Source organism: Neorhizobium sp. 05N33 (assembly GCF_056397445.1).
Genome location: NZ_JBFTNK010000012.1, coordinates 1 through 163,054 on the forward strand (window position 1 = coordinate 1; position 163,054 = coordinate 163,054).

A 163,054-nucleotide genomic window follows, 5' to 3' on the forward strand; every position below is an offset into this window, starting at 1 on the left:
CGTCAAAACTTCTCGAAACAGCAACACCCCAAGAGACCAAACCGAAACTCGGTCCCAACCAGCATGCGCCAATCAATCAGTGATTTCTGTAGAACGAAAGTCGTCGTCGCCAGCAGCGCCGCCGCCCTCGTTCAGTGAGCGGGTTATAGATCCCACCACACTTTGAAGTCAACAGGGATTTTCAAAAAACTGTCATTTTTCTCGGGACCTGCCCAAAACACGCGATTTCCGGTCATAAAATGAGCAGCGCTTAACGAAAGGGCAGCTCCGGAGCGCCGAAAAACCCATTTTACGCGGCGATTTCGCGTTGTTAGGGTAAAACCGATTTCTGGCGGCTGGAGTATGACATGCTGGTATTGAATGAAGTGCAGACCCGGGATGCACTCCCCTTTGCGGAACTCATCGCGGCAATCGAAACGATGTTCAAAAGCGACTGCGTCATGCCGGTGCGCCACCATCATGAGATGGAGGTGCCGGGTGAGGCAAATGCGGTCATGCTGCTGATGCCCGCCTGGGTGCCTGGCGACCATATCGGCGTCAAGATCCTCAATCTGTTTCCGGACAATCATCTCCGGTCCCTGTCGACCATCTTCGGCAGCTACCTTCTTTCGTCGGGCAAGACCGGGGAGATGCTGGCGATCGTCGAGGGCGGCGAGCTGACGGCGCGCCGCACCGCCGCAACCTCGGCGCTCGCCGCTCAATATCTCGCGCGGGAAGATGCAGAGGTCATGCTGATGGTTGGAACCGGCCGGCTTTCGCTCAACCTCATGCAGGCCCATGCGATCACACGGCCGCTCAAACATTTCCGCATCTGGGGACGTCATATAGAGAAGGCCGAAGAGACTGCGCACGAGGCACGGATGCTCGGGCTCGACGCGGCGGCCGTCGAGGATCTTGCCGTCGCGGCCGGACAGGCGGACATCATTTCCTGCGCGACACTATCCAACGAGCCACTGATCCGCGGCGAATGGCTGAAGCCGGGCGCGCATCTGGATCTCGTCGGCGCCTTCAAGCCGGACATGCGCGAGAGCGACGACGAGGCGGTGCGGCGCGCGTCCGTCTTCGTCGATACACGCGCCGGCGCCATGAAGGAAGGTGGCGACATCGTTCTGCCGCTCGCAAGCGGGGCGCTGTCGAAGGAGGGGATCAAGGCGGAACTGGCCGAACTCGCGCATGGAAAACATCCCGGCCGCACAAGCGCGGACGAGATCACGCTCTTCAAATCGGTGGGAGCGGCGCTCGAGGATCTTGCCGGAGCAATCCTTGCCTATAACGGGGCCAGCGGACAGGTTTCGCGCTGATGACCGCAGCGCAAGGTGCGGGCCCGATCACAAGGAGCCTGCCGAGACTTCCCGTTACCGAAGTGCTGGGCATTATAATGGAAGCGCTGGCCCAAGGCACACGTGCCGTACTCTCAGCACCGCCGGGTGCCGGCAAGACGACGCTGGTGCCGCTGGCGCTGCTCGACCAGGCCTGGTGCACGGGAAAGATCATCCTGCTCGAACCACGGCGGCTGGCGGCGCGCGCAGCTGCATCCCGGATGGCGTCGCTGCTTGGCGAGCAGGTGGGCGATCGGGTCGGTTACCGGATGCGGCTCGACAACAAGTTCTCGGCGAAGACCCGGATCGAAGTGGTGACCGAGGGCGTTTTCGCCCGGATGATTCTTGACGATCCGGAGCTGAATGGCGTTTCCGCGGTTATTTTCGACGAGTTCCACGAGCGGTCGCTCGACGCGGATTTCGGTCTGGCGCTGGCGCTCGATGTGCAATCGGCACTGCGCGACGACCTCCGACTCCTCGTCATGTCGGCGACACTGGATGTGGAGCGGGTCGCGGAACTGCTCGGCGAGCCTCCTGTCATCAAGAGCGAAGGCCGGACTTTTCCGATCGACATCCAGCATCGCGACCGCGCCCCGAACGAAAGGATCGAAGACGCGATGACGCGGGCGATCGTCGAGGCGCACGCGAATGACACGGGTTCCATCCTCGCTTTCCTACCGGGCCAGGCGGAAATCCTGCGCACGGCCGAGCGGCTTGCGGGGCGGTTCGGGGCGGAGACCGTGGTGGTGCTGCTTTATGGCAATCTTTCCCAGAGGGAGCAGGATCTGGCGATCAGGCCGGCGCCCGCCGGACAGCGCAAGATCGTGCTGGCCACATCGATCGCCGAAACCTCCATTACTATAGACGGAGTCCGGATCGTTATCGACAGCGGGCTGCAGCGCCTGCCGGTATTCGAGCCCTCGACGGGCATCACCCGGCTGGAGACGGTGCGTGTTTCTCGCGCCTCGGCGGATCAGCGGGCGGGTCGAGCCGGCCGTACGGAACCGGGCATCGCGATGCGCCTCTGGCATCCGGGACAGACGGCAGCGCTGCAGGCGTTCACGCCGCCGCAGATATTGGCAAGCGATCTTTCCGGCCTGGTTCTCGATCTTGCCCATTGGGGCGTGCAGGATCCGAAGGGGCTTGCCTTTCTCGATCCGCCTCCCGGACCGGCCTTCAACGAAGCGAAGGTGCTGCTGACCCAGCTCGGTGCACTCGACCCCCAGGGCGGGCTGACGGAAAAGGGCCGGTTGATGCGGGAACTGGCGCTTCCGCCGCGGCTTGCGGCCATGGCGATCTCAGCGGCGGAAGAGGGTTTCGGCAAGCAGGCAGGCCTGCTTGCCGTGCTTCTGACCGAACAGGGGCTTGGTGGCAGCGACATCGATCTCGACGAACGGCTGCGGCGGTTTCGCAACGAACGTGGCGAGAGAGCCGACGCGGCCCGCAAGCTCGCGGATCGGATCTTTTCGAACCTGCCGAAGCGATCGCAGTCGACGGAACCGGTTCTGGCGGGGCGGCTTCTCCTGCATGCCTATCCGGACCGGATCGCGCTGCAGCGCGGCGGGCGCGGGCGTTTCGTGATGGCGAACGGGCGTGGCGCGGAACTGCAGGAGACCGAGCGGCTGGCGGCATCGCAAATGCTGGTCATCGCCGACCTAACCGGCCGGGCCGCCCAGGCGCGTATTCTCGCAGCTGCGGAGATCAGCCGGGCGGATGTGGAAGTGGAGCTTGCCGGCGCAATCCGCGAGAGCGAGGAATGTTTCTTCGACCGGGCGAGCCGGCAGGTGCGCGCCCGCAAGGTGACGCGGCTCGGCGCCATCATCTTCGAGGAAAGGCCACTGCCACGGCCGAGTGGCGAACGGGCCGCACAGGCGCTTGCGGACGGCGTGCAGGAACTGGGGCTTCAGGTCCTGCCATTCTCCAAGGAGGGCGCGCAGCTGCGCGACCGGATCGGCTTCCTGAACCGGTCGATCGGCGAGCCTTGGCCTGATGTGAGCGACGAGGCGCTGCTTGCCCGGCTCGACGACTGGTTCGTTCCCTTCCAGGGCGGTGCGTCGGGCATCGATACCATCAATCCCGGTAGCCTTTCGGGCGGGCTCCGCTCGCTCATTCCGCATGAGGTCTCCCAGGATCTCAACAAGCTGGCGCCGACGCATTTTGAGGCGCCTACGGGCGAGCGGCATCCGATCCGCTATGATGGCGAGGAGCCGGTCCTGGCGATCCGGGTGCAGGAACTGTTCGGGCTGAAGAAACATCCGGCGATTGCCGGCGGAAAACTGCCACTGCTGCTCGAACTGAACTCGCCGGCGCATCGGCCGATCCAGACGACACGGGACCTGCCCGGTTTCTGGGCCGGTTCCTGGAAGGATGTGCGGGCCGAAATGCGCGGCCGTTATCCCAAACATCCCTGGCCGGAGGATCCGGCCGAGGCTGCGCCGACGACACGTGCCAAACCGCGCGGGACGTGACAGAATGCCGCCTGCGACCTGAAGTCGAGCCGGTTTATGAAGGCGGCCTCAGGTCACTTGTATTCGACAAGATTAAAGAGCAGGCGGTGAGCGTAGACAGTCCTTCAGTGCGTTTTGCGCAATTCGGCCCCTCAAGCCGACGAATTCGGCTTCAGACACTGGTGCGGCTGCGCTGGCTGGCGGTCGCCGGTCAGACGATTACCGTCGTCATCGTCGGGTTGCTGCTGCAGTTTCCTCTGCCGCTGCAGGAGGCAGGCATTCTGGTTGGTGCGCTTGCGGTCGCCAACCTCACCCTGTCGGCCTGGTTCCCGCCGACCCATCGGCTTGGCCCGAAATCGGCGCTGGCGCTGCTCGGTTTCGACCTGTTGCAGATGGCAGCGCTGCTGTTCATCACCGGCGGGCTTGCCAATCCGTTTGCGCCGCTGATCTGCGTTCCGGTGATCATCGCCTTCGCGTCTCAGCCGCTGCGCCATTCGCTTGTCCTGATCGTTTTCGCGCTGGTCTGCACCACGGTGCTCGCCTTTTCGCCCTACGCGGTGCCCTGGTATGAGGGCGAACCACTCCGGATCCAGCCGGTCATGCAGCTCGGCGTCTGGTGTTCGATCGCCTCGATGATGATGTTCGCGGCCTTTTATGCCTACCGCGTCAGCCATGAAGCGACGCTGCTCGCCGATGCGCTTGCGGCGACCGAACTGGTCCTGGAGCGGGAAAAGCACCTTTCGCAGCTCGACGGGCTGGCGGCGGCGGCGGCCCATGAGCTCGGCACGCCGCTCGCAACCATCAGCGTCGTCGCCAAGGAGATGGAGCGCGAGCTTGGTCCCGACGACCGGTTCCGCGAGGACGTGCTGCTGCTGCGAAGCCAGAGCGAACGCTGTCGCGATATTCTTCGCCGGCTTACCTCGCTTTCCGCCGAGAGCGAGGAACATATGCGCCGGCTGCCGCTTTCCTCCCTGGTCGAGGAGGTCGTGGCGCCGCATCGGCAATTCGGCATCGAGATCGAACTCGTCGAGAAAAACGACCGGACCAACGAGCCGGTCGGCAACCGCAATGCCGGCATTATATATGGACTCGGCAACCTGATCGAAAACGCGGTCGATTATGCCAAGAGCAAAGTGACCGTCACGGTGGAGCACAATGTCGAGCGGGTGGCGATCACCATCGAGGATGACGGCCAGGGTTATGCGCCGGATATTCTTTCGCGGATCGGCGAACCCTATATGACGAAAAGACCCAAGGAAGACGAACGGGCGGGTGGACTTGGCCTCGGTCTTTTCATCGCCAAGACGCTGCTCGAACGGTCCGGCGCCGCGATCCGCTTCGGCAACCGCGACAGCGGCGAACCGGGCGCCCGCATTCATATCGAATGGCCGCGCTCGGTAATGGACGCGCAGGACTTAAAGTAAGCCGGCCAGCTGGCCGATCATCACGAAAAGGCAAGCGGGCCTTTGAAACCCGCGGAGAAAAAAGAGATGGAAACACACCCGGAACCGACCAAGGTTCATGCCGACCCCGAGCTCGGGCCCGACCCTTCGCTGCTGATCGTCGATGACGATGGACCGTTCCTGCGCCGGCTCGCTCGAGCCATGGAGACGCGCGGCTTCCTGGTCGATACGGCAGAGTCCGTCGCGGAAGGTATCGCCAAGACGAAGGCGCGGCCGCCGAAATATGCGGTGGTGGATTTGCGCCTCGGCGACGGCAACGGGCTGGATGTGATCGAAGCGATCCGTCAGAGCCGCGAGGATACCAAGGTGATCGTGCTGACCGGCTACGGCAATATCGCGACCGCCGTGACGGCCGTGAAACTCGGGGCGCTCGACTATCTCGCCAAGCCCGCCGACGCCGACGACATTTTTAGCGCGCTGACCCAGAGGCCGGGCGAGCGGGCTGATGTGCCTGAAAACCCGATGTCGGCGGATCGTGTGCGCTGGGAACATATCCAGCGGGTCTATGAGATGTGCGAACGTAATGTGTCGGAGACGGCGCGGCGGCTCAACATGCATCGCCGCACGCTGCAGCGCATCCTTGCCAAGCGCGCGCCGAAATAATCAGCCGCCATCGTTCCCGGCATCGTCGAATGTCTTGCCGGTCGCCCATTCCGCCAACATCAGGCGCTGGGCGGCGGCGCGCGAGAAGTTCAGCGTCATCGCCTTGCGGGTCGCAGGCGGAAGTCTGTGTTCCGGTGCGTCGCGCAGAAGGTGTCCACCATAACCGTCCGAGAGGAAGAGGCCGCAATCCTCCGGGAAGATGTCGAGCGGCACGTCCTTGTGCGTCGCGAAAAACAGGCGGTCGCAGAAGGCTCGGTATTCCGGCCATTTGCGGTCGACGCGAAAATCCTCGATCGACGTCTTGATCTCGATGATCCAGATCTCGCCCTTTTCCGAAATGGTCACCAGGTCGGCGCGCCTTCCGCTCGACAGGACGAGTTCCGGCAACATCGCGTGCCGCATGTCGTGCAGCAGAATCTGGACGCCCTTGCGGACCAGCATGGCGCGGGCTGACTGCCGCCCATCTATTAACGGATTATTACTGGCAAGGTTGAGTATAGTCATAGAATCCCGAAAAACCGCTTCCATGATGTTGCAAAAACGCCATGGCTTTTTTCAATCATGCGCCGGCTCTGTTTTGATGCGCTGCAGCGCTTGCCAAGCGTAATCTAATCTAAAATAACCCCTGATCAAAGATGGGCATGCGCCCGTCTCAATCGATTCGTTTTACCCAAGAGATTTCCATGCGCTTTCGCACTAGCATGCTCGCACTCGGCCTGTTGGCAACTGCTGCCTTGGCCGGTTGCGCCTCCACGATTCCCGGCGGCGGCACCCAGGTGGCCACGGCCTCCTATACCGAACAGATCTTCAACGACTCCTACGGTTCGGTGAGAGACGCCGGCTATACGCTTCCGGCGATCCCGATCAACAAGGTGGACAAGCAGTTCGTCCGCCAGATCGTCAGCTATCAGACCAGCGAAAAGCCGGGCACGATCGTCGTCAACACGCGTGAGCGCCATCTCTACTACATCCTGCCGAACGGCAAGGCGATGCGCTACGGCATCGGCGTCGGCAAGCAGGGCTTCGCCTGGTCCGGGACGGCTTACGTCGCCTGGAAACAGGAATGGCCGACCTGGCACCCGCCGAAGGAAATGGCCGGCCGTCGTCCGGACGTTGCCAAATACGTCGAAGACGGCATGGGCCCCGGCCTCAGCAACCCGCTCGGTGCGCGCGCCATGTACCTCTTCAACGAAAAGGGCCAGGATACGCTCTTCCGTCTGCACGGTACGCCGGAATGGGCCTCCATCGGCACCGCCGCTTCGTCGGGCTGCATCCGCCTGATCAACCAGGACGTCATCGACCTTTACAGCCGCGTCCGTCCGGGCCGCGAAACCAAGGTCGTCGTAATCCAGTAATCGCGAAATTCGACGAGAATACGAAAAGGCCGCCGAGAGAACTCTCCGCGGCCTTTTTCTTTGCCTGATCTTTGCTCGCCGGTCAGCTGGCGAGCTTGGCTTTCAGTTCCAGACGGCGGCGATGCAGAACCGGCTCTGTATAACCGTTCGGCTGCTCGCGGCCCTTGAGCACGAGTTCGAGCGCGGCCTGGAAGGCGACGGAACCGTCGAAATCCCTGGCCATCGGCGTGTAGAGCGGATCGCCGGCATTCTGGCCATCGACGACCCCCGCCATACGCTTCATCGTCTCGACGATCTGCTCTTCGCTGGTGAGCTTGTGATAGAGCCAGTTCGCCATGTGCTGGGCGGAAATGCGCAACGTTGCGCGGTCTTCCATCAGCCCGACATTGTTGATATCCGGCACCTTCGAACAGCCGACGCCCTGGTCGATCCAGCGGACGACGTAGCCGAGAATGCCCTGCGCATTGTTGTCGAGTTCGCGCTGGATTTCCTCCGGCGTCCAGTTCGGCCGCACCGCGACCGGCACGGAGAGAATGTCCGACAGTTTGGCGCGGGTGCGGCTCTTCAGACCGGCCTGGACGGCGGCAACGTCGACCTTGTGATAGTGGGTGGCGTGCAACGTGGCCGCCGTCGGCGACGGAACCCAGGCGGTGTTGGCGCCGGCCTTCGGATGAGCAATCTTCTGTTCCAGCATCGCGGCCATCAAGTCCGGCATGGCCCACATGCCCTTGCCGATCTGCGCGTGGCCCGACAGGCCGCATTCGAGGCCGATATCGACGTTCCAGTTCTCGTAGGCCGCGATCCAGGCGGCCTGTTTCATGTCGCCCTTGCGGATCATCGGGCCTGCTTCCATCGAGGTGTGGATCTCGTCGCCGGTACGGTCGAGGAAGCCGGTATTGATGAAGACGACACGCTCGCGCGCCTCGCGGATGCAGGCCTTGAGGTTGATCGTGGTACGGCGCTCCTCATCCATGATGCCCATTTTCATGGAATTGGTCGGAAGGCCGAGCGCCTGTTCGACGCGGGCAAAAATCTCGCAGGCGAAAGCGACCTCTTCCGGCCCGTGCATCTTCGGCTTCACCACATACATGGAGCCGGCCCGCGAATTCTGGCGACGTCCGTTCGGGCCGATATCGCGGATGGCAATCAGTGCCGTGACCATCGCATCCATGATGCCTTCCGGAACTTCCCTGCCCTCGCTGTCCAAAACCGCCGGATTGGTCATCAGGTGACCGACATTGCGGATCAGCATCAGCGAGCGGCGCTTGACCGTGACATCACCGCCGGCAGGCGCCTTGAACGTCGTGTCGGGGTTGAGCTTGCGGATGAAGGACTTGCCGCCCTTGGCCACCTCTTCCTGAAGGTCGCCGTTCATCAGGCCGAGCCAGTTGCGGTAGACGACGACCTTGTCCTCGGCGTCGACCGCGGCAATCGAATCCTCGCAGTCCATGATCGCGGTGATCGCCGATTCCAGCCAGACATCCGAAATCCAGGCCGGATCGTCCCTGCCGATCGCCGTCGTGGGATCGATCAGGATTTCGATATGCAGGCCGTTCTTCGTCAGCAGCAGATGGGTCGGCTCGGCGGGCTCGCCGAGATAGCCGGCAAACTGAGCCGGATCGGCGAGATTGACGGTCTTGCCGTCCTGAGCTGCTGCCGTGAGCTTGCCGCCGGTGACGACAAAGGAGGTGACGTCGGTCCAGCTCGCGCCGGAAAGCGGCACGGACTGATCGAGGAAGTCACGCGCCCAGGCAATGACCTTGGCGCCACGGACCGGGTTGTAACCCTTGCCCTTTTCGGCGCCGTCGGTCTCGGGGATGGCATCGGTGCCATAGAGCGCATCGTAGAGCGAGCCCCAGCGGGCATTGGCGGCATTCAGCGCATACCGGGCATTCATGACCGGCACGACGAGCTGCGGACCAGCGATCCCCGCGATTTCCGGATCGACCTTGTCGGTCGAGACCGTGAAATCCGGTCCTTCCGATAGAAGGTAACCGATGTCGCGCAGGAAGGCTTCGTAAACCGCAAGATCGCTGGACGCTCCGTTCTTGCGATACCATTCGTCGAGCGTGACCTGAAATGCGTCGCGTTTGGCGAGAAGCTCGCGATTCTTGGGCGCCAGGTCGTGGACGATCTTCGAAAACTCGGAAAAGAAGCGGTCGGCGTCGACACCGGTCGACGGCAGCGCTTCCTTCACCAGGAAGTCGTGAAGCTTCTCGTCGATTGCGAGACCATTTTTTTCGATACGGGCCATCGGTTCCTCCGAATTTTTCATGCCGCTGACTGTCTTTGTTAGCGAGCGAAATTGCAATTGCACGAATATTGAATGACTTATCCCATATCGGAAATAATCTGCGCCGTTAGCAGCTATTTCCGGCCCGCATCCGGGGAATGCCGTTCCCAATACGGGATCGGCCCATAAAGGTCGGCAAGATATTCGATGAAGGCACGGACCTTGGAAGGGAGATGCTGCCGGCTCGGATAGACCGCCGAGACCGAGATGTTCTTGGAGCCCTCATATCCGGGCATCACCATCACCAGCCGCCCGTCCTTGAGCTCGTTGCCGATATCCCAGGTGGATCTTAGCGCGATGCCGAGACCGGCGATTACCGCTTCGCGGATAACTTCGCTGGAATTGGTGTTCAGCATCCCGGCCGGCCGGTAGACCAGCGGACCTTTGGGACCTTCCAGCCTCCAGGGCTCGCCATTATGGGCCGTGAGACAGTGATGGTTTGCCAACTCCTCAATGCTTGTCGGAGCGCCGTGCCGCGCGATGTAGGAGGGAGAGGCGCAGAGAATGCGCCGGACCTGGACAAGCTTGCGGGCGACGAGGCTCGAATCCTTCAGCTCGGATATGCGGATCGCCACGTCGAAGCCCTGGGCGATGATATCTGTGAACTCATCCGACAGCATCAGGTCGATCGACAGATGTGGGTTCGCCTGCATGAAGGTCGGGAGATGCGGCGCAATGTGCATGCGTCCGAACGAGGTCGGCGCGGAGATGCGCAGATTGCCGGCGATCTCCGTCGACCGGCCCGAGACGAACTGCTCGGCATCCTCGATCCCGGTCAGGACATTGGCGATCCTGTCGTAAAAACCCTTGCCGGCATCGGTCATCCCGACCTGGCGAGTGGTGCGTTGCAGGAGGCGCGTCCCCAGTTGCTCCTCCAGCCGCTTGATGCGCTTGGAGACCACTGCCGGCGAAATGCCAAGGCTCTTTGCCGCCGCCGACATGTTTCCGCTGGCTGCGACTTTGACGAAGATTTCCAGATCGGCGAGATTGGTGATCACTGCAGTTTTTCCCGGCTGGAATAAATGCCGGCCAACTTACGCGCTTTTGAATAGAGCTTAAAGGTGGCCCACTCCGACCGCCGAGGAACATCGGCCGGCTAAGTCACCGGGAAAACAGCTATCCTCGGCCTGCCGATAGCCACGGCAGTAATCCGCGCCTCGATGAGCTTTCGCGAACCCTCGATTTCCGGCGCATCCAGTTCTTCCGAGATGGTCACGGCGGCGTCCTTGGCGCCATCCGCATTCGCCTGCGTCTGCGCGGTGGCGATTGCATGCTCGCGGGCGGCGGTCAGCGCTTCCTTTTCACCGATGACGACGAGCCGCGCGCCTGATCCGGAGAGAATGAAGCGCCCTTCCTCCGGCGAGGTGACAACAACGGTAACGCTGGCACGGACCTGGCCGACCACCGCTCCGATGGCGTTCGCGACATCGGCATCGCCCGGAATGATCGATCGCGCGCCGAGCATGTTCGCGACCGCCGGATAATAGACGGGTGCGGAAGCCCCGAGCCCGATCAGCGGCCGATCCAGCGAGACGGAGAACCGGGCAATGCCGGGAATGCGTTTCAGCGCGCGGTCGACGGCAAGCGAAACCGCGGGATCGATGGCTTCGGCGCAGTCTTCGGCGAGACAGGCTACGAGCACCGCTTCGGACGACTGGCGCGTCAGCCGGCTCACGATCTTCTCAGCCAGATCTTCCGGGGAAGCGGCGATCCCGCGCCCTGCGCCGTCCTTGCGCCGGGCAGCAAGCTCCAGCCCCAGCCTTGCAGCCTCTCCGCGCCATTGGCTCTGGCGGTCGAGCACATGCAATGCATCGGAAGGGGTGATGCCGCAGAGATGCACCAGCCCTCTCGCAACCAGCCGGTCGAGAATTGCCTTCTGCGAATTCATCGTCAGCAGATCGTTGAGCGAAACCGGTACCACGCCTATGCGGGCAAAAAGCGCCTGTTCCGGTGGCTGCAGGCCTTGGGCCATCACATCCGGCACGCCGGTTCGCACCGCAAAGCGGCCGTCGTGCCGTCCGGCATGGCTGGCGCGCAGCTGCTTTTCCAGCGTCGGCAGGATGATCTCTCCATGCGCCATCGCGGCAAGGCTGAGCGGCAGAAGCCGGCGCGGACCGAGCGTAAGACGTGCCTCGAGGCCGCGGTCGTCGATATGGACTTCGGAATCGCCCCCGAGCCCGTAGGTGCGCAGCGCCACCGCCTCGACCATCGTACGATGACCGCCGACGACGGCGCCTTCTTCCGCCAGCTTCGGCCGGCCGCCATCGAGAACCGCAACATCCGTGGTCGTGCCGCCGATATCCGAGACGACCGCCTGATCGAGCCCGGTCAGGAAGTGGGCGCCGACAAGGCTTGCGGCGGGGCCGGAAAGGATGGTCTCGATCGGCCGCAACCGGGCCTCGGCAGCGGAGATCAGCGCGCCATCGCCGCGCACCACCATCATCGGCGCCGTGATGCCGCGCGCGGCCAGAAAGCCCTCGCAGGAGCCGACCAACCGGTCAATGATCGACACCAGCCGGGCGTTCAGCAGCGTCGTCAACGCGCGGCGAGGACCGCCGAGTTTCGACGAAAGCTCGTGGCTGCAGGTGACGGGCAGATGCGAAAGCGCGCGAATACGGTCCCTCACCCGGACTTCATGAGCCGGATTCCGAACAGCGAAATAACCGGCGACAGCAAAAGAAGACACCGTACTGCCAAGCGTGGGCATGGCTGCCTCCAGAGCCCCCATGTCGAGCGGCGTTTCGTTGCCGTGCACATCGTGGCCTCCGGGCAGGAAGATCACCGGATCATTTCCCAGCGCCTCCGCAAGTCCGCCGCGGGTCAGGTCCTCCGCAGCAAAACCGATCATGATCAGGGCGGCACGACCGCCCTGCCCCTCGACCAGCGCATTGGTGGCAAGCGTCGTCGACAGCGAAACGAGGCCGATAGCCGAAGCGGAAGCCGCGCTTTTTTCCAGTACCGCATCAACCGCGCCGGCAATGCCGACCGCCAGATCATGCCTGGTCGTCAGCGATTTTGCCTTGGCGATAACGCCTTCGCCGTCGCGGAACAGCACCGCATCCGTATAGGTGCCGCCGGTATCAATCCCGAGAAGGGGGGGGCCGGAAGGAAAGGAAAAGGCCACGCGAAAATCCTGAAGATCGGTCCATGGGATCTATAGCGATCAATAGCGCATGGCGGGCAAAGATCAATTCACCAGCGGAGACCTCTGATGTCGCGGACTGACCCGCATGAGCAGACCGTCGCGCGGCTGGGTGGTCAACTTCTGGACCGGCCAGACCTTGGTTTCCGGCGTGACATCGAAACGATAGCGGCCCATCAGCACCGCAAGCGCGATCACTGCCTCCTGAAGGGCGAAGGTCGCGCCGATACAGGTGCGGGGGCCTGCGCCGAAAGGCAGATACTGAAACCGGTTCAGCTTGCCGCGGTTCTCGGGCAGGAAACGCTCGGGCATGAAGGCGCGCGGCTTGTCCCAATAAAGCTCGTGGCGGTGCAGCGTCCAGGGCATGACCAGCACGGTTACCCCGGCATCGATCCTGATCGTCTTGCCTTCCGGGCTCGTCCAGCTGTCGTCGCTGATCGCCTCCCGGTTGATCGACGGCGCCGGCGGATAGAGCCGCAATGCCTCTTCGAACGCCGCCCGCACCCAGGGCATCAGCTCCAGCCATTCGACCGGATCGGCGCCGGACGCCAGAACGCGGTCGATCTCTTCCTCCATGTTCTGCCGTACTGACGGCGATTCCGCGACGCAATAGAGCGTCCAGGCCAGCGCCCGGGCCGTCGTCTCGTGCCCCGCGCCGATGAAGGTAAGGATATTGTCCTCGATCTCGTCCATCGTCAGCCCGTCGGGACCGGCCAGCTGAAGCAGCAGCGTCAGGAAATCCTGCGGCACGTCGTCCGGATGTTTGCGCATCCGCTCCTGCCGCATAAGCATGGTTTCGGCAACCACGCGCCGGAACTTGTCGAGTATCCGCCTGCCGCCGATGCGGGTGACACGCGGCACCCAGGGCGGGGCGCGCAGCATGTCCATCGGGTCGATGCGGCCCATGCGATGCAGAAGCTGGTCGACGTCGTCGGCAACGGTCTCCTTGTTCCCGGCGACCTCGCCGGAAAACAGGGTTTCGGCGAGGATGGCATAGGTCAGTTCCGTCATGTCGACGGAAATATCGCGGACCGCGCCATCGGCGCCGGCCTCGGCATATTTCCCCGAAAACTCCTCGGTCTGGTTCAGCATCTGGCCGGCAAAACCGCGAGAATGTTTTGGCGTAAAAACCGGCGCCATCGCCTTGCGGCTGCGTTTCCAGACCTCGCCTTCCGCTGTCAGCAGCCCGTCCCGCAAGATCGGGCGAAGCACGAGCTGGCGGATTTCCGACATGACGTAATTGCTGACATTGTCCACCAGAATGTGCCGGATGAGGCCTGGATGATTGACGATCAGCGTCCGTTCCTTGAAGAACTTCGTCTCGAGCCACGGCAGCGTGTAGGAAACCTTGCCCCAGAGCTCCAGCGGATTGCGCAGCGCAGTCCAGATCACCTCGATCGGGCTCAGCAGTCGTTCCCGATGCGGAGGTGCGGGCGGAACAAAGGGTTCGGGGCGAATGTCCATGGACGAGCCCTCCTCAGGGGTTTCCTATGGAGGGAATATCCGCCGTCAGAGGAGAGATTTCAACTCGGCGAGCTTGTCGTTGACCAGCCAGCCGTAATAATTTTCCTCCGGCAGGCCGCCGCGTGCGGCAAGTGCTGCGGCGCGCTGCGCCGAACCGCCGGTATTGTAGAGCGTCGCCGTGATGCCGGGATTGCGGGAAATATCCATGCCGGCAATCGACTTATAGTCGTCGATCGAGCGACGGATATTGGCCGCCATATAGGCGAGCGACTTATCCGGGTCCATGATCGCGTCATAAACCGCAGCCGCCTTGTTCTCGTCGAGCTTCGGGTAACCGGAATTCCTGGCCACCATGTCCGACAGCATCAGCGCCGTCAGCGGATTGACCTGGCCAAGGCCAAAGGTCTGGCCGGCATAAAAGGGCTGGAAGAAGACCGCACTGAAGCGATTGTCCGGAAACGCGGTGCCGCCGACCGAGCGGCCGCGAAAACTCTTTTCCCAGACGCCTTCACGGCAGGTCCAGAGCTTGTAGGAATCGGCGAAATCGTCGCATTTGCCGAATTCCGGCCGGTCGAGGAACTGCTGGATGGTCTCGTCGCCGTAGCCGAAACGGAAGCTGTTGCCGGCATATGCGGCCGCCTTGACGTAATAGGTCTGCAGCCGGTCGTACGCATCGACATTGTAGGTGTGCTCGCCGACGATCGCGCCGATCATGTGGATCGGATCGATACCGTAATCGACGGCCGTCGACTTGATCTTGGCGATCAGCTTCTTGTCGGACGCCAGCAGATCGCGGATCTTCTCGTATTTGTCATCGAAGGTGGTGCGGCCGGCGCGCGTCCGGCGTACCGAGGCACCCGGAACCTTCGGCTGTTCCGCGTGACGATTTCCTTCGGGAACCATCGTGAGGCCGCCTGCAAGCGCGGAAGAAGCCACGGATGTCGCGACGACAAGGATCAGGGCCAGAAGGATGCGTTTCAAGATTTGCGTGTCCCAGGACTTCGACTATGCCGATCTCCGGCACCGAATGCTTAAAGCCATTCCAGACCGACTCACTCAAGCGTCGGATATTTTCCATGAAAACGCGCTTCCCTTACGCGAGGCGCAAGGACCGTGTCGAGACACGGTCGTTCAAAATCCCGTCAGCACCCGCAAATGAGCAGCCGGACGTTGCCCGGCTGCCACGATTGCCGCTCAGAGAATGTAGCGCGACAGATCGGTGTCGGCGGCGAGGTCGCCAACATGCTTCTTGACGTATTCCGCATCGATCGTCACCGCGGTTCCGCCCTGATCGGGCGCGTTGAACGAGATTTCGTCGAGCACCCGTTCCATCACGGTCTGCAGCCGGCGGGCACCGATATTCTCGACCGAGGAATTGAGATGCACGGCGACATCCGCCAGCGCATCGATCGCGTCGGGCGTAAAATCGAGCGTCAGCTCTTCTGTTTCCATCAGCGCCTTGTATTGGCGGATAAGGCTCGCCTCGGTTTCCGTCAGGATGCGGCGGAAGTCCTCCTTGGTGAGCGGCCTCAGTTCGACCCGGATCGGCAGGCGGCCCTGGAGTTCCGGCAGAAGGTCGGAGGGTTTGGAGACGTGGAAGGCGCCCGAAGCGATGAACAGGATGTGGTCGGTCTTCACCGGTCCGTATTTGGTCGACACCGTCGTGCCCTCGACGAGCGGCAGCAAGTCGCGCTGCACGCCCTCGCGGGACACGCCGGCGCCCATGCCGCCGTCACGGGCGGCAATCTTGTCGATCTCGTCGAGGAAGACGATGCCGTCGTTCTCGACCGAGCGGACGGCCTCGCGCTGGATGACTTCGTTGTCGATCAGCTTGTCGGATTCGTCGCGGATCAGCTCGCCATAGGATTTCTTGACGGTGGTACGGACCTTCTTGGTGCGGCCGCCCATCGCCTTGCCGAACATTTCAGACAGGTTCAAGACGCCAATATTGGCGCCCGGCATGCCAGGAATCTCGAAGCCGGGCATGCCGGCGCCGGTGTCAGTGACCTCGATATCGATTTCCTTGTCGTCGAGCTCGCCGGCCCTCAGCTTCTTGCGGAAACTTTCGCGGGTGGCTGGCGAGGACGTGGCGCCGACCAGCGCGTCGAGCACCCGTTCCTCGGCGCTCATATGGGCCTTGGCCTGCACATCGGCCCGCATCTTGTCGCGCACCAGGCCGATGCCGATCTCGACGAGATCGCGGATGATCTGCTCGACATCGCGGCCGACATAACCGACTTCGGTGAACTTGGTCGCTTCGACCTTGATGAAGGGCGCGCCGGCGAGTTTCGCCAGGCGGCGCGAAATCTCCGTCTTGCCGACGCCGGTCGGGCCGATCATCAGGATGTTCTTCGGCATCACTTCGTCGCGCAGGCTCTCGTCGAGTTGGTGGCGGCGCCAGCGGTTGCGCAGCGCAATCGCCACCGCACGCTTGGCGTCGTGCTGGCCGATGATATGCCGATCCAGCTCGGAGACGATTTCCCGGGGTGAAAAGTTACTCATGTCAAATCCGTTTCTTGGCTTGCGTCCAGCGCCATGAAATGGGCCGGACCGTATATGGATGTCCTGGTGTCGACGTAGCGGAAGCCGGCCTTCTCGTAGGCGCGGATCGCTTGGGCGTTCTCCGGATCGGGATCGATGACGATCCTTTTTGCGCCGTTTTCGAAAAGCTCGTCCACGAGCTGGCGGATGATCGCGCTTCCATGGCCGATGCCGACCAACTCCGGAGGGCCGATCGAGATATCGATGCCGAGCGTGCCTTTCGGCTGATCCTGATAGGGATGACCCTCTTCAAGATGCGGATCGTAATATTGGAGATAGGCGATCGGCCGGCCGTCCAGTTCCGCCATCAACGGCCGGGTTTCGACGCTCGTCATCGACTGTTCGATACTGGCCAGTTCCTCATCGACCTCACCCCACCATTTCGCGATATGCGGCTCGGCGAGCCACTGCGCGAGCAGAGGAAAATCCTCTGCCGCGACATCGCGAAACGAATAGCGGGGCGCGCCGTCAGTCATCGGCATCCAGCGTTTCGATGACCAGGTTATGGTTGGTGTAGACGCAGATATCGGCGGCGATATCCAGCGCTTTCCTAGCGATCTCCTCGGCCGACTTGTCCGAATCCATCATCGCGCGCGCCGCGGCATAAGCATAGTTGCCGCCCGACCCGATCGCGATCGTTCCGTGCTCCGGTTCCAGCACGTCGCCGTTGCCGGTAACCGCCAGTGTCGTCGATTTGTCGGCGACCAGCATCATCGCTTCGAGATTGCGCAGGTACTTGTCCGTGCGCCAGTCCTTGGCAAGCTCGACGGCGGCGCGCATGAGCTGGCCCGGATATTGTTCGAGCTTCTTTTCAAGCCGGTCGAGCAGCGTGAAGGCATCGGCCGTCGCGCCGGCGAAACCGGCGATCACTTCGCCCTTGCCGATGCGGCGCACCTTGCGAGCGTTGCCCTTCATCACGGTCTGGCCGAGGCTCACCTGGCCGTCGCCGGCCATGATGACCTTGCCGCCTTTCCGAACAGTAATAATGGTTGTCATAAGCCACCTGTTGGCCCGTCCTGCGGGCATTCGTTTCAGAGCATTCCGGCCCCGTTGGACATTTATGTAAGACGGTCCAGGGCGAATGCAATCTCATGATGCGATGCCGCCGCCACTGCCCTGCTTTTGCTGGATATTTGACGTAGTGCCTGATAAGGAGCGCAGATCGATCGCAGGGAGCAGACCCAGATGGGTGAGACGACTACCGCACGCGTGGGCAACATCGTCCGCAAGACCAACGAAACCTCCGTTTCCGTTTCCGTCAATCTCGACGGCGCCGGCGCGGCCAGGATTTCCACGGGCGTCGGCTTTTTCGACCACATGCTGGACCAGCTCTCGCGACATTCGCTGATCGACATGGACATCGAGGTCACTGGCGATCTGCATATCGACGACCACCACACGGTGGAAGACACCGGTATCGCGATCGGCCAGGCGATCTCCAAGGCGCTCGGCGACCGTCGCGGCATCACCCGCTACGCCTCGCTCGACCTTGCCATGGACGAAACGATGACCAAGGCGGCCATCGACGTTTCCGGCCGGCCGTTCCTGGTCTGGAACGTCGCGTTCAGCGCGCCGAAGATCGGCACATTCGATACGGAGCTGGTGCGGGAATTTTTTCAGGCGCTTGCCCAGAATGCCGGCATCACGCTGCATGTGCTGAACCATTACGGCGCCAACAACCATCATATCGCCGAGACCTGCTTCAAAGCCGTGGCGCGGGCACTTCGCGCCGCCATTGAAATCGACCCGCGGCAGGCCAATCGCGTTCCTTCGACCAAGGGAATGCTGGTCTGACTGCTTGAGGAGACGATCCTTGAGAAGCTATCTCGTTCTGACACCGCCCAATGACCCGCGAAGCGGACCCGACAGGGATTTCCACTCGACCCTCGTATTACGGGACGGGTTCTCGTGGCTCGCGTTGTTGTTTCCGTGGATCTGGCTATTCTGGCATAGACTGTGGATTGCCGGGATCGTGGTTCTGCTGATCCAGATCGGCAGCGGCATCCTGATGCAGGTTCCTGGCTTCTGGACCGCCGGCTTGCTGCTTGGTTTCGCCACCAGCCTGCTCACGGCGCTCGAGGGCCGACATTATCGTTCCGAAGCGCTGATCCGTCGCGGCTGGACACTGGAAACGGTGATCTCCGCTCACGATCTGCGTACGGCCGAGGAGATCTATTTCTCCGGCCTGCCGCAGCCAGAACAACAACCGATGCCGGTCTCGGCCGAGTGGGCGAAACAGGCAAAGCCGCCCGCCGCCGGATGGCAGGCCCCACACATGGGCCTTTTCGAACATGGAGGACGCTGATGCGCGTCGCAATCATCGACTACGGGTCCGGCAACCTCCGTTCCGCGACCAAGGCCTTTGAAAGGGCCGCCCGGGAAGCCGGCATCAACGCCGTGATCGACCTCACCGACAAGGCCGATGCGGTGGCCACCGCCGACCGTATCGTGCTGCCGGGCGTCGGCGCCTATGCAGATTGCAGCGCCGGCCTCGATGCCGTGCCGGGCATGCGCGAGGCGATCCTGGACGTCGTTGACCACAAGGGCCGACCTTTCCTCGGCATCTGCGTCGGCATGCAGCTGATGTCGTCGCGGGGGCTTGAAAAGACGATCACCGACGGGTTCGGCTGGATCGAGGGCGACGTCGTCGAAATGACGCCTTCCGATCCGAACCTCAAGATCCCGCAGATCGGCTGGAACACGCTCGATATCCATCACCCGCATCCGCTGTTTGACGGAATTCCGACCGGACCGGACGGCTTGCACGCCTATTTCGTGCATTCTTACCATCTGGCGGCCAAGCACCGGAACGACGTGATCGCGACCACCGAGTATGGCGGTTCGATGACTGCGTTCGTCGGTCGCGACAATGTGGCGGGTTCCCAGTTTCACCCTGAGAAAAGCCAGGCACTAGGCCTTGCCCTCATCTCCAATTTCCTGCGCTGGAAGCCCTGAGCTCGCGCGAACTGTCAAGGACCGAAGACATGATCCTCTTTCCTGCAATCGACCTGAAAGACGGCCAGTGCGTGCGCCTCAAGCTCGGCGACATGGAGCAGGCCACCGTCTACAATCCCGATCCCGCAGCCCAGGCCAAGGCCTTCGAGGACCAGGGGTTCGAGTGGCTGCATGTGGTCGACCTGAACGGCGCCTTCGCGGGGACAAGCGTCAACGGCGCTGCCGTCGACGCTATCCTGAAAGCCACGAAGAATCCCGTGCAGCTCGGCGGCGGCATCCGCACTCTCGACCATATCGAAAACTGGCTGGCGCGCGGGCTTGCCCGCGTCATCCTCGGCACGGTCGCGGTGCGCGATCCGGCTCTGGTCATCGAGGCCTGCAGGCAGTTTCCCGGCAAGGTCGCCGTCGGCATCGACGCCAAGGGCGGAAAGGTCGCGGTCGAAGGCTGGGCGGAAGCGTCCGAGCTCGGCGTCATCGAGCTGGCCAAGAAATTCGAAGGCGCCGGCGTTTCGGCGATCATCTATACCGACATCGACCGCGATGGCATTCTGGCCGGCATCAACTGGAACTCGACGCTGGAACTCGCCAATGCCGTCTCCATTCCGGTCATCGCATCGGGCGGGCTTGCCTCGCTCGACGATATCAGCCGCATGCTGGAGCCGGATGCGGCCCGGCTCGAAGGCGCAATTTCCGGCCGTGCGCTGTATGACGGCCGCATCGATCCCCACGAAGCGCTGGCCCTGATCCGCTCCAGACAAGGACGTGCCGCATGACCCTCAAAGCCCGCGTCATCCCCTGCCTGGACGTCAAGGACGGCCGCGTCGTGAAAGGCGTCAACTTCGTCGACCTGATCGATGCCGGCGATCCCGTCGAGGCTGCAAAAGCTTATGACGCCGCCGGTGCCGACGAACTCTGCTTCCTCGACATCACCGCCTCCTCCGACAATCGCGAGACGATCTTCGACGTCGTCGCCCGCACCGCCGACCATTGCTTCATGCCGCTCACCGTCGGCGGCGGCGTGCGTGCCGTCGGCGATATCCGCAAGCTGCTGCTGGCCGGCGCCGACAAGGTCGCGATCAACTCGGCGGCGGTCAACAATCCGGACTTCGTGGCTGAGGCCGCCGACAAGTTCGGCAACCAGTGCATCGTCGTGTCGATTGACGCCAAGCGGCGGCGCAGCCAGGCGATCGGTGGCGACAATCTCAGCGCCTGGGAGATCTACACCCATGGCGGCCGCAACGCGACCGGCATCGATGCCGTCGAGTTCGCCGTCAAGATGGTCGAGCGCGGCGCCGGCGAGCTGCTCGTCACCTCCATGGACCGGGACGGCACCAAGAGCGGCTATGACCTGGAGCTGACGCGGATGATCGCCGACAGCGTCCGGGCACCGGTTATCGCGTCGGGCGGAGTCGGAAACCTGGACGACATGGTCGCCGGCATCAAACAGGGCCACGCAACGGCAGTGCTGGCCGCGTCGATTTTCCACTTCGGGACCTATACGGTCGGTCAGGCAAAGCACTATATGGCAGAACACGGCATCGCCATGCGGCTCGATTGAGCGGTCGGAGAGAATGTTATGAGTGAATTTTCCCTGATCGACCTCGAGCGGATCGTCGCCGAGCGGGCCAAGGCCTCGCCGGAGGAATCCTGGACGGCAAAACTGGTCGCCGCCGGCCAGGATAAGGCCGCAAAGAAGCTCGGCGAAGAAGCCGTCGAAACGGTGATCGCCGCGATCAAGCGCGACGCCAAAAATCTGACGGCGGAAAGCGCCGATCTTCTCTATCATCTTTTGGTCGTCTTGAATATTGCGGCGGTACCGTTGCAGGATGTGCTCGACGAACTCCAGCGAAGGACCGGCCAGTCCGGCCTTCAAGAAAAGGCAAGCCGGCCGACATCATGAATATCGTTTCCCAGCCCGCCGAGGCGCCGGAGCTCGAGACCGGCTCGAATGCGGAATATTATTCGCCCTATCACCACTTCAGTGCGGAGGAATGGGCGAAGTTCCGCGCAGACACGCCTCTGACGCTCACGGCCGACGAGGTGCAGAGGTTGCGTTCGCTGGACGACCCGATCGATCTCGATGAAGTCCGGCGCATCTATCTCTCGCTGTCGCGCCTGCTGTCGACGCATGTGGAGGCGACGCAACGCCTCTTCCAGCAGCGAAACCGTTTCCTGAGCCTTTCCGACATCACCAAGACGCCCTTCATCATCGGCATTGCCGGGTCGGTGGCGGTCGGCAAATCGACCACCGCACGTATCCTGAAAGAACTGCTCGCCCGCTGGCCGTCGAGCCCGAAAGTGGATCTCATCACCACCGACGGTTTCCTCTATCCGAACGCCGTGCTGAGCCGGGAAAACCTGATGGAGCGCAAGGGGTTTCCGGAAAGCTACGATATCGGCTCCATCCTGCGCTTCCTGTCGGCGATCAAGGCCGGTGAACCGAACGTCAAGGCGCCGCGTTACTCGCATCTCACCTACGACGTTTTGCCGGACGAATACTCGCTGGTCGATCGGCCGGACATCCTGATCTTCGAAGGCATCAACGTCCTCCAGTCGCGGGCGCTGCCGGCCGACGGCAAGATCGTGCCGATCGTTTCGGACTTCTTCGACTTCTCGATCTATATCGATGCCGACGAAGAGCAGATCCACAACTGGTACGTCCAGCGCTTCATGAAGCTGCGCCAGACCGCCTTCCGCGATCCAACCTCGTTCTTCAAGAAATACGCGGCGATCGATGCGGATGCGGCCCGCGCCGTTGCCGAAGGATTGTGGGAAAACATCAACCTGAAGAACCTGCGGCAGAACATTCTGCCGACCAGGCCACGGGCGGATCTCATCCTGCGCAAGGGCCGCAATCATTTGGTGGAAACGGTCGAGCTGCGGAAATTGTAGGCGATCGATCGCCGGCTATTGAATTAAATCGTCAGCTATTCACACGGCGGAGCGTGAGGTTGATGCGTCCGCCGTTCTTTAGCAGCGTCGAGGTGCCGGGATAAATGCGGTCGACGCCGTGGAACGCCAGACGCCCCTCTCCACCCAGCACGACGACATCCCCGCTTGCCAGCCGGAAGGAGCCGGTCGGGTCCTTGCGGCTCAGGCCGCCGACCCGGAACAGGCAGCTATTGCCGAGCGAGACGGAGAAAACGGGGGCGGCCAGATCGTTCTCGTCCCGGTCCTGATGCAGGCCCATCTTGGCGTCGTCGGAATAGAAGTTGATGAGGCAGGCTTCCGGCGGCTTCGAATAGTCGCCGAGCTTTTCCCAGAGATCGAGCAGTTCTCGTGGCATCGCTGGCCACGGCTTTTTCGTCACCGGGTGGAAGGACTGGTAGCGATATCCTTGGTCCTTGTCCGTTACCCAACCGAGCGAGCCGCAATTGGTCATGCGCACGGACATGGGTTTGCCGGTGCCGGGCATTTCCGGCGTATAGAGCGGCGCCTCGGCTACGACGTCTCGTATCAGTTCGACCAGATGCTCTTGCGCCAATCGATCGAGATAGCCGGGAAGGTGCCTGATGCCATTTGCAAGCGTCGCCAAAGATCAATCTCCGCCGTTAGTCGCCGCTTGGCCGGCCGCGCATCTTCTTGACGTCCGAACGACCGGATTTTTCCTTCAGCCGACGCTCCACCGAACCCTTGGTCGGCTTGGTTTTCTTGCGTGGCGGCGGCGGTGGTTCGGCAGCCTTGAGGATCAGTTCCTTCAGCCGCTCGCGCGCGTCTTCCCGGTTGCGCTCCTGGCTGCGGAACCGGTTCGCTTCTATCATCAGCACGCCATCCTTCGACACCCGTTTTCCGGCGAGCTTGATGGCGTTTTCCTTCACCCGCTCCGGCAGGGACGGCGTGTTGACGATGTCGTAGAAAAGCTGGACGGCCGTCGAGACCTTGTTGACGTTCTGGCCGCCCGGCCCGCCCGCCAGCACGAATTGTTCCGTCAGTTCCCATCCGGCGATGGTGATGCGGTTGTTGATGACAAGGGGATTGCTGGCCATGGGTCTCTGGTCTTTGTTCTTGGGCGCATGCCGTTGTCCGGAACCGGCACCCACGTTCGGGCGACATGCGGCAGGCCCGCATCTTTCCCACAAAGCCGGCAAAAAGAAAACCGCCGGCCCAGGGTGTTATCCCGGGCCGGCGGTTTCACGTGAATCCTTCAAAGATTACTCGGCGGCGGCAAGCATGACCGGAGCGGCGCTTCTCACCTTGCTGTCGACGTGGTCTTCGTACTGCCCGAAGTTCTGGATGAACATCGAAACGAGCTTCTTGGCATAGGCGTCGAACGCGGCGCCGTCCGCCCAGGTCGAGCGGGGATCGAGAATCGCATTGTCGACGCCTTCAACGGCGACCGGCACCGCAAAACCGAAGTTCGGGTCGATACGGAACTCGGCATTCTTGAGGCTGCCGTCGAGCGCAGCGCTTAAGAGAGCGCGGGTCGCCTTGATCGGCATACGGCGGCCGACGCCGTATGCGCCGCCGGTCCAGCCGGTGTTGACGAGCCAGCAATCGACCCCGTGACGGGCAATCAATTCCTTGAGCAGGTTGCCGTATTCGGCCGGATGACGGGGCATGAACGGCCCACCGAAGCAGGTCGAGAACGTCGCTTCCGGCTCGGTGACACCCTTTTCCGTGCCGGCGACCTTGGCGGTGTAGCCGGAGAGGAAGTGGTACATCGCCTGTTCGGGCGTCAGCTTGGCGATCGGCGGCATGACGCCGAAAGCATCGGCGGTCAGCATGATGATCGACTTCGGCTGCGGCGCCACGCCGGTCTTCGATGCATTCGGAATGAAATGCAGCGGATAGGCGCTACGGGTGTTCTCGGTCAGCGAATCGTCGTTGAAATCCGGAACCCGGTTCTCGTCGAGCACGACGTTTTCGATCACCGTGCCGAAACGGCGGGTCGCGGCATAGATTTCCGGCTCGGCTTCGGCCGAAAGATTGATGGCCTTGGCATAGCAGCCGCCTTCGAAATTGAAGACGCCGTTTTTGCCCCAGCCATGCTCGTCGTCACCGATCAGCGTCCGCTTCGGATCGGCCGACAGCGTAGTCTTGCCAGTGCCGGACAGACCGAAGAACAGCGCGGTATCGCCATTCGGGCCGACATTGGCCGAGCAGTGCATCGGCATGACGCCTTCTTCCGGCAGGAAGTAGTTGAGGATGGAGAAGACCGACTTCTTGTTTTCGCCGGCATAAGAGGTGCCGCCGACAAGGATGAGGCCATTGGTGAAATCGCAGGCGATCACCGTCTCCGTGCGGCAGCCGTGGCGGGCGGGATCCGCCTTGAAGCTTGGCAGGTTGATGATCATCAGCTTCTCTTCGAAGCTTTCGAGCGTGGCGCGATCCGGGCGGATCAGAAGATTGCGGATGAAGAGAGCGTGCCAGGCGAATTCGCTGACGACGCGGGTCGGAAGGGCATATTCGGCATCGGCGCCGCCGACCAGATCCTGGACGAACAGCGTCTTGCCGGCCGCATGGGCGAGCATGTCCTTCTTCAGGACTTCGAAGTGTTCCGGTTTCATGGGCTTGTTGTCGGCACCCCACCAGACGCGGCTCTCGGTGCCGGCATCGCGGACGATGAACTTGTCCTTGGGGGAGCGGCCGGTGTGCTGGCCGGTGACGGCGCGGAGTGCGCCGTCGATCGTCAGATCGGCTTCACCGCGGCGGATTGCTTCTTCGTAGAGTTCAACCTCGGACGAATTGTAATAAACACGCGATACACCGCCGAGACCGATCGCCGCTAAACCCTTGGACGGGTTGTGAAGTCCAAACTCCTCCATGCGCGCACTCCTTCAGCTTGCCGTGGGAACTGACGCGAAATTAATGACAGATTTCTAAAAGGGCAAGAGGCCGCTTGAAAATTCTTTAATAATATCAATTATTTAATCGATTTAAAAAATTTTATTCCTCTTTAAATCGGTTTAATAACCGTTTCAATCCGCATCCGCGCTATCTTAAGTCTCATTGCCAAAACGCACGATCGTCAGCGGCCTCTTTATCTTTGCCACAATTTGTTCCACCTTTATACTCAAGAAGCGCGTCGGCTGATGCCGCCTGGCTGGGGTGAATTCCAGGAGATGCGCATAGATGACGGAGATGGAGAGCATGCAAACAATCGCGCTCGTAGATGACGACCGCAATATCCTGACGTCGGTTTCGATTGCACTCGAGGCAGAAGGATACAAGGTCGAAACCTATACGGATGGCGCTTCCGCGCTCGACGGGCTGATCGCCCGCCCTCCGCAGCTGGCGATCTTCGATATCAAGATGCCGCGCATGGACGGCATGGAACTGCTGCGCCGCCTGCGGCAGAAATCCGACCTGCCGGTGATCTTCCTCACCTCCAAGGATGAAGAGATCGACGAGTTGTTCGGGCTGAAGATGGGCGCCGACGACTTCATCACCAAGCCGTTCTCGCAGCGTCTGCTGGTGGAGCGGGTAAAGGCGATCCTGCGACGTGCCGGCAGCCGCGAGGCGCAAGCCGCCGGCGGTGCCGGGGCCAAGACGGCAGCCGATCAGCAGGCCGCCCGCACGCTCGAACGCGGCCAGCTTGTCATGGACCAGGAGCGCCATACCTGCACCTGGAAGGGTGAACCGGTGACGCTGACGGTGACCGAGTTCCTGATCCTGCATTCTCTGGCCCAGCGGCCCGGCGTCGTCAAAAGCCGCGATGCGCTGATGGATGCCGCCTATGACGAGCAGGTCTATGTGGACGACCGTACCATCGACAGCCACATCAAGCGGCTGCGCAAGAAGTTCAAGATGGTCGACAACGACTTCGATATGATCGAAACCCTTTATGGCGTGGGTTATCGATTCCGTGAGGCCGCTTGACCCTTGCGAAAGGTTAACTTGAGGCCACGGCCGGACCAGCGCTAAGCTGGCCCGGTGGAAGGACTGCAGTGGCAGATCAAACATTTGATAGCAATATGATCCGAATGGAGAAGGCTGGGACACGACGTGCGCCGCGGCGGTTCTGGTCGCGCCCTTTCACGCTCATTCGGCGAGTGTTCGGCCATGCGGTGTTTTCGAGCCTCACCCGCCGCATCCTGTTCTTCAACATCGCTGCAACGGTGGTGCTGGTCGCCGGCATTCTCTACCTCAACCAGTTCCGCGAGGGCCTGATCGATGCTCGCGTCGAAAGCCTGCTGACGCAGGGCGAGATCATCGCCGGCGCGATTTCCGCCTCCGCCTCGGTCGATACCAACTCGATCACCATCGATCCCCAGAAACTCCTCGAACTGCAGGCCGGCCAGAGCATTACGCCGGTGCCGAACGACGAGGACCTCGATTTCCCGATCGACCCCGAACGCATCGCCCCGGTTCTCAGGCGGCTGATTTCGCCGACCCGCACCCGCGCCCGGATTTTCGATGCGGACGCCAACCTGCTGCTCGATTCACGCCATCTCTATTCGCGCGGACAGGTGCTGCGTTTCGACCTGCCGCCGGTGGAAAACGAATCGCAGACCTGGAGCGACTGGTTCGCAGGCCTCATCAACCGCCTGCTGCAGCCGGGCAACCTGCCGGTCTACAAGGAAGCGCCAGGTGGCGACGGCTCGATCTATCCGGAAGTCATGAACGCGCTGACCGGCGTGCGCGGCGCGCTAGTGCGGGTCACAGAGCGCGGCGAGCTGATCGTCTCCGTCGCCGTACCCGTGCAGCGTTTCCGCGCCGTGCTCGGCGTGCTTCTGCTATCGACCCAGGCAGGCGACATCGACAAGATCGTGCATGCGGAACGGTTGGCGATCATGCGCGTCTTCGGCGTCGCGACGCTCGTCAACATCCTCCTGTCGCTGCTGCTGTCTTCGACCATCGCCAATCCGCTGCGGCGGCTGGCGGCGGCTGCGATCCGGGTGCGGCGCGGCGCCAAGCAGCGCGAGGAGATCCCGGACTTCTCCTATCGCCAGGACGAAATCGGCAATCTTTCCATCGCGCTTCGCGAGATGACCAACGCGCTCTATGACCGCATCGATGCGATCGAGAGTTTCGCGGCGGATGTGAGCCACGAGCTCAAGAACCCGCTAACTTCGCTTCGCAGCGCCGTCGAGACGCTGCCGCTCGCCAAAACCGAGGAGTCCAAACAGCGGCTGACGGAAGTCATTTTCCACGACGTACGCCGTCTGGATCGCCTGATCAGCGACATTTCCGACGCCTCGCGGCTGGACGCCGAACTCGCCCGGTCGGATTCGACGCCCGTCGACATGGAAAACCTGCTCGGCAATCTCGTCGATATTTCCCGGCAGATCCGCACCGGCCGCAAGCCGGTGGAAATCAGCCTGACGACCGACAACAAGGCCGGCAACAGGTCCGCCTTCCTGGTCAACGGCCATGATCTGCGCCTTGGGCAGATCATCACCAACCTCATCGAGAACGCGCGATCCTTCGTGCCCGAAAAGGGCGGCCGCGTCGCCATCCGGCTGTCTCACTCCAAGGATCGTGTCGTCGTGACCGTGGAGGACAACGGGCCCGGCATCCAGGCGGAGGATATCGACCGTATCTTCGAACGGTTCTATACGGACCGGCCGGACGGCGAGAGTTTCGGCCAGAATTCCGGCCTTGGCCTGTCGATCAGCCGGCAGATCGCCGAGGCCCATGGCGGCTCGCTGAAGGCGGAAAACCTATACGACGCCAAGACAGGTGCCATCACCGGCGCCCGCTTCACGCTGTCGCTGCCGGGCGGCGAAATTCAATGAGCCCGGCGCCGGTCAACATCCATGCGACCGCGATCGCCATTGGCACCAGGGGCGTGCTCTTTACCGGTCCGTCCAGCAGCGGCAAGTCGATGCTCGCCTTCTCCTGCATCGCAGCCGCCTGGCGCCAAGGCGCTTTCGCGGCTCTTGTCGCCGACGATCAGGTGCTCGTCTCGCGCCACGGCAATCATCTGCTCGCCACTCGGCCGGAACCGATCGCCGGCCTCATCGAACTGCGCGGCAGCGGCATCGCCCCTGTTGAAAGCGTCTCCGCCGCGGCGCTGGACCTTGCGGTCCAGATCATCTCCCTACCCGAAGATGAAAGGCTTCCACCGGAGAACGAACGTTTCCAGATCCCCGGTGTGGGTATCCTTCCGCTTGTCCGGATATGGCGCGGTGCACCTGATCCGCTGGCCGTTCTGGCGGCCTTTACGCCGGATTTTCACGGCGAGATGCCGTTTTCATCATCCGGCAGCCTGATTTTTTGACTTGAACTTCGAATCTACTTGGACAAGATGGCATCCCACCGCTGGACCGCTTTATTGCAATGCGATAATGGCGCCGAGTTTCCATAGCAGGGGGCAGTTTTCATGATCGGACTAGTGCTTGTCACCCATGGCAAGCTGGCTGAGGAATTTCGTCATGCGGTCGAGCATGTCGTCGGACCTCAGAAATTCATCGAAACCGTATCGATCGGTCCAGAGGACGACATGGATCAGCGGCGGCAGGATATCGTCGATGCCGTTACCAATGCCGATGAAGGTCATGGTGTCATCATCCTGACGGACATGTTCGGGGGCACCCCCTCCAACCTTTCCATTTCCGTCATGGAAAGCGGCCGAATCGAAGTCATTGCCGGCATGAACCTGCCGATGCTGATCAAGCTTGCCGGCGTGCGCAGCGACAACAACATGGACAAGGCGCTCGTCGAAGCCTCCGAAGCCGGTCGTAAATATATCAATGTCGCAAGCCGCGTCCTCAGCGGCAAATGAGAACCCAGACCGGATGTCATCCTCCTCTCCCCGTGAATTCCTGATCATCAACAAGCGTGGTCTGCATGCTCGTGCCTCTGCCAAGTTCGTGCAGATGGTGGAAAGTTTCGATGCGCGGATCACCGTCTCCAAGGACGGAACAACCGTCGGCGGCACGTCGATCATGGGCCTGATGATGCTCGCGGCAAGCACCGGCTGCACGATCGAGGTCTCAGCGGAAGGAAACCAGGCCAAAGAAGCGCTGGATGCGCTCGAGCAACTCGTCGCCAACAAGTTCGGCGAAGAAGCCTGACGCACCCGCGATTTAACCCTCCGATGACATAAACATATAAAGACCTCTTTATATCCCGTTGCCAGTTTGTAGGAAGCCTGCTAAACCGCTGGCCAGTTTCCGTCTGCCAAGGCGGGTCTTGCCACGTCCGTCGGTACCCGCCGGAGAAGGCACCACCGAACATGGAGAGCTTTATGAGCACTGAGAAGGATTACGTCGTCGCGGATATCAATCTTGCCGCCTACGGCCGCAAGGAGCTCGACATCGCAGAAACCGAAATGCCGGGCCTGATGTCGTGCCGCGAAGAATTCGGCACAACGAAGCCGCTGAAGGGTGCCCGCATCTCGGGCTCGCTCCACATGACCATCCAGACGGCCGTTCTGATCGAGACCCTTCAGCACCTCGGTGCAGAAATCCGCTGGGCGTCCTGCAACATCTTCTCGACCCAGGACCATGCTGCTGCGGCAATCGCTGCCGCCGGCATTCCGGTCTTCGCCGTCAAGGGCGAATCTCTGACGGAATACTGGGATTACACCGACAAGATCTTCCAGTGGGCCGATGGCGGCCTCTCCAACATGATCCTCGATGACGGCGGCGACGCCACCATGTACATCCTCACCGGCGCCCGCGCCGAAGCCGGCGAGGACGTTCTTTCGAACCCGACTTCGGAAGAAGAAGAAATCCTCATCGCGCAGATCAAGAAGCGCCTCAAGGCTTCGCCCGGCTGGTTCACCAAGCAGCGCGACGCGATCAAGGGCGTTACCGAAGAAACCACAACGGGCGTGCACCGCCTTTACGAACTGTCCAAGAAGGGCCTGCTGCCCTTCCCGGCGATCAACGTCAACGACTCGGTCACCAAATCGAAGTTCGACAACAAATACGGCTGCAAGGAATCGCTGGTCGACGGCATCCGCCGCGGCACCGACGTGATGATGGCCGGCAAGGTCGCCGTGGTCTGCGGTTACGGTGACGTCGGCAAGGGTTCTGCCGCTTCGCTCGCCGGCGCCGGCGCCCGCGTCAAGGTCACCGAAGTCGACCCGATCTGCGCCCTGCAGGCTGCCATGGACGGCTTCGAAGTCGTCATCCTCGAAGACGTCGTCGACAGCGCCGACATCTTCATCACCACGACTGGCAACAAGGACGTCATCCGCATCGACCACATGCGTGCGATGAAGGACATGGCGATCGTCGGCAATATCGGCCACTTCGACAACGAAATCCAGGTCGCGGCGCTGAAGAACCTCAAGTGGACCAACGTCAAGCCGCAGGTCGACATGATCGAGTTCCCCAAGGGCAACCGCATCATCCTTCTGTCGGAAGGCCGCCTGCTCAACCTCGGCAACGCTACCGGCCATCCGTCCTTCGTGATGTCGGCCTCGTTCACCAACCAGACGCTGGCCCAGATCGAGCTTTTCACCAAGCAGGGCGAGTACAAGAACGACGTCTACATCCTGCCGAAGCACCTCGACGAGAAGGTCGCCCGCCTGCATCTCGCCAAGCTCGGCGTGAAGCTGACGGAACTCTCCGACGAGCAGGCCGCCTATATTGGCGTCTCGCAGACCGGCCCGTTCAAGGCTGAACACTACCGCTATTAATCAATAGCCGGTTAATCCACAAGATATGGTAGCCGTAGCCTTGACAAAGGCTGCGGCTTCTTTTTTGGGCGCATCCCTTCCCGGCGATTCCCTAAGCAAGTATTGTTTTAGAACTTGATTCGCGCCTTCCCTGGAGCGTGATGCCGAAAGCCGCCAGCGGTTTTCGGACATCGTCGCGCTCCCACCATCTGATTGGGAGCCGTCCGGCTACGGGCAAGGCACGGAGTGGTATGTCTTGTCGATGAGCGGCAATTGGACGGAGACAGACCGGATATGTCGGTAAGAAAAATGAGCTCGTCAGAACGGGCCGATCCCCTTTGCGGCGGAGCGGAAGCTCCAGCCTTGCGTCCCTTTGCGGGGCGTTCCGGTTTCGGATCTCCAGACGGCAATGCAATCGTCGGCAGGCTTCGCCGCCTGGCGCTGTTCGGCAGCGCCTTTCTCTCGGGCACCGCCCTTTCCGGGCTCGCGACCGCGGCGCTTGCGCAGCAATCGGGTGACGCCGCCGTCCGCCTGTTTTCCTCGACGGAGGTCATCGTTTCGTCGCTGGTGATGGGCGCCCTCGGAGCCGCCCTGTTTTCCGCCATCTGGCTGGTGCGCCAGCGCGGCAATATGGAAGCCGAAACGCAGGAAATGCGCAGTGCCCTTTCCGACGCACAGCAGCGGATTTCCAAGTTCGAGGCCCTGATTGCCGACAAGAACCGCCGGATCGTCGTGTGGGAAAGCGGCTCCTCCAAGCCTGAATTCCTCGGCCAGCTGCCGGTGGAAACCGGAGCGCCGCAGCAGGACCGCGAGTTTCTCGCCTTCGGCCGCTGGATGCGCGGCAGTTCCGCCAGCGAACTCGAGAAATCGATCGAACTCCTGCGGGTGGAAGCCCGCTCCTTCGACATGGTGGTAGAAACCAACCGGGACGAAATCCTGGAAGTGCAGGGGCGCGTTTCGGGCGGCAAGGCCTTCGTCCGTTTCATCGCACTCAACAATCTGCGCGCCGAACTCGCTGAGCTCAAGATCGAGCGCGAGCGGCTGACCAACTCGATCATGCTGTTCCATTCGCTGCTCGACGCCATCGAGCAGCCGGTCTGGCGTCGCGATTCACACGGCAAGCTGACCTGGGTCAACCATGCCTATGGCGATGCCGTGGAGGCTTCGACCCCGGCCCAGGCGATCGAGGACGGCCGCGAGGTTCTGGGTTCGATCGCCCGCGAAAAGATCAGGGCGGCAGCGACCTCCACCTCGCCTTTCCACGACCGGATTTCCACCGTGGTGCACGGCAATCGCACGATGTTCGACGTTGTCGACGTCGTCGTGCCGGGCGGTTCCACAGGCATTGCGATCGACGTTTCCGAAGTGGAAGCGGTGCGCGAGGAACTCAAGCGCACCCTGAAGAGCCACGCGGAAACGCTCGACCACCTGGCAACGCCCGTCGCTATCTTCGACGGCGACCGCCGGCTGCAGTTCTACAATCAGGCCTTCGTGCAGCTCTGGGGTTTCACGCTTCCCTTCCTCGACCAGAGGCCGGACAACAGCGAGCTGCTCGACAAGCTCAGAAGCGACGGCAAGCTGCCGGAACAGCTGAGCTGGCGGAGCTGGAAGGAAACGGCGCTTTCCGTCTACCAGTCGCCGGATACGCAGACCGACCTATGGCATCTGCCGAACGGCCAGACGCTGCGCGTCATCGCAACCGCGCATCCGCAGGGCGGCGCCACCTGGGTGTTCGAGAACCTTACCGAACAGGTGGATCTCGAGACCCGTTACAACACGCTGGTCCAGGTCCAGGGCGAAACGATCGACCATTTGTCCGAAGGTGTCGCCGTCTTCGGACCGGACGGACGCATCCGCCTGTCAAACCCGGCCTTCCGGGCGCTCTGGGGCATCACCGCCGAAGAATCCAAGCCGGGCACGCATATCAAGGCGATCGAGACCGCCTGCTCGCCATCCTACGACAAGCCGGACGGCTGGCGCCGCTTCGGCCAGATGCTGACCAATTTCGATGACGAGCGCCCCTCGTTGCAGGGCACGTTCGAGCTCTATTCCGGCCTGATCCTCGATTATGCCGTGACGCCGCTGCCCAACGCCCAGACGATGCTGACCTTCGTCGACATGACGGCGAGTGCCAGGGCGGAACGGGCGCTCAAGGAGAAGAACGAGGCGCTGCAGAAGGCCGACGAGCTCAAGAACGATTTCGTCCAGCACGTCTCCTACGAATTGCGCTCGCCGCTGACCAATATCATCGGCTTCACCGACCTCCTGAAGACACCGGGCATCGGTACGCTGAACGAGCGCCAGTCGGAATATATCGACCATATCTCGACATCCTCGTCGGTTCTTCTGACGATCGTCAACGACATCCTCGATCTGGCGACCGTCGATGCGGGCATCATGCAGCTCAACTATTCGGAAATGGCGATAGACGACCTGCTCGACGACGTGGCGATGCAGATCGCCGATCGCCTGCACGAGAACGGCGTGGCGCTGGCGATCACTGCGCCGGCCGGGCTTGGCACCATCGTTGCCGACCAGCAGCGGCTGAAGCAGATCCTCATCAAGCTGCTCACCAATGCCACCAATTTCGCGCCGGAAGGCTCCGCCATCACGCTCAACTGCTGGCGCACCCATAGCGACGTGTTCTTCTCGGTGACCGACAAGGGTCCGGGCATCCCCGAAGATATCCTGAAGACCGTGTTCGACCGGTTCTCGGCCAATGCCAAGGGCGGCAAGCGCAGTGGGGCGGGTCTCGGCCTTTCGATCGTCGAGAGCTTCGTGACGCTGCATCACGGCGATGTCGCGATCGACAGCAAGCCTGGCCAGGGAACCACGGTTACGTGCCGCATTCCGAGCGGCACGACGGCGCGGTCCGTCGCCGCCGAATGAGTGGTGAGGCAGCTCTTACCCTGACGCTTGCCGACGAGGCCGAAACGATCCGCCTCGGCGAAGACCTGGCGCTGGCGCTGAACAAGGGCGACTGGATCGCCCTTTCCGGCGATCTCGGCGCCGGCAAATCGACCTTCGCCCGGGCCTTTTTGCGCGCGCTTGGCGATGAAGACGAGCTTGAAGTGCCGAGCCCGACCTTCACGCTGGTGCAGAGCTACGAGCTGCGCATCCCAGTCGCGCATTTCGATCTCTATCGGCTTGGCGATGCCTCGGAACTCGACGAGCTCGGTTTCGACGAGGCGCTTTCCAGCGGCATCTGCCTGGTGGAATGGCCGGAAGTCGCCGACGCGTTGCTGCCGCAGGCCCGCATTCAGCTCCGGCTCGAACAGAGCGGCAGCGGCCGGACCGCGACGATCACGGCACCGGAGGCGCAGATGCAGCGCATCCGCCGCGTGCTGGCGATCCGCGAATTTCTCGACAGCCACGGTTACCCCGGCGCCCGGCGGCGTTTCCTCACCGGCGACGCTTCGACACGCGCCTATGAGAGCGTAAAAATAGCAACCGGCGAAACGCTGATCCTGATGGACTGGCCGCGCCCGGCGCAAGGGCCGCCGGTTCTCGATGGAAAGCCCTATCCCAAGGTCGCGCATCTGGCGGAAGACCCCTACCCCTTCGTGGCGATCGACGAATACCTGCGCGAACTGGGACTTGCGGCGCCGGAAGTGCTGCATGTCGATTACGACCAGGGCATTCTGCTGATCGAAAATCTTGGCGAAGAGGGGGCCGTCGACGAAGACGGCAATCCCATCGAGGAACGCTACCGCGAAAGCATCGTGTGCCTCGCCTTCCTGCACAGCCATGAGATGCGCCAGGATCTGCCGGTCGGGGACGGCCATATCCACCATATTCCCGATTTCGACCCGACGGCCATGAAGATGGAGGCGCGGCTCCTCGTTGACTGGCACCTGCCGTGGAAACGCGGAACGCCGGCGACTGACGAGGAACGGCAGGAATATCTGGCGATCTGGGACAATCTGATCCGCGAGCTTGACGGCGTCGAGAAAAACCTGCTGCTGCGCGATTTCCATTCGCCCAATATCATCTGGCGGCCGCATGAATCGGGCGTGCGACGCGTCGGCCTGATCGACTTCCAGGATGCGATGATCGGCCCGACCGCCTACGACCTCGCCTCTATCGTCCAGGACGCCCGCGTCGACATCCCGAAGGCACTCGCCGATCAGCTGATGCTGGATTACGTGACGCTTCGCCGCGCACTCGGAGCCTTCGACGAGCCGACCTTCCTCAAGGCTTGGGCGATCATGGCTGCGCAGCGCAACTGCAAACTCGCCGGCCTTTGGGTGCGGCTCTTGCAGCGGGATGGCAAGCCGGGCTATCTGAAGCACATGCCGCGGACGCTCCGCCATCTCGCGACGGCGCTGAGCCACGATGTGCTCGCCCCCTTGCGCGATTGGTGCCGTCGGGCTGGAATAGAACTGCCCGAATCATAATTACGGTTGCCGATGACCATTCAACGAGCCCCGATCAAACAGGCGATGGTGCTTGCCGCAGGGCTCGGCACCCGTATGCGGCCGATCACCAACACGATGCCGAAGCCGCTGGTGCCGGTCGCCGGCAAGCCGATGATCGATTATGTGCTGGATTCGCTGAGAGAGGCTGGCGTCGAGCGCGCCGTCGTCAATGTGCACCACTTCGCCGACCAGATGGCGGCGCATCTCGAAGCTTATCAGGGCCTCGAAATCCTGATCTCCGACGAGCGCGACGCGCTGATGAACAATGGCGGCGGCATCGTGAAGGGACTGAAGCTTCTCGATCGCAGCACGGTTTTCGTCATGAATGCCGACCTCTTCTGGATCGGCGAGACACCCGGCAAGCCGACCAACCTGCGGCACCTGGCGGAGTTCTTCGATCCGGAGCGCATGGACATGGCGATGCTCTGCGTCGATATCGACAACACGACCGGGCACAACGGCATCAACGATTTCGGCATAGATGCGGATGGCCGGTTGAGGCGCTACCGGGACGATCCGGCCAACCCGGTCGTTTATGCCGGCGCTTTTGCGATGAGCCCGTCCTTTCTGGATGACGCACCGTCCGATGCTTTCAACATCAATATCTATTTCGACAAGGCGATCGCCCGCGACCGGCTCTATGGAACCATGCTCGATGGCCACTGGATCACCGTCGGCACGCCGGAAGCGCTGCCGGAAGCCGAAGCGGTGATCGCCCGCTATCCGGTGGAGGCATGACCACGCTATCCGGCAAGAAGCGGGTGTTTTCGATCCCCGCCGGAGCGCCGTTCCTCAAGACCGTGGCAGCGGCACTCTGCGACGGTCGGCTCAACGAGACTTTTCGCTACGATCCGACCGATCCGCTTTCGCTCGCCGACGTGACCATCTATGTGCCGACGCGCCGTTCGGCCCGCGTGCTACGCTCGGAATTCGTCGATCTGCTCGGCGGCCGATCGGCGATCCTGCCGGTCATCCGGCCGCTCGGCGAAACCGACGACGACAGCGGTTATTTCGACCTCGTGGCGCCCGAGGAGATGGACCTGGCGCTGCCGATCGGCGGCACCGCGCGTCTCCTCGAACTCGGCCGACTGATTCTTGCGTGGCGCAACCAGCTTCCGAAAATCGTGCTCGACGTACATTCGGAATCGCCGCTCGTCGCACCGGCCAGCCCAGCCGATGCCATATGGCTCGCCCGGGCGCTCGCCGAACTCATCGACGCGGTCGAAACCGAGGAGCGCGACTGGACGGATCTCAAAAAACTCGACACCGGCGAACATGCGCTCTGGTGGCAGCTGACCGCGGAGTTCCTGTCGATCGCGAGCGCCTTCTGGCCGCTTCGTCTCGAAGAACTGCGTCGGTCTTCGCCGGCAAAACATCAGGCGTCGATCCTGCGCGGCGAGGCGCGGCGGATTTCGTCCAGGGATCACAAGGGACCGGTGATCGTCGCTGGTTCGACCGGCTCCGTGCCGGCCGCTGCCGACCTGATCGCGGCGATCTCCCGCCTTCCGAACGGCACCGTCGTGCTGCCGGGACTCGACCTCTCGATGCCGCCGGATCAATGGGCGATGATCGGCGAAGAGGCCTTTGACGGCAAACCCGAACCCGCCAGCCGCAGCCATTCGCAGTTCGGCCTGTCGCGGCTGCTCAAGAAGCTCGGCGTGACGCGGGAAGACGTGGCGATGCTCGGCGAAGTTCCGGGCGATCTCGCCTTCCGCGCCGAAGCGCTCTCCCAGGCGCTGGTGCCCGCCAAGGCGACGGACCGCTGGAGCACCTGGCGGGACGACGCGGATCCCGCTCTCCTTACCCAAGCCTTTGCCGATGTCTCGCTGATCGAAGCCTCGAACGAACGCGAGGAGGCCGTGGCGATCGCCATCGCGCTCCGGCTTGCGCTCGAACAGCCGGGCAAAAACGGTGGCGAGAGCCAGGCCGCGCTGATCACGCCTGATCGAGCGCTTGCCCGCCGGGTGACCGCCGAACTTTCGCGCTTCGGCCTGCTTGCCGACGATTCCGCCGGTTCGCCGCTGTCCGGTACGCCACAGGGCACCTTGACCCAGCTTCTGCTCGAAGCAACGCTCCGGCCGGGCGACCCGGTGGCGATCGTGGCGCTGATCAAGCATCCGCTGATGCGCCTCGGCCTGCCGGCAGCGGAGCTGCGATCGGCCGTCGAAGCGCTGGAAATCCTGGCTCTGCGCGGCGGTCTCGGCGACATGGACATTTCCGCGCTGGAGCCGCTGCTCGAAACCCAGTTGGCCAGCCAGCTCGAAGACAGGCACGCGCCGCACTGGCGGCTATCGCTGCCGACCGATGCCGCAGGTAAGGCGCGCGATCTTGCGCAGCGGCTGGCGAAAGCGGTCGAGCCGCTCGCTTCCGCCCTCGTCCGCCGCCGGCCGGATGGGCGCGGCCTTACGGCAAAACTCACGCTATCCGAATGGGCCGATCGCACCGGCCGCGCACTTGAGGCGATCTGCATCGATGAACGGCGAGACCTCGCAGCGCTCTGGTCTGGAGAAGCCGGCGAAAGGCTGGCAGGGCTGCTCTCCGAAGTCATCGATACCGACGGGCAGATGGAGGCGGACGGTCCGCAATGGATCGATATCGTCATGGCGCTGACAACAGGCGAGGCGGTAAAGCCCCGTTCGCTCAGCCATCCGCGCATCTTCATCTTCGGTACTCTCGAAGCCCGGCTGCAGAGCGTCGATACGATGATCCTCGGCGGCCTCAACGAAGGGTCCTGGCCGGGGCAGACGGTCAACAACCCGTTCCTGTCCCGTACCATGAAGACCGATATGGGGCTGGAACCGCCGGAACGGCGGATCGGCCAGCTTGCCCACGATTTCGAAATGGCCTGCGGGACGCGGCATCTAATCCTTTCGCGCTCGATGCGCCAAGGATCCACGCCAACCGTCGCCTCGCGCTGGCTGCAGCGGCTGCTTGCGCTGGGTGGACGGCAGTTTGCGGACGAGCTCCGGACACGCGGCCATCAGTACCGCGATTGGGCCTCGATGATCGATGCCGGGGAAAACCAGCCGGTCGCTAAGCGCCCGGCCCCGAAACCTCCGGCGGACCTGCAGCCGGTAAAGTATTCCTTCAGCGAGGTCGGGCGCCTGCGCCGTGACCCGTATTCGATCTATGCCCGCCGCATCTTGAAACTCGATCCGCTCGATCCGTTCAACCGAGATCCCGGCGCCTCCGAGCGCGGCACGCTCTATCATGCAATCATCGACCGCTACACCCGCGAAGGCCATAAACCCGGCACGCCTGTCGCCAGGGAGGCGATGCGGCGGATCACCGAGGAGCTGTTCGACGCCGAGTTGCTGCCGCCGCATATCGACCGCGTCTGGCGACCCCGTTTTGCCGAGGTGGCCCGCGCCTTCCTGGACTGGGAAGTCGAGCGCGCGCCGGATATCCGCAAAACGATGACGGAAGTCGGGGCCGGCTGGGAGCTTCAGCCCGCCGGCATCCGCGTTACCGGCATAGCCGACCGGATCGACATCAAGGGCTCGGGCCTTGCCGATCTCGTCGACTACAAGACGGGCCTCAGCCCTTCCGTTTCCCAGGCGCGGGCACTGCTCGATCCGCAGCTCGGGCTTGAGGCGGCGGCGCTCAGAGCCGGAGCTTTCAAGGATGCGGGTCCGTTGACACCCGACCAGCTGCTCTATGTCCGGCTGCGTCCCGGCGACCGGTTCCGGGAAGACAAGGTCAACAACGAGGGTTCGAGCGCGACGGCCAAGCGCCAACCGAAATCGGCGATCGATCTGGCCGACGAATCGATCGAGCAGCTCACCCGCTTCGTGATCACGCTGCGCAACGGCGAAGCCGGCTTCGCATCGCGGCTCGTGCCGATGGCCCAAAATGATTTCGGCGGCGAATACGACCACCTCGCCCGCGTGGCTGAATGGTCGACGGCCGACGACGAGGAGGCGGAAGCCGATGAGTGACCTGGCTCCCGAGGGTGACGATCCGCTCAAGTGGATCGACTGGACGACGGTGCAGCAATCGCTTGCCTCCGATCCGATCAGTTCCGCCTGGGTCTCGGCCAATGCCGGCTCCGGCAAGACGCATGTGCTGACCCAGCGGGTCATCCGGCTGCTGCTCGCCGGCTGCCGGCCTTCGTCGATTCTCTGCCTCACCTACACGAAGGCCGCGGCCTCGGAAATGTCGAACCGCGTCTTCCAGCGGCTTTCGGAATGGACGGTGCTTTCGGACGGCGAGCTGCGCAAGCGGATCGCCAGCATCGAAGGTGCTGAGCCGGATTCGCTGAAACTTGCCGAAGCGCGGCGGCTGTTCGCCAAGGCTCTGGAAACGCCGGGCGGGTTGAAGATCCAGACTATCCACGCCTTCTGCGAGGCGCTGCTGCACCAGTTTCCGCTCGAAGCCAATGTCGCCGGGCATTTTTCGGTGCTTGACGACCGCGCCGCCTCTGCCCTGCTTGCCGATGCGCGGCGCTCCCTGCTGACGGCAACGTCGGCGGAAGAAGACCCGGTGCTGGCCGAAGCCTTTGCCCATGTGCTGGATCTCGGCGACGAATTCGGGCTCGAAACGCTGCTCAGCGACATCATCGCCAACCGCACCGCGATCCGACGATTCATCGCCCATGCGGAACGCCACGGCGGCATCGGCGTCGAGCTGAAGCGCGCCTTAGGGCTCGGGCCGGCCGACACGGAAGACAGTATCGCCGCCGGCTACTGGCCCCTACCCGGCCTCTCCGGCCTGACGCTCGACCTCTATCTCGCGCTTGCCGACCAGAAGGGCGGGCAGAAGGTCACGGAGGTCGCTTACGGCCTTCGGCTGGTCGCCAAGGAGCCGGATGTCCTGAAGCGGGCCCAGCATCTCGACCAGATTTTTCTCACCCGCGAGGGCAAGCCGAAGGCCGACAGTTCGCTGATTGCCAAGGCGATGACAACGACGGCGCCGGAACTGACCGAAGCGGTGGCAATCGCCCGCGCCCATGTCGTCGCTTGTCGCGACCGGCTGCGGCTGGTCCGGATGTTCCTCGCGACCAAGGCGGCGCTGACGCTGGCGCAACGCCTCAACGACGATTACGAGGATCTGAAGAAACAACGCAGCCTGCTCGACTTCGAGGACCTGATCGCCCGCACCGCCGATCTTCTCACCCGCGATGGCGTCGGCGCCTGGGTGCATTACAAGCTCGACCAGGGCATAGACCACATTCTCGTCGACGAGGCGCAGGACACCAGYCCGATCCAGTGGACGGTGATCAAGTCGCTGGCGGAGGATTTCTATTCCGGCGCCAGCGCCCGCGAGACCCGCCGCACCATCTTTGCCGTCGGCGACGAAAAGCAGTCGATCTATTCCTTCCAAGGCGCCCGGCCGGAGCGGTTTGCGGAAGAACGCAGCGAGACGGAAAAACGGGTGCGGGCCAGCGACCAGGCATTCCACTCAGTGCGGCTGCCGCTCTCCTTCCGCTCCACGGCCGATGTGCTCGCAGCCGTCGACCAGGTGTTTTCCCTGGAGGAGAACTTTCGAGGCCTCAGCGCGCTCGGCGAACCGGTGCAGCACCGTTCCAACAGGATCGGCCACCCGGGCGCCGTCGACCTCTGGGACGTGGTAGTGCCGGAAGTCGCCGAACAGGAGGAAGACTGGACGGCGCCATTCGATTCGACGCCCGACAAGGCGCCTTCCGCCATTCTCGCAGGCCGGATCGCCAACCGGATCGAGGAGATGATCGGCAAGGAAACGATCATCGAAAAAGGTGTCGAACGACCGATCGAGGCCGGCGATATCCTCGTTCTGGTGCGGAAACGCGACGCCTTCGTCAATGCGCTGACCCGGGCACTGAAACGCCGCGACAATATTCCCGTCGCCGGTGCCGACCGGCTGCGGCTGACGAGCCATATCGCCGTGCAGGATCTCCTGGCGCTTGGCCGCTTTCTGCTGCTGCCGCAGGACGATCTTTCGCTGGCGGCGCTGCTCAAAAGCCCGCTCTTCAATCTTTCGGAAGAGGACGTCTTCGAAATCGCGGCGCGGCGGGCGGAGAACACCAGCGCCTGGGCACAGCTCAACCGGTTGAGCGAAGAACAACCACTACGCTTCCGCGATGCGGCCGACCGGCTTCAGCATCTTCTCGGCCTCTCGCGGCAGCTCAGCCCGCATGACCTGTTTGCCCGGATTCTCGGCGCGCAGGGCGGGCGGCGGAAATTCCTTGGCCGGCTTGGTACCGAGGCCGGCGATATTCTCGACGAGTTCCTGACCTTCGCGCTCGACCACGAGACAAATGGATTGCCGGGCCTGCAGGCGTTCATCTCGACGCTGGAGATCGAGTCGCCGGAGGTGAAGCGCGAGCAGGACGGCGGTCGCAACGAGGTGCGGATCATGACCGTGCACGCCTCCAAAGGCCTGGAGGCGCCGGTGGTGTTCCTCGTCGACAGCGGCTCGAAGGCTTTCATTTCCTCGCATGTGCCGAAATTCCGGCTGCTTCGGATCCGCGGCGAGAGTGTGCCGGCATGGGTTCCTGGCAAGATGCTGACCAATGCGATGACATCAGCCGACGACGACCGAATCAGGACTTCGACCGAGGAAGAATATCGCCGGCTGCTCTACGTGGGGATGACACGGGCCGCGGACCGGCTGATCGTCTGCGGTTATCGCGGCAAGATCGACAATCCCGATACCTGGCAGTCGATGATCTCGAAGGCGCTCGCCGCCGACGAACACCATTGCAGCCCGGCGGAGTTTCGGGGTTCCGACGACCAATGGGGCGGTTTCAAATGGCGGCTTCCGGCCGCTCCCGGACAGGCGCCGAAGTCGGTACACAAAGAGGCGGCGGCAGCGGACAGAAAGCCGCTTCCTACAGCGCTTTCCCGTCCCCTGCCCGCGCAAAAAATCCTGCCGCGGCCGCTCAGCCCTTCCGGCGCCGGCACGATGATCGATGACGACGCGGATGACCTGATCGTCACATCGCCGCTGTTCGCCACTGACCAGAAGGACAGTGCCGGGCTGGCGCTGCAGAAGGGCAAGCTGGTCCACCGCATGCTGCAGATGCTGACGGATTTCCCTGAGGCCGAACGTGCCTCTGCCGCCCGTCGTTATGCGGACCGTGCGGCCCGTTTCTGGCCGGCAGCGGAGCGCGAAAAGCTCGTCGCCAGCGTCATGTCGGTGCTGTCGCATGCCGAACTCGGGCCGGTGTTTTCCGAGCGCAGCCAGTCGGAAGTCTCGATCATGGGCACGCTGGCGCTGGAAGGCCGCGATTACGCGATTTCCGGCCGCATCGACCGGCTCGTGGTAACCGAGGACCGGGTGATCATCCTCGACTACAAGACCAATCGCGTGCCGCCGAAAACGTTGGAGGACGTGCCGCTTTCGCATCGGGCGCAGCTCGCCATCTATTGCGAAATCCTGCGGCCGCTTTATCCGGCGAAAAGTTTCGAATGCGTGCTGGTCTATACCGAGTCGGCGCAAGTGGTTACGCTGCCCGCGGAACTGCTGTCACGCTCGCTTGCGGAACTCAAAACAAAGTGAGATAGCGGCCATTGAAAACTTTGAGCGGGAAGCTCACATTTACACCAACAGAGAATCGTGAAGGAGAGCCCTATGGCTACCGTTAAAGTCGATAACAGCAACTTTCAAGCCGAAGTCCTCGATGCAGCCGAACCGGTGATCGTGGATTTCTGGGCTGAATGGTGCGGCCCCTGCAAAATGATCGGTCCGAGCCTCGAAGAAATTTCGAACGAGCTCGCCGGCAAGGTGAAGGTCGTCAAGCTGAATATCGACGAAAATCCTGAACTGGCTGCCCAGTTCGGCGTGCGTTCGATCCCGACGCTTGCCATGTTCAAGGGTGGCGAAGTGGCCGACATCAAGGTTGGCGCCGCTCCGAAGACCGCCCTTTCGGCCTGGATTTCCAGCGCCGCCTAACTTCCAGTCGCATGCCCGCATAAAAAAGCCCGGCTGATCCCTGCAGCCGGGCTTTTTCTATGTCGGTCGCGCCCTTCCCGGTCAGGTCGGCGGGGTGCCGTTGTCGGCAAGTACGTTGCCGGCGAAATAAAGCGAACCGCCGATCAGGATGCGCGGCGGCGGAGCGCCCGGCACCTGGCGGCGGGCGATTTCCTGCAGCGCCTCGGCCGTGGAGCCGGCGGGCTCGGCCACCAAGCCGGCATCGAAGGCGGCATGGGCAAGAACCACCGGGTCGAGACCCGATTCGCTGCCGCGGATGCGCACGGTGAAGACGTGTTCTGCGATATCGGCAAAGGCACGGAAATAGCCGATCGGGTCCTTGGTGTTGATCATGCCGGCAATAATGTAAAGCGGCCGAGCCTGGCGCTCCTCGAAGGATGCCATCGCCTCGGCGATCACCTCGCCGGCGCCGGGATTGTGCCCGCCATCCAGCCAGATTTCAGAGCCTTCGGGCGCATATTGCAGCAGTTTGCCTTCGGTCAGCTTCTGGAGGCGGGCCGGCCATTCGACGGTCGCCATCGCCTTTTCCATCATCGCTTCGGTGACGGTAAAACCGGCCGCCTTGACGGCGCGGATGGCGGCGGCGGCATTGGCGTATTGGTGACGCCCCGGCAGGCGTGGCAAAGGCAGGTCGGCAAGACCGAACTCATCCTGATAGATCAGCCGGCCGAATTCCTCATGGGCCGAAAATTCCTGGCCATAAACGGCGGTCGGACAGCCGAGCCGTTCTGCAGTCGAAACCAGCACGTCGCGGGCCGCTTCGAATTCCTGATGGCCGATGACGACGGGACGGCCGCGCTTCATGATCCCGGCCTTCTCGGCGGCAATCAGTTCGACGCGGTCGCCGAGATAGGCCTGGTGGTCGAGCGAGATCGGCATGATGACCGAAACCGCAGGATCTGAAATGACATTGGTGGCATCGAAACGACCGCCGAGGCCGACTTCGAGGATCACCGCATCGCCAGGCTGTTCGGAGAACAGGAGGAAAGTCGCCGCTGTGAGGATCTCGAAGACGGTAATCATCTGGCCGTTATTGGCCGCCGCGATGCGTCGTAACGCATCCGCCAGCATCTCGTCGCCGACGATCCGGCTGCTGCCGCCCTTGACGCCGATCCGATAGCGTTCATGCCAGTGGACGAGATGCGGGGACGTGTGGACATGCGTCGCATAACCGCCTGCCTCAAGCAGGGCACGGCAGAAGGCCGTCACGGAGCCCTTGCCATTGGTGCCGGCCACATGGATGACGCGCGGCAGCTTCCTATGCGGATTGCCGAGTATCTCGAGCAGGCGGGTGATCCTGTCGAGCGAAAGATCGAAACCCTTCGGATGAAGGGTCATCAGTCGTTCAATTTCCCGCTCGGCCTCGCTCACAACGGGCTCGTTCATGGTGGTCATCCCGCCGCTCCGGCTCTCGATGCTCTCTCTCGGTCAGGCGCTGAGCGCGATGGGCGCCGGAAGCACTTCCTGAACAGGCTGTTTCGTCAGCATCTTCAGGATCTTGGCCAGTGTCGATGGAATCTCGTGGCGCTTTACCACCATATCGACCATGCCATGCTCCAGCAGGTATTCCGACGTCTGGAAGCCTTCAGGCAGCTTTTCGCGCAGCGTCTGTTCGATGACGCGCTTGCCGGCAAAGCCGATTTCGGCGCCGGGCTCGGCAATATGGACATCACCCAGCATGGCGTAGGAGGCGGTGACGCCGCCGGTCGTCGGGTTGGTGAGCACGACGATATAAGGCAGGCCTGCTTCCTTCAGCATGTCGACCGCAACCGTGGTGCGCGGAAGCTGCATCAGCGACAGGATGCCTTCCTGCATGCGAGCGCCGCCGGAGGCCGGGAAGATCACCAGCGGGCATTTTTCGGTGAGTGCTCGTTCGCAAGCCCGGACGATCGCCTCACCAGCCGCCATGCCGAGCGAACCGCCGATAAAGTTGAATTCATGCACGACGGCGACCAGCTTCAGGCCCTGGACCTCGCCGAGGCCGGCGAGAATCGTGTCTTCCTGCTCGGTCTTGACGCGACTATCCTTCAGGCGATCGGCATAACGCTTGGAATCGCGGAATTTCAGCGGATCCTGGGCGACCTTCGGCTGCGGCAACGCTTCGAAGACACCGCCATCGAAAAGATCGACGAGGCGGGCCTTGGCCGGCATCTTCATGTGGAAGCCGGAAGCGGGGATGACCCACTTGTTCTCTTCCAGGTCCTTATGAAAGACCATCTCGCCGGTTTCCGGGCACTTGATCCAGAGATTTTCCGGAACGTCCCGGTTGGGACGACCGAGCATGGAGTTGATGCGCGGCCGGACGTAATTGGTGATCCAGTTCACTTGGCGTACTCCCGATTAACTGAAGCCTAATGTGGGAAACTATTCGGCGGCAACAAGGCGGGCAGCGCGCACGCCGGTTGCAAGACCGCGAACCAGGGTCGCGACCGCAGCGACGGTATCCGGGCCAGCCTTGCCATCCTTGGTGAGGCTGCCGGCGATCTGGCTAACGATTGCCGAGCCGACAACGACGCCATCCGCCGCAGCGCCGATTGCCTTGGCGTGATCCGCGGTCTTGACGCCGAAACCGACGCAGACCGGCAGAGCCGTGTGGCCCTTGATGCGCTTGACGGCTCCGCCGATCAGCGACGGATCCGGAAGGGCCGATCCGGTAATGCCGTTCATCGAGACGTAATAGACGAAACCCGACGTGTTCTTGAGAACGGCCGGAAGGCGCTTGTCGTCGGTGGTCGGGGTGGCGAGGCGGATGAAGTTGACGCCCTTGGCCAGTGCCGGGATGCAAAGCTCGTCATCCATTTCCGGCGGCAGATCGACGACGATCAGGCCGTCGATGCCCGACGCAATCACGTCATCGAGGAATCTCTCGACGCCGTAGACATAGATCGGGTTGTAGTAACCCATCATCACGATCGGCGTTTCGGTATCGGTTTCGCGGAAAGTGGCCGCAAGCTTGAGCGTCTTTGCGAGCGTCTGGCCGCCCTTGAGGGCGCGCTGACCGGCCATCTGGACTGCCGGACCATCGGCCATCGGATCCGAAAACGGCATGCCGAGCTCGATGAGATCGGCACCGGCATCAGGCAATGCCTTCATGATGCCGAGCGAGGTTTCGAAATCCGGATCGCCGCCCATGATGTAGGTGATCAGCGCGGGGCGACCCTCGGCCTTCAGGGCCGCGAAACGTTTGTCCATACGAGCGGTCATATCAAAGCTCCATGCCGAGAATCTTGCCGACGGTGAAGATGTCCTTGTCTCCACGGCCCGACAGATTCATCAGGATGATTTCGTCCTTGCCCATCTTCGGGGCGCGCTTGATCACTTCGGCGAGCGCATGGCTCGGCTCCAGCGCCGGGATGATGCCTTCGAGACGGGTCAGCATCTGGAAAGCGTCGAGCGCTTCGTCATCCATGATCGGCACGTATTCGGCGCGCCCGATGGAATGCAGCCAGCTATGTTCCGGACCGATGCCCGGGTAATCGAGGCCGGCCGAAATCGAATGGCCTTCGAGGATCTGGCCGTCGCCATCCTGCAGCAGATAGGTACGGTTGCCATGCAGGACGCCTGGCGATCCGGCAGTGATCGAGGCGCAATGATCGACGCCCTGGAGGCCACGGCCGCCAGCTTCGACGCCGACGATCCGGACGCTTTTGTCGTCCAGGAACGGATGGAAGATGCCGATCGCGTTCGAACCGCCGCCAACGGCGGCGATGACGACATCCGGCAGCCTGCCTTCGGCTTCCAGTAACTGGGCGCGGGCTTCGGTGCCGATCACCGACTGGAAGTCGCGGACCATTTCCGGATAGGGATGCGGGCCGGCGGCGGTGCCGATCAGGTAATAGGTGTCGTCGACATTGGTGACCCAGTCACGCAACGCCTCGTTCATGGCGTCCTTCAGCGTGCCGTGACCGGCGGTCACCGGACGGACTTCAGCACCGAGAAGCTTCATGCGGAAAACGTTCGGCGCCTGGCGCTGGACGTCGGTCGCACCCATGTAGACGACGCAAGGGAAACCGAAGCGGGCGGCAACGGTCGCCGACGCGACGCCATGCTGGCCGGCGCCGGTCTCGGCGATGATTCGGGTCTTGCCCATGCGCTTGGCGAGCAGGATCTGGCCAATGCAGTTGTTGATCTTGTGCGAACCGGTATGGTTCAGCTCTTCGCGCTTGAAATAGATCTTGGCGCCGCCGAGATGTTCGGTCAGGCGCTCGGCGAAATAAAGCGGGCTCGGACGGCCGATATAATGGGCGCCGAGATCAGCCAGTTCCTTCTGGAAGGCCGGATCGTTCTTCGCCTTTTCCCATTCGCCCTGGAGATCCAGGATCAGCGGCATCAGCGTTTCGGCGACAAAGCGCCCGCCGAAAATACCGAAACGGCCATCCTCGTCGGGGCCGGCACGGAACGAATTGGGTTGTGGCGTCTCGTTCACTCTCTACTCCCTCACGCGCCCTTTCGACCCGCCTCTGCGACGGCATCGAAAAAGGCATCGATCATTCCAAGGTCCTTGATGCCCGGCGCGCTTTCCACGCCGGACGATAAGTCGATACCGCTTGCCCGCGTCGATTTGAGGGCAATAACGGCATTATCCTTGTTCAATCCTCCCGAAAGCATGTAATCCACGCCCTCGTCAAGGGAAGCCATCAGGCTCCAGTCGAAGGAAATGCCGTTGCCACCCGGCAATTCGGATCCGGCGGGCGCTTTGGCATCGAAAAGAAAGCGATCGGCAACGCCGATATAAGGATCGATCCGGTCGAGATCGCCAGCTTCCTTCACGGAAAATGCCTTCATGACCGGCAGACCGAAAAGCGCTTTTACCTGCAGAACCCGTTCCGGGCTCTCATTGCCATGCAGTTGCAGGATGTCCGGCCGCACCATCGAGACGATGTCGTCGAGCTCCTCGTCGTCGGCATTAACGGTCACCGCGACGAGCTTCACCCGCCCGCGGACTCGATCGGCAAGGTCTCCGGCCAGGTCCGGTTCGACATAACGCGGGCTCTTGGCGAAAAAGATGAAGCCGATATGCGAGGCGCCCCGCGCCACGGCGCGATCAACAGCCTCGGGGGTTTTCAACCCGCAAATCTTGATATCAGGTTTCATGACGTGCGGAGTGGCATGAAATTCCGCCGGAGTCGAGGCAAATCATAGCAGACGGAATGCGGCCTTGGTGATCCTGGTTATTTTCGTCTTCGGGTTCTCCCCGAGGATCGGCCGGGACACGTCGTGTGCCTCGAATTGAAATTTAATAATGACACGCGACGTGCCCCGTTCGGTGTGTTTTCCGCGCAACTCCGGTCCCTCTGCGGCGGTATGGTCTTGCGTCCTTGCGGAATGCCATACCGGGTTGTGTGCGACACACGCACGCCCCGCCTCAGGGCGAGAGGGAGACCATTTTCTGCGCAGCCCCTGGCGACCCACCTGCATGACGGCAGATCATCAAGGCACCGGTCCCGCCTCGCCGGTCATGCGGGCCGGTGTAGCCGAAACGGGACGGGTGGATTGTAGGCACGGGGTCGAGGGGTGGGGATGAGCGAGGGTGTATTTTTATGCTTTTGTTTCCCAAGTGACTGATTTGCCTAAGCAAGCCCCCCTCTGCCCTGCCGGGCATCTCCCCCACGGGTGGGGAGATCACAAGCGTCGCGATCCTCGCTTCCAAACTACCGCCGCGAAACATGCAACGCCCAATGGAGGGCTGTGAGCAGGCTCCCAGCCAATCTCCCTCCTTGTGGGGGAGATGCCCGGCAGGGCAGAGGGGGGTGCCACACCCTCCGCTGCCAACCGCTTCCTGCACTTACTGCTCCCCCATCACCTCGGGCTTGACCCGGGGACCACGGCCGCAACCTCGTCACTCGAAATCAATCGCATGTAGCTGGGACCCATGCTGTTTCAGCCATTTTCGGGCCTCTTCCATGCGCGGGCAGAGCTCTCGGCACAACGCCCAGAATTTCGGGCCGTGGTTCATCTCCTTCAGGTGCGCCACTTCATGGGCGGCGAGATAATCGATGACGAGAGGCGGGGCCATGACGATGCGCCAGGAAAAACTGAGGTTTCCATCCCAGGAACAGGAACCCCAGCGGCTGCGGGTGTCCTTCATGGAGACTGACTTGACCGGTTTGCGGATGGCGGCGGCGTGGCGGGCGACCAGCACTTCGAGATCCTTGCGCGCTTCCTTCTTGAAGAAGGCGGAGAGCCGACGGCCCATGTGATCCTCGAGGCCGCTGACCCGCAGCACCGGTTCGCCATCGACCAGCACCGCTTCGGTGAGGCCGCGCAGCGTGCCGGTATGTTCGATCCGATGGGGCACGCCGCGAAAGGCGATGCGGCCGCCTGATCGGATCGGGTTATCGGCCGAAAATTTGGCGAGCTTGGTGAGGAGCCAGCCCTGGTGACGGTCGAGGAAATCGTCGATCTCGCGCTTCAGCAGACCCGCTGGCACCGTAAGGTTGAGCGCGCGGCCGCCGGGTTCGATCCTGAGCGTAATGCGGGTGGCGCGGCGGTTTTCCCTGATCGTCAGCGGCATCGCCCGATCACCGACATCAAGCGTCCGCTTCACCGTTTCGAGCGGTTTCGGCTTGGAGCGGACTGGCTTTTTCAGAAGCGCGAACATGGACCCTTTCTAGCCGATTCCTTTCCATAAGAAAGCCGGCGTCTCAACGACGCCGGCTCCCCATCACGTTTCACGTGAATCCCTGGGAGGATCAGAGATCGACAACCGGGTTCTGGCCGGAGGAACGGTTCTGCCGCTCGCGCATGAAGCGGTCGAATTCTTCCTGGTCCTTGGCGCGGCGAAGCTCGCGGACATAGTTGTCGAATTCTTCGCGCATCTCATCCAGCTTGCGGCGCTCTTCCTCGATCCGGTCGATCTCGGTCTTGCGCCAGTCGTCAAAGGCGACGTTGCCAGTGGTGAAATGCGTGTTGTAGCGGGACTTCGCCCGACGGCAGCCGGCGAACATCCGGTCGGCGCGGTGGTTGGCATCACGCTTGAAGCCGCGGAGCCTCTCCCCGAACAGAATGTAGGCGAGCATGGCAAGGCCGAGCGGCCAGAAAACGACGAAACCGAGCACCATGAGCGCGATGGTAGCCGGCGTCCACTCCGGACGAATCAATGCTGACTGGTTCATTGGTCACACCCTGATGTTTCAGCGGGTGGCCACATGCCAGCCCGACTGAATTCGATTTGGTGAGCCCATGATCCGCCTTCAAGAAGACGGATCATTAAATTCAAGAAGATGCTGAAATATAAACCAGAATTCGAAGACGCGACCGGACTTAGCCGGCCTTGCCGCCCTTGATGACCCGCTTGACCGGAGTCTTCTTGGTCACAGACCTGGCATGTTTCTGGGTGAAGGCAACGATGCGAGGCGCGATCTCGCGGCGGAAACGCGAGCCGTTGAACACGCCGTAATGGCCGACATCCGGCTGCATGTAATGCAGGCGCATGTCATCGGGGATATTGGGGCAGATGGTCTGCGCCGCATTGGTCTGGCCGAGACCGGAGATATCGTCGTTCTCGCCCTCGACGGTCAGAAGCGCCACCTGACGGATGAGCTTGGTATCGACCGGTACATTCCGGTGCATCATCTCGCCCTTCGGCAGTGAATGCTTGATGAAGACCGTGTCGACCGTCTGGAGGTAGAACTCCTCGGTGAGGTCCATGACCGCCAGATATTCGTCGTAGAACTCGCGATGCTTCTCGGCAGACTCGCCGTCGTTCTTGACGAGGTGCTGGAAAAATTCCTTGTGGGCGCTGACATGGCGGTCAAGGTTCATCGACATGAAGCCGGACAATTGCAGGAAGCCCGGATAGACGCGGCGCATGAAACCCGTATGCGGCCACGGCACGTTCATGATGACGTTATCGCGGAACCACTCGATCGGATGTTCTTCCGCAAGCTTGTTGACGGCGGTCGGGTTGATGCGGGTGTCGATCGGACCGCCCATCAGGATCATCGAGGCCGGAAGCATGGCATCCCGCTGGGATTCCATGACGGCAACGGCGGCAAGCACCGGAACCGAGGGCTGACAGACCCCGATGACATGGGCGCCGGGGCCGATCGCATGCAGCATCTCGATGATATAGTCGATATAGTCGTCGAGATCGAAGCGGCCGTCGGTGATCGGCACCATGCGGGCATCGATCCAGTCCGTGATGTAGACGTCGGCGCTCGGCAACAGCGCTTCCACGGTGCCGCGCAGCAGCGTCGCATAGTGGCCGGACATCGGCGCAACGATCAGGATCTTCTGATCCGGGGCACGACCGGTGGGCAGATCGCGGCGGAAATGCAGGAGATTGCAGAAAGGCTTGGTCCAGACGATCTCTTCCGTTACCGCGACGGTCTCACCATCGACAGTCGTGAAGGGGAGATCGAAGGCCGGCTTGCCGTAACGGCGCGTGACGCGCTCGAAGACTTCAAGGCTGGCGGACAGCGTGCGGCCCATCGTGGTGTGGGAAAACGGATTGAGCGGATTGGAATAGAAGAAGTGCATGGCATCCGCGGCGGCGCGGACGGGAGCCATCGCGGCGTGGTTCATCTCGTAGAACTGATAGAACATCGACGTGCTACCTTTCGTGATTTCCGACAGCGCATTCGACAGGGACATCGAACCGATCGGTTCAGGAGCAGTGTGAGGATAGGCAAGCACTTTTCTATTGCGATGCAACATTATGGGGAATACCGGCTGAATTGGCCAAGAGGAAGGCGGGGCGGCAGATCATTCTGCTGTCTTGAGAATGACATGTAAGCCTTAAAGTTCCACCTTCCAAGCCTGGTTAAGGACTCATGCCCGCCGGCGGGCATGAGTCCTCCTATTATTTAGACGTCAGCAACGAAGGTCTGGCGTTGGGTGCCGAGGCCGTCGATGCCGAGTTCGACGACTTCGCCGGGTTTCAGGAAGCGCTGCGGCTTCATGCCGAGGCCGACGCCCGGAGGCGTGCCGGTGGAGATGATGTCGCCCGGATGCAGCGACATGAACTGGCTGAGGTAGGAGACGAGATAACGGACGCCGTAGACCATCGTCTTCGTGGAGCCGTTCTGCATCTTCTCGCCATTGACCGTGAGCCACATGCCGAGGTTCTGCGGATCGGCGATTTCGTCCTTGGTGACGAGCCAGGGGCCGATCGGGCCGAAGGTGTCGCAGGACTTGCCCTTGGTCCACTGACCCGAGCGCTCGCTCTGGAAGGCGCGTTCGGAGACGTCGTTGGTCAGGCAGTAGCCGGCGACATAATCCATCGCATCAGCTTCCGAGACATATTTCGCGGTCTTGCCGATGACCACCCCGAGCTCGACTTCCCAGTCTGTCTTCTGGGAACCACGCGGGATGACCACGTCGTCGTTCGGGCCGACGATGGCGGAGGTCGCCTTCATGAAGATGATCGGCTCCGGCGGCACGGTCGCGCCGGTTTCGGCGGCGTGGTCGGAATAGTTGAGGCCGATGCAGATGAACTTCCCGGTGCCGGCGACGCAGGCGCCGATGCGGGTCGGTTGCAGTTCGGGCAGGCTTTCCGGATCGAGAGCGGCGATCCTGGCAAGGCCTTCCGGGGAAATCGCAGGTCCGGCAATGTCGGCGACATGGCCGGACAGATCGCGGATCTTGCCCTTGTTGTCAAAAAGTGCCGGCTTTTCATGGCCCGGCTCACCAATGCGCATCAGTTTCAAAACATGGTCCTCCATTTATCGAGGAGGTTTATGAAACATGCGCCCCGGCTTGTCACCCCCGTTTTCAGCCAACCAGAAGTCTGTTGCCAACCAGGTCGCCGGGCTTATTGTTAATCCTAAATCTCCTCCCGGCCTGCAATTTCGGAGAATGCCCATGACCAGCAGCAACACCCGCGACTCGGAGTTTCCGATCGATACATTTTTCCTCGACCGCTGGTCGCCGCGGGCGTTTACCGCGGAGACGATCGATCAGGCGACCATGCTGACGATCCTTGATGCCGCTCACTGGGCGCCCTCCTCCGGCAACAACCAGCCTTGGCGTTTCATCTATGCACTGCGCGGCACGCCATCTTTTCCGGTGCTCGTCGACATTCTTTCGCCGGGTAACCAGCGCTGGGCGCAGAACGCGGCAGCGCTGATGATCGTCGTCTCGAAGACCTATCGCGTGGCAAGCAATGGCGAGCACCGGCTTGCCTACACCCATTCCTACGATACGGGGGCTGCCTGGTTCTCGGTGATCTGCCAGGCGATGAAACTCGGTTATCACGCGCATGGCATGGAGGGTTTCGACAAGGAAAAGGCTGTCGAGGTTCTGGGCATTCCGGAAGGTTACCGGGCCGAGGCAGCGGCTGCGATCGGCCGCATTGCGGACCGGAGCACGCTTCCCGACGATCTTGCCGAGCGGGAGTTTCCAAGCAAGCGCAAGCCGGTTTCGGAAATCGCCTTCGAAGGAAAATTTACCGGAGAGCCCTGAGCGCCGGCGATCTCTCGAAATTGTTTCACGTGAATCCCTATCCACAGAAAAGATTCACGTGAAACACTTTCGAACTGGACAAACAAAAAGCGGCGGCCCGATCCGGACCGCCGCTTTCATTGTTAATGAAGCTTAGACCTCAGATGTCGAGGTTGGCAACGCTCAGGGCGTTATCCTGGATGAACTCGCGGCGCGGTTCGACTTCGTCGCCCATCAGGCGTGAGAAGAGACCATCGGCATCGGTCGCATCGTTCACCCTGACCTGCAGCAGCGAGCGGACGTTCGGATCGAGCGTCGTTTCCCAGAGCTGCTCGGCATTCATCTCGCCGAGGCCCTTGTAACGCTGCATGGAGAGGCCCTTGCGGCCGGTTGCGAAGATCGATTCCAGGAGGGCGCGGGGGCCGGACATTTCCTGCTGGCCGTCCTTGCGCGTGAGGACCGGCGGGGTGCGGTAGATTTCCTGCAGGCGCGGGGTCATCTGGTCGATATGGCGGGCATCGGCCGAGCCGATCAGCGCCACGTCGACGGCCGCGACTTCCTTGACGCCGCGCACCATCCGCTCGAAACGCAGACCGCCCTCGTCCGTCACATGGCCGGACCAGCCGCGTTCGGTCTCTTCGGCGATCATATCGAGGCGGCGCGCCACTTCGTCGGCGGTCTGCTGGGCCCGTTCGCGATTATCGGTAAGCTCCGGATTGAGCGCGCCGGCGATCGCAGCCTGTTCGATGATCGAGCGGCTATAGCGGGAATGCAGGCCCTCGACCAGGCTGCGCAGGCGCAGTGCATCCTGGATGACTTCGCGCATATCCTGGCCGGCACGCACTTCACCGGAACCGAGCGTCAGGGTCGCTTCCTCAAGGCCCATGGTGATCAGGTATTCTTCCAGCGCGCCTTCGTTCTTCAGGTACTGGATCGACTTGCCGCGGCTGACTTTATAGAGCGGCGGCTGGGCGATATAGATATGGCCGCGTTCGATCAGGTCCGGCATCTGGCGGAAGAAGAAGGTCAGAAGCAGGGTGCGGATATGGGCGCCATCAACGTCGGCGTCCGTCATGATGATGATCTTGTGGTAACGCAGCTTGTCGGCGTTGAACTCGTCCTTGCCGATCGACGTGCCGAGCGCGGTGATCAGCGTGCCGATTTCCTGGCTTCCGAGCATCTTGTCGAAACGAGCACGCTCGACGTTGAGGATCTTGCCGCGGAGCGGGAGGATCGCCTGGTTCTCTCGCGAACGACCCTGCTTGGCGGAACCGCCGGCGGAATCGCCCTCGACGAGGAAAAGTTCGGACTTGGCCGGATCGCGCTCGGAGCAGTCGGCAAGCTTGCCGGGCAGCGAGGCGATGTCGAGCACGCCCTTGCGGCGGGTCAATTCGCGGGCCTTGCGGGCGGCTTCGCGGGCGACTGCTGCTTCGACCACCTTGCCGACGAGGATCTTCGCTTCGGTCGGATGTTCTTCAAACCAGGTGCTCAGCGCTTCGTTCATCAGGCTTTCGACCACCGGCCGAACTTCCGACGACACGAGCTTGTCCTTGGTCTGCGACGAGAACTTGGGGTCGGGCACCTTGACGGAAAGCACGGCGGTCAGGCCCTCGCGGCAGTCTTCTCCCTGCAGCGTTACCTTTTCCTTTTTGGTGATACCGGAACTATCCGCATAGGACGTCACCTGGCGCGTCAGCGCGCCCCGGAAGCCGGCCATATGGGTGCCGCCATCGCGCTGGGGAATGTTGTTGGTGAAGCAGAGCATGTTTTCGTGGTAGCTGTCGTTCCACCACATGGCCACTTCGACCGTCATGCCGTCCTTCTCGCCCTTGATGGCGACGGGCTTGTCGACCAGCGGCTTCTTGGAGCGATCGAGATAACGGACGAAGGCTTCGAGACCGCCGTCATACAGCATCTCTTCCTCCTTGATGTCCGGCTTGCGCTTGTCCGTTAGCCGGATTCTAACGCCGGAATTCAGGAAGGCCAGTTCGCGCAGGCGATGCTCGAGCGTGCCATAGTCGTATTCGGTCATCGTGAAGGTGTCGGAGCTGGCGAGGAAGGTGACCTCGGTTCCGGAACGGCCTTCGTATTCGCCGATGACTTTGAGCGGTCCGTCGGCGACACCATGTGTGAAGGAAATCTCGTGGAGTTTGCCATTGCGGCGAATGCGCAGTTTCAGCCAGACGGACAATGCATTGACGACCGAGACGCCGACGCCGTGCAGACCGCCGGACACCTTGTAGGAGTTCTGGTCGAACTTACCGCCCGCATGGAGCTGGGTCATGATCACTTCGGCAGCGGAGACGCCTTCGCCGGTGTGAATGTCGGTCGGGATGCCGCGTCCGTTGTCCGTGACGGTGATCGAACCGTCGGCATTAAGGGTCACGGTAACCAGGTCGGCATGACCGGCAAGCGCTTCGTCGATCGCGTTGTCGACGACTTCGTAGACCATGTGGTGCAGGCCGGAGCCGTCGTCAGTATCGCCGATATACATGCCGGGGCGCTTGCGCACTGCATCAAGGCCCTTCAGAACCTTGATCGAGTCGGCACCGTATTCGGCACTCGCGCCATTATCGCTGACGGGTGTATCGGTCATCAATTATCTTCCAATTCGTTTGAGATGCCGGTGAAGCGAATCACCGGCTATTCCACCCTCAGAATATAGGGAAATCGGGGCGGTTTCTAAAGGTTGAGCCTCGCCAATACGGCATGAAAGCCGTGGATGCGTAGCGAATTCAGCCTCGCATCTCGGCTTTTTTGAGGAGCGTGTCCATTTCCTCTATCACGTCGGGCGGTAAAGAGCGAATCCGCTGCGCCAGACGGTTGGCAAAGCCGGTGTATGATGGCGGCAGACCCGCGGTATCGAGCACGACTTTCGGATGGGACGCCTCGGCAAGGCGGAAAAGTTCTTCTGCCTCGTCCCAGATGACGTTGAAATATCCGGCGATCCGCTGCAGCAGTTCGAACGTCGGACGGCCGCGCTTTCCATGCTCCAGGGCGGAGAGATAGGCGGGCGTGACGCCGATCGCCTCAGCAAGCTCGCGCTGGGTGATGCCCTTGCGGCGGCGCAGCTCTCTCAATGCATGACCGAAGGGAGTCATTCCCGATCTCCGCGGCTGCGGGAAAGCCGCACATACATGGCGCCCTCTCCGCCGTGATGGCGCGCAGCCCATTCATAAGAGGAGATCAGGAAGCGGAATTCGGCTTTCGAAAACCACAGGGGCACGGCGCGTCGGAGCGCGCCTTCGCTGCCCATCGAGCTGCCCTTGCCGGTGATCACCAGGACATGGCGGAGCCCGCGTTCATGGGCCCGCAGCAAAAAGTCGAGAAGCAGGTCGTGGGCCTCGCCCTGAAATAGTCCGTGCAGATCGAGCCGAGCGTCGATCGGCAGCCGGCCCTTGGCGAGCTTTTTCTTGACGGGCTTTTCGAGCGGCTGATGAGAGCCTACGGGACGCTTGGAGGGGACGGCAACCGGAAGTTCGACCGCATAACTTTCTTGCCGCGGCGCGGGTTTCGGCTTTTTCGCTTCGACAGCAGCTTCTTCCGCGGCGATCTTTGCGGCCTCCGCTTCCTCGAATTGCAGGATCTCCTTCATGCGGCCGGGCAAGGCGCGGGCCGACTTCGCCACCCTTCCCCACAATATCCGCTCTTCCGGATCGAGTTTGCGACCGCCCTTCATCCGCCGTACCTGACAGACGCTGCCTTGGGGATGAGAATATAGAAGTCCGCATCGTTGCGCACCGTTCCAGCAAGCTCGCCCGCCTCGAAGCCTGAGCCGGTAAAAATGTCGCCGCGCGCCGGTCCGACGATCGCCGAGCCGGTATCAAGCGCCAGCATCAGCCGCGCGAAGGGTTTGCCGCCATCCATATGGGTCAGCGTCTCGGACCGGATGAAAAAGGGAAAACCGAAAGTGTGGATCTGGCGATCGACCGCCAGCGAGCGCCCCGGGATCAGCGGCACCTTGGCGGCGGCCACCGGTCCGAGCGACGGATCGGAGACATCCGCTTGCCGGAAGAAGATGTACGAACGATTGTGCCAAAGCAGTTCATCAACCTTAGCCGGATTCTCAGCCAGCCAGGTTCGGATGCTCTGCATGGAAATCTTCGCAGGATCGATCTCGCCACGGTCGATCAGCAGCCTGCCGATCGGCGAGAACGGATGGCCCGCTTTGGCGGCATAGGTGATCCGCCGGATGTTTCCATCCGGATATCTCAGTCTTGCGGCGCCCTGAACGTGGATGAAGAAGACATCGACCTTGGATTTCGCATAGGCGATCTCCAGGCCGCGGCCTTCGAGGAATCCGCGATCGATCTCGCCGCGATCCGGATAAGGTTCGACTCCGTCAGGTGTCTGCCGGCCAAACATGTAGCCGGAGTCCAACCCCGCCGGACGGTTACTGTTGTCGAGATCAATAAGATCGTCCGGGCGATAATAGAAAGGATGCGCCCAGACATCGTCCCGCGTTTCCGAGACCTCTATTTCCGGCTCATAAAAAGCGGTGACGAAACCGCGCCGGCCGTCGCTGCGCGCGATCAGGAAGGGTGTGCAATGGGTTTCGAAAAAGGCCCTGGCGGAAACGGCATCGCCCGGGAGGTCCCGGGCGGCTTCGATGAGGGTGCCGAGTTCTTCGGCGGTCAGGCCGAGGGAACCGGTGCGGTATGGCTTGACCTTGCGGATATGCTCGAGCGACGCGCGCATGCCGGCAAACAGTGCCGTCGGATCGTCATCGCCCCACCCCGCAAGATCGGAGAAGGTTACCGGCCGTAGAGTATAATCCGCAGAGCTCAAGGTCATTGTTCGGATTCGGTGGCGACCAATCTCCAGTTCGGATCGCGGGAGTGGATGTCACGGGCAAAGGTCCAGATGTCGGTGACCTCGGCCACGGTTTCCTGATCGCCGTCGATCAGCGCGCCGGCCTTGTCATAGGTGGCGGAAATCAACTGGCTGACGATGCGGACGGTGATCTGTTCCTCGGCATCCTTGACCGCGGCATGGGTGATATCCGCCTTGTCAATGCCGACGAAGGTGGACTTCACTACTTCGCCGCGGGATTCCCGGTCGGTGATCGCCGTATCGAAACCGTCGAACACCTCTTTGGAGAGAAGGCCCTTCAGCGTCTTCCGGTCGCCGTCGGCAAAAGCCATGACGATCATTTCGTACGCCATGCGGGCGCCGTTGAGAAACTCGCGGGGACGGAAAGCGGGATCGGACTTGACCAATTCGCGCAGCGCGGCATTAAGCGGCGTAGCCGGCTTGGCGAGAGCGTCGACATCCGCATAACGCTGCTCGTCCTCCGTGGCATCCCGGCGCGGCAGGGTCACGACCTTGCTGTCGTCGCCGCCCGGGTTTTTTGCGACGTCGCGGGGGCTGTAAGGATCGAACGGCGGCTTCTCACTTCCCGTCCGGCGTCCGAGCACACTGCGCAGTTGCAGGAAGATCAGAACCGCTGCGACGAGGAAAAAGAGTGTTATAAAGTCGTTAGAGCCCATCTTAACCCGCATTTGGCGTTTAAAAGTTCGGTGCAGTTTCTCATATAGTCTGCATACGCCTATCATTCAAATGGCGAAGACGTTAGCGCTTTGCGCACTTCTGGATATCACGACACAGGGAATACCATGCGCTTCTTTCTCGTGCCGCTTCTTCTTATCGGCTGGCCGCTCGCCGAAATCGCGGGCTTCGTGCTGGTCGGCAAAGCACTCGGCCTCTGGGCGACGCTCGGCCTGGTGATCGGTACGGCGTTGCTCGGAGCCGTCCTGCTGCGCAACCAGGGGATCCAGATCTTGAGACAGATTTCCACCGAGAGCCGCGACGGCCGCGCACCCGGCCGCGCCCTGATCGACGGAGCGATGATCGTCGTTGCCGGCATCATGCTGCTGCTGCCCGGTTTCATCACCGACATCATCGGACTGGCGCTGTTCATTCCCTTCGTGCGCAGCCTGATCTGGTCTGTGATCGGCCGGCGTATCGTGGTCGTCCGTTCGCCTCGCAGCAAGAGCTATCAATACGAAAGCCCGAGGCCTTCGCCGGAGGCCAACAAAACCGGGCCGGTGGTCGATCTCGACGAGCAGGACTACCATCGCGATCCCGATCCCTCCTCGCCCTGGGCCGGACCGAAAAGCAGGGAACCTTGAGGGGTTCAGCCCGTTGGCCAGGGTTGTAAGCCCACAAGCGAAATGTTAGAGGGCCTCAACGCTCCAAAGCCTCGAGGAAATCCCAATGGCAGATGATAACAACCAGGCCGAAACGCCGTCCCTCAACATCCTGGCGCAATACACCAAGGATCTCTCCTTCGAGAACCCGGGCGCTCCGCGCTCGCTGCAGGCGCGCGACAAGGCGCCGGCGATCAACATCAATGTCAACGTCAACGCCAATCCGCTTTCGGACGCCGATTTCGATGTTATCCTGACGCTGAACGCCGAAGCCAAGGAAGGCGACAAGATCGTCTTCGCGGCCGAGCTGGTTTACGGCGGCGTTTTCCGCATCACTGGTTTCCCCCAGGAGCACATGCTGCCGCTCCTCTTCATCGAGTGCCCGCGTCTCCTGTTCCCGTTCGCCCGCCAGATCATCGCCGACGTGACGCGCAACGGCGGTTTCCCGCCGCTGATGATCGACCCAATCGATTTCGCGCAGATGTTCACACAGCGCATGGCCGAAGAACAGGCTCGCTCCAAGGTCCAGGCACTCGACAGCTGAGATCGGATTTTTCGATTTGACGAAAGAGCCCGGGTTTCGACCCGGGCTTTTCTATTGGGCCTGCTTGTACTTCAGCCAGACCGCCTTGTCCTTCAGCGAGGTGACCATGGCCGCATGCGCTTCGATCTCGGTTTCCGTCAGCCGGCGGTCAAGCGGCCGCGGGCGGCCGGTCACCGCCACCACGACTTCATCGACCTCGACCACCGTCGCAGACCGTTCGTTGCCCATCAGGCCGAGCGCCGTCTGACGACCGCCGATCATCTCGATATAGACTTCGGCGAGCAGTTCGGAGTCGAGCAGCGCGCCGTGCTTGGTGCGGTGGGCGTTGTCGATGCCGTAACGGCGGCAGAGCGCATCAAGCGAATTCGGACCCATCGGGTGTTTGCGGCGGGCCATGGCCAGAGTGTCGATGACCTGGTCGGACATTACGGGGGGCAGGCCGAGGCGACCGAATTCTGCATTCATGAAGCCCATGTCGAAGGTGGCGTTATGGGCGATCCACTTGGCGCCATCGAAGAACTCGATGATCTGCTGGACGACATCGCCGAAGCTCGGCTTGTCCTTCAGGAACTCGTCGGTAATGCCATGGACCGCAAGCGCGTCCGGATGAACCTTGCGGTCGCCCGGATTGATGTAGAGATGAAGCGTCCTGCCGGTCGGAAAATTGTTGATCAGCTCAATGCCGCCGATTTCGATCACCCGATCGACCTTCGATTCGAGGCCTGTGGTTTCCGTATCGAAGATGATCTCACGCATTTGGTTTTTTCTCGCTCATCTTTCCGGCCTTCAGAGACGCGATGATCTCGCGTACCCGTTCCCTCGCCGCTTCCAGTCCAAGGCCCGTATCGACGAGAAAATCGGCTCTTTTGCGTTTTTCCGCATCGGGCATCTGGCGGGAGAGAATCATCGCCAATTTTTCCTCCGTCATGCCGGGACGCGCAAGCACCCTGTCGCGCTGTATCTGTGGATCGCAGGTGACAACAACAATAACATCGACGCGATCCTCGCCCTTCACTTCGAAGAGAAGCGGAATATCGAGGAGCACGAGGTCGGTACGGGCCTCCCTGTGGCGCGACAGGAAATCGACTTCACGCTTGCGGACCAGCGGATGGACGATCGCCTCGAGGGCCTGGAATTTCTCGGGCGCGGCCGAAAGCTGCCGGGACAGTTCCTGGCGGTCGATGACGCCATCCTTGACCGTGCCCGGAAACGCTTCACCGACGGGTGCCACTGCATCGGTGCGGTAGAGATCATGGACGACGGCATCGGCGTCATTCACCGGGACACCCTCTTCCGCGAACATTTTCGCGGTTGTGGATTTTCCCATTCCGATGGAGCCGGTGAGGCCGATGACGATCATCCGTGGTTTTCCATATCGGCGATGACGAGGTCCCGAAGAGTTTTATCGACAACCGGGCGACGGCCGAACCATTTTTCGAAGCCGGGCACAGCCTGGTGAAGCAGCATGCCGAGCCCGTCGACGATCGCGAAACCCTGTTCTTCGGCCTGAGTAAGCAGCGGCGTTTTCAAGGGTACGTAGACGATATCGGTGACGACTGCGCCGGACGCCAGCGGTGAGAAGTCAATCTCCGGCGCCTCGCTGCCGTCCATGCCAAGCGATGTCGTGTTCACGAACAGCCCGGCATCCGACATGACCTCATTCAAGGCTCCAACCGGGTGGGCGTGAACTTTCGAACCAAAGCGATCGGCGAGTTCCTCGGCCCGTGAAACAGTCCGGTTGACCACGTGGATCTCACTGACGCCGCGATCCCGTATCGCCTGGATGACAGCGCGGCTTGCACCACCGGCACCAAAGATTACCGCACGGCTGGTCCTGTCCCAACCTGGATGACGGTCGTCGAGATTGGCGGTAAAACCGTGGCCGTCGGTATTGGTGGCGTGCAGCAGTCCGTCTTCCATCCAGAGCGTATTCGATGCCCCGAGTTCTTCGGCAAGATCATCCGGTCGGTCGGCCAGCCTGAATGCGAGCTCCTTATGGGGGATGGTGACATTGCCGCCGCGAAAGCCGGAGCTCCCGTCTTTCAGCGATTGGATGAAGGCGGGAAAATCCGCTTCTGTGACAGCCTCAGCCGTGTAGGACCCGGCAATGCCGAACTGTTTCAGCCAGTGACCGTGGATCAGCGGCGAGCGGGAATGTTTCACCGGCCAGCCGGTTACGAAAGCATTAACCAAAAATGTTTCACGTGAATCAGCCATCGATCGCTCCCAATTCGCGCAGTTTCTCGAGGAGCGGCAGCATGGGCAGGCCGAGGATGGTGAAATAATCGCCCTCGATCCTTGAAAACAACTGGATGCCCTCGCCTTCCAACTGATAAGCGCCGACGCTCCCGTAGACCTTTTCGCCGACCCGCGACAGATAGCGATCGACGAAGGTTTCGTTTAGCTCGCGGACGGTCAGGTCCGCATGCGCGACATGCTCCCAGACGATCTCGCTGTCGCGCGCAAAAGCGATCGCGCTGTTCAGTCGATGGATCTTGCCTGAAAGGGAAAGCAGATTCTCTTTCGCTTCGGCAAGGGTCTTCGGTTTGTGATAAACCCGGCTTCCGAGCGACATGGTCTGATCCGAGCCTATCACAAGCGCGCCCGGAAAATGTGTGCTCACGTTGGCCGCCTTTGCCTTGGCAAGCGTCAGCGCCACCTGGTCAGGGCTTGCGCCTTCCAACCCAGCTTCAATCTTTCGCTCGTCGATCTCGGCCGCACGGCTTTCAAACGTCAGGCCGGCATTTTCCATCAGCATCCGGCGGAAGGGGCTGGAGGAGGCGAGTACGAGGGGCACTGTCACGAAAATCTCCCAAAGGCTGCAGGCGGATTCGCTTAACGCAGCTTCGGGCGCAGCGCAACGATTGCGGCTGCTGTCTCCTCGATCGACCGGCGCGTCACATCGATGACCGGCCAGTTCTGGCGGGCGCAGAGCGCGCGGGCATATTTCAGTTCCTCATTGATCGTCGCGCGGTCCGTATAGTGGCGCCGGTCGAAACCCTGGGTGACACCGAGTTCGCGGTTTTCACGCACCTGGCTGATCCGGTCGGTGGTCGCAATGAGACCGACGATCAACGGATGGGTCGCGCGGTATAGGCTATCGGGCAGTTCCACACCCGGCACGATCGGAATGTTGGCGGTCTTGATGCCGCGATTGGCGAGATAGATGCTGGTCGGCGTTTTCGAAGTGCGGCTGATGCCGATCAGCACGACATCCGCCTCGTCATAATCCTCCGGCATCTGGCCATCGTCGTGATCCATGCTGAAATTGAGCGCTTCGATGCGCTTGAAATAATCAGCGTTGAGCGCGTGCTGGGCCCCGACACGGCGACGGGACGGCGCCCCAAGATAAGCCTGAAAGGTCGCCATGACCGGTTCGAGAACATTGACGCAGGGTAGGCCCATTTCCCGACATCGCTGATCGATGAGCTCGGCCAGTTCCTGATCGACGATGGTATAAAGGACGATGCCCGGCTCGCGATCGAGCGCTTCGAGCACGGCCAGCAACTGCTTGCGGTTGCGGATCAGCGGATAAACATGCTCCACCGCTAGCGACGACTGGAATTGCGCCGAGGCCGCCCTGCCGGCGGAGATGAGAGTCTCGCCCGTCGAGTCAGATATGAGATGCAGATGGAAGAAGTTTTTTCTGTTCTCCACGCTAAACTTAACCCTTTGTTGATAACTCGGGAGAGACCATCGGGTTCTCCCAGGCCGGAACCAGGCCTCGGGAAAACCGCCCGGTTTTCCACATTCGCAGTTCCTGCGGATGCGGATCAGGCCTGCTTGTGCGTTCTGGGGATAGGCTCTTCGTCGCTCTTTTTCCTCCCCAGCTTATCCACAGATAGTGCCGAATTCCATTTCCCGCCATCCTCCTGAAATAACTTGCGAAATTCAAGCTATCCCAAGATCCCTCAACCGGAGGTGATTTTCTGTCCCGCGAGTAGCTGCAAAGCGGCGGATCGTCGCGTCGGCTGTGATTTGACTTTAATCCTTGCTACTCACCGACTCTAAGAAATAGAAATCTAGAAAGATTCATTTCTTATATTTTTAGGGAGAACCCATTGACCGGCGCATACCGGAAGATCATCCAAGTGCTGGAAGGCAAGACGGTCAGTCCACCACCAATCTGGCTCATGAGACAGGCAGGACGTTATCTGCCGGAATATCGGGAGACGCGGGCGGCGGCCGGAAGTTTTCTCGATCTCTGTTACACGCCGGATCTGGCTGTCGAGGTGACCTTGCAGCCGATCCGGCGCTACGGTTTCGATGCGGCGATCCTGTTTTCCGATATCCTGGTCATCCCCGATGCGCTGCACCGGAACGTGCGGTTCGTGCAGGGCGAAGGTCCGCAAATGGATCCGATCGATGTCGCTGGTATTCGGGCGCTGGACAGCGAAGGCGTTCTTGCCCATCTCGCTCCGGTCATGGAAACGGTTCGCCGGCTGAGACAGGAACTGCCCCAGGAAACCACGCTGCTCGGTTTCTGTGGTGCGCCCTGGACGGTTGCGACATACATGATCGCCGGCCACGGGACGCCGGATCAGGCCCCTGCCCGGCTGTTCGCCTATCGGCATCCTGAAGCCTTCGAGAGGCTGCTGTCGCTGCTTGCGGAAATCTCCGCCGAATATCTGATCGCGCAGATCGATGCTGGCGCCGACGCCGTGCAAATCTTCGATTCCTGGGCCGGTGTTCTGGGCGAGAAGGAATTCGACGCCTGTGCCGTGAAGCCTGTGGCCCGGATGATCGAGATCGTCCGCAGCGCGCGACCACAGGCGAAGATCATCGCCTTCGCCAAGGGTGCGGGCCTGAACCTGAAATCCTATCGGCAGAAGACCAAAGCCGATGCGATCGGCCTCGACTGGTCGGTGCCGCTGTCGTTTGCGGCCGAGTTGCAGAAGGATGGCCCGGTGCAGGGCAATCTGGATCCGATGCGGGTCGTCGCCGGCGGCAGGTCGCTGGAGGAGGGTATCGACGCCATTCTCGCTAAGCTTGGGCATGGGCCGCTGATCTTCAATCTCGGCCACGGCATCACCCCGGAGGCTAATCCGGATCATGTGCGCCAGCTGATCGAACGTGTGCGGGGAGCGAACGCGTGAGCGGAGAGGAGCTGCAGACGGGCACGCCGGCAGGGAGGAGATCGGCACTGCGCGCCTTCATCGCGCTTGCAGTCTTCATCGCCATCCTGGTTGCCGTCTATCTCGGTCAACCGAATGATTTCATCCTCTACGTCAAGGCTTTCCACGTCATCGCAGTGATGTCCTGGATGGCGGGCCTCCTCTACCTGCCGCGGCTGTTCATCTATCACAGCGATGCGGAACCCGGCTCGGCGCAGTCCGAAACCTTTAAGATGATGGAGCAGCGGCTGCTGAAGATCATCATGAACCCGGCGATGATGATCACTTGGGTTCTCGGTCTTTTTCTCGCTTGGGACGTCTACGAGTTTCGTGGCGGCTGGCTGCATGCGAAGATCGGGCTTGTCGTGCTGCTCACAATGGTGCATGTGCTGTTCAGCCGCGCGGTGCGCAACTTCGCGGTCGATGGTCCGCGAAAAACGCCGCGTTACTGGCGGATGATGAATGAACTCCCGACCGTTCTGATGATCGGGATCGTCATTCTGGTGATCGTGAAACCGTTCTGACGCGAGGATATTCTTTCTTTGGCAAGATTTCCGTCTTGCCCCTTGCGGCGTTCCACGTGAATCGCTATTTTCCTCCCCATCTCATCTCGTGGCATGCGTGTAATTTCCTGTCGTCCCCGGATCATCTTCCGCGGTAGCGAATTTCACCGACACGCCTATCCCCCCGAAATTCTCAATATGGTCCCCCCTTCATGGCTGAAATGAAGCTTCAAGAACTCAAGAGCAAATCCCCCACCGATTTGCTGACCTTCGCCGAATCACTGGAGGTCGAGAACGCCAGCACCATGCGCAAGCAGGAACTGATGTTTGCGATCCTCAAGGTTCTGGCGAGCCAGGACGTCGAAATCATCGGCGAAGGCGTGGTCGAGGTCTTGCAGGACGGGTTTGGTTTCCTGCGTTCCGCGAACGCAAACTATCTGCCCGGTCCCGATGACATCTATATCTCACCCTCCCAGATCCGCCGCTTCTCGCTGAAGACCGGCGACACGGTCGAGGGCCCGATCCGCGGTCCGAAAGAAGGCGAGCGTTATTTCGCCCTTCTCAAGGTCAACACGATCAATTTCGACGACCCGGAAAAGATCCGCCACAAGGTCCACTTCGACAACCTGACGCCGCTCTATCCGAACGAGCGGTTCAAGATGGAACTGGAAGTTCCGACTTCCAAGGATCTCTCCGCCCGCGTCATCGACCTTGTGGCGCCGCTCGGCAAAGGCCAGCGTGGCCTGATCGTCGCGCCGCCGCGCACCGGTAAAACCGTTCTGCTACAGAACATCGCCCACTCGATCACCGCCAATCATCCGGAATGTTATCTGATCGTCCTCTTGATCGACGAACGGCCGGAAGAAGTCACGGACATGCAGCGGTCGGTGAAGGGCGAGGTCGTCTCCTCGACCTTCGATGAACCGGCCGTACGCCACGTACAGGTCGCCGAAATGGTCATCGAGAAGGCCAAGCGCCTCGTCGAGCACGGTCGCGACGTCGTCATTCTGCTCGACTCGATCACCCGCCTCGGCCGTGCCTACAACACCGTCGTGCCCTCCTCCGGCAAAGTCCTGACGGGCGGCGTCGACGCCAATGCGCTGCAGCGTCCGAAGCGTTTCTTCGGTGCCGCTCGTAATATCGAAGAGGGTGGTTCGCTGACGATCATTGCCACGGCGCTGATCGATACCGGCAGCCGCATGGACGAAGTTATCTTCGAAGAATTCAAGGGCACCGGTAACTCGGAAATCGTGCTCGACCGCAAGGTCGCCGACAAGCGCATCTTCCCGTCGATGGACATCCTCAAGTCCGGCACACGTAAGGAAGACCTGCTGGTGCCACGCCAGGATCTCCAAAAGATCTTCGTGCTTCGCCGTATCCTTGCCCCGATGGGCACTACGGATGCGATTGAATTCCTGATCGACAAGCTGAAGCAAACGAAGACCAATGGCGATTTCTTCGACTCGATGAACACCTGATCCTTAGCCGGATTCAAATTAGATATGGAGCGCTCGGTTTTGCCGGGCGCTTTTCAGTTTAGTGCCGCCTCTGGTAAGTTGAACCCATGGCCCAGGCAGACAACGATACGATCTTCGCGCTCTCCAGCGGCACCCTGCCAGCGGGTGTCGCTGTTATCCGCTTGAGCGGTCCGCAGGCTTTCGACGCCGCGGTGGCTTTGGCTGGTGAACTGTCGGCCGATCGGAAGGCCGGACTCAGAACGATTCGGAGCCGCAACGGTCTGGTGATCGACCACGCTCTGGTTCTGGCATTTGCTGGTCCGAATTCGTTTACCGGCGAGGATTGCGTTGAAATGCATCTGCATGGCAGTCGGGCCGTCGTTTCCGCCGTCTATCAGGAACTGGAGGCGATCGGACTTCGGTTGGCGGATGCGGGCGAGTTTTCGCGCCGCGCGTTCGAGAACGGCAAGTTGGATCTGGTCGAGGTCGAAGGTCTGGCGGATCTCATCGCCGCAGAGACCGAGATGCAACGCCGCCTGGCGGTCGAGCAGGGTTTTGGTGGACAGTCGGCGCTTTATGTGGGTTGGGCCGAGAGATTGACCCGAGCTCGCGCGCTGATCGAGGCTGAACTCGATTTTGCCGATGAGGATGACGTCCCGGGGTCGGTGTCCGACAGGGTCTGGACAGAGGTCGGTGATCTTTATTTCGAGATCGAGGGACATATCGCTTCTGCAAAGGCGGGCGAGATTATCCGAGACGGCTACAAGGTGGTTATCGCCGGGCCGCCCAATGCGGGTAAATCCAGCCTGCTCAATGCTTTGGCAAAACGGGACGTTGCAATCGTCACCGAGATTGCTGGGACAACAAGGGATCTCCTGCATGTCGATATCGATATGGAGGGCTACCTCGTTCGTTTCTTCGATACGGCCGGGCTGCGCGAAAGCGAGGATCGCGTTGAGCAGGAAGGCGTTCGCAGGGCCAGGATCGCCATCGAGCAGGCCGATCTCGTTTTGCAGCTCGAAGAGATCGATTCGGACTCGAAACAAACTTACGACAGCGTGAAGGCTGAGGTTCTGCGGATCGGCACCAAGGTCGATATGCACCGACTATCGGCTGGTTATGACCTTGCCATTTCCAGTGAGACGGGAGACGGGCTGGAGGAATTGCGTTCGCGGATCCTGTTAAAGCTCAAGGAGACTTGGTCCGGATCGCTGGTTCCCAACCGGCAGCGGCACCTTCAGTATCTCAAAGAGGCTTCCCATTTAATCGCAGAAGCGCTAAACGGCCAGGAACTTGATCTTCGAGCCGAGAGCCTTCGGGCGGCCGCGTCGTCATTGGGCCGCATCACCGGCCGGGTCGATGTGGAACAGCTCCTTGACGTAATCTTTTCGCAGTTCTGCATCGGTAAGTGATTCACGTGAAACAGGGCGCTTTGCGCGGTTTCATAAGGTGACCAAATGGAAAAGACATTCGACGTAATCGTCATCGGTGGCGGACATGCTGGCTGCGAGGCTGCGAGTGCCGCTGCGCGCTTGGGCGCACAGACCGCTCTTATAACCCATAATCGGCAGACGGTGGGTGTCATGTCCTGCAATCCCGCAATTGGCGGACTTGGCAAGGGTCACCTTGTCCGTGAAGTCGATGCGTTCGATGGGCTGATGGGACGTGTTGCGGATGCCGCGGGCATCCAGTTCCGCCTTCTCAACCGAAAAAAGGGGCCGGCGGTGCGCGGGCCGCGGACGCAAGCCGATCGCAAGCTTTACCGCCAGGCGATGCAGCGCGAGATTTTCAACCACCCCAATCTCACGGTCATTGAAGGGGACGCGTTTGACGTGGAAATCCAGGCTGACCGCGTGACCGCCGTGGAATTGAAGGATGGCCGTCGATTCGGATGCGGAACGGTTGTCCTAACGACCGGCACGTTCCTTCGGGGTTTGATCCATATCGGCGACCAAAAGGTCCCCGCAGGTCGCGTCGGGGAGGCTCCCTCCCTGGGGTTATCGGAGACCCTTTTACGGTTCGGCCTGCGGCTTGGCAGGCTGAAGACCGGTACGCCTGCCCGGTTGGACGGAAATACGATCGATTGGGCACGGGTTGGCCGGCAGGAAGGCGACGAAGATCCGGTGCCCTTCTCTTTTATGACCGACCGGATTACCACGAAGCAGATTGCCTGTGGCGTCACCCGCACGACGGAGGCGACGCATCGGATCATTTCGGACAATATCCATCGGTCTGCGATGTATTCCGGACAGATCGAGGGTGTCGGTCCGCGTTATTGTCCATCGATCGAGGACAAGATCGTCCGCTTTGGCGAACGCGACGGGCATCAGATCTTTTTGGAGCCGGAAGGCCTGGACGACTCGACTGTCTATCCAAACGGCATTTCGACCTCGCTTCCCGCCGAGGTCCAGGCAGCGTTTATTCACACCATTCCAGGCTTGGAGGCGGTGTCGATCATCCAGCCCGGCTACGCAATCGAATATGATCACGTGGATCCGCGAGAGTTGACCGCCGCCCTTGAAGTCAAGAAGATTCCCGGCCTCTTTCTTGCGGGCCAGATCAATGGAACGACGGGTTATGAGGAGGCTGCGGCTCAGGGCTTGGTTGCCGGGCTCAATGCCGCGCGTAAAGCTTCCGGCGGCGACGCCTATCACTTCAGCCGCGCCGATTCCTACATAGGAGTCATGGTGGACGACCTGACATCCCGTGGGGTCACCGAACCTTACCGGATGTTTACGTCGCGCGCTGAATATCGCCTTTCGCTTCGAGCTGATAATGCGGATGTTCGATTGACTGAAAAAGCCATCGAACTTGGTTGCGTGGGAGCAGAACGGGCATCAAGGTTTCGCGATTATACCCAGGCACTAGATGCCGGCAGGGAATTACTGCAGTCTCGCAACCTGACGCCCAATGAGGCACATCGCTTTGGTCTGAAGTTGAATAAGGACGGCCAGCGACGGACGGCGTATGAGTTATTGGCTTATCCTGACCAATCGCTGGACGCGCTTACGACCATCTGGCCGGAACTGGAGCAACTTCCGCCAAAGGTTGCTGAAGCATTGGAGATCGAGGCGTCCTACGCGGTCTATATGAACCGGCAAGCGGCCGACATCCATGCCACCCACCGGGACGAGGCGCGAATTATCCCGCAAGCCTTTGATTTTTCAGCGCTTCCGGGACTTTCCAATGAACTCAAACTGAAGCTAACGGCGGCAAACCCCGGCAATCTGGCACAGGCGTCCAAGGTTGACGGAATGACGCCCGCTGCCCTTGCGCTCATTCTAGCACTCCTTCGCAAAGAAGAAGCTGCACCGCAGCGCGTCAAGCGAGTCCTGTAATGCTTCTGAACGGCAAGAGTGTTTCACGTGAAACGCAGGAAAAGCTTGAGCACTTTGCAGCGCTTTTCCAGAAGTGGGCCAAGGCCATCAATCTGGTTGCTCCCTCCACACTGGACGAATTGTGGCGGCGTCATATTGCTGATAGCGCCCAAATCTTCCAACTCTCCCCTCATCCATATAGATGGCTCGATCTTGGTTCCGGGGGTGGCTTCCCTGGCGTGATAACGGCCATTTTTCTGGCCGAGACACAACAGGGATGGGTTCATCTGGTTGAGAGCAATCAGAAAAAGGCCGCGTTTCTTCGAGTGGCGCTCAATGAAACGGGTGCCAGGGGTTCAGTCCATCCTTTGCGAATCGAATCAGCCTTTACGGCCCTTCCCGATTGCGAGCGCATCTCCGCCAGAGCCCTTGCCGAGCTCGATCCACTTCTTTCCTACACATCGCCTTGGATGATTAGCAAAGATACAAGAGCTTTTTTCCATAAAGGCAGGGATTACGCCGCGGAAGTCGAGAAAGCCCGTGGCCGTTGGTCGTTCGATCTGGTAAAACATCAGAGTGCCGTCGAGCCGGATTCAGTTATCCTCGAGATTAGCAATTTAAGGCACAAAGAACCCTAGATTTTCAGGTGCTGAATGTTTGAAAGAAATCGGGTTATCACGATTGCCAACCAAAAAGGCGGCGTGGGCAAGACAACGACGGCAATCAACCTGGCAACGGCCCTTGCGGCAATTGGCGAACGCGTTCTGATCATCGACCTTGATCCGCAGGGCAATGCCAGCACCGGGCTGGGTATCGACCGTCGAGACCGCAAGCTCTCTTCCTATGATTTGTTGATGGGATACAACTCCATAGCGGAGACGGCGCTCGAGACGGCGGTTCCAAACCTGCACATCGTTCCCTCGACGATGGACCTGCTTGGATTCGAAATGGAAATTTCCCAGGCTTCTGATCGGGCATTCAAGCTTCGAAGCTCTTTGAGCGGCGATGACGCCCTGGTCTATTCCTATATTCTTCTGGACTGCCCCCCATCGTTCAACCTGTTGACGATGAATGCCATGGCCGCGGCTCATTCCATCCTGGTACCGTTGCAATGCGAGTTCTTTGCACTGGAAGGGTTGAGCCAGCTACTCGAAACGGTCGATCAGGTGCGCCGCAGCGTCAATCCGTCGCTCGACATCCAAGGAATCGTCCTCACCATGTTCGATGCCCGAAACAACCTGGCTCAACAGGTTGTCAATGATGTGCGGACGCATCTTGGCGAAAAAGTCTATCATACGCTGATTCCGCGCAATGTCCGTGTATCCGAGGCGCCTTCTTACGGTAAGCCGGCGATCCTCTACGATCTGAAATGCGCGGGCAGCCAAGCTTATTTGCAACTGGCTTCCGAAGTCATCCAGCGAGAACGCAGGCGTAAAGCCGCCTGATTCAGACCAAGTGAGTGATAAGAATGAACGACGACCTATCGAAACGGCGCCTCGGGCGCGGTCTTGCAGCGCTCATAGGCGAAATGGATCAGCAGGCGCCGGCCGATAATGGTGCCCGGAGCGTTAATCCGGATCGTATGGTCCCGATTGAGCATGTATCCCGCAATCCGAAGAATCCGCGTCGGAGTTTCGATGAGGGCGAGCTGCAGGATCTGGCCAGCTCCATTCGTCAGCATGGGATCGTTCAGCCGGTCGTTGTTCGGCCGCGAGGCCCTGCGCAATATGAGATCATAGCCGGCGAACGTCGTTGGCGTGCCGCCCAATTGGCTGGCTTGATCGAAATTCCTGTCATCGTCCGCGACGTGGACGATCGGACCGCGCTCGAGATTGCAATTGTCGAAAACGTCCAGCGTTCGGACCTCAATCCCCTGGAAGAGGCTCTTGGCTACGACCAGCTGATCGCCGAGCACGGCTATACTCAGAACGATCTGGGCGAGATCATCGGCAAGAGCCGAAGCCATGTCGCCAACAGTCTTCGCCTGCTGAAGCTGCCCGAACCGGTACGGGATATGCTGGCAGCAGGGAGCCTTTCCGCGGGGCATGCCCGTGCGTTGATCACGACGTCGGATCCGGCTTCACTGGCGCGTACCATTATTGCCAAGGGAATGTCGGTGCGGGATGCCGAAAAGCTGGCTCAGAACGATATCAAGGCTCAAGCCGAGTCGACAACCGTTTCGAAAGCGGAACAAAAAGATTCCGATACGCTGGCGCTTGAGCGGACCCTTTCCGATTCCCTCGGGTTGGAGGTGAAGATCAACCACAAGAATGGTGGGGGCCAGATCAAGATTGGTTATCGGACGCTGGAGCAGCTCGAGGAGATCTGCCGTCTTCTGGAACGGAGATAATCTAGGAAATTCAACGGCTTGATTGAATGGCCGTGGCCATCAGCGTGTGAAAGGCGATGTTGGATTCCAGGCTCTGCCTCTGCCGCGACATCAGGATTGCGGCTTGCAGCCTTTCCGTTTCACGCGAGAGCGCTGGTGAGCTCCATGTTCTCAGCGCTTTTTCTATGAGCGGTTTGCGCTTGAAGTGAATATGCCGGCCGAGTGTCATCATCACTTGGGCGGTCTGGAGCTTCTTTTCCTCCATTTCCGCCTTCATCAGATCCAGCAGCTGGAATTGTTTCAGGCAGGATTGCAGGACGAGAAAAACCGGGGTCTTCGATGAGACGACCTTCTGGATGGCACGGTGCAGGCCCGGCAAGTCACCGCTGAGGATCGCATCGACGGCCTCGTCGGCCGAAACGGCACTCGCGTCGCCGATAATCCCATCTATATGCTCTTCCTCGACCATGCCCATACCACGGCAATAGAGAGCGAGCTTGCGGATCTCGTTACGGGAGGCTACGCGATCCCCGCCGAGCAGCTCCAGGAGCCTCTGGCGCGCGCCTTGGCTGATTCTGAGACCTTCGCTCCCCAGTTCCGAATCGATCAGCCCGTTCAGCGCCTTGACGTCGTCCGCATAACAGGGAATGACAGCGATCGACCGCGAAGGCTCCGCGATCTTGCGCAATCCGCTCCCCTTCTTGAGGTCTCCCGCTTCGACAATCAGGATGTTGGCCGGCGGCGGACCATCCACGAGAGCCTGCATCGCGTCGAGAAGGGGTTTTTCATTGGCGGCACCGCGCAGCCATACGAGTTTGGAGCCGCCGAAGAGGCCGAGCGAGTTCACCTCGTCGAGAAGCCGCCCGGGGTCACCCTGCAGATCCGAGACGTCGAGCTTGAGCATGGCGAACGGATCGTCCTGCGAGACGCCTGTCCTGCCTGCAATGAGTGCTGCCCGCTCTGAGACAAGGCCGCGATCCGGTCCGTAGATCACGAAGATCTTGTAAAGATCCGAGCTCTTTTCGGCAAACCGATCGAATTCGTGGGACTTTACTTCTGCCATACCGTCTGCGGCTGAGGTTCGCGGGCCAGCGCGATGGCGATCTCGGCGCGGATGAATTCAGCGAGCTCTCTTGCAGCGCGGTTTTCGGCATCACGAACGGCGCGGAGCGAGGCATAACCCTGACCCGAGACATCGATGAGCGATACCACTTCACGCTTGCTGGACTTCAAGATCTTTCCGTCGCTGATGCGGGTGATCGTGTAGATCCCTTCCACCCGGACGCGGCCAGGGACAGGCACGCCGGTCGGAGAGACGCTATCGTTATCCTCGTCCTCACTGATGTTCGAGGAGGTACTTTTTGTCGTCAGCTTCACTTCGTAAGCCGGATGGGCAGACTCGCCGGCACCACCGGAGGTCAGGAAAACGAGATGGTTGCGGACAACCTGATCGAGGCGGGTGTGAGGTTGTTCGAAACCGACCGAAGCCAGGCGTTCGCCCGTACCGGAAGCCTCGGAATAGAGCGGGCGGACCTGGCAGCCGGCAAGCACAGTCAACATTACCAGGCCGGATATGAACCCGAAACGACGAAGAGAGCGGTCAGACGACAATGTTTACGATCCTCTGTGGGACGACGATGACTTTCTTCGGCGCCCGGCCTTCAAGAGCCGCTTTGACCGTATCCAGTGCCAGAACCGCAGCTTCGACCGCACTTTGATCCGCGTCGCGCGCGATTGTCAATTCGCCGCGCTTCTTGCCGTTGATTTGGACCGGCAGTGTGATCTCGTTCTCGATGACGAGCGCTTCGTCATATTGCGGCCAGGGGGCTACGGAAAGCAGTTCCTTGTTGCCGAGAACCGCCCAGCATTCTTCCGCCAGATGCGGTGTCATCGGCGCAACAAGCTGGATCAGAATTTCCGAGGCGTTGCGGACGGCGGCGCGATAGGCAGCATCGCCCTCGCTGGCAGCGACCCGGCCGAGCGGCGCCGCAAGCGCATTCACCAGCTCATAGATACGCGCTACGGCTTTGTTGAACGAGAGCCTGTCGTAATCGCCCTGAACCGCCTTCAGCGTCTTGTGAGCGAGCTGGGAGATTGCCACCGCTTCGCCCTCGTTAGCCGGCATCGGATCGATACCAGCCAGGTTCTCCGAGGCTTCGGAGATCAGACGCCACAGGCGCTGGGTGAAGCGGTGAGCACCTTCGACACCGGCTTCGGACCAGATCACGTCTCGGTCCGGCGGCGAGTCGGAGAGCACGAAGAAGCGGGCCGTATCGGCGCCGTAGGAGGCGATGATATCGTCCGGATCGACGACGTTCTTTTTCGATTTCGACATCTTCTCGATCGAGCCGATCGTCACTTCCTCGCCGCCCTTCAGCATGGTGGCACGGCGCTTGCCATCGACTTCCTCGATGCGGATATCGGCCGGGGCCACCCATTCACCATTGGGGCCGGTGCCACGACGATAGGTTTCGTGCACGACCATGCCTTGCGTGAAGAGGCCCTTGAAGGGCTCCTTGACCTCGACATGGCCGGTCTCGCGCATGGCGCGGGTGAAGAAACGGGAATAGAGCAGGTGCAGGATCGCGTGCTCGATGCCGCCGATATACTGGTCAACTGGCAGCCAGCGGTTGGCCACAGTCGGATCGGTCGGATCCTTCTCCCAGGGCGCCGTGAAGCGGGTGAAATACCAGCTCGAATCGACGAACGTGTCCATCGTGTCCGTCTCGCGGCGGGCATCCTTGCCGCATTGCGGGCAGGCGACGTGGCGCCAGGTCGGATGGCGGTCGAGCGGGTTGCCCGGCAGGTCGAAAGTCACATCGTCCGGCAGCTTGACCGGCAGGTCCGCTTTCGGCACCGGCACGACGCCGCAATCATCGCAATGGATGACGGGGATCGGGCAACCCCAATAACGCTGACGGGAAATACCCCAGTCGCGCAGGCGGAAATTCACCTTGCGCTCACCCTGCGGCATATTGCCGACAATCGTTTCCGACAGACGGTTTGCAACGATCTCGAAGGCTTCATCGGTCGTCTTGCCGTCGAGGAAGCGCGAATTGATCATCACGCCGTCATCGACGTAAGCGGTGTCGCCGACCTCGAAGGTCGCGGCGTCGCCGTCCTCCGGCATGACGACCGGCACGACGGGCAGACCATATTTGCGGGCGAAATCCAGGTCGCGCTGGTCACCGGACGGGCAGCCGAAGATGGCGCCCGTACCATAATCCATCAGCACGAAGTTCGCGACATAGACCGGCAGTTCCCAGGATGGGTCGAGCGGATGCCTGACCCGGACGCCGGTATCGATGCCCTTCTTCTCGGCCGTTTCCAGCGCTGCGAGCGAGGTCCCGTGATGGCGGCATTCCTCGGCGAAGGCTTCGATAGCCGGATTCTGCGCGGCTGCGGCCTTGGCCAGCGGATGGTCGGCGGCGATGGCCAGGAACGAAGCGCCGAACAGCGTGTCGGGACGGGTCGTGTAGACCACGACTTCGCTTTCGCCAGCGGGTGCCGTCGAACTCACGATTTCCCAGCGAACCGTCAGGCCCTCGGAACGGCCGATCCAGTTCTTCTGCATCAGCCGGACCTTTTCCGGCCATTGGTCGAGGGTATCGAGCGAGTCCAACAGATCCTGGCTGAAATCGGTGATCTTGAAGAACCACTGCACCAGATCGCGCTGCTCGACCAGCGCACCGGAGCGCCAGCCGCGGCCGTCGATGACCTGTTCGTTGGCGAGAACCGTCTGGTCGACCGGATCCCAGTTGACCTTGGACTGCTTGCGATAAACCAGTCCCTTTTCCATCATGTCGAGGAAGAGGTGCTGCTGCTGCTGGTAATATTCGACGTCACAGGTGGCGAACTCGCGTGACCAGTCGAGCGACAGGCCCATGGCCTTCAGCTGCGCCTTCATGGATTCGATGTTCTGGTAGGTCCAGGTCTTCGGATGCACCTTGTTGTCGCGGGCGGCGTTTTCAGCCGGCATGCCGAAAGCGTCCCAGCCCATCGGATGCAGGACGTTGAAGCCGCGGGCGCGCTTGTAGCGGGCCACCACGTCGCCCATGGCATAGTTGCGCACGTGGCCCATGTGGATGCGGCCCGACGGATAGGGAAACATCTCCAGAACGTAATATTTTTCGCGCGGATCGCTGTTGTCGGTCTCGAAAACCTTGGCATCGTTCCAGGTCTGCTGCCAACGGGGCTCGGCATCGCGCGGATTGTAACGTTCAGTCGCCATTTCAATGATATTCCGGGAAAATAAGATCAAGAGTCGGGCGAGACCTTCACCATGAAACCCGGCAAGCGTCAAGTTTTACAGGGGTGGGAAAGGCCAAGTTCAGGGCGAAACACCCTTGGCAGAGCCTTATATGAGGACTAAGCGCTGAGCTTGCAAGAAAAGCGGAAGGTAGAGGCCATGAACGTCGAAGAACGGCTGCAGGATGTGAAGGCACGGATCGACAGGGCGGAGCGCCTGTCGAAGCGGCCGGTGGGGTCGGTGACGCTTGTGGCGGTTTCGAAAACGTTCGAAGCGCAGGACATTCGGCCAGCAATCGCCGCGGGACAGCGGGTATTCGGCGAGAACCGCGTGCAGGAAAGCCAGGACAAGTGGCCGGAACTGAAGTCTGAGACGCCTGAAATCGAGCTGCATCTGATCGGGCCGCTGCAATCCAACAAGGCGGCCGACGCCGTGGCGCTATTCGATGCCATCGAGACGGTGGACAGGGAAAAGATCGCCCGCGCGCTTGCCAACGAGATCGAGAAGCAGGGCAAAGCGCCAAAACTCTATGTGCAGGTCAATACCGGGCTTGAACCGCAGAAAGCGGGGATCGAGCCGAAGCAGGCCGTTGCCTTCGTAGAGTTCTGCCGTAAGGAGCTCGGGCTTTCGATCGAGGGGCTGATGTGCATTCCGCCGGCTGAGGAAAATCCGGGGCCGCATTTTGCACTGCTGGCCAAGCTTGCCAAGGAATGCGGCGTCGAAAAGCTCTCCATGGGGATGTCCGGCGATTTCGAGACGGCGGTTGAATTCGGAGCGACCAGCGTTCGCGTCGGCTCGGCCATCTTCGGCTCGCGCTGAAAACAGGCTTTCGCCAAGTACCTAGCGCTTTCGTCGGGCTTTCCCGCACCTCGCCTGCACCCTAGATTGACCATTCCGGGCTGTGCTCATGTGACGGGAGGTGCAGATGCAAAGCCGCTATTTCGACGTTTATGAAGGCTGGCAAAAGGATCCGGAAGGGTTCTGGAGAAGCGCGTCCGCTGCCATCGACTGGTTCAAGGAACCGGAGAAAATCTTCGACAGGGACGAAGGGGTCTATGGCCGCTGGTTCACCGGCGGGGAGACCAACACCTGCCACAACTGCCTCGACCGGCATGTGGCCGCAGGGCGTGGCGAACAGCGCGCCTTCATCCACGACAGCGCCATGACGGGAAGGCAGAAGAGCTTCACCTATGCCGAGGTGCTCGACGAGGTGAAGGCGATCGCAGCGGTTATGGGTGATCTCGGCATCGGCAAGGGAGACCGCGTCGTCATCTACATGCCGATGGTGCCGGAAGCGGTCTTCTCGATGCTGGCCTGCGCCCGGCTTGGGGCGGTGCATTCGGTGGTGTTCGGCGGGTTTGCGGCGCTGGAGTTGGCGGCGCGACTGAACGATTCGGAAGCCAAACTGGTGGTCAGTGCGAGCTGCGGCCTCGAGCCTGGCCGCACCGTCGCCTATAAGCCGCTGCTCGACCAGGCGATCGAGCTTGCCCGCGTAAAACCCAAACATTGCCTCATACTCCAGCGCGAACAGCTCCAGGTGGAGCTGCGGTCGGAGCGGGGAGAGCTGGATTTCTCGGAGGTGGTGGAGAAGGCGCGGGGCAGGGACGTACCATGCGTGCCGGTCAAGGCCACCGACCCGCTCTACATCCTCTACACGTCTGGGACGACCGGCCAGCCGAAGGGCGTCGTGCGCGACAATGGCGGCCACATGGTGGCGCTGCATTGGAGCATGGAGAACATTTTTGGCGTCAAGCCGGGAGAGGTGTTCTGGACGGCATCCGATATCGGCTGGGTCGTCGGCCATTCCTATATCGTCTACGGACCGCTGCTCGCCGGCAATACAAGCGTGATCTTCGAGGGCAAGCCGGTCGGCACGCCGGATGCCGGCACGTTCTGGCGGGTCGTCAGCGATCACGACGTGAAAGTGCTGTTCACGGCGCCGACGGCTTTTCGGGCGATCCGTCGTGACGATCCGGAGGGCGAACTGGTCGAAAAATACGATCTGACCGGGATGCGCGCCCTGTTCCTCGCCGGCGAGCGGGCCGATTCGGAAACACTGAAATGGGCCGAGCAGAAGCTTAAGATCCCGGTGATCGATCACTGGTGGCAGACGGAGACGGGCTGGCCTGTAGCCGCCAACACGGTCGGGCTCGGTCTGATGCCGGTCAAGCACGGTTCGCCGACGCGGCCGATGCCCGGTTATGCGCTCGACGTGCTGGACGATGCCGGCCATCCGGTGCCGCGCGGGACGCTCGGCAATATTGTCATCAAGCTGCCGCTGCCGCCCGGCTGCCTCGTCAGCTTCTGGAATGCCGACCAGCGGTTCCGCGAGGCTTGCCTTGACGAGTTCCCGGGGTATTACAAGACGGCCGATGCCGGGGTGATGGACGAGGACGGTTATATCTTCGTGATGGCGCGCACCGATGACATCATCAACTGCGCCGGCCATCGGCTTTCGACCGGGGCAATGGAGGAAGTCTGCGCCAAACATCCCGATGTCGCCGAATGCGCCGTGATCGGCGTCCATGACGCGACCAAGGGGCAGATCCCCTGCGGCTTCGTGGTGTTGAAGAACCATGTTTCACGGGAAACGTCTGATATTGCCAGGGAAGTCACCGAATTGGTGCGCAACGAGATCGGCCCGGTGGCGGCGTTCAAGACGGTGATGGTGGTTCATAAGCTGCCGAAGACCCGATCGGGCAAGATCCTGCGCGGCACGATGCAGAAGATTGCCGACGACATGCCGTGGAAAATGCCGGCAACGATCGAGGATGCGACGGTGCTGGACGAGATCACCGCGATCCTGAAGGCGAACGGCTACGCCCGCGAAGGGAGCGGCCTCAAACAGAGTGCCTGAACGAAAGAAGCCCCGGATCGTCTCCGGGGCTTCTTGAATGCAATCGAAATGGGGTCGATCAGAAGCGGTCATCTTCCTCGTCGTCGTCGCGACGGGTGGACTTGAGCGACGAGAGCTTGGCGAAAACGGCGTCCGCGTCGATCTCCTTTTCCTTCTCTTCCTCGCGGTCGTTGCGATAATTGAAACCGAGGTTTTCGGTTTCGCTCGCCGGCTGCAGGGAAGCGCCGAGTTCGGCGGCGGTCGGCAGCGGACGACCCTTGGAAGCGCGTTCGACTTCGAGGTCGAGGTCGATCTGGCTGCAGAGACCAAGCGTCACCGGATCCATCGGCGTCAGGTTGGTCGAGTTCCAGTGGGTGCGTTCGCGGATCTGCTCGATCGTCGACTTGGTAGTGCCGACGAGGCGGGAGATTTGCGCGTCCTTGAGTTCAGGATGGTTGCGGACCAGCCAGAGAATGGCGTTCGGGCGATCCTGGCGCTTGGAGACCGGCGTATAGCGCGGGCCGCGGCGTTTCGATTCCGGCACGCGAACCTTCGGCTCGGAAAGCTTCAGCTTGTGGTTGATGTCCTTTTCGCCCCGCTCGATTTCATCGCGCGAAAGCTGGCCGGTTGCGATCGGGTCGAGGCCCTTGATGCCCTGCGCCGCTTCGCCATCCGCAATGGCTTTCACCTCGAGCGGGTGGAGCTTGCAGAAATTGGCGATCTGTTCGAAGGAAAGCGCGGTATTGTCGACCAGCCATACAGCGGTCGCCTTCGGCATGAGCAATTGTTGAGCCATGGGTATAGGTCCTCTGTCCGTCCGCGCCGGTGTCGCGGGCCGTGGGTATCAACCACAATTTCCGGGAATTTACCGCCCTATAATCGAATTGGGACAGAATTGCAAATCTTTGAAGCGAGATCGTCGCACCGAGATGAACCGTTTGTCTAATTGCCGCACTTGCCTCACCTGTTATGAATGCGGCACATATCGCTGACGGCTCGATGCGTCGTTATGCGTGCCAATTCAGGGAGGTGTTCATGTCGGAAAAAGTCTACCCGGTTCTCAAGTCCGCCAAAGCGAAAGCGCTCATCGACAAGGATAGATACGAGAAGTGGTACGAGGAGAGCGTCGAGGATCCGGACAAGTTCTGGGGCAAACACGGCAGGCGCATTGACTGGTTCAAGCCCTATACCAAAGTCAAGAACACGTCCTTCAAGGGCAAGGTCTCGATCAAATGGTTCGAGGACGGTCTGACCAACGTTTCCTACAACTGCATCGACCGCCACCTGAAGACCCATGGAGAGCGCACAGCGCTGATCTGGGAAGGCGACAATCCCTATATCGACAAGAAGATCACCTATAACCAGCTTTACGATCAGGTCTGCCGGCTGGCCAACGTCTTGAAGAAACACGGCGTCAAGAAGGGCGACCGCGTCACCATCTACATGCCGATGATCCCCGAAGCGGCCTATGCGATGCTCGCCTGCGCCCGTATCGGCGCGGTGCATTCGGTCGTGTTTGGCGGGTTTTCGCCGGAAGCGCTGGCCGGACGTATCATCGACTGCCAGTCTACCTTCGTGATCACCTGCGACGAGGGCGTCCGCGGTGGCAAGCCGGTGCCGCTCAAGGACAATACCGATACGGCGATCCACATCGCGGCCCGCCAGCACGTGATCGTCAACAAGGTCGTGGTGGTGCGCCGCACTGGCGGCAAGACCGGCTGGGCGCCTGGCCGCGACCTCTGGTACCACCAGGAAATAGCCACCGTGAAGGAGCACTGCGAGCCGGCGAAGATGAAGGCGGAAGATCCGCTGTTCATCCTCTACACTTCGGGCTCGACCGGCAAGCCGAAGGGCGTGCTGCACACGACCGGCGGTTACCTCGTCTTCGCGGCGATGACCCACGAATATACGTTCGACTACCATGACGGCGACATCTACTGGTGCACGGCGGATGTGGGCTGGGTGACCGGCCATTCCTACATCGTCTACGGGCCGCTGGCGAACTGCGCCACCTCGCTGATGTTCGAAGGCGTGCCGAACTTCCCCGATCAAGGCCGTTTCTGGGAAATCATCGACAAGCACAAGGTCAACATCTTCTACACCGCGCCGACGGCGATCCGTTCGCTGATGGGTGCCGGCGACGAGTTCGTGAAACGCTCCTCGCGGACAAGCCTGCGCCTGCTTGGCACGGTCGGCGAACCGATCAACCCGGAAGCCTGGGAATGGTATTACAACGTGGTCGGCGACAAGCGCTGCCCAGTGGTCGATACCTGGTGGCAGACGGAAACCGGCGGTCACATGATCACGCCGCTGCCGGGCGCAACCGACCTGAAGCCGGGTTCGGCCACCAAGCCGTTCTTCGGGGTGAAGCCTGAACTGGTGGATAACGAGGGCAAGGTGCTGGAAGGCGCGGCCGACGGCAATCTCTGCATCACCGACGCGTGGCCGGGCATGATGCGCACGCTCTACGGCGACCACGACCGCTTCATCCAGGCCTATTTCTCCACCTACAAGGGGAAATATTTCACCGGCGACGGCTGCCGCCGGGACGAGGACGGTTATTACTGGATTACCGGCCGCGTCGATGACGTGCTGAACGTCTCGGGCCACCGGCTCGGCACGGCGGAAGTGGAATCGGCGCTCGTCTCACACAATCTCGTGTCGGAAGCGGCGGTCGTCGGTTATCCGCACAATATCAAGGGCCAGGGCATCTATTGCTACGTGACCCTGATGTCCGGCCACGAAGGCAGCGACGCGCTGCGCCAGGAACTGGTGAAGCATGTCCGCCAGGAAATCGGCCCGATCGCGCAACCCGACAAGATCCAGTTCGCGCCCGGCCTGCCGAAAACCCGCTCCGGCAAGATCATGCGCCGCATCCTGCGCAAGATCGCCGAGGACGACTTTGGCTCGCTGGGGGATATCTCGACGCTCGCTGATCCGGGCGTGGTGGACGATCTGATCGCCAACCGCCAGAACAAGGCGGGCTGATTGAACTTAAAGGCTGCTCGGGAAACCGGGCGGCCTTTTCAGTCTGTGTCGCAGACTTCGCGCGGCTTGCGTCCGCCGTCATAGGGCTGCACGAGGCCCGCGAGCAGCAGGTCGCCGCCGGCGCTGCGGCCGTCGGAGAGCACGACGTCGGCGACGATGCGGCCGAAATATTTATCGCCGGAAATATGGATGAGCTGAATTTTACGTGATTGGGCGGTGAGCGCTTCAAGCGCGCGCTGGGCGTCGAGGCCCGCTTCGCGCAGCCGCTCGCATTTCGATTTCAGCTCCGGCGCATCGATGCCCCGAATACGGACATAAACTTCCATCTTCTGCTGCGGCCAGGGCTGCGCTTCGACCAGCAGCGTATCGCCGTCGATGACCCGCAGGATTTCCGCCGCCACCGGTCCCGGGATTTCGTCACGCGCTTCAACTCCGGTCGTGAAGACCGTGGCGATGCCAGTGATAATCAGAAACGACTTGATCATGGAAAGGAATAAATTCCGATACACGGAGGAAGTCAATAGGAATATTTACTTAGAAATCGATCGCCCGGCCGTTGATCTCCCAGTCGCCGAAGCGGGCGGGGTCGGCACCGCCGCGGCCGCCGAATTCCTCGGGCATGTCAGCCTTGGCCGCCGCCTGGCGGCGTTCCTCGGCTTCCTTCAGGGCGCGCTCGGCAGCCGGAGTAAGCGGTTTCCTGGGAGCTTCCTCTTCCGGTACGGTTTCCGAATTGTCGTTATCTGCGTTCTGCATTTTGGGCTTCGCCGGGTGGATTATTGAAAACTCTGGGTGAATTGACCACATCATAAGGCGTTCGCGCCTGGGGGAAAACCCTTTAAAGGCCTTTGGGCGATATCGGCAACGGGAGAGATGACGATGAATGTAATGCGCACCGCCATGCTTCTGGCCTTCATGACTGCCCTGTTCATGGGGATCGGCTTTCTGATCGGCGGCACGGGCGGCATGATGATCGCGCTGGTGATCGCTGCCGGCATGAACCTGTTTTCCTACTGGAATTCCGACAAGATGGTGCTGTCCGCCTATCATGCCCAGGAGGTCGATGCGCGAAGCGCGCCGGAATTCTATAACATGATCCGCGATCTTTCGGCCAATGCCGGCCTGCCGATGCCGAAGGTCTATATCTATGACAATCCGCAGCCGAACGCCTTCGCGACCGGGCGCAACCCGCAGAATGCCGCCGTCGCCGCCTCCACGGGCCTGCTGCAGCGCCTGACGCATGAGGAAGTGGCCGGCGTGATGGCGCATGAGCTGGCGCATATCCAGAACCGCGACACGCTGACCATGACGATCACCGCGACGCTTGCCGGTGCGATCTCGATGCTCGGCAATTTCGCCTTCTTCTTCGGCGGCAATCGCGAGAACAACAATCCGCTCGGGTTCGTCGGCGTGCTGGTGGCGATGATCGTCGCGCCGTTCGCGGCGATGCTGGTGCAGATGGCGATCAGCCGGACACGCGAATATTCGGCCGACCGTCGCGGCGCCGAGATCTGCGGCAATCCGCTGTGGCTCGCTTCGGCCCTCGGCAAGATCGCGGGTGCGGCGCATCAGATCCCGAACTACGAGGCCGAACGCAACCCGGCGACGGCGCATATGTTCATCATCAACCCGCTATCGGGCGAGCGCATGGACAACCTGTTCTCTACCCACCCGGACACCGGCAACCGGATCGCCGCGCTTCAGCAGATGGCCGGTGAGTTCCGCAACGGTGCCTCGACGGCCGGGTTCCAGGCTGATAGACCGCAGCGCACCGCGCGCTCCGTTCCGAATACCGGTTGGGGCCGCGGCTCGGATGAACCGCGTAAAGGTCCCTGGTCTTGAACGAAGACAAAAAGAACAAGAAGCCATACAAGCCAGCGGGCAAACCAGCCGAACAGCGCAGGAAACCGGCTCACTCGGAGAAGGAGAGCGGTCCCTTCAAGGCAGGTCTCGAAGTTCGTGTCACAGCCGCCAAGCTTCTGGCGGCCGTCATCGACCGAAAAATCTCGCTCGATGGGATGCTCGACCTCGTTCATGGCAATCCGGCCTATCGGGCGCTGGGCGATGCCGACCGGGCGCTGACACGCGCCATTCTCAATACAGCGCTTCGTCATCTGCCGCGCATCGAGGCGGCGATCGCGTCGCTGATCGATACGCCGCTGCCGGAAGGCGCGCGGGCGCTTCACCATGTGCTGGTGATCGCTGCCGCGCAGATCCTGCATCTCGACGTGCCGCCGCATGCGGCCGTCGACCTTGCGGTCGAACAGGCCAACCGTGATCCGCGCAACCGCCGTTTCGCCAAGCTGGTGAATGCGGTCCTGCGCCGGCTGGACCGGGAGAAGGACGAGATCCTTGCCACGACCGCCAGCATCTCGCCGGTGCCCGCCTGGTTCCGCAAGCGCCTGGTCGCCCTTTATGGCGAGGTGGAAGCGGATCGTATCGCCGAAGCCCAACTCGTTCCGGCCGCCATCGACCTGACGGTCAAATCCGATCCCGCTGCCTGGGCTGAAAAGCTCGGCGGCACGGTTCTGCCGACCGGCAGCATTCGCCTTGCGGCCTTTGACGGTGCGGTTTCTGCGCTCGAAGGGTTCGAAGATGGCGTGTGGTGGGTGCAGGATGTCGCAGCCAGCATTCCGGCAAAGCTGTTCGGCGATCTGAAGGGCAAGAAGGTCGCGGATCTCTGCGCGGCGCCCGGTGGCAAGACCGCGCAGCTGATTGCGGCCGGTGCGGAGGTGATCGCAGTCGAGCAATCGGTCAACCGGTTGGCACGGCTCAAGGAAAATCTCGGTCGGCTCGGCTACGAGGCGGAGCTGGTCGGCGGCGACCTTTTCGAATTCAAGCCGGCAGAGTTGCTGGATGGCGTGCTGCTGGACGCGCCCTGCTCCTCGACCGGCACAACGCGCCGGCATCCGGACGTGCTCTGGACCAAGGGGCCGGAGGATGTGACAAAGCTTGCCGCTCTCCAGGAAAAGATGCTGCGCCATGCCGTCACGCTGGTGAAATCGGGCGGCCTTATCGTTTTTTCCAACTGCTCGCTTGATTCGCTGGAGGGGGAGGAGCTGGTCGTGCGCGTGCTGAAGGACCATCCGGAATTGAAACGCCTGGCCGTCGATCCCAACGATTGGCCGGGGCTGGAAGGGGCGATCTCGCCGCTCGGTGAATTCCGCACTACGCCGGCCATGCTGCCCGCCAGCGAAAATTTTGTGGGCGGCATGGATGGCTTCTTCGCAAGCGTGCTCCAGGTCCGGTAAGGCTTTCTTCACCATACGGACCGATACTTTCGAACAATCTAATAGTTGATTCCCGCCGGCGGGGCGGAGGCTGATTCCTGCGGAGTGTCCAGATTGAAGATGCGGCTCGCGGATCGCCGGAGGCTTTTGTCCTTCGGCTTGCGGGAAATCTGGCGGCGCCTTTGCCGGCGTTCCGCCGGATTTCGCCTGGCCGTGACCTCGTTTTCCATGCAGGTGCCGGACCGGTTGATTGTCGCGCCGACGGATTTGCGCGCACTCGACCCGTTCGTGGCGGAGGAAATCCTGGAAGGTCGGTTCCCGCTCGCGGGGCGGATTCTCGAAACCTATGGCCAATCGCCGTTCTCCGTCGAGCTGCCGTCCCGGGCGGCGGCGGAGCGGCTGCATTCGTTTGCCTGGCTGCGCCATATCCGCACCAACAAGACGGAAGCTGCCTGTGCCAGCGCCCGCCAGGTGGTCGCCGACTGGATCGCGCTTTATGGCCGAGATCCGCAAGGTATTGCCTGGGAGGCGCATGTCGCGGCGGAACGGGTGATCGCCTGGCTTTCGCATTCCACGGTGGTGCTGCAGGGCGCGGAGGCCGGATTCTACCGCCGCTTCATGAAAAGCCTCGCCTACCAGGTCCGTTATCTCAGGAAGATAGCCGGCTGCACGCCGGAGGGCGATACGCGGCTGAGGCTTCGGATCGCGCTTGCCATGGCCTCGATCTCGATGCCGACGCGGGCTGCCTATATCCGTCGTGAGGGCAGGCGGCTGGATCGGGAGCTGGAACGCCAGATCCTTGCCGATGGCGGGCATGTGTCGCGCAATCCACGTGCGGTGCTCGACCTGCTGATCGATCTCCTGCCGCTTCGCCAGACCTATATCAATCTCGGCCACGACCTGCCGCAAAAACTCATCCCGACGATCGATCGCATGTATCCGGCGCTCCGCTTCTTCCGGCACCAGGATGGCGATCTGGCGCTGTTCAACGGTGCGAGCTCGACGCCCGCGAGCGAGCTGATGTCGGTGCTGCGCTATGACGAAACGGCGGGCAAGCCATTCAAGGCGCTGCCGCACATGAACTATCATCGCCTCTCGGCAGACGGCACGACGCTGATCGTCGATACCGGTCGTCCGCTGTCCCCCGGGCTTTCCCGCGGCGCGCATGCGGGTTGTCTTTCCTTCGAGATGTCGGCCGGCCGGCATCGTTTCATCGTCAATTGCGGCTCGCCGAAATATGCCGGACGAAACTACCGGCATATGGCGCGTTCGACGCCTGCCCATTCGACTGTGACGCTCAACGAGACATCGTCCAGCCGTATCATCCGGTCCCGCTTCGCGGGCTCCATGCTGCTCGGCGGGGTATCGGAGGTGGAGGTGGAACGGTGGGACGACATGCATGGCAATGACTGGCTGCGGGCCAGCCATGACGGTTATGTCCATCAGTTCGGTTATTTCCACGAGCGTGAAATCGGCCTCAATGCGAAGGGCAACAAGATCAAGGGACATGACCGGCTTTTCCTGCCCGAGGGCGAGGCGCCCGATAACGAGGCTCTCCTAGCGGTGGCGCGTTTCCACATCCATCCCGTCATCAACCTTTCGCGGCGGGACGAGGAAAGCGTCACCATGCGTGCGCCGGATGGCGAGACCTGGATCTTTGCGGCACCGGGGCTTCAGGTAATGATCGATGAAGATATCTTCTTTGCGGACGTCTCCGGGGTGCGGCCGAGTCAGCAACTGGTCATCGAGTTTTCTCCGCCGGAGACCTCGGAAATACGCTGGATGCTGAGGCGCGGCGAATAGGCCGTTTCTTCTTCTGCCAAGCTGTGCTAACGGGCGGCGATCTTACCTTTGCGCCGGGTCCCGCGGCGCGTTTCCAGGAGAGACCGATGGCCGTCGTTTCCAAGAAAATCCCCGCTCCCGATCGCATCAGGATTCGCACCGCACTGCTCTCGGTCTCCGACAAGACCGGTATCATCGAGCTTGCCCAGGCGCTCACCGAGCAGGGCGTGAAGCTGCTGTCGACGGGCGGTACCCACAAGGCGATCGCTGCCGCCGGTCTCGCCGTGACGGACGTATCGGAAGTCACCGGTTTTCCGGAAATCATGGATGGCCGGGTGAAGACGCTGCATCCGACGGTACATGGTGGCCTGCTGGCGATCCGCGACGATGCGGAACATGTCGCGGCGATGAAGGAGCACGGCATCGAGGGCATCGATCTCGCCGTCATCAACCTCTATCCGTTCGAGGAGGTGCGCGCCGCTGGCGGCGACTACCCGACGACGGTCGAAAATATCGATATCGGCGGTCCGGCGATGATCCGCGCATCCGCCAAGAACCATGCCTACGTGACCACCGTCACCGATCCTTCCGATTATCCTGCCCTCATCGAGGCACTGCGTTCGAATGACGGGCAGACGGTCTATGCCTTCCGCCAGAAGCTCGCCGCCAAGGCCTATGCCCGCACGGCGGCCTATGATACGGCGATCTCGAACTGGTTCGCCGAAGCGCTCGACATCGAGATCCCGCGCTACCGCACAATCGGCGGCGTGCTGAAGGAAGAGATGCGTTATGGCGAGAATCCGCACCAGAGCGCCGGCTTCTACGTGACTGGCGAAAACCGTCCGGGTGTGGCGACCGCAAAACTGCTGCAGGGCAAGCAGCTTTCCTACAACAATATCAACGATACCGACGGTGCCTTCGAGCTGATCGCCGAATTCTCGCCGGAAAAGGCGCCGGCCTGCGCGATCATCAAGCACGCCAACCCCTGCGGCGTGGCGACCGGCCCAAGCCTCAAGGAAGCTTATCTGCGGGCGCTCGCCTGCGATTCCACCTCGGCCTTCGGCGGCATCATCGCGGTCAACCAGCTTTTGGACGCCGAGACGGCCGAAGAGATCGTCAGGCTGTTCACGGAAGTCATCATCGCGCCGGAAGTTTCCGACGAGGCTCAGGCCATCATCGCCGCCAAGAAGAACCTGCGCCTGCTGGTGACCGGCGGCCTGCCGGACCCGCGCTCGCGCGGCCTGACGGCGAAGACCGTTTCGGGTGGCCTGCTGGTCCAGACCCGCGACAACGGCATGGTCGAGGATATCGACCTGCGCGTCGTCACCAAGCGCGCGCCGTCGGCGACCGAGCTTGAAGACATGAAGTTCGCCTTCAAGGTCGCCAAGCACGTGAAGTCGAATGCGGTCGTCTACGCCAAAAACGGCCAGACGGCCGGCATCGGCGCCGGCCAGATGAGCCGCATCGATTCCGCCCGCATCGCTGGCATCAAGGCGGAAGAAGCGGCAAAGGCGATGGGTTGGGCCGAGCCGATGACAAAGGGTTCCGCGGTCGCCTCGGAAGCGTTCTTCCCGTTCGCGGACGGCCTGCTGTCGGCCATTGCGGCCGGCGCCACGGCGGTTATCCAACCGGGTGGTTCGATGCGTGACGACGAGGTGATCGCCGCGGCGGATGAGCATGGGGTCGCCATGGTCTTCACGGGAATGCGGCATTTCCGGCATTGATTTTGCTGGATGTTATGCTCTGAGCGTGCGGCGTGGGTCCTCGGGTCAAGCCCGAGGATGACGGTGGAGAGGGTGTTTCAGAGCTGCCCAAAGAGAGCAAGCTGCGACGCTCCGCTTTTCTCTGTTAGACCCACGCACTCCGTCATCCTCGGGCTCGACCCGAGGATCCACATCCCAACCAGAAAGCTACCCGCCTACTTCCTGTTCGCCGGATACGGTGTCGCAAACAGCAACAGCAACCCGGCTACGAGGAAGATCAGCAGCGTTGCCATGCCGAGCCGGGCTGAACCGCTGGCATAGGTCATCACTGAAAAGAACAGGGTGGCGAGAAAGCTCGTTGCGCGGCCGGAGAGCGCGTAGATGCCGAAATAGCGGCCGGTCTCGGAAAGGCTGACGCTGCGGGCGAGATAGGACCTGGACGAAGCCTGGACGGGGCCGAAGGCGAGGCCGATCAGCAATCCGAACAGGATATAGGCTTTTTCGGCTGCGGTGCCGAACAGGCCGCCGCTGTCCTCTCCCGAAAGCGGCAGAAGGCCGAAAAAGACGAAGCCGGGGCCGGTGGAAATGATGCCGAGGGTGGCCACCAGCAACAGAACGAGGCTGATGATCACGACGATCTTCGAGCCGAGCAGGCGATCGAGCCAGCCGGCGACGATGCAGCCGAAGATCGCCACGACGTTCAGGATGATGCCGTAGATGCCGATCTCGATCGTCGCCCAGCCGAACATGCCGGCTGCGAACGTGCCGCCGAGGATCAGCAGGCCGTTGACGCCGTCCTGGTAGAGCATGCGGGCGACCAGGAATTTCGTGATGCCGGTACGCTGCCTCAGGTCCCGCAGCGTGCCGCTGAGCTCCCTTATGCCGGAGCGGACCGCCGCGGCGAGCGGCAGACCTTTCTTGGCGTCGGGCGTGAAGAAGAACATCGGCAGGATAAAGAGGAAATACCAGAAGGCCGAGATCGGCCCGGTGATGCGCGCGTCTTCGCCGAGATGCGGGTCAAGGCCGAAAAGCGGGGGGATGCCGATCAGCGTTTTGCCGCTTTCGGGATTGGCGGCGAGCAGCGCCACGACGGCGATCAGTACGATCATGCCGCCGAGATAACCGAGCCCCCAGGCGACGTTGGAAATGCGGCCGACATCGTCCTTGGAGACCAGCCGCGGCATCATCGAATCGTTGAAGACGGTCGAGAATTCCGCGGCGATCGACGCGAAGATCATGAAGATCATCGGCCAGATGATCGGCGAGCCGGGTGCCGCGAACCAGAGGGCCGAAACACAAACGATCTTGATCACCGCAAAAAAGGCGATCCAGGGTTTCCGTGGACCGGCCTGGTCGGCGATCGAACCGAGGACCGGGGAGAAGACGGCGATGACCAGCGACGAGATCGTCGCCATGTTGCTCCAGGCCGCCTGTGCGGAAACCGGATCCTCGGTCAGCCGCGCAACGAAATAGGGACCGAAGATGAAGGTGGTGACGACGGTAAAAAACGGCTGGGCTGCCCAATCGAAGAACATCCAGCCCAAGATGCCGCGCCGGCTCGTTTTCACCGGCGCATCGTCCACATCAATAACGGCCATTTTTCCCCCGGATCAGCCAGTTCGGTCCGTTGTCCTACAGCGCCCGACCGTGCGCAAGATCGCTCAGGAGACCGGCCGCGACGGTGATCTTCGGAAGCGTCAGTTCACCGCTTTCGCTCAAGGTCACCAGTTCGGCGCCGATGCGGTTCACTCGCACTCGATCGCCGCCGACCCAGGCTTCCAGCGGCTTTTTCTCCTTCGGATGGGCAGTCATCGCGGCGATGACGATGTCGCGGCGCGCCGAGGCGAGTTGCTGCAGGCTGCGGGAGAGCGCAAGGCTTTCATAGTGTTCCGAGGTGCTGATGCGTTCGCCTGCGCCGATCAGCCGATTGATGCGGAAGGTTTCGGTAACAGTGAAATAGCTCTCGGTGGCGCGCGCCATGGTTTCGCCGGTACGGTCGGCGATCAGCATGATCTCCGGCACCAGGACCAGCGTCGACAGCAACAGGATTTCACGGGCAAGCGATGCCGGTATGCCCTGCGCTTCGAGTTCCGAGGCGCGGGCTGCGGTTTCCACGAAATCTCCGCCCGCGAGCGACGAGCGCAGCCCCTTGATCGCGGCCTTGAGGCGGCTCATCGCGCCGTCCACATCACCGCTGCCGACCTGCGTCTGCAGGATGAGGCGGGTCGCTTCCGCGAAGGTCTCGGTGATGCGGGCGTAGAGATCGTTCTGCAGCTGGCCGGGGATTTTTCCATCCAGCGCATCGATCTCGGCCCAGAGCTTGGGAAGTTCGAAGCCGTCGCGGGCAAGGAAGGCAGCCTTGACGACATTCGCCGCCGTGGCGCCGGTCATATCGCTCATCTGCTGTATGAAACCCGGGCCGCCGCGGTTGATAGCCTCGTTGGCGAGCGTGGTGGCGACGATTTCGCGATGCAGGCGGTGGGACTGGATGTCCGCCGCATAAGCCTTCTGCATCCTGGCCGGGAAATAGGCCTTCAGGACAGCCGAGAAATAGGGGTCGTCCGGCAGGCTGCTGTCGAGCAGGGCATCGAAGAGAACGATCTTCGAATAGGAGAGCAACACGCCGATTTCCGGACGGGTCAGCGGTCTGCCGGAGGAATAACGCTCCGCAAGCTCCGCATCATCGGGCAGAGTTTCGACCTTGCGATTGAGCTGGCCTTGCGATTCCAGCACGGACATCAGCCGTGAAAGCTCTTCGCGGTTGCCGGTACCCTTGCGTTCGGTCAGCGAGATCGACAGCGGCTGCAGATAGTTGTTGCGCAGAACCAAGTGGCCGACTTCCTCGGTCATCGAGGCGAGAAGCTGGTTGCGTTTGTCGCGGGTCAGGCGGCCGTCCTGCATGGCCGAATTGAGGGCGATCTTGATGTTGACCTCGACGTCGGAGCAGTTGACGCCGGCGGAATTGTCGATCGCATCTGAATTGCAGCGCCCGCCATTCAGGGAGTAGGCAATACGGCCCTTCTGGGTCATGCCGAGATTGGCGCCTTCGCCGATGACGCTGGCGCGCACTTCAGCCGCGGTGATGCGGATCGGGTCATTGGCGCGATCGCCGACTTCCGTATCGGTCTCGGAGGCCGCCTTGATATAGGTGCCGATGCCGCCGAACCAGAGAAGGTCGACCGGGCTTTTCAGGATCGCGGTCATGATCTCGAAAGGCGTTGCGGTCGTCTTGTCGATGCCGATCGCGGCCGCTGCCTGCCTGGTGAGCTTTACCGACTTCTCCGAGCGGGAAATGACCATCGCCCCTTCGGAAAGGGTCGATTTGTCGTAATCCTGCCAGCTCGATCGCGGCAGGGCGAACATGCGTTCGCGCTCGGTGAAGGACTTTTCGATATCCGGATCTGGATCGATGACGATATCACGGTGGTCGAAGGCGGCGATGAGGCGGATCTTTCGCGACAACAGCATGCCGTTACCGAAGACGTCGCCGGACATGTCGCCGACCCCGGCGACCGTGAATGGCGTCGTCTGGATGTCGATGTCCTTCTCGCGGAAATGCCGTTTCACGGCTTCCCAGGCGCCGCGCGCGGTGATGCCCATCTTCTTGTGGTCGTAACCGACCGAACCGCCGGAGGCGAAGGCATCGTCCAGCCAGAAGCCGGCTTCCTGCGCCAGGCCGTTGGCGGTGTCGGAGAAGGTCGCCGTACCCTTGTCGGCGGCAACCACGAAATAGGGGTCGTCGCCATCGAGGCGGATCGTGTCCGGCGGCCCGACGATGTCGGCGCCGACGATATTGTCGGTGATCGACAAAAGGGTGCGGATGAAGGTCTTGTAGGCTTCCCGGCCGGCATTGAAGAACGCGTCGCGCGCGCTTGCCGGCGGCAGCATCTTCGGGAAGAAGCCGCCCTTGGCACCGACCGGCACGATGACGGCGTTCTTGACCTGCTGTGCCTTCACGAGGCCGAGGATTTCGGTGCGGTAATCCTCGCCGCGGTCCGACCAGCGGAGCCCGCCGCGAGCGACCTTGCCGAAGCGCAGATGCACGCCTTCGACCTCGGTGCCGTAGACGAAGATTTCACGGAAGGGCCGGGGTTCCGGCAGGCCGTCCAGCAGCTTCGGATCGAGCTTGAAGGCGAACATCCGGTATGGAGCCCCATTGGGGTCGCGCTGGAAGTAGTTGGTTCTGAGCGTCGCATCGACCGCATTGACGAAACGACGAAGCGTGCGGTCCTCGTCGAGGTTGGGCACGTTGCCGAGCGCTTCCTCGATCTCCGCATGATGGTCGGTGAGTTTCTTGACGCGGGCCTTCTCAGTGATCTTGGGGTCGAAACCATCGCGGAAGAGGCGGAAGATGGCGGCGGATATGGCCGGGTATTTCACCAGCGTATCGCCGATATAGGCCTGCGAATAAACGATGCCGGTCTGCCGCAGATAACGGGAATATGCACGCAGCACCGTGACTTCGCGAGCTGACAGGCCGGCCAGCAGAACCAGCCGGTTGAAGCCGTCATTGTCGATCAGGCCTTCGAAGGCGGAGAGGAAGGCTTCCTCCAGCGCCAAACCTTCGCGGGACAGGTCGACTTCACGCCCATCGCCGAGCTGCAGTTCCATGTCGTGGAGGACGACTTGGCTGCGGTCGTTTTCCGGCCCCACCTGGATTTCGAACGTCTGCTCGCTGACGGCGTGGAACCCGAGATTTTCGAGGAGCGGCACACGCCGGGAGAGCGACAGATGCCGGTCCTTGTGGAAGATCTTGAGCGACACGGTGCTGGCGGGGTCGCCCGGGCGGCGATAGAAGGCGATGCGGATCGTTTCGCCGGCGGCGCAAGCGGCGATATCCGGCAGGTCGGCGAAGGTTTCCTCGGGCGAGAAGGCTTCCTGGAAGGCCTGGGTGACGGTGAGCCGCGGCCCCTTCTCCGCAAGCGCTGCGAAGCGGTCTTCCCAGGGCGTGGCGATGAGCCGGATCGCTTCCTCGAGCTTGGCTTGCGCTATCCTCGGGGTCTTGCCGCCGCGCCTGCCGATGATCATGTGGACGCGGGCGACGCCGCCCTCCGGGAAAGCCGGATAATAGGCGGAGACGTGGCCATCATAGACCTTGGTCAGGTAGTCACCGACCTTCTCGCGGACCAGGGAATTGTAGTCCTCGCGGGGCACGTAGACGATCACCGAGACAAAACGGTCGAAATGGTCGATGCGCGGCAGGACCCGGACGCGCGGACGCTCGCTCAATGCCATGATCTGCTCGCAGAAGCGGGCGAGCAGATCGACATCGATCTGGAAAAGGTCGTCGCGCGGATAGGATTCGAGCGTGTTTTCCAGCATTCGGCCGGAATGGCTGTCGGGGTCGAAGCCGAACTGCTCTTCGACCCGGCCGGTCTTGGCGCGCAGGAGAGGGATGTCGCGGACGGAGTGGGTATAGGCGGTTGCCGTAAAAAGGCCGACGACACGAAGTTCGCCGACAACTTCGCCCTGTTCGTCGAAGCGCTTGACGCCGACATAATCCATATAGGCGCGGCGGTGCACCACGGATTTCACGTTCGCCTTGGTGACAATCAGGAAATCGGGGCCGTCGAGGAACTCGAGGATTTCCGGGGTGGTCGTCACCGCGTCCTTGCCCTGGCGCAGCACCAGAACATCCGGATCGGAGAGGATGCCGAGACCGCGGCCCTTGCCGCGTTCGACCTTGGCCTCAGTGCCCTTGCCGGAATAGACGTATTCGCGCATGCCAAGGAAGGTGAAGTTGTCGTCGCGCAGCCAGTCCAGGAAGGCGAGCGCCTCGTCGCGGTCGGCCTTGCGGCGGCTTGTCGAGTTGTTGAGCTGCTTGGCGGCGCCGTCCAAGACTTCCAGCATCGAGCCCCAGTCGGTGATCGACAGATGCACCTGGTCGAGGATGTAGCGAATACGCTCGGTGAGCGAAGCCGCCTGTTCCTCGTTCAGCGGCGACAGATGGATCTGGATGAGGCTTACGTGATGAGCCGGGTTGCTGGGCTGTTCGTTAGAGCGGAGTGCCGGTTCCTTGCCGGGCTCCACGACCAGGATCGGATGGACGGCCATGGTGAGGTCGCGGTGGGTGGCGGTCACTTCGCCCATGACCGAGTCGAACAGGAAGGGCATGTTGCGATCGACGACGGTCAGCACCGAGACCGGAATACCGTCCGGCGTTACGCCGGCGACTGGTTCGACCGTGATATCGGCCCGAATCCGGGTCCAGGCCATCAGCCGCTCGGCTGCATGATTGGCGGAGAGCGCCAGCATTTCCGGCGTATAGCTGTCGAGGTCGTCAGTGCTGGCCCGGGCGAACAGGATGAGCGGGTCGAGATGCGGCCCTTTGCTCGCGGCAACGATCTTGCGTGCGCTTTCGATCTGTTTTTCCCGTTTCGGATTTTGCCTGACGGCCATGTCCCTCTCCCCTTTTCCGTGCCCGCACGGAATAAATTAGCTTTGTGTCATCACGCGGCAACGTGGCTGATCCATGTCAAGCGACACTACACGTTTCATTCTTCCGTGAAGCCTTGTTGACATGCGGCGGCGAAGAAACGATCAACAGGTCCATCGTAGCCGGAAACCGATCTCATGCAGGATACCAGCAGTGCCGTCCTCGTCATCTCCAGCCATGTTGTGCGCGGCTCGGTCGGCAATCGTGCCGCCGTCTTCGCGCTCGAGACGCTGGGGTTCCCCGTCTGGGCAATGCCGACCGTCGTCCTCCCCTGGCATCCCGGTCACGGACCTTCTACACGGCTGACCTTTCCCGAATCAGATTTTGACAAGGCTATAGACGATCTTATTCGGGCGCCATGGCTGGGAGAAGTGAAGGCGGTGCTGACCGGTTATTTCGGCAACGCCGCCCAGCCGCGTTCGGTGGCGCGGCTTATCCGGGCGCTGAAGGAGAAGAACCCCGACCTTCTCTATGTCTGCGATCCCGTCATGGGCGATCTCGGCGGGCTCTATATTCCGCAGCCGACGGCAGAAGCGATCCGCGACGAACTCATTCCGCTGGCAACGATCGCCACCCCGAACCGTTACGAACTCGCCTGGCTTTCCGGCGCGCCGCTTGAAACCAACAACGATATCATGGATGCCGCAATCGCGCTCGGGCCGCCACGCATCCTGGTGACCTCGGCCGTGCCGATGATGGCGGGCGGTACCGGCAATCTTTATCTGACCGGCAAACATGCGCTGCTTGCGGAACACCGGCTGATCGACAATCCGCCGAACGGGCTGGGGGACCTGCTGGGCGCCCTGTTCCTGGGGCGAATCCTTGCCGGCATGGACGAGGAAAAGGCGTTGCAGCTGGCAACAGCGAGCGTTTTCGAGGTCCTAGCCCGCACGGCCAAGCGCGGCGGCGACGAGCTGACGCTGGAGACCGACGCGTCCAGCCTCTCCACTCCCATGGCGATGGTGCAGATGCGCCGGCTCGTGCATCCGTTGCAGCGCACCAAGCGGTAATCGGCCTCGGAAGTTCGCAGATGCACAATGGCCGTTGATCTTCGCTCGGCGGCGCTATAATCGTTGCTCCATGACGGATTTTCCTGACAGACTACTGGCGGGCTACCGCAACTTCATGAGCGGTCGCTATAGTGACGAACGCGAGCGTTATCGCGTGCTGGCGGACAAGGGGCAGAACCCTCACACCCTTCTCATCGCCTGTTGCGATTCCCGTGCCGCACCGGAAACCATTTTCGACTGCGGTCCGGGGGAACTCTTCGTCGTCCGTAACGTCGCCAACATGGTCCCGCCTTTTGAACCGGACGGCCAGTTCCATGCCACGTCGGCGGCGTTGGAATATGCGGTCGAGGTTTTGGAAATCGACAATATCGTGGTGATGGGTCACGGCCGTTGCGGCGGTATCCGGGCGGCACTGGATCCGACCATGTCGCCGCTTTCTCCCGGCGATTTCATCGGCCGCTGGATGGCGCTGGTCAAACCGGCCGCCGAACAGATCCAGAGCAACGAGTTCATGACCCAGGCCGAGCGGCAGACAGCGCTGGAACGGGTGTCGATCCGCAATTCGATCGCCAACCTGGAAACGTTCCCGTTCGTCAAAAAACGCGGAGAGAAAGGCGAACTCAGCGTTCACGGCGCCTGGTTCGACATCTCGAGTGGCGAATTGTGGATTATGGACAGCAAGGGCGACTTCGTCCGTCCGGACCTTAGCGAACTGCCCGTCCAGGCCGAACAAGCGTCGGCCTGAATTTTTCAGGTGAAGCGAAACGTCACTGCCGGCGGGCTTATTGGCCGTCGATCTGTGCGCCCATATAGGCGATCGCCTGCTGATAGACGGTTGCGGCGTTCCAGCCCTGGATAGCAACGAAGTTCGGCTGGCCCGGCTGGTAACCGGCACCGGCTCTCCAGCCATGTCCTTTGAGGAAGTTGGCGGTCGAGGCAAGCGCATCGGCACGCGAACGGACCATGTCGATATGGCCGTCGCCGTCGCCGTCGGCTCCGTAGCGGACAACGTTCAGCGGCAGGAACTGGGTCTGGCCGATTTCGCCGTGGGCAGCGCCACGGGCGGTGACGCTCAGATCACCTCGGCCGACCAGCTCAAGCGCAGCATAAAGCTGTTCGGTGAAATAGGCGGAGCGGCGGCAATCGTAAGCGAGCGTTGCGACGGCGGAAAGCGTATGCTGATCGCCCATGAAGCTGCCGAAACCGGTTTCCATGCCCCAGATGGCGATGATCGGGCCGGCCGGCACGCCGAAGCGGCGCTCGATCTGCGCAAAAAGCGCGGCATTGCCGGACTTCATGCCTTTGCCGCGGGAGATGATGGCAGCTCCGCCGCGCTTCTTCATGAACTCGTCGAAGGAGAGTTTGAAGCTTTTCTGGCCGCGATCGGCGCTGATGGTCGGGCGATTGTAGGAGACGTTCGAGAAAGCCTTTTCGACGACGGAAGGATTGACGCCACTCGCAGGCGCAACACGCTTGAATTCCTCAACCCAACGGGCGAAACCGGATGAATCGTTGCCGCATTGGAGCGCAGCAAGCGCCGGGGTGGCGGTCATGAAACCGCTTGCGATCAATCCTGCCAGTAAAATCTTCTTCATGCGGTCAAACCCGTCCCCGAGAACCGGATCGCTCGGCCAGAAGCATCCGGATAATGTGCATTGTTTCGGCCTTATGGCGGCGGTTGCAAACAATCGCAACTCACCCGTTCATGAATAGTTCGTGATATGGGTGATTCGAAAGAAAAACCCCGCCATTTCTGACGGGGTTTCTATCGGAACATGCTTAATAAATTTATTATCTATCAGGCAGCAACCTTGCGCGGCTTGATCAGGCCGCGATTGACAAGCAACTCGGCGATCTGGATGGCGTTGAGCGCCGCGCCCTTGCGCAGGTTGTCGGAAACCACCCAGATGTTGAGGCCGTTTTCCACCGTCGCATCCTCACGGATACGGGAAATGTAGGTGGCATCCTCGCCGGCGCATTCATAAGGCGTGATGTAACCGCCGTTTTCGTGCTTGTCGATGACGAGGCAGCCGGGGGCTTCGCGCAGGATATCGCGGGCCTGGTCCGCGCTGATCTCGTTTTCGAACTCGATATTGACCGATTCCGAATGGCCGATGAAGACCGGAACGCGCACGGCGGTGCAGGTGACCTTGATCTTCGGGTCGAGCATCTTCTTGGTTTCGGCAAGAACCTTCCATTCTTCCTTCGTATATCCGTCTTCCATGAAGCTATCGATATGCGGGATGACGTTGAAGGCGATGCGCTTGGTGAACTTCTTGGATTCGACCGGATCGGCGACAAAAACGGCGCGCGTCTGGGTGAAGAGCTCGTCCATGCCTTCCTTGCCGGCGCCGGAAACCGACTGGTAGGTCGAGACGACGACACGCTTGATCTTGGCAAAGTCGTGCAGTGGCTTCAGGGCAACGACGAGCTGCGCTGTCGAGCAATTCGGGTTGGCGATGATGTTGCGCTTGGTAAAACCGGAGATCGCATCTGGGTTCACTTCCGGAACGATCAACGGAACGTCCTGGTCGTAACGCCAGGCGGAAGAGTTATCGATGACGACGCAGCCCTGGGCGCCGATCTTCGGCGACCACTTCTTGGAAACCTCGCCGCCGGCCGACATCAGGCAGATGTCGGTGTCGGAAAAATCGTAGTTTTCCAGGTTGGAAACCTTCAGCGTCCGGTCGCCGAACGAAACTTCGGTTCCCTGGCTACGGGCGGATGCCAGCGCCACGACCTCGTCGACCGGGAAGCCGCGCTCGGAAAGGATCGTCAGCATTTCCCTGCCGACATTGCCGGTTGCACCGGCGACTGCGATCTTGAAACCCATTTTTTGCTCTCTTTCTGTCTCTCCTCGTTTCCGGTGAGGGGGAAGCCGCGGTTAAAGTCGCGGAATTCCTTGTCCCCGGCCATCCGGGGAGAGAGCGGCGGCCAGAGACGTCAGACGGTTTTCGTCGTCGTTTTGGCCTTGGTTTTGAAGAAAGCGGAAAAACACGCCCGCTGCGCAGCTTGGATAGCCGGCAGTGCGGAGGCAGCGATGTCGAATTCGCAGGCGCGCATGTGGGTGTCTTCCCGTTCGCGAAGGTGTTTAGAAGATTTTTGCAATGAGTCAAGCGATGCTAACCCGATTGCTGCGCTGCATTGACCTCATGCCGCGCTGCGGCATCCGTGGTGCACGGTGCGCGCGATATTAGACGAAAGTCATAATCCCAAAGCATCCCTCTCCTTGAGCCTTGAATTCTGTCAATCTGCGACAATGCGTCGCCGTGGCCAAGCCCAGGAGGAACGGGCCCGGAGCCGGCACGCGAGTTTTATCTTGAGGGAGGACGATAATGGCAAATGTCGCAACGGGGGTCGGCGCGAAGGCCGGACCGATGACGCGGGAGGAGAAGAAAGTCATCTTCGCTTCTTCGCTCGGCACCGTATTCGAATGGTACGATTTCTATCTCTATGGTTCACTCGCCACCTATATCGGCGCGACCTTTTTCACCCAGTATCCGGAAGCAACGCGTAACATCTTCACGCTGCTCGCGTTCGCTGCGGGCTTCCTGGTCCGCCCCTTCGGCGCGCTGGTATTTGGCCGCCTGGGCGACCTCGTCGGCCGGAAATACACCTTCCTTGTGACCATTCTGATCATGGGCATGTCGACCTTCCTGGTCGGTATCCTGCCGGGTGCCGCCACGATCGGCATCGCAGCCCCGATCATCCTGATCGCCCTGCGCCTCCTGCAAGGCCTTGCGCTTGGTGGCGAATATGGCGGTGCCGCGACCTATGTGGCCGAACATGCGCCCCATGGGCGACGTGGGTATTTCACTTCATGGATCCAGACGACCGCGACACTCGGTCTGTTCCTGTCGCTGATCGTCATCGTCTTTGTCCAGTGGGTCATGGGTTCCACCGCGTTTGCGGCCTGGGGCTGGCGCATTCCGTTCCTCGTGTCCGTCATCCTGCTCGGGGTTTCCGTCTGGATCCGCCTGAAGATGAACGAGTCGCCGGCGTTCCAGAAGATGAAGGCGGAAGGCAAGGGCTCCAAGGCTCCGCTGACGGAAGCCTTCGGCACCTGGCGCAACGCCAAGATCGCCATCATCGCGCTTCTCGGCGCGACCATGGGCCAGGCCGTCGTCTGGTATGGCGGCCAGTTCTATGCACTGTTCTTCCTGCAGAACGTGCTGAAGGTCGATCTCCTGTCGGCCAATATCATGGTCGCCATCGCGCTCTTCCTCGGCACACCGTTCTTCGTCATCTTCGGCGGGCTTTCTGACAAGATCGGCCGCAAGCCGATCATCATGGCCGGCCTGCTGATCGCAGCGGTCACTTACTTCCCGCTCTTCAAGGCGATGACCTCGATGGCGAACCCGGCACTTGCCGAAGCCCAGGCGACGATCAAGGCGACTGTCACGGCCGATCCGGCGGATTGCAAATTCCAGTTCAACCCGACCGGCACATCGAAGTTCACCAGCTCCTGCGATATCGCCACGTCGTTCTTGACCCGCAACTCGGTGCCTTACGAAGTTGTCGTAGGTCCCACCGGCCAGCCGGCTACGGTGAAGATCGCTGACAAGACCGTCACCAGCTACGACTCGGTTGCGGCCGGTGCCGATGCCGCTGCCAAACAGCGCGCCTTCGAAAAGGGCGTGAATGTTGCGCTTCACGATGCCGGTTACCCGCTAAGCCGCGGTGCGATCAAGGTGGCGGATTCCAAGCTCGACGCTTTCATCGCCGCCAATCCGGAACTTGCTCTCAATGCCGCCTCGGTTCGCGGCGGCGAAAAGGCGAGCGTTCCTGCGGCCGACCTCGTCAGCCAAAAGCTGCTGACCGCGGACGAAGCGAAGGGCGTCACCGACATGCCGGTCTATACGATCGCCAAGGGCGGTGCGTTCACGATGGTGGCCGATCCGGCCCGGGTGAACTGGATCGGCACGATCGCCATCCTGTTCGTCCTGGTGCTCTATGTGACGATGGTCTACGGCCCGATCGCGGCCCTGCTGGTCGAACTCTTCCCGACCCGCATCCGGTATACCGGCATGTCGCTGCCTTACCACATCGGCAACGGCTGGTTCGGCGGCCTTCTGCCGGCTACGGCCTTCGCGATGAGTGCCGCCAAGGGCGATATCTACTATGGTCTCTGGTATCCGATTGTTTTCGCAGTCATCACTCTGGTGATCGGGCTGCTCTTCCTGCCGGAAACAAAGGATCGCGATATCCACGCCGAATAAGGGTTTGCGTCAGCAACCCAGCTAAAATGAAAAGCCCGGCGCAGGCGACTGCGCCGGGCTTTTTCATGAAGGGATCATTGCTGTTTTACGTCCGTCTCCCGCTTCGGCGGCATGCCACGCGGCGGGAAGGGCGTGTTTTTCCAGTCGGGACGTATCAGCAGGGGTATCGCCCGGCGCAGAACCGGCCAGCCGTCCGGCTCCTGCCGGAAGAGCAGCCCGTAACGGGAAAAGACGATTGCCATGATGACGGAGAACCAGGCGCCGAAGGAGAGGCCTGCAATCACGTCGCTCGGATAATGGGCTCCGACGATGACGCGCGAAAAACCGAGCCAGAAGCTGATGATCAGAAAGAACAGGCGGTAGCGGGGAGCGAGCAGCGCCAATGCCATCAGGAACGCGCCCACCGTGGTTGCGTGGCCGGAAGGGAAGCTTTCGAACCGGGAGCCGGAAAAAGGGCTGAAGCCGTGGAAACCCCATTGCTCGTAAAGTCCTGGCCGGGCGCGTCCGATGATACGCTTCACCAGGTTGACGAGAAGGCCGGAACCGGCAACGGCCACAAAGATATAAGCCGCGACATGACTGACCAGCATCGCCTGGAAGCGGGCTTTCAGGCCGGGTACGAGCCGGATAACGGCGAGCGCTTCGAAAAAGAGTAGCGCTGCCGCAAAAAGGATCCAGCCGGAGGTGCCGAAATCGGTAATCGCCCTGCCGACCGGCAGCAGCACGTTAGGCGTATGGGCGGCATAGGAGCCGACCGGGGCATCGAGCAGGAAAAAGGCGATCAGGATCAGGTTGATCGTGACCAGCACATAAGGCAGCCATCGGGGCGAAGGCGGCCCGGATGGATGGCGATACCGCCGATGTTTCAGTTTTTCGATTGTCCGGTTCATCGGCCTCTGTCCGTGGCGCGGGACCGATCCCGCGCCGCTTTTTCCCATAGATTCCGCGATATGGGTAGCAGAATACCGAACGCCAAATATGGAGGTGCCTTTCCACCCTCGGCGGAAAGGCACCGATCGGTGTTATCAGGCGGAAAGGCTTACGAATTCCTTGAGGATCGCATCGCCCATTTCGGCGGTGCCGACCTTGCGGGCGCCTTCGGCCATGATGTCGCCGGTGCGGATACCCTGATCCAGCACGTTGGCGATGGCCTTTTCGAGGTTGTCGGCTTCCGTGACCATATTGAAGGAGTAGCGAAGGCACATGGCGAACGAAGCAATCATCGCAATCGGGTTGGCAACGCCGGTGCCGGCGATGTCAGGCGCCGAGCCGTGGACCGGTTCGTAAAGCGCCTTGCGTTTGCCGGTCTTGGCATCGGGTGCGCCGAGCGATGCGGAGGGCAGCATGCCGAGCGAGCCGGTGAGCATTGCCGCGACGTCGGAGAGCATGTCGCCGAACAGGTTGTCGGTGACGATCACATCGAACTGTTTCGGAGCACGGACCAGTTGCATGCCGCCGGCATCGGCCAGCATGTGTTCCAGCTTGACGTCTGAATATTTCGCCTTGTGAGTTTCGGTGACCACCTGGTTCCAGAGCACGCCCGACTTCATGACGTTGCGCTTTTCCATCGAGCAGACGGCATTCTTACGGGTGCGGGCAAGCTCGAAGGCGACGCCGGCAATGCGCTCGATTTCATAGGTATCGTAGACCTGCGTATCGATGCCGCGCTTCTGGCCGTTGCCGAGGTCGACGATTTCCTTCGGTTCGCCGAAATAGACGCCGCCGGTCAATTCGCGGACGATCAGGATATCGAGGCCTTCGACCAGTTCCGGCTTCAGGGAGGAAGCGGAGCTAAGCGCCGGATAGCAGATGGCCGGACGCAGGTTGGCAAACAGCTGCATGTCCTTACGCAGGCGAAGCAGGCCGGCTTCCGGACGGACTTCATAAGGAACCTGATCCCATTTCGGGCCGCCGACGGCGCCGAAGAGAACGGCATCCGCGTTCATGGCCTTGCTCATGTCCTCTTCGGAAATCGCGGCGCCATGGGCATCGTAAGCGCATCCTCCGACCAGTCCTTCGTCGAGGACGAAATCGGCCTTCATGGCGCTGTTCATATGGGCGATGATCTTGCGGACTTCGCCCATGGCCTCGGGGCCGATGCCGTCGCCGGGAAGGAGGAAGAGGTTCTTTGCCATATCGTTTGGTATCCTTGCGGGTTTTGCAGGCTCGCGTCCTCCCGCGCGGAATTTCCGCGCCTGGCAAAACCTCGTCCGAACCTGCTAGAGCGACGAGGCTGGAAAGGTTTTAAGGGCTGCCGGCGCCGATGCGGGCAGTCACTTCGATCTCGATCTTCATTTCGGGCATGGTGAGCCCGCAGACGACCATCGTGGCCGCTGGCCGGATCTCGGAGAAGGTCTCGCCAAGTACCTGAACGATGGCGTCGTAATCGGCCATATCGGTGAGGTAATAGCGCACCCGGACGACGTCCTGAAGGCTGCTGCCGGCCTCTTTCAATGCCTTCTCGATCGTGCCGAGCGTATTGCGGGCCTGGGCGGCGGCGTCTTCGGGCATTTCCATCCGACCATAGTCGTAGCCGGTGGTGCCGGAGACATAGACCATGTCGCGGTCGACGACGGCGCGCGAATAGCCGATCCGCGCTTCGAAGGGCGATCCGGAGGAAATCCGCTTGACCATCAGGATGCTCCGGAAATCAGAGCCAGGGGCGAGCGGCTCGGTTGTTGTTTTCGAACGTGCTGATCGCCGCATCGCTCTTCAGCGTCGAGGCAATGTCGTCGAGGCCTTCGAGCATGATATGGCGGCGGCCGGGATCGATGTCGAAACGGATGGAGCCGCCATCCGGGCCGGTGATTTCCTGGGCTTCCAGGTCGATCGAAAGGATGGCGTTCGAGCCGCGCTCGGCATCGTCCATCAGCTTTTCAAGATCTTCCGGGGAAACGACGATCGGCAGGATGCCGTTCTTGAAACAGTTATTGTAGAAAATGTCGGCGAAGCTCGTCGAGATGACGCAGCGGATGCCGAAATCGAGAAGCGCCCACGGTGCGTGTTCGCGCGAGGAACCGCAGCCGAAATTGTCGCCGGCGACCAGGATCTTGGCGTTCTGATAGGCGGGCTTGTTCAGCACGAAATCCGGGTTGATCGAGCCGTCGTCATTGTAACGGGCTTCCGCGAACAGGCCCTTGCCGAGGCCGGTGCGCTTGATCGTCTTGAGATAATCCTTCGGAATGATCATGTCCGTGTCGATATTGACGACCGGCAGCGGCGCTGCAACGCCGGTGAGCTTGGTGAACTTTTCCATGATCTGCCTCCACGTGGACTTATCTGCGGAAGCTGCCATAAAGCATATTGACGCGGATTTGAAGGGCTGTTTGGCGTGAACCGGTACGCTCACGCGCCGGCAACCGGCGCATTCGTCTCTTTACCGCTTCAGCGCGATCAAAGGTCGATGATCGTGCCGCGGCCGTCGTTCCAGACGCGCATCTCGCGCTTGCTCGCCTTGGCCCGTACCGGAACCGGCTTCAGCCGCGCCGAAAGCGCACGCCCGATGGACAGAACTGCGAGAATGCCGGCAAAGGCGACGGTCAGCGAAGCCGTCAGAAGTGCTGCCATGGCGAGCACGGCAATGGCTGATATGATGACGAAGAATACGCGAATGTTTTGCATGGTATATACCTTTCTCATCAAGGAATGTGGAGCCTTCCGCCCTGTCTTGCAAGGGGCTTTGGGCATGCAGTATTGCCGCAGACCAAAAAGATTGGCACAAAGCGCGGATGATCGCCTTGACTGATATCAAATCCGCCTCCTTTCATATTCGCCGCTCGATCCTGAGCGTGCCGGCCGGCAATGCGAGGGCATTGGAAAAGGTGCATGGCCTCGATTGCGATGCGGCGATCTTCGATCTGGAAGATTCCGTCGCGCCGGAAAAGAAGGCGGAGGCCCGCGACAACCTGCGCCGGTTGTTTAAGGAAAATCCGCTCCGGGGCAGGGAAACGATCATCCGCATCAACCCGCTCGAAACCGAATTCGGCAAGGCGGATATGGACCTGGTGACCGAGGTCTCTCCCGACGTGGTGCTGATCCCGAAGGTCGAGCACATGTCGCAGGTCCAGGCGGTGGCGGATATCCTGTCCGAGGCCGGGGCTCCGGACGATCTTGCCATCTGGGCGATGATCGAAACGCCGAAGGGCGTCCTGAATGCGCCGGCAATTGCCCCTGTCGACGAGCGGCTCCAGTGTTTCGTGGTCGGCCTCAACGACCTGCGCAAGGAGACGGGCGTGCTGCCGCAGCCCGGTCGGGCCTATCTGGTGCCCTGGCTGATGCAGATCGTGCTTGCCGGCCGCGCCCATGGGATCGATGTGATCGACAGCGTCTTCAACGACTTCAAGGATGCGGAAGCCTTCGATGCGGAATGCGCGCAGGGCCGCGCCATGGGTTTTTCCGGCAAGATGCTGATCCATCCGGCCCAGATCGAACCCGCCAACCGGCATTTCGGGCCGGATCCCCGGGCTGTGGAAGAGGCTCAAGCGGTGATCGCTGCCTTCGCCCAGTCAGAAGCTCAATCTCTCAACGTCATCAACCTGAACGGCAAGATGGTCGAACGTCTGCACCTGGTGGAGGCCGAAAAGCTTGCCGCCAGAGCCAGGATCATCGCCGAACGAAAGAAAACGCCATGAAACTTTATCGCTTCCTCAGCGGTCCCGACGATTCCTCCTTCTGCCACAAGGTGACGGCGGCGCTGAACAAGGGCTGGGAACTTTCCGGTTCGCCGACCTATGCCTTCAACGCCACGACCGGCGAGATGCAGTGCGGCCAGGCGGTGACCAAAACCGTTCATGGCAAGGAATACGATCCCGAGATGAAGCTCGGAGAGCAATAAGCTCCAGTCAGAGGGGATCAGCGCTGAGCAGCTTCGTCGGCGCTGGCCTCGATACGCTCCATGTCGTCGTCGCTGAGGCCGAAATGGTGGCCGATCTCGTGGATCAGCACATGGGTGATGATATCGCCCAGGGTTTCCTCGTTTTCCGCCCAGTAATCCAGGATCGGCCGGCGATAAAGCCGGATGCGGTTCGGCAATTCACCGGTTTCCATGTTGAACCGCTCGGAAATGCCGCGGCCTTCGAAAAGGCCGAGCAGGTCGAAAGGCGTCTCGAGTGCCATATCCTCGAAAACGTCGTCGTCCGGAAAATCCTCGATCTCGATCGTCAGGTTGACGGTGAGAGCCCGGAATTCCTCCGGTAAATGACCATAGGCCTCGATTGCCAGCGACTCGAACGTGCTGATCGTCGGTGCGTGGCGATCCTGCCAATCGTCGGTCTGGTCGATGCGGGCCATAGGCTCTCCTTCTGATCAGGCCCATATAGTACCTCCCGCGATATTTTTCGAGTGAAGAATCATTGGCCTAGGATCCGAGGAAAAGATTCCCAGGATTTGGCTGTTGACTCTTTCGGCCAGCTCTGGAATCCATAAGAACATAAAGAGAACATGTACGAATGGAGCTGACGCCATGGCCGAGCACGCCACGGCGCAGGAGACGCTTTTTGCCCTGCGCGAACAGATCGCCAGATTGGAAGGAAAATCTCTCCCGGCGCTTGCCGCGGCGGAACAGGCGGACTTGGCCGCTGATCCGGAAGGCCAGAAAACCAGGAATAATCAACCGCGTCTGCCATTCGGCATACCGCCGATGGATACCGCGTTGGAAGGTGGCCTGCCACTCGACGGCATCACGGAAATCCGCTCGCTGCTGATGGGAGATGCCGGAGCAGCAAGCGGCTTTGCTCTCTCGCTGGCCTCTCACCTGAAAGCGAGACAGCCAGGCGACGCGCCGGTTCTGTGGATCGGCGATGTCGTGTCCACGCAGGAGGCCGGAATTCCCTATTCCGTCGGCCTCAAACAGTTCGGATTGAGCCAGCGGGATGTTCTTTACGCCTCTCCGCGCAAGCTGGACGATGCCCTGTGGCTTGCGGAGACTGCGGTGGCCAGCGGGGCTGTTGTCGCCATCATTCTCGAAATCCGGGGCAACCCCAGGCATTTCGGTCTCACCGAAAGCCGCAGGCTGGGTTTGAGGGCAAAGGCGGCGGGACGGCCGCTCTTTCTGTTGCGGCATGCGGGAGAGGAGGAGGCAAGCAGCGCCTCGTTCCGCTTCCTTGTCGAACCGGCGCCGGCGGCTCGCCGGCATCTTCCGGAGGGATCCGAGCTTGGCGGCAGCATCGGTCATCCCGTTTTCAGGCTGACCCTGGAGAAGAGCCGCATCCCGGCTCCGCTATCCCTACTTCTGGAGTGGAATCCCCATGACCGTCAATTTTCCCTCGGCCGAGAGGCAGGAGAGGCTTTCTCTTTCCGCAACCCGCCAGCGCATCCTGGCGCTCGTCTTCCCGCACCTGCCGACCGACAGGATCGCACGCCGGCTCTGGGGGCTGTCGTGGCGTTCGAAAGGGCGTCCTGAACATCATCCGCCGATCCTCTGTGCCGGCCGGCGCGAAAACGCCATGCGGCTCACAGCGCTCGACGAGGTTTCCGAACGTCTCGGGCTGAAGCGTGGGCAGGGGTTGGCGGAAGCGCGCGCCATGTTCCCGAAGATCGACGTGGTGGACGAGGATGGCGCGGCGGACCAGGGCCTTCTTGAGGCGATCGCCGATTGGTGCGACCGTTATACACCGCTGGTGGCGCTGGACGGCCGCGAAGGTCTGTTTCTCGACATAACCGGCTGCACCCACCTCTTCGGTGGCGAGGAGGCTCTGCTCAAGGACATCCTTGGCCGACTTTTGCAGATGGGATTCGATGTCAAAGGGGCGATCTCCTCGTCGCCAGGCCTGTCCTGGGCCGCCTGTCGCTTCGGTCGCGGCGGCGTGATTGCCGACCAAGTGACGGAGGCGGTGCTGGCGCCGCTGCCGGTCAACGCTTTGCGTATCGATGAGGCCACCATCGCAGCGCTCTACAAGCTCGGACTGAAAAAGATCGGCGACCTTCTGCCGATGCCGCGTGCGCCGTTGGCTCGCCGTTTTGGCATTCATCTATTGCTTCGGCTGGATCAGGCGCTCGGGCACAATGAGGAAGCCATCTCGCCTCGCCGTCCCGTGGCTGCCCTTTCCGCCGAGCGACGGCTCGCCGAACCGATCCAGGCGGAAGAACATATTCTGCAGCTGGCCGGCCAGATTGCCATTTCGTTGAAATCGGAACTGGAAGCCCGTGGTGTCGGGGGGCGTGTTTTCGAACTGGTGCTTTTCCGGGTCGATGGCCGGGTGTTTCGCATCGCCGCCGGTGCCTCGCAGCCGTTGCAGGATCCGAAACGGATCTCTTCGCTGTTTTCCGAGCGCCTGAACGCCGTGCACGATGACCTCGATGCAGGCTTTGGTTTCGAGCTCCTGCGCCTCAACGTGTTGCAATACGATGTCTTCAGGATTTCCCAGGGTGATTTCACCGGCAATGGCGATAGCGAAATCTCGCTTGCCGATTTTGTCGATCGGGTTTCGGCCCGGCTCGGGGCCGATTGTCTGCAGATCGCCGAACCGAAGCAGAGCCACGTGCCGGAGCGCGCGGAAGTGTTCGTGCCGGCGATTGCCTCGCGGATCGTCCGGGAAAAGACCGAGGAGATTTTTGCCTTCGCGCCGAAAAGCGACCGCCCCTTGCGGCTCTTCCGTCATCCGGAACTGATGGAGGCTTTTGCGGCAACGGTGCCGGATGGCCCTCCGCAGCGTTTCCGCTGGCGCCGCATCGTCCATGAAGTCATCCGTGCGGAGGGGCCGGAGCGGATTTCGCCCGAATGGTGGAATGACGAGGAGGATGTCGAGGAGCGCGACTATTTCAGGCTTGAGAGTGAGGCGGGCCGCCGCTTCTGGATTTTCCGCGCCGGTCATTACGTTGCCGGCAAAACTGCGCCGACCTGGCGCGTGCATGGGATTTTCGCATGACGGACGCTCCCGTTTTTTTCGAGATCGGTGCAAAGACCAATTTCTCTTTCCTGGAAGGGGCTGCCAAACCGGAGGAGATGATCTTGGCGGCAAGCGTGCTCGGCCTATCCGGCCTTGGTATAGCCGACAGGAATTCCGTTGCCGGCGTGGTGAGAGCGCATAGCCAAGTCAGAAACATGAAGGAAACCTACGAGCTTCAGCAGAAGCAGGGCAGAAAGAAAGACGAGGAAGCAGCCATCCTCCCTTGTGCGTTTTATCCGGGAGCGAGGCTCGTTTTTTCCGACAACACGCCGGATATTCTCGCCTATCCGCAGAACCGGAAGGGCTGGGCCAATCTCTGCCGTCTGCTGAGCCGTGGAAATCTCAGGACCAACAAAGGGTCCTGCATTCTGGAAGAATGGGATCTTCTGGAATGGTGCGACGAGATGATGCTGGCGGTCGTGCCGGATTTTTCCCGCGTGGAAGAGATGGCCTATCAATATCACCTGGGAGGCTGTCTCGGTAAATACAGAGAGCGGTTCAAAAAGAACATCTATCTGGTTCTGGCGCCGACCTATGATGGACGAGATGCCTTTGTTTTCAACTTGCTTGCCCGGATTGCTGCGCGCAACCGGGTGCCCTTGGTCGCGACCAACCTGCCTCTTTTCCATCTCCCTTATCGGCGATCCCTGTCGGATGTGGTCACGGCAATCCGCGAACATGTGACGATCCAGGAAGCTGGCTTTCGTCTGGCCCCGAACGGAGAGAGGTACATCAAGCAACCTGCCGAAATGGCGCGGCTCTTCCGCGCCTATCCCGATGCGATCGACAATACGGGAAAGTTCTTCAGCCGGCTGAAGTTTTCGCTCGATGAACTCAGCCATAACTATCCGGATGAGAGCGTTCCGGGTGAAACCGTATCGGAAACCTTGGAGCGTCTTACCTGGGAGGGCGCCAGGTGGCGTTATCCGGATAAGATCCCTGAGAAGGTTTCCAAGCAGATCAGGTATGAGCTCAATCTCATCAAGGAGATGCAATACGAGCCTTATTTCCTGACGGTTCGTCATATCGTCTGGCATGCCCGCTATGAGTTGAAGATCCTCTGCCAGGGGCGTGGCTCAGCGGCCAATTCCAGCGTCTGTTATTGTCTCGGTATTACCGAAGTCGATCCGACATCCACGACACTGCTCTTTGAACGCTTCATTTCGACCGAACGAAACGAACCGCCGGATATCGATGTCGATTTTGAACATGCGCGGCGCGAGGAGGTGATCCAGTACATTTATCAGCATTATGGCTTTCGCCATGCCGGCCTGACGGCGGCGGTTACGAGTTATCGGACCCGCATGGCCGGCCGTGAGGTTGCCAAGGCTTTTGGGCTCTCAGAGGATGTACAGGCGGCACTTTCGAGCACGGTGTGGGGTTGGTCGGATGAAGGCACGTCGGAAAGAGACGCAAAAGCCGCGGGTCTCGACACTGCCGACTTTGTGACAAAACAGGTTCTTTCGCATGCGCAGGAACTTATGGGTTTCCCGCGCCATCTCACCCAGCATGTCGGCGGTTTCCTGATCACGCGCGACCGGCTTGACGAAATCGTGCCGATCATGAAAACGGCCATGCCGGGCCGTTACATGATCGAATGGGACAAGGACGATCTCGACACCCTGAAGCTCCTGAAGATAGACGTGCTGGCGCTCGGCATGCTGACCTGCCTCAAAAAAGCGTTCGATCTGATGCAGCAGCATTATCAGGTCAATGAGACATTGGCCGGATTGCAGCAGCGGCCCGAGAAGGCTGTTTACGACATGATCTGCCGTGCGGACACGATCGGGGTTTTCCAGATCGAGAGCCGGGCGCAGATGAGCATGTTGCCGAGGCTGAGACCCGAAAAGTTTTATGACCTTGTTGTCGAAGTGGCGATCGTCAGACCCGGTCCCATCCAAGGAAACATGGTCCATCCGTATCTAAAACGGCGCGAAGCCCAACGGAACAAACAGCCGATCGAATATCCCAGTCCTGAGTTGGAAAAGGTTCTTGAACGCACGCTAGGCGTACCTCTCTTTCAAGAGCAGGCAATGCAGATTGCAATAACTGCAGCCGGTTTTTCTCCTGAAAAAGCGGACAAGCTACGTCGATCGATGGCGACGTTCAAGCGATCGGGAAGAGTGGAGGAATTTAAGAACGATTTTGTTGCAGGTATGTTGAAAAACGAGCGTTATTCCAAGGAATTTGCAGAAAGCTGCTTCAGCCAGATCCAGGGCTTTGCCGAATACGGCTTTCCAGAAAGTCATGCGGCGTCATTCGCTTTGCTTGTCTACGTATCCTCCTGGATCAAGGCCTATTATCCGGATGTCTTCTGCACGGCGATGCTGAATTCGCAGCCGATGGGATTTTATGCGCCGGCCCAGCTCATACGGGATGCACGCGAGCACGGTGTCAGGATTCTCCCCGTCGACGTCAACAGGTCAGAATGGGATTGCACTTTGGAAGAGGCCGTTTTCGACAAAAACGCGATCGACAAGCGTCACGGATCCATGCGGGATGTCATCAGGACGAGATATGCTGTGCGACTGGGTTTCCGCCAGGTCAGAGGTTTGGCAGAGGAGGACATGATCAAGAAATTGATCGCCAATCGCGGGCAGGGATATGAGTCCGTCCACGATCTAAGGATCCGGTCTGGTCTCGACAAATCGGCTATCGAGCGGCTGGCTGATGCTGATGCCTTTGGAGATATTGCGTTATCGCGCCGACAAGCACTTTGGGCAGTTCGTGGTCTCGATGCCAAAAAGACGACCGAGAGCCGATCTCTATTTGACGTTGGGGACAATGCGGATCTCCGGCCCGAGGCGAAAGCGACGCTGCCGGAAATGCTGCCCGGCGAACAGGTGATCGAGGATTACCGCTATCTCTCGCTTTCGCTGAAGGCGCATCCGGTCTCGTTTCTGCGCGAAGAATTCAAGGCGATGGGGATTACCCGTAGCGTCGATCTTTTGACGGTCCCGAACGGGCAGAGGGTGACGATCGGCGGGATCGTTCTTGTCCGGCAGCGGCCGGGCTCGGCCAAGGGGGTTATCTTCATGACGCTGGAAGACGAGACCGGTGTTGCCAATGCGATCGTCTGGTCGAAGATTTTCGAACGTTATCGGCCGGTCGTGATGGGCGCGCGGCTGGTGAAGATCCGGGGGAGACTGCAAAGCCAGAGCGGCGTCATCCATACCGTGGTCGAGCATATCGAAGACATTACCCCGATGCTGGGTCTGCTGCAGAAGGAGGCGAGGCGGTTCGGCGTGTCGGCCCGCTCGGACGAGGCGCTGCAATCGAGCGGAGACCACCGGCAGAAGAGGCGTTCGAATGGAATGGAGGAGGCGCGCAGGGGAAGTGCAAAAGAGGCGGTGCCTGACGGTTCCTACGAAGCCGGACCAGGGAGTGTCATGCCGAAGGGCCGCAATTTCCACTAATTACCGATGCCATGATACAAAGGAAGAAGCCGTGGCTATGGCAGGCTCCCTTAAGAAGTGACTCATATATGTCGATTCTTTCTTGACATCTCCTGTCCGCTTTCGCAAAAAGAGGATGTTACGGGTCATGTTTGGCAGGTCGACCGAGAATGCTGGTTTGCAGTTGCAATTACATCACCGACAGGGAAATCAAGGACGTCATCACGCAACTCCTTGATGAGGACTGTTGGCAGCTCATCGTACCGTCAAAGGTCTATCATGCCATGGCGAAACGCGGCCGCTGCTGCGGCTGCTTCCCAAGCGTTGTCGACCTGATCATCCGCACGACCGAAGAATATCACGCCCACCACCACTCGACGGAAGACGAAGTGGTCGTATATATGTCCCGCCTGAGACAGTTCCATGAAGAAAACAGGAGAGCGGACATTGAAAGGCGACTCAAAGGTCATCGAGCGGCTTAACGAGGCATTGTTTCTCGAGCTAGGCGCCGTCAACCAGTACTGGCTGCATTATCGCCTGCTGGAGGATTGGGGCTTCAAGAAGCTCGCGAAAAAAGAGCGAGCGGAATCGATCGAGGAAATGCACCATGCCGATCGTCTCATCGATCGCATCATCTTTCTCGAAGGCCACCCCAACCTTCAGACGCTTGCCCCGCTGCGCATCGGCCAGAACGTCAAGGAAGTCCTTGAGGCCGATCTTGCCGGTGAATATGATGCCCGCACAGCCTACAAAGCCTCTCGCGATATCTGTCACGCGGCCGGCGATTACGTGTCGATGAAGCTCTTCGAAGAGCTTCTGATGGATGAGGAGGGCCATATCGACTTCCTCGAAACCCAACTCGACCTATTGGCGAAGATCGGCGAGGAACGCTACGGCCTCCTTAATGCTGAATCCGCGGATTCAGCCGAATAATTACCAGTATCCGAACGCAGACGACCCGGCGAAGCATCCGCTTCGCCGGGTCTTTTTATTTCGGTCGATGGGAACGTTGACTATGGAAGCATGAAAGGAGCGCCGGCCCTGGTTAGTCAGAGCCGTTCGGCTGCCGCTTCAGCCAGATGCGTAAACTCCGCGACGACCTGGTCGTAGACCGCGCGCTTGAAGGGCACGATCAGGCTGGGCAGTTCCGCCATCGGCTTCCATTCCCAGGCATCGAATTCCGGCGCGTGTCCGCCCGGCGGCGGGTTGATGGCGATCTCGCTCTCGTCGCCATCGAAGCGGAAGGCAAACCAACGCTGGGTCTGGCCGCGATATTTTCCCTTCAGCCCGATGCCGATCAGATGCGCGGGCAGATCGTAATTGATCCAATCCTGCGCCTCGGCAAGCAAGGTGACGGAGCGCATCCCCGTCTCCTCGTAAAGCTCGCGATAGGCGGCGGGAAGCGGGTCCTCGCCCTTGTCTATGCCGCCCTGCGGCATCTGCCAGAGCTGCGGGGAGCCATCATACTCGCTATTGCCTTCGCTGATGCGCCGGCCGGCCCAGACAAGGCCCGCGCGGTTCAGAACCATGATGCCGACGCAGGGGCGATAGGGAAGTTCCTCGGCGATGACCGAGCGTTTGTCTTTCTTGCTCATGGATAACTCCGATCGATCACGGTTCGACGCTTTCGGTTGCAAGCGACGAGATGCCGACAATCTCGATCCCGCGCTGCGAGATTTCCTCGCTCCATTGCCTTATCGCATCGATGCTTTCGTCGAAAGCCGAGGCGATGCCGATTGCCGTTCCCTTGCGGCCGGCGATGCGCTCCAGTTCATCGAGTTTCTTGAGGATCGCGTCCTTCTGCAATTGTCCATCAAGGGTCAGATCGCCGAAGGCATGGGGCAGTTCGATCGCCTTGGCAACGACCGCAGTCTTCGACTGCGCCGATGTCCCGTCATCGAGGAAAAGCAGCCCGCGTTTTGAAATATCGCGCAGCACCGGTTCCAGCGCGCCGGCATCCGAGAGATAGCGGCCGCCGAGATAGTTCATGACGCCGGTATAGTTGGTGATCTCACCCATGGCCTGATGGAGGCGGCCGAGATTATCCTTGGGGGACATCTTGGTCAGCAAAGTGCCGGGGCCTGGATCGTTTGCCGGGTAATCGAACGGCTCAAACGGTACCTGGATCAGGATTTCGTGACCGGCGCGGCGGGCTTCCTGCATCCAGCGCTGCAGACTATTGCCGCTGACGGCAAAGGCCAGCGTCACCGTCGGCGGCAGGTCGCGGATCGCCCGCTGGGTGCCTGTCTGGCTAAGGCCAAGACCGCCGACGACGATTGCGATGCGGGTGCCACGCGCGCCGGACCAGGGGCGCGCATACTGGTCCATCGGTCGCTGTCCGCCGGGTCCGACAATCGGCAGCCGGCCATGGGGCGAATTCTCCAGAAGCGCATCATTGGGCTGGGCAGCCATGCGGGGGTCCTGGCCGATCCGCTGGCTGCCGATCATCACCGGTCCGCTGCTATCGCGCGAGCGGGGCGTATACTTGGTCACGACCGACCCGTCATCGGTGAGCGTCCGCTCGATATTGGCGCCGGAATTGGGATCCGATCGAGGCATGCCGGTAGATTGCTGCACTAGGTTCTGGTCGGGTTTCGATGGAGGCTGGGCCTGTTCGGGCTTGGAGGCGGGTGGAACGTTGGAAGCAACCCGCTTCAGGGCATCATCGCCGCGCATGGCGTAGAGCGACAGTCCGAGGATACTGGCAACCGCGAACGCGGCAAAAACGATTGCGAAAGAAAACTTTCGGCTCCGTCGTCGAGCGGCCGGCCGGTTCTGTCCGAGCGGTGCATGGAGATCGGTGCCCAAGGTCTAGTCCGCGCTTTCCCTGCAGATACGAAGAACCGGCCAGCGCGGCGTCTTTTCGACGCGTCACGCTGGCCGGCCCGATGATGTTTTACTTCTTGATCGTGGCGGCGGCAGCCTTATCCGGGCTCGGCGGGAAGGACGGATCCTTCTTCACGCCGCGGAACAGGTCGAGCGCATAGTTAAGCTGGATGTCGTCCTTGGCTTCCGGCGGCACATAAGCTGCGGAACCGGAACCTTCATCGGTCTCGGCGGCACCCTGGATGTGGCCGCGCAGGCTGGATTCGCCTTCAGCCCTGATCTTGCCCTGCAGTTCCGGCGGCAGCGGCTGATCGACCTTGATATCCGGCTGGATGCCGGTGCCCTGGATCGACTTGCCCGACGGCGTGTAATAGAGCGCGGTCGTCAGACGCAGCGCGCCGGCATCGCCGAGCGGGATGATCGTCTGAACCGAACCCTTGCCGAAGGAGCGCGTGCCGAGAACCGTCGCACGACGCAGATCCTGGAGCGCGCCGGCGACGATTTCCGAAGCGGAAGCCGAACCGCCGTTGACGAGCACGATGACCGGCTTGCCATCGGTCAGGTCGCCCGGGCCGGCATTGAAGCGGCGGGTTTCTTCGGCATTGCGGCCGCGGGTGGAAACCACTTCGCCCCGTTCGAGGAAGGCGTCGGAAACATTGATCGCCTGGTCGAGCAGACCGCCCGGGTTGAGGCGCAGGTCGAGCACGTAGCCCTTCAGCTTGTCGGCCGGGACATCCGCCTTGATCTTCTTGATCGCCTTTTCGAGGTCGTCATAGGTCTTCTCGGTGAAGGAGATGATGCGGACATAACCGACATCGCCGCCTTCAACGCGGGACTTCACGGCGCGGACCGCGATGATGTCGCGTACCACGGTGATGTCGAGCGGCTTGTCGGCGCCCTGGCGGATGATGGTCAGCTTGATGGGGGTGTTGATGCCGCCGCGCATCTTTTCGACGGCGTCTTCGAGCTTCAGACCGCGCACCGGTGCGCCGTCGATCTCGGAGATCAGGTCGCCTGCCAGAATGCCGGCCTTGGAGGCGGGCGTGTCGTCGATCGGCGCGATGACCTTGACGAGTTCGTTTTCCATCGTGACTTCGATGCCGAGGCCGCCGAACTCGCCACGCGTCTGCGTGCGCATGTCTTCGGCATCCTTGGCATTCATGAAGCTCGAATGGGGATCGAGCGAGGTCAGCATGCCATTGATGGCGTTCTCGACCAGCTTTTCTTCATCCGGCGGCGTCACATACTGGGCGCGGACCCGTTCGAACACGTCGCCGAAGATCGATAGTTCCCGGTAGGTCGAAGGGCCGGCGGCCTGCGCCGGCACACCGGCCGAATAAATCACGCTCATCGCGGTCGCACCCAAGAGTGCACCGACGATGACAAGAGAAGCCCTACGAATCATTTCGTGCCCTTCCAGTTTCTTTCGAGGTCCACCACGGTTTGGAATCGACCGGTGTGCCATCTTTTCGGAATTCAATGTAAAGCGTTGGACGATCTGTTTCCAGCGCCAATGCAGTTGCGCTTGCCACTCTTTTCTCACCCATCACGGCGATGGGTTCGCCTGCGAAAACGAACTTGCCCTGCCGCGCATTCACTACATCCATGCCGGTCAGAACCAGATGGTATCCGTCTCCGGCATTGAGGATGATCATTTGGCCGTAACTCCGGAAGGCTCCGGCGAAGACCACCAGGCCGTCAGCCGGCGCCGTCACCACTGCCCCCGCATTCGAAGCGACAGTTATGCCTCTTGCCGTGTGCCCCGTCCCATCGGCGTCGCCGAACCACCGCAATACATCTCCGGCAACCGGAAGCTCCAGCTTCTGCTTGAGGCTTGAAAACGCGTATGCGGGCGCAATGCGGTTTTTGTCGGGCACGCCGCTTTGGGCCAGCTGCTTTGCCTTTTCGCGCTCGGCGTCAGACATCATGCGCTGGCGCTCTTCCTCGGCGCGCGTCCGGTCGATGGCCTCGCGCACCGAGGCGATGTCGCCTTCGAACGTCTGAATGAGGTTTTCAAGCGTGGTAGCGCGGCCGGCAAGCTCCTCGGAGCGGCGGCGCTCGGCGTCGAGATCGGCCGCGTTGCGCTTGTTCAACTTTTCGTTTTCGGCAAGCAGAAGATCCATGCGCCGGTCCTCTTCGAGGCTCGCGGCGATGGTGCTGGAAACGGTCGTCTTCTCGGTCATAGCCGAAGCCTGTAGGGAGGCCAGCGACTGAAGGTCGGCAACGAGCTTGTCCGCCTCGTGGCGCATGCCGGGAACGACGGCGCCGAGCAGGATCGCGCTTCGAACCGAGGCGAGTGCATCGTCGGGCGTCACCAGAAGTGCCGGAGGAGGGTTGCGGCCCATGCGTTGCAGGGCTGCGAGCACCTCGGCCAGCACCGCGCGGCGACCACGCAGGGAGGTGCGGATACCGTCCTCCTTGAGCTTCAGTTCGGTGATCTTCTTTTCGCTGTCGAGGATCTTGGTTTCCAGACCTCTGCGGCGTGCCGCCGAATCGATCAGCGCCTGGCGGACATCGGCGGTGTTCTTCCTGATATCGGCGATGTTTTTTTCAATGGCGGCAGCCCGGTCACCCGAAATCTTCATGCTCTTGGTCAGAACTTCAAGCTCGCCGCGGGTTTCGTTGCGTCGGCGCTGCAAATCGGCCGTCGGATCGACTGCTGCCGGAGGGGCGGCCTGGGGCGCCATCGGCGATGTCGCGCTCTGGGCGCGAGCGGTATTGGAGATCTGGAAGGGCGGGACCGGCGCGAAACCGAGGGCCGCCGCCAGAAGCAGCGCGCGCCGGTACGATGTGATCCTGATTGTCCGCATTCCCGCTCCGCTCATCGCCGGATCGAGAAAGCCTAAGCTGATTTGCCCGACGAGGCCACAAACAACATCGTGTTTGAAGGTAAACGATCTTTTAAGCTCTGTGATAGGGATGGCCCGAAAGAATAGTGACCGCGCGGTAAAGCTGTTCGGCAATCAGAATGCGCACCAGCTGATGCGGCCAGGTCATTGAGCCGAGGTTCAGCACCATGTCGGCCCGGTCGCGGAGTTGCGGATCCAGCCCGTCGGCACCGCCGATCGCCAGCATCAGGTCACGTTTGCCGCTGTCGCGATATCGGCCGATCACACCGGCGAAAGCCTCGCTGTCGAGCGCCTTGCCTCGTTCGTCGAGAAGAATGAGAACCGCGCCTTCGGGAAGCGCCTTTTCGAGTGCGCCGGCTTCCTCGCGCTTGCGGGTATCGGCATTCGCCGCCCGGCTTTCCTGGATCTCGATCAGTTTCGACAATTCGAGACCCACCGCCGGGCCAGTCTTGGCGAAGCGGTCGAGATATCGGGACGCAAGCTCCTTCTCCGGTCCGGTCTTCAGCCGTCCCACGGCGAAAAGGCTTATTCGCATGTCCTGATCCGTTGATTTTGCGGCCGAAAATTCCACCCTGCGGCGAGTTGGCACCCAGCCGCGTGATTTCGACCTCAGTCCGACCGGTTCAGAACATGCCCGAACCCGTCAGTGCAGCAGCGTGCCTTCCTCGATATCCGGCGTCGCCCACATCTTTTCGATGTTGTAGAACGCGCGGATTTCAGGCCGGAACACGTGGACGATGATGTCACCGGTGTCAATGAGCACCCAGTCGCCGGTCTCCTGCCCTTCGACGCGGGCGTTGCCAAGCCCCTCGTCCTTCAGGTCGGAAATCAGGTGATCGCTGATGGCCATGACATGCCGGTTCGATCGTCCGGAGACAACGACCATGTAGTCCCCGAGCGCTGATTTTCCAGCAATGTTGATGGTGACGATGTCTTCAGCTTTGGAGTCCTCGAGACTTGCGAGGACCAGTTCGAGAGCACGGGCGGCGGCATCGGCGCCACGTTCCAGGCTCTGCGGGAGAACGGAGGCCGTCCTGCCCTTGGCGTGTACTGTTGTCAGGGTTTGTCCTTTCATCCGGGTAACAGCAACAGGCACTTGAAGCGAATCCGATTCACGCTCGGCCGCTGTATTTAAGGTGGCATCGAATTCTTAATCTTTCAAGAGAGCGTCCGAAAAGGTGATAGAAAGATGTAGACCCCTTTCGGGCAGCCGCTTGGTCGGTGCTAGTCCGATTTTCGGTCGTTTGCGGCGCGGATCGCGGTGGAGCTCAGCGCCGAACGCGGACCGTGAATGAAGGTCCAGGCGGGTGCGCGCCGCTTCCAGAGCGTGCCCGCGTCATCCTCGTCCACCCGGGCATAATCGAAGGTGCGGGCCATTTTTGACGACAGGAACGACAAAGTCGCTCCGGGGCGGTCGATAACGGCGATCGGGAAGGTCGAGGCGATGGACTGCCACTTCTGCCACAAATGAAAGGTCTTCAGGCTGTCGGCGCCCATCACCCAGACGAAATGCACGAGCGGGTTCTTGGCCTTTACGAAGGAGAGCGTATCGGCGGTATAGGAGCCGCCGAGCGTCTTTTCGAAGGCTGTAATCTTGATACGAGGATCGTCAATCAGCTTTTCGCTCATCGCCAGCCGGTCGTCGAGCGAAGCAAGTTCGGAACGGCTTTTCAGCGGGTTGCCGGGGGTCACCATCCACCAGAGCTGGTCGAGGCCGAGCCGGCGAAGCGCAATCTCTGCGACCAGGAGGTGGCCCTCATGCGGCGGATTGAACGAACCGCCGAACAGGCCGACGGCCATGCCCCGTTCGGCATGCGGCATGACCAGATATCGGCGGTCGATCGTCTCTTCCGTCACGCGCGATCAGGGCCGGATCTGGCCGGTGCCGTGCACCCGGTATTTGAACGAGGTCAGCTGCTCGACGCCAACCGGGCCGCGTGCATGCATCTTGCCGGTCGAAATGCCGATTTCGCCGCCCATGCCGAACTCGCCGCCGTCAGCAAACTGGGTGGAGGCATTGTGCAGCAGGATGGCCGAATCGAGTTCGTTGAAGAAACGGGAGACGACCTCAGGATCCTCGGCGATCACCGCCTCCGTATGGTTCGAGGAATAGGTGTTGATGTGGCGGATGGCGCCGGAAATGCCATCGACGATCGCAACCGAGATGACAGCATCGAGATATTCGGTGCGCCAGTCTTCCTCCGTCGCAGGCTTGAAGCCCGGAAAGACCTTGAGAACGGTGGCCGAGCCGCGGATTTCACAGCCGGCTTCCGTCAGCGCTTCGAGGATCGGCATCAGGTGCGTGCCGATCCCGGCACTGTCGATCAGTAGTGTCTCGGCCGCGCCGCAGACGCCGGTGCGTCGCATCTTGGCGTTGACGACGATCTTTTTCGCCATCTCCAGGTCCGCGGAGGCGTCCACATAGATATGGCAGAGGCCTTCGAGATGGGCGAAGACCGGCACACGCGCCTCGTTCTGGACACGGGCGACGAGGCTCTTGCCGCCGCGCGGCACAATCACGTCGATCGCGCCGTTCAGTCCCGACAGCATGGCGCCGACGGCGGCGCGGTCGGTAGTCGGCACAATCTGGATCGCGTGTTCTGGAAGGCCAGCTGCCTTCAGCCCAGCGACGAGGCAATCGTGGATCGCCTCCGACGACTGGGCCGAATCGGAACCGCCCCGCAGGATCACGGCATTGCCGGCCTTGAGGCAGAGCGCGCCGGCGTCGGCGGTGACGTTCGGGCGGCTTTCATAGATCACGCCGATGACGCCGAGCGGCGTGCGGACGCGCTCGATATGAAGGCCGTTCGGGCGGTCCCAGGCAGCGATGACTTCGCCAACCGGATCTTTGAACTCGGCGATCTCGCGCAGCGCCTGCGCCATGCCGGCAATCGATTTTTCGGTGAGCGTCAGCCGGTCGATGAAGGACGGCAGCAGGTCTTTACCCTCGACGCCTTTCAGGTCGGCGGCATTGGCGGCAAGGATCCTGTCCTTGGCGGCAAGGATCGCGTCCGCCATGGCGTGGAGCGCCTTGTTCTTCGCGTCGGTCGAAGCCGTTGCAAGCTGGCGTGCCGCAGCCCTTGCATTGCGACCGATCTGGTCCATCACAACGGCGATGTCGCCGGTCTTCGCAACCATATCAAGCATGGGCGGCATCCTCCTTGCGATCTTCTTTTTTGTCTTTACGTTTCGCCGGCCCGGTCATCACCAGGTCGTCGCGATGGACCATGGCGGCGCGGCCGGCATAACCGAGGATCGCCTCGATCTCGCCGGACTTGCGGCCGGTGATCTGGCGGGCCTCTTCTGCGTCATAGCTCACAAGGCCTCGGGCGATCTCGCGACCGTCGACGCCAATGATCGCGACTGTGTCGCCGCGATGGAACTGGCCGTCGATGCGGCGCACGCCGGCCGGCAGAAGGCTCTTGCCGGTGCCGAGCGCGGTTTCGGCGCCCTCGTCGACGAAGAGTTCGCCGGCCGGCTGAAGCTGCCCCGCGATCCAGGTTTTTCGCGCCGTGACCGGCGTGCCGGAGGGCGCGAACCAGGAGGAGCGAGTGCCTTGCTCGATGGCGCGCAGCGGATGATCCGCCTTGCCGGAGGCGATGATCATGGCGCAGCCGGCGCCGGTGGCGATCTTGCCGGCATCGATCTTGGTGCGCATGCCGCCGCGCGACAATTCGGATGCAGCGCCGCCGGCCATGGCTTCGATCTCCGGCGTGATCGCCGGGACGGTTTCCAGGAATTTCGCGTCGGGATCGAGATGCGGAGGGGCGGTATAAAGGCCGTCGATGTCGGACAGCAGCACCAGAAGATCGGCGCTGGTCATGGTGGCGACGCGGGCGGCGAGGCGATCGTTGTCGCCATAGCGGATTTCGGTCGTGGCGACCGTATCGTTCTCATTGATGATCGGCACGGCGCCGATCTTCAGAAGCTGGTTGATGGTGGCACGGGCGTTGAGGTAACGGCGACGCTCCTCCGTGTCGCCGAGCGTCAGCAGGATCTGGCCGGCCACGATGCCATCGCGCGACAGGCTTTCCGACCAGGCGCGCGCAAGCGCGATCTGACCGACCGCCGCCGCCGCCTGGCTCTCTTCGAGCTTCAATGCGCCGGAGGGCAGGTCGAGCACGGTGCGGCCCATGGCGATGGCGCCCGAAGAGACGACCAGAACGTCGATGCCTCTTGCCTTCAGCGCCGCGATATCGGCGCAGATGGCGTCGAGCCAGTGCGACTTCAGGCCCGTCTTGCGGTCGACGAGCAGCGCCGAGCCGATCTTGATGACGATGCGGCGATGACTGGCGAGCGGTTTACGGGTAGCCGTCATGCATCCTCATCCTCATCGAAATCCTGGATGGGGGTCGAGCGATCGGGCAATGCGGTCTCATTGACGCCGCTCGCCTCGACGATGACGTCGCGCAGCGCGCGCAGCACCTCGGTCATCCCCTTGCCGGTGACGGCGGAGATCAGGAACGGTGTCTGGCCGCAGGCCTTTTCCAGTTCCTTCGCCTTTTTCTTCAGTTCCTTGTCGTCGAGCACGTCGATCTGCGACAGCGCCACGATGACCGGCTTTTCGATCAGACCACCGCCATAAGCTTCCAGTTCATGCTTTACTGTCTTGTAGGCCTTGCCGACCTTTTCCTCGACGGAGGAGACCAGATGCAGGAGCACGCGGGTGCGTTCGACATGGCCGAGGAACCGGTCGCCGATGCCGACACCCTCATGGGCGCCTTCGATCAGGCCCGGGATATCGGCCAGAATGAATTCCCGGGCGTCGATGGTGGCAACACCAAGATTGGGATGCAGCGTCGTGAACGGGTAGTTGGCGATCTTGGGACGGGCGCGGGTGACGCTGGCAAGGAAGGTCGACTTGCCGGCATTCGGCATTCCGACGAGGCCGGCATCGGCGATCAGCTTCAGCCGCAGCCAGATGGTTTTTTCCTCACCTTCAAGACCGGGATTGGCCCAATTAGGCGCCTGGTTAGTCGCGCTCTTGAAATGGGTGTTGCCAAAGCCGCCATTGCCGCCTTTGGCAAGCCGGAACCTCTGGCCTTCGCGGGTCAGGTCGATGATCAGCGTCTCGTTGTCTTCCTCGAAGATCTGGGTGCCGACCGGCACTTTCAACGTCACCTCGCCGCCATTGGCGCCGGTGCGGTTGCGGCCCATGCCGTGGGTGCCGGTCTGGCCCTTGAAATGCTGCTGGAAGCGGAAGTCGATAAGCGTGTTGAGACCGTTGACGGCCTCCACCCAGACATCGCCGCCGCGCCCGCCATCACCGCCATCAGGTCCGCCGAACTCGACGAACTTTTCCCGCCGGAACGAGACCGCGCCCGCGCCGCCGTCGCCGGAGCGGATATAGACTTTTGCCTCGTCGAGAAATTTCATCTTGTCGCCGTCAGTCTTGTGTTAGTCGGGATGCCTGTCGCTTCAGGTCGGGCGCTCAGTGCATGTCGATAGGGGTTTCGATATCGTCGGTTGGGGCGGAGGTCAAAGAATATCATGAAGTTCGTCAGCTATAACATTCAATACGGGATCGGCATGGATGGTGTGTTCGATCCCGAACGCATCGCCGCGAGTATCGAGGGAGCGGATGTCATCGCGCTTCAGGAAGTGACCCGCGGTTTCCCCAGGAACGGCCATGTCGATCTCGTTACCCGTTTCTCGGATCTGTTTCCGGACCATTTCCATGTCTATGGCGCACCTTGCGACCTGCTGCTCGACGTATCTATCGAGAACGGCCGCCGCATCGAGCGCCGTTTTCAGTTCGGCAACATGATCCTGTCGCGCTGGCCGATCCTTTCCACCCGTCATCTCCTGCTGCCCCGCAGCCGCACCGTGGAGATGCTCAACCTGCAGCGCGGAGCGCTGGAAGCGGTGATCGTCGCACCCGGCGGACCGCTCCGGGTTTATTCCGTCCACCTCGATCATGTCTCTCCCGATGAACGGCTCGGCCAGATCCGTTATCTCAAGGAGCGGGTGCTGAACTTCGTCTCCGAGGGCGGTTCGCTCACCGGCGGCGGCGAAGATGGTTTCCCCGATCTGCCGCTGCCGGAGGATTTCCTGCTGATGGGGGATTTCAACATGGAGCCGGAATCGACCGAGTATATCGCCATGGCCGGTCAGCGGGACCGTTATTACGGCCGCATCCTGCGCGCCAACGAACCCGTCGACGTGCTGGACCGCTCCGGATCGTTGACGCCGGAGAGCTATACCTGGGCGAAGCCACCGGGCGACGGGCCGATGAAGATGCATCTCGATCATTGTTTCGTGAATGCCGGGCTGGCGCCGCGGCTGAAAAACGCCTGGGTCGATAACGAGGCGCCTGGTTCAGACCACTTTCCGCTCTGGGTCGAGGTCGAGTGAATGATCCGGCGGAGTTTCCTCCGCCGGGCCTTTGTTATGGGAGCGTCACGGTCGGGCCGGCCGCCGGAAATCCTCAGGCAGCAGCATGGTCTCGATATGCGGCGCCATCCTGTTGCGGGACAGACTGAAGAGCTGGCTCGCATCGACGATGGTGAAACCGAGCTTCTTCTGGACGTTCAGCGAAGCAAGGTTGTCCGCAAAGGCGCCGGAAAACACCTGCGCCTCCGGCATACGCCGGAAGAAACGCTCCAGCGTCCCGGCCGCCGCTTCCGTCATATAACCCCGGTCCCAGTAAAGCCGGTTCAGCCAGTAGCCGAGATGCCACCGGCCCCGCCTCAATTCCAGGCTGACGACGCCGATATGGGCGTCGTCGCCGGTGGTGATCGCCAGCGTCCAGTCCGGCAGGATGCCCGACGCGTTCGGAACCAACCAATCCAGCGCGTCCTGACGGTCATAGGGCTGCGGCACCCGCGCCAGCATGCGGGCCACCTTGAAATCGCCGAGCGATTCGGCGATTGCCGTCGCATCGGTGATCTTGTGCGGGCGAAGCACCAGCCTTTCGGTGGTGATGACCGGGCAAGGGCCCGGCATCGTGACGGTCGTGCTGGTCTTCTGGAGGACGGCGGCGTTCATCGCAGTTCTCCCCAGCTTCTCAAGGACATCCAGGTCTTGCGGTCGAGCCGGAACCACTCGACGGCGACCATGCCGCCGAGCGCCAGGCAATCGATCATGCCGGTGCCCTGGAACTGGAAACCGCATTTCTGGATCACCCGCCGGGAGGCGATGTTGGTCACCCGGCAGCGGGCATCGATATGGTCGATGTTGTTGCGGGTGCGGAAGGCCATGTCGATCAGGGCATGGGCGGCTTCCGTGGCATAACCCCTGTTCCAATAGGGTTCGCCCAGCCAATAGCCGAGTTCGAGCGTTCTTTCGTCCTGTTGCGGTTCGAGCGCGCAGCAACCGAGAAAGGCGCCGTTGTCTCCTCGCGTGATGGCGTAGACGCATTTGCCAATCTCGCCGGCCTTCGTGCGTCGCACGAAATCGGCTGCGTCTTTAGCCGTATAGGGATGCGGCATACGCGACACCATGGTCGCGATATTCGCATTGTTGGCGAGATGGGCAAGTGCGTCGATGTCTTCTTCGTAGGGCGTGCGCAGAACTAATCTCTGCGACAGTAAGACGGGGCAATCGCTTCTCGGCCGGTCGGGTCTTAACCGTTCCTCTGGCGGCCGGGATTGGCTCGCCCTCAGTAGTTCGCCTTGCATGTTCAGTCCTCCTGTTGGGGAAAAGAAAAAGGGAAGATGGTGGTGTCCCATCTTCCCTTTTTCTGACTGAACCTTTGGGCGCTCAGCCGGGTCGATGTGACACCGGCTGCTTAAAACGCTTACCGGCTTTATTCTGCTGCTTCGGCTTTCGGCATTACGGACACGAACACGCGACCATTGGCCTTGGTTCGGTAATTCACGTTGCCGGCGGTAAGCGCAAAAATGGTGTGGTCCTTACCGAGGCCGACGTTCTGGCCCGGATGCCACTGCGTACCGCGCTGGCGCACGATAATGTTGCCCGGAATGACGGCTTCGCCGCCGAACTTCTTCACGCCAAGGCGCTTGGAATTCGAATCGCGACCGTTGCGCGACGAACCGCCAGCTTTTTTATGTGCCATTGGAGTTCTCCTTTACCCTTCGAAACCCGTTGTTAAGCCAAGATGTCCGTGATGCGGACGACCGTGTGATGCTGGCGATGGCCGCGAATCCGCTTGGAATTCTGACGGCGACGCTTCTTGAAGGAAAGAACCTTCTTGCCGCGATTATGCTCGACCACTTCGGCCTTGACCGTCGCACCCGCAACAAAGGGAGCGCCGAACTTGGCATCGGCGCCAACGCCGACAACCAGGATTTCGTTGAATTCTACGACAGAACCAGCTTCGGCTTCCAGCTTTTCGATGGTGAGCACGTCGTTGGCTGCCACGCGGTACTGTTTACCGCCGGTCTTGATGACTGCGAACATTTTTTATCCTTTCATGTTCGTTCCGGCTCTGCCTTCATAAAAGGCGGCCGTCTTTTTATCAGTCGGGCTCTAGCAGGGTTTCGAAAGAGACGATCTTCTGGAACTTGCTGCCGGTGGAATTCGTGTGGCTGTTCCAACAACCGCCACACAAACAAAGAGGCATGGATACTTTTCCACGCCTGATCGCGAGCGGACATACGCGAGCGACAAAAAACTGTCAAGACGAAAGGATATAAAGACTTGATATTCGCCCCTTGCCAGCCCCATGTTTGCCCGCTATGAGAACGCCCGCGCTGACCAACGCGTCATCACGTCTTAAGCGGAGAGGTGGCTGAGTGGTCGAAAGCACCGCACTCGAAATGCGGCATACGGGCAACCGTATCGTGGGTTCGAATCCCACCCTCTCCGCCATAGGTTGAGTAACTCTCCGCCAGATATCCGTAACTCCTTGGGTTTCCTCGCAAAACGCCAGTTCGCTCGCGGCTTTTGAGGAGTAAAACCATGCGGGTATCGCGCCCAGTACACCTTCCGGTACATGTCGGGGTATCGCCAGAATCACCTGATCAGGCATCGCGACCAGTTCGAAAGAAGTCAGGCCCGGGCAGAGGCCCCGGTCCCTACCTTGCCAAATCAGGGTCCGTTTACATCTTCCAGATTAAGATGCCGAAGGCGAGTGGCGGCACGCGGGATATTCCACCGCTGCGGCTGAGCCTTGGGGCATGCTCCCACAGGCGCGCCAGGCTGTTGGCAGACCTATTGGCGGCCAAGGCCAGGTTGATGTTCGATTCGATGAGGTTTGGCAGGGGCATGCAGGAAGATGAATTAGCCGACAGCGAGATTGATGCGCTGGAGAAAATCACAGAAATGAAAGGCGAGCTGAAGGCCTACCTCCGGATGATCGATCGTCCGGAAGCGCCGATCGCCGCCGACGAACTGCAGAAAGCCGCAGGTATTCGCGATCTCGTAAATCTCAACAGGGAACTGGAGAAGCGGGCAAAGGGCGAGCCATTCAACGAATTGATCGTCGGTCATGCCGAGATGCTGCAGCAGTCAGCGATTGCGAAGCTCTCGACTTCATCCGCGCTTTCCGCGCCAGCCTCGACCGCATCGCAGGCCGTCACGCCGCCACCGATCATCGAGACTGCTGGTCAGGATGGCAAGCAATCCGCAGTCGCTCAAGCAAACGCGTGGAGCGGACCCGAAAGACCTCGTGATGCGGATGGAAAGCTGATCCCGGCATTCGAACTCGACAGACGTTCCGTCCCAAGGCCGCGATCGCCGCAGCCCCGGCTGAGTGATGTCATCCCAACTTATCTGGCAACCCGGAGACTTTCGGGCGGCGCGAATATCGAACGGGATCTGGGCACCGCGGAAAGCCGCCTCAATCTCTTCATCGAATTGATTGGGGACCATTCCGTCGATACCTACGTCGCCGCCGACCTCCAAGCTTTCATCAACCATATGCAATACTGGCCCGGAGACAACAATCAGCGCGATCCGGATGTGTCGCCCTGGGATATCATCGATGGCAACAAGGATCTCCATCTCAAGCCCTTGGCGGAAAAGACGCTGAAGGAGGGTTACCTGGCGGTCGTCAAGGCAGCGATCAGGTCAGCCATTACAGGAGGTGGTTTCAACGATCCCTTTGCCGGAGCAAAGCTTACATTCCCCAAAACCGCGGCAAGTCCCCGAAAAGCCACACCGATCGCCATCGCCAAGATGAACGCCCTGTTCCGGGCAGGTGTTCAATCGGGCCTGATGGAGGACATCATGCTTCCGCTCCTGGGGCATCTGACGTCCCGGCGACTTGGTCTGCTGATCCACCTGCGCGGCAATCACATTCGCGAGCAGTTCCCGGATGTGTGGGTTGGTCAGGTGACGCGACTGTCGAATGTCAAAGGCATCTGGACCACCGTGCCGGTCAAGACGCAGGATAGCGAGCGCTACTTCGTACTTCACGAATTCCTGAACGAGATCGGTTTCATCGACTGGGCTGCGCGTCAGGGTTCGAATTTTCTCTTCCCGAACATCATGAAGCTTGCGGATCCCAGCAAGAGCGGTTCCTCCTACATGCAGCGTCTCTTTCAAAAGGCGGGAATCAAGGGCAAGTCGAGTGAGGAGAATTTTGGTCGGCGAGAGGTATTCCACTCGTTGCGAAGCGGAAACATCCAGGACATGCGAGATTCCGGAGTTGATCCGCGTGACCGCAGGGTGCAGGCCGGGCACAGCGCGGGCACCGATGAGCACGATCTATATGGCTTCGATGTCGCAACCGAGAAGGAAGCGCGAAAGCTCAAGGTTCTGGCGCTGGATCCGGAGATCGATTACTCCGTTTTCCGCGAGCTGGATTTCGACAGTATCGCCAAGAAGCAACGGGTTGCCGGGCCGCCGAAGCGGAAATAATTTCCGATACGGTCATCTCGCCGTGTCGAGCAAAAACCCACGTTTCTACCACGAGGGAAGCATGGGCAGTTTGCTTCGTTTGTAACGATGCCGGCCCGCTCGCTCTCGGCCCTATGCTCTGGAAATCCGATTCAGAATCAAACGGCGTTTTCAGGAGTAATGGGGGGAGAAGTCGTAATTTCAGCAAACGCCGTTAGTCGTCGATCGAACCCGTCAAGCGAGGCCAATCCGGCAACAACAGGCCAAGTGGAGACGGCCGTGCTCAGACTTCCTGGTCGGGACCGTCGGGATAGATCAGGTGGATTTTCCTGCGAAACGGCGATCCGCCCGTCCGATACTTTGCGACCAGCTCGTCGAACACCACGTCGCATTCGCACTCATCGAACCCCTGATCAACCAGCATCGAGACGATCCTGTCCTGGAACTTCTCGAGCTCCGCCTGCTGCCCCTTCTCGACCGCCCGCCGGATGAGCCAGAATAGAGCCACCCGGGCCACATCATCTCTGTCAGGCCGCTTCGCTTTTTTGTTGGCGTCGCGAAGCGCCTTCTGCCGCTGCCTGGCTGCCTTCAGGTTCATGCTGTCTCCTCCCGATCCTCGGCCTCTCCTCAATGGTCAGGGGACCGGCCTACCGGCGCAAGCCTTCTTCGCCAGAATCGGAAATATCGATCTTTGAATCGGCGGCTCAGAACAATGAATCAAATGACCGCAATTTGTTTCGACTTGCGGGCACGTTACCTAAACTCAGGACAACGTTTACGACCGCAAACGCCGTTGATGAATCATTGTATTCGAGCTCCGAATCAAAAATCCCGAACTCGGAATCAAATGAGCGCAATTTTTTTCAGGTTGTCCGTAACCTGAGATGAGTTGCCGACAACGTGCCGCACCTCGTCTCAAGTCATTCCACTTCATCACGATGGTGTCCGAGTATCCAGCCTTCCCATTTGCGGACGGCTTTATGTGCCGGAACGCCTTCACCGCGCCGCCCGTCGACGACATCGAGCATACCGAGAAGCCCGATGGTGGCATCGAAACGATCCTCTCCCGTCTTATCTGAGCCGAAGCCGTCGTCGATGAAGGGCAGAAGCAGATCGATATCGAGGTCTGGCCGCGCTGCAAGCCAAGGCAATATACTCTGCCCCATCCGTATCCGGTCTGCCTGACGCCGCTTGCTCCAGCCACCTCGAGGCATGCCGACCTGACGGTACACATCGCCGGGATAGGTCTCAGTGACGACGACGGGCTTACTGTTGGCGAGATCGGCCAGGTTTCCATCGAACGGCCACAGCCCGATCTCAGCCAATCTCGGCACGATGATTTCCCGCCATCCCGAGATCGCACTTTTGCCGACCTGATTGCCGCCAAGCGTCCAGAACAGCATGCAGGCGGCCTGTCGATCGGCGGTCGCCCGCTCGCAGACACGCAGGAGCGACGATGCGTCAGAGATCCCGAGGGCATCGAACAGATGGGCACGGGCTGTGCCACCAGGGCGGACGGGATAGAACGGGCGGTGCAGCGAGATATGATCGCGATGATCGGCGACACTGTACCAGTTCGACCAGATCCCGGAGCCGAACAATGTCAGCGCCTCCCGAATGGAACCGAGGTCAACCGCTCGCGCATAGGCTTCTGGCAGACCGATCGGGAAGTCGAAGCCGATGAGAAGCGAGCCAGGATCGGCGGCGCGACGCTGCAGCCGGTCGAACAAGCTCGACGTGTCACCGACGAGTTCCGGAGGCTGAACATGCCATTGTCTGCCGCGTTTGATGGCCACGGTCATCCAGCGCTTTTTCTGGTCCATGCTCCAATCGCAGTGGGCGACGACTGCGACACTCATCCGGCACTCCGATTCTTCTCATCAGCCACATGACTATCAGCTTCAACGCGTCAGATCACCGCCTGTCAGGATTTGCAGCACCGCCGTCTCATCCATTGCCTGCGCATCGAACAGCGCCTTTGCCAAGTCATGGAAGATCGGCCTGCGCCTTCTGAGGATCGCCGCCGCCCGGTCGAGTGCCGCTTCCAGCCTGGCATGAACGCGTGCGGCCAGTTCTGGTTCACGCCCGAACACCTCGGCCGGATCGCGATGGGGACGATAGAGCAGCGGATGCTCGGTCCCGAAGCCAAGGGTGCGTTCCATATCGAAGGCGATCCTTGTGGCCCGCGCCAGATCGCTGTCGTCAGTCCCGCCGGAACCACTTGATACGCGCTTGAGCACAAGAGCCTCGGCTGCCCGCCCGGCCATCAGCATCGTCAGCATGCTTTCGAACCAGGCGCGGGTATCGGTTCCGGATGGATGGAAGCCGAGCAGATTGTAGGCTCCCTGCCCGGTATCGATATTGAGGCCACGGACCGGGCCGAGGTCGAGGGCATGATGGACAACGGCATGGCCCGCCTCGTGGATGGCGAAGCGCCAACGCAGATCATAGGGCACGGGCGGGCGGTTGCTCCGGATGCCGTCTTCGATATCCTCGAAGCGGATCGCCCGCTTGCCGCGGCGCGCCGTCAATCGCGCCTCCCGGACGACGCGTTCGATATCTGCACCCGTCAGTCCCATGGCCCGCGTCGCCAGGCGCCTCAGAATGTCATCGACTGGATGGGCTTGTCGCGCGGCCGCCGGCGCTCCCGTCGTGTTGGTGTTCTGGGTCACGGTCATCGGCCTGCTCCCTTCCGTCCACTCTCTGCTTCTTCCCTCAGGTAGTCAGCGACGATCTCCTTTAGCGAGAATCCATCATCGACTTCCGGGCGGGTGTCCAATTCCGGCTCCTGGATCAGCAACATCACATCGTCACCGAGATGATGGGCAAGAATCTCCGCGAGCGTCGGCACATCGGGCTTGGAGATTTCGATATGCGTCTCCAAGCGTCCGGATCGCTTGATCGCCTCATCGATATCACCTGGGCGGTTGGTGGCGCCGACGATGATCAGTCCCTCGCTCTTCACGGCTCCGTCCAGGAGTTCGAGTGCCTTGTTGACCACGGCATTCCAATAGTCAGAGTATTCCCGTTCAGCCGGCTGCCGCTTGCCGATGCCATCGATCTCGTCGATGAAGAGAATGGCCGGCGCCATGGCCCGAGCCTCGACAAAGGTCTTCGCCATCCTGTCGATCACGTCATTGAGGTGCCCACCCTGCAGCCAGGTCGAGACCGAGGTCACGACCAGCGGGACCTGCAAGGTATTGCACAACGCTCGGGCAAAGGTCGTCTTGCCGGTGCCGGGCGGACCCGACAACAGCAGCTTGGTGCTCATCTCCGACCAGGCAAGGATGCTGGCCCGGTAGTCATCCAGGTCGGCCTTAAGATCGAGCGCCCAGTCTTTGGCTCGGCCATATCCGGAGAGTGTTTCAACGATCACTGGCGGCTTGTGGCCGGTCTCGTCGGCCGTCAGCAAAGGCTCAGGCTGGATCACTTCCGCACCCGACGGCTTATCCCTTTTCCAACGGCCGCTGGCATCATTGTCGGACGACTTTGGCTTCTCGTCCGATCCGGACGTCTTCTCCATGGATGTTTTTGAAGGCGACGATCCGGATGTCTTGTCGCCACCCTCGCCATCATCGGCGTCGCCGTCCTCGTCGTTTGAGTCGCCGCGATTGCGTTCGATGAGGATTGCAAGGACATGCAGCACGTCCCTGATATGACGTCCCGGACGAAAGGCAAGCACAAGGTCCTCGAGCGACAGCCAGCGTGCATCGGAATCCGACGGCAGGCCTAGCGTCTCGAATGCCGTGTCTGGATAGATCGTCTCGACGAGATCGGCGACGAACCGCCGATCGAGCTTTCCCGTTTCCAGCGACAGATCGGCGGAGATGCGCAGCAGCGAGGGAATGTCCGATCGCTTCTCGGCGATGGCAAGAATCGGAAAGTCGCGGGACAGTGCGCTGATCATCCGCCGACGCAGGGCATTGCCCGTGACGCGATGCACGCCGGCACCCGAGAACACCACAAGCCGTTTGCGAACCTCCCCTTCGTAAACGTCGAAGTGGTTGTCGTCGAACATATGGTCCGCATCGATGATCGCGAAGGGACCGCCAGGCACCAGCCGGGATTTCTCCAGCAGCCGCAGCACTTCCCGCTCGAAGCCATCGAGCGGCGCGTGGAGCGTGATGACCGGCGTCACATGGATCAGGGTGTGAACGATCTCCCGAAGCGATCTGCCGCTACTCCGGACCGCGCGCGCCAACACAAGGGCCGCCACGACATGACTGACCAGCGGCGCGGCCGCTGCCCGACCCACAAGGCCGACCGCGTAAGCGCGCCGATCGACACCGTTGCCGAGTGCTGCACCCTGCGCGATCGCGCCGCGGCGCTTCCGGGGAAAGGCAACCAGCGGCGAGATAGGCTTCACGTCGTTGATCTCCGTCGTCACGGCAATATCGCCACCCGTGCCAAAAGCCGGATTGCTACTCTCCTTCGGTGCGACAAGCCAAGTATCGAAGTTCTGCCGGAACCAGGCACCATCCCGGCCCGCATTGCCGGTCAGCCTTGTCGTGTCGAAGACCGGTGTGTAGCGGCAGAGCAGGTGACCATCGACATCGACGATCTTGGCCTCGAGCAGGCCATTGCGCAGCGCGATCCGGCGTGCCTCGCGGCGAGCAAGATGCCGAAGCCGGCGGACGAACAGACGAGCGAGTTTATCCATCAGCGCGTCCTCCGGTCTCCGCGGCAATAATTGCCGTTTCGGGGTTCAACACCGGATCACGCGGTCGCGTCCGGAAGCGCTTTCGACCATCGCGATGATCAGACCTCATGGAAGTAGCCCGCACACGCTCGCGCGGCGAACGGCGCAGACGGTGGGTTTCAGCCACCGCTGTAACCGGAGTCGAAAGACTCAGATGCTCGTTCCGGAGCCAGCCGAGATTCCGGTTGCGGTTCTGCAGCCAGTCGATCAGCAGGCGGCATGCTGCGTTGTCATTGTGTGCAAGCGCGCTCAACCGAAGCATCAAGGGCTCCGGCACATGGCCGTCCAGCAAACGGCCTTGCCGAATGAAGGCGAATGCCAAGCCGATCAGAACGGCGGGATCATCGGAATCGCTTCGCCCTACCTTACTGTCGCGGGGTTCAAGGTGGCGAACGTTCTCCAGCCTTTCGTGAACGCAAAGGGGCGAGATGGTATTGATCGTGATCGCTTCGCAGCGGAAGCCGAACGGGCTATGGTTGTCGGTGGACATGACTGTCTCCTCGCCGGAGCGCATGGCATCCGGCGTTCTTGGAATGGATAGACTGGGAAAGCTGGCCACGCCTTGACGGCGCGGCCGCGGTCAGTGCCGTCGGGCTAGCGGCCCATCAGTGGCGGCGCGGACGGCGGGCAAAGCCAACCCGGATGCGGACCGGTTCCGGTTCGTCGTCCTGATCATCATCGAAGCAGCCGAGATCATAAGGTCCGCCGTCCTCGTCCAGCGCCACGATTGCCTGCTCTTCCTCATAGCTCCGAGCCGGGCCGTTCAACGTGATCAGCGGCTTGCCGGACATGATCGAGGCAGTCGCGGTATCCGTCACGATCATCGCCGTGACACCGAGGGCCTTGCGGGCTTCCGCTTCAAGAAGCTGCCGCACCCGGTGCCCGAAGCGCGACCGCAACTCGGCCATGCAGGCGGCGACGCCGTCGATCTCCAGCAGGTCGTCGATCTCGGACAAGGCCCAGATGCCGGTGGCATGATCGCTCGGGCGACTGGCGCCATCGACGATGGCGACCTCGACCGTGTCGACCATGATGCGCTTGTGATGCTTGTAAAGCCAATCCGGCAGGACCATCGCCGATGCCATCATTTTCATCTTCAGTTCCTCGAGACGGCTTGTGTCACCGTAGGACGCAAGCGAGCGCTTGAGATCCAAGATGTAGGCCGTGTGCCGCGCGCGGTTCACGACGATCAGGTCGGGCGTGTAGCTGCCCTTCGCCGGTGCCTCGCAATCGAGCTTGATCCCATCGAGGCTCTGCCAGTCGTTTCCGGACACGGCCTCGAGCGCGGTCTTGACGAGTGGCAGTTTCAGCGACTGGGTAAGAACGGTGACATTCGGGTTGGCTTTCGCCAAACGTTCGACCGCCTGCTCCAAAAGCTTGCCTTCCCGGAACGACACCGCACGGACGAGCGACGCGATGTGAACGTAGTGACCGAGGATCTCGTCTTCGACCGGTTCACCATCGGCGATCGCGGCGATGGCACGATCGATCAGCAGATCGAGATCGGCTTCGACATCACGAAAGCGAACGATGTGTGGATGGCGGCGCAGGGCAACCGGTTCGCTAACGGAAGCCGTTGCATGAACCGAAGCGCGGCTGAAGCCGAAGGGGCGCTCGCGCAATCCGGCGGCGTTAGCGCCGCCGCCATGGGTGTTCATGTTGATGGTCGAAGGGAGAACTTCCCCAATGGGGAGTGCAGATGTAAACGTGCTCATAGCCCGATTCCTTTTCATGAAGGCTGAGGGTCAGGCCCTTGGTAGCGTTGGCGCGCTGCCTTGGGCCGCTTTGTGTCCGGTCATCCGAACGCCCTTAACCTGGCAGGACCGGCGACCGGGCTCAAGGACCCGATCGGCAAAAAAGAGAACGAAGCCGGTACAAGGTTAACGGCGGGCTCACAACCAAGTTCGACCGATGCCAGAAAACCGTTCAAACGAAAGGGGCCGACAAGCGACCCCTTCAATCCAATCCCGAAGCGAATGGCTTCATAGCTTATTACTGCATCAAGCGTGTCCCGACCGTTGCTTCGGTGCCAGCGGCATCACCAGCCCCTTCTCTTCCAGAATTGCCCGTCTTGCCGACTTTGGCCTTTCGATTGTGACGTTGGCGCCAAACGGCGCGAGGATGCCTTCGATCCGCTTGGCGTCGCTTTCATTGATGCTCGCAGCTTCGGTGCCGGGCTCCAGTTCGTCCGCAACCCGGTCGGCTGTGCCACCCTCGCTGGGCTGATCATCGGGCTCAGCAAGTGTCGTCGAGCTTGCCTCGGTCACGGCTGCGTCTTTCAACGGGCTCAAGACAGTGGCCGACAGAGGCCAGGCCGGACCCTTGGTTTTCGCCGAGGCCCATTCCAAAATCGGCAGGACTTCGTTCTCCAGCCAGCTATGGAGGTTTCCCACTTCTGGCCAGGTATCAACGCCGCCGATCTTATGGAGAAGGTCACCGACGGCCTTCCAATTGGTATGGGCTGGAAGCTTGGTTTCCCAAATCACATAGGCAACCTCCGGATTGGGCATGACGAACTGCGCGAGACTTTCAAGTTCCTTGCGGGCAAGACGGGCGGTAAGGTGAATCTGCTCGGCAAGCGTCTTCTTGACGACCCGCTTCTCCAGAAGGGCCGCGGCGACATATGTCCGGATCTCCTCGACGTGGTCGAGGAACGACTTCAGACCATTCCGGACCTTGATCGCGATGATCGCCTTGAGCCCTTCGGCCCCACCGATATCGTAGGGGCTCTCCTCCAGGCGGGCGTCACCGTCTGACTGCTTTGCGCCTGCCAAGATTTCCGTGACGTCTGCCACTCGCAGCCGGCGATGCTGCATCGCAAAACCGATCGCCTGTTCGATCTTCTCCGGCTCGGCCGCGCTCAACTTGCCAAGAACGGTCGATCCGACCGCCAGCGCGACGAGCGTGTCCTTGTAGCCTGAGAGATTGCGGTGGATGGCCCTGTACGTGCGTACGTGGCGGGACGTATAATCGCAACGCTGCACCACCCATTTCTCCAGAAGTCCGTCCGGAAGCAACTCGGCGGCTCGCTCCAGATACGCACCGAGTGCAAACGACTCTTCGGTTGAATGGCGGCGAGCGCCAATGAGACGGGAGGCCATCTCCTCCAGTTCGCCTCGGATCTCATCGTCGGCGACATTCAGGGAATCGTAGAGGGTGCGGGCGGAGGCAGAAAGTCCTTCAGTAGTCTTGTTCATGTCTTACTCCAATGCGGTTGATCCATATCCTGAAGAAAACCTTCAAGACATCCTTATGATCGCACGGCAATGCGAGTAACGATACTAATCAGTGGTTTTGGTAAATAATGTTGTCATCATATAATCTTTGATTTATACTTATAATACTTGATTTCCGACGATATTCTGGACCTGCAGAGAGAATCTTTCTTTCGCCAAGCGTAGTATTGTTGCGCCACAACCCTTGGGAGAGCAACGGTGCTGGAACCTCAATGGTGGGCCGTTTTGTCGCGAGCCGCTGACGCGGCCTGCGCGCCATGCTAGCCTTGGCCATCACAAGATAGATGCGCGATGACCAAAGCCATTCTGACAACCAAGACAGACCCCACCTACGACGACCTGCCGGAGCAGCGGTATCACTTTCCGCGGACCTATCTGCGTCAAGTCGAGGCCGCTCTCGGAGATTGGATCGTCTATTACGAACCCCGGCGTCCGAGCGGCGACCTGATGAAATCGGGCGGCAAGCAGGCCTATTTCGCCACCGCCCGGATTGTCAGCATCATTCCCGATCCGGCAACGCCCGATCATTTCTACGCGCTGATCGAGGATTTCCTGCCCTTCGATCAGGCGGTCCCCTTTAAGGAAGCGGACCATTACTACGAGAGCGGCCTGCGCAAGGAGGACGGCTCGACCAACAAGGGCGCGTTCGGTCGAGCGGTACGAAATGTTCCTGACGCCGAGTATGACCTCATCCTGACGGCGGGCTTCGCTCACGTGCTTGGTCACCGGAATAGGGAACGGCCCACGCCCGACCCGGCAGAAGAGACACGCGTCGGTTTTGCGGACAATCCTCAGGCGCCTTTTGAAGTCGACGGTGTAGATCGAAGGATCATCTCGCAGGTGGTCAACCGTCCTTTCCGGGATCGAGCCTTCGCCGCGGCTATCAAGACCGCCTACCACGACACTTGCGCTGTCACCGGCATCAAGCTGATCAACGGCGGCGGGCGCTCGGAAGTCCAGGCCGCCCACATTCGCCCTGTCGCCGACGGTGGTCCAGACAGCGTTCGCAACGGCCTCGCGCTCTCCGGCACAGTGCATTGGATGTTCGACCGCGGGCTGATTTCGGTCGATGACGACTACAGCCTGCTTATAGCGAGCGGCGGCGTCCCCGATACCGTTACGCGGCTGATCAATCAGGAGCGACGCCTGCTAGTGCCATCACGGTCGGACGAACGACCACATTGGCAGTTTCTGCAGTATCATCGTGAGCGGGTGTTCAAGGGGTGACAATGCGGAAATAGTTTCCGGCTGTTAGGGTGGGCATTGCGCACGTCTATCCCGAAAGAAACGTGCTCAGCCGCTTTGTCAAGCTATCCGGATCCTTGGTCTCACACTCCCAGATCACAAGTACTTGCCAGCCAAGTGCTTCCAGCATCGCTTGGCTTTTTTTGTCTCGCAACACATTGTCATCGAACTTTTTCTGCCAATAATCCGCGTGAGCCTTGGGCGTCGTCGTTCTCGCGCACCCCGAATGCCGATGCCAGAAACATCCATGCACGAAAATGACCTTCTTGCGTCGAGGGAAGACAAGGTCAGGGGTGCCAGGCAGTGCTCGGACGTGGAGTCTATAGCGGAACCCCAACCTGTGGGCCGCGCGCCGCACAAGCATTTCTGGCTTACTATCAGTCGCCTTAATCTTGGCCATCAAGCGACGCCGCTGCTCCGGCACATCCGCAAATAGATCGCGTGTCTTCATGTAAGGGATGTAGCACCAGGCGCAAATCCGAACAGACCTTCGAAAGTCTCTTCGAACTTTTCGAGGGCTTCACTACTTAGACCTTCACGGTCGTCGTGGGATAGTTGGTCCCACCGAGGCAGTGGCGTTCTCAACAGGAATCGCTTGTAAAAACGCATCCAGCCCTGCTTAAGAGCCGGAGCTTCGGCTTTCGCGGTTATTTCAAGAAGACCACCATTCAGGACACGTTGGAGAACGTCGACGGGCCACTCCCCAGGCCAGATCGCATAAAGGGAATGCGCCGGGATCGCCTGTGTTCGATCTATTGTGACGAAAGGCATATTGCACAGTTCCGGCATCAGCAGCTTCGGACCGCGCGACCACAAAGTGGGAACCGCATCGATCGTCCGCCAATATTGGTCTTTTTCTCTAAACTGGCTTCTCTTGCTCAGCGCTTCCCTTCGTCTCTCGACCCATGTCGTGAAACCGGGCCACTGCGCAGGATCGATCAGAACGCCCCCACGGTCATACGGCACGACTACCCGTAACCGCTCGATATCGACGGCCGAACCGACCAAATCCTTTCGCTCGACGAAGGGGCGAACAAGCTCATCCTCCACCTCCGCAACGTCATCGGGATCGAGTATGAATGTTCGCCCGGAACCAAGCGCCGGACCGACACGAACAGTGCAGCCGGCCTCATGAAGGCTTCCATGTCGCGCAAGCAGATCGCGCTGCATCGCCTGAGCCTTTTCCCTCTTGTTTGACGATAGATGATGAACTGGTTTGCCACTAGGCGTCAGCAATACGATCGCGCTGTACGCGCCCACCACCTTCATGAATGGATCGGCCGGGCGTTCGTCAGCTACCGTAATGGTCCAGCCGCGCAATTTCGTGTCTCGAAGAAAGGCATCCCCATATTGCGCGAACATCCAACGATCGCTCGTCAACGCCGCGATAGAGCCACCATCGCTGGCCCATTCTTGCATCCTATTCAGAAACGCAACGGACAGATCCCCGCGTGTACTCATAGTCGGCAGGATTTCGCGGTAGACATCGGCCAAGATGGTAGGGAGGTTCTTCCAGCGAACGTAGGGCGGATTTGCCGCCACATGCGTGGCGCGTTCGGGCGTTTCCAGAAGAAAATCTCTTTCGCTGACCCAGTCCAAGACAAGTTGGTCGGCGAGTTGGGGAGCAATGCTTTCCTTGATAAGCAGGTTCCTAAGGAGCCGTCGAACGGTTGCAGCGGCTCCCGGATGAAGTTCGAAGCTCTTTATCCGCGGCGTTAAATCGCTCAAGGAAAGCGCGCGACCATGAGAACGAAAAGAATGAAGAAGGCGGCGAACCCCTTCCAAGAGAATCGAGCCTTCCCCGGCACACGGTTCAAGGAAAACTGCTCGCGAGAGATCTGCGTCCGAATTCCAGCCGATCAAGTCAAGCAACCGAGCGGCAGTCGGGCCAGACGTATATATTGCGCAACGATCGTGCAATTGCTCTATCGCTGCGTGCAGTTCCATTCACTCGTCCTCTGGCAATTTCCCTTCACTGCTTATAACAATACCGTTCGCCGAAGGGCAGTTAGAAAAACCGTTGATATAGGCGAGGGTTGAACAAATGATGAGCGTACACCGGACACGCCTTCCGCCCCGGCAGATTTTCTGCAAATGACAGGTTTCAGCGTCGATACCAAGCTTTTCCAAGAGCTCGGCGAACTGCTGGTTGCGAAAGAGAGCACCGCTCTCGTCGAACTGATTAAGAATGCTTACGACGCCGACGCTACCTTGGTAACAGTCAGCGGCGTCAATCTTGGCGATCCGGCACGCGGCAGCATCGTCGTATCCGACGATGGCGTTGGCATGGACTCAGACGAGTTTCAGCGTGGCTTCCTAACCATTGCTGGCCGTACAAAAAACTCCGGCGACCGAAGGTCCCCTGTATTTGGTCGTCGATATACCGGCGAGAAGGGAGTAGGACGTCTCGCCTCTCATAAGCTGGGGACGGTCGTAAATATCCAATCGCGCAAAGCCGGCCCGGCGCCTAGAGGCGCAATCACTCTTCCGCCGGCAATATCAGAGGTGGTCGCTCGTATAGATTGGCGCGCGATTGAAGCGCTAGAGACCTTGGATCAGATCGATGGAACCGGCGCGGTCACCGTAGATCAGCGCGCGCGGCCATCTAGGCATAGTAGTGGGACAACGCTGAACATCGCGCCGCTAAGGTCGGCTTGGTCGGATCGCGTACGCTCAAGTTTTCTGCGTGAAGCCGTTACGCTCGCTCCGTTGGCCGCAACCTGGAAAAAATTGCCCCGAACCGCCATCGCGGAGACTTTGCTTTTCGAAACCTTGCCGATCCGAGATCAACAAAATGGGGATCCCGGATTTGAAATCGTGTTTGGTGGGGAGCTAGGCATCGGTGATCTACTTTTACCCGACAGTGCAGCGGCTGCTAGTTGGATTGCAGAACTGTCTTACGATCGAGACACGGGTTTACTTCAAATCGCCGTATCGCCTACGAAAGCCGAGCTCCGCAATTTTCCCGGAGCAGAGACTTTTCGTTTGATGAAACATCTTGAGCCAGGGGTCGGGCCATCTTTCACCGGGCGGATACTCCAACGCTCTAATTCGTCCTGGGAGACCGAGGTGCAGGGCATACGCGTCTTCATGGAGGGTTTTCGTGTATCCCCATATGGCGATCTAAGGGACGACTGGCTGGGTTTGGAACGTACCTATTTGTCGCGAGCTAAACGTCGTTTAATAAGTCTGTCTGCCTTCGAGGCAGATAATATACCCGCTGGCCTTGAGAATGAAGAACTCGTAATACAAGGCAATAATGCCTACATGGGCGCCATCTTCCTCCACAGATCAAGCAGTCCAGGGCTTGAGATGGTGGTCAGTCGTGAGGGCTTCCTGCCAGGCGAGGCGTTCGACTTCATTACTCAATGGACACGTGTGACCACTGATCTGATTGTTCGATTAAGATCAATGTCACGCAAAGAGGTGAAGGAAATCCGAAATGAGCAGCGTGTAACTCAACGCGACGCTGGCATCCGTTCGGATGTTAATGAGACACCGACAGCCTTGCGGGTACGTGAGCACGCAATCCAGGTTGAGCGGGGTTTTGCCAATATCCAGAACGCGGTGGAGCGCAACGACTTCGTAACGGCATCGCGTGAAGCTAAAGAACTGCAGCCTAATCTCTCCGAAATTCGGGAGATGGCTGATCAGTTCGGCAGCGAGGCCGTGCAATGGCGAGTCTTGGCATCGCTCGGCACAGAACTCGCCGCGTTCGTTCACGAGATCAATGCAGTCGGGCTCCAAATATCAGCGTTAGCACGCGAGCTTGAGGATGCCCTAACGATCGACGATCTTGCGCGTACCCGAACGGCGATCCGCAAATCCCGACAAAGAGCTTTGGATCTCGCCGATCGGATTCGGCGGAATGCGACTTATCTTGTCGATTCAACGAGCTTCGAGGGACGCCGTCGGCGCGCGCGGCTGGCAGTAGGCGACAGGTTCGAAACAGTTAAACTGTTCTTCGAGTCCAGGATCGAGCAAAAGAACATCACGCTCGTCAATGATATTCCGACCGATGTTCGAACTCCGCCGATGTTTCCGTCCGAGTTGTCCGGGATATTTACCAACCTGCTGTCGAATGCGGTCAAGTTCAGCGATGTTAACGGACGTATTGAAGTTTCGGCACGTGAGCACGGCGGCTTCTGCGAGGTTCAGGTCTCCAATACAGGCACAGCGGTCGATCTATCCCGAGCACGGCGTCTCTTCGATGCGTTTCAATCGACCACCGAGCGGCCTGATGCCGTGTTGGGCCAAGGCATGGGAATGGGGCTGACGATCACCCGCGCTTTCGTTCAGGAGTATGGCGGCGAAATTGATTTCATCGCGCCGCCAAGTGGTTTTGCGACCGCGATACGCTTTAGAATTCCGATGAGGTAACATTGCATGACAATAGTGTATATCGACGATTCACCTTCGGAGTTCATGGCACTGGCCGACAGCGGCACAGCCGCGATAGCGGAATTCACTTTCCAAGATGATGACCCGAACGAAAAGGCCTTCACCGCTGCCCGGACCGCGAACGTATGGCTCTTTGACTTCTTTCTGGTGGCCGACCCGCACGACGAGAACGGCCTCAGCCTCTTTCAGAAGTGGAAGGCCACGATCGGAGGCCGTCCAACGACTGTGGTGGTGAGTAGCGATGTCGAAAAGGCGGTTGGAGAACCGCTTGGACCGATAGAACGCCACCACGTCATTGCCCAAAAGCATGGTGTCGAATGGATCGGCGACAAAACGAAGGATACGCTGAATCGAGTGATCGAACTCTCGGACGCCACAGATTTCATCGCGAAGAACCTAGACCTCACGCCCATCGAAGGTCGGCCACTCGGAACGTACGATTCCGAGCAGTTGTGCCTCGGTGTTCTTGGCGTACCCAAAGACGCCGACTGGGCGAATAGCGCCATGAGGCAGATCGACCGCGCCCGTCCACCGAGAGAGGTATCGACCTCCTCCGGCCCCGCTACCGCTCACTCAATCATCGGCTGGCTTCTCGCACACGTACTTCCCTATCCTTCTTTTCTGTTGACTGATGCGCAGGCAGCGCTCCGGCTAAAGATACAGCCAGCGACTTTTCGCTCGATCGTGGCAGAATACGAAGGCAACGAAGGGGGTGCAGCTCAGCGTGGGACAATTGAGACTTGCAAATACCTGGGACCTCTGAGGGATTTCCTCGGCCGGCGATGGTGGCGAGCCGCGATCGACGATTTTGCCTGGCATCTATCTCAAGACCCCGATGGCTATCGCGCGGCGCTAGGCAAGCTTGCTAGCAAGACATCCATCGACTGGCTTGAGCATTCCGAGCCAGTTCTCATTTCCAATTCGTACTTGGTGGAAACGGATGAGATAGCCGAGGCGAAAGACTGCGTCCGCGTGACCGACGAGGACTTTCCTGCAAACGTCGACGCGGCGTGGATCCTGATAAGTTCCGCTCAAGAAGATCGCCAGCTAATGGCAAAGGTAATCTATGAAGATCGAGATGTGTTGAGTCCCGGCGAATGAAGATAAATTTGCGAAATTACGGTACGGAGCTAGCTCATTGGCTACGCGCGTTCGAACCATTCGTCGAGCCCGCATCACAACCGGCGCTGTCTCGGTTGAAATTGGTGCTGGAGGATGGCCGCGATAACCTCCGTGAGAAGTTCGACTGGAGCCTCAAAGATCCAATTATCACAAAAATCGCGAACTCTTACGATAGACGGAATAACAACGCCCATGAAGTTCGAGTCGGCTGGCAGTTCGAATCTGCATTCGAGCGAGGTGAGCACTCACGGAAAAAGTCTATATGGACCGTAGGTAAGATGGTCACGCATATTCGAGTGTATGACGCCGCGAACAATGAAGTCCTTTTGCATTTCCACGTCGACATGAAGAATTCGGAGCAACTTGGTCCCCATATCCATCTACAGCTCTCTGAAGACTACATGGAAAAGAGAGTGGGCCTGCAGATTGCAGTACCTCGATTTCCCTTTGCAACAATTTTGCCGACAGATTGTCTCGACTTCGTCCTGTCCGAGTTTTTTCCGATCGAATGGCCGAGGTCTCAATCAGACGCCCAAGGTTTGGCGACGTTGCAGCGTGCTCAACGTGACAGGTTAAGAGACATGGCTGAAGCAATCGCCAAGCTTTGGGATAAGCCATCGAGGCAGACCCCGGTTTCCGCGACCCAAGACTATCACATGCCCGATTTGCAGATAGCCTGATGCGCATCGCTAGTCTCTTTAGTGGAGCGGGCGGCTTCGAACTGGGTTTCGCCCGATTCCACGACACTATTGTCCTGAATGATATTGCTTCAAATGCACGCGATGTTCTTCGGCATCGCTTTCCAGAAGTTGCGCTGATCGACGACGTCCGAAGCATCCAAGCAGACGCAATCGATGCTGCCGACATGATCGTCGCGGGTTTCCCGTGTCAGGATGTTTCGATCGTTGGTGGGCAACGTGGCTTGGCGGGTACTCGTTCGGCTCTGGTGGAACACGTTTTCCGCCTCGCGGCAGCGACCCGTCCGTCTCATATACTTTTGGAAAATGTCCAGTCGATCCGCTTCGTTCATGGTGGACGAGTTCTTCTGTATCTCATGCACGCAGCGGAACAACTAGGCTACTCATGGGCATACCGTACGCTAGACAGCAGAGCCTTCGGACTTCCTCAGCGCCGCCGCCGCTTTTACTTTATGGCGTCACGGGATTCTGATCCAGGCGAAGTGCTCTTCTCGGATGCCGGCAACACCCTGCCTGCAAACTCGCTGGACCTGTCGTTGCCGGTCGGCTTCTATTGGACGGAAGGCAGAAGCGGCCACGGCTTGACCGCCGACGCGATACCGCCGTTGAAGACCGGCTCATCGATCGGAATACCATCACCGCCCGCCGTCTTGTTTCCGGATGGAGGCGTCAAAGTTCCGACAATCGAAACGGCTGAAAGATTTCAAGGGTTTCCGGAGGGCTGGACGGAAGCTGCACCGCCGCGCCTTCGGTGGGGGCTGGTTGGCAACGCAGTGAGTGTCCCGGTAGTCCGATGGATTTCTGATCGCATGAATTCTCCGGCAGATTGGGACCGCAAACTTTCTTCGCCCATGCCCGACCGACCTATGTGGCCTTTGGCAGCTTGGGGAAATGGGCGAGGCCTACGTCTCGCCGTCAACGTCCAAGAAGCGCCGAGTTTTCTTGAGCTCGGGCGAATATCCCATGGCAGTTACACGTGGGCCGATTTGTCGGATCGCGCTCTTACGGGCTTTGTGAATAGGGCCCGTGAAAGCCGATTACGCTATCCTGAAGGTTTTTTAGAGCGCCTTGAAGCCCGATTACGGTGACTGCACTGGATCGGTGCCTGCTTTTAAAAAGTCTTTATAGACACGACATGCGCCGCAACCACGACACCACGATGATCTCGACCGTAGGAACCCTCGAAGATCTTTGCCTGACCGTGCTGCAACTGAACGAGGACCTCCTTGGGGGCGAGTAACGGCACCTTGTTGCCGGCTCCCCCTTCATGCCGAAGAAGCCACTTACCGTCTTCAAGAAAAGTCGTTCCCATAACCTCGTTCAAGGTGCCTCTCCTTCAAATCTAATCGCAGAACAAGATGCCAGTTGATCGCGATGGCTTTTCGCGGAAATTATTTCCGGCCATATCAGCCACTGGATGGGTTCCCGTCGCAGCGCATTGACGTTCTCACGGCGATTGCAACACCAAAAGAGGCTAGCATGTCAAACACCGATTTCGCAAACACAGCGGCTGCTTCTGAGCGGTTCTTTCGGTTGTATGAACGTCATTGCATTGAGCCAGGCGAAGACACGTTGTTTTCTTTTTTGGAGGCTAGCCACAGCTTAAATGACCGCTTGAAGATCGGTGCCTATCTCGATTTTTTTGACGTTGGCCAATTCGCAGCCCTTAAATGCCTCAGGAATTATTTCCATCACCGTCAGGAACTGCGACATCTCGTAAGCTTGATACCGCTTGTCGGCTATCCAGTCGTTACGGACCTTATGTATTTGTGCGTGGTGCCACGCACTTCCGTAGAGGCGGCGATCGAGGAAACAATGCCTCGCCACAAAGACGCTACGCGAAGTGCATGCCAAGACTTGTTCCATTGGTATGGACCAGTGGTGAATATCAATCCTTGCATTTTTAACTTCGTCGTTTTGGCCTACGAACGTCTGGTGGACGCCGGCATTCCACTGAAAGGCAACGCAGTTGAACAGTTTCGAGCGAGCTATGACCATGAGGAGCAGAGCGGTATTCCGCACCTGATAGACGGGCGTATATCCGCGTCGGCTGGAAATATACGCGACCTGCTCCGGGAGATCATCACGAGATACAAGTTTTAGGCAGTCACGCCACAGAGGAAAGGGGAAACGTGATCGCAAGGCAAACAGAAGTGCGAGAAGGGCTCCCCGCAATAGATATCGCCGTGGGGCCTGAACGATCACTCTTCGTTCAGAGAATGATGTCTTTGGCACAGTCCAAACGGCATATGGCCGTTGAATTTTGTCAAGATACTTTCGGTAATGAAGGACTTCACTTCGCCAATTTCCTGTTGCCAGACTCCTCCCAACACTCCCGATCAGGTGGGCAACTCATCGTCCGTCCCGATGAAGTAAGAGTTTGCGTGGAAATGCGGTCGTCGCAGTGGCCCTCCGACTACCCAACCAGGAATGAATATATTGCTTTCTCCCGCGAGGTATTTGGGCCGCTCTTGCGTCTTTATAATCGAGAGTTTGGCACGCGCTATCGAATGCGGATAGCTCGACCTCGACAAAGCCCTCAACTGTCTCCGGGAGCCATGCATTTGTTCGAGCGATTTGCGATTTTGGCCAACACGCGCTCCTTACATCCGCTCGATTGGGAAAGATTCTATCTGTTTGTCCGAAATAGTCGAGCCGAAGCTCCCGAAGGGATTCTTGGCCCATTGTTGATTAAAAGAGGTTTCCCGATAGAGAAGGCTCGAATGCTCGCCGAGCTTTATCATCATCTTTGGAATTTTAAGAAACTAAGGGCGTAGCGATGATTGGACCTCCCGTTGGTCCTAACAAGACCGTGCAATCTGACGCTGCATGAAAACTCGCTGGCCCCCCCCAAATCCGACGCAGGTTCTTCCACTCGCTCGCTGGCTCATCATTGCAGGTTGCCCTGGCGTACCCTAGACTCTCGTGATCCGCGTGGGGACGCGATCAGCCTAAGGGGTTAGCGTGGCGACGATCCTAGATGAAAACACGACGGAGGTGGCACCAGAACCGGCTCCTGCAAGTATCGCCGGTCCCGTGAAACGCCGTGCTGGGACACATCCGGCCGAGCCATCTATTAACGAACCTGACTATGTCCCCCCCGACTTCAGTACCAGCCGTAAGATCCGAATCGGCGCTAGCTTCATCGAGCAGTTTGTCGTGGGTCATGACGCGAGCGATGTTCTGCGCGAGCTCGTCCAGAACGAATTCGACGGCGGAGGTCACGTGCTGACGCTTACATTCGGCAGTCGCTCACTTGAAGTAATCGGGTCGGGCCGCAACATCGACGCGAAAGGGTGGGACCGCCTCTCGGTTATAGTCGGCACGGGCAATGTGATGGGCAGCGGCCACGGCGAGGTGGTCGCACCCAAGGAAAATGGCATCGGCTCCAAGAATTTCGGCTTGCGCTCGCTCTTCCGCTTCGGCGACGCGATCCATGTACGCTCGGGTGGCAAGGTCGCGCTGCTCGATCTCCAGACCCAAGAGACCGGCCACGAGACCGATCGCTCCTGGCGCCGCGAGAGGGGCGTCCGCATCCACGTTCCCTATCGGGAAGTTTCGACCGACAGACTTGAGGCATTCACCATCGAGCGCGAGGAGCATGCGCTCGGGCTGGTGGTTATGGGCATGCCAGACACACTGGTAAAGTTAGCGCTCACGGGCCAGAAGAGCGGGCTCCGTCAGGTTAACGTCAATTCGATCCGCACCGGGCGCACGTTGCGATGGAAGCAGGACGCGACCTCCGGCCGCTGCCGTCTCACTGGCGTCGCCGTAGTCGCCCGCAAGGGTCGGCTCCTCGACGGCAAGACGGCGACCCCGTTTCAGGAAGAGGAGTTTTCTCGGTCGGTCGATGTCCCAGCCGAGTACTGGGGCCGCGCCTTTCCAGCTTATTATCGATTGCCTGGCAATCGGTTGAAGATCGCTGTCTCGGTCTCGATCGTTCGCAAGCGGATCGACCTGAAACAGCACGGGCATTTCTACTATCCATTGAAGACGCCATCCTCTCGCACCGGCTGCGCGATCAGCGTTAGCGCGCCGTTCGAACTCAATACGGACCGCAGCGGCCTAATCGATCATGTCTGGAATGACTGGCTCATTGATCAGGCGGTCGACCTGACCATCGATCTCCTGAGGGCAGATTGGTTTACCCGCTATGGGGCCGACGCCTTCAAGGCACTGATATCGAACGGCACTGCAAGCCCAGACCGCTTCACTGCCAAGATAATGGAACGACTGGCGAGCGAGTCGTGCTGGCCAACGCTGGCGAAAGGGGCGGACAAGTACGGCAGCGCAAAAAAAATCGTCTTGCCCACGGACAAAGCGTATACTGGCTTTCTCGCCGACGACCGATATCCCGACCCCCTAATCTCCGAGGACGAAGACGTCTGCCACCTCCTCGCGCGCTGCGGCGCCAAACGATTCACAATCGGATCACTCGTCAGGCTACGATGCGCAGGCGAGAACTCGGCAAGTCTCGCCACCAAGATAAAAGATGAGGCAAACATCTATTTCTCGAGCTATGAAGCCGCGCTTGCTAGCGTCGATCGGCAGAAGCGTCTGGGCGCTGCCCTATCTGCCTTTCCCCGTCAGTTAACTAAGCAGCATAAGGCCGACATTGGCAACACTGCCTCGACGCTCAATGTCACAGGCGCGCTTCGCCCAGCTTCGAAGCTGATGATCGTCGACCCCGAGCTCTGGGCGGACTGCCCTGAGCCCGAAGAGAACCGCCTGCATCCCGATCTCATCGTGTACAAGGCGATCTCTGCCCATTGCCGCCACTTCGATGAAGAACGCTGGCTGATCGACGCGGCCAAGCGTGCCGCTAATGCCGAGGCCGATGATGGGGAGCGCGAGACGCTCTACCGAAAGCTGTTAGCGCGCCAATCGCCAATTAGTCGGGCGGCGCTGAGCGTGCTGCGCGTCAACCCTGTGGTTAAAAACCAGCGGGGGGAATGGGTCGCGCCGGCGGACATGGTAAATCTAAACCGGCGGCTAGCGCGCCTACTCGATCCGGCGATCGATGCGCCGTCCAGGGAACTCCTGGCCGCGCCCACGCTGCTAGCCCGGCTGCGCATCCGCGCGACGCTGAACGGCACTGACCTAATCCGCTACGCCCGTGGCCTTGCCGATCGTCCGGAGATGGCGGACCGTTTCGAGAAATTGCTCGACGACCATCTCAAGCTTCTTACTACGAGCATTGTCGAGGCGATGCGGGACATCGCATTCCTCAAGTCGCGGACGGGCATCCTGGCCGCGCCCTCGACGTTGCATCTCGATACGCTTACCAACCGCATATGCATGGAGGACAACGGTCGAATTGTGGGCGGGACCAAGGAGCATGTCTATCGAAAGCTCAGGCTGAAGCTGGCCCCAGACTCCGATACGCTGTTCGATTTCATCGAGTGTCACCGAGAGAAGGGCGCAGCCCCGGATCGTCCAGATATCCTCTATCCTGCTCTAGTCGAGGCGATCGGGCGCGAGCGAAGGCCAAAGTCGAACCTCGCCGACAAACCGATCTGTTGGGTGCAGAACGGCTATCACGCGCCTTCGGATATCCTGGTTGGCGCACGCATCGCGGCGCCGCTCGCCGAAGTGATCCCGGTCTACCCTCATGCGGACGAGACCGGTCGCGCCTACCAGGACCTTGGCGCGCCCTCAATGCCGAACGAGAGCCACTGGTCGCGGTTCTTCCGGGCCGTCGGAACCGACTGGGCGCCCACCGCTCCGATCGATCAGCATCGTCGCAGGACCCTGCTGGAAGCCTATAGGTTGCGCGGGATCTTGAGCTTACCCACGGGTCTCGATGATACCCGATGCCTGATTGACGATCGTTCTCGCCTGTTCACTCTGGCAGAGCTGCGCGCCGGCCAGCTCGTCGAGCCCGACTTCCCGGCGCTGCAGGAGGCGCTCAAGGTGGCCGACAGCGAGATCGGTGTGATCGAGACGACCGAACGGTCGCGGGTCTTCTACGCTGCCCTCGGCATCCGCCCGCTGTCCGCGATCGCGGGCGCGAGTGCCCCGGTGATGGGGTTGCCCGGCCGCGCCCCGTTCTGGTTCAAGACCAAATTGGGCGACCGGGTCCTCGCGATCCTTCATCGGCCGATATTCGCGTGGGCGCTGAGCGAAGTCGCCCATCGCAACCGACACGGTCACACAGGTTTTGTGCCTTCAGATCTCGCGACGATCGAGGCGAGGCTCGCTGAAATTCGTTCGCTCGACTTCTTTCAGACCCTCGGCCGGCGCTACAGTGTCGGGGGCGCGAGTATCCTCGTGCCGACGCAGCTTGCCCTCGATGGCGAGCGGCTCGGACTCGTTCCGCCAAAGAACAAGGCGACCTTCCAACTGCTGCTCGCCGAAGCGCTGGCGGAGATCGCGGGCGCAACGAGCGTAGCAACGATGCGCGGGATTGCCAATGCGTTCCTGCCGCTCCTGCTCTGCGGGACGCAGGAGGAACTGATAGACTATCTCGACATGATCGGCATCTCACATCGCCGCCGCATCGAGGAAGAAGATAACCTCGACCTTAATTTCCAGGACGACGATGACACCACCGACGATGCTGAGGAACTGGCGGTCCGCCAAGTCTTCGACGATCTCGACACCAGCGGCCCGAGCAACAGCGAGCCCGTCAAGCCGCTCGATCCGCTGATCCAGCCGCCGGTCACCCCAGCCCCGATACCCACTTCGCCTCCGCCACCGTCTTTCCAGCTTCCGGACCTCGACCACGTCTCGCTGGAGGTCGCAGAGACCAAGGGCACGACAATCGAGCCGCACCGACAAGGGCCTCGCGGTGGCGGATCGTCCGGCATTTGGTTGCCGCCGACGCCCGAGGAACTCGCGCGCGCGGGCCGGCTCGGCGAGCGTGGCGAGTCGCTGGTTTACCGAATGGAGATCGAGAAGGTAAAGGCGATGGGTTATGCCGAGCCCGAACGCTATGTCATCTGGACGTCTCGCGACCAGCCCGGCGCCGACCATGACATTCGCTCGATCGACGGCGAAGGTCGACCGCGCTGGCTTGAGGTCAAGTCCACCACCGGCAGCGATGGGCGGTTCGAATGGCCTCGCCAAGAGTTCGAGAAGGCGCTGCGCGAGCGCGAGCGTTACGAGCTCTGGCGAGTCTACCGGGTTGCCGAGCGCAATCCGATCGCGAAACGGTTTGTCAACCCGGCAAGTCTCTTGGGAACCCGCCAGATCGTGTTGGAGCTCGCGGGGCTCCGCGCAAACATCGAGGACATGGGCTGATAGGCATTAAACGTCGGCTGGGAGGAAGTAAAAGTGGCGCCGCTGTAGGCTGAGTTGTGCAATTGCGCCACAAGTGCTCGTTACGCACGGTCATCGCGTTTGTCCAAAAGAGCGCATGAATGAACTGTCAATTACGGACTCTGATCTTCAGAAAGAGAACTTGGGCCCTGCGCGGTCATCACCCGCTGGTGCCCGCTCACTTTGGATGCCTCGTTCTTGATATCACCCGTTACCCCACTCTATACCCGCTTGCAGGGGAACCTGGGCTTGCTCCAGCAGTTCGTAAATCTCTGTGATCTTTTTGATCTGGTTTCCTTTGCAGAATAGCAGGTGGAGACGATCCCGAGCCCTAGATGCGGCCACGAAGAAGTTCGAATGCCCCTCGGTGGGGTCGTTGGCGAAACTCCACCATTGGGTATCGTCCAGACCCAATTGAACGACAATTTCGTATTCAAGCCCCTTACTTTTGGTAATTGTCAGTAGAGGAACCTGACCTTCCCCGCGATACCATCTGAAGACCTCCTTCCAAGTTCTCGCGCCATTCGCAGCCTCCTTTAAAAAAGCACGCGTTGCCGCCCGAATCTCATCAAAGTATTTCCCCTGTTGGTAATGGGGAGCCAAGGACACAAGACGCGGAAGCTCTAGGAATTTTTCAGCTTTGTCGATCAAGGCTTCAATAGTTGCAACCGTAGGAATGGCCGTTCCGTCGAAGGCGCGTTCGGACTTGAATCGATCCAGCGGATCAAGAACACGTTGTCTTCGTTCGTCGCTGGTTTCGTCCAGACCTTCGACCGCCATCAGTAGATCAACAAGACGCGTCCACACGACTCCGCCACGCTTGGCGCTCAGGAATTCGAGAGCGTCGACAATAGCCTGCGCATATGGCTCGACTATTAGGTCCTGAATGCTCGCGCCACCGACATTCCGATCCTCGTTTCGCAGTCCGATCCCGATGGCATCGAAGTAGGGCCTCAGTCTATCTTCCCAATCGTTGGCTTTCTGGCGGACGAGAAGTCCGATCTGCCGAGGATCGACGCCCGCCAGGATACGACTTGAGACGAATTTCGCGATGTTTGAACTTTCCTCATGTTCGCTCTCGGAGACGACCAAGCTACATATCTGCTGCGGCGGCAGGTTTGGCGCCTGGCGGACTGCCACAAAGTCGGGTTCTGCAGGTGCCAACCGACCTTTCAGGATGTTGAGAATCTCGACAATCCGCTTGTTGCTACGATAGTTGCTCTGGAGCACCTCGCGAGTACGGCCGAGTTCAAGAGGTTCGCCGAGAAAGTCGGCAGCGAACTCGCCGAAGCTGTCGTCCTGCGCGCCCGCCCACCGCATGATCCGTTGCTTATCGTCTCCCACGGCTGTAACGACAGAGTTCGAATCTTTGAAGATGGAGCGCATGAGTTCGTACTGAACGTATGTCGTGTCCTGAAATTCGTCGATGAAAACATGGCTGTAAGTCGCACAGATAGCCCGGCGAATTACAGGATTTCTTTCCACGATTGCTTGAAGAAGACGCCCGAGCATTTGAAAAGTAAGTGGCGACGGATCCTGCTCGAGTGCCCACGCGATCCTCGCAAGGTGGAGGAAGGCCCCATAGGTATCGACGCGCGGTGGAACCAGAGACAAATACTGGATCCCGCTTTGAAAGGCGTCGTAGCTTACGCTCATCACATCGTTCTTTACGGCCGCCACGCCGATAATCTTCTCTGCGCGTCCACCAAGTTTTGTTTCATCTCCGAGGCCATCTGCGATCGAACGCTGGAATTGCTGCAATTCGGGCCGAGATGGTGAAAAGGCGATTGAGTAGGGATTTTTCAATGCCCACTCCGCCGGGAGTCCTCGCCAAAAGCGGTCGAAGAGTTGCTTCGTGAAGGCGTCAAAGGTCACCGAGTCGAAGCGGTCGACCTGCTCCTTCGAACACCGCCGCTCGAAACGCTCCCTTAGATTTCGAGCGGCATCCCGTTTGAAACTGATCGCGAGGATTCGACGCGGGTATGGACATTGCCCGGTCTGCACAAGGAACACGCCGCGTTGCCCGAGAAGCTCAGTTTTTCCAGCGCCCGGGCCGGCAGTAACAAGCGTATTTCCACGCGCTTTCACTGCGCGCATTGCCGCGTCTTCGAGCGTGGGTATCCCCACTGGCAACCAGGCATCAGGGGCTACAAGACGTCCGGACATCATGCACCAACGGATTCAAGTTGCAGCCGTACCCTCTCCAGAAGGCGCCTAAGGACCGGAGGAATTCCTTTTGCGAGGTCTGCGTCGCTGACCCGGGACAACGCGGCCAGATGAACAGCCGGCTTGCCGCGATTGCCTTGGAAGAGATACGAATACCATGGGAATAGTGGCAGCATCGCATACTCTGCATATGCCGAGAGGCCATAACCGTTCTTTTTCAGCACTGTGGCAGCGGCCTCAGTCTGTCGAAGTGGATCACCTGGATTCTGCGGCCCTGATGCTCCTGGCTCAAGTACTTGGTATGCGGCTGGAAACGCTTCGAGCATCATCATGTCGAGATCGAGGGGAACAGAGAAGAATACATCCTGCGTCTCGAAAAACGTCAGCCATCCGTCAATCCAGGCTTTACTCAAGCCATCCGCCGCCCAATCGTTTGCGGCGCCTCGCTTGAGATCTGTCGCCGTTGCGACAGACGTCTTCACGCCTGGATCGGTCGGCGCACGGAATTTATTGATTGCGTTGGCCACCGCGGAGAACTGACGCAGGTCACCGGAGCTTCTTCCCGAGTCGAGATCGAGGACAGTTGTATGCGAGATCCCAAGCTGGCTTACCAAGCGCCAGAAATGCTCCACGTGTCTGCCGCCGATAGGGACGATGGCTACAAACGACCGGTCTATCGGAATGCCCAGCGCTTCCGCCAAACGAGGAAGCACAATCTCTTCCGACGCCCCCTCTCCAAAGATTGCATGACGTGCGAAATAGATTTCCGGATGGGCGCGAACCGCTTCTCGTACAAACTTGGCCGCTTCGTCCGCACCTTTCGGCAATTCGAGCCCTCTAATAGTTGAGACCCCATTCTGAAGTTCACGGCGCACATGTCGGATCGCTTCCGGTTCGAGACGTCCAACGATTGCGGGCGAATGGCTAGTCACAATTCCCTGGACACGTTGCGTGACGGTGAGTTTCTGAAGTTCGGTTATCAGCCTCGACAGAAAATACGGAGCAAGATGGTTTTCCGGCTCCTCGAACGCAAAAATCGTGAGGGCGGGTGCCTGCATGAACTTGGATTGGAACGGCGGGGTGTTACCTAGAGCGACTTCGGCCTCTAGCGTCAACTTGAGATCCAGAAGTGCTTTGACGAGCGCGAAATGGAAAAGCGATCGCTGTCCGTCGCTGAGTTGATCCACCCCGATGGTTCTCCCGGAGGCGTTTGGCGACAGTGCGATTGAGGCGGCGCGGATGACCTGCTGAAAGTCAGGTGGCAAAACGTGGAGTGCGGCGGTTGTGGCAGTATCCGCCGCGTTGAGCTCCTGCCAACAGCTCTGTATAAAGCCATTTACCCGCTTCAGTGCGTCTTCTTCTGCTAGCGCTGCCCCGGCTTTCGAAATCAAGTCCTTTATTACTGCCTCATTCTTCCACTGGACAGACTCCATAAGAGCACGTCCCAGGCTTCTCACTGTGAGCTTGGTGAGCGTGGTGATATCCCTGCTAGCAGGTATGAAGCGCGCGACGACCAAAGCGCGGTCACCGGCGGCCATCTTCTTTTTGACGGCCGGATCTTTCATATCGCCGAACGGAACCGGGTCGATCGTGAGGAGCCAATACAGGTCTTCCTCGATGATGCCGTCTAAGGTGCCGGTGTTCTCCCAAGTCACCTCGAGACGGATTCTAGCGATCAGCTTTCCATTTGATCCGAGAAAGACCAGATTTCGGAATGCAGCAGGAACGGTTTTCTCGACGACAGGGTCTCCGGAGTCCAACTCCGGAAAGCCGACTTCAACCTCCACGAAAAGGCGTCTAAGAGGTGCACTCTCGAGCGTCTCGCCGGGAGGCACGAAAAAGTCGTCCGGACGGACTAAGCGCTCATCTCGCGTTTCGCCAAAGAGGCGCAGGAGCGCCGCGAGTGCAGCCGACTTGCCCGCGCCATTTCGACCGATGAGGGCGGTAATTCCGGGATCAAAGTTCAACGTCTGGAATTTTGGCGATGCGTCGCTGTCGGAGGCAGCGTCGGTGGGGCCGAAACACTGGAAACGCCATACTCTCATCTCGTTGATTTTCACGCGGATTCCCCCCAACCTTCTTTCAACTTTTGATAATGCAATGGCATTTCTGTGCCAATCTTTAAATTGTAGGCTAGGGAGCAAAGCGCAAGCCTGCCCAGCACAGGCAAACATCGTGGGTAACGGGTATGGATAAATACAGTTCTTTTCCAGAACTCGCAGCTAATGAAGTTCTGAATGAAGACTATGCGATCGAATTCATAGACAGGAGTTCGGAAGTGTTCGTTATCGCGCCCCATGGCGGCTGGATCGAACCCGGAACCTCCGAAATCACGAAAACCATCGCCGGCAACGACTTGTCCTACTATGTGTTCAGTGGTCTCAAACGGGGCAGATCGCACAGAGATTTGCACATATCCTCAGAGCGTTTCGATGAGCCGAATGCTCTTGAGCTTATCGCAGGAACGGAAACGGTTATCGGTGTCCATGGAATGGTAGACAATGAGACGGGTGAGGATGTTTGGGTGGGTGGACGCGACTCGTCCTTAAGTCGAGCAGTCACCGAATCCCTGAATGCTTTTGGGTTCACGGCGATACTGCGCCAGCCGGGTCAGAGGCTTTCGGGGCAAGCCACGAGCAATGTATGCAATCGAGGGAAGCGGACTGCTGGCATTCAGCTAGAAATATCCAGACGGCTTCGCGACCGTCTATGTGCACAATCAGTGCTGATGGCGAGCTTTGTCCAAGCGGTACGGTCAGCCATCTGTTGAAACCGGCGCAGACCGTATGCGAAAGCGCAGTCATTTTGTATCGACCAGACTGGCCGGGTCTGAAACCCTCAATTGGCAGAATCACCTCCGACGTTCCGAGTTCACCCGACGTCTGCTTATGGAGGAGAGGAAAGGTTACATCGACCGGCAGCTTTTGGGCAGGAAGCGGAAATTATTGCCGTTCCACGCCAATATTGACTGAGGCCCAAAGCCAGGGCACAAAGGTGGCATCCACGGTCGCTCGCGACGGAAAAACAGAGGAAATTTTAAGGCTATCTTGTTAAGCCATTGAAGTCATGTGAGAATCCAGGCTCGCCAGCCGGTAGTCCCGAGATGGTGTTTCTTGAGCTTGTGTATCAGGCTCAAATCTGCCGCTGAATGCGCCTGCATCGCTTCCGAATATTATGGGTGATGCGCTCCAGGACTCTTGTCGGATCGCCAGCGGTGTCGAGGATCTGTTTCGCAACATCTTCGCTGGCGCTACCAATTGCCGCCGCAAGCTCATGGACGCGCCTGACAGTCGATGCGCCGCTTAACCCGACCTCCTCGGCAAACGCTTGCCAATCGGCTCGCCTCAAGTCAGGCGCGATGAAACGTCCGGCAATGCCTTGAGGCAGGCTCTCATCAACCTGCCGGTATACCGCAGCACACATCAAATCGTAAAACGGCGCCAGCTTCGCAGATCCCCCGGCACCGATCAGGATGGAGTAGTTTTTGGCGTGCGAATCTGAATTGCAGATCAGCACATTGAAAATCACCGCGTCCAGAAGCTTCAGGCGCTCGCCGGGGGAAACAAGATCGCTGACGGCATCGAACATCATCTTCAATGTCACGCCGCGGCCCGTCGAAGACCGCTCATATTTCTGCGACGGAAAATGACCCGTTAGCTGGCAAAGGTCTTCCTGGTGAAGCCTGCGGATCTCGCCTTGGGGGTCCGTGAAACGGTCATAGCGCTTCACCAGCAGGTAGCGTCGTTTGCAGGCCACACCGATTGTGGCTTCGGCGGCTTCCAGTCCGCAGGCCCGTGCGAGGGCTAGGCAGAAGGCCTCGTTTTCGACGCTTCCCGCCAGACGGTCGGTGTCCGGCTTGATGATATGGGTCGACGGCGTGCCGTCGACCGGGATCGAGATAGCGCCAGCCTCATCGACGAAGACGGGCAGCTTTTCCTGCACGCCCGCAAGCGACATGGAAACCCCTCGCTCACCGACCAGAAAGGGTTTGGCGGGAAGTTCCTCGAGAATGCGCTCCAGGGCCTCCTCGTTCGGAATGGGCTGCAGGTTGACTCCGGCCTTCCGCGGTTCGCCGATCGACAAGGCTCCTGCGGTATCCCGGCCAATGTGACCGAGCAAGCCAACGACGTCCTGGGGAGACACCTTCAGTCGCTGGCCGATCTCGGCGAGATGGGTTTCCGGAAGCAGGTTGGCGAGCCACGGCAGCAGCCTGTCCGCGCCGACCGCTCCGGATCGCAGCGGCATGGTCAGCGAGACTGGGAAGGCCGAGCGACGCGCTTCCCATGATAGGTCGTAGTCGAGCCGCCATTCGCCTTCGAAAGTCATCCGTGCGACGGGGAAGGTTTCGTAGAAGATGGTTGTCATCGACCATCACCGAAGTTCGGCAGGAAGCCGAGATCATCTTCCGACGCTGCTGGTAACGCTTGGGCGGTCTTCAGGTCGCCGATCTCGATGCCCACCGTGCGTGCGACGATCAACGCCTTTTCGAGTTGGCAGCTCGGTTTGCCAGATTCGAGTTCGACAATGAAACGTTCGCCTGTTCCGGACCGGGCGGCAAGCTCGGTCTGTGTCCAGCCGAGGACTTTACGTTTTTCCCTGACGGCGGCGCCGAAATCACGTGCGGACCTGAACATCGAGCATCTCCTGTTGCGGCTTACCGTACAGGAAGATTTTCTGAATTTCAATGCTATCCTTACCGATCGGGAAGTATGGTGTCTTGAAGCGAGAATTCACCCCGATCGGGAAGTTTTTACCATTGAAGCAGGTCCACAAAGCAGGGTCCTTGAGCTCCAGGTATCGCATGTGGTACACCTTCGGGTATCGTAATTTCCGTAATGCAGGCAGGCCCTTACGAGAAACCCAGGTTTTCAGGGTATCGCGCGGCTATCTGGCGGAGAGTCCCACCCTCTCCGCCATTGCCACCTGCAAGCCATTGTTTTTATTGTAAATAGGTACACCTGAGCCGGCACGCCCCACCTTTCGCCCCACATTTTCCGATTGGTAAACCCGGCCCATGTACAGCCTACCTCCATTTCTGCAATGCGCCGTCAGTTCGGACGTTAAGTCCAGCCACGCATGCGGCCGGAAGCGGACATTGCGACGGTCTTGGTCACGTAGGTCACCGCAATGATCTTGGACGTCGAAGGCGCGCCGCGGCCACTAGATGACTTGGATGGCGATGACAGTAACCGAGACGATGCGCCCGAAGCGACGCACCTTCAGTCATGTTGCGTCGATCCTCTTCGCGACTTCGTAAACTTTGCCTTGATGGCGTCCTGACGCGCCTTCCGGCCGCCGTAGATATCTTCCAGTGCTGTTTCGAGAATGTCGAAGGCGTCGATGCAGTCCGCTAGCGTCAGTCCCGCTTTATGGCTTCCGTCGTTGCCGATATCCTTTAGCGCTAGCATCGTATCGTGGTGACCGAAGCCTCGCTTTTCCAAATCTACCAGTCGGTTGTGCAACGGGATAAACCTGCCTTCAGGTGTTTCCCGGGCGATACCGGCGTGAGCGACAATTTCTTCGACCGATATCCGCAGCTTGTTGATGCAGGAGCCTGCGTCGGTCCAGAGAAGGTTGAAGGCCTTTTCAATCTGCTCCTTGACCGCTTTAGGTGTCTTTTGATGAATGGCTATCACTCGCGGGCCGGGCATCATCGTTAGCGGGTAGAAGTGGGCCTCTTCACCCATCCGCTCTTCGCCGTCCTGGTCCGGATAATAGTATGGCCCGGAACTCGCCCTGCCCGACATTACGGCGATGGTTTTGCAGAACCCGAAAGAGCAGGTGAAAAAGCTGGTGAATTTGCCGCTGGCGATTAAGGGTTCCTCACTCGGCTCCCAAATCGTGACGGTTCTGTTCTTGACCCTCTTGAGGAGCCCATTCCTGCATTTCGAGCAAGGGAATGCGGGATAGCTATCTTCAGGATATTTCTCTCTCCAGAGTAACCCGTCCATCATCCACACCCACGTTTAATGTCGCGCCGCACTTTGATTTCCATTAGAACCGCATGGGCGGGAGGAATCTCATGTTTAACTTGCTTATGCGGTCGGCCGATTGGAATACCTACAAGGCTGAAATGCCACTCGAACGTATGTTCGAGTATACGGAAAAGCACCTCGCCGCCTACTTCACGACAGACGGCAAGCCAAATTTCGACTGGCTCATCCAGTACCCCTGCCTGTTAATGGATGAAGGCATCAGGGATGAAGTCGCGTACGTAGGGCGCGTCACCAGGCATAGAATCAGCGGCAAGGAAGTCGCGATCGAATACCAGATCGACAGGGAAGTTCCGGTACTTCGCAACGACTTCATCTATGAACACCGTCGTCACTTTGACATGACCGCTGATTGGGAATTTTCCCGCAACCACTGGGCGGTCAAGGAAGTGGATCTTTACCAGGTCCTTTTCCACATCATGCGGTTGCCAGTCCGTCAGCGTCCGGAGGTCTTCAAGATCGAGGAGCGCGAGACCGTCGATCCGAATCTGGTGTCCGCAATGATGCCGTTCGCCCCCGCGTTCAACGGCGTCTATGCGACAATCGAGGCCGCAGCTGCGCAGATTGGGATGACCTGCCATCGCGCTGACAACGTATGGGAACACCACGCAATCATTCAAGATATCGTTCAGCTCATCGACTTCGCGCGCATTGTTGTTGTCGACTGCACCAACCGTAATCCCAATGTCTTCTACGAGGCCGGGATCGCGCACACGCTGGGCCGCGAAGTCATCCTGATCACGCAAAGTAAGGACGATATCCCCTTCGACCTTCAGCACATCAGGCATATTTCTTACCTGAACAACGGCGAAGGGCTCGCCGACCTGAAGGACAAGCTTCTCAGGCGGATGAAGACAGTGACTGGTCGCTAAGCAGGTTACTGCGACAAGCCTGTGCTTAATGGCATTGGCTTCATGCTGGGTCCGGTTACCCCTCCCAGATGCGAACGGTCCGCATGCGGCCCCGTAGCGGAAATGATCTCCGCTACGCGCCTCCATTTCGGCCACAGGTGTTACAGTGTTGCGCGCCCCGAAGCGGACATAGCTTCGCGCTGGCGCGCTGCCTCCTGCGCACCAGCGACCGAGCTTCCGGCTGTCGCACACCATCCGCCTTTCGGGGACGCTATAGAAGACCGGAGAATACGTGTCGCTATAATCCAATTTTGACGATGCGCGCCGACTAATCGTCAGGGTCTGGGGCGTCCTTCATACCGTCGGCCAATTTGCGCATGAGTCGAACCAGGTCATCGACCTCCTGGACGTCCCATGTGTCGAAGATGGCGCGGGCGTTTCGCTCGCGCACCCCATCGACCTTGTCGGTCATCGCCTTACCCTTCGGGGCGATCACAGCTTTGCGAACCCTACGGTCGGCATCACTTGTCTGGCGCTCCACCAGTCCGAGACTTTCCAGTTTTGTTACCTGACGGCTGACTGTCGTATAGTCGCGTCCCACACCGTCAGCGAGTTCCACGACGCCGATCGGTCCGCGCCGCTCGATCACAACGAGCAGGGGAAACAAGGCGCGATCGAGTGCTATGCCGGCATCGCGGACCATCTCCTCGTCGCGCTGCGGCCTGTTCATCACACTGACAATGTCAATCAATGCGTCGTGGATTTCGCGAATCTGGTGGCTAATATGTGTATTTTGCACATTTGTTGTTGACGGCATGTTGGTACTCCTAGTATGTGCATATTACACATATGGAGCAGGACATGACTGTGTTTAAGCATGGAATGTTGACCCCTCTGGCGGGGTAATACTTATCCAATTTTGACCCCCCTTGGATTTCATCCGACCATCCGGCTTTTGCCAGTGGATGGGGTGGGGAGTTGAAGAGAGTGGATACGATTGCCCGTGTCCGACGAG

At 60.5% G+C, this 163,054-nt stretch carries 141 protein-coding genes, 1 tRNA gene and 1 pseudogene; 65 read left to right on the forward strand and 78 right to left on the reverse strand.

From position 1 onward, the window contains the following. Positions 1-347 precede the first annotated feature (347 nt). From lhpI to AC1DLT_RS23955, 4 genes are all read left to right on the forward strand, one after another. Positions 348-1,301, forward strand: coding sequence for a bifunctional Delta(1)-pyrroline-2-carboxylate/Delta(1)-piperideine-2-carboxylate reductase (gene lhpI, locus AC1DLT_RS23940; RefSeq protein ID WP_477488407.1), 954 nt, complete (start codon positions 348-350; stop codon positions 1,299-1,301). Next, positions 1,301-3,787, forward strand: a complete 2,487-nt coding sequence (gene hrpB / locus AC1DLT_RS23945) for an ATP-dependent helicase HrpB (protein WP_477488408.1) — start codon at positions 1,301-1,303, stop codon at positions 3,785-3,787. Before lhpI ends, hrpB begins: the two co-directional genes overlap by 1 nt. Positions 3,788-3,873: 86 nt before the next feature. Further along, positions 3,874-5,190 carry an ActS/PrrB/RegB family redox-sensitive histidine kinase gene (locus tag AC1DLT_RS23950; RefSeq protein ID WP_477488409.1) on the forward strand — a complete coding sequence of 439 codons (1,317 nt, stop codon included), beginning with the start codon at positions 3,874-3,876 and terminating at the stop codon, positions 5,188-5,190. 66 nt (positions 5,191-5,256) lie between these two features. Then, entirely contained in the window at positions 5,257-5,832 is a 576-nt protein-coding gene (locus AC1DLT_RS23955; RefSeq protein ID WP_038547487.1) for an ActR/PrrA/RegA family redox response regulator transcription factor, read from the forward strand. Here AC1DLT_RS23955 and AC1DLT_RS23960 read toward each other — a convergent pair whose 3' ends face one another. Beyond that, a complete protein-coding gene (locus AC1DLT_RS23960; protein WP_477488410.1) occupies positions 5,833-6,336 on the reverse strand; it encodes an MmcB family DNA repair protein in 504 nt (167 codons plus the stop codon). A 179-nt stretch (positions 6,337-6,515) separates the two neighbouring features. Between AC1DLT_RS23960 and AC1DLT_RS23965 the strand changes: the two genes are divergently transcribed. Continuing rightward, positions 6,516-7,187, forward strand: a complete 672-nt coding sequence (locus AC1DLT_RS23965; RefSeq protein WP_038547484.1) for a L,D-transpeptidase — start codon at positions 6,516-6,518, stop codon at positions 7,185-7,187. 82 nt (positions 7,188-7,269) lie between these two features. Here the strand turns inward: AC1DLT_RS23965 and AC1DLT_RS23970 are convergent, their stop codons facing one another. From AC1DLT_RS23970 to hslV, 8 genes are all read right to left on the reverse strand, one after another. Further along, positions 7,270-9,441, reverse strand: coding sequence for a malate synthase G (locus AC1DLT_RS23970; protein ID WP_477488411.1), 2,172 nt, complete (start codon positions 9,439-9,441; stop codon positions 7,270-7,272). Positions 9,442-9,554: 113 nt separating this feature from the next. Then, entirely contained in the window at positions 9,555-10,475 is a 921-nt protein-coding gene (locus tag AC1DLT_RS23975; RefSeq protein ID WP_477488505.1) for a LysR family transcriptional regulator, read from the reverse strand. A 101-nt stretch (positions 10,476-10,576) separates the two neighbouring features. Continuing rightward, the gene (locus AC1DLT_RS23980) at positions 10,577-12,604 is read right to left on the reverse strand and encodes a hydantoinase/oxoprolinase N-terminal domain-containing protein (RefSeq protein WP_477488412.1); all 2,028 of its coding nucleotides are present in this window, start codon (positions 12,602-12,604) and stop codon (positions 10,577-10,579) included. Positions 12,605-12,667: 63 nt separating this feature from the next. Beyond that, on the reverse strand, positions 12,668-14,086 hold the full coding sequence (locus AC1DLT_RS23985) for a cytochrome P450 (RefSeq protein ID WP_477488413.1): 1,419 nt from the start codon (positions 14,084-14,086) through the stop codon (positions 12,668-12,670). Positions 14,087-14,131: 45 nt separating this feature from the next. Next, positions 14,132-15,067 (reverse strand): DUF1402 family protein, encoded by a 936-nt coding sequence (locus tag AC1DLT_RS23990; protein WP_477488414.1) that lies wholly within the window; start codon positions 15,065-15,067, stop codon positions 14,132-14,134. 213 nt (positions 15,068-15,280) lie between these two features. Continuing rightward, positions 15,281-16,588 carry an ATP-dependent protease ATPase subunit HslU gene (hslU, locus tag AC1DLT_RS23995; RefSeq protein ID WP_477488415.1) on the reverse strand — a complete coding sequence of 436 codons (1,308 nt, stop codon included), beginning with the start codon at positions 16,586-16,588 and terminating at the stop codon, positions 15,281-15,283. After that, positions 16,585-17,103: a GNAT family N-acetyltransferase gene (locus tag AC1DLT_RS24000; RefSeq protein WP_477488506.1), complete on the reverse strand. Its 519-nt coding sequence runs from the start codon at positions 17,101-17,103 to the stop codon at positions 16,585-16,587. The genes hslU and AC1DLT_RS24000 overlap by 4 nt, the downstream gene beginning before the upstream one ends. Then, positions 17,096-17,623: an ATP-dependent protease subunit HslV gene (gene hslV / locus AC1DLT_RS24005; protein WP_436111316.1), complete on the reverse strand. Its 528-nt coding sequence runs from the start codon at positions 17,621-17,623 to the stop codon at positions 17,096-17,098. The genes AC1DLT_RS24000 and hslV overlap by 8 nt, the downstream gene beginning before the upstream one ends. 189 nt (positions 17,624-17,812) lie before the next feature. On the opposite strand from hslV, the gene hisB reads away from it, so the two are divergent. The 7 genes from hisB to coaA are packed head-to-tail and all read left to right on the forward strand — an operon-like array spanning position 17,813 to position 22,474. Then, entirely contained in the window at positions 17,813-18,421 is a 609-nt protein-coding gene (gene hisB / locus AC1DLT_RS24010; RefSeq protein WP_105422291.1) for an imidazoleglycerol-phosphate dehydratase HisB, read from the forward strand. Between the two features lie 19 nt (positions 18,422-18,440). Further along, positions 18,441-18,932 (forward strand): DUF2628 domain-containing protein, encoded by a 492-nt coding sequence (locus tag AC1DLT_RS24015; RefSeq protein WP_477485215.1) that lies wholly within the window; start codon positions 18,441-18,443, stop codon positions 18,930-18,932. Continuing rightward, positions 18,932-19,582 carry an imidazole glycerol phosphate synthase subunit HisH gene (gene hisH / locus AC1DLT_RS24020; protein WP_477488416.1) on the forward strand — a complete coding sequence of 217 codons (651 nt, stop codon included), beginning with the start codon at positions 18,932-18,934 and terminating at the stop codon, positions 19,580-19,582. Before AC1DLT_RS24015 ends, hisH begins: the two co-directional genes overlap by 1 nt. 29 nt (positions 19,583-19,611) lie before the next feature. Then, complete coding sequence (gene hisA / locus AC1DLT_RS24025; RefSeq protein ID WP_477488417.1) at positions 19,612-20,355, forward strand: 1-(5-phosphoribosyl)-5-[(5-phosphoribosylamino)methylideneamino]imidazole-4-carboxamide isomerase; 744 nt, start codon at positions 19,612-19,614, stop codon at positions 20,353-20,355. Next, positions 20,352-21,140, forward strand: coding sequence for an imidazole glycerol phosphate synthase subunit HisF (hisF, locus tag AC1DLT_RS24030; RefSeq protein ID WP_105440002.1), 789 nt, complete (start codon positions 20,352-20,354; stop codon positions 21,138-21,140). Before hisA ends, hisF begins: the two co-directional genes overlap by 4 nt. Before the next feature lie 18 nt (positions 21,141-21,158). Further along, positions 21,159-21,482, forward strand: a complete 324-nt coding sequence (locus AC1DLT_RS24035) for a phosphoribosyl-ATP diphosphatase (protein WP_477488418.1) — start codon at positions 21,159-21,161, stop codon at positions 21,480-21,482. Continuing rightward, the gene (coaA, locus tag AC1DLT_RS24040; protein WP_477488419.1) at positions 21,479-22,474 is read left to right on the forward strand and encodes a type I pantothenate kinase; all 996 of its coding nucleotides are present in this window, start codon (positions 21,479-21,481) and stop codon (positions 22,472-22,474) included. Before AC1DLT_RS24035 ends, coaA begins: the two co-directional genes overlap by 4 nt. Positions 22,475-22,505: 31 nt before the next feature. Here coaA and AC1DLT_RS24045 read toward each other — a convergent pair whose 3' ends face one another. The 3 genes from AC1DLT_RS24045 to AC1DLT_RS24055 form a co-directional block, all read right to left on the reverse strand. Continuing rightward, positions 22,506-23,117, reverse strand: a complete 612-nt coding sequence (locus AC1DLT_RS24045; protein WP_477488420.1) for an alpha-ketoglutarate-dependent dioxygenase AlkB — start codon at positions 23,115-23,117, stop codon at positions 22,506-22,508. Positions 23,118-23,133: 16 nt separating this feature from the next. Beyond that, positions 23,134-23,568 (reverse strand): alternative ribosome rescue aminoacyl-tRNA hydrolase ArfB, encoded by a 435-nt coding sequence (gene arfB / locus AC1DLT_RS24050; RefSeq protein ID WP_038547443.1) that lies wholly within the window; start codon positions 23,566-23,568, stop codon positions 23,134-23,136. 165 nt (positions 23,569-23,733) lie between these two features. Beyond that, positions 23,734-25,347 (reverse strand): phosphoenolpyruvate carboxykinase, encoded by a 1,614-nt coding sequence (locus AC1DLT_RS24055; RefSeq protein ID WP_477488421.1) that lies wholly within the window; start codon positions 25,345-25,347, stop codon positions 23,734-23,736. Between the two features lie 325 nt (positions 25,348-25,672). On the opposite strand from AC1DLT_RS24055, the gene chvI reads away from it, so the two are divergent. The 12 genes from chvI to trxA all read left to right on the forward strand — a co-directional run bounded on the left by chvI (position 25,673) and on the right by trxA (position 43,384). Next, entirely contained in the window at positions 25,673-26,401 is a 729-nt protein-coding gene (chvI, locus tag AC1DLT_RS24060) for a two-component system response regulator ChvI (protein ID WP_038547438.1), read from the forward strand. Positions 26,402-26,496: 95 nt separating this feature from the next. Beyond that, the gene (locus AC1DLT_RS24065) at positions 26,497-28,260 is read left to right on the forward strand and encodes a stimulus-sensing domain-containing protein (RefSeq protein ID WP_477488422.1); all 1,764 of its coding nucleotides are present in this window, start codon (positions 26,497-26,499) and stop codon (positions 28,258-28,260) included. After that, on the forward strand, positions 28,257-28,745 hold the full coding sequence (locus tag AC1DLT_RS24070) for an HPr kinase/phosphorylase (RefSeq protein WP_477488423.1): 489 nt from the start codon (positions 28,257-28,259) through the stop codon (positions 28,743-28,745). The genes AC1DLT_RS24065 and AC1DLT_RS24070 overlap by 4 nt, the downstream gene beginning before the upstream one ends. Positions 28,746-28,847: 102 nt before the next feature. Further along, entirely contained in the window at positions 28,848-29,249 is a 402-nt protein-coding gene (locus AC1DLT_RS24075; RefSeq protein ID WP_038547428.1) for a PTS sugar transporter subunit IIA, read from the forward strand. Between the two features lie 13 nt (positions 29,250-29,262). Beyond that, positions 29,263-29,541, forward strand: coding sequence for an HPr family phosphocarrier protein (locus tag AC1DLT_RS24080; protein WP_477488424.1), 279 nt, complete (start codon positions 29,263-29,265; stop codon positions 29,539-29,541). Between the two features lie 173 nt (positions 29,542-29,714). Then, positions 29,715-31,115 (forward strand): adenosylhomocysteinase, encoded by a 1,401-nt coding sequence (gene ahcY / locus AC1DLT_RS24085; RefSeq protein WP_247135314.1) that lies wholly within the window; start codon positions 29,715-29,717, stop codon positions 31,113-31,115. A gap of 273 nt (positions 31,116-31,388) precedes the next feature. After that, positions 31,389-33,983 carry a PAS domain-containing sensor histidine kinase gene (locus tag AC1DLT_RS24090; protein ID WP_408962336.1) on the forward strand — a complete coding sequence of 865 codons (2,595 nt, stop codon included), beginning with the start codon at positions 31,389-31,391 and terminating at the stop codon, positions 33,981-33,983. After that, positions 33,980-35,491: a tRNA (adenosine(37)-N6)-threonylcarbamoyltransferase complex ATPase subunit type 1 TsaE gene (tsaE, locus tag AC1DLT_RS24095; RefSeq protein WP_477488425.1), complete on the forward strand. Its 1,512-nt coding sequence runs from the start codon at positions 33,980-33,982 to the stop codon at positions 35,489-35,491. Before AC1DLT_RS24090 ends, tsaE begins: the two co-directional genes overlap by 4 nt. A gap of 12 nt (positions 35,492-35,503) precedes the next feature. Continuing rightward, on the forward strand, positions 35,504-36,250 hold the full coding sequence (locus AC1DLT_RS24100; protein ID WP_477488426.1) for a nucleotidyltransferase family protein: 747 nt from the start codon (positions 35,504-35,506) through the stop codon (positions 36,248-36,250). Next, positions 36,247-39,450 (forward strand): double-strand break repair protein AddB, encoded by a 3,204-nt coding sequence (gene addB, locus AC1DLT_RS24105; RefSeq protein ID WP_477488427.1) that lies wholly within the window; start codon positions 36,247-36,249, stop codon positions 39,448-39,450. Before AC1DLT_RS24100 ends, addB begins: the two co-directional genes overlap by 4 nt. Continuing rightward, complete coding sequence (gene addA, locus AC1DLT_RS24110) at positions 39,443-42,991, forward strand: double-strand break repair helicase AddA (protein ID WP_477488428.1); 3,549 nt, start codon at positions 39,443-39,445, stop codon at positions 42,989-42,991. The genes addB and addA overlap by 8 nt, the downstream gene beginning before the upstream one ends. A 72-nt stretch (positions 42,992-43,063) precedes the next feature. Continuing rightward, positions 43,064-43,384, forward strand: coding sequence for a thioredoxin (gene trxA / locus AC1DLT_RS24115; RefSeq protein WP_038547409.1), 321 nt, complete (start codon positions 43,064-43,066; stop codon positions 43,382-43,384). Positions 43,385-43,465: 81 nt separating this feature from the next. Here trxA and AC1DLT_RS24120 read toward each other — a convergent pair whose 3' ends face one another. The 9 genes from AC1DLT_RS24120 to AC1DLT_RS24160 all read right to left on the reverse strand — a co-directional run bounded on the left by AC1DLT_RS24120 (position 43,466) and on the right by AC1DLT_RS24160 (position 53,073). Beyond that, the gene (locus AC1DLT_RS24120; RefSeq protein ID WP_477488429.1) at positions 43,466-44,818 is read right to left on the reverse strand and encodes a bifunctional folylpolyglutamate synthase/dihydrofolate synthase; all 1,353 of its coding nucleotides are present in this window, start codon (positions 44,816-44,818) and stop codon (positions 43,466-43,468) included. A 33-nt stretch (positions 44,819-44,851) separates the two neighbouring features. After that, positions 44,852-45,748: an acetyl-CoA carboxylase, carboxyltransferase subunit beta gene (gene accD / locus AC1DLT_RS24125; RefSeq protein ID WP_038547403.1), complete on the reverse strand. Its 897-nt coding sequence runs from the start codon at positions 45,746-45,748 to the stop codon at positions 44,852-44,854. Between the two features lie 39 nt (positions 45,749-45,787). Continuing rightward, positions 45,788-46,627 carry a tryptophan synthase subunit alpha gene (gene trpA / locus AC1DLT_RS24130; protein WP_038591629.1) on the reverse strand — a complete coding sequence of 280 codons (840 nt, stop codon included), beginning with the start codon at positions 46,625-46,627 and terminating at the stop codon, positions 45,788-45,790. 1 nt (position 46,628) lies between these two features. Beyond that, entirely contained in the window at positions 46,629-47,849 is a 1,221-nt protein-coding gene (trpB, locus tag AC1DLT_RS24135; protein ID WP_477488430.1) for a tryptophan synthase subunit beta, read from the reverse strand. Positions 47,850-47,860: 11 nt separating this feature from the next. Continuing rightward, a complete protein-coding gene (locus AC1DLT_RS24140) occupies positions 47,861-48,517 on the reverse strand; it encodes a phosphoribosylanthranilate isomerase (protein ID WP_247033268.1) in 657 nt (218 codons plus the stop codon). Positions 48,518-49,262: 745 nt separating this feature from the next. Next, positions 49,263-50,024, reverse strand: coding sequence for a M48 family metallopeptidase (locus AC1DLT_RS24145; protein ID WP_151045374.1), 762 nt, complete (start codon positions 50,022-50,024; stop codon positions 49,263-49,265). A 91-nt stretch (positions 50,025-50,115) separates the two neighbouring features. Further along, positions 50,116-50,538, reverse strand: a complete 423-nt coding sequence (locus tag AC1DLT_RS24150; protein ID WP_038547389.1) for a DUF2852 domain-containing protein — start codon at positions 50,536-50,538, stop codon at positions 50,116-50,118. A 148-nt stretch (positions 50,539-50,686) separates the two neighbouring features. Further along, entirely contained in the window at positions 50,687-51,970 is a 1,284-nt protein-coding gene (locus AC1DLT_RS24155) for a polyhydroxyalkanoate depolymerase (protein WP_477488507.1), read from the reverse strand. A gap of 260 nt (positions 51,971-52,230) precedes the next feature. Further along, complete coding sequence (locus AC1DLT_RS24160; protein WP_477488431.1) at positions 52,231-53,073, reverse strand: fumarylacetoacetate hydrolase family protein; 843 nt, start codon at positions 53,071-53,073, stop codon at positions 52,231-52,233. Positions 53,074-53,227: 154 nt separating this feature from the next. Between AC1DLT_RS24160 and AC1DLT_RS24165 the strand changes: the two genes are divergently transcribed. Continuing rightward, positions 53,228-53,827 (forward strand): nitroreductase family protein, encoded by a 600-nt coding sequence (locus AC1DLT_RS24165; RefSeq protein WP_477488432.1) that lies wholly within the window; start codon positions 53,228-53,230, stop codon positions 53,825-53,827. Between the two features lie 139 nt (positions 53,828-53,966). Here the strand turns inward: AC1DLT_RS24165 and gyrB are convergent, their stop codons facing one another. From gyrB to AC1DLT_RS24190, 5 genes are all read right to left on the reverse strand, one after another. Further along, positions 53,967-56,402: a DNA topoisomerase (ATP-hydrolyzing) subunit B gene (gyrB, locus tag AC1DLT_RS24170; RefSeq protein ID WP_477488433.1), complete on the reverse strand. Its 2,436-nt coding sequence runs from the start codon at positions 56,400-56,402 to the stop codon at positions 53,967-53,969. A gap of 139 nt (positions 56,403-56,541) precedes the next feature. Further along, positions 56,542-56,907, reverse strand: a complete 366-nt coding sequence (locus AC1DLT_RS24175) for a helix-turn-helix domain-containing protein (RefSeq protein ID WP_038547381.1) — start codon at positions 56,905-56,907, stop codon at positions 56,542-56,544. Further along, complete coding sequence (locus AC1DLT_RS24180; RefSeq protein ID WP_477488434.1) at positions 56,904-57,485, reverse strand: Smr/MutS family protein; 582 nt, start codon at positions 57,483-57,485, stop codon at positions 56,904-56,906. Before AC1DLT_RS24180 ends, AC1DLT_RS24175 begins: the two co-directional genes overlap by 4 nt. Continuing rightward, positions 57,482-58,600: a murein transglycosylase A gene (gene mltA, locus AC1DLT_RS24185; RefSeq protein WP_477488435.1), complete on the reverse strand. Its 1,119-nt coding sequence runs from the start codon at positions 58,598-58,600 to the stop codon at positions 57,482-57,484. The genes AC1DLT_RS24180 and mltA overlap by 4 nt, the downstream gene beginning before the upstream one ends. Beyond that, positions 58,597-59,295, reverse strand: a complete 699-nt coding sequence (locus AC1DLT_RS24190) for a Tim44/TimA family putative adaptor protein (protein WP_038594330.1) — start codon at positions 59,293-59,295, stop codon at positions 58,597-58,599. The genes mltA and AC1DLT_RS24190 overlap by 4 nt, the downstream gene beginning before the upstream one ends. 126 nt (positions 59,296-59,421) lie before the next feature. On the opposite strand from AC1DLT_RS24190, the gene AC1DLT_RS24195 reads away from it, so the two are divergent. Both AC1DLT_RS24195 and secB read left to right on the forward strand, forming a co-directional pair. Then, positions 59,422-59,937, forward strand: a complete 516-nt coding sequence (locus AC1DLT_RS24195; protein WP_477488436.1) for an FxsA family protein — start codon at positions 59,422-59,424, stop codon at positions 59,935-59,937. 85 nt (positions 59,938-60,022) lie between these two features. After that, complete coding sequence (secB, locus tag AC1DLT_RS24200) at positions 60,023-60,499, forward strand: protein-export chaperone SecB (RefSeq protein WP_038591599.1); 477 nt, start codon at positions 60,023-60,025, stop codon at positions 60,497-60,499. Positions 60,500-60,550: 51 nt separating this feature from the next. On the opposite strand, the gene dnaQ is transcribed toward secB, so the two are convergent. From dnaQ to AC1DLT_RS24225, 5 genes are read right to left on the reverse strand one after another with little or no spacing between them, the layout of a single operon-like run. Further along, positions 60,551-61,255 carry a DNA polymerase III subunit epsilon gene (gene dnaQ, locus AC1DLT_RS24205; protein WP_477488437.1) on the reverse strand — a complete coding sequence of 235 codons (705 nt, stop codon included), beginning with the start codon at positions 61,253-61,255 and terminating at the stop codon, positions 60,551-60,553. Further along, the gene (gene coaE / locus AC1DLT_RS24210; protein ID WP_477488438.1) at positions 61,248-61,859 is read right to left on the reverse strand and encodes a dephospho-CoA kinase; all 612 of its coding nucleotides are present in this window, start codon (positions 61,857-61,859) and stop codon (positions 61,248-61,250) included. The genes dnaQ and coaE overlap by 8 nt, the downstream gene beginning before the upstream one ends. Beyond that, the gene (locus AC1DLT_RS24215) at positions 61,856-62,716 is read right to left on the reverse strand and encodes a shikimate dehydrogenase (protein ID WP_477488439.1); all 861 of its coding nucleotides are present in this window, start codon (positions 62,714-62,716) and stop codon (positions 61,856-61,858) included. The genes coaE and AC1DLT_RS24215 overlap by 4 nt, the downstream gene beginning before the upstream one ends. Next, positions 62,709-63,302 (reverse strand): Maf-like protein, encoded by a 594-nt coding sequence (locus AC1DLT_RS24220; RefSeq protein WP_477488440.1) that lies wholly within the window; start codon positions 63,300-63,302, stop codon positions 62,709-62,711. Before AC1DLT_RS24220 ends, AC1DLT_RS24215 begins: the two co-directional genes overlap by 8 nt. A gap of 32 nt (positions 63,303-63,334) precedes the next feature. Next, complete coding sequence (locus tag AC1DLT_RS24225) at positions 63,335-64,156, reverse strand: pyruvate, water dikinase regulatory protein (RefSeq protein WP_038547357.1); 822 nt, start codon at positions 64,154-64,156, stop codon at positions 63,335-63,337. Positions 64,157-64,560: 404 nt separating this feature from the next. Here AC1DLT_RS24225 and hemE point away from each other — a divergent pair, with 404 nt between their 5' ends. The 8 genes from hemE (at position 64,561) to AC1DLT_RS24265 (ending at position 73,240) form a co-directional block, all read left to right on the forward strand. Then, positions 64,561-65,595, forward strand: a complete 1,035-nt coding sequence (gene hemE, locus AC1DLT_RS24230; RefSeq protein ID WP_477488441.1) for a uroporphyrinogen decarboxylase — start codon at positions 64,561-64,563, stop codon at positions 65,593-65,595. Next, positions 65,592-66,137, forward strand: a complete 546-nt coding sequence (gene hemJ, locus AC1DLT_RS24235; protein ID WP_477488442.1) for a protoporphyrinogen oxidase HemJ — start codon at positions 65,592-65,594, stop codon at positions 66,135-66,137. The genes hemE and hemJ overlap by 4 nt, the downstream gene beginning before the upstream one ends. A 191-nt stretch (positions 66,138-66,328) precedes the next feature. Beyond that, complete coding sequence (gene rho / locus AC1DLT_RS24240) at positions 66,329-67,594, forward strand: transcription termination factor Rho (protein WP_105404823.1); 1,266 nt, start codon at positions 66,329-66,331, stop codon at positions 67,592-67,594. A gap of 86 nt (positions 67,595-67,680) precedes the next feature. Continuing rightward, a complete protein-coding gene (mnmE, locus tag AC1DLT_RS24245; RefSeq protein WP_477488443.1) occupies positions 67,681-68,985 on the forward strand; it encodes a tRNA uridine-5-carboxymethylaminomethyl(34) synthesis GTPase MnmE in 1,305 nt (434 codons plus the stop codon). Between the two features lie 45 nt (positions 68,986-69,030). After that, positions 69,031-70,911 (forward strand): tRNA uridine-5-carboxymethylaminomethyl(34) synthesis enzyme MnmG, encoded by a 1,881-nt coding sequence (gene mnmG, locus AC1DLT_RS24250; protein ID WP_477488444.1) that lies wholly within the window; start codon positions 69,031-69,033, stop codon positions 70,909-70,911. Beyond that, positions 70,911-71,528, forward strand: a complete 618-nt coding sequence (gene rsmG, locus AC1DLT_RS24255; protein ID WP_477488445.1) for a 16S rRNA (guanine(527)-N(7))-methyltransferase RsmG — start codon at positions 70,911-70,913, stop codon at positions 71,526-71,528. The genes mnmG and rsmG overlap by 1 nt, the downstream gene beginning before the upstream one ends. A gap of 15 nt (positions 71,529-71,543) precedes the next feature. After that, complete coding sequence (locus AC1DLT_RS24260; protein WP_477488446.1) at positions 71,544-72,335, forward strand: ParA family protein; 792 nt, start codon at positions 71,544-71,546, stop codon at positions 72,333-72,335. 23 nt (positions 72,336-72,358) lie between these two features. Further along, positions 72,359-73,240, forward strand: a complete 882-nt coding sequence (locus tag AC1DLT_RS24265; RefSeq protein ID WP_477488447.1) for a ParB/RepB/Spo0J family partition protein — start codon at positions 72,359-72,361, stop codon at positions 73,238-73,240. A 10-nt stretch (positions 73,241-73,250) separates the two neighbouring features. On the opposite strand, the gene holA is transcribed toward AC1DLT_RS24265, so the two are convergent. From holA to leuS, 3 genes are read right to left on the reverse strand one after another with little or no spacing between them, the layout of a single operon-like run. Further along, a complete protein-coding gene (holA, locus tag AC1DLT_RS24270; RefSeq protein WP_247135334.1) occupies positions 73,251-74,282 on the reverse strand; it encodes a DNA polymerase III subunit delta in 1,032 nt (343 codons plus the stop codon). Further along, complete coding sequence (locus tag AC1DLT_RS24275; protein ID WP_151045332.1) at positions 74,270-74,830, reverse strand: hypothetical protein; 561 nt, start codon at positions 74,828-74,830, stop codon at positions 74,270-74,272. Before AC1DLT_RS24275 ends, holA begins: the two co-directional genes overlap by 13 nt. Further along, on the reverse strand, positions 74,820-77,450 hold the full coding sequence (gene leuS / locus AC1DLT_RS24280) for a leucine--tRNA ligase (RefSeq protein ID WP_477488448.1): 2,631 nt from the start codon (positions 77,448-77,450) through the stop codon (positions 74,820-74,822). The genes AC1DLT_RS24275 and leuS overlap by 11 nt, the downstream gene beginning before the upstream one ends. Positions 77,451-77,627: 177 nt before the next feature. Here leuS and AC1DLT_RS24285 point away from each other — a divergent pair, with 177 nt between their 5' ends. Both AC1DLT_RS24285 and AC1DLT_RS24290 read left to right on the forward strand, forming a co-directional pair. Beyond that, entirely contained in the window at positions 77,628-78,287 is a 660-nt protein-coding gene (locus AC1DLT_RS24285) for a YggS family pyridoxal phosphate-dependent enzyme (RefSeq protein WP_477488449.1), read from the forward strand. 106 nt (positions 78,288-78,393) lie between these two features. Next, on the forward strand, positions 78,394-80,325 hold the full coding sequence (locus AC1DLT_RS24290; RefSeq protein ID WP_477488450.1) for a propionyl-CoA synthetase: 1,932 nt from the start codon (positions 78,394-78,396) through the stop codon (positions 80,323-80,325). A gap of 58 nt (positions 80,326-80,383) precedes the next feature. Here the strand turns inward: AC1DLT_RS24290 and AC1DLT_RS24295 are convergent, their stop codons facing one another. After that, positions 80,384-81,100 carry a DUF1013 domain-containing protein gene (locus AC1DLT_RS24295; protein WP_477488451.1) on the reverse strand — a complete coding sequence of 239 codons (717 nt, stop codon included), beginning with the start codon at positions 81,098-81,100 and terminating at the stop codon, positions 80,384-80,386. Positions 81,101-81,339: 239 nt separating this feature from the next. Between AC1DLT_RS24295 and acs the strand changes: the two genes are divergently transcribed. Continuing rightward, positions 81,340-83,292, forward strand: a complete 1,953-nt coding sequence (gene acs / locus AC1DLT_RS24300) for an acetate--CoA ligase (RefSeq protein WP_247033240.1) — start codon at positions 81,340-81,342, stop codon at positions 83,290-83,292. 38 nt (positions 83,293-83,330) lie between these two features. On the opposite strand, the gene AC1DLT_RS24305 is transcribed toward acs, so the two are convergent. Together AC1DLT_RS24305 and AC1DLT_RS24310 are read right to left on the reverse strand one after the other, a co-directional pair. After that, positions 83,331-83,777, reverse strand: a complete 447-nt coding sequence (locus AC1DLT_RS24305; RefSeq protein ID WP_477488452.1) for a thermonuclease family protein — start codon at positions 83,775-83,777, stop codon at positions 83,331-83,333. A gap of 49 nt (positions 83,778-83,826) precedes the next feature. After that, the gene (locus AC1DLT_RS24310; protein ID WP_477488453.1) at positions 83,827-84,045 is read right to left on the reverse strand and encodes a DUF1674 domain-containing protein; all 219 of its coding nucleotides are present in this window, start codon (positions 84,043-84,045) and stop codon (positions 83,827-83,829) included. A 123-nt stretch (positions 84,046-84,168) separates the two neighbouring features. On the opposite strand from AC1DLT_RS24310, the gene htpX reads away from it, so the two are divergent. From htpX to purH, 4 genes are all read left to right on the forward strand, one after another. Then, entirely contained in the window at positions 84,169-85,131 is a 963-nt protein-coding gene (gene htpX / locus AC1DLT_RS24315) for a zinc metalloprotease HtpX (protein ID WP_477488454.1), read from the forward strand. Further along, positions 85,122-86,540 carry an RsmB/NOP family class I SAM-dependent RNA methyltransferase gene (locus tag AC1DLT_RS24320; protein ID WP_477488508.1) on the forward strand — a complete coding sequence of 473 codons (1,419 nt, stop codon included), beginning with the start codon at positions 85,122-85,124 and terminating at the stop codon, positions 86,538-86,540. Before htpX ends, AC1DLT_RS24320 begins: the two co-directional genes overlap by 10 nt. A gap of 99 nt (positions 86,541-86,639) precedes the next feature. Further along, a complete protein-coding gene (locus AC1DLT_RS24325) occupies positions 86,640-88,322 on the forward strand; it encodes a heparinase II/III family protein (RefSeq protein ID WP_477488509.1) in 1,683 nt (560 codons plus the stop codon). 86 nt (positions 88,323-88,408) lie between these two features. After that, positions 88,409-90,025, forward strand: coding sequence for a bifunctional phosphoribosylaminoimidazolecarboxamide formyltransferase/IMP cyclohydrolase (purH, locus tag AC1DLT_RS24330; protein WP_477488455.1), 1,617 nt, complete (start codon positions 88,409-88,411; stop codon positions 90,023-90,025). A 194-nt stretch (positions 90,026-90,219) separates the two neighbouring features. Here purH and AC1DLT_RS24335 read toward each other — a convergent pair whose 3' ends face one another. Together AC1DLT_RS24335 and AC1DLT_RS24340 are read right to left on the reverse strand one after the other, a co-directional pair. Continuing rightward, the gene (locus AC1DLT_RS24335) at positions 90,220-91,602 is read right to left on the reverse strand and encodes an MFS transporter (protein ID WP_477488456.1); all 1,383 of its coding nucleotides are present in this window, start codon (positions 91,600-91,602) and stop codon (positions 90,220-90,222) included. A gap of 34 nt (positions 91,603-91,636) precedes the next feature. Then, positions 91,637-96,403 carry an NAD-glutamate dehydrogenase gene (locus AC1DLT_RS24340; RefSeq protein WP_477488457.1) on the reverse strand — a complete coding sequence of 1,589 codons (4,767 nt, stop codon included), beginning with the start codon at positions 96,401-96,403 and terminating at the stop codon, positions 91,637-91,639. A gap of 174 nt (positions 96,404-96,577) precedes the next feature. Between AC1DLT_RS24340 and pdxY the strand changes: the two genes are divergently transcribed. Further along, entirely contained in the window at positions 96,578-97,450 is an 873-nt protein-coding gene (pdxY, locus tag AC1DLT_RS24345; protein WP_038547291.1) for a pyridoxal kinase PdxY, read from the forward strand. A 70-nt stretch (positions 97,451-97,520) separates the two neighbouring features. Further along, the gene (locus tag AC1DLT_RS24350; protein WP_477488458.1) at positions 97,521-98,195 is read left to right on the forward strand and encodes a carbonic anhydrase; all 675 of its coding nucleotides are present in this window, start codon (positions 97,521-97,523) and stop codon (positions 98,193-98,195) included. 37 nt (positions 98,196-98,232) lie between these two features. Here AC1DLT_RS24350 and AC1DLT_RS24355 read toward each other — a convergent pair whose 3' ends face one another. Continuing rightward, on the reverse strand, positions 98,233-99,045 hold the full coding sequence (locus AC1DLT_RS24355) for a lytic murein transglycosylase (RefSeq protein ID WP_477488459.1): 813 nt from the start codon (positions 99,043-99,045) through the stop codon (positions 98,233-98,235). 203 nt (positions 99,046-99,248) lie between these two features. Then, positions 99,249-100,283, reverse strand: a complete 1,035-nt coding sequence (locus AC1DLT_RS24360) for an aspartate-semialdehyde dehydrogenase (RefSeq protein ID WP_477488460.1) — start codon at positions 100,281-100,283, stop codon at positions 99,249-99,251. A gap of 502 nt (positions 100,284-100,785) precedes the next feature. Between AC1DLT_RS24360 and AC1DLT_RS24365 the strand changes: the two genes are divergently transcribed. After that, complete coding sequence (locus AC1DLT_RS24365) at positions 100,786-102,669, forward strand: MFS transporter (protein WP_477488461.1); 1,884 nt, start codon at positions 100,786-100,788, stop codon at positions 102,667-102,669. A gap of 74 nt (positions 102,670-102,743) precedes the next feature. Here AC1DLT_RS24365 and lpxE read toward each other — a convergent pair whose 3' ends face one another. The 5 genes from lpxE to AC1DLT_RS24390 form a co-directional block, all read right to left on the reverse strand. Continuing rightward, entirely contained in the window at positions 102,744-103,559 is an 816-nt protein-coding gene (gene lpxE, locus AC1DLT_RS24370) for a lipid A 1-phosphatase LpxE (RefSeq protein WP_477488462.1), read from the reverse strand. Positions 103,560-103,694: 135 nt separating this feature from the next. Continuing rightward, positions 103,695-104,804, reverse strand: a complete 1,110-nt coding sequence (gene leuB, locus AC1DLT_RS24375; RefSeq protein ID WP_477488463.1) for a 3-isopropylmalate dehydrogenase — start codon at positions 104,802-104,804, stop codon at positions 103,695-103,697. Between the two features lie 109 nt (positions 104,805-104,913). Further along, a complete protein-coding gene (locus AC1DLT_RS24380; RefSeq protein ID WP_038547274.1) occupies positions 104,914-105,303 on the reverse strand; it encodes a RidA family protein in 390 nt (129 codons plus the stop codon). A gap of 16 nt (positions 105,304-105,319) precedes the next feature. Next, positions 105,320-105,925, reverse strand: a complete 606-nt coding sequence (gene leuD / locus AC1DLT_RS24385) for a 3-isopropylmalate dehydratase small subunit (protein WP_038547271.1) — start codon at positions 105,923-105,925, stop codon at positions 105,320-105,322. 137 nt (positions 105,926-106,062) lie between these two features. After that, positions 106,063-106,290: a hypothetical protein gene (locus AC1DLT_RS24390; protein ID WP_038591495.1), complete on the reverse strand. Its 228-nt coding sequence runs from the start codon at positions 106,288-106,290 to the stop codon at positions 106,063-106,065. A 107-nt stretch (positions 106,291-106,397) separates the two neighbouring features. On the opposite strand from AC1DLT_RS24390, the gene AC1DLT_RS24395 reads away from it, so the two are divergent. Next, positions 106,398-107,300, forward strand: a complete 903-nt coding sequence (locus AC1DLT_RS24395) for an HpcH/HpaI aldolase/citrate lyase family protein (RefSeq protein ID WP_477488464.1) — start codon at positions 106,398-106,400, stop codon at positions 107,298-107,300. Then, entirely contained in the window at positions 107,297-107,503 is a 207-nt protein-coding gene (locus AC1DLT_RS24400; RefSeq protein WP_007764402.1) for a DUF1737 domain-containing protein, read from the forward strand. The genes AC1DLT_RS24395 and AC1DLT_RS24400 overlap by 4 nt, the downstream gene beginning before the upstream one ends. 17 nt (positions 107,504-107,520) lie before the next feature. On the opposite strand, the gene AC1DLT_RS24405 is transcribed toward AC1DLT_RS24400, so the two are convergent. Further along, the gene (locus AC1DLT_RS24405; RefSeq protein WP_038547261.1) at positions 107,521-107,958 is read right to left on the reverse strand and encodes a metallopeptidase family protein; all 438 of its coding nucleotides are present in this window, start codon (positions 107,956-107,958) and stop codon (positions 107,521-107,523) included. Positions 107,959-108,130: 172 nt separating this feature from the next. Here AC1DLT_RS24405 and AC1DLT_RS24410 point away from each other — a divergent pair, with 172 nt between their 5' ends. The 5 genes and pseudogenes from AC1DLT_RS24410 (at position 108,131) to bfr (ending at position 114,883) form a co-directional block, all read left to right on the forward strand. Beyond that, entirely contained in the window at positions 108,131-109,069 is a 939-nt protein-coding gene (locus AC1DLT_RS24410; protein WP_477488465.1) for an ImuA family protein, read from the forward strand. A 13-nt stretch (positions 109,070-109,082) separates the two neighbouring features. Next, positions 109,083-110,534, forward strand: a complete 1,452-nt coding sequence (locus tag AC1DLT_RS24415; RefSeq protein WP_477488510.1) for a Y-family DNA polymerase — start codon at positions 109,083-109,085, stop codon at positions 110,532-110,534. Beyond that, entirely contained in the window at positions 110,531-113,971 is a 3,441-nt protein-coding gene (locus tag AC1DLT_RS24420) for an error-prone DNA polymerase (protein ID WP_477488466.1), read from the forward strand. Before AC1DLT_RS24415 ends, AC1DLT_RS24420 begins: the two co-directional genes overlap by 4 nt. A 57-nt stretch (positions 113,972-114,028) precedes the next feature. After that, a pseudogene (locus AC1DLT_RS24425) lies at positions 114,029-114,432 on the forward strand ((2Fe-2S)-binding protein). Further along, positions 114,398-114,883 carry a bacterioferritin gene (bfr, locus tag AC1DLT_RS24430; protein WP_038547247.1) on the forward strand — a complete coding sequence of 162 codons (486 nt, stop codon included), beginning with the start codon at positions 114,398-114,400 and terminating at the stop codon, positions 114,881-114,883. The pseudogene AC1DLT_RS24425 and the gene bfr overlap by 35 nt, the downstream one beginning before the upstream one ends. A 116-nt stretch (positions 114,884-114,999) precedes the next feature. Here bfr and AC1DLT_RS24435 read toward each other — a convergent pair whose 3' ends face one another. The 10 genes from AC1DLT_RS24435 to obgE all read right to left on the reverse strand — a co-directional run bounded on the left by AC1DLT_RS24435 (position 115,000) and on the right by obgE (position 125,001). Then, positions 115,000-115,545, reverse strand: coding sequence for an RNA pyrophosphohydrolase (locus AC1DLT_RS24435; RefSeq protein WP_477488467.1), 546 nt, complete (start codon positions 115,543-115,545; stop codon positions 115,000-115,002). A 16-nt stretch (positions 115,546-115,561) separates the two neighbouring features. Then, on the reverse strand, positions 115,562-116,758 hold the full coding sequence (locus tag AC1DLT_RS24440) for a divergent polysaccharide deacetylase family protein (RefSeq protein WP_477488468.1): 1,197 nt from the start codon (positions 116,756-116,758) through the stop codon (positions 115,562-115,564). A gap of 88 nt (positions 116,759-116,846) precedes the next feature. Continuing rightward, positions 116,847-118,181, reverse strand: coding sequence for a S41 family peptidase (locus tag AC1DLT_RS24445; RefSeq protein WP_477488469.1), 1,335 nt, complete (start codon positions 118,179-118,181; stop codon positions 116,847-116,849). Beyond that, positions 118,171-119,586 (reverse strand): murein hydrolase activator EnvC family protein, encoded by a 1,416-nt coding sequence (locus AC1DLT_RS24450; RefSeq protein ID WP_477488470.1) that lies wholly within the window; start codon positions 119,584-119,586, stop codon positions 118,171-118,173. Before AC1DLT_RS24450 ends, AC1DLT_RS24445 begins: the two co-directional genes overlap by 11 nt. Before the next feature lie 91 nt (positions 119,587-119,677). Further along, on the reverse strand, positions 119,678-120,160 hold the full coding sequence (gene rlmH / locus AC1DLT_RS24455) for a 23S rRNA (pseudouridine(1915)-N(3))-methyltransferase RlmH (RefSeq protein ID WP_477488471.1): 483 nt from the start codon (positions 120,158-120,160) through the stop codon (positions 119,678-119,680). Positions 120,161-120,268: 108 nt separating this feature from the next. Further along, positions 120,269-120,700, reverse strand: a complete 432-nt coding sequence (gene rsfS, locus AC1DLT_RS24460) for a ribosome silencing factor (protein WP_037086221.1) — start codon at positions 120,698-120,700, stop codon at positions 120,269-120,271. A gap of 149 nt (positions 120,701-120,849) precedes the next feature. After that, on the reverse strand, positions 120,850-121,446 hold the full coding sequence (locus AC1DLT_RS24465) for a nicotinate-nucleotide adenylyltransferase (protein ID WP_247033273.1): 597 nt from the start codon (positions 121,444-121,446) through the stop codon (positions 120,850-120,852). 42 nt (positions 121,447-121,488) lie between these two features. Further along, positions 121,489-122,772 carry a glutamate-5-semialdehyde dehydrogenase gene (locus tag AC1DLT_RS24470; RefSeq protein WP_477488472.1) on the reverse strand — a complete coding sequence of 428 codons (1,284 nt, stop codon included), beginning with the start codon at positions 122,770-122,772 and terminating at the stop codon, positions 121,489-121,491. Beyond that, a complete protein-coding gene (proB, locus tag AC1DLT_RS24475; protein ID WP_477488473.1) occupies positions 122,765-123,943 on the reverse strand; it encodes a glutamate 5-kinase in 1,179 nt (392 codons plus the stop codon). Before proB ends, AC1DLT_RS24470 begins: the two co-directional genes overlap by 8 nt. Beyond that, a complete protein-coding gene (gene obgE, locus AC1DLT_RS24480; protein WP_477488474.1) occupies positions 123,940-125,001 on the reverse strand; it encodes a GTPase ObgE in 1,062 nt (353 codons plus the stop codon). Before obgE ends, proB begins: the two co-directional genes overlap by 4 nt. Positions 125,002-125,115: 114 nt before the next feature. Here obgE and AC1DLT_RS24485 point away from each other — a divergent pair, with 114 nt between their 5' ends. Further along, positions 125,116-125,979, forward strand: coding sequence for an endonuclease/exonuclease/phosphatase family protein (locus AC1DLT_RS24485; RefSeq protein WP_477488475.1), 864 nt, complete (start codon positions 125,116-125,118; stop codon positions 125,977-125,979). Positions 125,980-126,024: 45 nt separating this feature from the next. Here AC1DLT_RS24485 and AC1DLT_RS24490 read toward each other — a convergent pair whose 3' ends face one another. The 4 genes from AC1DLT_RS24490 to rplU form a co-directional block, all read right to left on the reverse strand. Further along, the gene (locus tag AC1DLT_RS24490; protein WP_038547212.1) at positions 126,025-126,612 is read right to left on the reverse strand and encodes a GNAT family N-acetyltransferase; all 588 of its coding nucleotides are present in this window, start codon (positions 126,610-126,612) and stop codon (positions 126,025-126,027) included. Beyond that, the gene (locus AC1DLT_RS24495) at positions 126,609-127,244 is read right to left on the reverse strand and encodes a GNAT family N-acetyltransferase (protein ID WP_477488476.1); all 636 of its coding nucleotides are present in this window, start codon (positions 127,242-127,244) and stop codon (positions 126,609-126,611) included. The genes AC1DLT_RS24490 and AC1DLT_RS24495 overlap by 4 nt, the downstream gene beginning before the upstream one ends. Positions 127,245-127,372: 128 nt before the next feature. Then, positions 127,373-127,642: a 50S ribosomal protein L27 gene (rpmA, locus tag AC1DLT_RS24500; protein WP_007757411.1), complete on the reverse strand. Its 270-nt coding sequence runs from the start codon at positions 127,640-127,642 to the stop codon at positions 127,373-127,375. Between the two features lie 32 nt (positions 127,643-127,674). Next, positions 127,675-127,986 (reverse strand): 50S ribosomal protein L21, encoded by a 312-nt coding sequence (rplU, locus tag AC1DLT_RS24505; RefSeq protein ID WP_007757413.1) that lies wholly within the window; start codon positions 127,984-127,986, stop codon positions 127,675-127,677. 321 nt (positions 127,987-128,307) lie between these two features. Between rplU and AC1DLT_RS24510 the strand changes: the two genes are divergently transcribed. Together AC1DLT_RS24510 and AC1DLT_RS24515 are read left to right on the forward strand one after the other, a co-directional pair. After that, a tRNA-Ser gene (locus tag AC1DLT_RS24510) sits at positions 128,308-128,397 on the forward strand. 345 nt (positions 128,398-128,742) lie between these two features. Further along, positions 128,743-130,389 carry a site-specific integrase gene (locus tag AC1DLT_RS24515; RefSeq protein WP_477488477.1) on the forward strand — a complete coding sequence of 549 codons (1,647 nt, stop codon included), beginning with the start codon at positions 128,743-128,745 and terminating at the stop codon, positions 130,387-130,389. A 262-nt stretch (positions 130,390-130,651) separates the two neighbouring features. Here AC1DLT_RS24515 and AC1DLT_RS24520 read toward each other — a convergent pair whose 3' ends face one another. The 7 genes from AC1DLT_RS24520 to AC1DLT_RS24550 all read right to left on the reverse strand — a co-directional run bounded on the left by AC1DLT_RS24520 (position 130,652) and on the right by AC1DLT_RS24550 (position 138,264). Continuing rightward, entirely contained in the window at positions 130,652-130,966 is a 315-nt protein-coding gene (locus AC1DLT_RS24520; protein ID WP_477488478.1) for a hypothetical protein, read from the reverse strand. Positions 130,967-131,288: 322 nt separating this feature from the next. Continuing rightward, complete coding sequence (locus AC1DLT_RS24525; RefSeq protein ID WP_477488479.1) at positions 131,289-132,227, reverse strand: DUF429 domain-containing protein; 939 nt, start codon at positions 132,225-132,227, stop codon at positions 131,289-131,291. A gap of 42 nt (positions 132,228-132,269) precedes the next feature. Further along, the gene (locus AC1DLT_RS24530; protein WP_477488480.1) at positions 132,270-133,046 is read right to left on the reverse strand and encodes an ATP-dependent metallopeptidase FtsH/Yme1/Tma family protein; all 777 of its coding nucleotides are present in this window, start codon (positions 133,044-133,046) and stop codon (positions 132,270-132,272) included. Beyond that, the gene (locus AC1DLT_RS24535) at positions 133,043-135,028 is read right to left on the reverse strand and encodes an ATP-binding protein (RefSeq protein ID WP_477488481.1); all 1,986 of its coding nucleotides are present in this window, start codon (positions 135,026-135,028) and stop codon (positions 133,043-133,045) included. Before AC1DLT_RS24535 ends, AC1DLT_RS24530 begins: the two co-directional genes overlap by 4 nt. Further along, positions 135,021-135,557 (reverse strand): hypothetical protein, encoded by a 537-nt coding sequence (locus tag AC1DLT_RS24540; RefSeq protein ID WP_477488482.1) that lies wholly within the window; start codon positions 135,555-135,557, stop codon positions 135,021-135,023. The genes AC1DLT_RS24535 and AC1DLT_RS24540 overlap by 8 nt, the downstream gene beginning before the upstream one ends. 115 nt (positions 135,558-135,672) lie before the next feature. Continuing rightward, the gene (locus tag AC1DLT_RS24545; protein ID WP_477488483.1) at positions 135,673-136,782 is read right to left on the reverse strand and encodes a hypothetical protein; all 1,110 of its coding nucleotides are present in this window, start codon (positions 136,780-136,782) and stop codon (positions 135,673-135,675) included. Between the two features lie 285 nt (positions 136,783-137,067). Then, complete coding sequence (locus AC1DLT_RS24550; protein WP_477488484.1) at positions 137,068-138,264, reverse strand: hypothetical protein; 1,197 nt, start codon at positions 138,262-138,264, stop codon at positions 137,068-137,070. 330 nt (positions 138,265-138,594) lie between these two features. Between AC1DLT_RS24550 and AC1DLT_RS24555 the strand changes: the two genes are divergently transcribed. Continuing rightward, entirely contained in the window at positions 138,595-139,530 is a 936-nt protein-coding gene (locus tag AC1DLT_RS24555) for an HNH endonuclease (RefSeq protein ID WP_477488485.1), read from the forward strand. Between the two features lie 46 nt (positions 139,531-139,576). Here the strand turns inward: AC1DLT_RS24555 and AC1DLT_RS24560 are convergent, their stop codons facing one another. Both AC1DLT_RS24560 and AC1DLT_RS24565 read right to left on the reverse strand, forming a co-directional pair. Then, a complete protein-coding gene (locus AC1DLT_RS24560; protein WP_477488486.1) occupies positions 139,577-139,999 on the reverse strand; it encodes a very short patch repair endonuclease in 423 nt (140 codons plus the stop codon). Further along, on the reverse strand, positions 139,996-141,495 hold the full coding sequence (locus tag AC1DLT_RS24565; protein WP_477488487.1) for an Eco57I restriction-modification methylase domain-containing protein: 1,500 nt from the start codon (positions 141,493-141,495) through the stop codon (positions 139,996-139,998). Before AC1DLT_RS24565 ends, AC1DLT_RS24560 begins: the two co-directional genes overlap by 4 nt. A gap of 147 nt (positions 141,496-141,642) precedes the next feature. On the opposite strand from AC1DLT_RS24565, the gene AC1DLT_RS24570 reads away from it, so the two are divergent. Genes AC1DLT_RS24570 through AC1DLT_RS24585 form a run of 4 tightly spaced genes read left to right on the forward strand, consistent with a single transcriptional unit; the run spans position 141,643 to position 146,857 of the window. Then, positions 141,643-143,928: a sensor histidine kinase gene (locus tag AC1DLT_RS24570; protein ID WP_477488488.1), complete on the forward strand. Its 2,286-nt coding sequence runs from the start codon at positions 141,643-141,645 to the stop codon at positions 143,926-143,928. 45 nt (positions 143,929-143,973) lie between these two features. Continuing rightward, positions 143,974-145,050, forward strand: a complete 1,077-nt coding sequence (locus AC1DLT_RS24575; RefSeq protein ID WP_477488489.1) for a hypothetical protein — start codon at positions 143,974-143,976, stop codon at positions 145,048-145,050. Beyond that, positions 145,047-145,751 (forward strand): hypothetical protein, encoded by a 705-nt coding sequence (locus AC1DLT_RS24580; RefSeq protein ID WP_477488490.1) that lies wholly within the window; start codon positions 145,047-145,049, stop codon positions 145,749-145,751. Before AC1DLT_RS24575 ends, AC1DLT_RS24580 begins: the two co-directional genes overlap by 4 nt. After that, positions 145,751-146,857 carry a DNA cytosine methyltransferase gene (locus AC1DLT_RS24585; RefSeq protein ID WP_477488491.1) on the forward strand — a complete coding sequence of 369 codons (1,107 nt, stop codon included), beginning with the start codon at positions 145,751-145,753 and terminating at the stop codon, positions 146,855-146,857. Before AC1DLT_RS24580 ends, AC1DLT_RS24585 begins: the two co-directional genes overlap by 1 nt. A 23-nt stretch (positions 146,858-146,880) precedes the next feature. Here the strand turns inward: AC1DLT_RS24585 and AC1DLT_RS24590 are convergent, their stop codons facing one another. Further along, a complete protein-coding gene (locus tag AC1DLT_RS24590; RefSeq protein ID WP_477488492.1) occupies positions 146,881-147,093 on the reverse strand; it encodes a hypothetical protein in 213 nt (70 codons plus the stop codon). A gap of 155 nt (positions 147,094-147,248) precedes the next feature. Here AC1DLT_RS24590 and AC1DLT_RS24595 point away from each other — a divergent pair, with 155 nt between their 5' ends. The 3 genes from AC1DLT_RS24595 to AC1DLT_RS24605 all read left to right on the forward strand — a co-directional run bounded on the left by AC1DLT_RS24595 (position 147,249) and on the right by AC1DLT_RS24605 (position 153,011). Continuing rightward, complete coding sequence (locus tag AC1DLT_RS24595) at positions 147,249-147,872, forward strand: hypothetical protein (protein ID WP_477488493.1); 624 nt, start codon at positions 147,249-147,251, stop codon at positions 147,870-147,872. Between the two features lie 29 nt (positions 147,873-147,901). Beyond that, positions 147,902-148,546, forward strand: a complete 645-nt coding sequence (locus tag AC1DLT_RS24600; RefSeq protein ID WP_477488494.1) for a hypothetical protein — start codon at positions 147,902-147,904, stop codon at positions 148,544-148,546. Positions 148,547-148,733: 187 nt separating this feature from the next. Continuing rightward, entirely contained in the window at positions 148,734-153,011 is a 4,278-nt protein-coding gene (locus AC1DLT_RS24605; RefSeq protein ID WP_477488495.1) for a protein NO VEIN domain-containing protein, read from the forward strand. 222 nt (positions 153,012-153,233) lie between these two features. On the opposite strand, the gene AC1DLT_RS24610 is transcribed toward AC1DLT_RS24605, so the two are convergent. Continuing rightward, a complete protein-coding gene (locus AC1DLT_RS24610) occupies positions 153,234-155,126 on the reverse strand; it encodes a UvrD-helicase domain-containing protein (RefSeq protein ID WP_477488496.1) in 1,893 nt (630 codons plus the stop codon). 68 nt (positions 155,127-155,194) lie between these two features. Next, a complete protein-coding gene (locus tag AC1DLT_RS24615; RefSeq protein WP_477488497.1) occupies positions 155,195-157,255 on the reverse strand; it encodes an AAA family ATPase in 2,061 nt (686 codons plus the stop codon). 128 nt (positions 157,256-157,383) lie between these two features. Here AC1DLT_RS24615 and AC1DLT_RS24620 point away from each other — a divergent pair, with 128 nt between their 5' ends. Beyond that, positions 157,384-157,965 carry a poly-gamma-glutamate hydrolase family protein gene (locus AC1DLT_RS24620; protein WP_477488498.1) on the forward strand — a complete coding sequence of 194 codons (582 nt, stop codon included), beginning with the start codon at positions 157,384-157,386 and terminating at the stop codon, positions 157,963-157,965. Positions 157,966-158,327: 362 nt separating this feature from the next. On the opposite strand, the gene AC1DLT_RS24625 is transcribed toward AC1DLT_RS24620, so the two are convergent. From AC1DLT_RS24625 to AC1DLT_RS24640, 4 genes are all read right to left on the reverse strand, one after another. Then, positions 158,328-159,560, reverse strand: a complete 1,233-nt coding sequence (locus AC1DLT_RS24625) for a HipA domain-containing protein (RefSeq protein WP_477488499.1) — start codon at positions 159,558-159,560, stop codon at positions 158,328-158,330. Beyond that, on the reverse strand, positions 159,557-159,829 hold the full coding sequence (locus AC1DLT_RS24630; protein WP_477488500.1) for a helix-turn-helix domain-containing protein: 273 nt from the start codon (positions 159,827-159,829) through the stop codon (positions 159,557-159,559). Before AC1DLT_RS24630 ends, AC1DLT_RS24625 begins: the two co-directional genes overlap by 4 nt. Further along, a complete protein-coding gene (locus tag AC1DLT_RS24635; protein ID WP_477488501.1) occupies positions 159,810-159,998 on the reverse strand; it encodes a hypothetical protein in 189 nt (62 codons plus the stop codon). Before AC1DLT_RS24635 ends, AC1DLT_RS24630 begins: the two co-directional genes overlap by 20 nt. Before the next feature lie 416 nt (positions 159,999-160,414). Further along, positions 160,415-161,149 carry a DUF4145 domain-containing protein gene (locus tag AC1DLT_RS24640; protein WP_477488502.1) on the reverse strand — a complete coding sequence of 245 codons (735 nt, stop codon included), beginning with the start codon at positions 161,147-161,149 and terminating at the stop codon, positions 160,415-160,417. Between the two features lie 68 nt (positions 161,150-161,217). Here AC1DLT_RS24640 and AC1DLT_RS24645 point away from each other — a divergent pair, with 68 nt between their 5' ends. Continuing rightward, a complete protein-coding gene (locus AC1DLT_RS24645; RefSeq protein WP_477488503.1) occupies positions 161,218-162,060 on the forward strand; it encodes a hypothetical protein in 843 nt (280 codons plus the stop codon). A gap of 307 nt (positions 162,061-162,367) precedes the next feature. Here AC1DLT_RS24645 and AC1DLT_RS24650 read toward each other — a convergent pair whose 3' ends face one another. Continuing rightward, positions 162,368-162,856, reverse strand: a complete 489-nt coding sequence (locus AC1DLT_RS24650; RefSeq protein ID WP_477488504.1) for a MarR family winged helix-turn-helix transcriptional regulator — start codon at positions 162,854-162,856, stop codon at positions 162,368-162,370. Positions 162,857-163,054 lie beyond the last annotated feature (198 nt).

Excerpts from the sequence above, each read along its gene's own strand:
- lhpI (WP_477488407.1), top strand. The coding sequence starts at position 348 with ATGCTGGTATTGAATGAAGTGCAGACCCGGGATGCACTCCCCTTTGCG.
- hrpB (WP_477488408.1), top strand. The coding sequence starts at position 1,301 with ATGACCGCAGCGCAAGGTGCGGGCCCGATCACAAGGAGCCTGCCGAGA.
- AC1DLT_RS23955 (WP_038547487.1), top strand. The coding sequence starts at position 5,257 with ATGGAAACACACCCGGAACCGACCAAGGTTCATGCCGACCCCGAGCTC.
- AC1DLT_RS23960 (WP_477488410.1), bottom strand. The coding sequence starts at position 6,336 with ATGACTATACTCAACCTTGCCAGTAATAATCCGTTAATAGATGGGCGG.
- AC1DLT_RS23965 (WP_038547484.1), top strand. The coding sequence starts at position 6,516 with ATGCGCTTTCGCACTAGCATGCTCGCACTCGGCCTGTTGGCAACTGCT.
- AC1DLT_RS23970 (WP_477488411.1), bottom strand. The coding sequence starts at position 9,441 with ATGGCCCGTATCGAAAAAAATGGTCTCGCAATCGACGAGAAGCTTCAC.
- AC1DLT_RS23985 (WP_477488413.1), bottom strand. The coding sequence starts at position 14,086 with ATGGACATTCGCCCCGAACCCTTTGTTCCGCCCGCACCTCCGCATCGG.
- hslU (WP_477488415.1), bottom strand. The coding sequence starts at position 16,588 with ATGAGTAACTTTTCACCCCGGGAAATCGTCTCCGAGCTGGATCGGCAT.
- AC1DLT_RS24000 (WP_477488506.1), bottom strand. The coding sequence starts at position 17,103 with ATGACTGACGGCGCGCCCCGCTATTCGTTTCGCGATGTCGCGGCAGAG.
- hslV (WP_436111316.1), bottom strand. The coding sequence starts at position 17,623 with ATGACAACCATTATTACTGTTCGGAAAGGCGGCAAGGTCATCATGGCC.
- hisB (WP_105422291.1), top strand. The coding sequence starts at position 17,813 with ATGGGTGAGACGACTACCGCACGCGTGGGCAACATCGTCCGCAAGACC.
- hisH (WP_477488416.1), top strand. The coding sequence starts at position 18,932 with ATGCGCGTCGCAATCATCGACTACGGGTCCGGCAACCTCCGTTCCGCG.
- hisA (WP_477488417.1), top strand. The coding sequence starts at position 19,612 with ATGATCCTCTTTCCTGCAATCGACCTGAAAGACGGCCAGTGCGTGCGC.
- hisF (WP_105440002.1), top strand. The coding sequence starts at position 20,352 with ATGACCCTCAAAGCCCGCGTCATCCCCTGCCTGGACGTCAAGGACGGC.
- AC1DLT_RS24035 (WP_477488418.1), top strand. The coding sequence starts at position 21,159 with ATGAGTGAATTTTCCCTGATCGACCTCGAGCGGATCGTCGCCGAGCGG.
- coaA (WP_477488419.1), top strand. The coding sequence starts at position 21,479 with ATGAATATCGTTTCCCAGCCCGCCGAGGCGCCGGAGCTCGAGACCGGC.
- arfB (WP_038547443.1), bottom strand. The coding sequence starts at position 23,568 with ATGGCCAGCAATCCCCTTGTCATCAACAACCGCATCACCATCGCCGGA.
- AC1DLT_RS24055 (WP_477488421.1), bottom strand. The coding sequence starts at position 25,347 with ATGGAGGAGTTTGGACTTCACAACCCGTCCAAGGGTTTAGCGGCGATC.
- chvI (WP_038547438.1), top strand. The coding sequence starts at position 25,673 with ATGCAAACAATCGCGCTCGTAGATGACGACCGCAATATCCTGACGTCG.
- AC1DLT_RS24065 (WP_477488422.1), top strand. The coding sequence starts at position 26,497 with ATGATCCGAATGGAGAAGGCTGGGACACGACGTGCGCCGCGGCGGTTC.
- AC1DLT_RS24070 (WP_477488423.1), top strand. The coding sequence starts at position 28,257 with ATGAGCCCGGCGCCGGTCAACATCCATGCGACCGCGATCGCCATTGGC.
- AC1DLT_RS24075 (WP_038547428.1), top strand. The coding sequence starts at position 28,848 with ATGATCGGACTAGTGCTTGTCACCCATGGCAAGCTGGCTGAGGAATTT.
- AC1DLT_RS24080 (WP_477488424.1), top strand. The coding sequence starts at position 29,263 with ATGTCATCCTCCTCTCCCCGTGAATTCCTGATCATCAACAAGCGTGGT.
- ahcY (WP_247135314.1), top strand. The coding sequence starts at position 29,715 with ATGAGCACTGAGAAGGATTACGTCGTCGCGGATATCAATCTTGCCGCC.
- AC1DLT_RS24090 (WP_408962336.1), top strand. The coding sequence starts at position 31,389 with ATGTCGGTAAGAAAAATGAGCTCGTCAGAACGGGCCGATCCCCTTTGC.
- tsaE (WP_477488425.1), top strand. The coding sequence starts at position 33,980 with ATGAGTGGTGAGGCAGCTCTTACCCTGACGCTTGCCGACGAGGCCGAA.
- AC1DLT_RS24100 (WP_477488426.1), top strand. The coding sequence starts at position 35,504 with ATGACCATTCAACGAGCCCCGATCAAACAGGCGATGGTGCTTGCCGCA.
- addB (WP_477488427.1), top strand. The coding sequence starts at position 36,247 with ATGACCACGCTATCCGGCAAGAAGCGGGTGTTTTCGATCCCCGCCGGA.
- trxA (WP_038547409.1), top strand. The coding sequence starts at position 43,064 with ATGGCTACCGTTAAAGTCGATAACAGCAACTTTCAAGCCGAAGTCCTC.
- AC1DLT_RS24120 (WP_477488429.1), bottom strand. The coding sequence starts at position 44,818 with ATGACCACCATGAACGAGCCCGTTGTGAGCGAGGCCGAGCGGGAAATT.
- trpA (WP_038591629.1), bottom strand. The coding sequence starts at position 46,627 with ATGACCGCTCGTATGGACAAACGTTTCGCGGCCCTGAAGGCCGAGGGT.
- AC1DLT_RS24140 (WP_247033268.1), bottom strand. The coding sequence starts at position 48,517 with ATGAAACCTGATATCAAGATTTGCGGGTTGAAAACCCCCGAGGCTGTT.
- AC1DLT_RS24145 (WP_151045374.1), bottom strand. The coding sequence starts at position 50,024 with ATGTTCGCGCTTCTGAAAAAGCCAGTCCGCTCCAAGCCGAAACCGCTC.
- AC1DLT_RS24150 (WP_038547389.1), bottom strand. The coding sequence starts at position 50,538 with ATGAACCAGTCAGCATTGATTCGTCCGGAGTGGACGCCGGCTACCATC.
- AC1DLT_RS24155 (WP_477488507.1), bottom strand. The coding sequence starts at position 51,970 with ATGTTCTATCAGTTCTACGAGATGAACCACGCCGCGATGGCTCCCGTC.
- AC1DLT_RS24165 (WP_477488432.1), top strand. The coding sequence starts at position 53,228 with ATGACCAGCAGCAACACCCGCGACTCGGAGTTTCCGATCGATACATTT.
- gyrB (WP_477488433.1), bottom strand. The coding sequence starts at position 56,402 with ATGACCGATACACCCGTCAGCGATAATGGCGCGAGTGCCGAATACGGT.
- AC1DLT_RS24175 (WP_038547381.1), bottom strand. The coding sequence starts at position 56,907 with ATGACTCCCTTCGGTCATGCATTGAGAGAGCTGCGCCGCCGCAAGGGC.
- AC1DLT_RS24180 (WP_477488434.1), bottom strand. The coding sequence starts at position 57,485 with ATGAAGGGCGGTCGCAAACTCGATCCGGAAGAGCGGATATTGTGGGGA.
- mltA (WP_477488435.1), bottom strand. The coding sequence starts at position 58,600 with ATGACCTTGAGCTCTGCGGATTATACTCTACGGCCGGTAACCTTCTCC.
- AC1DLT_RS24190 (WP_038594330.1), bottom strand. The coding sequence starts at position 59,295 with ATGGGCTCTAACGACTTTATAACACTCTTTTTCCTCGTCGCAGCGGTT.
- AC1DLT_RS24195 (WP_477488436.1), top strand. The coding sequence starts at position 59,422 with ATGCGCTTCTTTCTCGTGCCGCTTCTTCTTATCGGCTGGCCGCTCGCC.
- secB (WP_038591599.1), top strand. The coding sequence starts at position 60,023 with ATGGCAGATGATAACAACCAGGCCGAAACGCCGTCCCTCAACATCCTG.
- dnaQ (WP_477488437.1), bottom strand. The coding sequence starts at position 61,255 with ATGCGTGAGATCATCTTCGATACGGAAACCACAGGCCTCGAATCGAAG.
- coaE (WP_477488438.1), bottom strand. The coding sequence starts at position 61,859 with ATGATCGTCATCGGCCTCACCGGCTCCATCGGAATGGGAAAATCCACA.
- AC1DLT_RS24215 (WP_477488439.1), bottom strand. The coding sequence starts at position 62,716 with ATGGCTGATTCACGTGAAACATTTTTGGTTAATGCTTTCGTAACCGGC.
- rho (WP_105404823.1), top strand. The coding sequence starts at position 66,329 with ATGGCTGAAATGAAGCTTCAAGAACTCAAGAGCAAATCCCCCACCGAT.
- mnmE (WP_477488443.1), top strand. The coding sequence starts at position 67,681 with ATGGCCCAGGCAGACAACGATACGATCTTCGCGCTCTCCAGCGGCACC.
- mnmG (WP_477488444.1), top strand. The coding sequence starts at position 69,031 with ATGGAAAAGACATTCGACGTAATCGTCATCGGTGGCGGACATGCTGGC.
- rsmG (WP_477488445.1), top strand. The coding sequence starts at position 70,911 with ATGCTTCTGAACGGCAAGAGTGTTTCACGTGAAACGCAGGAAAAGCTT.
- AC1DLT_RS24260 (WP_477488446.1), top strand. The coding sequence starts at position 71,544 with ATGTTTGAAAGAAATCGGGTTATCACGATTGCCAACCAAAAAGGCGGC.
- AC1DLT_RS24265 (WP_477488447.1), top strand. The coding sequence starts at position 72,359 with ATGAACGACGACCTATCGAAACGGCGCCTCGGGCGCGGTCTTGCAGCG.
- holA (WP_247135334.1), bottom strand. The coding sequence starts at position 74,282 with ATGGCAGAAGTAAAGTCCCACGAATTCGATCGGTTTGCCGAAAAGAGC.
- leuS (WP_477488448.1), bottom strand. The coding sequence starts at position 77,450 with ATGGCGACTGAACGTTACAATCCGCGCGATGCCGAGCCCCGTTGGCAG.
- AC1DLT_RS24285 (WP_477488449.1), top strand. The coding sequence starts at position 77,628 with ATGAACGTCGAAGAACGGCTGCAGGATGTGAAGGCACGGATCGACAGG.
- AC1DLT_RS24290 (WP_477488450.1), top strand. The coding sequence starts at position 78,394 with ATGCAAAGCCGCTATTTCGACGTTTATGAAGGCTGGCAAAAGGATCCG.
- AC1DLT_RS24295 (WP_477488451.1), bottom strand. The coding sequence starts at position 81,100 with ATGGCTCAACAATTGCTCATGCCGAAGGCGACCGCTGTATGGCTGGTC.
- acs (WP_247033240.1), top strand. The coding sequence starts at position 81,340 with ATGTCGGAAAAAGTCTACCCGGTTCTCAAGTCCGCCAAAGCGAAAGCG.
- AC1DLT_RS24305 (WP_477488452.1), bottom strand. The coding sequence starts at position 83,777 with ATGATCAAGTCGTTTCTGATTATCACTGGCATCGCCACGGTCTTCACG.
- AC1DLT_RS24310 (WP_477488453.1), bottom strand. The coding sequence starts at position 84,045 with ATGCAGAACGCAGATAACGACAATTCGGAAACCGTACCGGAAGAGGAA.
- htpX (WP_477488454.1), top strand. The coding sequence starts at position 84,169 with ATGAATGTAATGCGCACCGCCATGCTTCTGGCCTTCATGACTGCCCTG.
- AC1DLT_RS24325 (WP_477488509.1), top strand. The coding sequence starts at position 86,640 with ATGCGGCTCGCGGATCGCCGGAGGCTTTTGTCCTTCGGCTTGCGGGAA.
- purH (WP_477488455.1), top strand. The coding sequence starts at position 88,409 with ATGGCCGTCGTTTCCAAGAAAATCCCCGCTCCCGATCGCATCAGGATT.
- AC1DLT_RS24335 (WP_477488456.1), bottom strand. The coding sequence starts at position 91,602 with ATGGCCGTTATTGATGTGGACGATGCGCCGGTGAAAACGAGCCGGCGC.
- AC1DLT_RS24340 (WP_477488457.1), bottom strand. The coding sequence starts at position 96,403 with ATGGCCGTCAGGCAAAATCCGAAACGGGAAAAACAGATCGAAAGCGCA.
- pdxY (WP_038547291.1), top strand. The coding sequence starts at position 96,578 with ATGCAGGATACCAGCAGTGCCGTCCTCGTCATCTCCAGCCATGTTGTG.
- AC1DLT_RS24350 (WP_477488458.1), top strand. The coding sequence starts at position 97,521 with ATGACGGATTTTCCTGACAGACTACTGGCGGGCTACCGCAACTTCATG.
- AC1DLT_RS24355 (WP_477488459.1), bottom strand. The coding sequence starts at position 99,045 with ATGAAGAAGATTTTACTGGCAGGATTGATCGCAAGCGGTTTCATGACC.
- AC1DLT_RS24360 (WP_477488460.1), bottom strand. The coding sequence starts at position 100,283 with ATGGGTTTCAAGATCGCAGTCGCCGGTGCAACCGGCAATGTCGGCAGG.
- AC1DLT_RS24365 (WP_477488461.1), top strand. The coding sequence starts at position 100,786 with ATGGCAAATGTCGCAACGGGGGTCGGCGCGAAGGCCGGACCGATGACG.
- lpxE (WP_477488462.1), bottom strand. The coding sequence starts at position 103,559 with ATGAACCGGACAATCGAAAAACTGAAACATCGGCGGTATCGCCATCCA.
- leuB (WP_477488463.1), bottom strand. The coding sequence starts at position 104,804 with ATGGCAAAGAACCTCTTCCTCCTTCCCGGCGACGGCATCGGCCCCGAG.
- AC1DLT_RS24380 (WP_038547274.1), bottom strand. The coding sequence starts at position 105,303 with ATGGTCAAGCGGATTTCCTCCGGATCGCCCTTCGAAGCGCGGATCGGC.
- leuD (WP_038547271.1), bottom strand. The coding sequence starts at position 105,925 with ATGGAAAAGTTCACCAAGCTCACCGGCGTTGCAGCGCCGCTGCCGGTC.
- AC1DLT_RS24390 (WP_038591495.1), bottom strand. The coding sequence starts at position 106,290 with ATGCAAAACATTCGCGTATTCTTCGTCATCATATCAGCCATTGCCGTG.
- AC1DLT_RS24395 (WP_477488464.1), top strand. The coding sequence starts at position 106,398 with ATGATCGCCTTGACTGATATCAAATCCGCCTCCTTTCATATTCGCCGC.
- AC1DLT_RS24400 (WP_007764402.1), top strand. The coding sequence starts at position 107,297 with ATGAAACTTTATCGCTTCCTCAGCGGTCCCGACGATTCCTCCTTCTGC.
- AC1DLT_RS24405 (WP_038547261.1), bottom strand. The coding sequence starts at position 107,958 with ATGGCCCGCATCGACCAGACCGACGATTGGCAGGATCGCCACGCACCG.
- AC1DLT_RS24410 (WP_477488465.1), top strand. The coding sequence starts at position 108,131 with ATGGCCGAGCACGCCACGGCGCAGGAGACGCTTTTTGCCCTGCGCGAA.
- AC1DLT_RS24420 (WP_477488466.1), top strand. The coding sequence starts at position 110,531 with ATGACGGACGCTCCCGTTTTTTTCGAGATCGGTGCAAAGACCAATTTC.
- AC1DLT_RS24435 (WP_477488467.1), bottom strand. The coding sequence starts at position 115,545 with ATGAGCAAGAAAGACAAACGCTCGGTCATCGCCGAGGAACTTCCCTAT.
- AC1DLT_RS24445 (WP_477488469.1), bottom strand. The coding sequence starts at position 118,181 with ATGATTCGTAGGGCTTCTCTTGTCATCGTCGGTGCACTCTTGGGTGCG.
- AC1DLT_RS24450 (WP_477488470.1), bottom strand. The coding sequence starts at position 119,586 with ATGCGGACAATCAGGATCACATCGTACCGGCGCGCGCTGCTTCTGGCG.
- rlmH (WP_477488471.1), bottom strand. The coding sequence starts at position 120,160 with ATGCGAATAAGCCTTTTCGCCGTGGGACGGCTGAAGACCGGACCGGAG.
- rsfS (WP_037086221.1), bottom strand. The coding sequence starts at position 120,700 with ATGAAAGGACAAACCCTGACAACAGTACACGCCAAGGGCAGGACGGCC.
- AC1DLT_RS24465 (WP_247033273.1), bottom strand. The coding sequence starts at position 121,446 with ATGCCGCATGCCGAACGGGGCATGGCCGTCGGCCTGTTCGGCGGTTCG.
- AC1DLT_RS24470 (WP_477488472.1), bottom strand. The coding sequence starts at position 122,772 with ATGCTTGATATGGTTGCGAAGACCGGCGACATCGCCGTTGTGATGGAC.
- proB (WP_477488473.1), bottom strand. The coding sequence starts at position 123,943 with ATGACGGCTACCCGTAAACCGCTCGCCAGTCATCGCCGCATCGTCATC.
- obgE (WP_477488474.1), bottom strand. The coding sequence starts at position 125,001 with ATGAAATTTCTCGACGAGGCAAAAGTCTATATCCGCTCCGGCGACGGC.
- AC1DLT_RS24485 (WP_477488475.1), top strand. The coding sequence starts at position 125,116 with ATGAAGTTCGTCAGCTATAACATTCAATACGGGATCGGCATGGATGGT.
- AC1DLT_RS24490 (WP_038547212.1), bottom strand. The coding sequence starts at position 126,612 with ATGAACGCCGCCGTCCTCCAGAAGACCAGCACGACCGTCACGATGCCG.
- AC1DLT_RS24495 (WP_477488476.1), bottom strand. The coding sequence starts at position 127,244 with ATGCAAGGCGAACTACTGAGGGCGAGCCAATCCCGGCCGCCAGAGGAA.
- rpmA (WP_007757411.1), bottom strand. The coding sequence starts at position 127,642 with ATGGCACATAAAAAAGCTGGCGGTTCGTCGCGCAACGGTCGCGATTCG.
- rplU (WP_007757413.1), bottom strand. The coding sequence starts at position 127,986 with ATGTTCGCAGTCATCAAGACCGGCGGTAAACAGTACCGCGTGGCAGCC.
- AC1DLT_RS24520 (WP_477488478.1), bottom strand. The coding sequence starts at position 130,966 with ATGAACCTGAAGGCAGCCAGGCAGCGGCAGAAGGCGCTTCGCGACGCC.
- AC1DLT_RS24525 (WP_477488479.1), bottom strand. The coding sequence starts at position 132,227 with ATGAGTGTCGCAGTCGTCGCCCACTGCGATTGGAGCATGGACCAGAAA.
- AC1DLT_RS24530 (WP_477488480.1), bottom strand. The coding sequence starts at position 133,046 with ATGACCGTGACCCAGAACACCAACACGACGGGAGCGCCGGCGGCCGCG.
- AC1DLT_RS24535 (WP_477488481.1), bottom strand. The coding sequence starts at position 135,028 with ATGGATAAACTCGCTCGTCTGTTCGTCCGCCGGCTTCGGCATCTTGCT.
- AC1DLT_RS24540 (WP_477488482.1), bottom strand. The coding sequence starts at position 135,557 with ATGTCCACCGACAACCATAGCCCGTTCGGCTTCCGCTGCGAAGCGATC.
- AC1DLT_RS24545 (WP_477488483.1), bottom strand. The coding sequence starts at position 136,782 with ATGAGCACGTTTACATCTGCACTCCCCATTGGGGAAGTTCTCCCTTCG.
- AC1DLT_RS24550 (WP_477488484.1), bottom strand. The coding sequence starts at position 138,264 with ATGAACAAGACTACTGAAGGACTTTCTGCCTCCGCCCGCACCCTCTAC.
- AC1DLT_RS24555 (WP_477488485.1), top strand. The coding sequence starts at position 138,595 with ATGACCAAAGCCATTCTGACAACCAAGACAGACCCCACCTACGACGAC.
- AC1DLT_RS24560 (WP_477488486.1), bottom strand. The coding sequence starts at position 139,999 with ATGAAGACACGCGATCTATTTGCGGATGTGCCGGAGCAGCGGCGTCGC.
- AC1DLT_RS24565 (WP_477488487.1), bottom strand. The coding sequence starts at position 141,495 with ATGGAACTGCACGCAGCGATAGAGCAATTGCACGATCGTTGCGCAATA.
- AC1DLT_RS24570 (WP_477488488.1), top strand. The coding sequence starts at position 141,643 with ATGACAGGTTTCAGCGTCGATACCAAGCTTTTCCAAGAGCTCGGCGAA.
- AC1DLT_RS24575 (WP_477488489.1), top strand. The coding sequence starts at position 143,974 with ATGGCACTGGCCGACAGCGGCACAGCCGCGATAGCGGAATTCACTTTC.
- AC1DLT_RS24580 (WP_477488490.1), top strand. The coding sequence starts at position 145,047 with ATGAAGATAAATTTGCGAAATTACGGTACGGAGCTAGCTCATTGGCTA.
- AC1DLT_RS24585 (WP_477488491.1), top strand. The coding sequence starts at position 145,751 with ATGCGCATCGCTAGTCTCTTTAGTGGAGCGGGCGGCTTCGAACTGGGT.
- AC1DLT_RS24595 (WP_477488493.1), top strand. The coding sequence starts at position 147,249 with ATGTCAAACACCGATTTCGCAAACACAGCGGCTGCTTCTGAGCGGTTC.
- AC1DLT_RS24610 (WP_477488496.1), bottom strand. The coding sequence starts at position 155,126 with ATGCGCGCAGTGAAAGCGCGTGGAAATACGCTTGTTACTGCCGGCCCG.
- AC1DLT_RS24620 (WP_477488498.1), top strand. The coding sequence starts at position 157,384 with ATGGATAAATACAGTTCTTTTCCAGAACTCGCAGCTAATGAAGTTCTG.
- AC1DLT_RS24625 (WP_477488499.1), bottom strand. The coding sequence starts at position 159,560 with ATGACAACCATCTTCTACGAAACCTTCCCCGTCGCACGGATGACTTTC.
- AC1DLT_RS24630 (WP_477488500.1), bottom strand. The coding sequence starts at position 159,829 with ATGTTCAGGTCCGCACGTGATTTCGGCGCCGCCGTCAGGGAAAAACGT.
- AC1DLT_RS24635 (WP_477488501.1), bottom strand. The coding sequence starts at position 159,998 with ATGCGATACCTGGAGCTCAAGGACCCTGCTTTGTGGACCTGCTTCAAT.
- AC1DLT_RS24640 (WP_477488502.1), bottom strand. The coding sequence starts at position 161,149 with ATGATGGACGGGTTACTCTGGAGAGAGAAATATCCTGAAGATAGCTAT.
- AC1DLT_RS24645 (WP_477488503.1), top strand. The coding sequence starts at position 161,218 with ATGTTTAACTTGCTTATGCGGTCGGCCGATTGGAATACCTACAAGGCT.
- AC1DLT_RS24650 (WP_477488504.1), bottom strand. The coding sequence starts at position 162,856 with ATGCCGTCAACAACAAATGTGCAAAATACACATATTAGCCACCAGATT.